Source organism: Pelagibacterium montanilacus, from assembly GCF_003992665.1.
GTDB classification, from domain to species: Bacteria; Pseudomonadota; Alphaproteobacteria; order Rhizobiales; family Devosiaceae; genus Pelagibacterium; species Pelagibacterium montanilacus.
The window spans coordinates 1-206,320 of the sequence record NZ_RZMX01000025.1; the positions used below are offsets into that span (position 1 = coordinate 1).

Here is a 206,320-nt window from a genome sequence, read left to right on the forward strand (position 1 = left end):
CTTGATGATGTGGACGCCCCCGGCCAGCGCAGTGCCGGTTAAGGTGCTGTGGAAGTGAAAGCAAGAGAAGGAGCGTTTACAATGAATATCAATACAATCGGACTGGATCTGGCCAAGAGCGTTTTCCAGGCACATGGCGTGGATGACACCGGGAAGACAGTGCTGGTGAAGAAGCTGCATCGCAAACAGATGCTGCCATTCTTTTCGAAACTGGCACCCTGCCTGATCGGGGTTGAAGCCTGCGCTACGGCGCATCACTGGGCGCGTACGCTGATCGCCATGGGCCATGACGTCAGGATCATGCCGCCGTCTTATGTAAAAGGATACGTCAAGCGCGGCAAAAGTGATGCGCTGGACGCAGAAGCGATCTGCGAAGCCGTGCAACGTCCCACGATGCGGTTCGTGCCCGTCAAGACGGTTGAGCAGCAGGGCATCCTGATGGCGCATCGGGCGCGATCTCTCCTGGTGCGCCAGCGCACCATGGCAGCGAATGCACTGCGCGCTCACCTGGCCGAATTCGGCTTCGTCGCAAATCCCGGCATCGCCAATCTGGCGAAGCTGGCCGATAGGGCCTTTGCTGATGAAGCCCTTCCTACTTACGCTCATCGAGCGCTTGAGATATTGATCCGACGGATCACCGAGTTAACCGAGGAGGTCGGCGAACTCGATCAGGAATTACGCATCTGGCATGCCGAGAACGAGGCCAGTCGAAGGCTCGCGGCTATCCCGGGTGTCGGGGTGATCACAGCGACAGCCATCGCGGCAACAGTGACAGACCCCGATCAGTTCCAATCAGGCAGGCAATTCGCCGCCTGGCTTGGGCTGACGCCGCAGCAGCAGTCGACCGGAGGCAAAACACGTCTCGGTGGTATATCCAAACAGGGCGACAGGTATTTGCGGCGCCTGCTCGTCGTTGGCGCAACGGCCGTCATGCGACACGCCAAGCGTAACCCGACGCCGATAACAGACTGGGTGAATGGGTTGCTGGAGAAGAAGCCGTTCCGGCTCGCCTCGGTCGCCCTCGCTAACAAGCTCGCCCGCATCGCCTGGGTAGTACTAACCCGCGGAGAGACATATAGACCCTATGGGCGGCCTGCCTGACCGCGCGCAGCCCGAACCAAATTGGCAATGGCAGTCGATGATGCGTAACGATCGAGCCAATGGAGAGGCAAACCCGTCTGATTCAATGCGCCACTCGTGCGCGCCAGCTTGATCAGGGACCTCACCGGCGGATTTCCATCAGGGCCAGCAGCGAATATCACGCCGCACAAACAGGCCGGACATATGAAAGCAACCGATCACCGCAACATGACAAAACCAGCTCTTGCCATAGGGGGCGTCCACATATGAATCAGATTTACTCCCTGAACGGAATCCAAAATCTGATTCAATCGCCAAATGACATGCTCTAGAGCATATCCCGTTCTGATTGAATCAGGACGGGATATGCTCGAAAGCTGTCGCGGTCCTGATCTCGATGCGGCATGACACCGCTTTTTCAGGTCACAAGCGGGACATGCAGGGCATCGAGCCTATCATCCCTGCCTAACCGGCCCTCAGCGGCGTCTCCCCCCGGCGCGTGCATTGCGCCAACTACCCGGCTTTTCCGCCCGGGTCTGACCAGACCGCCAGCACATTCCCGCCCGGCTCGCGGAAATGAAACCGCCGGCCGCCCGGAAAATCGAACTGCTCCTTGACGATCTCGCCTCCTGCTGCCCGCACCGCCGCTTCTGCCGCGTTCAGATCGGCGCTGTAGAGAATGACCAGGGGCGCAAACGCCGCGTCGGGCTCCACGGCCTCGATGCCGCCATCCAGCCCCGCGCCCTCGAGCCCGGCATAGCCCGGTCCATAATCGGCAAAGCCCCATCCGAACGCCTGGGCGAAAAACGCCCGCGACTTCGAGATATCGGTGCTCCCGAACTCGATGTAGTCGATCCGCGTCGCGTCCATGCTGCCCCCGCTATCTGTTCACTTTCTGTTCTATATTGCCGAGCTGCCGCCGTCAAGCCGTCACGTCTGGCATCCGGCGCCCCGAGCACCAGCCTGCGCAAGGCGCGAGCCCAGGCTCGTCGTTCCCGCAAAAAAGAGGGCCGGGGATCCCCGGCCCTCTTCGCGTGGTATTCGCTTGTCTGCCCCCGTCCCAGCGAACGAGGACAGGGTTACCCGAGGACCGCAATGACCGCTTCGCGGGTCTTGTCCACAATGATATCCGCTTCCTCGGACGTCAGGCACAGCGGCGGCGCAAAACCGAGAATGTCGCCCTGCGGCATGGCCCGTGCGATGACCCCGCGCTTGGCCAGTTCGGCAGAAATCCTGGGGCCAACCTTCTCTGAAGCGTCGAAGAACGCGAGGGCTTCCTTGTCCTTGGCGAACTCGACGGCACACAGCATGCCCTCGCCACGAACCTCGGCCACGTGGGCGTGCCCGGCCAGGGCATCGGACATGGCCGCGTTGAGATATGCACCGGTTTTGCCTGCGTTTTCCACCAGGCCCAACGTGTCGATCAGCTTAAGGTTGGCGACACCCGCGGCCGCGCCGATCGGATGGGCCGAGTAGGTCCAGCCATGGCCGATCGGGCCGTTCTCGTCAGTCCCTTTTTCAAACACGCTCCAGACCTTGTCCGAAATGATCGAGCCCGAGAGCGGCGCATAGGCCGAGGTCAGGCCCTTGGCGATGGTGATGATGTCCGGGGTGATCCCGTAATGGGTCGAACCGAACATGGTGCCAAGCCGTCCAAACCCGGTGACGACCTCGTCGGCCACCAGTAGGATGTCGTGCTTGGCCAAAATGGGCTGAATCGCTTCCCAATAGCCCTGCGGCGGCGGCACGATGCCGCCGGTCCCAAGGATCGGCTCGCCGATGAACGCGGCAATCGTATCAGCGCCTTCGCGCGCGATCAGCGCTTCGAGCTCGGCCACGCAATGGGCCACGAACTGGGCCTCGCTCATGTCGCGCCGCGGCCGGCGCAGATAATAGGGCGCTTCGGTGTGCAGCACCTGGGCGAGCGGCAGGTCGAACTTGTCGTGGAATCCCTTGAGCCCGGTCAGCGAGCCGGTCATCAAGCCCGACCCGTGATAGCCGCGCCAGCGCGAGATGATCTTCTTTTTCTGCGGCCGGCCCAGGATGTTGTTGTAGTACCAGATCAGCTTGATGTTGGTCTCGTTGGCGTCCGACCCCCCGAGGCCGAAATAGACCTTGCTCATGTTCCCGGGCGCGCGGTCGAGGATCATCTTGGCGAGCGTGATCGACACTTCGGTGCCATGCCCCACATAGGCGTGGTAGTAGGCCAGCTCGCGCGCCTGCTCGGCGATGGCATCGGCGATCTCGGTCCGCCCATAGCCGACATTGACGCAGTAGAGGCCGGCAAACCCGTCCAGCAGTTTGTTGCCATCCCGGTCCTCGATATAGACGCCCTTGCCGCCCGATACGATCCGGTTCGGGCTCTCCCCGCGCGCGTGCTGGGCGAGATGGGTCGAGGGATGGAAGAAATTCTCGCGGTCCCAGCGGTCGAGCTGATCGTTCGAAAGCATTGGTCTTGTCCTTGTCGTTACTTTTGTCTTTTCGAGCCTAGAGCCTTTGCTGGAAACGCTCTAGCGCCAGTCCCGGCACACATACTTGACTTCCGTAAAGGCCTCCATGCCCAGCCGCGCGCCCTCGCGGCCGATGCCCGATTGCTTGTAGCCGCCGAACGGGATCGGCGCACCGGTCACCTTGGTGCGGTTGACCGCGACCATGCCGAACTGCAAGGCGCGCGAAGCGCGATAGATGCGCCGGGGATTGTTGGTATGCAGGTAGGCCACCAGACCGTACTCGGTGTCATTGGCCCGGGCGATCACTTCCGCCTCGCTGTCGAACGGACAGATGGCCGCCACGGGCCCAAAGGTTTCCTCGTTCATGATCTTGGCGTCTGCCGCGACATCGGCGATGACGGTGGGCGAAAAGAACAGCGCGCCGGCCGCGTGGCCCTTGCCGCCCGCGAGAAGCCGCCCGCCCTTGGCCAGCGCGTCCTCCACGTGCTCGACCTGCTTGTCGAACGCCTTCTGGTTCATCATCGGTCCGATATCGGGGTCATCGAGCCCGGGTCCCACACTGAGCCGGTCGGCGGCGGCGGCGAACTTGTCGCAGAACCGCTCGTAAACGCCGCGCTCCACAAAGAACCGGTTGGCCCCGAGGCAATCCTGGCCGCTGGTCGCGAACTTGGCCTTGACCGCTTCGCTGACCGCCTGGTCGAGATCGGCATCGGCAAAGACGATGAACGGGGCATGCCCGCCCAGTTCCATGACCAGTCTTTTGACCGTGGTGGCCGACTGGCGGTAAAGCAGCCGTCCGATCTCGGTCGAGCCGGTGAACGAGACCACGCGCACCCGCGGGTCGGCCATCCAGGGCTCGACGATCGTCGGAGCGCTGCCCGTCACGACGTTGAATGCCCCGGCCGGCATGCCGGCGCGCCGGGCAAGAACCGCAAGCGCGGTCGCCGAGAACGGGGTTTCGGAGGAAGGATGGACCACGCAGGTGCACCCCGCCGCCAGAGCCGCCGCGGCCTTGCGGGTGATCATGGCCGAAGGGAAGTTCCACGGCGTGATCAGCGCGGCGACGCCAGCGGGCTCGCGCCAGATCTCGACCTCGGCATCGGGCAGGTGCGAGGTCACGGATTCGATATTGGGGCGCTTGGTTTCTTCGGCGTAAAATTCGACGAACGAGGCCGCGTAGTCGATCTCCCCCCGGGACTCCGAAATGGGCTTGCCCTGCTCCAGACTCATGATGATGGCCAGATCCTCACGCGCCTCGACCATCAGTTCGAACCAGCGGCGCAGGATCGCCGAGCGCTCCTGGGGCAGCAGTTCGGACCAGACGGCAAAGGCCCTCTGGGCGCTGTCGACCGCCGCGGCGGACTGGGCCGCATCGAACGCGGCGATCGAGCCGACCTGCCTGCCGGTCGCCGGATCGTGAACAGCGATGGGTTCGAGCGCCCCGGCCTCCGGCCGGTCCCCCACCATCGCAAATTCGCAGTAGAGTTCGGGATCCGACAGCAATGCGCCGATTCCCTGCTCTTTCAGCACGACAGATCTGTTCGCCATGATTGCGCTGGTCTCCCGCTCGCAGTGTGGTGATCTGTCATCACCATACCGATCCGCGGCCAGAGACGTTCGCCAAAGTAGTGGCACATAGGCGAGGCTTGTTCTGCCCGATCCCGGGGCGCGCGGAGGGATCGTCTATCCGCCGGCCCCGATAAGGGTCTCGATCGGGACGGGAGCATCCTTGATCGCGCCTGTAACCACGTAGGAATAGTAGCGCTTGACGCCCACCTGGGCGGCGAGCAGCCGGTCGATCAGATCCTGATAGGCTTCGAGGTCGCGGGTGACCACCTTGAGCATGTAGTCGATGCCGCCGCCCACCGCCCAGCACTCCACGATCTCCGCCATGTCCGCGACAGCGGCCTGGAACCGGGTGAAATCCTCGGTCTGGTGACTCTGGAGCTCGATCTGGACGAAAACGATGGTGACCGGGCCGAAGGCGCGCAGCGATACGCGCGCGCCATAGCTTTCGATAATTCCGGCATGCTCAAGGCGCTTGAGGCGCTCCCAGCAGGGCGTGGGGGTCAAATTCACCCGCTCCGCGAGGGTCGCCTTGGGAATGCGCCCTTCGCGCTGAAGGATGGACAGGATTTTTATATCCCGGTCATCGAGCTTGATTTGCCCCTGTCTTATGGCGCGCCTCCGGACCAGATCGCTCAAGATACTGGAGAATAAGTTCTTTACCGGCAGAATCCATAGCGCGTCCGGATGGAGTGCACAACAGCACATTCGCCCCGCACCCCTTTCCGGGGGCGGGAGCCCGGTCTGTCGGGTGCCGCTGGCCTGCCTACTTCACGACCATGCAGGTGGTCTTGGCCAGCCCGGTCACCTTGTGGGAGACCGAACCGAGGAAAAAGCCCCCGGCATCGCCACTGCCACGCGCGCCGAGGACGATCAGATCGCACCTGCGCTGCTCGGCGAATTCAACGATGGCGCGGGCCGGCTGCCCACGCTTTGCAAACGCCTCCACCGCCTTGGGCGCGCCGAGTTCGATCGCCTGCGCCTTGGCTGCGGCCGCCACCTCGCTTGCGAACGAGCGCAACGCGGCATCGGGCGCATCCGGTTCGCTCGAGCGGACCATCGAAATCGAGTGCTCGAGCAGGGAGTGGTGCTTGTAAACGCACAGCACCACGAGGTCCGCTTCATAACGGCGGGCGACGTCCACGGCCATCTCCAAGGCTTTGGTGGAATGCTCCGAGCCGTCCACTGCAACCAGGATCTTTTCAAACATTGCGTCGCTCCTACCGGAAGGCCAGGTCGCGCAGGAACAGCGCGATGGGAGGGAAGAAGATCAGCAGCAGGCTGACCCCCAGAAGGATCAGGATGAACGGTGGGGTTCCCCTGATGACGTCCATATACGGTCGCTTGAACACCGCGATGGCCGTGAAGATATCGCAACCGAACGGTGGCGTCGCCGAGCCGATCGCGACCTGCAGGGTGATGATGATGCCCACAAGCACCGGGTCGATCCCCAGTCCGGTCACGATGGGGGCAAAGATCGGCACGAGGATCAGGATCACCACGATCGGGTCAACGAACATGCAGCCCACGAAGAACGCGATGGCGATCGCGAACAGCACCGTCGTTTCACCGGCCTCCGCCAGCCCTATCGCTCCCAGGATCATCTGCGGGATCTGCTGGAAGGAGATGACCCATGAAAAGGCATTGCCCGCGGCCACGAGGATGAACACCACGGCCGTGATCATTCCGGTGGATTTCGCGATACCCCAGATGTCGCCCGGCTTGAGCGCGCGGAACACGATGAATTCAAGAACGATCGCATAGAGCACGCAGACCGAGGCCGCCTCGGTGGGGCTGAAAATCCCGCCATAGATACCGCCCACGATGATTGCGGGAAAGCCCAGCGGCCAGATGGCCTGGGTGATGGCCCGGCCACGCTCGCGCCATGAGGCCTTGGGCTCGGTCGGAATCTTGTTCTTGGTTGCGTAAATGACGCAATAGATCGAGAACAAGACAAGGATCAGCACGCCCGGCCCGACGCCGGCGATGAACAACTCGGAGATCGAGGTGCCCGAGATCACCCCGTAGATGATCATGGCGATCGAGGGCGGAATGAGCATCGCGATATCGGATGCGTTCACGATCAGGGCCAGCGAGAAGCTGTCCGAATAGCCCGCCTTGAGCATGCGCGGGCGCAAGGGGCTGCCGATCGCCACCACCGTGGCCTGGGTCGATCCCGAAACCGCGCCGAATAGCGTGCACCCCGTAGCGGTCGCGATGCCGAGGCCTCCGCGCAAATGGCCCACGAAGGCCATGACGAGGTCGATCAGCCGGTTGGCTGAATGCCCCTTGGTGATGATGTCGGCGGCCAGAATGAACATCGGCACGGCAACGAGCGCGGAGGGCCGGATCCCGCCCAGCATCTGCTGGATCATGATCTCGGGCCCCATGGGCATATAAATGAAGAACGCGATGAAGCATGCCGCCATGAGCGGGATCATCATGGGGAACCCCAGCAGCAGCAGGCCCACCATCGCAATGATCATCCAGGTTGCAAGTTCCTGAGCCAATTCGCCAAACTCCCCCGGGCGGTGCTAGAGCGCTTCCATCGGAACATACCCGGTTCGGAAGCGGGAAAAATCAAACACTTAGAGCCCCTGTCCCGATCCCGTCAGAACAGGAAACGCTCTAGATCGGCGTTTCCGTGTCCTCGTAGGAATCGATGACACTGGTCGAGAGATAGACGTCGGGCCGCGTGAGATTGGCGATCGCCGTCAGCACATACTGGATGCCCGTCACGACGAACCCGATCGGAACCCAGATGAGCGTGATGTAGACCGGGATGCGGGTCGCTGATGCGATCCGTCCGGTGTTGTAGACGCTCAGGACATAGATCACTGAATACCAGGCCAGAACGAACATCGCTGCTGCGGTGATCAGCGCGATGAAGATCATCAGAACCTTGCGGTGCTTGTCCGAAAGCATGTCGTAGAACGCCGACATTCGGATGTGCCGACCCTGTCGGGCGGCGTATCCGATACCGGCGAACGTGATGAGAATGATGAGAAACTGATTGATTTCCTCGGTGCCGGGGAACGACCGGCCAAGGGCGAAGCGGGCGACGATGTTGCTGATGGCGTTGGCCGCCATGGCAAGAACACCGGCGGAAAGCATGATCGATTCGAGCCAGGCAAGGCCACGGTCAAGGAACGCCAGGGGCTTGAGAACGCCGCCAAACTGGCTCGGTGGTGGCGCCAGGCCCGGATCCGGATTGGCCGGCTTGGGGGTAAGGCCCCCCGACCGATCATCTTGGCTCATCGACAGTCCTTTCGCACATCATCCATGCAGGAAAGAAGGGGCCCGGCAATGCCGGACCCCTGTAGTCTTGGTCGATTACTGCGCCACGGATTCGCGGGCGGACTCGATATCGGCTTCAAAGCCATCAAGGACATCCTGCCCGGAATCACCGGCCATTTCCAGGAACGTCTCGCGCACCTGCTGTGCGGCCTCGCGGAACGGCTCACGCTCCTCGTCGGTCAGGCGCGTAACGCCCATGTCCGGCTTGGCCTCCAGGATCATCTCGAGCGCTTCTTCGGTCAGACCCTGCTGGTATTCGATGATGTACTCATAGGCCTCTTCCGAAGCGGCGGCGACCAGTTCCTGATCTTCTTCCGACAGCCCGTCATAGAAAGCCTTGTTGGCCAGCACGGCGGTCGTGAAGTTGTTGTGGCCCGCAAAGGTGATGTGATCGGTCACCTCGTACATGTTCGTCGATTCAACGAAGAACATCGGGTTTTCCTGGCCCTGGATCATGTTGAGCTGCAGGGCACCGAACACCTCGCCCCAGGGGAGCGGCGTCGGGGTCGCACCGAACGCATTGTAGGTTTCCACCAGGATCGGCGAGGTCATGACCCGGAAGTTCACGCCATCGAGATCCTCAGGAGCGTTGACCGGCTCCTTGGTGGTCATCACCACTTCGCCTTCCGGATACATCGTGACCATCTCAAAGCCCTGATCGTTGTACCGTGCCGCGAGCGTCTCGTTGATCGTGGGCGAGGAACGGAAGAACTCGGCGAGCACTTCAGGATCCTCGGGCAGCACGTAAGGCAGGTTGAACACGTTCAGCTCAGGGATCAGCGCGCCGGTGAACCCGGGCGAAGCGGTCACGAACTCGATCGCGCCCATCTGGGCCAGCTCGGTCGTGTCGGCCGATTCCCCGAGGGTGCCGAACGGATAGATCGTTACGGTGTGGTCGGAATTGGCTTCCACGTAATCCTTGAACTGGGTCGCGAAAACGCCCTGCACTTCGTCGATGGCCTCTTCGAGCGCGTAGCGCCATTCGGCGGCACCAGCCGACGCGGCGGAAAATGCCAGAACCGAAGCACCGGTCACAAGACCCAGGGTGAGCTTGCGGGTGAACGTATTAGAATTGGTCGGCATGATTGCGTCCTTCCTTTTATCGTTTACAGTTCTCAGAGCCCAAACGTTCAGCCGCGATCAGTGATCTCGCAGCCGTTTTGTCCGAGTCTGTAGTGTTCTGCTTGCCCATCGAATGACGCGCACTCGACCGGGCAGCCGAAATACTGGCGGTAGGGTTGCGCGCCGCGCCGGTGAAGTCGAGGGACGATTTTTCTGTATATGCCGCCTCGCGCAGCAGAACGCACTGCCTGACCCCGCCCAACTTGGTGAGATCGACTGGGGACTTGATGTTCATAGTGAGCTTTGCGTAGCGGGTTCATGGGATGCCGGGCGGCCGCACGCTCAATATATCGAGGTGATGATGCAACAGGGCGTAGGGACACGGTCTGGACCCGGTGCGGTGCCGCTTTACGGGGCGATCCTGCTGGCGAGCGACATGACCACGGAGCGCGACATGCGCGCGCTGATGCCTGCCGCCCTTGGCTCGGTGACCACGCGCGTCCCGTTCTCCAACCCCACGACGCCCGAGAATCTCCGGGCTATCCTGCCTCACCTTTCAAAGGCCGCGGGCCTGCTCGTGCCCGGCACGGACCTGCCGGCGATCTATTTCTCGTGCACCTCGGCCACGGTGGTCCTGGGCTATGAGGTGGTGCGTGCTGCCATAGGCGAGCACAGACCCGGCGTCCCGGTCGTCACGCCGCTGGCCTGTGCGCTCGAGGCGTATGCCCTTCTGGGCGCCGACCGGATTGCCGTGATGTCCCCTTACGTGCCCGAGACCACCAGGGTCGTCGTCGATCATTTCGAGGCGAGCGGGCTCGAGGTCACCAATATGGTCTCGCTCGACATCCCCGACGACCGCGACATGGCCCGCATGGCCGACGACGATATCGTCGAAGCCTGCGCCAGAGCGGTCAACGACAGGGCCCAGGCGCTGTTTGTATCGTGCACCGCCCTGCCCGCCGCCCGGCTGGCCCCCAGGATCGAGGCACGCATCGGCCGCCCGGTCGTCACCTCCAACCTTGCCGGGCTCTGGAAAGTCCGGGCTCTGGCGGGCTGCGCGCCCTCCCCCGAACTTGGCACGCTGATGGGCCTGCCCCTCAATGCCAGGATCCCTGCGTGACCCACATCGATTTCACTGCCATTCTCGAGGCGCGCCGCGCCATCGCGCCCTATGTGCTGCGGACGCCCGCCTATCGGAGCGCGGCACTCTCGGAGGTCGCCGGCCATGACGTGATGCTCAAGGCCGAGCACCGCCAGACCACAGGGAGCTTCAAGCTGAGGGGCGCGACCAACGCCATTCTCTCGCTCGACCCCGACGCCCGCCAGCGCGGGGTCTGCGCCGCCTCCACGGGAAATCACGGCCGGGCCCTCGCCCATGCCGCGCGCATGACCGGCGCGAGGGCCGTTGTGTGCATGTCGCGCCTCGTGCCCCCCAACAAGGTCGAGGCGATCGAGGCGCTGGGGGCCGAGGCCCGTATCGTGGGAATGAGCCAGGACGATGCCCAGTGCGAGGTCGACGCGCTGTGCGCCGCCGAGGCCATGACCGACATCCCGCCCTTCGATCACGCCGCGATCATCGCCGGTCAGGGCACGCTTGGCATCGAGATCATGGAAGATCTGCCCCGTGCCGAAGCGGTCCTCGTGCCACTATCGGGGGGCGGGCTGATCGCCGGCATGGCGCGCGCGATCAAGACGCTGAACCCATCGACCCGGGTGATCGGCATCTCGATGGAACGCGGCGCGGCCATGGCGGCAGCGCTTTCCGCCGGCCGTCCGGTGGACGTCGAGGAGGTCGAAACCCTGGCAGATTCCCTTGGCGGCGGCATCGGGCTGTCCAACCGCCACACCTTCGCAATGGTCCGCGATCTGGTCGATGAGGTGGTGCTGCTCACCGAAGCCGAGATCGCCGCGGGCATCGCCCATGCCTACAGGGTCGAGCGCGAAATCCTCGAAGGCGCCGGCGCGGTGGGCATCGCCGCCCTGTTGTGCGGCAAGGTGCGCCCTCGCGGCCCCGTCGCACTTGTCCTGAGCGGAGGCAATATCGATATGGCCAGCCATCTCGACATTCTCACCGGCCGCCATCCCGCATGCCGTATGGAGCACGCCCATGGCTGACATTACCATCCTCGTTGAATCCCGGTTGCGCGACCTGGTCGCCCTCGACCCCGCTGCCGTAGCCTGCGTGCGCGATGCCTTTTTGGCGCTCGCCACCCGGCCCGTCGTCATGCCCCCCATCCTGCGGCTCGACATCGCCGAGGCCAATGGCGAGGTCGACGTCAAGACCGCCTATGTGCCGGGCATCGAGAGCTTTGCCATCAAGATCTCCCCGGGCTTTTTCGACAACCCCAAGCTTGGCCTGCCCTCGGTCAACGGGCTCATGTGCCTTTTGAGCGCCAGGACCGGCCTGCTCGAGGCGATGCTGCTCGACAATGGCTATCTCACGGACGTGCGCACTGCCGCCGCCGGCGCCGTCGCCGCCGACACGCTGGCGCGCTCCGATGCCCGCGTGGCCGCGATCCTGGGCGCCGGGGTTCAGGCCAGACTCCAGCTCAAGGCCCTGAAACTGGTGCGCGAGATTGAGGAAGTCCGCTTCTGGGCCCGCGACAGGGCAAAGGCCGAAGCCGCCGCTGCTTGGGCGCGCGAGGAACTCGGGCTTTTGGCAGGCGTCACCGAACATGGCCGGAGCGCCATTGACGGCGCCGATATCATCGTCAGCACCACCCCTGCCGACGAGCCGCTGGTCATGGGTGACTGGCTTTCCGCCGGCCAGCATCTCACGGCCATGGGCTCGGACGCCGAGCACAAGAACGAGATCGACCCCGCGCTCTTTGCGCGGGAAGGCCTCGTTTACGTCGCCGACCGGCTGAGCCAGACCCGCATCCTGGGGGAACTCCACCACGCCATTGCCGCGGGCGTTGTTCCGGCCGACGCCGATTTCGCCGAACTGGGCGCCGTCCTCGCCGGAAACCGTCCCGGGCGCACCACGCCCGACCAGATCACCTTTGCCGACCTCACGGGCACCGGTGTCCAGGATACAGCGATTGCCACCCTGGCCCGCGCACGAGCCCTGGGCGCAGGCGCCGGCACCATTATTTCCAGTTAAGGCCTTTTCCCCGGAGCGCATCGAGATGCCCAGCCTACGCCTGCCTTTCACCCTCTCGGAATATTACGGGCGCCTCGACGCCACGCGGCGCGCCATGCAGACCCATGGCATCGACATCCTGATCGTCACCAACCCGTCCAACATGCACTGGCTCACGGGCTATGACGGCTGGTCGTTCTATGTCCACCAGGCGGTGATCGTCTCGTTGACCGACGAGCCGCAATGGTGGGGCCGCCCCATGGACGCCGTCGGCGCGCAGATGACCACCTGGCTGGCCGACGATTCGATCCACTCCTATCCCGACGACTACGTGCAGAACCCCGAAAAGCACGCCTACCAGCACCTTTGCGCCATCCTCAGGGCCAAGGGCTGGGACCAGCGGCGCATCGGGGTGGAGATGGACAACTATTATTTCACCGCCGCGTGCCTCGAGACCCTGCGCGCCGAGATCCCCGGCGTCTCGGTCGCTGACGCCACCTCGATCGTCACATGGCAGCGCTCGGTCAAGTCCGAGGCCGAGATCGAGTACATGCGCCGGGCCGCCCGGATCATCGAAAAGACCCATGAGCGCATCCGCGAGATCACCGAGCCCGGCCTGCGCAAGAACGAGCTTGTCGCCGAGATCTTCGCCTCGCTCACCCGCGGTGCGGACGGCTATGGCGGGGATTATTCGGCCATCGTGCCCCTCACCCCCTCGGGCCGGGACGCCGCTGCCGCCCACCTCACCTGGGACGACCGTCCGCTCATCGCGGGGGAAGGCACGTTCTTTGAGATCGCGGGCTGCTACCGGCGCTATCACTGCCCGATCTCGCGCACCGTCTATCTGGGCACGCCGCCCGATGAAATGCTCCGCGCCCAGGAAGCCGTGCTCGAAGGGCTCGAGGCGGGACTGGCCACCGCGCGCCCGGGCAACACCTGCGGAGAGGTCGCCGAGGCCTTCTTTGCCGTGCTCAAGAAGCACGGGGTGGAAAAGTCCTCGCGGGCCGGCTACTCGGTCGGTCTGTCCTACCCGCCCGACTGGGGCGAGCACACCATGAGCATCCGCCCCGGCGACCGCTCGATCCTGACCGCGAACATGACCTTCCACTTCATGCCCGCCATCTGGACCCCCGAATGGGGCCTCGAGATCACCGAGACCTTCCGGATCACCGAGGACGGCGCGCCCGAATGCCTCGCCAACGTTCCCCGTGAACTCTGCGTCAAACCCTAGACCCCGGAGCCAAGCGACCATGGCCCATGCCCTGCTCGGCGACACGCTCGAGATCCTCGCCGATCTCATCGCCTTTCCCTCCGTCTCCCACGACAGCAATCTCGAGTTGATCGCCTATATCAACCAGCGGCTCGACCAGATCGGCACGCGGACCTACCTCACGCTCGATCCTTCGGGCACCAAGGCCAATCTGTTCGCAACGCTGGGGCCCGCGGATATGGATGGCGGAATCATTCTCTCGGGTCATACCGACGTGGTCCCGGTCGAGGGCCAGGAATGGACCTCGGACCCTTACGTGGCCACCATCCGCAACAAGCGCCTTTACGGCCGGGGCGCCTGCGACATGAAGGGGTTTCTCGCCTGCATGATGGCCTATGCCCCCCATTTCGCCGAAGCGGGGCTCACGCGCCCCCTGCACATGGCCTTCACCTATGACGAGGAGGTGGGCTGCCACGGGGCCAAGGTGATGCTGCGCGAACTGGAATCGGTGGGACGCAAGCCCGCCCTGTGCATCGTGGGCGAACCCTCGATGATGGACATCATCGACGGCCACAAGGGGTGCTGCGAGTATACCACCAGCTTCACCGGGCTCGAGGGCCACGGCTCGATGCCCGACAATGGGGTCAACGCCGTGGAATACGCGGCCCGCTTCATCGCAAAGCTCATGGAGCTGGCCGAAGAGCTCAAGGCCCGCTCCCCCACTTCCGGCCGGTTCGATCCCCCCTATTCCACCATCCAGGTCGGAAGAATCTCGGGCGGGATCGCGCGCAACATCATCGCTGGCGCGGCTTCCGTCGACTGGGAATTGCGCCCGGTCTCCAAGGAGGACTACGCCTTCGTGCACGCCCAGCTCGACGCCTTCGTCAACGAGCAGCTCCTGCCACCCATGCAGGCCATTCATCCCGAAGCCGGGATCGAGACCGAAACGGTGGGCGATGTCGGCGGGCTCGAGCCCGTGGAAGGATCCAAGGCGGTCGAACTGGTGCGCGCGCTCACGGGCAACACCGAGCCTACCCATTGCGTCTCGTTCAACACCGAGGCCGGGCTGTTCCAGGACAAGGGCATTGACACGGTCATTTGCGGACCCGGATCGATCGACCAGGCCCACAAGCCCGACGAGTTCATCGAACTCAGCCAGTTGAGCGCGTGCCTTGAAATGATCGGCAATCTCGAGCGCCATCTCAAATCCTGACGGAGCGCGGGAAAACTGTCGCCATAAGGCCCGCCGGGCCTTATGGAGTGCCCATGACACAAGCCGACAGTTTTGAAATTTTCCTCGTCTGCGCCCCCGGGCTCGAGCAGCCGCTGCGCGCCGAAGCGCTCGAGCTGGGCTTTGCCGGCGCACGCGCCATGCGCGGGGGCGTCGCCGTCTCGGGCGGCTGGACCAATGTGATGCGCGCCAATCTGCTTTCGCGCGGGGCGATCAGGATTCTGGCGCGCGTGGCCAGCTTCAGGGCGAGCCATCTCGCCCAGCTCGACAAGCGCGCCCGCACCGTGGCCTGGGACACGGTCCTGCGCCCGGACGTGCCCGTCTGGGTGGACGCGAGCTGCAAAGGCTCGCGCATCTACCACAGCGGCGCAGCCGCCGAGCGCGTGGCCACGGCGATCGCACAAACCCTCGGCGCCCCGATCTGCGAGGACGCGCCCATTCGTATCCTCGTCCGGATCGAGAACGACATCGTCACCCTGAGCGTGGACACCTCCGGCGAACCCCTGCACAAGCGCGGCCACAAGCAGGCGGTCAACCGCGCGCCCATGCGCGAGACCATCGCCGCCCTGCTGCTGCGCGCCTGCGCCTATCGGGGCACCGAACCCGTGCTCGACCCCATGTGCGGCTCGGGCACCTTCGTGATCGAGGCCGCCGAGATCGCCGCTGGCCTCGCCCCGGGCCGCTCGCGCGCCTTCGCCTTCGAGCACCTTGCCCCCTTCGATCGAGACCGCTGGGCCAGAATGAAGGGCTCGGGCAAGTCCTCCGAGCCGGCTTCCCTGTTTTACGGCGCGGACCGCGACCAGGGCGCCATCGCGATGAGCCAGGCCAATGCCGAACGCGCCGGCGTCGCGCAATGGGCCCGCTTCACACACGCCCCGATCTCAGCGCTTGAGCGACCCGAAGGTCCGCCGGGCCTCGTCATGGTCAATCCGCCCTATGGCGGGCGCGTGGGGGAGAAAAAGGCGCTCGGTCCGCTCTATGGCGCCCTGGGCGCAGTGCTGGCCGAACGGTTTGCCGGGTGGCGCGTAGCGCTTGTGACCAGCGAGCCAGACCTTGCCCGGGCCACGCGCCTGCCCTTCCTGGCCGCGGGCGAAACCATCGACAATGGCGGCACCCGCATCGGGCTCTATCGCACCGCCCCGCTGGCCTGAACAATGGGCCCGGACATGAAAAAGGCCCCGTCTCCGGGGCCTTTCCGTCTTGATGCATTCCGATCGCTTACTGCGCGGCGGCGTCGATCACCTCGCCCTCGAGAAGCGGCCTGATAACGAGCCCGTCCTCCCCGGCGTCCACTTCCACTGCCGAACCGTCGGTGATGGCGCCGGCCAGCATCTTTTCGGCCAACTCGTCCTGGACGGCCCGCTGGATGACACGCTTGAGCGGCCGGGCCCCGTAATGGGGGTCATAGCCCTGCCCGGCGAGCCAGTCGCGCGCCGCCTCGGTGACCGAGATCGTGATCTCGCGGGCATCGAGCAGCTTTTGCAGCCGGGTGAGCTGGATATCCACGATCGCCCCCATCTGGCTGCGCTCGAGCCGCGAGAACAGCAGGATCTCGTCCACGCGGTTGAGGAATTCGGGCTTGAACGCGGCCTTGACCACATCCATCACCTTGCCCTCGGCCAGTTGCACGGGGTCGCCATCGGCGAGCTCGATCAGGTATTGCGAGCCCAGATTCGAGGTCATGATCACCAGCGTATTGCGGAAATCGACCGTATGACCCTGGCCGTCGGTCAGCCGCCCGTCATCGAGCACCTGCAACAGGATGTTGAAGACGTCCGGATGGGCCTTTTCGATCTCATCGAACAGGATCACCTGATAGGGTCGACGCCGAACCGCCTCGGTCAGCACCCCGCCTTCGTCATAGCCCACATAGCCCGGAGGCGCGCCGATCAGGCGGGCGACCGCGTGCTTTTCCATGAACTCGGACATGTCGAGCCGGACCATCGCCGTCTCGTCGTCAAAGAGGAACTGGGCTAGCGCCTTGGTCAGCTCGGTCTTGCCCACGCCCGTGGGCCCAAGGAAGATGAACGAGCCAATGGGCCGGTTGGGATCCTGCAGGCCCGCCCGCGCGCGCCGCACGGCCCGCGAGACCGCCTCGACGGCCTGGGACTGGCCCACGACCCGCCGTCCCAGTTCCTGCTCCATGCGCAAGAGCTTGTCGCGCTCGCCCTCGAGCATCCTGTCGACGGGCACACCCGTCCAACGGGAAACCACCTGGGCGATATGGTCGGCGGTGACCACCTCCTCGACCATATCCGAGCCGGGCTTGGCTTCATGGGCCTCGGCAGCGTTCAGACGCCGCTCGAGATCGGGGATCACGCCATAGGCAAGCTCGCCAGCCCGCGCAAGATCGCCCTTGCGCTGGGCGAGCTCGAGTTCGGTGCGCGCCTGATCGAGCTCCTCCTTGAGCTTGGTGCCCCCGGCGAGCCGTTCCTTTTCGGCCAGCCAGCGCTGGGTCATGGCGTCGGACTCTTCCTCGAGCCCGGCAAGCTCGGCCTCGAGCCGGGCCAGACGGGATTTGGACGCGTCGTCGTCTTCCTTTTTCAGCGCCTCGCGCTCGATCTTGAGCTGGATGATGCGCCGGTCGAGCTCGTCGAGCGCCTCGGGCTTGGAGTCCACCGCCATACGCAGCCGCGCCGAGGCCTCATCCATCAGATCGATGGCCTTGTCGGGCAGGAACCGGTCGGTGATGTACCGGTTCGAGAGCGTCGCCGCGGAGACCAGCGCGGAATCGGAAATCCGCACCCCATGGTGAAGCTCGTATTTTTCCTTCAGACCGCGCAGAATCGAGATCGTATCCTCGACCGTGGGCTCGGAGACAAAGACCGGCTGGAACCGGCGGGCCAGGGCCGCATCCTTTTCCACGTGCTTTTTGTACTCGTCGAGCGTGGTGGCGCCCACGCAGTGCAGCTCACCGCGCGCCAGGGCGGGTTTGAGAAGGTTCGAGGCGTCCATCGCCCCGTCCGCCTTGCCCGCGCCCACCAGCGTATGCATTTCGTCGATAAACAGGATGATCTGCCCCTCGGCGGCCTGCACCTCCGAAAGCACGGACTTCAGCCGCTCCTCGAATTCGCCGCGATATTTGGCGCCGGCGATCAGCGCGCCCATGTCGAGCGCCAGCAGGGCCTTGCTCTTGAGGCTTTCGGGCACGTCGCCGTTCACGATCCGGAGCGACAGGCCCTCCGCGATCGCGGTCTTGCCCACGCCGGGCTCGCCGATCAGAACCGGATTGTTCTTGGTGCGCCGGGAGAGGACCTGGATGGTGCGCCGGATTTCCTCGTCCCGCCCGATCACAGGATCGAGCTTGCCCATGCGGGCTTCCTCGGTGAGGTCGCGGGCATATTTCTTGAGCGCGTCATAAGTGTTTTCGGCCGACGCGGAATCGGCGGTGCGGCCCTTGCGGATCGCATCGATGGCGCTGTTGAGCCCCGCCGGGGTCACCCCGGCGGCGGCCAGCACCTTGCCTGCATCTGTGGACTTTTCCACCGCCAGCGCCAGCAGCAGGCGCTCGACCGCAACGAAGCTGTCCCCGGCCTTTTTGGCCGCAGCCTCGGCGGTCTCGAACACCCGCGCCGCCTCGCGGGAAAGATAGACCTGGCCCGCATCGCCCGAAACCTTGGGCAGTTTTCCCAGCCCCTCCTCGACCCCGGCGCGGACCTGGGCGACATTGCCGCCGGCCCGTTCGATCAGCCCCGAGGCCATGCCCTCGGGGTCGTCGACCAGCACCTTGAGGATGTGCAGGGGCACAAATTGCTGGTGACCCTGCGAGAGGGCCATCTGCTGCGCACTCTGGATAAAACCGCGCGCGCGCTCGGTGAATTTCTCAACGTTCATCGCTTCAACTCTCCTGGATCTGGCACGTCGTTCCCCGCCTGGTGTCCAGCGCGTGGCCCAACGCCCGAAGCGTTGTCTCTATTATAGGGATCAGCCCGATCCTCGGCACTGATCGAGATCAAGAAGAGATATAGGCGCAGTTGAACGAAGAAAAAGACCGGAGCGGCTGACCGGTCGAGATTAAGCCGCCCGGGCTATCTGGCCAGCACTGCCCTGCAGGCCTGAACCGTGTCGATGAGGCCGGCAAACCCGGTCGTGGGAAAGCTGTTGGAGGTGCCTGCGACCTCGAAGGTGAAGGTACCGCCGGCCGCGAAGTCAAACAGCAGCGTATCGAGGTCCTGCTCCGAGAGCATCAGCCTCACCCCGTTCACCGCTGGGGCCGCACTGACATCCACGCGGAGCCCCGATACCCCCGACGGCAGGTTCAACACGGCATCGAGCATTCCCTCGAGATCGGCGAACCGATCATCGCCCACCGCAAGGAGCGAGAAGTCCTCTGCGATGGTGAAATTCATCATCGGACGCTGCTCGCCGAACCAGATCATGCAATAGGGGCTGCCATCGGCAAACTGCGAGGGCTCCCAATTCGCCTTCCATTCATCGGCCGAGGCCGGCGCGACAAAGCTCACAGCAGCAAATGCGAAGCCGCCCAGTATCAATCCTCTGTTCATCGCCGGAGGTCTCCTTTCAGCGTGGGCTCAAAGGCTAGGCTTCTGGTTCAAGGGCGCACACCCCCGGTTCCGGGGTGCGGGAAGGCGCGCATCATGGGCTAGAGCTCTGATTTTTCGCGTTTCCGAACCGGAAAAGTGTTTCCACTTTTTCTGGACACGCTCCAAGCGCGCGGCGGGAAACGAAAAAGGCCGGGCGCTGCCGCCCGGCCTTCTTTGATCGATCACTGGTTCTGCCAGCGCTATTCGGCCGCTTCGCGACCCGCCGTCAGGAAGGCCGGCAGCTCGGACGGACCGGCATCGGCCTCTGCGGTATCGTCGGCCTTGGGGCGCCGGGTCCGGCGAGCCCTTTTAGGCTTTTCCCCATCGGCGGCGCCTTCGGCGGCCGGCGCTGCGTCGGCAGCCGGCGTCTCGGCTTCGGTCGATTCGGCAGCCTCGCGGGTCTTGCGCGGCCTGCGTTGGCGCTGCACGCGACGGGGCTGCTCACCGCCATCCTCGTTCTCGCCATCATCGCTATTGGACTGGCCGCGTGCGGAGTCTCCCGCTTCGGACTTTTCGGACCGGTCGGACCGCTCGCCACGCTCTGTGTTCTGCGCGCGGGGATTGTCCTGACGGGACTGCTCCTGTTCCTGCTGCTGGTCTTCGTCATCGTCGTTCTGATCCTGCCGCTGGGGCAGCTGGGCCTGGGCCGAGAGGATGATGCGATTGTAATGTTCTGCGTGCTGGAGATAATTCTCTCCCATCACGTTATCGCCGGAAGCGGCTGCGTCGCGCGCAAGCTGGGTGTACTTCTCGGCGATGTGAGCAGCGTTGCCGCGAATCTTCACATCCGGACCGTTGCTCTCATAGTTGCGCGAAAGGGGATTACCGCCACCGCCGCGCCGACCGCTATTGTTGTTATTGTTGTTGTTCCGGCCGCGCGAGCGCTGCTTGTTGTTCTGCTGGTTTGGTCTCATCTGCTCACTTCAATACGTTACGTGAGATAGTGAAGGTCTCTCCGCCGACATCGGGCGGCTGGAAACGACACCTCCGTCACGATCCCAACCCGGATCGCGCTGCGCCGATCGCTCTCTCTGGTTTCACCAAAAAGGCCGCACTGGCACTCCGGTCCCTTGCTTGGCGGCAGGTCGTATCGAACCTGTTTCGCCGTGCGGCGCGTCCTTTGAAAAAAGTCCGCCAATGTTCGGGTGGGCTCCATCGCCGCCCATCTCGAGGGTGGCGTCAGCGAGGGCAACCTAACCGCTTCTGCCGTCCTTTCCAAGAAAAATCTTGAACGTGACGGCCCGGACGGCTCGCGCTGTCCCTTGCTCATGCCACACTAGCATGCACCACGCGCGCATGGCCCGCGAGATCGCGCCCGATCATTGCAGGCCCGAAGCCCGCCAGTTCGAACATCTGCTTGACCATATCGGGCTGATCATGGCCGATTTCAACGCCAAGCGCGCCGCCGGCCCGCAAATGGGCCGGTGCCTCGCCCAGGATGACCCGATAGGGAACCAGCCCCATCTCGCCCCCGTCGAGCGCGAGCCTGGGGTCGAAATCGCGCACGCCCGGATCGAGCGTCTCGATCACCTCGGGCGCGATATAGGGTGGGTTCGAAACGATGAGATCGAACCGCTCGTCCGGCGCCAGAGCGCCATACCATGCCCCTGCCCGCAGCTCGAACCGATCGGCCAACCCCAGCGCCCGGCCATTGGCCTCTGCCTGAGCAAGAGCGCCTTGTGCGATATCGGTGCCGACCGCGCGGGCCTCTGGCAGATTGGCCAGCAGCGCCAGCGCGATGCACCCGGTGCCCGTCCCGAGATCGAGAATGCGCGGCGCGGCCAGGCCCTTGAGCCGGGCAATGCCCCAGTCCACCAGCATCTCGGTTTCGGGGCGCGGAATCAGCGTGTCGGCGTTGAGCCCGAAGTCCAGCCCGTAAAATTCCTGCGCACCGCGGATGCGGGCCACCGGCTCACCGACAAGGCGGCGAGCGACAAGGGCTTCAAGTTCGGCGGCTTTACACCCAGGAAACGGAACAGTGTCCGAAGCGACAAGTCCGGTGGCATCGAGCGCGAGAACTTGACGCACCAGCAATTGTGCATCGAGCGCTGCCGTGAGATTGCCCGCGGCCATCAAATCGTCCCGCACAGTACGCCATACCCGCCCGATGCTCGGCACTCCAGAATGCATGGCTCGTCCTTTATTCGGCCCGGTTTGGAGCAAATGATGAAAGCGTCATTTCAATCGGCAGATCAAAACGACCCATGACCACACCGATGAGCGCACCATGGCAAGCCAACCGCTGGCGCCCTTTTGTCTGGACCGGACTTGTTGTTCTTCTCGCTGTACCGCTGATCGCCATGCAGTTTACCAGCGAGGTCGATTGGGACATTTTCGACTTCCTTTTCGCAGCCATTTTACTGGCAACGGTCGGGATCGCATTTGAATTTTCTGCACGGATGAAATCGGGCTTGCGGCCCAAACTTGCAGCCATGGCGCTGGTCATCGGCCTTGTCCTGATAATCTGGGCACACGCCGCCGTGGGGATCGTTTAGCCCCCTTGCTCCATTGCCAGAAGCTGGGCGGCCTGGTTCTCGGTGATCAGCGCCTCGATGATCTCGTCGAGCGCTTCGCCGGTGATGATCTGGGGCAGTTTGTAAAGCGTCAGATTGATCCGGTGATCGGTCACCCGCCCCTGGGGAAAATTATAGGTCCGGATACGTTCGGACCTGTCGCCAGACCCCACCTGGGTCTTGCGGCTTTCCGCTCGTTCGGAGGAGGCCCTGCTCTCCTGCTCGTCATAGAGCCGGGCCCGTAGCACCTTCATGGCATTGGCCCTGTTCTGGTGCTGGGATTTCTCCGCCGACGTCACGACGATGCCGCTGGGAATATGGGTGATGCGCACCGCCGAGTCGGTGGTGTTGACGTGCTGGCCGCCGGCCCCCGAGGCGCGCATGGTGTCGATGCGGATGTCCTCGGGCCGGATCTCGATGTCGATGTCCTCGACTTCGGGCAACACCGCCACCGTGGCCGCCGAGGTATGGATGCGGCCCGACCCTTCGGTCTCGGGCACACGCTGAACCCGGTGTACCCCCGATTCGTATTTGAGCCGCGCGAACACCCCGGTCCCCGCGATCTGGGCGATGATTTCCTTGTACCCGCCCGCGTCGCCCTCGGAGGTTTCCATCACGGTCACCTTCCAGCCCTGGGTTTCGGCAAACCGCTGGTACATGCGGAAGAGATCGCCCGCAAACAGCGCCGCCTCGTCCCCGCCGGTGCCGGCGCGCACCTCGAGAATGGCGTTCTTCTCGTCGGCGGCGTCCCTGGGCAGCAGCAGAACGCGAATCTCCTGGGTCAGCGCTTCGATCTGCTCCTTGAGCGCGCTCATTTCCGCATAAGCGAGCTCGGCCATCTCCCGGTCGCCCGCTTCGTAGAGCTCCTCTGCCCCGGCAAGGTCCGAAAGCGCGGTCTTGTAGACGCGAATCTTTTCGACCATGGGCGAGAGCTCGGCATACTCCTTGGACAGGCGCACATAGGCCTCGGGATCGGGGCCGGCCGACATGGCGTGCTCGATCGATTCGAACCGGCGTTCGAGGGCATCGAGCTTGTCATTGGGAAGTCCGGCCATCGCCTCACCCCTTTGTTGAACGCCAAAAAACTGGTTTGCTAAAAGGTCAGCCGCTGGGCCGCTGCAAGTTCGGTCAGCATGGCGCGCGCCTGCGTGCCGTCGCCCGGCCCTTCGAGATAGGCGTCCATCGCCTCGCGGATCGGCCCCAGATCGACGCCCAGGATCATTTCCTTGACCGGCCCGATCGAGGAGGCCCCCATCGAAAGCCGGGTCATGCCCACAGAGAGCAGCGCCAGGGCCTCGATCGGCCGGCCGGCCAGCTCCCCGCACATGGTCAATGGGCGCTGGTGCTCGCGAGCCGCGTCCACGATCGTCTTGAGCGCCCTGAGCCTGGGCCTTCCGATCGCGTCATAGGACCGCGATACCCGAGGGTTGGCCCGGTCGGCCGCCGTCAGGAACTGGATGAGGTCGTTGGACCCGATCGAGACGAAATCGGTCTCGGGCAGCAATGCGTCGAGCTCGAACAGCAGCGAGGGCACCTCGATCATCGCGCCGATCTCGAGGGTCTCGGGCACCGACGCCCCGAGCCGGACCAGGCGCTCGACCTCGCGCATGATGAAGCGCTTGACCTTCATGAACTCGACCGTCTCGGTGACCATGGGGACGAGCAGCTTGAGCGGCCGGCCCGCCGCCGCCTGGAGCAGTGCGCGCACCTGGGTGCGCAAAAGCCCGGGGCGATCGAGCGCAAGGCGCAGCGAGCGCCAGCCCATCGCCGGGTTTTCCTCGGCCATCGAGCGCATGTAGGGGATGACCTTGTCGCCCCCGATATCGAGCAGCCTGAAGACGATCGGCCTGCCGCCCGCCCGGCGCATGGCGTCCGAATACAGCTCGATCTGCTCGGTGATCCTGGGCATTTTCGAGGCGATCATGAACTGCAGCTCGGTGCGGAACAGTCCGAACCCGTCCGCTCCGGTTTCCTCGATGGCGTCCATGTCCGCCAGAAGGCCCGAATTGTGCAGAAGCGATATGCGCACCCCGTCGCGCGTGACCGGAACCTTGTCCTTGAGCGCCGCGTAATGGGCACGCCGCTTGGCCGAAAGCCGGACCTTGTCGATGTAGATCGCCTCGAGATCGGGCGAGGGGCGCACATGCACGGCCCCCGTGAACCCGTCCACGATGATCTCGTCCCCGTCCTCGCACACCGAAACGATGTTGTTGGTCTGGCCCACGGCCACCAGCCCCACCGAACGCGCGACGATCGCCACATGCGCGGTTGCCGCGCCGTCCTCGAGCACCACCGCGCGCAGGCGCGTGCGGTCGTATTCGAGCAGTTCGGCCGGCCCCATGTTGCGCGCGACCAGAATTGCGTTCTCCGGCATGTCCTTGCCATGTGCGCCCGCGCCGTTCCCGGTCAGGATTCGCAACAGCCTGTTGGCCAGATCGTCGAGATCGTGAAGCCTGTCGCGCAGATAGGGATCGGTCTGGCGCATCATGCGCGCGCGCGTGTCGTTCTGCACGCGCTCGACCGCCGCTTCGGCGGTAAGCCCGGAATCGATCGCTTCGCCCAGCCGCCGCGCCCAGCCCCTGTCATGGGCGAACATGCGGTAGCTCTCAAGGATGTCCCGGTGATCGGACGCGATCTGCATGTCGCCTGAATTGAGCATGTCGTCGATCGAGACCTGCATGGTGCGCAGGGCCGATTCAAGCCGGGCTTTTTCAGCGTCCGTATCGTCGGCAACAAAATTGGTCACCACCACGCGCGGATCGTGCAGCACCACCTTGCCCAGTGCGATGCCTTCAGAAAACGCCGCGCCCTCGAAGGTGCGCGGGCGGCGCAGGTCAATATCCGAGCCCGGCTTGATCAGGGCATCGAAATCGGAGGTCGAGATCATCTCGGCGAGAATGGTCGCCGTGGTCAGCAGCGCCTCGGTCTCGTCTTCCCCGTAGATCCGCTGCTCGGCGTTCTGGACGACGAGGACCCCGAGCGTATTGCCCGCCCTCAGGACCGGCACGCCCAGGAACGAGGAATAGGGATCTTCGCCCGTTTCCGGGCGGTATGCGAAGGCCGGGTGCGCGGGAGCGTTGGTGAGCCTGAGCGGTTCGGCCTCGGCCGCGATCAGGCCCACGAGGCCCTCGCCGAGCCTCAGGGTGGTGACGTGCACAGATTCGGGCTTGAGCCCGTGGGTTGCGAAAAGCTCGAGCGCGCTGTCGTCGCGCAGGACATAGAACGAGCACACGTCCGCGCGCATGTTCTCGGCGATCAGATCGACGATCTTGTCGAGCCGCTCCTGGCTGCCCAGGGGCTCGGCCATCGTCTCGCGCAACTGGCGCAAAAGAATGCGCGGTCCGCCAATTGCTGTCACCATTGCCGCCCGGCGGCTCTTTCGGCCGCCCCTCTTTGCAGGGTCGGGCTGGAGCTGCCGTCAGTCTCCAGCCTTGTCCAGACCGTAATAGGTATGGAGGGCCCGCACTGCAAGCTCCGCATATTCTTCCTCGATCAGCACGGAGGTCTTGATCTCGGACGTGGTGATGAGCTGGATGTTGATTCCCTTGTCCGCCAGCGCGCGGAACATGGACGAGGCAACGCCCGCATGGCTGCGCATGCCCACCCCGATCACCGAGATCTTGGCCCCGCCCTTGGACCCGCTGATCGACTCATAGGTCAGCCCGGGCGCGTTCCGGAGCACCGATATCGCCTTGTCGAATTCCCCGTCGGGGATCGTGAAGGTGATGTCGGTGCTCTTTCCGTCCTCGGAAATGTTCTGCACGATCATGTCCACCACGATATGGGCGTCGGCCAGCGGCCCGAAGACGGCGGCCGCGATTCCGGGCCTGTCCTCGACCTTTCTCAAGGTGATCTTGGCCTCCGCCTTGGCCAGGGTGACGCCCGATACGATCTGCTTTTCCATGATCTCGTCCTCATCGCACACAAGCGTGCCCGTCTGACCCCATTCCGATCCTTCAGCGTCGGGCGCCTCTGGATCATCAAAGCTCGAGCGCACCACCAGCCGCACCCCCTGGGCCATGGCCAGTTCGACCGATCGGGTCTGGAGCACCTTGGCCCCCAGCGATGCCATCTCGAGCATTTCCTCAAAGCTGATCCGCGAGAGCCGGCGCGCCTTGGGCGCAATACGCGGGTCGGTGGTGTAGACCCCGTCCACGTCGGTATAGATGTCGCACCGGTCGGCCTTGACCGCCGCGGCGACCGCCACCGCGCTCGTATCCGATCCTCCGCGCCCCAGCGTCGTGATCCGGCCCTTGCCCGATACGCCCTGGAACCCGGTGACGACCGGCACCCAGCCGCCGGTGAGCCGGCCATCGAGATTGTCGGGATCGACCCCGGTGATCCGGGCCGAGCCGTGGGTGTCGTCGGTGTGGATCGGCACCTGCCAGCCCGCATAGGACCGGGACTGGATACCCATATCCTGGAGCACGATCGACATCAGCCCGGCCGTGACCTGCTCGCCCGAGGCGACCACCGCGTCGTATTCGCGCGCGTCGTGCATGGATGCCGCGTCCCGGCACCAGCCCACGAGCTCATTGGTCTTGCCGGCCATGGCCGAGACCACGACGGCGACCTGGTTGCCCGCATCGACCTCGCGTTTGACATGGCGCGCCGCATGCCGGATGCGGTCGATACTGGCGACGGAGGTGCCGCCGAACTTCATAACGATGCGCGCCATAAACGCTTGTCCCCGACTGCCGGCGCGACAGCAACCCTGCCGCGAATTTCGCGCGTGTGAGTGCCATATTGCGCACCTTCTGGCAATAAGTCCTTGGTGACGCCCGCCCCGGGTGCGACGTCGCTACGCTTGACTTGCCCGCTCCGGGCGGCAACCTGACCGGAACGGTTTCCCTGCGCTTGAAAGGCGTTTTCATGTCCCGCTCAACGATCGACGCCGACGAGATCGGAAAATTCCAGAAGATGGCCGACCAGTGGTGGGACGAAACCGGCAAGTTCGCCCCGCTGCACAAGATCGGCCCTGTCCGGCTCGACTATATCCGCGAGCACGCACTGGCGCGGTTCGGACGCGACGGCTCGGCGATGCGCCCCTTCGAGGGCCTGCGCCTGCTCGACATCGGCTGCGGGGGCGGGCTGTTGTGCGAGCCCATGACACGGCTTGGGGCAGATGTGGTGGGCGCTGATGCAGGCGAGACCAACATCAAGGTGGCCGCGCTCCATGCCGAGCAGTCCGGGCTCGAGATCGACTACCGCACCACCACCGCCGAGGCGCTCGCCGGGGCGGGCGAGCGCTTTGACATCGTGCTCAACATGGAAGTGGTCGAGCACGTGGCCGACGTCTCGCTCTATATGGAAAGCTGCGCTTCCATGGTGCGCCCCGGCGGGCTGATGATCGTCTCGACGATCAACCGCACCGCCCGGGCCTGGGCCCTCGCCATCGTCGCCGCCGAGCGCGTGCTGCGCTGGCTCCCCAGGGGCACTCACCAGTACGAAAAGCTCGTCACCCCCGACGAGCTCAAGTGCGCAGCGGCGCGCAACGGGCTCGACGTGCTCGACATCTCGGGCATGAGCTTTAACCCGCTCACCAATCGCTGGAGCCGCACGCGCGACACCGGGGTCAACTACATGATGGCCATGCGCAAGCCGGCGGCTTGACGCGCTTTCAGTTGTGCTCGTCGGGCAGGCTCGGCAGTGGCACGAATTCGATCCCGTCCTCGAGCAGCGAAGCGACCTCGTCACGCGAGGCCTCGCCATAGATGCCGCGGGCCTCGGCCTCCTCGAAATGGATCCGGCGCGCCTCCTCGGCGAACCGGTCGCCCACATAATCGGCCTTGGATGTGACCGCCTCGCGCAGCTTGCGCAGCATCTCGATATGCCGCGCGCGGTCGGGATGGCCGGCGGAAAGCGAAACCGTCTCGTCCTTGCGCGCCACGGCGGGCGCCATCAGCGTTTTGTCCACCGCCCCCGATCCGCAGACCGGGCAGGTCAGGACGCCCTTGGCCTTCTGCTCGTCGAATGCCAGGGCGTTTCGGAACCAGGCATCGAAGCCATGGCCCTTCTCGCAGGCGAGTGCATAACTGATCACGCCGAAACTCTCCGATCCGGTGCCGCATCGAAAGGCTTGTGATCGACCTCGACCATGAAATCACGCCCATTGGCCAGCGCCGGCACCCGCTGGTGCGCCGAGGCCACCGCCCCCAGATCGATCTCGGCGCTCACAAGGCCCGGCGCGTCGCCATCGGCCCGCGCCACCACCTCGCCCCAGGGCGCCACGATCATCGAGCGGCCATAGGTCGACCGCCCGTTCTCATGGGTCCCGCCCTGTGCGGCGGCAATCACATAGCACCCGGTCTCGATCGCCCGGGCCCGCAACAGAACCTCCCAATGGGCCTCGCCCGTCGGGACCGTAAAGGCGGCAGGAACACTCAGCACCTGCGCGCCGGCCTGTGCAAGTGCCCGGTAGAGCGCGGCAAAGCGCAGATCATAGCAGATGGAAAATCCCAGCGCGAAACCGGGCGCCGTGGTCACGACCGCCGTCTCGCCACCGCGATAGGTGGCGCTTTCCCTGTAGGCGTTCTGCCCGGGAAGATCTGCATCGAACAGATGGATCTTGTCATAGCGGGCGGCGATCGCGCCATCGGGCGCAAAAAGCAGCGAGCGATTGGCAAACCGCCCGTCATCGAGGGCCACGGCCATCGACCCCACATGCAGCCATATCCCCGCCGCGCGCGCGATTTCGGCCAGCCGTGCACTGGCCGCGCCTCCCGCCTCGGGTTCGGCGCGCTCGACGAGCATCGCCCTGTTCTCGGCGAACACCACGCTCATCTCCGGGGTCAGCACATAGCCGGCCCCGTCCGCCGCCGCGCGGGAGACGAACCCCTCGAGCGCGTCGAGATTGGCCTCGGGATCGACGCCCGAACGCATCTGGACGATGGCTGCATGTCGGATATCGGTCATGTCAATTGGCCAGAAGAGCGTCCAGCTTGCCCTGGCGATCAAGGGCGGCGATATCGTCATAGCCGCCCAGATGCGTGTCCCCGACAAAGATCTGGGGCACGGTCCGCTGGCCGTTGGCGCGCTGGGTCATGGCCGCCCGCAGATCGGGATCGAGAACCACGATCTCCTCGAACGCCACGTTCTTGCCCCCAAGCAGCGCCTTGGCCGCGTGGCAATAGGGACAGGTTGGGGTGGTATAGATTTCGACCTTCTTCATTTCCCATTTTCCTCTTGCACCCGAAGGGCCGGCGCTTGGCGAACCGGGGCCTTCTATACTGTCATATCGTCGTCAAAGACAACGCGGGCGAAGCTGAGCACGTCCACCGCCTCGAATCCGGCGCGCTGCACGGCCTTGGCAACCGCGGCAACCGTCGCGCCGGTGGTGACCACGTCATCGATGATCACGATCCGGCGCCCACGATGGCGCTGGGCCCTTTCGGGCCGAACCGCGAATGCGCCCTGCACATTGGTTTGCCGCTGGCGGGCCGAGAGCCCGACCTGCCGGGCGGTGTTGCGCCGTCTCCAGACCAGATCGGTATCGAGCGCCACGTTTGCAAGCCCGGCGATCACATGGGCCAGCTCGCTCGACTGGTTGTAGCGGCGCAGGAACTGCCGCCCGCGATGGAGCGGCACCGGCACGAGAAGGGCATCGGGGCCGACCAGTTCATGGCCGGCGCCCGCCATCAGCCGCCCGCACAATCGCGCGATCTCGGGTCGGTCCGAATATTTCATGCGCGCCACGATCGCCCGAGCGATATCGTTATAGGCCACCGCGGCCCGCGCCCGGTCGAAGGGGGGCGGGTTGGCGATCGCCTGGGGAGAGGTCGCGCCCGCTCCCATGTCGGCGGCAAACGGCAGCCCCAGAATCGGGCAAAGCGGCGCGGTGATCGGCTCGAGCTGCCGCCAGCACTCCGGGCACAGGGCATCGGGGCCCCCGATAGCCTCCCCGCAGGCGGTGCATACCGGCGGAAACGCAAAGTCGAGCAGCGACCGCCCGAGCCGACCGACCAGCCCCGAGCCGGCTCCCCGTTCTTTGACAATGCCCCCTTCGATCTCCATAACCGCGATATTCGCACGAGCCCGCCAACCGCGCCAGCACGGCCTGCCCCATGCCTCCGATGCCAACAATATTTGATCGCGACCTCATTGCTGCCCGCTTGGCGCGGCGCCGGGGCGAGGACGATTTCATTACGCGCCTCGTGCTCGACGATCTCAACGAGCGGCTCGCCGCGGTGACCCGCCCCTTCGCGCACGCCCTGATCCTGGGCCCCGATCCTGGCCTGCTGCCGATTGAGGGGCGGTCCGCCGCCGGAGACTTCTCCTTTGTCCGCGCCTCGACGCTTCTCCAGGCTCCCGGGTGCCCGCGCGTCGATCCCGATCATCCCGTCCTTGAGGGGGACGATCACGATCTCATTGTCTCTGTGCTCGATCTGCAGGTGGTCAACGACGTGCCGGCCTTTCTGGCCGGACTGCGGCGCCATCTCGCTCCCGACGGGCTGCTGATCGCGGCCGCCATCGGCGGACGCTCGCTTACGGAAATGCGCGAAGCCTTTCTCGCCGCCGACACCGAAGTGACCGGCGGCGCGTCCCCCCGGGTCGCCCCCATGATCGATGTGCGTGATGCGGGCCGGCTGCTCCAGGGCGCCGGGCTCGCCCTTCCGGTGGCGGACCTTGAAACTCACACGGTGCGCTACAGCAGCCCGATGGCGCTCTTTACCGAGCTGCGCGCCCTTGGCGCCTCAAATCCGCTGATCGATCGGGCGCCGCGCCCCATGACGCGCACCCTGCTCCTGCGCGCGGCAGAGCTTTATGCCGAGCGCCATTCTGACCCCGACGGACGGGTCCGGGCGACCCTCGAAATCCTCTGGATGTCGGGCTGGGCGCCCCACGACAGCCAGCAGAAGCCGTTAAAACCCGGCTCCGCCCAGACCAGCCTGCGCGACGTCCTTGGCGACAAGGCCCGCAACAGCTAAAGCTTCCAAGGCAGCCGATGCGCCCACGGCAGCCGCTCAGAGCAGGTCGATCAGCGGGGCGATCAGCGGCTCGTCCGCAGCCGGCATGGGGTAGTCGCGCAGCGCGGTGGGCCGCACCCATTTGAGTGCTGTGTGCTCGGAGGGTCTGGGCGTCCCGCTCCACTTGCGGCACACATACAGCGGCATCAGAAGGTGGAAGTCGTCATAGTCATGGCTGGCAAAGCTCAGGGGCGCCAGACACGCCGCGGCGGTATCGATGCCCAATTCCTCGGAAAGCTCCCGGATCAGCGCCGCCTCGGGCGTCTCACCGGGCTCGACCTTTCCGCCGGGAAACTCCCAGAGCCCGGCCATGGCCTTGCCCAGGGGCCGCTGGGCGATCAGGACGCGCCGGTCGGCATCGACCAGCGCGCAGGCCACCACCAGAACCAGCTTTGCGCTCACGAGCGATAGCTGCCGTTGATGTCGATATAGCCATGGGTGAGGTCGCAGGTGTAGACCACCGCAGCGCCGTCCCCCAGCCCGATGTCCACAGCGATCTCGAGGTCCTGGCCCTTCATGTAGGCGCTGGTCGCCTCCTCGGAATAGTCGGCCACGCGCATGCCGGCGCGGGCAACCACGATGTCCCCGAAGGCGATCTCGAGCCGATCCCGGTCGGCCGGCTCGCCCGCCTTGCCCACTGCCATCACCACCCGGCCCCAATTGGCGTCTTCGCCCGCCACCGCGGTCTTGACCAGCGGGGAATCGGCAATGGCGCGCGCAATGCGCCCAGCGCTCGCCTCGGTGGACGCGCCGCGCACCCGCACGGTCACGAACTTGGTTGCCCCCTCCCCGTCGCGCACCACCTGCATGGCGAGATCGAACAGCACCGCCCCGAGCGCATCGCCGAGCGCCCTGCCGCGCGCATCGTCGGCCACGGTGATTTCGGCGATATCGGCCTTGCCCGTCGCGAAGGCCAGAAGCGTGTCGGACGTCGAGGTATCGCTGTCGACGGTGATCGCATTGAAGCTGGTCTGGTTGTGCCGGGCAACGAGCGTCTGGAGCGCATCCTGAGCCACCGGGGCGTCGGTGAAAACGAAGCTGAGCATGGTCGCCATGTCCGGCGCGATCATGCCCGATCCCTTGGCGATGCCCGAGATGGTCACCGGCACGCCGTCGATCTCCACCGTCCGGCTGGCCAGCTTGGGGAAGGTGTCGGTGGTCATGATCGCCTTGGCCGGCTCCATCCAGGGGCCGTCCTTGAGCCCACCGGCCATTTCCTCGAGAACCCCGTCGAACTTGCGCGCGTCCAGCGGCTCGCCGATCACCCCGGTCGAGGCCAGAAAGACCTCTCCGGGCGCACACCCCACCGCACGCGCCGCGATCTCGGCCGTCAGCGTTACCGCCTCCTGGCCGCGCGCGCCGGTAAAGGCATTGGCATTGCCCGAATTGACCACCAGCGCCCGAGCCGTGCCGCCTTTGAGCGCATCCCGGCACCAGTCCACCGCAGCCGAGGGGCAAAGCGAGCGCGTGAGCACCCCCGCCACTGTGGTGCCCGGGTCCAAGACGGCCAGCAGCACGTCGGTGCGGCCCTTGTACCTTATGCCCGCTTCCGCGGTCGCAAAGCGCACGCCGGCGACCGGCGGGGGCACGTCATAGGTGGATGGAGCGAGCGGGGAAACAGGAAGGGGCATGGCGCGCGACCTCTTGGGACGTCTGGATCGGGTGATGGCCGTCCATGTGCCTCAGGACCGGCCCGGCGCGCAAGGGCCCTATTTGCGGGGCGGCACGAGGAGCACCCGCCTGAAGCGGGCGAGGATGGTCGGGATCAGGAAATAGACCATGATCGAAACCATGAGCGGAGCGACGACCAGCGTGACCGCCCAGATCGGCCAGCCCTGAGTGAAGGGCAGAACCAGATAAAGCAGGACCGTGATCAGCGGATAGACCCCCAGCAGGGTAAGCGCGAACTGCCTGTGGCGCGAGATCACCATCGGCGGGGATTCGGAATGAGGCTGACCGGAACTATCCATGAAATGCGAACCGCGATGGCTGGAAACCAAACGGTCCGGGGCGCGATTGCCCCGAACCGGAAATCTTGAACGACGTCGCGCTGAGTGATCAGAGCCCGCCCTGCGCCTCGACTGCTGCGGCCAGTTCGGGATCGGAGATCTCGACATTGGCCTCTTCCTTGAGCGAGGAGACGATGGAATCGAAGTTCTCGTAGAGCACCTGCTGGGCGATCTGGGGCTGGAGCTGCTCGAGCGGGGGCGCGCTCGACACCCGGCGATCCTGCAGCTCGATGATGTGGAAGCCGAACTGGCTCTCGACGGGCTCCGACATCTGCCCGACCTCGAGCGCGAAGGCAGCCTGCTCGAACGGCTCGACCATCATACCAGTGCGGAACCAGCCCAGATCCCCGCCCTCGGCGGCGCTGCCGGTGTCGATGGAATACTCTGTGGCCGCCTCTTCGAAGGCCATCCCGCCTTCGAGCTCGGCGAGCACCTCCTGAGCCTCCTCGATGGTGGGCACGAGAATATGGCGTGCGCGCAGCTCGGGCTCGGGCTCGAACTCTGCGACCAGCTCCTCATAGGTCTCCTCGATGCGCTCGTCGGTCACCCCGGCTTCGATCACCTCCGAAAAGAAAGCGCGGCGCAGCGCCCGATCCTCGAGGTAGTCCAGCCGCCGTGCGAAGGTCTCGCTTTCGTCAAGCCCCTCGCCGCGTGCGGCATTGGCCATGACTTTCATGTCGATCAGCACGGTGAGAAGGAAGGCACGACGGTCGGCGGGCGGGACCTGCTGGAGGTCCTGGGCGAGGTCTTCGGCCGCATAAAGCAGGTCACCCTCGGTGATCTCCACACCACCGACGGTGGCCAGAATGGTGTCGGGCGAGCGGGTCTGTGCCGCTTCAGCCTCCTGGACCGCAGGAGCGGGTGCGGGCGTTTCGCCCTCCCCCTGCGCCATGGCCGGAGCGGCGAAAAGCGTGAGAGCGAAGGCAGCGGAGGCCATAAGGGCGTTTGGCCGCAGGCCGGTGCGCGGCGCAATTGAGATGGGCATGTGGGCTTTCTCCTTGGTGTGGTTCTGCCAAGCCCCCAATACTCGGCGCTAGGCCTCCTAACCGGGGTTTGGGGCCTTTTCGCGCTGGTTTCGCCCATTTTGCCGACGTTGACAACCCTTGTGAGCGCTCTTACATCTTCGTCGCGCTATCCCCGCGCCTTATTGGCCCGCGCCCCCCAAGAGCCTTATCGGGCCCGGGATCGCAGCCGCTCTGGGCGTGACCGGCAACAGGATCTAAGGATACAGTCCCCATGGCATTCGCTGCGCTAGCCCGAAAGATTTTCGGCTCGTCCAACGACAGGCGCGTGCGCCGCTACCAGCCCGATGTCGACGCCATAAACGCACTGGAAAGCGAGTTCGAAGCGCTTTCGGACGATCAGTTGCGCGAAAAGACGGTCGAATTCCGCAGCCAGCTCGCGGACGGCAAATCGCTCGCAAGCCTAATCGTACCGGCATTCGCCACGGTGCGCGAAGCGTCCAAGCGCGTCCTCGGGCTTCGCCATTTCGATGTGCAGCTGATCGGCGGCATGGTGCTCAACGAGCATTCGATCACCGAGATGCGGACCGGCGAGGGCAAAACCCTCGTGGCCACGCTCGCCGCCTATCTCAACGCGCTCGAGGCCAAGGGCGTCCACGTGGTCACGGTCAACGACTATTTGGCCCGCCGCGACGCCGATTGGATGGGTCAGATCTACCGCTTCCTCGGGCTCACGGTCGGCGTGATCGTCCCCGGGCTTTCGGACCCCGAACGCAAGGCAGCCTACGACGCCGACATCACCTACGGCACCAACAACGAGTTCGGCTTCGACTATCTGCGCGACAACATGAAGTACAGCCGCGCCCAGATGGTCCAGCGCGGACACAATTACGCGATCGTCGACGAGGTGGACTCGATCCTGATCGACGAGGCGCGCACCCCGCTCATCATCTCGGGCCCGTCCCAGGACCGGTCCGAACTCTACAAGCAGATCGACAAATACATCCCTCTGCTCGGGGAAGACGATTACAGCGTCGACGAGAAGCACCGCGCCGCCAGCCTTACCGACGAAGGCATCGAAAAGCTCGAGGAGATCCTCACCCGCGACGGGGTGATCAAGGAGGGCTCGCTCTACGACATCGACAACGTCTCGGTGGTCCACCACCTCAATTCGGCCCTGCGCGCCCACAAGATCTTCCGGCGCGACAAGGACTATATCGTGCGCAACGACGAAGTTGTGATCATCGACGAGTTCACCGGCCGCATGATGGCCGGGCGCCGGTTCTCCGAGGGACTTCATCAGGCGCTAGAGGCCAAGGAAAACGTCAAGATCCAGCCCGAGAACCAGACCCTCGCCTCGATCACCTTCCAGAACTATTTCCGGCTCTACAAGAAGCTCTCGGGCATGACCGGCACCGCCGACACCGAGGCGTCCGAATTTGCCGACATCTACAAGCTCGAAGTCGTCACCGTCCCCACCAACGTGCCCATCGCGCGCCTGGACGAGGACGACGCGATCTACCGGACCGTCGATGAAAAGTTCAACGCCATCACACAGGCGGTGATCGACTGCCGCGAGCGCCGCCAGCCGGTCCTCGTGGGCACCACCTCGATCGAGCGCTCCGAAGTGCTGGCCGAGCACCTGCGCAACAAGGGCGTCAAGGACGTCCAGATCCTCAACGCCCGCTATCACGAGCAGGAAGCCTACATCATTTCCCAGGCCGGTGTGCCGGGCGCGATCACCATCGCCACCAACATGGCCGGCCGAGGCACCGACATCCAGCTCGGCGGTAATCTCGACATGCGCATCGCCAACGAGACCGAAGAACTCGAAGGGGAAGCACGCGAGGCCCGCATCGCCCAGATCAAGGCCGAGGTCGAAGAGCGCCGCGCCGAAGCCAAGGCCGCCGGTGGGCTGATGGTCGTGGGCACCGAGCGCCACGAAAGCCGCCGCATCGACAACCAGTTGCGCGGTCGGTCCGGCCGCCAGGGCGACCCCGGGCGCTCCAAGTTCTTCGTCTCGCTTCAGGACGATCTGATGCGCCGGTTCTTCCCCGAGCGCATGGAAAAGATTCTGACATCGCTGGGACTCAAGGACGGCGAAGCGATTTCCGATGGGCTGGTCACCAAAGCCATCGAGCGCGCCCAGACCCGCGTCGAGGCGCACAATTTCGACATCCGCAAGAACATCCTCAAATACGACGACGTGATGAACGATCAGCGCAAGGTGATCTTCGAGCAGCGTCTCGAGCTGATGGATGACGACAACGTGTCCGACACCATCGCCGACATGCGCCACGACGTGGTGGATTCGGTGATCGCCAAATCGTGCCCGGACAAATCCTTCCCCGAACAGTGGAATGTCGAGCAGCTCACCGAAGCCTGCCGCACCTATCTGGGCATCACGCCCCCGATCGCCCAGTGGGTGGACGAGGAAGGCATGGACATCGAGGTTCTGCGCGAGCGGCTGGTCAATGCCGCCGACCAGTTCGCCGCTGCCAAGACAGCCCGGGTCGGCTCCGACACCATGCGCCAGATCGAGAAGTCGATCATCCTGCAGTCCATCGACGGGCTCTGGCGCGATCACCTCGTGACCCTCGACCATCTTTCCAAGGTCATCGCCTGGCGCGGCCTTGCCCAGCGCGATCCGCTCAACGAGTACAAGCAGGAAGCCTTCGAGCTGTTCTCCCAGCTCCTGACCAATCTGCGCGAGCTCGTCACCACCCAGATGAGCCATTTCGAGCTGCAGGTCCGCCAGCCTGAGCCCCAGGCTCCCGATCCCGCACAGCTGCGCGCCTCGCACGTCAATCCCCAGACCGGCGAGCAGGAAGTGGCCGGAGGCAGCCAGCCCCAGGGCTCGGCGGCCCCGCTCACCCAGGAGCAGCTTGCCACCACCCGCAGGAACGACCCCTGCCCCTGCGGTTCGGGCAAGAAGTTCAAGCACTGCCACGGCGCATACTGAGCCTGTTTGCCTGGTCGGCGCCCCTGGCGCCGAACATTTCGCTCGCGGGTGAGGGAACGCGTCGGACCATCTGCGCATTTGCGCACGATCGACCGGGTGCATGGGGGCACGATTGACCTACGAACAGATCATGCTCTTCGTGCTCCTCGGGCTCGTGCTCGTCGGCCTCTTGTGGGGCAAATGGCGCTATGACCTCGTGGCTTTCGCCGCCCTGATCGCCGGCGTCGTCCTCGGGGTCGTGCCCGCCGACACGGCCTTTTCCGGCTTCGGCAACGACGCCACGATCATCATCGCCCTCGTGCTTGTGGTCACCGCCGGGCTTTCGCGCTCGGGCGCGGTCGACCTGATCACCCGCTTTGCCGTTGATCGCGATCGGCCTTTGCCGCTCCACATTTCGGCCATGGGCGGCATCGGCGCCCTGTTTTCCGGGTTCATGAACAATGTGGCGGCGCTCGCCATCCTGATGCCCGTCGATATACAGGCCGCGCAGAAGGCCGGACGGTCACCGGCCGCATCGCTGATGCCTCTGGCCTACGCGACGATCCTGGGCGGCATGATCACGCTGATCGGCACTCCCCCCAACATCATCATCGCGGCCTATCGCGAACGGGCTCTGGGCGCGCCCTTCACCATGTTCGACTTCACCCCCGTGGGCCTGCTGTGCGCGCTGGCGGGCATCGCGTTCATCGGGCTCGTGGGCTGGCGGCTCATCCCCATGCGCGACAAGGGCAAGGGCATGGGCGCCGAGCTGCGCGCCTCGGCCAGCTACACCACCGAGCTCGTGGTCGGCGAGAATTCCAAGGCCCGCGGCCAGCGTCTGCGTGAACTCGATCCCACCGCGGAAGAACATGACTGCGCCATCGTGGGGCTGGTGCGGCGCAACAAGCGCCTGCCGGGGCGGGCCCGCTGGGAAAAGGTCCGCAAGAGCGACTTGCTGGTGGTCCAGGGCGGCACTGAATCGATCACCGCCTTTGCCGGGGCGCTGGGGCTCGATCTTCAGGGCAAGTCCGGCGAGAGCGTCGAGCTCTCGACCGAGCTCAAGATGGTCGAAGCCGTGGTGGCTGCCGATTCGCCCGTGGTGGGTCGCCGGGCCAACGACGTGCGCGTCATGCAGCGCAATGGCGTGGTCATGCTCGGGCTCTCCCGCCGCGGACGGGTCCTCACCGAACGCGTGCGCCGGATTGCGCTCGAAGTCGGCGACGTGATGCTCCTGCTGGGCCATCAGGATTCCATTGAGGACGTGATCGCGCGCATGGACTGCCTGCCCGTGGCCTCCTCGCCGGCCATCATCCAGCATCGCAAGGCCTGGGCCGCGATCGCCATGTTTGCCGCCGCTGTCGGCGTGGGCGCCTTCGGCCTCATCCCGCTCACCGTGGCCCTGGGCGCCGTCGCCATCTGTTACGTGGTCTTCGACATCCTGCCCATGCGCGAGATCTACACGTCGATCGAATGGCCGGTCGTGGTGCTGCTGGGCTCGCTGCTGCCCGTGGGACTGGCGCTCGAGACTTCGGGCGGCACCCAGGTGGTCGCCGAGGCCCTTGCCGCCGCCAGCCAGTCGCTGCCCGCCTGGGTGGCTCTGACCATCGTGCTGGTCTTTACCATGTTCCTTTCGGACGTGCTCAACAACGCCGCCACGGCAGTGATCCTGGCGCCCATTTCGGTCGGGCTCGCTCAGATCATCGGGGCCAACCCGGATGCATTCCTCATGGCCGTGGCCATCGGCGCGAGTTGCGCTTTCCTCACGCCCATCGGGCACAACAACAATGCTCTGATCATGGGCCCGGGCGGGTATCAATTCGGGGATTACTGGCGGATGGGACTACCGCTCGAGGCCATCATCGTGGCCGTGGCCGTCCCGGCCATCATGGTTTTCTGGCCGCTATAGCCTCGCCGATCCCCGCCTGCAGGCTCGCCTTGTCGTAAGGCTTGCCCACGCGCGGCGCATCGGCATGAATCACGGGGAAGTCCACGCCCTCTGTATAGCCTGAGGCAAAGACCAGAGGCACGCCCTTCTCCACGAGCACGTCCGCGATCGCAAAGCTTGTCTCCGAGCCCAGATTGACGTCGAGCACGGCAAAGCCGAAATCCCTGTGCGAAATGAGCTTGAGCGCCTGGTCCACGTTCGAGCACAGGCTCACTTCCCTGAACCCCATGTCCCCCAGAATCGCTTCGCAATCCATGGCGATGATGATGTTGTCCTCGACCAGCAGAACCGGCCCCTCGATCGCCTGGATCGACGCCCTGTCCGCGGTCGCGGCCCGGACGGCGCCCTTTTCCGAGCGCTCGGGCGCGTCGGCCACATGCTCGGGTGCGATCTCGAACTTGGCGGTCAGCCCTTCGAGCCGAAAATCCATATCCACACTTCCTCCCAAATCGTGGGTGACCGACCGTTCGATGACCAGTGTCCCAAAGCCCTGCCGATCGGGCGCCTTGACCGGGGGGCCGTCCCGCTCGACCCAGTCGATGCTCACGCCGCCATATTCGGTCAGCGCGATGGTGACCGTCACCCGGCCGCGCCTGTCGCACAACGCCCCGTATTTCGCGGAATTGGTCGTGAGCTCGTGCATGACCAGCGCAAGCGCCGAGAAGGCCTGCGGCTTGAGCCCTACATCGGGCCCCTTGACCGAAACCCGCCCGGCCTTGTCGGCCAGATAGGCGGCCGTTTCGTTGTCGATCAATTCGTGCAGCGATCCGGCCGACCATTGCTTTTGGGTGAGCTGGTCGTGAGCCCGGGCCAGGGCCTGCACGCGTTCATCGAGCGTCTGGACGAACTCTTCGGTCGTCCGGGCCGGATTGCGCACCTGCTTGATCAGGCCCCGGATCAGCCCCAGAATGTTGCGCACCCTGTGATTGAGTTCGGCGATCAACAGATCCTGGCGCTGCTGGGCGGCCTTGCGCTCGGTCTCGATCAAATCTGTGTGCTTGAGCACGACTTCCAGAAGCGTCACCCGCAGCGCGTCGGCAAGCCGGATCTGGCTGGCCTGCCAGGGTTCGCTCTGGCCCTTGACCTCGGTCTGCCAGGCTTCAAAGCTCTTGCGCGGCGTCAGCCGCTCGCCATTGGGCCCCAGTGAGACTGGCTTTTCAGGATTGCCCGCCCAATTGACTGTCCGCACCACTTCCTTGCGGAAGAACACGAGATAGTCTCGCGGCCGGCGTGATATGGGAATGGCCAGCAGCCCCGAGGCCAGCGGCGCGAACTCGGCTGCCGGCGGAAACACGCTCGAAAGGTTGTGGGTCGCATAGATCGAATTGGACGTGGTGCGATTGAGGAAATTGACCAGCGTATCGAACTGGGCGCGCGTGGGCGTGGACTGCCAGAGCTCGACTTCCCCGTCCACCACCATGCCGATGCCATTGCAGTCCACCAGCGCACACATCTCCTCAAACATCGCCGAAAGCTGGGAGACGGGGCCCTGATCGGGTTCCGGACCCACGCTGCGCAGCACCTTGTGGTGGAAGTCGTGAGCCCGCTGCTCGGCCTCGATCTCGGCGTCCCGGATGCGGGCGTCGAGCGCAAGCGAGAACATCTGGCCCACCAGCTCGGCGCCCGTGCGAACGGGAAAGGGCACCCGCCGCGCCGACATGTGATGGCAGGCCACCAGCCCCCAGAGCTGCCCGCGCACCACAATCGAGACCGACATGGAGGCGCCCACGCCCATGTTCTTGAGATACTCGATATGGATCGGGGAGACCGAACGCAGAACCGAGGTCGAAAGGTCGATCGGCATGCCGTCGGGACTGAATTCGGGGATGATGGGGATCGATTCCCCATGCACGTCGGCAATCACCCGTATCAGGTTGCGCTTGTAGAGTTCGCGGGCCTGCCGGGGGATGTCGGAAGCGGGATAGCGCAGGCCCAGAAAGGGCTCGAGATCGGCGCGCTTGGCCTCCGCGACAACCTCCCCGCCCTCGTCATGCATGAACTTGTAGACCATCACCCGGTCGAAACCGGTCAGCGCCTTGATGAGGCGGGCACCCGCCTGACAGACCTGATCGGTGGTCCGCGCGCCCTGCAGGCGGCTCACGATGCGGCGCACCATGGAATCATTGTTGCCCGCACCGGGCTGGGCCGGCTCGCATTCGATGACCACCAGCGAACCCGACACGTGCACCGCCACGTCGCAGAGGCGCCCGTCCTCGATCAGGCGCAGCCCGAAGGCGCGCTCCACATCGTCGGGGCCCACCAGATACTGGACGTGGTTGCGCACCGCGTGCACGAAGTCCGAATGTGCGCTGGCGCTCAGCGGCATGCCGATCATGTCCTCGGGCCGGACGCCGAACCACCCCTGGGCGTTCTCGGACACATACTGGACGATCCAGTCATGCGACACAGCAACCAGCACGCCGAAGGCCTGGATCTTGCCCAACCTGTGGATGGGTTCGCGGTCGCAATTGGTAAGATCGACTTTTGTGGGGACTGTGTGCTGGTTCATTATCCGACCGAAGCGAGAGCGGCGCGCGAGGGGAAGGGTGCCGACCCTGCAAAGAGTTTGAAGACCGCGTTGGCCGCGGCGATGGCTGCCGCCATCTCCGCGCCCGACAGGCGGGCCGCATCCAGTGCGGCGACGAAGCGCGGCCAGAGATTGGTGTATCGGCCGTGCGAAAGGAACGAGGATGCAGACTGCGAGAGCGTTTCGGGAACCGCGCGCGCCAGCATCTTGCCCCCGAGCCGTGACCCTTCGAGCACATAGGCTATGCCCCAAAGCGCACCGACATTGTGTTCGGGCGCATCCAGACCGCTGGCATTGGAAAGGGACGCGGCAAGGGCGGGCTGGGCAAGCTCGAGCTGGCAGAGATCGCTCGCGAGCGCGTCACGACGGCTGCGCTCGGACCAGTCGGTGAGCAGCATGCCCACGCCATTGCTTTCCAGATGGCGCTCAAGCGCAGGTACGAGACCTGCCTGCCAGAGCAGGAAGTCGCAATACCGCGATCGGCTGGACAGATCGATATCGAGTGCATCGAGTTGTCCATGCATGTGAGTGGTGGCGGCCCGAAGGGCCATTCTGTTGCTCATCGCGCCTTTATCTCGAGCGCCCCCACGCTGAACACTATGGGGATTCGGCCTCTAACGATAGGGCCTTACGCGATCGGCAACGCCCTCAACGGCACTTTGAACGCCTCGCCGCCTCCGATGTTCCCGCGCCGGATAGGCGGTATCGTGATTTTTGAGCAGGTGTGGGGTTTACGCACCGCCTTCGGGTGTGGCGGGTACAGACGCATCAGAGCCACCGAACGGAGAAAGCAGCCCGCCGAAAAATCCGCCCACCGCGCCGTTGATCGCTTCGCTGCGCTGGGCGAGTTCGGCTTCGGCCTGCGCCTTGCGCTCGGCCGCCGCCGCCTGGCGGGCCTTGCTGTCCGCCTCACGGTTGAGCGCAAGCCGGATCGCCTCGGCATCTTCGGCCTGCTTGCTCATGAACGCATTGACGATCCGCTGGTCGGCGACCACCGCAGGGCATTGTCCGCCCATCGAGGCCGCGGCGGACGCGGCGCTGGGCTCGCGGAACACGTACCGCCCCTCGCACACGTCCCAGGATGGGGGCCGGTTGGCGACCTCGAAAAAGTCGTAGCCCTCCTTGAGGTTCATCCAGAACTCCATATGCGGGCTGTCCTTGTGACGGGCGATATTGGCAGGCGTCATCCGGAAGGGAAAAATCTGGACCTCGAAGCTGCGCTGCCCGCCCGAGAAGGCCTCGCGGGCCAGGGCGTAGATTTCGGTGATCTGATCGTCTTCCATGGCATAGCAGCCCGCCGACGAGCACGCCCCGTGAACCATCAGATGGCTGCCGGTCCGCCCGTGGGCCCTGTCGAACTTGTTGGGAAACCCGAGGTTGAAGGCGAGATAGTAATTCGAGCGCGGGTTCATCAGGCCCGGGGTGATGGTGTAGAATCCTTCAGGCGCCTGCCGGTCGCCCTCGGCCACCTTGGGCCCCAATTCGCCTGACCAGGTGCAGATTTCATAGGTCGTAAAGAGCTCGTACCGCCCGCTCGACGCCTGTTTCCAGACCTCGAGGACATTCTCTTCCTTGAAGATGCGGACCATCATCGCCGATTGCGGCGAGGACCCCATCGCCGCCAGCTTGCCCTTGGCCTGGGCGCTCAGCGGCACGAGATGCCGTCCGTCCCCCTCGATCGGGGCACAGGCGCCAAGCACCACAATCATCATGAACGCCAGCAGCGTCGCACCAATTGCTCGGATCATCCACACAGGTCCGTCATTCCAGGAGTTGTCCCGGCCATGACTAGCACGGCATGGTTAAAGCTCCGGTAATACAAGGCTCATGGACGCGCAAAACCGGCGCGAATTGAACCAAATCCCGCTCACTTTCAGGTGAGGGCCGTTCCCATTGCAAGGAATTTCTCGCGCCGGTGCTCCCTGATTTCGAGCGGACCGCGCCCGTCGTCGAACTCCTCGAGGAATCGACCGATTTCCACGCGCGTCGCGGCCATCACCGTATCGGGATGCCGGTGCGCGCCGCCCACCGGTTCCTCGATGATCGTGTCGATGATCCCGAAATCCAGAAGGTCCTGCGCCGTGATCTTCATGTTGTTGGCCGCGTCCTGGGCCTTGCCTGCATCGCGCCAGAGGATCGAGGCTGCCCCTTCGGGCGAGATCACCGAGTAGACGGCGTGCTCGAGCATCACCACCTTGTTGGCCGTGGCGATCGCGATGGCCCCGCCAGAGCCACCCTCCCCGATCACGATCGCGATGTTTGGCACCCCGATCTCGAGGCATTTCTCGGTCGAGCGCGCGATGGCCTCGGCCTGGCCGCGCTCTTCGGCGCCGATCCCGGGATAGGCGCCCGCGGTATCCACGAACGAGACCACCGGCAGTCCGAACCGGTCCGCCATCTCCATCAGCCGTACGGCCTTGCGATAGCCCTCGGGTCGCGCCATGCCGAAATTGTGCTTGAGCCGGCTTTCGGTGTCGTTGCCCTTTTCCTGGCCCAGGATAGCGACCGGCCGGCCGTCAATGCGCCCGAAGCCGGCCTGGATGGCCGCATCGTCGGCATATTTCCGGTCCCCGGCCAGCGGCGTCCATTCGGTCACCAGCGCCCTCTGATAGTCCGAGAAATGGGGCCTGAGCGGATGGCGCGCCACCTGGGTCTTCTGCCAGGGGCTGAGCTTTTTGTAGACGTCGCGCAGCGCATCCTCGGCCCGCTGCTGCAGGCGCGTGACTTCCTCGCCGATCGAGACCGCATCGTCGGTCTGGGCGAGAGACTTGAGTTCCGCGATCTTGCCTTCGAGTTCGGCGACCGGCTTTTCGAAATCGAGATAGGACTGCATGGACTCCGCCCGGCTGGGAAAGATGCCTTCGATTAGCGTCCGGGGGCCGGCGGGCGCAAGCCCGGCCTCAAGGGCCTCCCGAAAGGTCGCGGGAAAGTGTCGATTAGGGGCCCTCTTGTCAAGAACCGCGGCCCGAGAGCGGGTGATGGGTTTCGAGCAGCTCCCGCAAATGCCGATCCAGCACATGGGTATAGATCTGGGTCGTGGCGATGTCGGAATGGCCCAGCAGCATCTGCACGACCCGCAAATCGGCGCCGTTCTGGAGCAGATGGCTGGCAAAGGCGTGCCGCAGGACGTGGGGAGAAACCCGCCCCGCCCCGATCCCTGCCCGCGCCGCCAGCCCCTTGAGATCGCGTGCGAACACCTGCCGGGCGATATGGCCCGAACGCCCCTGGGCGGGGAACATGTACCGCCCCTCGTCCTGGCGCGCCCGCCAGGCAACCAGCGCATCCCGGGCCCGATCGTTGAGCGGAACCACCCTCTCCTTGCCGCCCTTGCCCGCGACCGTGAGATAGCTCGCGTCGCGCATCAGCGCCGCCCGTTCGAGCGCCACGAGCTCGCTCACGCGCAATCCCGTGCCATAAAGCAACTCGAGCAGCACGTAGAGGCGCTCGGCCCTCAGCCGCGCCTCGGCATCGGCGCCTTCGTCCGCAGCTTCGGCTTCGGCACGCTCGAGCAGGGCCGACACATCCTCGATCGAAAGCACCTTGGGCAGCGCCCGGCGCGGCTTGGGGGCCGAAACGATACGGGTGGGATCATCCCCGCGCATCCCTTCGGCGAGCAGGAACCTGTGGAACTGGCGCACCGCGCTCAGCCTGCGCGCGCTCGAGGACGCGGCCAGCCCCTGGGCGTCGAGCCCGGCGATATAGTCGGCTACATCGTCCTTGGACGCCGAGCGCGCGGCCCGGCTCCGCGTGCCGAGAAACTCCAGGTAATCAAGCAGATCGCGCTCGTATGCCGCAATCGTATTGGCCGCCGCACCACGCTCGGCGCTCATCATCTCGAGAAACGCGTCCACGAGATGGCCGTCGGATCCGCTCATTGATTTTCGGAGGAAAAGATCTGCTGGGTCGGCACGCGTACCGTCACCTCGCGCTCGCGCGGCTCCACGAGCGCCGAGAGCGCGAACATGCCCGCGTACACGAGGCCGGCAAGGAAAGCGAGGGCGACGATGAGGCGAAAGAGCGTTGGCATGGGGCGACGGTCGATGGAAACAACGCCCGTTTGTCCCAGATTTGCCTCCTCCCCGCAAGCGTAAGCGCTCCCCCTGCCCCCAGCGCGCGCTTGACAAGACGTGGCGGCACGGGTTTGAACGGGCGGCCTGCTGCGCACGAGAGGGACATGGGACACAAAGCCGCCCGGACGGTCATCGAAAGCGAGATCGTGCGCCGACTGGAGGGCCGCCCCATCGTGCTGATCGGCATGATGGGCGCCGGCAAGACCACCGTCGGGCGCCGGCTGGCCAGCCGGCTCGGGCTCGATTTCGTCGATTCCGATGCCGAGATCGAATCCGCTGCGGCCATGACCATCCCCGAGATTTTCGCCGCCCATGGCGAGGAGGAGTTCCGCGCCGGGGAAGCCCGCGTCATCGCCCGGCTCCTGCGCGAGCATCAGGGCGTGATCGCCACGGGCGGCGGCGCTTTCATGAACCCCCAGACCCGCGAGCAGATCGCCGAACTGGGCGTCTCGGTCTGGATCAAGGCCGATTTCGAGCTGCTTTTTGCCCGGGTCTCCAAACGGCCCACCCGCCCGCTGCTGCGCACGCCCGACCCCCGCGGCACGCTCAAATCGCTGATCGATGCGCGCTATCCCACCTACGGGCTGGCCGACATCACCATCCTTTCACGCGACGTGCCCCACGACACCGTCGTCGCCGACCTCATCGCCGAACTCGCCGGCTTTCTCGATATCGAGCCCGACCATGACTGACAGCACCGCTGCCCGGATCGTTCCGGTCGAACTGGGCGATCGCCGCTACGAGATCGTGATCTCGCCCACCGCCATCGATGAGGCGGGAGACCGTCTCGCAAAGCTTGCCCCCGGCGCGCGCTTCGGCATCGTGACCGACGAAAACGTGGCCCGGACCCAGCTCCCGCGCCTCCAGCACGCCCTCACCCAGGCTGGCCTCGCCCACGAGACGATCGTTTTGCCCGCGGGAGAATCCACCAAGTCCTGGGCTCAGCTTCAGGCGGTGGTCGACGGGCTGATCGCGGCCCGGCTCGAGCGCCGGGACCTCGTCATCGCCCTTGGGGGCGGCGTTATCGGGGATCTTGCCGGGTTTGCCGCCGCCATCACGCGCCGGGGGATGGATTTCGTCCAGATCCCCACCTCCCTTCTCGCCCAGGTCGATTCCTCGGTCGGGGGCAAGACCGGCATCAATTCGGTCCACGGCAAGAATCTGGTAGGCGCCTTCCATCAGCCGCGCCTCGTCCTTGCCGATCTCGGGGCCCTCGATACCCTGCCCCAGCGCCAGTTCCGGTCCGGCTACGCGGAAGTGGCCAAATATGGCCTGATCGACGATGCCGGGTTCTTCTTCTGGCTCGAGGCCAACTGGCGCGATATCTTTGAGGGGGGTCCGGCGCGGGCCGACGCGATCGCGCGCGCGTGCGCGGCCAAGGCCCGTGTGGTCGCCGCCGACGAGACCGAGCAGGGCGCAAGGGCTCTGCTCAACCTGGGCCACACCTTCGGCCATGCCCTCGAAAAGGCCACCGGGTATTCCGATCGCCTGCTCCACGGCGAGGGCGTGGCGATCGGCATGGCGCTCGCCCACCGGTTTTCCGCCAGCCTCGGACTGTGCACCTCCCAGGACGCGGGCCGGGTCGAGGCGCATTTGAAAACCGTCGGGCTTCCCACTATACTCGCCGACATTCCCGGACAACTGCCTCCAACCGATGCCCTCATGGACATGATCGCGCAGGACAAGAAAGTCTCTCGCGGCGCGCTGACGTTCATTCTCACGCGCGGGATCGGACACTCATTTATTGCACGCGATGTCGACCCGGGCGCCGTCGCCAGTTTCCTTGAGGACCAACGCTAATGGACGCAGCCTTCTGGTTGTCTGTCGCCGCGATCGTCACCCTTCTTGGCGTGAGCTTCTTTTTTTCGGGCTCGGAAACGGCCCTGACCGCAGCTTCGCGGGCACGCATGCACCATCTCGCCAAGAGCGGGAACAAGCGCGCCGGGCTGGTGGAAAAGCTCACCATCGAGCGCGAGCGCCTCATCGGCGCAATCCTTTTGGGCAACAACGTCGTTAACATTCTCGCTTCGACCCTGGCCGCGTCCGTGCTGATCCAGATTTTCGGGGAAGCGGGCATCGTCTACGCCACCATCGCGATGACCGCGGCGGTCGTCGTGTTCTCGGAAGTTCTGCCCAAGACCCTTGCGCTCATGCGGCCCGACGCGTTCGCCATGGTGGTGGCGCCCGCCATCCGCATGATCGTCTTCCTGTTCGCGCCCATCACCGGCACCGTCCAGATGATCGTCAACACCATCCTTAAGGGCTTCGGGCTCGACGCCGACAAGGCCAGCGCAGTCTCGGGACACGAGGAGTTGCGCGGCACGGTGGATTTCCTCCACGCCGAGGGCGAGGTGTTCAAGCACGACCGCGACATGCTCGGCGGCATTCTCGACCTGCACGAGCTCGAGGTTTCCGACGTCATGGTGCATCGCACCCGCATGCTCGCGCTCGATGCGGACATGCCGACCGCCGATCTGGTGTCCGCCGTGCTCGAAAGCCCCTATACCCGCGTGCCGCTCTACCGCGAGCGCCAGGACAACATCGTGGGCATCGTCCACGCCAAGGACCTTCTGCGCGCACTGATGAAAGTGGGGGGCGACCCAGAAAAGGTCAACGTCACCAAGATCGCCTTCAAGCCCTGGTTCGTGCCCGACACCACCTCGGTCCAGGCCCAGCTCAACGCCTTTCTCAAGCGCAAGCTCCACTTCGCTCTGGTCGTGGATGAATATGGCGAGGTCCAGGGCCTGATCACGCTCGAGGACATCCTCGAGGAAATCGTGGGCGACATCGCCGACGAGCACGATACCGTCATGCAGGGGCTGACCAAGCAGGCCGACGGCTCCTACGTCATCGACGGCCAGCTCCCGATCCGCGACCTCAACCGCGCGCTGGACTGGAACCTGCCCGACGAGGAAGCCAACACCATCGCGGGCCTCGTGATCCAGGAAGCCAAGCTGATCCCCGAGCAGGGCGCCCAGTTCACCTTCCACAATCTGCGCTTCAAGGTGCTGCGCAAGACCCATAACCGGATCACCCAGCTCCGGGTCACCCCGCTGGGCCCCGACACCGTCAGCTCCTGACCACCTCGATCGCCAGCGCATGCACCCCGGCGCGGAACTGGGGTGCGAGCGCGGCGTTGATCGCGCGATGCTGGCCGACCCGGCTCAGGCCCTCGAGCCTGGGGCTCGAAATCCGGACGCGGAAATGGGTTTCGCCCCCTTCCCGCCATCCTTGGTGCCCACGGTGACGGTCGGATTCGTCGATGACCTCGAGCAGGTCGGGCACGAATTGGTCAGCCAGGGTCTGCTCGATGCTCTCGCGCACGCTCATGGTGTCAACAGTCCTTACTTGATGGGTGGGACAAATTTACCGGCACCGGGCCGGCGCAAAGCGTATATCATCGCGCGCTTGCCGCTGCACAAGGGCCCCATCATGTCGGCCCCACAGCACGGGAAGCAGGATCGAAGGAAACGGAGCCTTCAAAGACCGATTATGACAGCCAAATCCAAGTCCACCATCTTCGACTCCATTCGCATCCGGCCGCGCCGCGGCGCCGCGGCGCCCGAGGAACCTCAGCATCCGGTCTGCGATTGGGAAGGGTGCGAGAACCCGGCGCCACATCGCGCGCCCAAGGGCGCCAAGGCGAACGGGGAGTTTCACAATTTCTGCCTCGAGCACGTCCGGCACTACAACAAGGCCTACAATTATTTCTCGGGCATGAGCGATGACGACATCGCCTCGCACGCGGCCAGCGTCAACGCGCCCGGCGCGCGCGAGACCTGGGCGTTCGGGTCCAACCGCTTCGGCAAGTCCAATCCCGAGCCGCGCAAGTTCAAGACCCGCGACTACACCGCCAAGCGCGTCAACGATCCCAATAACCTGTTCGCACGGCTGGCCCGCAATCAGGCGCGGACCAGCGGAACGCCCCCCGAGGAGCGCGCGCTCACCATCCATCCCCAGGATCGCGCTGCGCTCGAAACCCTCGGGCTCGAAGGCCGCAGGACCCGCGAGGAGATCAAGTCCGCCTATAAGGCTCTCGTCAAACTCCACCATCCCGACGCCAATGGCGGCGACAAGGGGTCCGAGGACCGGCTGCGCCTGATCATTCTGGCCTACAATCACCTCAAGACCCGTGGCTTCGTCTAGGACCCCGCCATCTGCCTGCCCCTGCATGAATCCTGATGGATCGGTTCAAATCCTTTAAGGTCCAGACCCTAGGACTGGGGCAATTATGCTGCTATAGCTCGCCCGCATTTTTCTGCCGCCGCCAGACGCGCGTCTTCCGATGAGGCCTTTTCGATGACTGAATATTCCCATCTGCCGGACACCGACTACAAGGTCAGGGACCTGTTCGGCATCGACAGCGACATGGTGGTCAAGGGCTATGGGGCGACCGATCCTCACGTGCCCGAACTCGACCCCGACTATCTGTTCGACCGCAACACCACGCTCGCGATTCTCGCCGGCTTTGCCTTCAACCGCCGCGTGATGATCCAGGGCTATCACGGCACGGGCAAGTCGACCCATATCGAGCAGGTGGCAGCCCGGCTCAACTGGCCGCTGGTCCGCGTGAACCTTGACAGCCACGTCAGCCGTATCGATCTGGTGGGCAAGGACGCCATCGTTCTCAAGGACGGCAAGCAGGTCACCGAATTCCGCGACGGCATCCTGCCCTGGGCGGTCCAGAACAACGTGGCGCTGGTCTTTGACGAATACGACGCCGGCCGCCCCGACGTGATGTTTGTGATCCAGCGCGTGCTCGAAGTCGCCGGGCGCCTGACCCTTCTCGACCAGAACCGGGTCATCCGTCCCCACCCCGCCTTCCGCATGTTCGCAACGACCAACACCATCGGTCTGGGCGACACCTCCGGGCTTTATCACGGCACCCAGCAGATCAACCAGGGCCAGATGGACCGCTGGTCGATCGTGGCCACGCTCAACTACCTGCCCCACGAAAAGGAAGTCGGGATCGTGCTGGCCAAGGCCAAGTCCTACCAGAACCCCGAGGGCGAAAAGACCGTCTCCAACATGGTCCGCATCGCCGATCTCACCCGCCAGGCCTTCGTCAACGGGGAGCTCTCCACCGTGATGAGCCCGCGCGCGGTGATCACCTGGGCCGAGAACGCCGAGATCTTCGGTGATCTGGGTTTCGCCTTCCGGCTGACCTTCCTCAACAAGTGCGACGAACTCGAACGGGCCGTCGTGGCCGAGTTCTACCAGCGCGTCTTTGGAGAGGATTTGCCCGAATCCGCCGCCAACCTGGCGATTTCGGCATAAGGCAGCCGCATGGCCCAGCCTCCGCGCTCCAGACCCAACAAGCCCGATCCCACCGCCCCCTTCAGGGCGGCGATGGGAGCGGCCGTGCGCACCATCGCCGGGGCGCCCGAACTTGAGGTGGCCTTTTCCGCCGACCGCCCGATCCTGACCTCGGACAAGGCCCGGCTCGCCGCCTTGCCGCGCCTGCCCACCAGCCGCGACATCGCCATTGCCCGCGGCCAGGGCGATGCCATGGCCATGCGGCTCGCCAGCCACGACACCGCCACCCATCGCAAGCTCGCGCCCAAGGATGCCGACGCCCGCGCCGCATTCGACGCGCTCGAGCAGGCCCGCGTCGAAGCTTTGGGCTGCCGGCGCATGCCCGGCATGAGCGGCAACATCGCCCAGATGCTCGAGGATCGGTTGTTCCGCGCCAATTATGCCGATGTCGGCGATCTCAAGGACGCACCGCTGGCCGAGGCGCTGGGGCTTATGCTGCGCGAAAAGCTGGCGGGCATCCCCGTGCCGCCCTCGGGCCGGGCCATGGTCGATCTCTGGCGCGAGAAGGTCGAGAGCAGGGGAACCAGTTCGCTCGAGGCGATGGCCGAACTGCTCGAAGACCAGTCCGCCTTTGCCCAGGCCTCGCGCAGCTTCCTGCGTGAGCTCGAGCTGATCGCCGACGCCGATCTCGACGAGATCGAGCCCGACCAGGCCGATGGGGGTGAAAACGCCCAGAACAACCAGTCGGCAAACGGGGAAGAAGAGCAGGAGCAGGGCGAGAGCGACGGCGCGGAGATGGAAGGCGCCGACGAGGCCGCCGGCGAGCACGAGGAAGAAGGCGACCTCGAAGGCCAGGACGCCGACATGGCCGACACCGACGAGGACGCCACCGCCGAGGCCGGACAGGACGCTCCCGCGCCCCCGCCCGACGAAGGCGTGCCACACCGGCTCTCCAACCAGCCGACCTACCGGATTTTCACCGAGAAGTTCGACGAGATCGTCAGCGCCGCCGAGTTGTGCCCCACCGAGGAGCTCGATCAGCTCCGGGCCCTTCTCGACAAGCAGCTCGAGCATCTGGCTGGCGCGGTTGCGCGCCTTGCCAACAAGCTCCAGCGGCGCCTGATGGCCCAGCAGAACCGGGCCTGGGAGTTCGATCTCGAAGAGGGTCTGCTCGACACCGCCCGGCTGACCCGGGTTGTCACCGATCCGCTCCAGGCCCTCTCGTTCAAGGCCGAGCGCGACACCGAGTTCCGCGACACGGTCGTGACGCTGCTCATCGACAATTCCGGCTCCATGCGCGGACGCCCGATCACCATCGCCGCGATCTGCGGGGACATTCTCGCACGCACGCTCGAGCGCTGCGGGGTCAAGGTCGAGATCCTGGGCTTCACCACCCGCGCCTGGAAGGGCGGCAAGTCCCGTGAAGCCTGGCTCGATGCGGGCCGTCCGGCCAATCCGGGCCGGGTCAACGATGTCCGGCACATCATCTACAAGGGCGCCGACGAGCCCTGGCGGCACGCCAAGCGCAATCTCGGCCTGATGATGCGCGAGGGGCTCTTGAAGGAGAACATCGACGGCGAGGCCCTGCAATGGGCCCACAAGCGCCTGCTGGCGCGGCCCGAGAACCGCCAGATCCTGATGGTGATCTCGGACGGCGCGCCGGTCGATGATTCCACCCAGAGCGTCAATCCGGGCAATTATCTCGAAGCCCATCTGCGCCAGGTGATCGAGGAGATCGAGACCCGCTCGCCCGTCCAGCTCGTCGCCGTGGGCATCGGCCACGACGTCACCCGCTATTATCGCCGCGCGGTGACGATTCTCGATGCCGACGAACTCGCCGGGGCACTCACAGACAATCTCGCGGCCCTGTTCGACGAGGAAGCGCCCGGCATGGTCCGGCGATGGCGCTAGCGCCCCCGCTCGCAGGGTTGGGTTTCGCGCTGGGTCTGGGCCTTGTCCTTGCTGCGCCTGGGGTCGCTGGCGAACCGGTCACCATTGCGGCCGAGCCGGTCACGGCCTTCGGCGCCGCCGTGCCCGGAGACCCGGTTGATGGCGTCGTCTTTCGCGGCGGTGCGGTCCTCTCGTCCGACCACCCCGATTTCGGCGGCATTTCGGGCCTCTCCATGCTCGATGCCGCGCGCTTCGTGATGGTGACCGACCGCGGCTCGGTCATCACGGGCCGGCTCGCGCCGGGTGCGGAACCCGGTCTCATCGACACCCGGCTCGCCCCGCTCACCGCCACCACCGGCGACGCCATTCCCGGCCGGTTCAGCGCCGATGCCGAAGCGGTCGAGATCATCGTGCGCGAGGGGCTACCCTCGGCCATGCGCGTCGGCTTCGAATCCAACACTCGCGTTGCCGACTATGCGCTCGATGCGGAGGGCATCCCGACCGGCCCCGCCCAGCCCGTCGCGATCCCCGACTGGCTGCGCGCCCTGCGCACCAATGAATCGATCGAATCGCTGTGTATCGCCCCTCCGGCCTCCCCGATTGCCGGATCGACGCTGATCATCACCGAGAATCACGTTCGCACGGGCGACGCGATTGCCGCGACCCTTCTGGGGGTCGCCGATCGCGGCGATCTCGACCTCGAACGCTCCGGCCGCTTTCTGCCCACCGACTGCGCTTTCGCGCCCGATGGCGATCTCCTCGTGCTCGAGCGCACCTTCAGCCTTCTCGGCTTTGCCATGCAGGTCCGTCGGATCCCGGCCGATGCGGTTCGCGCCGGGGCCCGCATGGACGGAGAGATCATCCTTTCAGGCTCGGGCCGGGACGTGGACAACATGGAAGGCCTTGGCGTGCGAACCATGTCCGACGGAGAAGTCCGCATGCTGATCGTGTCCGACGACAATTTCCTTGCCTTCCAGCGCACGCTTTTGCTCGAATTTGCTCTGCCCGAGACCGGAGACCCTGCCCCATGACCACCGCGTTCAACATCGACCTTTTGCGCAATCTCTGCCTCACCCCGGGCGTGCCCGGCCGCGAGCATCGGGTTCGCAAGCTGATCGAGACCGAGATCTCCGGGCTGTTCGACGAGGTGCGCACCGATCCCATGGGGTCCCTGCTCGCCACCCGGCGCTCGCGCACGCGGTCCGAAAATCCGCTCAGGATCATGCTCTTGTGCCACATGGACGAGATCGGCTTTCTCGTGACCCATGTGAGTGAGAAGGGCTGGATCCACATCGATCCGGTCGGCGGGTTCGACGCGCGTACCCTCTTTGCCCGCCGCGTCAAGGTCTGCACCCGGGATGGCGATTATCCCGGCGTCATGAATGCCGGCGGCCGCCCCCTGCACATCTCCTCGCCCGACGAGCGCAAGAAGATTCCCGAGCCCAAGGATTTCTTCATCGATATCGGTCTGGGCGCGGAAACCCGCTCGCACGTTCAGGTCGGCGATTTCGTCGTCATGGACGAGCCGCTCGTGGAGATGGGCGACAAGATCGTCTCCAAGGCGCTCGACAACCGCATCGCCTGCTGGCTGGGCATCGAGGCCATCCGTGCGCTCGCGGAGGCCGATGTGCGCCATGACTGCGAGATCCACGTGGCCTTTACCGCCCAGGAGGAGGTCGGCCTGCGCGGCGCGCGCACCGCATCCTTTGCCATCTCACCCGATATCGGGCTGGGCATCGACACCACGCTGGCCTGCGATACCCCCGGCGTGCCAGAAAACGAAGCGGTCACCACCCAGGGCAAGGGCTTCGGACTACAGGTCAAGGACGGGTCCTTCATCGCCGATCTCGACCTGGTCGAGGAAATCGAGGCCCTCGCCGTGCGCGATAAGATCGCGTTCCAGCGCACCATCCTCGCCCGTGGCGGACAGGATGCCGCCGCCGCCCAGCAGGCCGCGGCAGGCGCGCGCGCCGTCGGCATCGTTGTGGGCACACGCTATATCCACACGGTCGCTGAAATGATCGACTGCAACGATCTGATCGCCGCGCGCGACATTCTCGTCGCCTACCTCTCGGGCCGATAGACCGTTTCCTTCGGAAACGCGCCGAACCAAAGACTTGGAGTGCGGACAAAAAGAAGGGCCGCCCGGGCGGGGAGCGGCCCTTCACGAAGCGGGCAGGCGGGTGCCCGGCTCCGTTGGGAGGGGAGGAAACGCGTCCCCAAGGATCATCTTACGCGCCTTGAGGTCATGCCGCGTCCCCCCGTTTCGGGGGCGGTGTCTGAAGAGCTGCAGTAGTTCCAGGGAAAGTGGAAACACGTTTCGGGTTCGGAGACGCGGCAACTCAAAGACTGGAGCTCCTGTTCTGATTCAATCAGAACAGGATATGGTCTAGCGGATCAGGCGCTCGCGATAGACCTCGCCCTCGAAATCGACGTCCAGCTTCACTTCCGCGCCCTCGGGGCTCATGGCGACCATTTCGATATGGCGCGGCTTGGTTTCCACCGCCTGCACCACATAGCCTACCGCCTCGACCCGGGCCCTTGCCGCGTCGACATCGACATTGGCCGGCGCAGGACGCCGCTCGCTCTCGACCGAGATAGAACCCGTCCGGGCGTCGGCGCCGATCTCGAACTCCACCTTGCGGCCGTTGGCATCATAGCCTTCGACCTCGTAGTGCCGGCCCTTGGTCTCGAACTCGATCAGGTCCACGATCCCACGCTCGGCCACCGCGCTGCGCAGAGCTTCGGGCAACAGATCGGCGAGGTTGTTGGTGTTGGCCCGGCGATCGTCATCCACGTCGATCTCGTAGATCGTCCCGTCCCGGCGCACATCGATGTCGACCTCACGGCCATCGGTATCGACGGCCTCGAACTCGAAATGCCCGTCATCGTCCTCATCGAGCCACACCCGGCTGAACAGGCCCGAATTCTCGAGCATGGCCTGCGCATCGGCCGCCGACATCGCGGCGGAAGCCGGCTGGGGCGCCTGTGCGGTCTCGGTGCGCGGGGCGGGGGCCGGGGCTGCTGCCGCCTGGGCCGGCGCGCTCAGGATCACCGTGCCGTCCGCCAGGGTGATCGAACGGGCAACAAAGCCATCGGGGGTATCGTCGCCGACCACGACCACCCGGTCGCCACCGCTCAGCTGCGCGTCATCGGAGAACGCGGCGGCAGGATCAACGAGCGTGCGCCCGCTGCCGTCCTCGAGGATAAAGCGCTGGCCGAAGACCTCCCCGACCTCTCCCTCGATCACGGTGCCCGAAAGCGAGCCGAGCGGGGTCTGGGCCAGCGCGTAGCCCGCCGGAACGATTGCGAGCGCTGCAAGGGCGAAAGCGTGTGTGGACCTGAGCATGGGTATCTCCATTTTTTCGTTGCTGCGACGGTGTCGCGTTGACGGCACGATCCCTAGCGCATCCGCCTTGAACCCACCCGAAACGAAACGGTTCAACTTCGGTTCAACCGCAATGTGGTACTCAGCACCATCATGAGACACCTCGCGTCCCTCCTTTTCGCCATGGCCCTTGCGTTCGTGCCCGTGCTGTCCGCATCGGGCCAGTCGGTCCTCGACATCACGCGCGCCATGGACGTGGTCACCGAGCGCTTTGCCGGCCGGATCGTCGCGGCCGAGTTGGCCGACGGGCGCCCCGAGGAAGGCGTACCCGTGGTGTTTGATTTCCGCCTCCTGACCGAGACGGGCGCGATTTTGCGCGTGCGCGTGGACCCGTTCGCCTCCATCATTGTGGACGTGGATGGGTACGGGCTGGTCGAGGCCCGCCGCACGGGCAGGGAATCGGACGCACAATGAGAATTCTGGTCGTCGAGGACGACAAGGCCATCAGGGCCACCCTTTGTACAGCCCTCGAGGAAGCCGGCTTTGCCGCCCTTGGGATCGCTGACGGCCAGGAAGCTGAATTTCTCGGCCAGACCGAGACCTTCGATGCCGTGGTGCTGGACCTGGGGCTTCCGGGCATGGACGGCATTTCCGTGCTCACCGCCTGGCGCCAGGCCGGCCGCACCATGCCGGTCCTCATCCTCACCGCCCGCGAGGAATGGAGCGAGAAGGTCCGGGGCTTCCGCGCCGGGGCCGACGACTACGTCACCAAGCCGTTCCGTCCCGAAGAGGTCGTGATTCGCATCCGCTCGCTGGTCCGCCGGGCCAATGGCCACGCCACCTCGATCATCACCTGCGGCCCGCTCGCGCTCGACACCCAGATGGGCGCGATTACCCGCGACGGCCTGCCCCTCAAGCTGACCGCCTTCGAGTTCCGCCTGCTCGCCTACATGATCCACCACCCCGAACGGGTGCTCACGCGCACCGAATTGAGCGAGCACCTTTACGCCGAGGACGGGGACCGGGACTACAATTCCATCGAGGTGGTCATCGGCCGGCTGCGCAGGAAAGCCGGCAGCGAACTCATCGAAACGGTCCGCGGGCAGGGCTACCGGCTTACGGCGGGCGCGTCCTCCTGATGCGGCTCTCCTCGCTCGGCCTGCGGCTGACCCTGCTCGCCATCGGCGGAACGCTCCTGGGCCTTGCCCTCATCGGCGCGGTGATCGCCCTGCTCTTGCGCGATTTCGTCATCGAGACCAACGAAGCCAATCTCGAGGCCACCCTCGTCGCGCTCATGGCCAATAGCGAATACGTCGCCGAAACCCAGCAGGTCCGCGTCAACGCCGCGGTCGCCGATTCACGCTTCGACCAGCCCTTCTCGGGCTGGTACTGGCAGCTCGCCGAGGCCGGCGAGCCGCTGATCCGCTCGGGCTCGCTCTGGCAGCAATCGATCACGATGGGCCCGGGCGAGCCCCTGGCCAGTGGCGTGGCGCGCAGTTTCGGGACCGGGCCCCAGGGCGAGCGTCTGCGCATCCTTTCGCGCACCTTCACCGGCCCGGGCTCCACCGTCCCGCTCACCGTCGCGGTCACCATGCCCGAGCGCGATATCGACGACCGGGTGCGCACCATCGTGCTCCCGCTCGCCGCGTCCATCGCACTTTTGGGGCTGGTGCTGGCCCTTGCAACGATCGTTCAGGTGCGCTTCGGGCTCGCCCCCCTGCGCCGGCTGAGCGCCAATCTGCGCGCCATCAAGACGGGCAAGACCACCCGATTGCCCGCCGAACCCATCGCCGAGATCGCCCCGGTGGTCGATGAAATGAACGCGCTTCTCGAAGCCAACCGCCAGACGATCGCCCGGGCGCGCACCCATGTCGGCAACCTCGCGCACGGGCTCAAGACACCGCTGACCACCCTTGCCGCCAAAAGCGCCGACCCCGCTCTGCCCCCAGAAACCCGCGAGACCTTCACCGCGCTCTCGGACCGCATGAACCGGCTGGTCAGCCACCATCTGCGCCGGGCCCGGTCCGCCGCGACCCTGGGGCTCGCGGGCGCGCGCACCTCGATCGGCCAAACCCTCGCCGATCTCGAACCCGTGCTCTCTGGGATCTATGCGGACAAGGGCATCACCCTCGAGATCAGCGCTCCGGCCGATCTCGATTTCGCCGGCGAGCGCGAGGATCTCGACGAACTGCTCGGCAATCTGCTCGACAATGCCTGCAAATGGGCGGACCAACGGGTCGTGGTCACCGTGGCCCCGGCTGGAGAAGGCCGGGTCGCCATCACGGTTGGAGACGATGGGCCCGGCATGAGCGAGGAGGAGGCGCAGACCGCGTCCCAATGGGGCAAGCGCTTCGACGAGGGCCGTCCCGGCGCGGGCCTGGGCCTGGCCATCGTCGCCGACCTCGCCGCGCTTTACGGAGGATCCCTGGACCTGATCGCCCACGGGCACCCGCCGCTCACTGGCGCCAGCGCCGTGCTCCAATTGCCCGCCCTGCCCTCCGGCCAGCCAGAGCGAACGAAACCCTCTGTCTCAGGCTGACGGCACTGCGCTGCGGTCGGGGATCACCGCGCGCAGAATCTTGTAGGGTGCCAGCAGCGCGAGGGCGACCAGAAGCTTGACGAGGAAATCGCCCAGCGCCAGCGACACCCACAGCGGCACGTCAGGCCCCACCGAGAGCAGCGGCACGGCAAAGCCGAGCGAGGAATCCTCATAGCCCAGCCCGGTGTCGAGAAAGGCAAAGGACGCCGCAAAGGCCAGCCCGAAGAACAACACCGTGTCGATCGCCGACCCCAGCGTCGAGGAGACGATCGGCGCCTTCCACCAGCGCGCGACGCGCAGCCGGTCAAAGATCGCGGTATCGAGGAGCTGGGCGAGAAGGAACGCGGCACCCGAGGCAATGGCGATGCGCGGGGAGGCGAGGACAATGCTCAGCGCCACGGCGATCGCGAACCCCACCAGCACCACCCTGCGGGCCGCGCGCGGCCCGAAATGGCGGTTGGTGAGGTCGTTGACGAGGAAGGCCAGCGGATAGGTAAACGCGCCCCAGGTCAGGATCTCGGCAAGATCGATACCCGCGAGACGGACCTGGAGGGGATACTGGACGAGGATATTGGAGACGGTGACGACCACCGCCATTGCCAGGACGGCAAGAGCGAACCGCGCAGTCATGATGCGCATTCCTTCCATGTTCCGAGGCGGCAAAGGACCGCTGGATTGATGTTAACGTGCGCGCTTCCGGCAAGGCGCCGGCGCTGCACAAACGCCCATTTTTATCGGATGGGACAAAACCGAACGCCGCGTCCGGTATGGCCGGGCGCGGCGTCAAGGTAATCGGGGAACCCTGGAGGCAGGGGTCAGGCTGCAGCCTGACCGGCCTGTGCCTTGCGGATTTCCTTCTTGATGCCGAGCGCCCGGGTCGAGAGCTCGTCGTCCTTGGCCTTCATCAGGAAGGCGTCAAGGCCGCCGCGGTGCTCGACCGTGCGCAGCGCCGAAGCCGAGATGCGCAGCTTGACCTGACGGTCGAGCACCTCGGAAATGAGCGTCACATCGCACAGATTGGGCAGAAAGCGGCGGCGGGTCCGGTTGAGCGCGTGGCTCACATTGTTGCCGGTCATAACGCCCTTGCCGGTGAGTTCACAGCGCCGTGCCATTGTCGTTGTCCTGTCAATCGACGACCGGGACCGGGGTAGACCCCAATCGACCAGTCCGGGTTCCAAAGGAAAAGTTCCGCGCTTAGATAGAGAAACCGGGCGCACCCGTCAAGCCGATAGCCTTGCTGTGAGACTCTGGACATGCGCAAATCCTGCGGGCACCCTCGATCTTGGCTGATTCGCGGCCGCAAAGGGCGCGAAAATCTGGTCCACCACCACCCCTGTTGAGTGAGTGTATTGCCCGTGCGCGTGTTCCGAACTGCCCTTGCCACCATGGTGCTGCTGGCCGGATCGGCCCTTGGCGGGGCCACGGCCCATGCCCAGGACCTGCGCCACGCATCTTACGTGGCCTCGATCGGCGGCATCAATGTCGCAAACGTCAATATAAGGCTCGCCATCGAGGGGGCGGGCTACCAGCTCGATCTTTCGGCCGACGTCGCCGGACTGGCCCAGATCGTTGCGCGCGGCTCGGGCGCGGTCAATTCGGGCGGACGCATCACCCAACGGGGCCTGGCTTCGGACCGCTTCTTTCTCGAAACGCGCAGTCAGGGCGAGCGCTTTGCCGTCGAGGCCAGCTATTCGGGCGGCAACACCACCAACTACGCGGTCACCCCGGGTCTCACCGAGGATGCGGGGCGCGTGCCCGTCACCGCCGCGCACCGGCGCGGGGTCAACGACCCGCTCGCCGCCTTCATCCTGCGCGGCTCGGCGCTCGACGGATCGCTGTGCGACCGGCAGATGAACATCTTCACCGGCATCGAGCGCTTCGACATCGACATGGCCTTCGCCGAAATGCAGCAGGCCACCTCGGCCCGCACCGGCTATCAGGGGCCCGTGGTCCTGTGCAACATGCGCTACCGCCCCGTCTCGGGCCATTTCACCCATTCCGAGATCACCCGGTACCTTGCCGAAAGCCAGAAAATGGCGATCTGGTATGCCCCCTTGGCGGGCACGGACTTTTTCATCCCCTATCGGGTCCTCATGGGCACCCGCTATGGCGACCTCTCGCTCGTCCTGACGTCTCTGGAGTGATCGCATCCGGGCGCCAGACGCCCGGTGATTTCCGATCGAACGATCCTGCCCTGCGCCCTGCCACACCCGTGACAGGGCCTTTTTCTGTGCAATCAATGGGTCCGCCACGGCATCGCCACGCCCGCTGTGCCCCGCTTCCCCGACCTCTGTGCCTGCACCCCGCCGCCCCTGCTCCCTCTGGAGGGCCGAAAGCCATGTGAGTGCCCCGGGCAGACAAAAGCGCGCGCAGGCCGGTCCCACCGGGTCCCCAGCCGCCGTCCCATTCCGGCACGGTCAAAAGCTTTTTCGTCAAAATGCGATTGCCCGGCGCCCGGAAACCGGGCCCAAAGGCGTTTACCCGACACACGCGCGTAAAAATATCGATTTAACATCTGCTTAGCTTCTGCGCCGAATCGAGCGCAGTTAACACAAATGCAACCAAGGTGAACACCTGCGGCCCGTTTTCGCCCCTCGAGGACGCCCTCGCTCGCCCGGGCGACCGCTCTTGTGGCAATGGCCTCGCGAGCCCTACCACATCATGGGGTGAACAAACCCGGATTTAAGGGGAAGTGCCGATTCGGACCGACTTTGTTCTCATTTGGTTCCGGAGCTTAACGCAGGGCGCAAAAACCTCCATTGCCTTTCCCGTTCTGATACACCACCTTGGGTCAAAGGCGGCCGCCCGGTCTCCGTTTTCCGTCCTCCGCCTCGACACGATATGAATCAGCCCTTTTCGCCATCTCAGTCGGTCAAGGCCGTGCTCGGCCCCACCAACACCGGCAAGACCCATTATGCGATCGAGCGGATGCTGGCCCACCGGACCGGCATGATCGGGCTGCCGCTGCGGCTTCTGGCCCGGGAGGTCTATGGGCGGGTCGTCGAACGCGTCGGCGCCGCCGCCGTGGCGCTGGTCACGGGCGAAGAGCGGATCGTGCCCGCCTCGGCCCGCTATTGGGTAGCGACGGTCGAAGCCATGCCCTCGGACCTCGAAACCGATTTCGTGGCCGTCGACGAGATCCAGACCGCCACCGGGTTCGAGCGCGGGCACGTCTTCACCGACCGGATCCTTCACAGGCGCGGGCGGTCCGAAACCCTTCTTCTGGGCGCCCAGACCATGGAACCGGTGATCCGCCGGCTCCTGCCCCACGCCGACATCCAGTTCCGCCCGCGCTTTTCCCATCTGGCCTATGCGGGATCGAAAAAGATCTCCCGCCAGCCCCGCCGCTCGGCCATCGTCGCCTTCTCGGCCACCGACGTCTATGCCATTGCCGAATTGCTGCGCCGGGAGCGCGGGGGCGCTGCGGTGGTGATGGGCGCGCTCTCCCCGCGCACCCGCAACGCCCAGGTGGACCTCTTCCAGAACGGGGACGTCGATTTCCTCGTGGCCACCGATGCCATAGGCATGGGGCTCAACCTCGACGTCAACCACGTGGCCTTCGCCGCGGACGCCAAATACGACGGGCATCAGTACCGCCCGCTGACCCCCGCCGAGATCGGCCAGATCGCCGGCCGGGCCGGCCGGCACATGCGGGACGGCACTTTCGGGGTCACCGGCGGGGTCGAGCCCTTCGACGAGGAGCTCGTCCAGCGCCTGGAAGGCCATGATTTCGAGCCGGTGCGCATGGTCCAGTGGCGCAATCCCCGTCTCGACTTTTCAACCCTTGAGCGTCTCCACGCCAGCCTCGAGGCCGTCCCCGACCACCCCAATCTCACCCGCGTGCCCGTGGCCACCGACCAGAAGGCGCTCGAATGGCTCATGCGGCGCGAGGCGGCCCATCTGGCGACCCGTCCCGAGCGGGTGGAACTGGCCTGGGAATGCTGCCAGATTCCCGATTACCGGGACATCTCCCCAGCCGCCCATGCCGAGATCATCTCGCGCATCTATTCCGATCTCGTGCTTTCGGGCCGGATCGACACCGATTGGATTGCCGAGCAGGTCAGGTTCTGCGACAATACCGCCGGGGACATAGACACCCTGTCAAACAGGATCCGCCAGATTCGGACCTGGACCTTCATTTCGAACCGCAAGAACTGGCTGGAAGACCCAAAGCACTGGCGCGAAACAACAAAGTCAATCGAGGACGCGCTCTCCGACGCCCTGCACCAAAGGCTGATCCAGCGCTTTGTCGACCGCAGGACAAGTGTGCTGATGCGTCACCTTAGAGACAAGCAGATGGTATCACCGCAAATCAACGAAAAAGGCGAGCTCACGATCGAGGGCCATGTAATCGGCACGATGGAGGGGTTCAGGTTCACTCTGGCGAGAGGCGAGGGCGAAACCGACTCAAAGAACCTGCGCTCGGCTGCGGCCTCTGCCGTCGCCCCGGAAATCGCCCGGCGCGCAGACCGCCTGGCGGGCGCGCCCAATGAGGAGTTCGTGCTCACCACCGACGGCGTCATCCGCTGGCGCGGTGAGGTGGTCGCCGAGCTGGCCGAGGGTCAGACCCTTCTGGCTCCCCGCATAATCATCCTCGCCGATGAAAGCCTTTCGGGCGCCGAGCTCGAGCGGGTCGAGGAGCGACTGTCGCTCTGGCTCCGCCACGCCATCAACACCCAGCTCGAGCAGATCGTCGCGCTGGCCGAGCCCGCCGAACTCGAGGGCACGGCCCGCGGCATCGCCTTCCGGCTCGCGGAAAACCTCGGCATCATCGCCCGCGCTGAGATCGCCGACGAGGTCAAGGGCCTCGACCAGGACGTGCGCGGCAAGATGCGCAAGATGGGCATCAAGTTCGGTGCCTACCACATCTATCTGCCCGCGACCCTCAAGCCCGCCCCGCGCGAGTTGGCCCTGATTCTCTGGGGGCTCAAGAATGGCGGCGTCCGCCAGCCGGGCGTCTCGGAATTGCCCCACGTCATCCTTTCGGGCCGCACCTCCTTCCCCATCGACCCCAATTTCGACCCCCGCGTCTATGAGATCGGCGGCTTTAAGGTGGCCGGCGGGCGGATCGTGCGCGTCGATATTCTCGAGCGGCTGGCCGATATCATCCGCCCGCTCATCGCCCATGACGCGGCGCGCCCGACCGAGACCCCGGCGCCCGAAGGCGCAGCCGAAGCCAACGGCTTCCGCGTCACCGTCGAGATGACCTCGCTTCTGGGCTGCGCGGGGGAGGATTTCGCCTCCGTGCTGACCTCGTTGGGCTATCGCATGCGCCGCACGCCACTGCCCCCCGAGGCTCCGGCAGAACAGGCTCCGGACGCGGCGACCGCCACCCCGGTCGAAAGCGCGCCAGAGATCACGGATCAGGCTGGCGAGCCGGCCGCTGCCGAGCCCGCCGAGCCTGAACCTGCTCCCGAGACCGCGTCCGAGACCCCGGCAGCAGACGCTCCGGCACCGGTGCAACCCACCGAGGCCCCGGCCGCATCCGCAGAGGCGTCCGCCGAACCGCGGTTCGACGAAGTCTGGTTCCCCGGCGGACGGCGGCCCGAGCGCAATCGCGGCCAGCGGCCCCAGCGAGACCACGACCAGAAGCGCGAGCGGCCCGAGCGTGCCCGCGGCAAGCCCAATCGATCGGGACAGCCGGGCGGCAAGCCCGACCGGCCCCAGCGCGACAAGGCCCAGCCGCACGCCGGGAACCGTGACAACAAGGGACGGGACAAGGGCCGCGACAAACCCTTCGACCCCGATTCGCCTTTCGCCGCGCTCGCCGCCCTCAAGGATCGCAAATAAGCGATTTGGACATGCAGGGCACCGAACCCCGCCAGCGACTTGACAAATGGCTCTGGTATGCGCGCGTGGCCAGATCACGCTCGCTGGCCCAGAAGCTGGTCGCGTCCGGGGCAGTGCGCGTCAACGGTCAGCGCTGCGTGGCGCCTGATCGCCGCATCGCTCCGGGAGACGGGCTCACCATCGCCATAGCCGGCAGGATCCGGGTCCTCAGGGTGCGCGATCCAGGGGCCCGGCGCGGCCCGGCCACCGAGGCGCGGCTGCTTTACGAAGACCTTTCGCCAGACCCCGCCCCGCCGCAATAGCGATCTCCGGGCGGGCGCTTTCTTGGGACGAACCGGTCTTGAAAGCCCCCTGAAAACCGTTTAGCAACCGGGTTCGCCTGTCTCCTTTCGGCGGCACGGCCCATCGCCTGCCCTCATCCGGGAACCAATCGCAATGACCTATGTCGTCACCGACAATTGCATCAAGTGCAAGTACACCGACTGCGTGGAAGTGTGTCCCGTGGACTGCTTTTACGAAGGCGAGAACATGCTGGTCATTCACCCCGACGAGTGCATCGACTGCGGCGTGTGCGAGCCCGAATGCCCCGCCGAAGCGATCAAGCCCGACACCGAGAGCGGTCTGGACAAATGGCTTGAGGTGAACACCAAATACGCCTCGGTCTGGCCCAACATCACCGAGAAGCGCGACGAACTGCCCGAAGCCAAGGAGTTCGACGGAGTGGACGGCAAGTTCGAGAAGTATTTCTCCGAAGCGCCCGGCGAGGGCGACTGACCGGCAAGACCCCGCTCCATGCGGGGTTCGGTCGCGCGCGCATGCCCGCACACCGCCGTTGATTCGCAGCTTTTGATTTTGTCATCTGATTGTGGTATTGTTTCCACAATCAGTCGCTCGCCTCTCAACCGGACCGTGCCCAGTTGGGCATTTTCTTTCGACAATCCCCGACTCGACGATTTCCCTGGCTGGAAAAAGCGGAACCGGCCTGGTGGCTTTGCGACTGGAACGACCGAGCTTCAAAGCGGTCGACAATAAAAATCGAGAGCGGCCCGACACACGGACACTTCGCTAACCGGTGTCGGCCGAGGCGTCAACAGGAGTAGCCAAATGGCAACCAAAAAGACCACGCAGCGCGCGGGGTTCAAGACCGGTGAGTATATCGTTTATCCGGCTCACGGCGTCGGCCTCATCCAGGCGATCGAAGAGCAGGAAGTCGCAGGACTTTCTCTTGAGCTTTTCGTGATCGGCTTCGAGCAGGACAAGCTCACGTTGCGTGTACCGGTGGCCAAGATCAAGTCGGTGGGCATGCGCAAGCTTGCCGAACCCGAACTCGTGACCAAATCCCTCGATTCGGTCGCTGGCCGCGCGCGCGTCAAGCGCACCATGTGGAGCCGCCGGGCTCAGGAATACGAAGCCAAGATAAATTCCGGTGACCTGATCGCGATCTCGGAAGTCGTTCGGGACCTTTATCGCTCCGACGAACAGCCCGAGCAGTCCTATTCCGAACGCCAGCTCTTCGAGCAGGCCATGGACCGGATGAGCCGCGAGGTTGCCGCCGTCAACAAGATCAGCCTGACCGAAGCGGTGAGCCTGATCACCAAGACGCTCTCCAAGAGCCCGCGCCGGGCCGCAAAGCCCGACGATTCCGAGGCCGAAAAGGCCGCTTGATCGGTCAAAGCGCTGGTCATCGATCAGAACCGGACGGCCCCGTGCCGTCCGGTTTTTTGTATCCGAAAACCTAGCAGTCCCTCACATCCGAGAGATCGGCAAGAGGGAGCGCCCAGGCACCCTATTCCACACGCACCACCTTGTAGGGCGCGCCCGTCTCGACCGGATCGCCCGGCAGCAGGTTGTTCATCACAAGAAACAGTTCGCGCCCGCGGCTGAGCTGGCCCATCCGCGCGGCGAGCGTATCGGCGTTGTCATTGCCTCCGGCCGTGACCAGCCGCAGCTTGACCGCGCGGAGATTGGCCAGATCGCTCTGGGACGTCCGCCGGAAGCTCGCCACGGTCTGCTCGGCGGCCGACCGGAAGCTTTCGGTGTCTTGGCGGCCCGCAAAGATGAAGCGGAAAACGGCCCCCTCGATGCGCGCCACGGTTATGTTGAAATGCCACTGCTCGGTCCGCGCCCGCGCCGATGCCGTCTCGATACCGTTGATCGAGCGGGTGGAGATGGTGTCGGTCAAAAGACCCGCGATCCAGCCCGACCCCAGATAGGACTGGAGCGTGGTCGAGGCGGGCACCGCCGCGCTGTCGAACCGCAGCGCCGCGCCGTCTCCTGCGACCGCGACGACAGCCTGATTGGAGATTTGCAGCTCGTAGGTCGAGGGCGCTGTGAAGGTCAGCCGGTTCTGGGGATCGATATAGCGTTGCCCCACGATCGTGCCCTGCCGGGCCGAATCGCCGAAATCGATGCCTTCGATGGCGCGCATGTAGCCGGCACGGTCGGTCGTGCCCGAGCCCGGAGCCCCGAACTCGCGCGCCCGCGTCACCGCCCGCTGGATGCGGTTGGGGGTCGAGGGGTGGCTCGAGAGGAAATCCTCCCCGCCCCCGCCGGCGAACTTGGCGAACCGGCCCATGGCGGTCAGGAACCGCGCCGCCGCATGGGGATCGTAGCCCGCACGCGCGGCGATCTTGATGCCCTCGTCGTCGGCCTCGAGCTCCTGGGCCTGGGAGAAGGCCGCAAGCGATTCGGCGGTGCGCTGTGCGGTCTGCTGGGGATCGATCACCCCGCCCAGAACCCCGGTGATAACGCGATCCACGATCTCGCTGGTGCGCACCCGGCTCGAGCGCGCCCGGGCATGGCGCAGGGTGACGTGGGCGATCTCGTGGGAGATCACCGCGGCAAGCTCGCTCATGTCGTTGGCCAGCGTCAGGATCCCGCGCGTGACGTAGATGAACCCGCCCGGCAGCGCGAAGGCGTTCACTTCCGAGGAATCGAGGATCGTGATCGTGAACTGGGTCGCGGGCTGACCCGCGGCGGCCAGAAGGTTCGAGACCATGCGCGCCAGCATCACCTCGGTCTGGCGGTACTCATAGACGCCGCCATAATTTGCGATGATGCGCGGATGTTCGCGCCGGCCGATCACCACATCGTCCGGATCGGTCCCGGCCGGCACAGCCGGTGCCTGCCCCGAGGTCCGGCGCGTCTCGATGTCGGACCCGCCCAGAAGCGTGGTGCAGCCCGCCAGCCCGGACGCCAGGACAAGCCCGCCGCCCGCTGCAAGAAACCGCCGACGTGTGAAAAGCGATTCGCTCATTGGCCACTCAGAATTTCGATCTGTTCGGGATGGGTAACGATCACGCGCGGTCCGTCAAGCTCTTCGATCCATCCGCGCACCCGGATCACGGCGCCATCGAGGGCCAGCGGGTCCAGTCCGGCTCCTGAAAACGCCTCCAGACCGTCCGATTCGATCACAACCGTGAAGTCCTCGCGCCAGCGCCGGCCGAAATTGAGATAGACCAGATCACGCACGCGCTCGGCATTGAGCACCCGGCCCTCGACGAGTTCATACCCGCCCCTGTGCTCGAGCAGCCCCAGCGGATCGGCTGCGTCGCGCACCGCGTAAAAGGAATCGCGCCACAGCCCGCGCCGGTCGGCCCGCGCCTCCCGCTCGGCGGCATAGAGCGCGTCGAGACAGTTTCTGTTGTCGGGGAAGGAATAGACCCGCGCCAGTCCCGCCCGCAGCACCTCGCCCTGCACCCATGCCGGCCCGTCGCCATCAACGCGCATCACATGGGCGAGCGCCCGCCCGTGCCGGTCCCGGCGTTCCCCGCCATAATGGAGTTCGACCTCGGCGCCTTCCACGAGATCGACCACCAGCGCCTTGGCCTCGTCGGCCAGCGGCCAGGCCTCGAAATCGGGCCGGCCCAGCGGCAGTTTGGGCGCCTGTATGCCCACCAGCCTTACGGTCAGCCCGCCCTCGAGCTCGATGGTGTCCCCATCGGTCACCGAGACCACGCGGGCGCGCTCCCCCGCTTCCAGCGCAGCGCACACCTGCGCCACGCTCGGGCTGGACCACAGTGTGGCAAGGCCGAGAACCGTCACGAGCAACCGTCTGAACAAGAATTGGCCTTTATGAAGCACCCATTTGAGCGAGATCGTCGGAAAGTGGCCCATGCGCGGGCCCGTATTCGGCTCAATCTGCACGCAATTGCGGCAAAAATCATCCTTTCGCGCATGCGCCCGCGCACAATCACGCCCGGTGTTGCCGTTCGGCCATCGCCCGGGCCCTCCACCCGCCCGGTGTTGACAGAACCGGCCGGGAGCGCTTTAACCTGATAATCATACTCATATTATAGTCAGGCCGCCCCATGCTCCCCTCACCGATCCGCGTTCTGCGCCCCCCTCTGCTGGCCGTTCTCGGTCTGGCTCTTGTCACGCCCGCCTTCAGCCAGGACGATGGAACGCTCAGCCTCCAGCTCAACGCGCTCGCGCAGGCCGAGGCCGGATGCCGGACCACCTTCGTGAGCACCAACGGTCTGGGCGAAGCGCTCGATGGCTTTGCCATCGAAATCGCACTCTTTGACACCGACGGGCTCGTCTCGGGCCTTTCCGCGCTCGATTTCGGGGCCATGAGCCCGGAGCGCACCCGCGTCGTCCAGTTCACCCTGCCCGATACCGACTGCACCGGGATCGGGCGCATCCTCATCAACGATGTCAGCGTCTGCTCGGGCCCTGCCGACCCCGGCGCCTGCCTTGCCGCCCTGGCTCCGGAAACCCGGACCGACAGCGCCTTCGGGCTTTAGGAGATCCCCATGGCCGACATGCTCATCTCCCGGATTTCCGGCCTCTTTGCCCTGGGCGGCCCGGTCGTCATTGTTCTCGTCGCACTCTCGGTGATCGCGCTGACCCTGGTGCTCGTCAAGCTCGCCCAGTTCATGGGCAGGCGGGTCGGGCGGCACGGCGCCGCCCGGCGGGCTCTGGCGCTCTGGCGCGAGGGCCGGACCCGAGAGGCCCTCGAGACGTGCGCGCGCCAGCCCACGCCGGCCACCAGAACGCTCATGGCCGGCATGGCCATGCACATGGACAGCCATGCCGATCCCGCACGCCTTGAAAGCGAGCTGGGCCGGGTGGCGGGCGAAGAGCTTCACGAACTCCAGAAAGGCTTCCGCGCGCTCGACGCCATCGCCCAGATCGCTCCGCTCCTGGGGCTCTTCGGGACCGTCCTCGGGATGATCGAGGCCTTCCGCGCCATGCAGGGCGCAGGCACCGCCGTCGACCCTTCCGTGCTCGCCGGCGGCATCTGGGTGGCGCTGATGACCACCGCCGTGGGCCTCGCGGTCGCCATGCCCGTCTCCATGCTGCTGGCCGCGCTCGAGACCCGCGTCGACAATGAGCGTGCCGCGATCGAATCGATCGCCACCCAATGGCTCAACGCGAGATCCGACCGCGAGCCGGACCGGCAACCCTCCCCGCGCACCCGCCACCCCGAGGCGCCCGCCCACGGTCCCGGACTCGTCCATGCGCATTGAGACCGCGCGCACCCGCAGGCGCCCCCTTGCCCTCACCTCGCTGATCGACGTCATCTTCCTGCTGCTGCTGTTCTTCATGCTCACCTCGACCTTTTCGCGTCACGCCGAAATCCCGCTCACGGGCGGTCGGGCCGGCACAAGCTCGGCAGGTGCCCCCGACATCCTGATCGTGCCGCAGGCCGATGGGCCCTGGCGGATCAACGGACAGACCCTGTCCCCAGCCGATATCGGCCCCGAGATCGCCCGGCTTTCCCGGGTCGGCGCCCGGAGCGCGCTCATCCTCATGCCCGAGGGCAGCGCCACCCAGGATCTGGTCGATGCGCTCGAAACCGTTCGCCGCGCGGCGCCCGTGCCGCTCTCGGTCGCCTATTGAGCGCCCCATGAAAATCGCCCGCCCCGCTCCCCGGCCCCAGCGCGAGAGCACCATTCCGCTGATCAATGTCGTGTTCCTGATGCTGATCTTCTTTCTGGTCGCCGGAACCCTTGCGCCGCCCACCGACCGGGATGTCACGCTCGCCGCGTCCAGAGACGCGGCCGGTGCGCGCCCGAGCGAAACCTTGATGATCGCCGCGGACGGGAGCCCGAGCTGGCGCGGCGCCCCGGTCGCCCTCGCGCCCTTCGCGGCAAGCTGGACCTCCCCGGACGGGGAACCGCTGCGCGTGGGCGCTGACAGAACGCTCCCCGCCCGCGCACTCATCGACGCGCTCGCCGCCCTGCGCGCCGCCGGGATCGAGGACATCGTTCTGGTCACCGAGCAGGCCGGGCCATGAGCGCCCGTCTCTGGGGCTGGGCGCTGGCCCTCCTGGTCTCGCTTTGCCTGCACGTCGCGCTCGCCGGTCTCGGCCTTGCCCCCGAACCTGAACCCCCCACGCGGATCGCGGGCGGGGAGGCCACCGACATCGTGGTGCTGGGCAATGCCTTTGAAACGACGTCCGCCATGGGTGGGCCCCAAGCCATCACGCCCGAAACCGCGCTCCCCGCCCCGCCATCCCCCCAACCGGCCCTCGACCAGCCCATCGAACCGACCGCGGCGATCGGGGCGCCGGCGGACGGCGAGGCTGTCGCGACACCCCGTCACCTCGTTTCACCCGCTGAGCCCGACACCGTGATTGTGGCGCTCGCGGACAGCGCCCGGCCTGCCCCCCGGGACCCTTCGCCGGCCGCGATTGCGCCCTCGGCCCCCGATCCTGCCGTGACGATGCCGGACCAAGCCGTCACACCGACGAACGCAGTGACCGCAACTCCGGCACCTGTCCTGGCCGCCGACCCCGCGCGGGCCCTTGAGTCCCCGACGCCCGAGACGCTCACGGCCGAACCCGAAATTGCCTATACGCCCCCCGCTCCCCGGCGCCCCGACAATCTTTCCCCCCCGCCCCAGCCGCAAGAACTTGCCCAGCCGACTCCGCGCCCCGCTCCCCGGACTGCGCCTCCCAGTCAAGCGGGCTCGGGCGGCAGCGGAACCGCGGACACCACGCGCGGGGCCCAGGCCGGAACCACCTCGGGGGCAGCGGCAAGCGCGGGCAACGCCCGATCGCGTGCGGCCGGTAACGCGGATGTGTCCAATTATCCCGGGCAGATCGTGGGCGCCCTGCGCCGGGCCCTGCGCTACCCTTCGGCAGCCCGCGGCGCGACCGGACAGGCCGTCGTCGCCTTCACCGTCGATGCCGGCGGGAGCCTTGCCGGCGCCGCGCTGGTGCGGTCCTCGGGAAATGGCGCGCTGGATTCCGCGGCTCTGGAAACCATCCGCCGCGCCGCGCCCTTCCCGCCCATTCCCCCGGCAGCCGGGCGATCCTCCTGGCAGTTCACTTTGCCCCTCGCCTTTTCGCGATAGGGCGCTTCAAGGAAACGTCGAAACACTTTCCCGGTTCGCGGACGCGACAAATCAAAGACCTCGAGCGCGTGTCCTGATTCCATCGGACGCGGATAGGCTCCAGCGAGAGGGCGGGACGCAGCGCATTACGGGATGGCGCCGCGCGTCCTTTCGCGCTAGGTGAATAAACGCATTCTTTACCGTGAATTTCTAACACTTCCGGGCGCTCCACCAAACGGATGAGAAATTGTTTCCGACAAATGCTCTCCATGCCGATTCCCTTCCCGCGCTCAGCGACGGCCTGAGCGCCCTCGAACTCTATGACGGGGCTGCCTCGATCGTGCCAATGGGCGCCTTTGAATGCGATCTCGCCAGTGAACGGCTGACCTGGACCAACGGCGTCTTTGAGATGTTCGGCCTGCCCGCAGAGCGGCCCGCCGAACGCCGTGCCACCGTCGAGATGTATTGCGAGCAATCGCGTGAGGTGCTCGAGCACAAGCGCTCCCGCGCCATCGAAACCGGCACCGGCTTTTCGCTCGATGCCAGAATCCATCGCCCCGACGGTCTCGAGCGCTGGATCCGCATCACCGCCGCGGTGCGCAAATCCCATGGCAGGGCCCGCACGCTCTATGGCATGAAGCAGGACATAACCGAGGACCGCGCGCGCTGGGAAAGCCTGCGTGCCCAGGCCGAGTGCGATCCGCTGACCGGCGTTGCCAACCGCGCCCGCTTCCAGCGCTTCCTTGAGGGCGAGGCCGGGGACGTCCTGCGCGAGGAGATCGGGGCGCTCGTCGTCTTTGATCTCGACAATTTCAAGCAGATCAATGACCGGTGGGGCCATGCGGCGGGCGACCGGTGCCTCGTGGCATTCGGCAGGCGCCTCCAGAAGGCCTTTCCCGCACCCTGCCTCGTTTCGCGCCTCGGCGGGGACGAATTCGCGGTCCTGCTGCCCCCGCTCCGCTCGCGCACGGCAACCGAACGCGCCCTGCGCGCGATGATCCCGGGCCTTCTCAACCCCGTTCCCTGGGACGGAGACATGGTGCCGCTCACCGCCTCGGTCGGGCTCGCCTTCGCCTCCCCTCTAGCAGGGCTATCGCCTGAACGGCTGTATGTTGCCGCCGACAGGGCGCTCTACGACGCCAAGAAGAACCCCGCGTCGGTTCTCGTCTGCATCTGACGGCGTCCGGCCCATGCCGGATTCTTGTCGGGCGCATGGCTGGAGTGACCGCCGCGCATCTGCCACAATAGCCCAAGGGCCGGTGCAGGGCCCTGGGGTATGGACCGTGATCGAAATTCCCTTTCCCATTGGGCGAACCCTTTCCCTGCTCCGCCATTATGTGTCGGCACGTCAGGCCGTTTGGGACCGTTTTGGTTTGTAACGATGGAGAACAAGATGCGTTTGTTTGGGATTGTATTGGGAAGCGTTGCTGCGCTTTGCGTTGGTGTCGGATCTGCGCAAGCGCAGGTCGTGGTCTCGTCCAAGATCGACACCGAGGGTGGCGTTCTGGGCAACATCATCAAGCAGGTGCTCGAGGGCGCCGACATTGCGGTTGAAGACCGGATCCAGCTCGGGGGCACGCCGATCGTGCGCGAGGCGATCACGGCGGGCGAGATCGACATCTATCCCGAGTATACCGGGAACGCGGCGTTCTTTTTCGAGCGGGCCGACGATCCGCTCTGGAACAACGCCCAGTCGGCCTATGAGGAGGCCAGGGCGCTCGATTACGAGGCCAACCAGATCGTCTGGCTCACCCCCTCGCCGGCCAACAACACCTGGGCCGTGGCGATCCGCCAGGACCTGGCCGAGGCCAACGGGCTCGAAACCTTCACCCAGTTCGGCGAATATGTCTCGGGCGGCGGTGAAGTGGTGCTGGCCGCATCGTCCGAGTTCGTGAACTCGCCCGCCGCCCTGCCCAAGTTCCAGGAGGTCTATGGCTTCACCCTTTCGCCCGACCAGCTGATCACGTTGTCGGGCGGGGATACCGCCGCCACCATCGCCGCGGCCGCCCAGGGCACCAATGGCGCCAATGCCGCGATGGTCTATGGCACCGATGGCGGGATCGCCCCGTCGGGTCTCGTGGTCCTCGAGGACGATCAGGGCGTACAGCCGGTTTACCAGCCCGCCCCGATCATCCGCGAAGAGGTTCTCGAAGAATATCCCCAGATCGAGGAGCTTCTGGCCCCGGTCTTTGAGGCCCTTACCCTCGAGACGCTCCAGGATCTCAACGGCCGCGTGCAGGTGGGCGGTGAAGCCGCATCCTCGGTTGCCACCGACTTCCTGACGGCGAACGGGTTCGCCGACTAAAGCGCTTCGAGGAAAAGTGGATAGACTTTTCCGGTTCACAAGCGCGACAAATCGAAGGCTTGGAGCTCCTGTCCTGATTCAGTCAGAACAGGATATGCCCGAGCACGGCTGGTCTCAGAGCCATCAGACTGGCAGGGGACGCGTGCCGCGCGCCCCTCGGGGCCCGCATCAGCGAGGGAAGGGGCAAGATGTCCACTGCCGATATCGCCGGAAAGGCCCGCGCCCCGTGGATGGCCTTGGACAAGCTTGGGGTGCTGATCGCACTCATCGCCGTGGCAGGCACGGTCCTGCCCTTTGCGGTTTTCCGGGCCAACCGCATCGTTCTGGGCGAAGGGCTGCAGATTCCCTTCGCTCTCGAAGCACTGCCCGCTTTGGTGCTGGGGGTGCTGATCGCTCTTGGGATAGCCATCGCGCTCATGGCGCTCTCCCCGCTGGTCAAGCTGGTGGGTGGCTTCGTGCTCCTCGGGGCGCTCATGATCCTGATCGGGCTGGCCGCGACGGGGCTGATCCCGCCTGGCGACAGCTTCGCCCGGGTCTCCCCGGGGGCAGGGTTCTGGGTTCTGGTCTTTGCCTTTGCCCTGATGGTCACCGATGCGCTGGCGCGCCTGCGCCTGGGCCCCTGGCAGCGGATCACCATCCTGGCGCTTGTGGGCGCCGCGCTTGGGAGTCTGCTCTGGGCCGGGACCTTCGATGATCTCTCCATTCTCAAGGAATACGCCAACCGGGCGCCCGCCTTCTGGGCCGAGGCGCGCACCCATCTGGTGCTGGCCTTCGGGTCGGTGGCCATCGCCATTGTGGCCGGGGTGCCGCTGGGCATCGTGCTCTACCGGATCCGGCCCCTGCGCGCGGCGGTGCTCAACGTGCTCAACATCGTCCAGACCATCCCCTCGATCGCGCTGTTCGGGCTCTTGATCGCGCCTCTGGCCTGGGTCGCCGCCAATGTGCCGGGCGCCTCGGCGATCGGGATCTCGGGGATCGGGCTCGCGCCGGCCATGGTGGCCCTGTTTGCCTATTCCCTGCTGCCCATCGTCTCCAACACCCTTGTGGGGCTGGTCAACGTGCCCGAGACGGCCAACGATGCCGCGCGCGGCATGGGGATGACCGACCGCCAGCGCCTGATGGGCGTGGAGTTGCCGCTGGCCTTCCCGGTGGTGTTGACCGGCATTCGCATCGTGCTGGTCCAGAACATCGGTCTGGCCACCATCGCCGCGCTGATCGGGGGCGGCGGCTTCGGGGTCTTCGTCTTCCAGGGCATCGGACAGACGGCCATGGACCTCGTTCTGCTGGGGGCGGTGCCCACCGTGGCGCTCGCCTTTGCCGCCGCGGTCGTTCTTGATGCCCTTGTCGAAATGGCCAGCACCAGGGAGCGTGCGCGATGATCGAGATTCAGGCATTGACCAAGGTCTACGGCCAGACGACGGTGGTCGATTCCATCTCGCTGACCATCGAGGCCGGAGACATCTGCGTGATCGTGGGCACGTCAGGCTCGGGCAAGACCACCCTGATGCGCATGATCAACCGGCTGGTCGAGCCCACTTCGGGCCGGGTGCTGATCGACGGTCAGGACACCCGCGAGGTGCCGCCCTATGAGCTGCGCCGCCGCATCGGCTATGCCATCCAGGGCCACGGGCTCTTCCCCCATCGCACCGTGAGCCAGAACATCGGCACCGTCCCCAGCCTTCTGGGCTGGGACAAGGCGCGCATCCGGGCGCGGGTCGACGAATTGCTCGATCTCTTCCAGCTCGATCCCGCCCAGTTCCGCGACCGCATGCCCAACGAGCTCTCGGGCGGCCAGCAGCAGCGGGTGGGGGTGGCACGGGCGCTGGCGGCCGAGCCCAATATCCTTTTGATGGACGAGCCCTTCGGGGCGCTCGATCCGGTGATCCGCGCCAAGGCCCAGGACGATCTGCTCGCCATCCAGCGCCGGTTCGACACCACCGTGGTGCTGGTCACCCATGACATGGAGGAAGCCATCCATCTGGGCACAAGGATTGCCGTGATGGACGAGGGCCGGCTGCTCCAATACGCAACCCCTGCCGAGATCATCGGCCATCCGGCCACCGACTTCGTCTCCGAGCTGCTCGGGGGCGACCGGCCCTTCCGGCTGCTCTCGCTCGAAACCGTGGCCTCGCTCCTCGAAGAGGGCGAGGCCACCGGAACGCCCATCCCGGCCGGGGCCAGCCTGCGCGAGGCCTATGCCGAATGCCTGTGGTCGGGCCGCGAGGCGCTGCCGGTCATCCAGGACGGCAGGCTGATCGGCCGGATCAGCCGGGCCCGGCTCGCCCGGAGCGCGGCGAGGCCGTCATGAGGGCAGGGCTGCTCATCCGGCTGGTCGTCTTCGCCCTTCTGGTGGCGTTCCTCGTCAACCCCGAGGCGTTCGCCTTCGTATTCGCGCCCCTGGCCAGCAATGGCCAGCCGGTGATCTACAATCAGGGCAGCCTGCTCGATCTCACCCTCAACCATCTGATGATCGTTCTGATCGCCACCACGCTGGCCACGCTGGTGGCCGTTGGACTGGCCATCCTGGTCACCCGACCCTTCGGGGCCGAGTTCCTGCCGCTCTCGCGCAGTCTTGCCAATGTGGGCCAGACCTTCCCGCCCGTAGCCGTCCTCGCCCTTGCCGTGCCCATGCTGGGCTTTGGCACCGCGCCCACGCTGGTCGCACTGTTCCTTTACGGGCTGCTGCCGATCTTTGAGAACACCCTCACGGGGCTGACCGGGCTCAGGGGCCCGGTCACCGAGGCGGCGCGCGGCATGGGCATGACCGGCCTCCAGCGGCTGACCCGGGTCGAATTGCCCCTCGCCCTGCCGGTCATTCTCGCCGGGGTGCGGCTCTCGACCGTCATCTCGCTGGCCACCGCCACCATCGGCTCGACCGTCGCCGCCCGAACCCTCGGGGAAGTGATCATCGCGGGCCTGCTTTCGGGCAACACCGCCTTCGTCCTTCAGGGCGGCCTTATCGTCGGTGTCCTCGCCGTCCTCATCTATGACGGCCTCTCGGCGATCGAACGCACTCTGTCGCGCCGGATCGGTCAGAGGGCGCGGGCCTGACCACGCGTTTTCAGGTTCCCATCAATGCCCGATTTTGCTATGCGCAGAACCAGTGGTCCCGTAGCTCAGCAGGATAGAGCACCAGATTCCTAATCTGGGGGTCGCGCGTTCGAATCGCGCCGGGATCACCACTTTGCGCCGTCGCGCCCTCCCCGCCCCATCTGCTGGTATCGCGCCGATTTGCTTGGCCAAACGCCCTGACCGGTGAGATAATCACCGCTACGGCGCGATCTTGCGCCGTGCTTTGTCAGGACAACCCCCATGGCCAAAGGTCAGATACGCGGAAACCGCGAAACCAAGAAACCCAAGCAGGAAAAGCCCAAGACCATCGCAGCAGCGCCTTCGCTCAAGGGCGCCGTCACGCTGGGCGAGCACAAGAAGCCCAAGAAATAGCTCGGCAGAGGTGGGCGCGGGCCGCGGCGTCCGCCCCACCCTTAGAGCGTTTCCAGAAAAAGTGGAAACACTTGTTCGGTTCGGAAACGCGACAAATCAAAGACTTAGAGCCAATGTCCTGATTCAGTCAGAACAGGATATGCTCTAGCCCGGGACCCGCCGGGGGCACCATTCGACCAGGGAGCCAGGACCATGAACGTCGCCAACCTTCAGCTCGAAGGGCTTTATCTCACCATTGCCGCGCTTAACGACACTCTCGTGGAGCGCGGGGTGATCAGCCGCACCGAGATCGATGCCGCCATGAAGAAGGCCGAGCGCGCCGCACTCGATGCACGGGCGGGCGATGATCTCTCCCCCGCCCAGCGCGATGCCATGGCCTTTCCCGCCCGGTTCCTGATCCTCGCCAACGCCGCCTCGGGCGAGGGGCGTTCATTCCAGGAGCTCGCCCGCCAGGTCGGGGAAACCAAGAACACCCGGTTCGACCCGAGCTGACCGCGCGCCGTTAAAAGTCATCCTTGGCCTTGCGCAGGGCGGCAAAGACCGTCTCGGGCGGACGCCCCGGCAGCCCCATTTTCTCGGCCAGCCCCTGATCGTCGGCCCTCAGGAACGGGTTGGCCGCGATTTCTTCGCCCAGCCGGCTGGGAATGGTGGGCTCGCCCTTCTCGCACAGCCGCGCGACCTCCTCGGCCCGGCGCACCAGCGCCGCGTTCTCCCCATCCACGCTGAGCGCAAATTTAGCGTTGGCTTGGGTGTATTCATGACCGCAATGGATCATCGTCTCCGGATCGAGCGCCCGCAGGCGTTTGAGCCCCTGCCACATGGGCCCCGGCGCGCCCTCGAACATCCGCCCGCACCCCAGCGAGAACAGCGCGTCGGCGCAAAACAGCGCCTTGAGCGCGGGCGCGTGGAACGACACATGCCCCAGCGTATGGCCCGGGGTGTCGATCACCTCGAAAACCATCTCCCCGATCGTGACGCTGTCGCCACCCGAAACCAGGGCGTCGAGGCCCTCGATCTTGTCTGCTTCGCCGCGTGGGCCGGTCACATGCGCCCCATATCTGGCCTTGAGCGGCGCGATGGCCTCGGTGTGGTCGTGGTGATGGTGGGTCACGAGAATATCGGTCAGCGTCCAGCCCCGCGCCTCGAGCACATCGACGATCGCCTCGGTCTCGGGCGCGTCGATCGAAACCGTGCGTCCGGTCGCCTCCTCATGGATCAGGTAGCCGTAATTGTCCGAACGTGCGGGAAAGACCACGATCTCGGCCATGATGCCTCCTTGTCAGTCTCGTTGGCGCGCTGCAGGCCTTCGGGGCCGCAACGGTTTGACCTCTGGGCCCGATACACGCACATAATGGCGGCCCAAGCAAAGGGATGCGTGATGACCCCCGACGTCGACGGCCTCTCGCGGTTCTACCGCACCCCGCTGGGCCGGCTTGCCCGCCGCCTGATTCGCGAACAGGTGTCCGCCTTGGCGGGCGACGTCACCGGACGGCGCATATTGGGGCTGGGCTACACCACCCCCTATCTGGGCGCAACGCTTGGAGGTGCCGAGCGGGTTCTGGTCTTCATGCCAGCCCGGCAGGGCGCGGCCCCCTGGCCGCCCGAGGCACCCAACCACACGGTTCTGTGCGATCCCCTTGAAATGCCGCTCACCGACGCGGCGGTCGATCTGGTGCTGATCGTCCACGGGCTCGAACACGTGGTCGATGCCGAAGAGCTGATGCGCGAGCTCTGGCGGGTCTGCGCGCCCGGCGCCGATCTCGTCATCGCGGTGCCGCGCCGGCGCGGGCTCTGGGCGGGCATGGACAACACCCCCTTCGGCCAGGGCCGCCCCTATTCGCGCAGCCAGCTCGAAAAGCTCCTGCGCGACCATTCCTTCACCCCCCGCGCCTGGCGCGAATGCCTTTACGTGCCGCCCTTCAACCGGGGCGCCATCGTGCGCTCGGCCCGGGTGTTCGAGCGCACCGGGCGGATGCTGGGCGCGACGTTCGCGGGGGTCATGTGCGTGCACGCGCGCAAGGAACAGGTGCCCGCGGTCACACGCCGCAAGCGCGCCAGCGCCAGCGCCCCCAGCACGGTCTTCGCCGGCCAGACCGCGCGCAGCCGGCCCTGACGCGACCGTTTTGCGCCCGATTGCCTTGGCGCACCGGTTTCACTATGGTCCGCCCGCATCCCGCCCTTATCCTGCGCTCTGGTTGACCGGCTGCCCATGTCCAAGCTGACTGAAACCTCCAAGCTGACTGACACCGCCCTGCCCCGCCCCGTGCCCCAGCCCGGCATTTTAGAGATTTCCGCCTATGTGCCCGGACGCTCGAGCACGGGCAATGCGCGCGCGCCGATCAAGCTCTCGGCCAATGAATCCCCGCTCGGTGCCAGCCCGCGCGCCATCGAAGCCTACCGCGCGGCCGCCGACCGGCTCGAGATCTATCCCGAAGGCTCCTCGCGGCTCCTGCGTGAGGCGCTCGGCGAGGTCAACGCCATCGATCCGGACCGGATCGTCGTGGGCGCGGGGTCCGACGAGGTGCTGCACCTGCTTGCCCAGGCCTACGTGGGGGTGGGCGACGAGGTGGTCATCTCGCGCTACGGGTTCATGGTCTATCCCATCGTCACCCGCGCGGCAGGCGGCGTGCCCGTCTTTGCCGAGGAAAACGACTACCACGCCGATGTCGATGCCATCCTCGCCTCTGTGACCGACAAGACCCGGCTGGTTTACCTCGCCAACCCCAACAACCCCACCGGCACCTGCCTGCCGGCCTCCGAACTCGACCGGCTCCATGCGGGCCTGCCCGCCAACGTCATCCTCGCGATCGATTCGGCCTATGCCGAATACGTCACCGACCCAGATTACGGGGTGGGCATCTCGCTCGTCGAGCGCGCCGAAAACGTCGTGATGGTCCGCACCTTCTCGAAAATGGGCCTCGCCGCCGTTCGCGTGGGCTGGCTCTATGGCCCTGCCGCCATCATCGATGTGCTCAACCGCATCCGGGGGCCCTTCAACGTCACGATGCCCGGCCAGCTTGCCGCCGCCGCCGCGGCCCGTGACCTCGCCTTTATCGCGCGGCTCAAGGCCCACAACGCCCAGTGGCGCGACTGGCTGACCGCTGAGCTCTCGTCCAACCGCCTGCGCGTCCTGCCCAGCCAGGGCAATTTCGTCCTCGTCCTGTTCCCCGACACCCCCGGCAAGACCGCTGCCGATGCCAATGCGGCGCTGCTCGAAGAGGGCCTCGTGGTCCGCGAGATGGGGGGCTATGGCATCCCAGAGGGCCTGCGCATTTCCATCGGAAGCGAATCCGCCATGCGGGCGGTCGCTGCCTGTCTCAAGGACTTCATGGACCAATGATGTTCGACAAGATCGCACTGATCGGGATCGGGCTGATCGGCTCGTCCATCTCCCACGCCGTCCGGCGCAAGGGGCTCGCGCGCGAGATCGCCATTTCCACCCGCCGCGCCGACACGCTCGAGGAAGCCCGCGCCCTGGGGCTGGGCACCCAGTACACGCTGGACGCCGCCGAAGCCGTCAAAGGCGCAGATCTCGTGGTCCTGGCCGCGCCCGTGGGCGCCTATGAGGCCATCGCGCGCACCATCGCCCCCCATCTGGCTCCCGGCACCATCGTCACCGATGTGGGCTCGGTCAAACGCCACGTTCTGTCCGCCGTCGGCCCGCACCTGCCCGAGGGCGTCCATTTCGTGCCCGGCCATCCCATGGCGGGCACCGAGCATTCGGGGCCCGGAGCCGGCTTTGCCTCGCTCTTTGCCAATCGCTGGACGATCCTCACCCCCGAGCCGGGCACCGACCCCAAGGCCATCGAGACGACCGCCGCCTTCTGGCGCGCGCTGGGGGCCGATGTCGAGCTGATGGACGCCGACCACCACGATCTGGTCGTCGCCATCACCAGCCACGTGCCGCACCTGATCGCCTACAATATCGTGGGCACCGCCGACGACCTTGAAACGGTCACCAAGTCAGAAGTCATCAAGTTCTCGGCCGGAGGCTTCCGGGACTTCACCCGCATCGCCGCGTCCGATCCCGTCATGTGGCGCGACGTGTTCCTGACCAACCGCGAGGCGGTGCTCGAAATGCTTGGCCGGTTCCTCGAAGATCTCAGCACGCTCCAGCGCGCCGTCAGGGTCGGGGATGGCGAAGCGCTCGAGACGCTCTTTACCCGCACCCGCGCCATCCGCCGCTCGATCATCGACGCTGGCCAGGAAACCGACGCGCCCGATTTCGGCCGCGCCCATGAGGACGACGGCACGTCCCGGTAGCGCTTATCCCGAAAAAAGAACCAGCCGCCCGGCTCAAAAGACCGGCGGCACCGTCGCCATCGGCAGCAGGCCGATAAAGATCTGCCCGCCCCGGGCGCTGAGCGTCTGACTGTAGACGCCCTCGTCGTCGGGCCGGCCCAGCAGCATCGCGGCCATCGGGTCGTCCGAGAAATCGCCGAATCGCTCCACCACGCCCTGGGACTGCACCTCGGCGCTGCCCATCAACAGGCCGTTATCATCGAGGGCCATCTCCCCGCTGGCCGAGAGCGACAGCCCCTCGGCCACAGCGTCGAGAGCCCGGACCGTCAGCACCCCGCCATTGGCCTGCCAGAGTGCCGCCATACGCGGATCGCCCCAGAGCGCCATTTCGGGCACCGCGGTCAACTGACCGTCGAGCGTTGCTTGCCCGTTCGCGATCTGCAGCCCGCCCATCCCGGCGCCCTCGAGCCGGACGAAGAGATCGAGCACCGAGCCCGCAGCCTCGCCCTCTCCGCCCTCGACAAGATGGATTTCCGCGCCCTCTACCGCGCCCAGCACCGTGTCCCCGAACAGGAGGTCCGACCACACCAGCTCCTCGCCCACCACCGAAAAGCGCTCGATCGTGCTGCCCGAGAGCCGCAGGCTGGCGCGCAGGCTCTCCCAGTCGAGCTGCTGGCGCGAACCGGTAAAGGCATCGGAAATCTCGGCCGGTCCCTCGGCGAAAAGCTGCATATGGGTGGGCCGATAGATAAGCGCGGTGCCATAGATCGAGTTGACGGCCAGCGTTATGTCGCCCGAGGTTATCCGCGCGCCCTCGCACCGGGGCGCGAACTGGAACGGGAACCCCCGCACCGCGCGCGTCTCGCATTCGAGACGAGGCGCCATGACCCCGTCATTGCTCTCAAGCGCCGCGAGCTCGGTGTCGATCTGGCTGGCCACGAACAGCCACACGCCGGCCCACAGGGCGCAGACGGCAAGCACGATGATGATGACAATGACAAAACGCTTCATGGCAGCCTTCTTACCGGTTCGCCTCCTGGCCGTCACCGGACTTTTTTGCCCGCGCCAGCCCACCGCATGGCGCCCCGGCGCTGCTCAGCTTTTCTCGAGAGGGACCGGCGGCAGGCCGATCCCGTTGCGCAACCACGCGCAACGCGCCGGGACGAGGGCCGGCAGCGATCGTCCACCGGCCCGCTTGTGCCTTTCATGGCCCCATGGCAAGAAGACGGCATGGCCAATGACAACGACCAGCCCCTGTCCTGGGTGTTCGGCTATGGATCACTGATCTGGCGGCCGGGCTTCCCTTTTGTTCGCGCCGAGCGCGCCCTCATGCGCGGCGTGCACCGGCGCCTGTGCATCTTCTCGCACCGGCACAGAGGCACACCCGAGCAGCCCGGCCTCGTCTTCGGGCTTGAACGGGGCGGATCGTGCATCGGCATGGCCTTTGAGGTCGCCCCCGAGCGGTGGATCGAGGTGCGCGACTATCTGCGCGAGCGCGAGCAGGTGACCGGCGTCTATCGCGAAACCCGCCGCCCGGTGAAGCTGGCCAGCGGTGAGATCGTCCCGGCCCTCACCTTCGTCACCGATCCCGGCCACATCCAGTACGCAGGCCGACTGGCCATCGACGACCAGTTCGCCCTGGTCAGGCGCGCCAGCGGCGCGTCAGGGCCCAACGCCGATTATGTGGTCAACACCGCCAGCCACCTCGAACAACTCGGCATTCCCGACGGCCGCCTCGACGCCCTGAGCGCCCGGCTGCGCAGCGCAGCCACCGATGAGATGCACGAAGCGGGCAAACCGCAATCCGGACCGGCCGGTGCGCGATAGAGCGGTTCCAGGAGAGTGGAAACTCTTTTCCAGATCGGAAACCCGGCGAGCCAAAGACCGGGAGTTCCCGGTCCGATTTACTCGGAACCGGACAAGGTTCAGAGCACGCTCGAGCGCCACCCTGGAGAGGGAGGCACCGGTCTCCCTCCATTCTCCCATAGCCAGACCGCGATACCGCTCCCCCTCCCGCACCAATGGTCGAAAGAGGCAGCCGCCTGCCTTGAGAGCACGCGCCGGCACCGTAAGTGGCATTTTACAGCGGCCATCGGGGCACCGCCCGGACCACCGTCCGATTCTTCGGAAGGACGGGCACTGCCCACCCTCCGGTTCTCGGGTTAGCCGCGTGCGCCGGCACTGCCCCTCGAATGCGACACGGCGCGCTGACCTTCATTGATCAGTCAGGCAGGGCCGGGCATTCATTCAGGCAGCGCTGCGCACCAAAGGGCAGCGCACCCCCTCAAGATCCCAGACCAGCGTCATGCGTGAGAGGTCGTCGCCCGGATCGGGCAGGCAATACATGGCCATGCCTTCGGCCAGCGCGCGGCGGAATCGCTCCCGGCTCGCCTGATCGGCGATCAGGTCCTCGGCCGTGCCGGCCCAGCCGACCGCATCACCGGCCAAGACGTAAAACCATCCCTCCATCAGGGTCGCGCCGGTCGCATCGACCCGCTCGAGGCCATAGCGTTGGCCCGAGCGTCCGAACCAGACGGTCGTCCCCGAGCCTCTCCCGGCTCCCTGGGCAATGCTTCGTGTCATGGCTACCCCTCGCTGCCCCCGGACGCGAACATCGCGCCAACAAGAACAAAATTAGAACAAACACCCGCAGATGTCAATTGCGCTCCATGCGCTCCACCCCGCATGATCCGGATTGAGCCCACATATTGTGTCTAATTTTCGGCAGAATACAATCTCTGGATTCAAGACATCGCGATCAGGATGCTTGGCCCATCCGCGCCTCGAGCTCGGCGATCCGCGCCCTCAGCCTTGGGGAGATGGGCCGGGCGAGCCCCGCCTGCACGTCCTCAAGGATCATGCGGTCAGTCTCGCCCTCAATGGCCGCGATCAGCCGCTCCTCGAATTCGGCGGGCGCGAGCCCGGGCGCGATCGGCGGCAGAAATCTGGCCCGTGCCTTGCCTGGCCACAGCACGGGGCTGTTGCGCCCCCAGTAGAGCCCTGAGGTCAGCGCCACGGGCACCACCGGAACCCCCAGCGCGACGTACATGCGTATGATGCCCGAGCGGTAGGCCGGCGCCTCGAGCGGCGCCCGGCGCGTGCCCTCGGGGTAGATGATCACTTCGCAGCCCCGGTCCACCGCCTCCTGGGCGCTGGCCAGCATCAGCGGCACCGCGTCCCGCCCGCGCTTGCGATCGACCGGCACCGCATTCATCCATGCGGCGGCCCAGCCGAAAAAGGGAATCGCGAGCAGTTCCTTCTTGGCGATGAAGGCCGGCTGGCCCATGTGGGGCAGGATGGCGAAGATATCCCAGTCGGACTGGTGTTTGGCCGCCACGATATAGGCGCCCTCCGGCAGGTTTGTCATGCCGGTCACCTCGCTGCGGATACCCACCAGCCAGCGCAGCAGGAAAAGGGTCGCGACCGACCAGTAGCGCACGATCGCCCATCCGGATTTGCGCCGGGTCGGCATCAGCTTGGCCATGGTGCCGACGAGCAGCGCCAGAAAGAAAGTATGGACGAAGAACGCGAGGTAAAAGAGCGTGGAGCGAACAGCCTGAACGATCATTTGCCCGTATCCTTGCTGCGCCCGGGAATCACGAAATCTGGGAGAGGAACCGTCGCACGGTCAACCGCGAGGTGATCGCCGTCAGCCCAGCGATCACCAGCACCACGCCGGCAAGCCCCAGAATGCCGCTCAGCCCCAGCGAGAACTGCCCGAAAAGAATCCCGATCTGCTGACCCGATTCGTCGGGAACCACCGTGCTCATGGCGGCGCTCACCATGGTGAAGAACAGGATCGCCGCGACCCCGCCGAACACCCCGCCCCGCAGTCCGATCAAAAGGAACCGCCCCTGAAACTCGCCGGCGATGAACCGGTTCGAGGCCCCGATGAAATGCAGCACGTCCACGATGTCGCGGTTGGTGGACATGGTCCCCCGCGTGGCAAAGACGATGGCCAGCGCCGTCGCCACGAGGATCAGGCCCAGCACCAGGATGCCCGAGACGACCACAGTGCCGGCCATGGTGTTGAGCTGCACCCGCCAGGCCGCATGGGTCTCGATCGTGGTGCCCGGAATGGTCGCGAGGTCACGCTCGAGCCGGCCGATATCGAACCCGTTGGGGTCCGAAAGCCGCACGATCACCAGCCGGGGGATCGAGAGGTCGGTAAGATCGAGCCCCGCGCCCAGCCATGGCTCGAGCAGCGCCTCGCTGTCTTCCACGCTGAGCACTTCGGTGCCCGCAACTCCGGGGATCGCCTCGGCCAGCGAGACCGCGAGGCGCAGATTGCTGTCCATCACCTCCCCGTCGATGGGCCGGAGCTGCACGGTGATCTCCCGGCCCACATCGGCCGACCAGGCCAGCGCCGAGTTCTGCACCAGCAGCACGCCCCCGAAGGTGACGCACGAAAGGAAGGTCATGATGCCGATCAGCAGCATCAGGGTACGCCCGGCCACCGATTGCGCCGGCACGATGGCGTTGGGCCGCGGCCAGCCCAGCTTGCGGCCCTCAGTCATGAAAGCTCAGCTCCCCGTCTTCGAGAAGCATGCGCGGATAGGAGAATTTCTCCAGAAGGTTCAGCTCGTGGGTGGCGAGAATGATGGTCGTCCCCATGCGGTTGAGCTCCTCGAAGAGATGCAGCAGCCGCTCGGACAGTTCTGGGTCCACATTGCCCGTGGGCTCGTCAGCCAGCAGGATATCGGGCTTGGCGATCACCGCGCGCGCAATGGCCGCGCGCTGCTTTTCCCCGCCCGAAAGCACCGCCGGATGGGCATCCATCCGGTCGCCCAGCCCCACCCAGTCGAGCAATTCCTCGACATTGGCGCGATAGCTCGCCTCGGCCTGGCCGCGCACCCGCAGGGGCAGGCCCACATTCTCGAACGTGGTCAGATGATCGAGCAGCCGGAATTCCTGGAACACGATCCCGATATGCCGGCGCATCTGCAACAGCCGGTCGCGGTCGAGCGTGGTCACGTCCTCGCCGAACAGGGACACCGACCCGCGCGTGGGCTTGAGCGAAAGCAGCAAAAGCCTGAGCAGCGATGTCTTGCCCGACCCGGAGGGGCCCGTCAGGAAGTGGAACGAACCGGGAGAAATCCTGAACGTCAGATCCTTGAGAATTTCCGGACCGTGCCCATAGCGCAGCCCGACGTTTTCGAACGCGATCAAACCCACCGCTCCGCGAATCAATAAGTGCCCGATACTAGCGAAATGCCAGCCTTTGACCATCGCAGTGGCCGCAATAGGGCACCGTTTCAAGAGTTTTAACCTCACCCCGCTTAATCTTGGGGACCCAGAGCGTTTCCGAAAAAACCGGAAGCCCTGTTCTGGCTCGGACGCGCGACACATCAGGAACCCTGGGCCCAGACCGTGATCATCACCTGCCCAAATTGCCGCACACGATACCGCGTGGCCGCCGAAGCCATCGGCGCGGCTGGGCGTCAGGTCCAGTGCGCCACCTGCGCCAGCGCCTGGATGGCGACCCCGAGCTTTCCCGCGGGCAAGGCCCCCCTCGCCGATCCCGAGCCCGACGCCGACGAAATCGCCCATATCAACGACGACGACACCCTGTTTGACGCCGCCGACGAGGAGCTGCTCGACGACGCGTTCGTGCGCGCCGATCCCGGCACCGCCCCGCGCCAGCGGCCAAGGCGACGCGCCGGGGACAAGCCCAAACAGCCCGCCCGCCAGCCCGCTCCCGACCCGGGCGCCGAGGCCCTGGCGCGCCGCAAGCTCGACATCGCCCGCAAACTGCCTCTGGCACGCATCAGGCGCGCCGGACGGGTGGTTCTGGCGGTGTGCGTCCTCGCCTTTGTCGCCATCGCACTCCTCATGCGCACCGACATCGTCCGGGCCGTCCCCGAGCTCGATTCGGTCTACAGGCTTGTCGGACTTGGAACAAATGTCGTTGGTTTGGATTTTACAGAGATTGAAACCCTGAGGACCACGCGTGACGGCAATGCGGTTCTTGTCGTCACCGCCCGGATCGGGAATGTCACTCCGGCGATCGCACAGGTGCCGCCGGTTCTGGTTTCCCTCCTGGGAGAGGACGGCGCGATGATCTACGAGTGGAGCGTCAATCCCGCCGAGCGCAGCATATTGCCCGGAGACGTCATCGCCATCGATACCCAGCTCACCAATCCGCCTCAGGGCGTCGAAAGGGTCCGGCTGCGGTTTCTGGAATCGGGCAGGGAAAATCGGTGAACGAGCGGGCAAATCTGCGCGCCGTTAACTTTTGCGCAGCCCTCGCTGCGCCACAACAGGGGCGGGCAACCCTTGCGACCGGCGGGCCGATGGCCGGGTCTCAGGCACCCCACGGGGACAGATTGATGAAGGGAACAGGCGGGTATGGCGCGCATTCTGGTAGCTGAAGACGACGACAACGTTCGCGCTTTCGTCGTGCGTGCGCTCGAGATGTCCGGCCACGAGGTGACCCCGGCCGAAGATGGCGGGCTGGCCGCCGAAATCCTCGCCGAGCGCCAGGGCGCCTTCGATCTTCTGGTGTCCGACATCAAGATGCCGGTCATGGACGGCATCAGCCTCGCTCTGACCGCGGGCGCCGACTATCCGGACATCACCATCGTGCTGATGACCGGGTTTGCCGACCAGCGCGAGCGCGCTCACGGGCTCGACGCCCTGATCTACGACGTGCTCAACAAGCCCTTCTCGCTGGCCCAGCTCATCGGCAAGGTCGATGATGCGCTTTCGGGGCGGCCCGCCGAGATCATCCCGCTCGCCCGCTCCGCGCTCTGAGCACGATCAAAGCCAGTCCGGTACGCTGTCCCGGCCGATGAGCGCTTCGAGCGTCTCACGTGGCCGGATCACGTGATGGCGGTCGCCCTCCACCAGCACTTCGGCCACCAGCGGTCGGGTGTTGTAGGTCCCGCTCATCACCGCGCCATAGGCCCCCGCCGTCATCACCGCGAGCAGATCGCCCTCGCCAAGCGCGGGCAGGTCCCGGTCGAGCCCGAGATAATCCCCGGTCTCGCACACCGGTCCCACCACATCGGCCCGGAACGTGCGGTCCGCGTCTTGGGGCACGCGCACGGGGACGATATCGTGATGGGCCTCATAGAGCGTGGGTCGAATCAGATCGTTCATCCCCGCGTCCACGATGACGAAATTCTTCTTCTCGCCGGGTTTGATGTATTCCACCCTGGTGACCAGCACCCCGGCATTGCCCGCGATCAGCCGCCCCGGTTCGATGATCAGCCGGCACCCCAGATCGCGCACCCGGTTGGTGACGATCTCGGCGTAAGCGAGCGGATCGGGCGGGGCCGGCGCGTCCTGGCGATAGGGAATGCCCAGCCCGCCGCCCACATCCACGTGCTCGATCGTGTGGCCCGCGGCGCGCAGCCGTCCCACCAGCTCGGCCAGCAGCGCGAACGCGTTGTCGAAGGGCTCGAGATCGGTGATCTGGGAGCCGATATGCATGTCGACGCCCACCGCCCGCACATGGGCGAGGTCTGCGATCCGGGCATAGACCGCCTCGGCGCGCTCATAGGCGATGCCGAACTTGTTTTCCGACTTGCCCGTCGAAATCTTGGCGTGGGTCCGCGCGTCCACATCGGGGTTGATGCGCACCGAAACGGGCGCGGCCACGCCCATCCGCCCCGCCACCGCCGCGATGCGCTCGAGCTCGGGCTCCGATTCCACGTTGAAGCACAAGATGCCCGCCTCGAGCCCGCGCACGATCTCCGCTTCGCTCTTGGCGACCCCTGAAAAGATGATCTTCTCAGCCGCGATGCCGGCCCTGAGCGCCCGCTCGAGTTCCCCCAGCGAGACCACGTCCGCCCCCGCGCCCTCGGCGGCGGCGATCGTGAGCATCGCCTGGTTGGAATTGGCCTTCATGGCGTAGGCGACCAGGGTGTCGAACCCGGCAAACGCCTCGGTCATCACCCGGATATGGCGCCGGAACGTGGCTGCCGAATAGCAGTAGAACGGCGTGCCCACCGCATCGGCGATCGCCGCAAGGCTGACGTTCTCGGCGTGCATCACCCCGCCGCGATATTCGAAATGATGGACCACCGGTCAGGCTCCCAGCCGCTCGCGCCAGGCCGACACCTGGGCCAGCACGTTGGCCGGCGACGTGCCCCCGAAACTGGTGCGCGACTTGACCGAATTGTCCACGCCCAGCACCTTGAACACCTGGCTCGTGATCCGCTCGTCGATCGCCTTGAAATCCTCAATGGTCAGCCCTTCGAGCCCGCAGCCCTTGGCCTCGGCGGCCGAAACCGCGCGCCCGGTGATGTGGTGGGCCTCCCGGAACGGCACGTTGGCGGCCCGCACCAGCCAGTCGGCCAGATCGGTCGCGGTCGAGAACCCCGCCCCCGCCGCCGCCGCCATCTTCTCGCGGTTGACCACGAGGTCCCCCACCATCCCGGTCATGGCCGCAAGGCAGAGCGAGAAGGTGTCGAGCGCATCGAACGCGACTTCCTTGTCTTCCTGCATGTCCTTGGAATAGGCGAGCGGCAGGCCCTTCATCACCATCAAAAGGGAGGTGAACGCCCCGAAGATCCGGCCGATCTTGGCCCGGATCAGCTCGGCGGCATCGGGGTTGCGCTTTTGCGGCATGATCGAGGACCCTGTCGAGAACTTGTCCGAGAGCGCCACGAACCCGAACTGGGCCGAGGACCAGATCACCAGCTCCTCGGAAAAGCGCGACAGGTGCATCGCCGAAATCGAGGCCGCCGAGAGCACTTCGAGCACGAAATCGCGGTCCGAGACCGCATCGAGCGAATTGGCCGTCGGCCCGTCGAACCCCAGCGCCCTGGCCGTCATCTCGCGGTCGATGGGAAAGGACGTTCCCGCCAGCGCGGCGGATCCAAGGGGGCTGAGATTGAGGCGCCGGCGCGCATCGAGCAGCCGCCCCTTGTCGCGCTCAAGCATTTCCACATAGGCCAGCATGTGGTGCCCGAAGGTCACCGGCTGGGCGCTCTGGAGATGGGTAAACCCGGGCATCACCGTGCCCGCCTCGTCCCCGGCGCGCGCGACCAGAACCTTCTGGAGCGTCTCGATCTGGCCCGCGAGCGTATCGACGCAATCGCGCACATAAAGCCTGAAATCGGTCGCAACCTGATCGTTGCGCGAGCGCGCGGTGTGCAGCCGTCCCGCCGCGTCCCCGATCATCTCGCGCAACCGGCTCTCGACATTCATGTGAATGTCCTCGAGCTCTCGCGAAAAGGTGAACTCGCCGCGATCGATTTCCCCGCGCACCGCCTCTAGACCGGCGATGATCGCGTCCTTATCGTCGCGCGTCAGAATGCCGACTTCCCCAAGCATGGTCGCATGGGCTATCGAGCCGGCGATGTCGTGGGCATGGAGCCGCTTGTCGAAATCGATGGAGGCGTTGATCTCTTCCATGATGGCGTCGGGACCGGACCCGAACCGTCCTCCCCACATGCGATTGCTCATCGGCGCCCCAGAAACTCTAAGTTGAACAGAAGTTGGCGAAATGACAGGACGAACCGAACCCAGGCGCATATCGCTGTTCGTGACTGCAGGGGTGTCCGTCGCGGCGCTAGGTATAGCGGCCGCCCTCTGGCTTAGCAATGCCGGCACCGGGCTCGCCCAGAGCTGCGAAATCCGCGAGGACGTGGCCCAGACCATGGACGCTTCGGCCCAGGGCGAACTTGCCGCGCTCCTCGCCTCGATCAATGGCCGGGGATATGCCGACCTCGCCTTTATCGACAGCGAGGGCAATCCCCTGACCCTCGCCGATTTCTCGGGCAAGAAGCTGCTGGTCAATTTCTGGGCCACCTGGTGCGCCCCCTGCCGGGAGGAAATGCCCGATCTTGACGCGCTGCAGGCCCGCTATGGCAGCGAGGACTTCGAGGTGGTGGCGATCAGCCTGGACATGGGCAGCGACGGCCCGGTGGCTGCCGACCAGTTCCTCGAGGAGATCGGCGCGGACAATCTCGCGCTTTACGCCGACCCCTCCTACAAGGTCTTCGAGCGCCTGCGCAACGAGGCGGTGACCCTCGGGCTCCCCGCCACGGTGCTGCTCGACGAGGAGGCCTGCGAGGTTGCGGTCCTCCAGGGCCCCGCTCATTGGGACAGCGCCGATGGCGACCGGGTGATCGAAACGCTGCTCTCGCTGTAAGGACACGGCGCGCAAGAGGCCCTTTGCGCGCCAGAGGCAAGGTTGTGCTGGCCCCGGGGCGCCCAAGCTGGTAGGAGTGCGCTTTCCCTCATGGAAACCCGGATACGGTTCTCCACGAGGCTACCGCGACATTTCAAAGACCTGAAGCCCCCCTTTTCCGAAGCAGTCGGACAAGGACATGGCCCAGGCGGCTCTCCGCAAAGATCGATGCCATGACCCAGTCTCAAGAAACGCCGCTGGCCCCGCTGCCCGCGTCCATTCCCTCTGCCCTTGCCGCCGCGCTCGACGCGCAGGGCTATCACGCGCTGACCCCGGTCCAGCTCGCCATGCTCGAGCCCGGCCAGGAAGCCTCGGACCTTCTGGTCTCGGCCCAGACCGGCTCGGGCAAGACGGTGGCCTTCGGGCTGGCGGTTGCCCCCACGCTTCTTGAAGGCAATGACCGGTTCATGCCGGCCAGCACCCCTCTGGGGCTGGTAATCGCGCCCACCCGCGAACTGGCCATGCAGGTGCGGCGCGAGCTCGACTGGCTCTATGCGCGCACCGGAATTTCCACCACCACCTGCGTGGGCGGCATGGACATGCGCACCGAGCGCCGGGCCCTCGAGCGCGGCGCCCATCTGGTGGTCGGCACGCCCGGGCGCCTGCGCGACCACATCATGCGCGGCGGGCTCGATCTCTCGGCCCTGCGCGCCGTGGTGCTCGACGAGGCCGACGAAATGCTCGATCTGGGCTTTCGCGAGGATCTCGAGTTCATCTTGTCCTCAGCTCCCGAGGAGCGCCGCACCCTTCTGTTCTCGGCCACGGTGCCCCGCGCCATCGCCGAGCTGGCCCGCACCTATCAGCGCGACGCGGTCCGGGTGAGCGCCGGCGCCGGCAGCCAGCAGCACACCGATATCGAATACCAGCTCATGGTCGTGCGCCGCGACGAGCGCGAACACGCCATCATCAACACCCTGCTCGCCTCCGATTCGACCGGCGCGCTGGTCTTTTGCCACACCCGCGAGGCCGTCCGTCACCTCGCCGCCCGGCTCGCCAATCGCGGCTTTGCCGCCGTGGCGCTGTCGGGGGAAATGGCCCAGTCCGAGCGCACCAGCGCCCTCCAGGCCATGCGCGATGGCCGCGCCCGGGTATGCGTGGCCACCGACGTCGCCGCCCGCGGCATCGACCTGCCCAATCTCGACCTCGTCATCCACGCCGACGTGCCGTCCAACCCAGCGACCCTCCTGCACCGCTCGGGCCGCACCGGGCGCGCCGGCCGCAAGGGCATCTGCGTTCTGATCGTGCCCGAGCATCGCCGCCGGGCCGCAGACCGCGTGCTCGACATGGCCGGACTCGACGCCGGCGTGCGCACCGCCCCCACCATCGGGGAGATCGAGGCGCGCTATCGCGACCAAATCCTTGAGGATGCGCGCGCCACCCCCGAACCCGAGGCCGAGGAAGCCGCGTTCGTCACCCGGCTGGTCGAGGAACTCTCCCCCCGCCAGCTCGCCGCCGCGCTCCTTGCCAATCAATGGGCCGCGCGCCCCACCCCCGAAGAGGTTTCCCCGGTCGAGCTCTCCGCCGATCGCGGGCCAAGGCGCCGCGACCGCGACGCCCCGCGCGAAGGCGGCAAGCCCGAACGCATGAGCGGCGGGGTCTGGTTCTCGCTCTCGCTGGGCCGCAAGCAGCGCGCCGACCCCAAATGGCTCCTGCCCATGATCTGCAAGGCCGGCGGCGTCAAAAAGCCCGATGTGGGCTCGATCCGCATCGAGGACAGCGAAACCCTGTTCGAGATTTCGCCCGAGCGGGCCGGCGCCTTTGCCGAGCAGGTCAAGGACGGTCGTACGCTGGAAAAAGGCATCCGCATCACCCCGGCCAGCGCGCCGGGCGGCGGCCGGAGCGGCAAGCCGCGCCCCAATTTTTCAGCCGACGGCCCCCGCCCCTACAAGGGCAAGCCGCGCAAGTCCGGCCCGGATGGCGACGCCCGTCCCGGAATGTTCGAGGGCAAGCCCGGGCCCCGCAAGCCCAAGAACGCCAAACCCGGCGCAAAGTCCGGCCCAAGCCGCACCAAGCCCGGCAAGAAAGACCGCTACTGAGCGAAAGACACCGCGGCCGGGATCCGCTCCCGGCCTGCTATTGCAGCGTTTCCAGGACAAGTGGAAACACTTTTCCGGTTCGGAAACGCGACAAATCAAAGACTTAGAGCTCCTGTTCTGATTCAATCAGAACAGGATATGCTCTAGGAACGCGGGCGCTTCGTCTTGGAAAGATTGAGCGCCACCGCCTCGGCGAAAAGCGCCTTGAAGGCCTCGGCGTCGACCGTCTCGCCCTCGGCGATATCGATGGCGCGCCGCATGTTGCCCTCGAGGCTGGCGTTGAACAGCCCTTCGGGGTCAGGCACCGAGGCGCCCTTGGCGAAGGTCAGCTTGACGTGGGCCTTGTAGACTTCCCCGGTGCACACGATCCCGCCCCGCGACCAGACGGGCACCCCGCGCCACTTGACCTCCTCGATCACCTCGGGCTCGGCTTCGTGGATCAGCGCCCGCATGCGGGCGAGCGTCTTGCCCCGCCAGTCCCCGAGCGCGGAGATCTTGGCGTCGATCCGCTCGGACGCGGGCGTTTCCTCCTCGCCGCTCACCGCTCAGGCGCTCTTGTCGAGCACCAGCCCCATGCCCTGGGGCGCGGGTGGCTTGGCTGCCTCGACCGCCTGGGTCAGCATGTCGATCATGGCCATGTCCATCTCATGGGCCTTCTTGGTCATCAGGATTTGCGCCGTGTTCTGTGTCTGGGCCTGTTTCATCGCCACCGCGACACCCGCCAGCTCGCTCATCGCCTGTTTCCTTGCCGGTCCGATTGGTCCCCCCAGTCTAGGGGTCTATGGTCAACAAAAGGTTGAGCGCAAGGACCCCCGCTATTTGCGCCAGAGCGGGATGCCCCGGCGCCGCATCAGCACCACGAGCACCACGCCGGCGGCAAAGCCCCCGATGTGGGCCCACCAGGCCACGCCCGCATCGGGATCGACCAGCAGCGAAAAGAACTGCATGCCGATCCACAGCCCCAGCACCGTCCAGGCCGGCAGCGTGATGGGCAGGGGAATGACGATGCGCACCAGAACGAAGATCCGCACATTGGGATAGAGCATCATATAGGCGCCGATAACGCCCGCTACCGCGCCCGAGGCCCCGATCAGCGGCCCGTAGCTCCCGAGGTTGAACCCCATATGGGCCAGCGCCGCCGCCGCCCCGGCAAGCAGGTAGAAGGCGAGGTAGCGCACATGGCCCAGCGCATCCTCGATATTGTCGCCCAAAACCCAGAGAAACAGCATGTTGGTGGCAAGGTGCATGAAATCGGCATGCAGGAAGATGTAGGTAAACAGCGTCAGCTGGTCGGGCAGCCAGGGCGCCGGTCCCTCGACCACCCCGGTCACCACCGCCGGGATCATGCCGTATTCGATATGGGCCTGGTCGAGCGCCATCTGCCCGCCCGCGACCTGCACGAGGAACACCAGCACCGTGACCGCGATCAGCGCGTAGTTGACGACGGGAAACTCGATATGGGCGATCTTGTTGGAATCGTATAGCGGCAGAAACATCGCGCGAGCGCTCCCCGGAGTGTGCCTCGCCCAAAGCTATACACCACCTCCGCGCCCGGGGAACCGCCCAAAAAGGGTGAGCGCCCCGAGTCTTGCCCGCGCCGGTCAGGCCGCGGCCATGGCCCGCCCGCGCCCCTCGGCCTTGGCGCGATAGAGTGCGTCGTCGGCAGCCTTGAGCATCGCGTCGGCGCTCGCATACTGGCCCGCACTGAGCGTGGCGTTTCCGATGCTCACGGTCACCGCACCGGCAGGACTGCCGCTATGGGGAACGGCCAGCCCTTCCACGGCGCTGAGGATTCGCGAGGCAACCGCCGCCACCCCTGCCGTGTCGGTGCGCGGCAGGATCACCGCGAACTCTTCCCCGCCAAAGCGTGCCGCCATGTCGGGCCCGCGCTGGGAGCCCTTGCGCACGCAATCGGCGACCTGGCGCAGACAGGCATCCCCCGCCGGATGGCCATAGGTGTCGTTATAGGCCTTGAAGTGATCGATATCGGTGACGATCAGGCTGATGTCGTGGCCGTTCAGCCGGGCCTGCAGGAACTCGTTCTCCCAGGCGTGGTCGAAATCGCGCCGGTTGTGCAGCCCGGTCAGGGCATCGGTGGTCGCCAGCACGCGGAATTGCTCGGCCACATCGGCCAGCTTGGCCTCGGCCTGCTTGAGCGCGGTCACGTCCGAGACGATCACCACCGACCCGCCGGTCTCGAGCCGCCGGGACTTGATGTGCAGCCAGCGCCCGTCGGCGAGCGAAACCTGCTCTTCGCCCCCCTCGCTTGTGCGCGTCAGGACCCATTGCTTCCATTGCTCGGGATCTCGATCCCCGATGTTTTGCTCGCCTGTGGCAAGGACCGCATCGAGGATGTCGGCCAGCAGCGCGCCGGGTTGGCGTACGTCCCCCGTGCGGGGAAAAAGCGCCTGGTAATTGGCGTTGCTGAACAGCAGCCGGTTGTCCCCGTCGAACCGCGCCAGGCCATCGGACATGCCCGAAAACAGGGTGTCGAGTTCGCTCTGCTTTTCCCGCAATTGCCGCTCGAGGGTCACCCGCTCGGTGAGGTCTTTGGTCACCCCCACCAGCCCGGCCACGGTCCCGTCCTCGTTCAGGATCGGGGTCTTGGTAGTCAGGAACGTCCGGATCCCGCCCTTGCCGGTGGGCAGCGTCTCTTCCTTGTCCACCATGGCAACGCCCGAGGCCAGCAGGGCCTGCTCCTCGTCATAGAGCGTCCGGGCGCGCTCAACCGGAGAAAAGTCGAAATCGGTCTTGCCGAAGATCGCCTTGAGCTGGCCCATATCGAGCGACGCCAGCACGCCCTTGTTGGCAATCACCAGCCTGCTGTGCCGGTCCTTGACGTAGAAATAGTCCGGGGCCTGGGCGATCGAGGCCCGGAGCATATGGATCAGCCAGCCCCGGCGCCGGCTCATCTCGATCCCGATCGCCGAGAGAACCGAAGCCAGCAGATTGAACCCCATCATAGGGAACACGGCGTCAAAGAACGCGCGCTCGCGCAACGGCGCGGGCAAGAAATAGAGCGTGATCAGCGGCGATACAGCCTGAAGCAGGCAAAACACGATAGTGGCCTGTGTCCAGGCGCCGAACTCCCGGCGCATCCAGTAAGCGAGCCATCCCGCGGCCACCCCGAAGGCGATCGTCGCAAAGCCTGCATAAAGACCCGCGCCGCCCAGCGAAAAGCGGTACGCCGCCGCGATCAGCCCGGCGATCACGCCCGCCAGTGGGTCGGCAAAAAAACCCGCCAGCCCCACCAGAACGCTTCTCAGGTCGAAAAAGAAGCCGGACTGGAACGGCACGGCCATGATCATCGTGGCGATCGCCGCCGCGCCCATATAAAGGCCCGCGCCCGCCATCCTGACGCGCCGCGGCCAGCTTCGGACCCATTCCTGGGACAGCGCCCAGATCGCGACGAACAGCGCAACCACGGCGAAGCTCGCAAACAGTTCCTTGATCATGCCGCGCCCTGCCTCGATGGAGGGCCAGCATCGGCAACCCATGTTAAGGTCGGGTTATCGCGGGCCGGGGGATTTGGCCAAGTTATTAACGCGCGCCTAAAACGCACCCCACTTCCCTGCCGCCGCAGAGCATGGCGCGCGCAACAAAACAGGGACTTGGAGCTCCTGTTCTGACTCAATCAGAACAGGATATGCTCTTAGCCCTTCTTCTCGTTGCCAGTATTGCGCCCCGGCTCCCAGAGCACGTCGGCCTTGCCCGCGCCGTTGGCCAGGCGGGCCAGGACGAACAAGAGGTCCGAGAGCCGGTTGAGATAGCGCAACGCCGCCGGATTGACGTCCGGCTCGACCCGGGCGAGGCCAACCGTATCGCGTTCTGCACGGCGCGCGATCGTGCGGGCCATGTGCAGATGCGCGGAAAGCGCCGAGCCCCCGGGAAGGATGAAGGACGTGAGGGGCGCCAGGGTCTCGTTGTTCTGGTCGATCTGGGCTTCGAGCCAGTCCACCTGCGCCGCGCTGATTCGCAGCGCCGGATAGCTGCGATCCGCATCCGACCCCGGGGTGGCGAGATCGGCGCCCAGGTCGAACAGATCGTTCTGGATCCGCGCGAGTGTCGAATCGAGCCGCGCCATGTTCCGGGTTTCGAGCCGGGCCAGGCCCAGAACGGCGTTGGTTTCGTCCACCGCCCCGAAGGCGGAAATCCGCGCATCGTCCTTGGGCCGGCGCGGCCCGTCCACGAGCCCGGTGGTGCCGTCGTCCCCGGTACGGGTGTAGATCTTGTTGAGCTTGACCATGTCCCCCGCCTACCGGTCCGGGCCGAAAAAGTAGAGCGCGGCCATAAGCAGGGCCACCGCCACCGCCTGCATGGCGACGCGCGCCCGCATCAGCTTCTGGCTGGTGTTGCCCGAGCCGCCCTTGAACATGTTGTAAAGCCCCATCCCGAGGATGATCGCGACCGCCGCGACGGCGATGACGATGGCGAGATTGACGAGGAATTCCATTCTTGTGGTCCCTGGGTTCTGGAGCGCCTGTGTCGGAGCGCGATATGTCAAAGCCTTGGCACTTTTGCCCCTTATACGCTTCAGTGGGCCGGTTGGGCCACACCCGTGCGCGGGCGGGACCGAGTGTCGCGGCGACCGCTTGCCCCAGCCCGGGCGGCCGTGCTCCGGACAAATGGAAAAGCTTTCCCCCGGTTCCCGGTCAGATTCCCAGATGCGCCCGCAGATCGGCCGCGCTCCAGCCGGCCGCGCGCAGATCGGCAAGGCTTTGCGAGCCCCGGGACTTGGCGAGCTTGGCCTGTTCCGCGTCGCGCACCAGAGCGTGGTGGCAATAGAGCGGGGCGGCCAGCCCCAGAAGCGCCTGCAGCAGCACATGGATATCGGTCGCCGCGTGCAGATCCATGCCCCGTGTGACATGGGTTATCCCCTGATGGGCGTCGTCGAGCACCACAGAGAGATGATAGCTCGTGGGCGTATCCTTGCGCACCACGATCACGTCGCCCCAGCGGCCCGGATCGGCAGCCCGGCGCTTCACCGCGTCCCTGGGTGTCGGCATGGTCTCGGCGATCTCGAGCGCCCCGGCCCGCCTGATCGCTTCTCTCATGTCGAGCCGCAGCGCATGGGGCGCGCCCGCCGCGATCCGCGCGGCGCGCTCTGGTGCCCCGATGGCCCTGCACCCCCCGTGATAGAGCGGCGCGCCGTCGGGATCGGTCTCCCCCGTGCCCGCCGCGCGAATCTCGGCCCGCGTGCAAAAGCACGGATAGACCAGCCCCGCATCCACAAGCCGTTTCGCGCCCGCCCGGTAGAAATCGAAATGGTCCGACTGCCGCCGCACCGGCGCCGGCCAGTCGAGCCCCAGCCAGGCCAGGTCCTCGAGAATCGCCTCCACGAACACCTCACGGCTGCGCGCGGTGTCGATATCCTCGATCCGCACCAGCATCTTGCCCCCCAACGCCCGGGCCCAATGGTCGGTAAACAGCGCCGAATAGGCATGGCCCGCGTGCAGAAGCCCGTTCGGGCTTGGCGCGAAGCGGAAAATCGGTTGTGATGGAGACATGGCCCTTCCACCCGATGCGTCGCACCCCCCTATCACGGCCCGCGCCGCCCATCCAGCACGGCTCGATACCTCCGAGGCGCTTGCCGCCCATCTCGAAGGGCTCGGCACCCGCGACCCCCGGCTCGCGGCGGCCATCGCCCGGGCCGGCGAGGTCAGTCTGCGCACCTCGCCGGGCGGATTTACCGGCATGGCGCGGGTCATCTGCGGGCAGCAACTCTCGGTGGCCTCGGCCCGCGCCATCTGGGGCCGGCTCGAGGCGATGGGCGCGACCACCGCGCCTGCCTATCTTGCGCTCGAGGAGACCGATCTGCGCGGCGCCGGGCTTTCGGCCGGCAAGCACCGCACCCTCACCGGACTTGCCCGGGCGATAGAGGCCGGCGCGATCGATTTCGATCTCGTCGACACCATGGAGCCCGACGCCGCCATCGAAACGCTCACCGCGCTCAAGGGCATCGGCCCCTGGACCGCCGAGATCTATCTCCTGTTCTGCGCGGGCCATCCCGACATCTTTCCGGCGGGCGACCTCGCGCTCCAGAAGGCCGTCGCCCACGCCCTGGACCTGCCTGGTCGACCCGCGTCCGCCGAGCTGATCGCGCTGGCCCGCGACTGGTCTCCCCATCGCGGCGCGGCGGCCCTCATGTTCTGGCGCTATTTTTCCGCCATGAAGAATTCCGATGCCTGGGACGCGCTCTGAGCCCCGATCAAGGACCCCATCATGACCACCACCACGCCCCCCAAGCTCTCCGGCCCCATGCTGCCGCCCGTTTCGGGCAACGCCCGCCAGCTCGTCGTCCTGCTGCACGGCTATGGCTCGGACGGGCGCGACCTGATCGCGCTCGGCCAGTTCTGGCGCGACAGCTTCCCCGATGCGCTGTTCGTCGCCCCCAACGCCCATGAGGGGTGCCCGGGCAATCCTTTCGGCTATCAATGGTTCGCGCTCGATCCCGATCGCGACATCTCCCGCCTCGTGGGCTCGCAATCGGCCCGGCCGGTCATTTTGGACTTTCTCGAAGATCTCTGGGCCCAGACCGGGCTCGGCCCGGCTGAGACGGTGCTGGTGGGCTTCTCGCAGGGCGCCATGATGGCCCTCGACACCGGCCTGCGGCTCAAGGATCCGCTCAAGGCCATCATCGCCTTTTCCGGGATGGTGATCGAACCCGAGGCGCTCAAGGGCGAGATCGCCTCGCGCCCCCCGGTGCTGCTCGTGCACGGGGACGCTGACGAGGTGGTCCCGGTTTCGGGCAGCCTCAAGGCCGAACCCTTCCTCACCGAACTTGGGCTCGACGTGCAGCTCCACATCTCCCCGGGCGCGGGCCACACCATCCCCACCGACGGGCTCGAGGCGGCGACCGCTTTTCTCGCCGAGCGCATCAACGGATAGTTTATTGATAAGCTTCTTCACAGCCCTGTCATATCGGGCATAGAATATGGCCATGGAATCGTTCCGGGCCCCACCGGACGGCGGCCAGATAAGGCCACCGCTCGCTTGGGTCCGGAGAAACGGCTGAGGCCCCCTTTTCCGAGGGGTTCGGAGACGGACAGGGCCCAGCCTCCATGGACCGGAGGGTTGAGTGACCGTTCACGTGTCACCGCAGGCCTGCCCAGCACTTGTCCTGAACGCCGATTACCGGCCGCTCAGCTACTATCCCTTGTCCCTTTGGAACTGGCAGGACGCGGTCAAGGCGGTGTGTCTGGAGCGCGTGCACATCGTCTCGGAATACGAAAAGGTCGTGCGAAGTCCCACCTTCGAGATGCGCCTGCCCAGCGTCATCTCGCTCAAGGACTACGTGCAGCCCGCCAAATATCCCGCCTTCACACGCTTCAACGTCTTCCTCCGCGACCGTTTCCAGTGCCAGTATTGCGGGTCGCGTCACGATCTGACGTTCGACCACGTCCTGCCCCGCTCGCTGGGCGGCCGCACCACCTGGGACAACATCGTCGCCGCCTGTTCGCCCTGCAATCTGCGCAAGGCCAACCGCACGTCCCGCGAGATCGGCATGTATCCCATGCAGAGGCCCTTCCAGCCCACCGTGCACGAATTGCACAACAATGGCCGGGCCTTCCCGCCCAACTATCTCCATGAAAGCTGGCTCGATTTCCTCTACTGGGACATCGAACTCGAGCCGTAGAGCGTTTCCAGGAAAAGACTGAACGCCCGGACGCGTCGGGAATGAATGCGCGCGAGAGGCTCAGCGCCCGCGCCGCACCTGTCCGATTATCGACCGCACCAGCAGGATGACGATGATCGCGGAAATGATGGCGTTGAACCCGGCCAGCGAAATCCCCAAGAGCTCGAACTGCACCGCGTCGCAGGGCACGATCCTGACCCCGCTGAGATCGCCCAGCATGTCCAGACTCACCGCATCGTCGCCCACGCCCGAGCAGCTCGCGGGCCCCTCGAAGATGTCCCACTCCACGCCCGTGTGGTAGATCCCCATCCAGGTGCCCCACACAAACAGCGCCGCCACCGCACCCGAAAGCCCGACGCGCACAGTCTGGCCAAGCCGGTTCCAGCCCAGGATCACGACGGCCAGCATCGGCAGCCCGATATAGTACGGCCAGCGCTGCTCGAGGCAGAGCGGGCAAGGGTAGAGCCCGCCGATATGCTCGAAGGCCAGCGCCCCGAGGATGGCAAACAGGCCCGCCATGAAAGCCGCGTTCACAAGGTTGCGGTTGGGACCAGTGGTGCTGGGCATGTGGCGGACCATCGGTGCGGACCTTATCTGATGTAGCGTATGGCGACGAACCCGCCGATGAGCAGGACCGTAAAGAGCGCGGTCATCAATCCCAGACGCTTTTCGATGAACACCCGGATCGGCTCGCCGTAAAGGTATAGCAGGCCCGCCACGATGAAAAAGCGCGCTCCCCGGGAAATGATCGACCCGATGATGAAGACGGGCAGGAACATGCCCGCCACGCCCGACGCGATGGTGAAAACCTTGTAGGGCACGGGCGTGAACCCGGCCACGAAGACGATCAGGAGCCCGTATTCGTCGAACCAGACCTGAAGCTGATCGAAAGCATCGCCGTAATGGTAGAATTCCAGGATCGGCCGGGCCAGCGGCTCGAACAGCGCGGCCCCGATCAGATAGCCAAAGAGCCCGCCCAGCACCGAGGCGATGGTGCAGATCAGCGCATTGACCCAGGCCGAACGGCGATCGGCGACCACCATGGGGATCAGCATCACGTCTGGAGGAATGGGAAAGAACGAGCTTTCCGCAAAGCTCACCCCGGCCAGCCCCCAGCGGGCGTGCCGGCCGCGCGCAATGTTCATCGCCCAGTCGTACAGTCTGCGCAGCATATCCGGACCCGTCCGCTTTTTACGTTCGTTATCTTCTCAGCCAGCCTGGCGCATGGGGGCCACGCAACGGTATGGACGCACCGGTCCCGGCGCCGGCCACAAGGCTCGCACGCGAACACTGGCACGAGAAGGGTTGAGAAAACGTGGTGCCCTCCGCCGGAATCGAACCGGCACTCCCTAGGGAAACGGATTTTGAGTCCGTCGCGTCTACCAGTTCCGCCAGGAGGGCACGTCTGTGCTCCATAGCGTGAGGCGCGTGCTCAAGGCAAGCCGTATGTGCGCCCCCGTTCGATCGGCCCGGCGCGCCGTCCACGCACCGGCGCTCCCCGACATTGTTCCGCCACACTGGGCCTGCTAAGAGACGACCTGCCCTGCTGGATGGCCCTTTATGGGATTGCTCATGGAGACGACACGGTGCCGACCCTAAGCCGCGTGCTCGCCGCACTGATTCTCGCGCTGTCCAGCGTGTTCGCCGCAATTGCCCCCGCTCAGGCCCTGCCCCAGCTTCTGGTGGACATGAGCACCGGCGAAGTGCTCCACGAGAATGAAGCGGGCGTGCCCTGGCATCCGGCCTCGCTCACCAAGCTCATGACCGCGCTTCTGGCCTTCGAAGCCATAGAGACCGGCCAGGCCTCGCTCTCGACCCCGGTCATTACCACGGCCAATGCGCTGGCCGCCCCGCCCTCCAAGATGGGCTTCCCGCTCGACACCGCCATCACCCTCGAGGATGCGCTCTACCTGCTCATCATCAAGTCGGCCAACGACATCGCCGTGGCCATCGCCGAGACCATCGGGGGGTCCGAAGCGGTTTTCGTGCAGATGATGAACGCCCGGGCCGGGCATCTGGGCATGACCGGCACCAATTTCGTCAATCCCCACGGGCTGCACGACCCCGCCCAGGTCACCACCGCGCGCGACATCGCCGTCCTCGCCCTCGTCATCCGCTCGCGCTTTCCCCAGTACGACGCCATGTTCTCAACACGGACCGTGGTCCATGGCCAGTCGCGCTCGCACACCAACAATGAATTGCTCACCGCCTTTTCGGGCACCGACGGCATGAAGACCGGCTATGTCTGCGCGTCCGGGCTCAACATCGTGGCCACCGCCCACCGCAACGGGCGCCGCCTGCTCGCGGTCACCTTCGGCGGCAGCTCCTCGCGCGAGCGCGGAGAAATGACCGCACAGATGCTGTTTTCCGGTTTTGCCGGCGGCTATCGCGGCACAGGGCGCTCGATCACCCAGGTCGCCAACCGCACCGATCTCGCGCCCGTCAACATGCGCCCCAATGTCTGCGGCGCCGGGGCGGCCAGCTATACCGAGGCCCGCAAGGCCGAATTCCCCCTCGGGCTCGACGGGCAGCTGAGCTATCTGATCGACGACATCGAGCGGCCCGTGCACACCATGTCCATCATGGGCCGCCTGCGCGACGTGCCGCTCCCCCGCCCCCGGCCTGCCGACGCATCGACCATCGCCTCCCGGTTCGCCATGCCCGAGCCCGGGCCGGCGGGCGACAGCGGCCCATCCGAATTCGCCCCCTCCGGCGGCGAGCCCTTCATCCCCCTGCCCCGCCCGCGGCCGGCACTCTGATCAGACGTGCCGGCTCTGACCGGCCCGAGGGCCCCGCTCAGCCACGCCTGGGCCCGGCAATGATCGCAAACCGCAGCACGCCGTCCGCTTCGTCCAGCGAACACGCATGGCCCGCCTTCTGGCAGAACGCGGCCACGTCGATCCGCGCCAGCGGGTCGGTGGCCAGCACCATGAACCGCTCCCCGGGCGCGGCCAGCGACAGGCGCTTTTCGGCCTTGAGCACCGGCATGGGGCATTTGAGCCCCCGGGCATCGATCACCACGGCATTCTCTGCGGCATTTTCTGAGGACAAGGCGCGCTCCGGGCGGCAGCATCGGCCGCGCTGGGGATGAACATCGGGTTGGCGCCCCCATCGGGAGGAGCGCGGAGCTGGAAAGCCTTTGTTTAGCTCTGCCGGTTTACCTTCGCAATGACCAAGGCTGCGGACAGGACGGGGTGCCGGCGGCCGGGAGATCGCGCGGACATGACTTCGCCAGGGCCAGCCGGCCAGGACGCGCCGGCCATCGATGACCGCACCCGGCATATCACCGATATCCGGGGCCGATACTTTCTGGCCAAATGGCGCGGAGAGAGCCCGACCGTTTCCAGTTTCACCTGCCGCATAAGGCGCATCTCCCCGCTCACCATGTCGCTCTCGGCCCCCGTGGGCGGAACGGTAGGGGACGTGGTCATCACCCATTTCGACGAGCTGGGCGTGATCACCGGCACCATCGCGCGCAATCTCGGCTTCGGCTTCGTTGTGGCAATCCAGGCGCTGCATGCCGAGCGCACCCGGCTCGCCGCGCGGGTCACCTGGCTCGAGAAGCGCCGCAATTTCCAGGTTCCCGAGCGCCGACGCCATCCGCGGGTCATCCCGCGCAATCCCGAATCCACCATCATCCTTGCCGATGGCAGCCGCATGCGCTGCACGGTGATCGACATGTCCGCATCAGGCGTCGCCGTCGCCGCCGACATCCTGCCCGCCATGGGCACCCCGCTCGCCGTGGGAAGCGCCGTGGGCCGGGTGGTGCGCCATCTCGACCCGGGCTTTGCCATCGCCTTTATCACGCCCCTCGGGCGCGGCGATCTCGAGCGCCGCCTTATCCGGCCGGCGCCCGAGCAGGTCTATCTCTGAACCTTTGAGGCTAGAGCGTTTCCAGGACAAGTGGAAACACTTTTCCGGTTCGGAAACGCGACAAATCAAAGACTTAGAGCTCCTGTTCTGATTCAATCAGAACAGGAGCTCTATGCGCCGCTTACGGGGCCATCAGCAGCACCCAATGGGTGCCATAGGAGGAATTGGGCGCATAGACCACGGCCAGCCCGGCCTTGCTCGCGCCCGACGTGGCCAGCGCATCGGCATCGGTGCGATTGTTGCGCCAGCCCGAGAAGGTCTCGGCGAAATTCTCGTATCCCGCGCTCAACTGCATCACACTGGCGCCCGAAGGCCGGGAGGGCGCAGTACCCGTGGCCGCATATTGCGCCGCCACCGCCTGGGCCTGCGCATTAAGCGTGGTATCGGCGGAAAGTGCCGACACCCCGCGCACGGACCGGTACTGGTTGATCAGCCCGAGCGCCGCACCCCTGTCCATCTGCGCGCCCTCGCTGGAGATCGGCGTGACGAGGCCAGGGGCCAGCCCGCCCGACGGAGCGGCAGCAGGCCCGAGGCACCCGGCCAGAACGGCAACGAGGCCGAGCGCTGCGATCGTCAGGCCGGCACGTGCGCCGCGCGCGGAAATATTGGCAAGTCCAAGGGTCATCGGAATCCGTCCGGTTGTGGGTGAGGTCAGGCAGGTGGTCCCCGCCTACCACCGCATTTTCACCAAAATGGGGCGTATTCCTTACCTGTCGGGAAACCCATTCGGGATCGTGATCGCCGGCCATGCAACCGGTGCGCGGGGGAAAACCTTAACAAATCGTTGCGAACTGGCATGGCGCTTGCGACGTTTGGTCGAGAAGGCTGGAAAACGCGTCCCATAACGGGACGCCGGCCCATAAAGGGACATCGAGAGGCGAGATGGACGACCCCGAGAGCAGAAAGCGTTTCGTTTCTGCACACCGCCTGCCCGTGGCGGTCGGGGCCCTGCGCGTGCGTGCTCCCGGCCAGCCCGCCGGGTCGGCCTTCGTCGCCCAGGTGCTCGCCACCCGCGCCCCCCAGCCCGAAGCCGCCGATGCCCGCACCCGGGCCGCCACCGGCGCCTATAGGCTGACCGACCGGCTCGACGTCAAGCGCATGCCCATGGGCTACCGCAAGACCATGGACGCCTGATCCGGGAAACCAAGCAATGGAGCGCCCGAAGGCGCCCCTATTCCAGCCCGCCGAACTGCACGTCCCGCGCCGCCGCCCGGATCGAGACGGTGAACCCCGCAATCACGTCGATCAGCGCCATCATCATCAGGATGAAGAACACCGAGGTCGCCGCGAACGGCACCACGAGGAACTCCACCAGGCACACCACGAACACCAGCGTGGAGAGCATGTGATCGACCACCGAGGCATTGCCGAACCGGGTGGACTTCAGGATTTCGCCAAACAACAGCAGCAGCGAGACCGCAAGGAAGAGATCGCCCGCGCCCACGCTCCAGACCCCGCCCGAGACCATGGTGATCGAGAACATCGGCGCCGCCCAGTCCGCCGCCGATCCATAGCCGAAAAGCGCCATCGCGTTATAGGCGACCAGCGGGATGGCCAGAAGCGGCGGGATGAGGAGCGGTGAGGGCCGGGGGGCAGGGGGGCGCATGACGACATTCCTGGCAAGAGGGCGACGAGTGGGACGACAGTGCCCCAATCCCCGCCCCTTATCCAGAGCCTCGTGCCCTTGGGCGCCCGATTAATTGGCGCGCGGGCCCACCATGTCCTCGGGCCGCACCTCGGCGTCGAATTCCTCGCCGGTCAGAAGCCCCAGATTGATCGCCTCTTCGCGCAGGGTCGTGCCGTTCTTGTGGGCGGTCTTGGCGATCTTGGCCGCGTTGTCGTACCCGATCCTGCGGTTGAGGGCGGTCACCAGCATCAGCGAATTGTTCAGATGCTCGTTGATCTTCTTGCGATCGGGCTCGATGCCCACCGCGCAATTGTCGTTGAACGATTTGGCGGCGTCCGCCAGAAGCCGCACCGACTGGATGAAATTGTAGGCGATGACGGGCTTGTAGACATTGAGCTCGAAATTGCCCTGGCTGGCGGCGAACCCGATGGTGGCGTCATTGCCCATCACCTGTGCGGCCACCATGGTCATGGCCTCGGACTGGGTCGGGTTGACCTTGCCCGGCATGATCGAGGAACCCGGCTCGTTCTCGGGAATGGTGATTTCCCCCAGCCCCGACCGGGGGCCCGAAGCCAGCCAGCGCACGTCGTTGGCGATCTTCATGAGCGCGGCGGCGAGCTGCTTGAGCGCGCCCGATGCCCCCACGAACGCGTCGTGCCCGGCGAGCACCGCGAACTTGTTGGGCGCGGTGACGAACGCATGGCCCGACAGCGCCGCGATCTCCTCGGCCACCAGGCGCGCATAATCGGGATGGGTGTTGAGCCCGGTGCCCACCGCCGTGCCGCCCAGCGCCAGCTCGCGCAGTTGGGGGAGCGTGGCGCGGATCGCATCGAGGGCCCGGTCGATCTGGGCCACCCAGCCCGAGATTTCCTGTCCCAGCGTCAGAGGCGTGGCGTCCTGGAGGTGGGTGCGCCCGATCTTGACCACGTCCATGAAGGCTGCGGACTTGGCGTCCAGCGTATCGCGCAGCACCTTGACCTTGGGCAGGAGCGCGTCCTCGATCACGGTCACCGCGGCGATGTGCATGGCGGTGGGATAGGTGTCGTTGGACGACTGGCTCATGTTGACGTGGTCATTGGGATGGACCGGCTTTTTCGTGCCCATCTGTCCGCCGGCCATCTCGATGGCGCGGTTGGAGATCACCTCGTTGACGTTCATATTGGACTGGGTACCCGACCCGGTCTGCCAGACCACCAGCGGGAAATGATCGTCGAGCGTGCCGCCGATCACCTCGTCGGCCGCCGCAACGATCAGCGCGCAGGTCTCGGCGTCCATCAGCCCCAGGCTCTTGTTGGTGAGCGCGGCGGCCTTTTTCAAAATGCCGAAGGCGTGGACGATCTCAAGCGGCATCTTCTCGCCACCGATATCGAAATTCTGGAGCGAGCGCGCGGTCTGTGCGCCGTAATATCTGTCCGAAGGCACCGCGATCGGGCCCATGGAATCGGTTTCGGTGCGCGTGCTCATCAGATGTCCTCCGGGGATCATGAAAAAGGCCAGTCCCTGATCTCAAGGACTGGCCGTAATCGTGCAGGCTCTGTGCCGTCAATGCCGCTTTGGTCTATGCCCGTCAGGCACTCGAGCGTTTCCGGCAACAGCAGGAGCACTTTCCCGCTTCGGAATCGCGACCAGTCAGCGGCCCGCGGCTCAGTTGCCCTTGGGCTCGAGGATCTGCCGGCCGCGATACATGCCGGACTTCAGATCGACGTGGTGCGGACGGCGCAGCTCGCCGCTGTCCTTGTCTTCCACGTAAGCCGAATTCTTGAGCGCGTCAGCCGAACGGCGGAACCCGCGCTTCATCGGCGTCGTCTTTCTCTTGGGGACTGCCATTTTCCTGCTCCAGGTCTGGGCTGCTGGGGTTCGGGCGACAATTGGATAGGCCGCGCCGGGGACGCCAAGCATACTTCTCGTGTCTCGGATCGTGGCGCTCTATAAAGGATCGTGGCGGGTTTGGCTAGAGCGCCAGACGCAAAATCCCGCCTTTGGCCGCCGCGCCCCTTACAATTGCGGTTCGCCGGAAAAAACGCATTCCGCATTGGCGGAAAATCGCCGCGCCCGCGTCTCGACGATCCCCGCCACGCGGCGCATGCCCGCGCTCGGAGCCGCAGGGTTGCGCAGGTGCGGATTGGGCAGGCTGACCGTGAGCAGCGTCGCCCGCTCCCAGGTAAAGCTCTCCGCGCCCGTCCCGAAGGCCCGCTGAGCGCCCGCCTCCACCCCGAACGTGCCCCCGGGCCCCCATTCGGCGATGTTGAGATAGATCTCGAGGATGCGCCGCTTGGGCAGCACCAGGTCGATATAGACCGCCAGCGGCACCTCGAGCGCCTTGCGCACCACCGAGCGGGAATTGACCAGGAAAAGATTGCGCGCCACCTGCATGGTAATGGTGGACGCCCCCCGCGCCTCCTCGCCTGCGCGCCAGTTCTGAAATTCGATGTGCAGCGCTGCCCAGTCCACCCCGTCATGGCGGCAGAACTGCCCGTCTTCCGAGAGCACCACGGCGGTCTTGAGCCGGTCCGAGATCGTGTCGATATCCCGCCACTCCCGCGCGACCGGCTGGAGAGTGAGGTATCGGGCGATCATCAGGGTCGAGACCGGCGGCACCAGTCCATAGACCGGCACGAGCACCAGCGGCAGGGCGATCACGATTGCGCACAGTGCAAGGACGACGCGCGCCATCCCCCACACCAGGCCCCGCCTTTTGTTCCGTCCAGCCAAGAAGGGACTTCCTGTTTCTCGCGCGCCCCACGCGTGGCGCTTGTAGAACGAGTGCGAACCCATTAGCAAATCCGGCCATGACTGGACCAGACATGACCGCACCGGACCTCACCGACGCCATCGCACGCTGCGCTGCCCGCACCGAGCGCTTTCTCGCCGCCCGCCTCGAGCGGTCGGCGATCCCTTCGAGGCTGCGCGCGGCGATGGTCCATGGCGCCTTGGGCGGGGGCAAGCGATTACGGCCCTTCCTCGTGCAGTCCTCCGCCGCGCTTTTCGGCGTGGAGGCTGAACACGCCCTTGCGGCCGGCGCCGCGCTCGAAATGGTCCATTGCTACTCACTGGTCCATGACGATCTCCCCGACATGGACAACGACACCCTGCGCCGCGGCAAGCCCACGGTCTGGGTCCAGTTCGATCCGGCCACCGCGATTCTCGCAGGAGACGGGCTGCTGACCGAAGCCTTCGCGCTTCTGGCCGACCCCCTCGTCCACCCCGACCCGGCGGTGCGCGCCGAATTGATCGCGGCCCTCGCGCTCGGCTCCGGCCCCCAGGGCATGGTGGGCGGCCAGATGGAGGATATCGAAGGGGAAACCACCGCGCTTGACCAGGACGCCATCTTTGCGATGCAGGCCAAAAAGACCGGCGCGCTGATTCGCACCGGGGTCGAGATGGGCGCCATCCTGGGTCGGGCGGACCCCGAAATCCGGTCCGGGCTGATCCGCTATGGCGCGGCAGCCGGCCTCGCCTTCCAGATCGCCGACGACATTCTCGACGTCACCGCCACCTCGGACGCGCTCGGCAAGACCGCCGGCAAGGACCTCGCCCAGAACAAATCCACCATCGTCGCCCTCCGCGGCGTCGACGCCGCGCGCGACATCCTCGACCGCGCGGTCGCCGATGGCATCGACGCTCTCAGGGATTTCGGGCCCCAGGCAGCCCCCCTGCACGCCCTGATCCGGTTCTTCGCCAGCCGGCAAAGCTGAGCGCTCGTCAGCCGGCCTTTACCCGCGCGGCCCCCGAGCCGAAGCGCTTTTCGATATAGTCGGCCACCATGACCTTGAACTGGTCGGCAACGTCCGCCCCCCGGAGCGTTGCGACCTTCTGGCCGTCGACGAACACCGGAGCCGAGGGCGTCTCCCCGGTCCCGGGCAGCGAGATGCCGATATCGGCGTGCTTTGATTCCCCCGGCCCGTTCACGATGCAGCCCATCACCGCAACGCTCATGGCCTCGACCCCGGGATATTTCTCGCGCCATTCGGGCATAGAGGACGACAGGTGGTCCTGGATGTCCTTGGCCAGCGTCTGGAAGGTCGTCGAGGTCGTCCGCCCGCAGCCCGGGCACGCGGCCACCACCGGCACGAACTGGCGGAATCCCATGGTCTGGAGGAGCTCCTGGGCCACTTTGACCTCGAGCGTCCGGTCCCCGCCGGGCTCGGGCGTCAGCGAAATCCGGATCGTGTCCCCGATCCCCTCCTGGAGCAGGATCCCCATCGCCGCCGAGGAGGCAACGATGCCCTTGGACCCCATCCCCGCCTCGGTGAGCCCCAGATGCAGCGCATAATCGCACCGGGCCGCCAGATCCTTGTAGACCGCGATGAGCTGCTGGACGTCCGACACCTTGGTCGAAAGGATGATCTTCTCGCGCCCCATGCCCAGCGCCTCGGCCCGCTCGGCCGAATAGAGCGCGGACCGGATGATCGCCTCGCGCTGGACATGCGCGGCGCTCCAGGGCTCGGGCCGGGCGGCGTTCTCGTCCATGAGCGCGGTCAGAAGCTCCTGGTCGAGCGACCCCCAGTTGACCCCGATCCGCACCGGCTTGTCGTGCCGGTTGGCGATCTCGATCATCTGGGAGAACTGGGTGTCCCGCTTGTCCTTGAACCCCACATTGCCCGGATTGATCCGGTACTTGGCCAACGCCTCGGCGCAGGCGGGATGATCGGCCAGAAGCTTGTGGCCGATATAGTGGAAATCGCCCACCAGCGGCACATCGAAGCCCAGCACCATCAGCCGGTCCCGGATATGGGGCACCGCGGCGGCGGCCTCGTCCCGGTCCACCGTGATCCGCACGATTTCCGAGCCTGCGCGCGCCAGCGCCGCCACCTGCCGGACCGTGGCGTCGATATCGGCGGTGTCGGTGTTGGTCATGGACTGGACCACCACCGGTCCCGCGCCGCCCACCAGCACGCCGCCCACATCTACGCCCACCGATTTCCTGCGCTTGAGAGGACCTGTCATTCGCCTTCATCCTTGGGGCGTTTCCGGGAAAAGCGGAGACATCTTTCCGTCCGGAAACACGACACATCACCAACTCGGGCTCCGGTTCTGATTCCGACGAGAACCGGATATGCCCAAGGGCATCGCTTGTGCGCCACACATAGGCGCTGGCCGCCATCGAGGCAATACGAGCCATCGGGTGGCACGGCTTCGTGACACCCACTTGAAACCCGCGCAGGCCTCCCCACTTATCTTGTCATGATCAGACAGCTCTCTTCCATGCTCCTCCCCCGGTTCCTGCGTTTTCGCAGGCATGTCGTGCTGCTGGCGAAAGCCTTCATGGCGCGCGAGACCCCCACGCATCTGAAGGTCGCGACCCTGTTCGCGGTCCTCTATCTCATCAGCCCCGTCGATCTCATCCCCGATGTGATCCCGTTCGCCGGCTGGCTCGATGATCTGGTGATCGTGCCGCTCATCATGAGCCTGATCGTGGCCCGGCTCCCGCAGGCCCAGCCCGTTCCGGTCCGGACCGACCGGCCGGTGATCGATGGATCGGCGCGCCACCGCCATTAACGCGGCCCGGGAACCAAAGGCCCGCGATTCGAATTGTCTGGGTGCCATTGGGGCCGAGATGAGGGAATTTGCATTATGGGTCTTTCAACAATAATCCTGATCATTCTGATCCTGCTTCTGGTCGGCGCGCTGCCGACGTGGGGCTATTCGCGAAGCTGGGGGTACGGACCCACCGGCATCCTGGGTGTCATCCTGATCGTCATCCTGATCCTGATGCTCATGGGCCAGATATAGGCCCAGCGTCTGTCGGCATGCCTTGACAGGGATAGATCACACGCCAGGACGCAAAAAGGCCCGCCACGCAGCACGCGTGACGGGCCCTTTTTTTTATCTTTACTCCCGGCCGGTCGGCTCAGAGCGCCTGCGCGAACGACCCGGTGGCGCGATCGGCCGCATCCGCCTCGTTGCGCATCGCGATATCGGCGATCGATTCCATCAGCGCGCTGGCCGGTACGGGCTTTGAGAAATAATAGCCCTGGAACAGAGAGCAGCCCCGGGAGGTGAGGAAATCGACCTCCTCGCGCCGCTCGGTGCCTTCGGCCAGGATTTTGAGCCCCAGACCCTTGGACAGCGCGATCACCGCCTCGCAGATCGCCTGGGAATCGGTGTCGGTGTCCACATGGGTCACGAATTCCCGGTCGATCTTGAGCTTGTCGAAAGGCAGCTTGCGCAGATAGCTCATTGAAGCGTATCCGGTGCCGAAATCGTCGATCGCCACGCTGATGCCCATGTCCTTGAGCCGGGAGAAGGTGCGGCGCGTATAGTCCGCATCGGCCATCGCGGCGGTTTCGGTCAACTCGATCTCGATCAGCCCCGGCTCGATCCGCGCCGCATCCATCGCTTCGCGCACGATTGTCTCGATGCGGGGGTCGAGGAACTGGCTGGCCGAGAGATTGACCGCGATCCTGAGCGGATCATTGCCCTCGTCCTTCCAGCGCCCCACCTGTCCACAGGCTTCGCGCAGGACCCAAAGCCCGATCTCGTCGATCAGCCCGGTGCGCTCGGCGATGGGGATGAACTTGGCGGGCGGGATCATGCCCATCTCGGGATGGGTCCAGCGCAGCAGCGCTTCGGCCCCTGTCACCTTGCCCCGGCCCAGATCGACCACCGGCTGGTAGTGCAGCGAGAACTGGTTGCCCACGAGCGCGGAGCGCAACTCCTGCTCGAGCACATAGCGTTCGCGCATACGCTCCCGGGACTGGGCGGTAAAGATGCTGACCCCGTTCACCGCGCTGGTGTCGACCGCCGCGGCAATGGCCCGGTCGACCAGCACCTCGGCCCGCTCGGCATCCTCTGTCGAGGTCGCGATCCCGACGCTGAAGGTCGGCGCGGATTCGAACGCCCCGTCCACCACGCGCGCGCCCAGCCCGCTCAGGACCGTCTTTGCCAGATGCGAGACACCGGCGGCGTCGGGATCGGAGAGGACCATGGCAAGGCTCTGGTCGTCGATGCGCCCGATCGGGGCGCCGGCCGGCGCCAGTCCCCCGAGCCGGGAAGCCAGGACCCGCATGACGAGATCGGCCCGCCCCTGATCAAAGCTCGCCGTGATCCGCTCGAGCATCGCCAGCCGGAAGACCACGAGCGAGACCGGCTCGCCCCGGGCCATCCGCGCGTCGATTTCGGTGGCGAGACTCGCGCGATTGGCCAGGCCGGTCACCTTGTCGAGGGTTTCGAGTTCGACCAGCGTGGTCTCGAGCCGGGTGAGCGTTTCGGCCGCATCGGCCATCAGCGTGCCCGCCTCGTCGGTGAATCCGCGCGGCAGATCGAGGATCTGGCGGCTGGTGCTGTAGGTGCGCAGCGCTTTGGAGGTGATGAGCACCGGCTGGAGCAGCGCGTTGAGGATGAACAGCGTCACCCCGGTCCCCGCCAGCGTCGCGACAAGCGCGACGAGCAGCGTCCCCCAGATCAGCGCCGGATCGGCGGTGAGGTTGAACACCGACCAGGCGATGATGCCCAGAAGAGGAATATGGGTTCCAAGGAACGCCATGATCATGATCTTGGCGCGATAGTTCAGCTTCCCGAACCGCGCGACCGCTGTGTAGATGGACAGGGAATTCACGAAAGCTGTCTCCCGATTATCGTTCGCTCCAATGTGAACGGGGAGATGCTTTCTAAGTATGAATACCGATAAGCAGGCCCCGTGGGGCCTGCAATTAACCTCAATGATAAGTTAAGCGATCAGCCGATCCTGACCAGCAGATCCTTGGCGTCGATCTGGTCGCCCGGCTTGACCAGCACTTCGGCGATCTCCCCGTCCGCTTCCGCGTGCAGCGCGGTCTCCATCTTCATCGCCTCGATGGTCAAAAGCACGTCCCCGGCCGAAACGCTCTGGCCGGCCGAAACGGTGACCGAGGAGACGACGCCCGGCATGGGCGCGCCCACCTGCTTGGGGTCGCCCGAGACGGCCTTGGGACGGGCCACCACGTCGCCGGCCTTGAGCCGGTCGGGCACCACAACCGCCCGGGGCTGGCCGTTGAGCTCGAAAAACACCCGCACCATGCCCTTTTCATTGGTCTCGGACCGCCCCAGAAGCTGGACGACCAGCGTCTTGCCCTTCTCGAGCTCGACCAGCGCTTCTTCGCTCGCGTCGAGCCCGTAAAAATAGACCGGGGTCGGCAGCACTTCGGTGGGCCCGTAGAGCGCCTGGGCCTTCATGAACTCGACGAAGACCTTCGGATACATGAGATAGGACGCCAGCCGATAGTCGTCGACTTCGGCCTCCACCGCCTCTTCGGCCGCCTTGCGCTCGGCATCGAGATCGGCCGGAGCCAGCCCCTTGCCCGGACGTTCCGAGAGCGGCGTGCGCCCCTTGAGCACCTTTTTCTGCAGCGCCTCGGGAAAGCCCCCCGGGGGCTGGCCCAGATCGCCGGCAAAGAACCCGATCACCGAATCGGGAAACGAGACGTCCTTGTCGGGATTCTCGACGTCCGCGCGGGTGAGCCCGGACGAGACCATGGCCAGCGCCATGTCGCCCACCACCTTGGACGAGGGGGTTACCTTCACGATGTCCCCGAACATCTGGTTGACGTCCGCATAGGTCTGGGCGACTTCGTGCCAGCGCCGCTCGAGCCCCATCGAGCGCGCCTGCTCCTTGAGATTGGTGAACTGCCCGCCGGGCATCTCGTGCAGATAGACTTCCGAAGCCCCGCCCTTGAGGTCGGATTCGAACGCCCGGTACTGCGTCCTGACCGCTTCCCAGTAAAACGAGATCTCGCGGATCACCTTGGGATCGAGCCCGCTGTCGCGCTCGGTGCCCGCAAGCGCGGCCACCAGCGAACCCAGCGTCGGCTGGCTGGTCGTGCCCGAGAACGAATCCATGGCCGCATCGACCGCATCGACGCCCGCATCGCAGGCCGCCAGCACCGTTGCCGCCGCCGCGCCCGAGGTATCGTGGGTATGGAAGTGGATCGGCAGGCCGACTTCCTCCTTGAGCGCCTTGAACAGCGCCCGGGCCGCGGCGGGCTTCATCAGCCCCGCCATGTCCTTGACGCCCAGCACATGGGCGCCTGCCGCCTCGAGCTCCTTGGCCAGCCCCACATAATATTTGAGGTCGTACTTGGCCCTGTCCGGATCGAGCATGTCCCCGGTGTAGCAGACCGTGCCCTCGCAGACCTTGCCCGCTCCATTCACCGCGTCCATGGCCACCCGCATGTTCTCCACCCAATTGAGGCAGTCGAACACCCGGAAGATATCCACCCCGCCCTGGGCGGCCTTCTCGACGAAATAGGCGACCACATTGTCCGGGTAGTTGGTGTAGCCCACCCCGTTGGCGCCGCGCAGCAGCATCTGGGTGAGGATGTTGGGCGCCTCCTCGCGCACCTTCCACAGCCGCTCCCAGGGATCCTCGTTCAAAAACCGCATCGAGACGTCAAAGGTCGCCCCGCCCCAGCATTCGAGCGAAAAGAGCTCGGGCAGCCCGCGCGAATAGGCCTTGGCGATCCCCGCGATGTCATGGGTGCGCATCCGGGTCGCCAGAAGGCTCTGGTGCCCGTCGCGCATGGTGGTGTCGGTAAAGAGCACCCGGCTCTGGCCCTTCATCCAATCGGCCAGCCCCTTGGGTCCATCCCGCTCGAGAACCTGCCGGCTGCCCTCGACCACCGGAAGCGGCGGATAATCGGGCACCACGGGCGATGCTGCCCCCTCGGGCGGGCGCGGACGGTCGCGCACTTCCGGATGCCCGTTCACCGTCACGTCCGCGATATAGGTCAGAAGCTTGGTCGCCCGGTCCTGCCGCTTGGGCATGTCGAAAAGCTCGGGCGTCGTGTCGATGAACCGGGTGGTGTAGGAATTGTCCCGGAACGAGGGGTGGGAGATGATGTTCTCGAGGAAGGCCAGATTGGTCGAAACCCCGCGGATGCGGAACTCGCGCAGCGCACGGTCCATGCGCGCGATCGCCTCCTGGGGCGTTGGCGCCCAGCAGGTCACTTTTTCCAGCAGCGGATCGTAGTAGCGGGTGATCACCGCGCCCGAATAGGCGGTGCCCCCATCGAGCCGGACCCCGAACCCCGTCGCCCCGCGATAGGCGGTGATCCGGCCGTAATCGGGGATGAAATTCTCTTCGGGATCCTCGGTCGTCACCCGGCACTGGAGCGCATGACCATGCAGGACGATGTCCTTTTGCGCAGGAATCCCCGATTCGGGCGTCCCGATCACCGCCCCGTCCATCACCCGGATCTGGGCCTTGACGATGTCGATGCCCGTCACCTCCTCGGTGACCGTGTGCTCGACCTGGATGCGCGGATTGACCTCGATGAAGTAAAAGGCGTCGGTGTCCGCGTCCATCAGGAACTCGACGGTGCCCGCGCAGCGGTAACTGGCTTCATTGCCCAGCTTGAGCGCCGCATCTGTCAGCGCCTTGCGCACTTCCTCGCCCAGATAGGGAGCGGGCGCCCGCTCGACCACCTTCTGGTTGCGGCGCTGGACCGAACAGTCGCGCTCGAACAGATGCACGAGATTGCCATGGTCGTCGCCCAGAAGCTGGACTTCCACGTGCCGCGCCTTTTCCACCAGCTTTTCGAGATACATCTCGTCCTTGCCGAACGCGGCCTTGGCCTCGCGCTTGCCTTCCGAGACCTCCGAGCGGAGCTGCTTGGGATCGGTGATCCGGCGCATGCCGCGCCCGCCCCCGCCCCAGCTCGCCTTGAGCATCAGCGGATAGCCGATCTCCTCGGCCATCTTCTCGACCTGGTCGAGATCGTCGGGCAGGGGCTCGGTGGCAGGAACCACCGGCACCCCGGCGGCGATCGCCATGTTGCGCGCGGCGACCTTGTTGCCCAGATCGCGCATGGTCTGCGCCCTGGGCCCGATAAAGACGATCCCCGCCGCCTCGCAGGCATCGGCAAATTCCGGGCTCTCGGACAAGAGCCCATAGCCCGGATGGATGGCATCGGCCCCCGAAAGGCGCGCCACGCGGATATATTCCTCGATCTGCAGATACGCCTCGACCGGCCCCAGCCCCTTGCCGATCAGATAGGCCTCGTCCGCCTTGAACCGGTGCAGCGCGAGCTTGTCTTCCTCGGCATAGACGGCGACGGTCTTGAGCCCCAGCTCGTTTGCGGCGCGAAACACGCGGATCGCGATTTCCGAGCGGTTGGCAACGAGGATTTTCTTGATCGTCATGGACCCATCCATCGGTTGGGAGCCGGGGCGCCGAGGCTGGCGGCCTGCCGGCCGGAATCTATGGGAAATCTATGCGCGCCCGGCGACCCCGCCGGGGCAGCGTGCCGTACCGCGGACGTCAGTCCACGGGCGTGTCGAGATGGGCCGAGAGATGGCCCATGTCATAGCCGGCCCGCGCGGCGGCCGAAATGATGGTGTCCGCATCGTCCCGGCCCGCCCGGCTCAGCGCCCAGAGCGTGGTCGAACGGGTGCCCGAGCGGCAAAAGCACAGCACCTTGCCCTCATGGGCGTCGAGCGCCTCCCGGGTCGCGGCGATCATCTCCGGGCTCACCCCTTCGCGTCCCATGGGAATTTCGTAGTACGCCAGCCCCGCTTCGCGCGCCGCCGCCGCGATCTCGGCGCCCGCCGGCTGGTCGGGGGCCTCCCCCTCGGGGCGGTTGTTGACGATGGCGACGAATCCCTCGGCCTTGAGCGCCGCCACGTCCGCGGGGTGGATCTGCCCGGCCACGCTCACATGCGGGTTGATCGTCTTGGTCTCCACCATCGTCTGGTCTCCGGTCGGTTTGACGTTGCGTTGCCCGACTTATACGCGGGGGCCGCGAGCTTGCGCAACTCGCCTTGGCGCATCGGCGGCTTGCGTCCCTATTGCGCCGCGAGCCCGATCCAGTCCCGCCACAGCGTCTCGCGCGTGGCGATGAACCGGGCCGCGGTCTCCCGGGCCGAGGCCTCGTTTTCCACCTGCCAGGCCAGAAGCGCGTTCATCTCGGCAAGCGGCATCTGCGCCCGCGAGAGATATCCCGCGACTTCGGGCGCCTCGGCGAACACCCATTGGGGCGCGGCCACGAACACATCGTCCTTGGCAAAGGCCGAGGGGCCGAACGCCACGCAATCGGCGATGGCGATGCACTGGGCCGCCGCCCCGTCGAACGCGCCCATGTCCAGCGGCACGAGGCCCAGCCGGTCGATCAGCGCGTTGGGCTGCCAGTAATAGGTGACGAAAGGCTCGCGCCGCGACACCGCGTCGGAGATCATCCGGTCGAGCGCAAACCGGTCCTCGGGCACCATCACCTCGAAGCGCTCGGCCAGCCCGTACGCTTCGAGCATCCCCCTGTTGATCACCGAACAGGCCCAGTCCGCCGGGCACGAAATAAAGAAGGGCCGTCCAGACGCCTCCCCCTCCACCGCTTCGGCCTCAGTCTCAGTCTCGCCGCCCTCGGGCGCGCCCTCGGCCTCCTCGACCGGGACGAGCCCGGGCATCGCGCTCCGGGCCAGCGCCCCGGGGTCGGCGGCCAGCGCTGCGACCGAAACCAGCTCGGGCACGTCGGCGCTCACATAATCGGGCACGAACCAGGCTTCGAGCGCACCCTCCCCGAACGCGTCCCCGGCCGCCCGCACCGCTTCGGCACGGATCGCCCCGTTCCAGATTTCCGCGATCCGCGACGCCCAGATCTCGGGCACAAGCGCCGGTTGGCCGGTAGTTGTGATCGACGAGAGCGCGGCAGACGGCTCTCCCTGCACCACGCTCACCGTGCACCCGAAGGCGTCGGTCAGAATCTGGGCGTGGATTTCCGCAAGGATTGCCGCGGACGGCCAGGCCATCGACGCGATCGAAAAATCGTCCCGCCCGCAGGGGCTCTCGACCACCGGACCTATGTCGAGCCCGCCGGGCTCGAGGATCTGCACCTGGGCGAATGCCGCACCGGGCGCACCAAACCCGCCCGCCACAAGCAGGAGAAGGGAACCGATCAGAGCTCGTGGGGCGCGGGGCGATGTCATCGCCAGCAAATTGACAAAACCGCCCGGGTTAAGCAACTGGCGAAACGCAACAAATCCTTCACCCGAAAACGGATGACTCCCGTTTTGAAAATGTGCCATGTTGCGCCTTGGTGAAGTCCAGCGAGTGGGCTTCGTTCCGATGGAGGGGCCGGGCCCAAGACCGCATGCATGCGGCGCAGTCCTCCCACCCATCCCCGAACACTGAGGGAAATCATGCATCATATGAATAAAGTTCTGTCCCTGGCCGTTGCCGCGAGCGCTCTGGGCGCCGCCGCACCCGCAGTCGCACAGGAAGTCAAGCTCGGCCTGCTCATGGACCTGACCGGGGCGATCGAAAGCCTTGCTCCGGCGATCCTTGACGGCGCCGAGCTTGCCATCACCCACGTCAACGATCAGGGCGGCATCCTCGACGGCCAGACCCTCGCCGGCGTTGTCGCCGATTCCGGTTGCGATGCGACCATGGGCGGCTCGGCTGCCGACCGTCTGGTCAACACCGAGAACGTCACCGCCATCGTCGGCGGGCTTTGCACCCCGGCCACCGTGGGTGGCGCCAACACCGCGGCGATCGCCGGCAACACCGTGATGGTCTCGCCAGCGACCAGCGCGCCGTCGGTATCCGAGCTCGACGACAACGATCTCGTCTTCCGCACCACCCCGTCCGACGCCTTCCAGGGCGCCCAGCTGGCCAGCCTGCTGCTCTCCAAGGGCATCGAGGAACTGGCCATCACCTATGTCAACAACGACTATGGTTCGGGCTTTGCCAACACCCTGGCCGCCGAGTTCGAGGCCGGTGGCGGCATCGTGGCGGCCAATCTCGCCCATGAGGATGGCCGGTCCGATTACCGCGCCGAGCTTGGCTCGCTCGCCTCGTCGGGCGCCCAGACCCTCGCCATCCTCGGCTACGCCAACGGCTCGGGCCAGACCATCCTGCGTCAGGCCATCGAGGCAGGCAACTTCACCGATTTCGTGGGCGGCGACGGCATGGTCGGATCGGACCTGTTTACCGGTATCGACGCCTCCATGGTCGAGGGCATGATCGCGACCCGCGCCGGCGCCTTTGACGGCGATTCGGCCGATGTCTTCATGAGCCTTGCCGAGGAAGCCGGCATCGACGGTGCATCGGTGTACGCCCCCCAGGCCTATGACGCGGCGTTCCTTCTGGCGCTCGCCATCGAAAAGAACGGCTCGGCCGATCGCGAGGGCGTCTCCGCGGCCCTGCGTGAAGTGGCCTCCGCTCCGGGCGAAACCATCATGCCCGGCGAGTGGGAAAAGGCCGTCGAGCTCATCGCGGCAGGCGAAGACATCAACTATGTCGGCGCTGGCGGCGAACTGGACTTCGATGACAATGGCGACGTTGACGGCGTCATCGTCGAGATGACCGTCGAGAGCGGCGAGTTCGTCGAAGTCGGCGTCATCGAATAAGGACGACTACGCGCCGGAGCCAGCCGCTCCGGCGCAAGTCCTTGCCCAACGGAAAAGGCCCGGGAGCGATCCCGGGCCTTTTCCGTTGTCTGCACTGGTCGGATGTTCAGAACCCCACCCAGGCGGGGCCCGACACGGTCAGCCGCTCCGCCGGGCTCTGCCCGCCGCGTTACTGGTCGCGGCGGATGAACTCGGGCAGCAGGCCCCGGGGCGCATAGCGCAGCGCCAGGGTGATGATCAGGCCCAGAACGAACACCCGCATCTGCACCGAGCGCGCATTGATGTCGGGGATCGCGTGCCAGCCCATCGAGACCGACCAGTTGCTCACGGTGGCAAACAGTGCCTGGGCCAGCGGCTCGGACAACAGCCACACCATGTAGATGAACAGCCCACCGAACAGCGCGCCGAAATTGTTGCCTGCACCGCCCACGATCAGCATCACCCACACGATGAAGGTATGGTTGATCGGCTGGTAGCTCGAAGGATCGTAGATCGAGCCGAACGAGACCAGGATCGCCCCGCCGATGCCCATGAGCACCGAACCGAAGACGAAAATCTCGAGCTGGCGCGCCTTGACGTCCTTGCCCATCGAGCCCGCCGCGATGTGATTGTCGCGGATCGCACGCATCATGCGGCCCCAGGGGCTCAGATACGCCCGGTGGATCAAAAACAGCGCCACGATCACGAGCGCCACCACCAGCGCCAGATACCCCGCGCGCGCATAAATGAAGCTGTCGGAAGTGGTTGCGCCCCAGAGCTGCCAAGCCTGGGGGGTGGGCACCGGCCAGGGAATGGGCGAAACCGTCAGCGTGCCGCGGGTCAGCCATTCGGTGTTGCGGATGGTGGCACGGACGATCTCGGCGATCCCGATCGTGGCGATGGCGAGATAGTCGGTGCGCAGCCCCAGCGAGATCTTGCCCACAAAGAACGCGATGAACGCCGCCAGCGCCCCGCCCAGCGCCCAGCCCAGGATCACCGGCAGGCCCAGCCCGCCGACCCAGCCGGCTTCCGACAGGATATAGGAGGCGGCCGGATCCATCTGGCTGCGGAAGATGATGTAGGCAACGAACCAGGCGAGCACGATCCCCGCGGCGCGCAGCTTGCCGGTGACCCCGACCCTGTGCGCCTTGTGCGCGAGCACGATCAGTACCGCCCCGATGGCGGCGGCAATAAGCGTCTGGCCCAGCATGATCGGCCCGTCCGAGATCCAGAAGGCCTCGTTTATCGGATAGGACATGAAGGTGACGGCGAACCCGCCCACCATGAGCATGCCCAGAACGCCGAAATTGAACAGCCCGCCAAAGCCCCACTGGATGTTGAGGCCCATCGCGATCAGCGCGAAGGCGAAGGCCTCGACCAACAGCCGCAGGGTGAAGGGCAGCCCCATCAGAACGCCCACCCCCACGATCAGGGCGAACAGCGCTCCGAACAGAACGACATAGCGCAGGGTCATGAGGATGCCCCCTTGAAGATGCCGGTCGGGCGCACGAGCAGCACGACCACGAGGATAACGAAGGCCACGGTGAGCTTGTATTCGGACTGCACCAGCGCAAGATTGGCCGGGATCTCGAACCAGTCGGGGAAACTGTCACGGAACGGGCGCAGCAGCACCGCCCAGTTGAACACCGCCAGCGTTTCGGCAAAGCCCAGGAGGAACCCGCCCGCGATCGCGCCGTAGGACTGGCCCAGCCCCCCGACGATCGCCGCCGCAAAGATCGGCAGCACGATGTTGAAAGCCAGCGCGGGCTGCAGCGAGACGTCGAGCGCCAGCATGGTGCCCGCAAGGCAGGCCAGCGAGCCCGCGATGATCCAGGTCACCCGGATGACCAGCGCAGTATTGATGCCTGAAACCTTCGCCAGATCGGCATTGTCGGCCATCGCCCGCATCGCCTTGCCCAGCCGCGAGCGGGTGAGGAAGAAATGCAGCGCAAAGACCGCGATCGCGGTGACGATCACCAGCAGCAATTGCGGCTCGGTGAACGAGATCGGCCGGGTCACCCCTTCGAAGGGCAGCTCGATCCGGATCAGCCCCTTGGGCTCGGTCTCGAAAAACGAGCGCGTCTGCACCCCGCCAAACAGGCGTACGAGCCCCTGGATCATCATCGTGACACCGATCGAGGCGATCAGCAGCGTCACCGGACGCGCCCCGCGCGCCCTGAGCGGCGCATAGAACCCCTTGTCGATCCCCAGCGCGATCAGCGTGGCGATCACCATCGCGAAGGGCAGCACCACAAAGCCGGTGGGCAGGGGCAGGGTCAGCCCCAGTCCCGCCACGAGGCTGGCCAGCACGAAGGCGATATAGGCGCCCATCGTCATCATGTCGCCATGGGCGAAATGGGCGAACCGCAGGATGCCGAAGATCAGCGTCACGCCCACCGCGCCCAGCGCGTAGACCGAGCCCAGCGAGATGCCGTTGACCACGACCTGATTGAAAAAGAAGATGAAATCGTTCATCGGCGCGATCAGCCCCCAAGAAAGCTCTTTGCGACGTCGGGGTCGTCGAGAAGCTCCTGCCCCGTGCCGGTGAATCTGTTCTGCCCGCTCGCGAGCACGAAGCCCTTGGTCGCAAAGGCCAGGGCCTGGCGGGCGTTCTGTTCGACCATGAGGATGCCCACCCCGGTCTTGTTGATCCGCGCCACCTGCTCGAATATCTCCATCATGTAGCGCGGGGAAAGCCCTGCGGAGGGCTCGTCGAGCATCAGGAGCGATGGCTTGCTCATCAGCGCCCGGCCCATGGCCACCATCTGGCGCTGGCCGCCCGAAAGCTCGCCCGCCTTCTGGCGCCGCTTGGCGGCAAGATCGGGGAACATCCCGTAGACCTCATCGAGCGTGCCGGTGATGTCGTCGGAGCGGGTGAACCCGCCCATCTCGAGATTTTCGTGCACGGTCATCGAGGTGAAGACGTTGTGCTCCTGGGGCACGAAGCTCAGCCCCATGGGCACCAGCCGGTCCGCCTCGGCATTGGTGATGTCCCGGCCCCGGAAGGTGACGTGCCCCTCCTGGACTTTCAGGAGCCCGAAGATCGCCTTGAGCGTCGTGGACTTGCCGGCCCCGTTCGGCCCCACGATCACCCCGATATCGCTGGCTTCGATGGCGATGTTGACCCCCTTGAGGATCGGCGCGCCGCCATAGCCGGCGGTCACGTCGCGCAGCTCCACAAGGCTCATGGGGTCACCTCCACCGCCGCGCCGAAATAGGCCTCGACGATCTCGGGATTGTTGCGCAGCTCTTCCATGCGGCCCTTGGCGATCACCTCGCCCTGGGCCATCACGATCACCGGGTCGCACAGCCGGGCGATCAGGTCCATGTCGTGCTCGATGACAAAGAAGGTGTAGCCCAATTCGGTGTTCATCCGCTCGATATTGCCCGCCAGATCGTTGAGAAGCGTGCGGTTGACGCCCGCGGCCACCTCGTCGAGCAGCACCGCCTTGGCATCCACCATCATGGTGCGCCCCAGCTCGAGGAGCTTTTTCTGCCCGCCCGAGAGATTGCCCGCCAGCTCGTTCTTGACGTGGCCGAGCTTGAGGAAGTCGATCACGTCGAGCGCTTTCTGGCGCACCTCGGCTTCGCGCGCCGCCACCACGCCGGGCTTGAACCAGATCTGGGCGAGACTTTCGCCCGGCTGGTCGGGCGGGACCATCATCAGGTTCTCGAGCGCGGTCATGTTGGAAAATTCGTGCGCGATCTGGAAGGTGCGCAAAAGGCCGCGGCCGAACAATTGGTGCGGCTTGAGCCCGGTGATATCCTGCCCGTCGAAGACGATCGTGCCCTCGCTGGGCGGGAAATTGCCCGCAACCATGTTGAAAAGCGTGGACTTGCCGGCCCCGTTCGGACCGATCAGCCCCGTGATCGAACCGCGCGCGACTTCCAGCGAGCAGTTCGATACCGCCGACAGCCCGCCGAAACGTTTTGAAACGTTGCGGACTTCGATAACCGCGTCGAAAGACACCGTTCCCCAAACCCCTTGGTCAGATAATGCCGTGTGGGCGCCCATGCCCAATTTTGCGGCATCTGTTCACATGCGCCGCGCATGGTCAACAATTTGTGCGCTCAAAGCGCCGCGAGAACCGCTTCGGCCGTGGCCTTGTTGCACGCCAGCGGAATGTCATAGAGCGTGGCCAGACGCACCAGCGCCTTGATGTCCACATCATGGGGCATGGCCGACATCGGGTCGATCAGAAAGATCAGTGCGTCCAGTTGCCCCTCGCAGATCATCGAGCCCAGCTGCGCGTCCCCGCCCAGCGGCCCGCTCTTGAGGCAGGTGATCTCGAGCCCCGTACCCTGGGCGACCCGCGCGCCGGTCGTCCCGGTCCCCACCAGCGCGAACGCAGCCAGCCGGTCCCTGTGCGCCGTCGCGAACGCAACCATGGCGTCCTTCATGTCGTCATGGGCGACCAGCCCGATCCGCTTCATTTTTGGCGCCCTCCCGTTCGGCGTCGTTCCCTCAGGAGAGCGCGCCGATCACCGCCTCGATGCGCCGCCGCATGGTGCCCGCGTCGAACGGCTTGATGATGTAATTGTTGACCCCGCACTCGATGGCTTCCTTGACCTGTTCCTTGTCGGACCGGCCGGTCGCCATGATGAAGGGGGTGTCCTTGGTGCGCGGATGCCTGCGCACGACCTTGAGGAGGGTCAGCCCGTCCACATCGTCCATGTTCCAGTCCGATATGATCAGGTCCACACTGGTTTTTTCGAGCTTGGTGAGCGCGTCGCGCCCGGACTTGGCCTCGATGATGTCCTTGAACCCGAGCTGGCCCAGAATGTACTTGCAGATTCCCCGCATGGACTGCTGGTCATCCACGATCATGACGCTGACGGCGCTGGCCTTGGGCATGGGCACTCCCCAACAGAAAGACCCCGCCACACCGGGCGGGAAAGCCCTCAAAGACTATCGGGCAAGCGTTACCAATCCATCAACCCTCGCCCCTGCGGGCGCCCTGACCGGCCGCCATGCGCGCGGCCTGGCGGTCTCCGTGACCGCCCGCCTCCCGCCTGCCCAGGAGCCCGGAAATCAGCAGCCCGGCGATCTCCTCGATCGGGGCTTCGATCGCCACCGCACCGATTTCCGCCGCCGCCCGGGGCATGCCGTAGATCAGCGCCGACCCTTGGGCCTGGCCCACTGTATAGGCCCCCGCCGCGCGCATGCGCCCCAGCCCCTCGGCCCCGTCCCGGCCCATGCCCGTCAGGATCGCGCCCGCCGCCAGTGCTCCCACGACCTCTGCCACCGAGGCAAAGAGGATATCGACGCTCGGCCGGTGACCAGAGCGCAGCTCGCCCCCCGCCACCCGGCATTTGAGCGCGCCCGAGCTGCGCTCGACCAGAAGATGCCGGTCGCCCGGCGCCACATAGGCATGGCCCGGCAAAAGCGCCATGCGATCCTCCGCCTCGTGGACCGTCAGCTCCACCAGCTCGTCGAGCCGCGCGGCGAACCGGGTCGTGAACCCTGCCGGCATGTGCTGGGCGATCACCACCGGCGGGCTGTCGGCGGGCAGGCCCTCGAGCACCCGCCGGATGGCATCGACGCCCCCCGTCGAGGCCCCGAGCGCAATCAGCGTCCCCGGCGGGCACGGTGCCTTGAGGTTCAGGGGCGCGCGGGGCTGGGCCCGTGTGCGGGCGAGGGCGCGGCTGGAAACATCGGTGCGCGCGCCATCCCTGATTTTCTGGCGCAGGGTCTGGCCCATCGCCTCCCGGTCCCCGGGGCCCGCGCCCGCCGGCTTGGCGATGAAATCGACCGCTCCGAGCTCGAGCGCCACCATGGTTTCCCGCGCGCTGCGCGTGGTCAGCGAGGAGACCATCACCACCGGCATGGGCCGCAGCCGCATGATCTTTTCGAGAAACTCGAGCCCGTTCATGTTGGGCATTTCGATGTCGAGGGTCACGACGTCCGGATCGTGCGCCTTGATGGTTTCGCGCGCTTCGAGCGGATCGCGCGCCACGCCCACCACCGCGATATCCCCGTCCTCTTCGATCAGCGTGGTGAGCACCCGCCGCATCAGCGCCGAATCGTCGACCACGACCACCTTGATCATGCCGCGCTCCGCGCGCCCGCGTGCCCGTTGCGCTGATAGGTCGTCTTGCCCACCAGCCTGAACGCGCGCGCCACCCCATGGAGCGTCTCGGAGTGCCCGATATAAAGATGCCCGTCATCGGTCAGCTTTGCGCCCATGCGCGCAAAGAGCCCGGTCTGGGTGGACTTGTCGAAATAGATCGCCACGTTCCGGCAAAAGATCGCGTCGAACGGCCCGGCGAACGGCCAGGGCTCCATCAGGTTGAGCTGCCGGAACACCACGATCTCCCGTGCCGCGGGGGGGATCGCGATCGTCCCGTCGCCCCGGGCGTCAAACAGCGCCCGGCGCGCGGGCGAAAGCCCGTCGAGCTCGCTCTCGGGATAGATCCCGCGCCCGGCCTTCTCCAGCACGTCGGTGTCCACGTCCGTGGCCAGTATCCTGAAATCCCAGTCGGCCAGCGAAGGCACCCCATCGAGAAGGCTCAGCGCGATCGTATAGGGCTCCTGCCCGGTCGAGCAGCCCGCCGACCAGATGCGCAGGAGCGGACGCCCGCCCCTGCCGCGCCGCGCGGGGCGCGCCGCCAGGGCCTTCACCGTCGCCACCAGATGGTCGAAGTGATGATCCTCCCGGAAGAAACGGGTGAGATTGGTGGTGAGCGCATTGACGAAGATTTGGGCCTCCCCGGCCCCGCCCGGCCCGTCGAGATAATCGAGATAGGCCGCGAACCCGGACAGCCCCAGCCGCCGGATCCGGCCCGAGAGCCGGGAGATGACCAGCGTGCGCTTGGCGTCCGAGAGCGATATCCCCGCTGCCGCGCGCAGCCGCGCGCGCACCCGGGCAAAGTCCGCATCGCTCAGCGCCATCTCGCCCGTCTTCATCGTGTCCCTCTCGTCCCCATGGTCCCCGTCCCATGCCCGTCATCCGCCCGCACGCGCCCCGCCTCGGCTATTTCCCGATGCGCCAGCCTGTCGCTGGCATCGGCCCGCAACCGCCGCACGAAGACCCGCCCGCTCGCCGGATGATAGAGAATGCGCCGGGCCACAGCCCCGCCCAGATCCTCGCCCGCGATGGCGAACCCCTCGCGGAAAAGGAACTGCCGGGCACAGGCGATGTTCTGGGCCCCGATATCGGCCAGCGCCTCGTGGACGCTGCCCCCGCCGAAGAGCTTGATCTCGAGCGCCGCGCGCCGCCCCGTCCCCTGCGCGAGGACCATGGCAATAAGCTCGGCCATGGCCACGTCCCCATAGCGCGCCGAAGCGGGCCCATCGGCGCGCATCCGGCCCGGTCCGGCCAGAAGAAAATGGTTCACGCCCCCCACCCGTGCGTCCACGTCCCGCACGCAGGCGGCAACGCACGAGCCCAGGACCGTGGAATAGGTCAGCTCGGGATCGGCAGTGACGAGGCACTCGCCCTGGACGACCTGCCGGACCGTGCCCGACGCCAGGTCGATGGGCGGTGCGGCCACCGTCCCGCGCAAGGTTCGTTGGTGATCGGGCTTGCCACGCAAGGCAGACGCTCTCCCCGGCCATCCGGCCTCGTGCGGGGCCGCAGCGCCCGGCCCCAGCGGGCCGGCATCAGGGCCGGACCATAGCGCGCCAAACCTTATCGGTTCGCTAACCGGCCCGGACGGGGGCGTGCGGGCTTGACCGCGGGAGCCCGGTGTGGTGCTGACGGGCGCACGCATCCTGATCCGGGCTCCATGATGGCCAATCTCCTGATCCCCGCTGGCGCCCTGGATATCCCCGCGCCCTTGCCCGCCCGCATCCCGCGGGCCCCGCGCCGGCCCCGGCCCGAGAGCTTCATGGCCGCCTTCGAGGACCGCATCCTCGTCTATGACTGCTTCCGGAACGCCGATGGCGACGGGGTGGTGATGGTCTGCCCCCCGCCCCTCAATCTCGGGCCGATGTTTGCCCGGGCCCGGTTCGCGGCCGGCGGACGGCGACTTTGGGCCCACACGGTCACCGGCCCCTCGGTCACCCTCGTCACCCTGCCGCGTGTGCCCTCCTCGGCCAGCTCCATCGCCATGACTCTTGGCGGGATGTCCCTTGAAATCCCGATCGCCGAGAACCATTCCGCAGCGCTCGAGGACAGGCGTGTGCTCTTTACCATGAACAAGGACAACGACCCGGACTGGATCGCCGACTGGGCGGCCTTCCACCAGCACCATCACGGGGCCGACGCGGTGATCGTCATCGACAACGGCTCGACCCGCTACCCCGCCGCGCGCGTGCTCGAGCGGCTCGAGGCGGTTCCCGGCTTTGCCCACCGCATCGTTCTGGACTGGCCCTACCGCTACGGCGCCCACGATCCGGCGGTGACCCTGCGCCCGTACTGGTCCCATTTCGTCCAGAACGCGGCCATGAGCGTGGTGCTGCGCCGCTTTGCCGCCCGCGCCAGGGGCCTGCTCAATCTCGATATCGACGAACTCGCCGCCCGCCCCGCCGACGGCACCACCATTTTCGAGACCTGCGAGACCAGCCACGCCGGTCTGGTCGTGATGCGCGGGGTCTGGATCGAGCCCGAAGGCGCGTCCGATACCCCCCGCCACGCCGATTTCACCCGCCGGGCCGCCGATCCGCGCGCCGCGCGCTGCGCCCAGCGCAAATGGGTGCTCGACCCGCGCCGCGACTGGGTGCGCAACCGGCGCGTTTTGCCCCATGTCCACTGGATCGAGAACCGCCCGCCCCGGTCCAAGACCATGCGCGAGGACCTGTTCTACTGGCACTTCAAGGGCATCAACACCCGCTGGAAGGACGACCGCGCCACATCGGCAGGCATTCCCACCCGGCCCGACGCGGCCCTTCTCTCCCTGTACCGTTCGATCGGCTGGATCCCATGACCCCACCCTCGAGACCCCGCGTCGCGCACGCCACGGGCCTTGCCATCTTTGCCATGGCGCTCCCGCTGGCCCCCCTTTTCGGGTTTCTCGCCAACTATCTCATCTTGCTGCTTGCCCTTCTGGCGATGGGCTTTGTCGACTGGAAGGCGCTCTGGCCGGACCGGGCGGCGCGCACGCTCACACTCGGGTTCGGGGCGGTCTTTGGACTTCTGGCGGTCGCCCGCGTCGGAGCGGCGGCCAGTCCCTCCGATATCGGCGGCATCGTCAATTTCCTGCCCTTCATCCTCCTCGCCCCGCTTTTGCTCACCCTTTCGCGCCTCGCGGGGGAGGAGGGCGCCCGGACCCTGGGGCTCGCCGCGCTCGCCGGCACGGCGCTGGCGGCCTCAATCGCGCTGGTCGACGGGCTGGTGCTGGGGGCCGAGCGGGCGGGCTATCTGGTCTCGGACCCCATTCGCCTCTCCCACACCGCGGTGCTGTTCGCCGGGATCGCCGTGGTCTCCTACCCCCACCAGCGCGGATCCTGGCGCTGGCTGGTCTTTGCCGGGATCGGCCTTGCCGCGCTCACCGCGACCCTCGCGGGCGCACGCACCGCCATTGTTGCGCTCATCGCGCTGACGATCATCGCCGGCGCGCTCGTCGTGCCCCGGCGGCGGCTCGGGATCGCCCTGCTCGCGCTGATCGGGGCCGGTGCGGCACTGACGCTTGTCGCGATCCTTGTCGATGCCGAACGGATCGAACAGCTCCCGCGCCTCCTCGCTGCCATCCTCTCGGGCGAGGCCATCGGCGACGAGAGTGTGCGGATCCGGCTCGCGCTCTACCGCGCCGCCCTCGCGATCATTCCCGAGGCCCCGCTCTTTGGCCACGGGCGGGCGGTGATGGATGCCGCGCTCGCCCATTACACTGAGGATCTGGAGATCTTCCACTCCCTCACCCATCTGCACAACGATGCCCTGCAGCTCTCCGCCAGTGCTGGGATCCTGGGCGCACTGGCCTATATCGTTGCCCTCGCCACTCCGATCGCGGCGGTGCTGGCCAGCGGCAAAGACCCGCAAAAAGGCTTCCGCCTCCGCTTCGCCCTCGTGCTGGTCGCCGGCTATGGGATCATGGGCCTGCCCGATACCATGATCGCGTTCGAATTGCACATGACCCTCTACGTGGCCCTCAGCGCCATCCTCGTCGCCGTCCCCCGCCCGGCCAGAACCCCGGAAAACGCGCGGGGGCACTAGAGCGTTTCCAAGAAAAGTGGAAACACTTTTCCGGTTCGGAAACGCGACAAATCAAAGACTTAGAGCTCCTGTTCTGATTCAATCAGAACAGGCTATGCTCTAGGCGGCCGCCGAAGCGGTCGATGTCACCGCCTCGAGGTCGATCAGCCCCACCATGCGGTCGTTGTGGGTGACGATGCCGCAGAGCAGTTCGGTGTCGGTGCTGTTGCCTTCGGGTACGGCATGGACGGCGCTGCGCGGCACGGTCACGATATCGCTCACCGCATCGACCAGCAGCCCCACCCATTTGCTCCCCACGCTGAGCACGACCACCACATGGGTGCGCGTGGGCTCGGTCCTGCCGTCCCCGAACCGGGCCCGCAGATCGAAGATCGGCACGATGGTGCCGCGCAGATTGATCACCCCTCGCACATACTCGCGCGTATTGGGCAGAGGCGTCGCCCCGTTCCAGGCGCGGATTTCGCGCACCGTGGTGATCTCGACCCCATAGGTCTGCTCGTCCACCGAGAACGCGATCAGCTGCAGCGCGTCCTGTGGGGCGATGGCCGTTTCCTCGGCCCCGTCCTCGCGAAAGTCCAGCACGTCCATATCGATTGCTCCTTGTGCGCTCAGGCGGCACTTCTGCGCGGGCCATTGGGCCGCAGCCCGTCCACGTCGAGAATCAGCGCCACATTGCCGTCGCCAAGGATCGTGCCCCCGGCGATCGCCTCCACATGCTCGAAATTCTCCTCGAGCGACTTGATGACCACCTGCTGCTGGCCGATCACCTCGTCGACCACCAGCGCCAGCCGTGTCTCGCCCTCCGCTTCGCACAGAACCACGAACCGCCCCGGCCCCTTCTGGGCCCCCGCGAGCCCGAACCGGGCCGAAAGATCGACCACCGGCACATAATCGCCCCGCAGCCGCAGGATCCGCTCGCCCGAGGGCAGCGTCGAGAACTCCGCCCGCCCGGTCTCGAGTGTCTCGATGATCGAGGACAGCGCGATCACATAGGGGTGCCCGGCCACGCTCACCACCATCACGTCGAGCACCGCCAGGGTCAGCGGCAGGCGCAGGGTCATGCGCGTGCCCCTGCCCGCCAGCGAGCGCACCTGCACCGAGCCGCCGATCCTGCGGATGTTGGAGAGCACTACGTCCATGCCAACCCCGCGCCCTGAAATGTCGGAAACCGCCTCGGCGGTCGAGAACCCCGGGGCAAAGATCAGATTGTCGATCTGCTCGTCGGTGGGGGTATGGTCGGGCGCCACGACCCCGCGCTCGCGCGCCAGCGCCAGCACCCGGCCCCGGTCGATCCCGCGTCCGTCGTCCTCGACCACGACCAGGATCGTGCTGCCCGATTGTTGCGCCGAAAGCCTGATCGTGCCGGTCTCGGGCTTGCCCGCGGCGATGCGCTCGGCGGGCGTCTCGATGCCGTGGTCGGCCGAATTGCGCACCATATGGGTCAGGGGATCGGACAATTGCTCGATCACCGTCTTGTCGATCTCGGTGCCCTCGCCCTCCATGTCCAGCCGCAGCGATTTTCCGGTCTTGGTCGCAAGCTCGCGCACCAGCCGGGGCATGCGCTGGAACACCGATTTGACCGGCTGGGCCCTTATCGCCATCACCGCGTCCTGGAGCCCGCGCGTGGTCTGGGCGAGCACTTCGAGCCCGCGCACCAGTTCGGGATACCGGTCCCTGATGGTGTCGTCGACCTGCTGGGCCAGCATCGACTGGGTGATCACGAGCTCGCCCACCATGTTGACCACGCGGTCGACCTTTTCGAGCTCCACCCGGATCGTCTGCAGCCCCCCGCGCGCCGGCGCGCCCGCGGACGGGCCGGCCTCGCTCCCGGCCACCGCCGGACCGGGCAGGACCACGGCTTGGGACGGGGCCTCTGGCGCGGGCTCTGGCGCCATATCGGCGGCCTCGGGCCCGGCAGGCGGGGAAGGCGCGAGCCCGGCTTCGGCCATCAGCGCGGCGAAATCGGGAAACGCGTCCTCTGGGCCATCCTCGGACCACGCCGGATCGATCGCGTCAAAGACCGGGACGATCTCGAGATCGCAGGCATCCTCGACGAACGAGAACACCTCCTCGATCTCGGCCCGGCCCGCCTTCGTCTCGCTCAGCGTCATCGACCAGCGGCAATAAGAGGCCTCGGGGTCGAACGCTTCGAGCCCGGGCAAATCCGTCGTATCGGCGCTGACCGTCAGCCGCCCCAGCCCGCCCAGCGCCCGGATCAGCACCAGCGGGTCGCTGCCCGTGGCCAGCAGCCGGGCATGGGGCACGAACCGGATCGACCATCCGCTCGGCGCTTCGGGCGCGGGCTCCGGCGCGGCGTGCCGGGCCCCGATATCCACCGCCACGGGGGTGAAATCGATGTCGAAATCCTCGAGCCCGCCCTCGTCGTCCGCGCCCGGCGAGCCCGCCGCCATCGACAGCGCTTCGAACGCGGCGCGCTCGGCCTCCCCGAACCCCTCGGGCAGATCGGTCCCCTCGCGGGCCGCCATAACGAGGTCCGCGACGATATCGGTGGCCCTCAGGCACAGCGCCACCACCTCCGGGCCGGGCGCGACCTCGCCCTGGCGTACATGGTCGAGCAGCGTCTCGAAACTGTGGGTGAAGGTCACCAGCGCATCGAACCCGAAGGCCCCCGCCCCGCCCTTGATCGAATGGACCGCGCGGAACACCCCGTTGAGCGCATCGGCCTGGTCGTCGCCCTCGGCGATCCCCGAAAGCAGGGTTTCGAGCTCCTGCAGCAGCTCGCTGCATTCCTCGAAATAAACGGTCCTGAAGATGTCGATATCGCTCATTGGCCTGGAGCGTTTCCTGCATGGGATGGGATCATCGGCGCGAACTGGTCCGCCAGCCCCAGCGTTTCGATCGCCTCCTCGAGCGCCGGGCTCGGATCGGCCATCACGAGCGGCCGGTCCATGGCCCGCGCGCTCACCGCCGCGCTCAAAAGCACCATCAGCCCGCTGGTCGAAACCCGCTCGGTGCCCGACGCGTCGAGCCGAACGGGGCCTCTCGCCAGCGCCTCGGCCAGCGCAGCGCGCAAGGCCCCGACGTCCCCTCCATCAAGGGTCCGGGCAAGCGCTATGGTGTGCTGATCCGTCCCGTCCATTGCCGACACTGCCCTGCCCTTCAGCTCCGGACAGTGTCAGCAAGCGTTTAAGAATCCGTAATCGCCCGGCTTCGCGGCCCCCCGCAGAGCGCGGCGATGGCCGGGATATCCACGCCCTCCATGCTTGCCGGGGTCCATCTGGGCGCCTTGTCCTTGTCCACCAGCAGCGCCCGCACCCCTTCGGCGAAATCGGGCCGCAGCGCCATGTGCCGGGCGAGCGCGAGATCGGTTTCGAGCACCGCATCCACGTCGCGCTGGCGCCGGGCCAGAAGGTGGCTTGCATGGATCACCTCGAGCGAATAGGGGCACAGCCCCTTGAGCTTTTCGGCCATCGCCGCAGCGCCCGGATCGCCCTCGTCGGCCAGCTCCTCGAGCCGGGCGATCACATCGGCCGCCGAGGGCTCGGCGAACGCGGCGCTCAGCGAATCGGCAAGCGCACAGAGCGTGGCGGTGCCCGGTTCGATCGAGCGGGCCTGGATGATCGCGGCGATCGCGGTATCGGGTTCCCCCGCCTGGGCCGCGTCGATCAGCCGGGCGCGCATGTCCTCGAACCCGTCCTCACTGACCGCCGCGTCGGTCAGCCCCAGCGCGATGGCGTCCCCGACATCCACCGACATTCCGCTCAATGCGAAGGCCAGCGCCCGCTCGCGCGTGGTCTGGGCGAGAATGGCGTTGACCCCCACGTCACAAAAGAACCCGATCAGCGCCTCGGGCATGGCAAACCGGCTCGACGCGGTCGCCACCCGGAACCGGGCGTGGCTCGAAATGCCGATCCCCCCGCCCATCACGATGCCCCGCTGGAGCGCGATCACCGGCTTGGCGTAGCGCGCGATGGTCGCGTTCATCGTGTATTCGGCGGCAAAGAACGCCATCGCCTCCTCTGTGCGGCCCTCGAGCACCAGCGCCCGCACGGCGCGCACGTCCCCGCCCGCGCACAGCCCGCGCTCCCCATGGCCCTCGATCAGCACCGCCTTGATCGCGGGATCGTCGGTCCACTGGCCGAGCGCCGCGTTGACCGCATCGATCATGGCCTTGTCGAGCGCGTTGATCGCCTCGGGCCGGTCCAGCCCGATGATCCCCGTCGCCCCGCGCGTTGAAATCCTTACCCCGCCCATTGTCTCTCCGTTTTGGGATTTCTCCCTGATGATGTGCCTGCCATTGTGCCCCCGCCCTGCCCCGATTTGAACCCCGCATCCGGGGTTTCCCAACACCGGAAAAAGGCGCTACTAGAACGTGTCCGGAACCAGCGGACCCGCCTTTCCGGTTCGGAAACGCGACAAATCAAAGACTTGGACCCGCCCGGCGAAGGTGATTTCCCCCGGCCGGATGGAACGCACGGCATGGGCCCGGGGTTGCCCCGAACCTGCCACAAGACAAGAGCGGACGGAGACCTCCCTTTTCATGACCCTCATCCACAAGACCGGACTTGCGCGGGCCCTGGCCGAGCGCGCGCGGACCCTCGGGCCCGTGCGCCTCGGGATCATCGGAGCGGGGGAAATGGGGACCGATCTTGTAACCCAGGTGATGCTCATGGAGGGCATCGAGATCGCGGTGATCGCCACCCGCCGCCCCGCCACCGCGCTCGCGGCGGTCGATATCGCCTATGGCCCGGGCTCGGGGATGGGCCGGGAGGTCCAGACCGCCGCCCAGGTGAGCGCCGCGGTCCGCGCGGGCCAGATCGCCATCACCTCGGACACCACATTGATGGCCACCGCCGATGAGGTCGACGTGGTCATCGACGCCACCGGCAAGCCCGGCGTGGGCGCCGATGTCGATCTGCTCGCCATGGAGCATGGCAAGCACCTGGTGATGATGAATGTCGAGGCCGACGTGACCATCGGACCCTATCTCAAGAGCCAGGCCGACAGGCTCGGGGTCGTCTATTCGCTGGGCGCGGGCGACGAGCCCTCCTCGTGCATGGAGCTGATCGAATTCGTCTCCACCCTCGGGCTCGAGGTGGTCTCGGCGGGCAAGGGCAAGAACAACCCGCTCAACCGCGACGCGGTCCCCGACGATTATCGCGAGGAAGCGCTGCGCCGGAACATGAACCCGCGCATGCTGGTCGAGTTCGTGGACGGCTCGAAAACCATGGTCGAGATGGCCGCCATCGCCAACGCCACCGGGCTCGTGCCCGACGTGCCGGGCATGCACGGGCCCAGCGCGGATCGCGATTCCCTCGCCAGGGTCCTGATCCCCAAGGCGGACGGGGGCGTCCTCAACCGCTCTGGCGTCGTCGATTACACCATAGGCAAGGGCGTGGCGCCCGGGGTGTTCGTCGTGGCCAGGGCCACCCATCCGCGCATCGTCGAGCGCATGGACGATCTCCACATCGGGGTCGGCCCCTATTACGGGTTTTTCCGCCCCTATCACCTCACCAGCCTCGAAGTGCCTCTGACCGCGGCCCGCATCATGCTCTCGGGCCGGCCCGACATGGTGCCCCTGCCCACGCCCGTGGCCGAAGTCTGCGCGCTTGCCAAGCGCGACCTTGCGCCGGGCGAAACCCTCGATGCCATCGGAGAGACCTGCTACCGCTCCCATACCATGACCGTGGGTGACGCAAGAGCGGCACGCGGCATTCCCGTGGGGCTTCTCGAAGGCGGCAAGGTCACCGCACCCATCGCCAAGGGCCAGTTGCTCACCCAGGCCAACGCGACCCCCGACACCACGACCAAGCTCTATGCTTTGCGCAAGAAGCAGGACGAGATGGGGATATAGAGCGTTTCGCAACCGGAACGGTGTCTTAAACTTTTCCTGGAAACGCGCTATCGCTCCAGCGCCTCGCGCGGCGCCAGCGTGTCGGAGGCGTCAAAGATCGCCGCCGCATCGCCGTCTTCGGCGCCCAGCATGCCCGCCACCCGCTCGAGCGCGGCGATCAGCATGAGCTGTTCCCAATCCTCGAGCGCCCGGAAGGCCTCGTGAAAGCGCGCATGCACCCCATCGGGGGAAATCGCCAGCACGTCGCGCCCCGCATCGGTGAGCGAGAGCCAGACCTGACGCCGGTCCGATTCCCCCTTGCGCCGCACCACCATGCCCTGACGCTCGAGCTTGTGGATGAGCGCGGTCGCCGTCGCCTGGGTGATCCCCATGCGCGCCGCGATGTGGCCGGCCGTCTGCTCGTTCCCGTCCTCGAGCAGCTGCATGAACACAAGCTGGGACGGCGTCAGGCCCGTCTCGCGCATCAGCGCCTTGGAGTTGAGTTCGGTGCGGCGCAGGATCTTGCGCATCGAGGAGAGGGCAGTCTTGGTGCGGTCTTCCAACGGTTTTAGTCCTCGGCGTGGCAGGGGCTGCAGCGTTTCAAGGACGAGTGGATGCACCCTTCCCGCTCACGAACGCGACAAACACAGACTTAAGGTTCATGGCCTTACAACGCCAGAACGAGATATCTTGAACTTATCCTGTGTCGTCCGCCAACCCAAGAGGCAACAGCCGCCGGGGGCCCGCCGGCCCTAAATCCTTTCAAGATCAGAAGCAATTCGACCCAGACCGGCCGGATCACCGACATGTTTTCGCCACAAAAAATAAATCTGGCGCGCGGAACCGCCTGTTTTCGCGGAACAAACTCCGGACACGGGCGTTCGGCCCTTCGTAGCTCGGTTGACATTTAGTTCGTATAAGCTAAGTTTCGTCCCGAAGCATTCTGGAGGTAAGCCATGCCACTGACCGCAGTGACAAGTACCCGCACCGATAACGCCAAGGCCAAGATCACCATCCGCGCGCCCCGTCGCGACGATGGCGCACGGGTCTGGCAGCTCATTCAGGACACTACGAGCCTGGACGACAATTCCATGTACTGCAATCTGCTGCAGTGCAGCCATTTCGCATCCACCTGCGCGATCGCCGAGATCGACGGGGAGGTCGTGGGCTGGCTTTCGGGCTATATCCCGCCCGAAACCCCCGACACCTTCTTTGTCTGGCAGGTGTGCGTGGCCGAGGCCGCCCGCGGCCGCGGGCTCGCCAAGCGGCTGATCTCCGCCGTTCTGGCCCGCTCGGTCTGTGCCGAGGTGACGCGCGTTCAGTCCACGATCACCAAGGACAACAAGCCGTCCTGGGCGCTATTCGGCTCGATCGCCGAGACGCTGGAAGCGGAACTGGCGCGCAAGCCGCATTTCGTGCGCGAAGAGCACTTTGCCGGCCAGCACGACACCGAGTTCCTCGTGACCATCGGCCCGTTCGAGCGTGAGGCGCTGCCGGTCCGCACCGCAGCGTAAAGCATGCGCGTGTCGCGAGCGCGACCAGACAAAAGCCGGAGAAAATCTGCGTCCCGGAGCGTGTCCAGGAAAAGTGGAAACACTTTCCGGTTCGGAAACGCGACCATTCAAAGCTTGGAGCTCCTGTTCTGATGCAATCATAACAGGACATGCTCTGGCCAGTTGCGGATTCTCTCTGGTTGGGCCGCGCGGAACCCGCGCCCTCCCCGAACCATTCCCAGCACGGAATTACCGTCCCGAAAAGGAGACGATGCACAATGACGACCGATATTAACGACCATACCACTTTCGAGCGTGTGGAAAGCCAGGTGCGCTCCTATTCGCGCTCTTTCCCCACCACCTTCGACAAGGCCCGCGGCGCGACCATCTATGGGCGCGACGGGCGCGAGTACACCGACTTTCTGGCCGGGTGCTCCTCGCTCAACTACGGGCACAACGACCCCGACATGCAGGCGGCGCTGGTCGAGTACATCACCAGCGACGGCATCACCCACGGGCTCGACATGTATACCGATGCCAAGGAGCAGTTCCTGGCCGCCTATGAGGACATCATCCTCAAGCCGCGCGGCATGGACTACAAGCTCATGTTCACTGGCCCCACCGGCGCCAACGCCGTCGAGGCTGCGCTCAAGCTGGCCCGCAAGGTGACCGGCCGGACCAATGTGATCGCGTTCACCAACGGCTTTCACGGCATGACGTTGGGCGCTCTGGCGGCCACGGGCAATGCCGGCAAGCGCGAGGGGGGCGGCATGCCGCTCAACGGCGTGCACCGCGCACCCTTCGAGGGCTATCACGGTCCCGATATCGACACGGCGGACCTGCTCGCCCAGATGCTCGATGATCCCTCGGGTGGCATCGATGCCCCCGCCGCGATCCTCGTCGAGCCCGTGCAGGGCGAAGGCGGTCTGAACGCCGCTTCGAAAGAATGGCTGCAAAAGATCGAAAAGATCGCGAAAAAGCACGGCGCCTTCTTCATTCTCGACGACATCCAGGCCGGGTGCGGGCGCACGGGCACCTTCTTCTCGTTCGAGGAGTACGGGCTCGACCCCGACATCATCACCCAGGCCAAGTCGCTTTCGGGCATGGGGCTGCCGTTTGCTTTGACGCTCATCAAGCCCGAGCACGACGTCTGGAAGCCGGCCGAGCACAACGGGACGTTCCGTGGCAACAACCACGCCTTCGTGACCGCGAGGGTGGCGCTCGAGAAGTTCTGGCGCACCGACGAGTTCGCAAAATCGGTCACAGAGAAGGGCGACCATCTCGAACAGCGCCTTTCGGCGATTGCCTCGCGCTATTCCATGACCCTGCGTGGGCGCGGCATGATGCGCGGCATCAACACCGGGGACGGCGAGATCGCCGGCGCGGTCTGCGCGACATGTTTCGAGAACGGGCTCATCATCGAGACCTCCGGCGGCCAGGACGAGGTCGTCAAGGTTCTCTGCCCCCTGACCATCGGGATGGGCCAGTTCGACAAGGGCCTCGACATCATCGCGGACGCATTTGAAGCGGTCATGGCCAAACACGCGCCGCGCGTCGCCGCTGAATAAGCGCGACGCGGCGGCCGAGCCGACCGGACCCACAAGAAAAAAGGAAGAACGACATGATCGTCAGAGATCTCGAGGACGCACGGACCGGCGAACGGCTGGTCACCTCCAATGGCTGGGACTCCACCCGCCTGCTGCTGGCCGGTGATGGGATGGGCTTTTCCTTCCACATCACCCGCATCTTTGCGGGCACCAGCCACGAGTTCCACTACAAGCATCACTTCGAGAGCGTCTATTGCGTCTCCGGTGACGGCGAGATCGAGGATCTTGAGACCGGCGAGGTCCACCAGATTCGCCCGGGCGTGATGTACGCCCTCGACAAGCACGACCGGCACCGTCTCACCGCCCGCGAGGAAATGGTGATGGCGTGCTGCTTCAATCCCCCGGTGACGGGCACCGAGGTGCACCGTGAAGACGGGTCCTACGCTCCGGCAGAGGAGTTGGCCACGACCGCCTGACCACCGGGCAACGATCAGGGGACGATCAACCACCGCGAACAAAAGAGAAGGGAATTGTTTATGACACTCTCTGCAGTTCACACCCGATCGGACGACTATCCGACCCGAGGCACCGAGGAATCCTGGCTCGAGCGCACCGACCCGGTGTTCTGGGGCAAGTGGAGCCCAGCCGCTCCCCTGACCCGGGCCCAGACCGAAAGCTTCGAGGAAAACGGATTCCTCGTTCTCAAGGATCTGTTCTCGACCGCCGAGATCGAGCGCCTCAAGGCCGAATCGGCCCATCTGCGCTCGGGCGATGCGGGCCTGAAATCGGAAAACGTGGTCACAGAACCCAATTCCGATGCCGTGCGCACAATCTTCCGGCTCGAGGACGAAAGCGCTGTCTTCTCGCGCCTGTCCCGGGACGAGCGCGTGGCCGGCAAGGTCCGTTTCCTGCTCGATGACCAGCTCTATCTCCATCAGAGCAGGCTCAACTACAAGCCCGGCTTCACCGGCAAGGAGTTCTACTGGCATTCGGACTTCGAGACCTGGCACGCCGAGGATGGCATGCCCCGGATGCGCGCGATTTCAGCCTCGATCCTTCTGACCGACAACGACGCGCTCAACGGCCCCTTGATGCTGATGCCCGGCTCGCACCGCCATTTCGTGTCCTGTGCCGGACAAACGCCCGAAGACAACCACAAATCCTCGCTCAAAAAGCAGGAAGTGGGCGTTCCCAGCCCCGACGCGCTGACGGCGATGGCCGAGAAATTCGGCATCGACTACGCCTCGGGCAAGGCGGGTACGGTGATCCTTTTCGAGAGCAACACCTTGCACGGCTCGAACGGCAACATCACCCCGTTCCCGCGCTCGAACGCGTTCTTTGTCTATAACGCCTGGTCCAACCGGGTGGAGGAACCCTTCGCGGCATCGCGCCCGCGCCCGGACTTCCTTGCCAACCGCGATCCGGAGAACCCGATCGCGATCGAGAGCGGCGAAATCGGGTAGCCCCGGCACGCCGCCGTAAAGTTTGACATATCGCATGACGCCGCTCCGCGTAGGGAAACCCCCGCGCGGCCGGCAGGAGGCAGAAGTGACCGACACAAAAGTGACCGAGACGACCGGGCATACAGTCGAGAAGATCGGCGGCACATCCATGTCGCGCAGCCATGAGCTGCTCGACACCATCCTGATCGGCGCGCGCAAGCCCGACGAGCTTTACGGCCGCGTTTTCGTGGTCTCCGCCTATGGCGGGATGACCGATGCGCTGCTCGAGCACAAGAAATCGGGCGAGCCCGGCGTCTATGGCCTCTTTTCCAGCGCCGAGAGCGGCTGGAGCTGGGGCGACGCCCTGACCGGCGTCGCCCGCAAGATGATGGACAAGAACGCCGAGATCTTCCCCGATTCCACCACCCGGGAGATGGCCAACCATTTCATCACCGATCGGGTCGAGGGCGTGCGCTCGTGCCTGATCGATCTCCAGCGCCTGTGCTCGTTCGGGCACTTCCAGCTCGAGGCGCACCTTCTGACCGTGCGTGAGATGCTGTCCTCGCTCGGGGAAGCCCAGTCGGCCTACAACACCGTGCTGCTGCTCAAGCAGAACGGCGTCAACGCCCGGTTCGTCGACCTCACCGGCTGGCGCCAGGACGGAGAGCTGCCGCTCGACACCCATATCGAGCGCGCCTTCGATGGCGTCGACCTCACCCATGAGCTCGCCATCGTCACCGGCTATGCCCAGTGTTCCGAGCAGCTCATGAAGACCTATGACCGGGGCTATTCGGAAGTGACCCTCTCGCGCGTCGCGGTGGTGACCGGCGCCTCCGAAGCGATCATCCACAAGGAATTCCACCTCTCTTCGGCCGACCCCAACGTGGTGGGCCAGGACAAGGTGCGCGTGATCGGCGAGACCAATTACGACGTGGCCGACCAGCTCTCGAACATGGGCATGGAAGCGATCCACCCGCGCGCCGCCAAATCGCTGCGCCAGGCCGGCATCCCGCTTCGGGTCAAGAACGCCTTCGAGCCCGATCATCCCGGCACCGTCATCCGGTCCGACCTCGAGGCCCGCACCCCGGGCGCCGAGATCGTGACCGGCCTCAAGGACGTCTTTGCCCTCGAATTCTACGACCAGGACATGGTCGGGGTTAAGGGCTACGACTCCAAGATTCTCGACGCGCTGACCCGCCACAAGGTCTGGATCATTTCCAAGACCTCGAACGCCAACACCATCACCCATTTCCTCAAGGGCTCGATGAAGGCGATCAAGCGGGTCGAGGCCGATCTGGCCGAAGCCTTCCCCACCGCCTCGATCGCGCTGCGCCGCGTGGCGATGGTCTCGGCGATCGGTCGCGATCTGCGCGGGGCATCGACGCTGGCCCGGGCCATCGGCATTCTCGCCGAAAAGGGCATCGAGCCGCTCGGGATCACCGACATGATCCGCAAGGTCGACCTGCAGGTCATCGTCGACGAAGACGACTTCGACGCCGCTATCAAGGCGTTGCATGGCGCCCTCATCGAGGACGCCCAAACACAGGACACGCCCGCTGGGCTTACCGCGGCGGCCTGAAAACAATAACTTCAGATGCTTCACCACCTTGCGCCGGGGCCCTTGGGCTTCCGGCGCTTTTTTTGTCTTTTCTTGCTCAGGCCAGCGCCGTCTCCAGCGCGATCCCGATCATGTCCGAGAGCGAGGATTGCCGCGCATCCGCGTCGATCTCATCGCCCGTGACGAGACAATCGCTCATGGTGCACACCGCCAGCGCCTCCACCCCGAACCGGGCCGCCAGCGTATAGAGCGTCGCCGCCTCCATCTCGACCCCAAGCACTCCGTGGGCGATCAGCCTGTCATAGGCCGCCAGCGCATCGGGGTGGTAAAAGACGTCCGAGGACACCAGCCCGCCCACATGGGCGACAACGCCCTTCGCCTTGGCCGCTTCGGCGGCCGCGCGCAACAGCCCGAAATCGGCCGCCGGGGCGAACCCATAGGCCCCGAACCCGTCTTTCACGATCGTGGAATCGGTCGAAGCCGCGATCCCCAGGATCACCTCGCGCACCTTCACCTTCGCGTTCAGTCCTCCGCAGGTGCCCACCCGGATCAGGCGCCTCGCCCCATAGGTCGTGATCAGCTCGTGCACATAGATCGCCGTCGAGGGCTGGCCCATGCCCGTGGCCTGCACCGAAACCGGGGTACCCTTGTAGGTGCCGGTGTATCCCAGGCAATTGCGCACCGAATTGACCAGCCGGGCATCGTCCAGAAACGTCTCGGCGATCCACTTGGCCCGGAGCGGGTCTCCGGGCAGGAGTACCGCCGGGGCATAGTCTCCGGGCTTGGCATTGTTGTGAGGGGTCATCGTCTGGTCCTTGCATGCGCTTGGGGTCTGGCCCCCCAAGACTAAAGCGATTGCCCTCCCTCGGGCAATCGGGACGGCGCGGGGGTTTCACCCCCCTTGTGCTTGGCAATGGCCCGCGATTGCAGTATTGAGCGGTCGACAAGATCGTACCGACGGGTACAGTTGGGCGGCCTCTGGGCCGCAGAACCGGGGAGAGAAGGCGAAAAGCATGGACAAGTTCACCACCCTCACGGGCGTCGCCGCGCCGCTGCCGATCATCAATATCGACACCGACATGATCATCCCCAAGCAGTACCTCAAGACGATCAAGCGCACCGGGCTGGGCACCGCGCTGTTCTCGGAAATGCGCTACAACGAGGACGGCAGCGAAAAGCCCGATTTCATCCTCAACAAGCCCGCTTATCGCGGCGCAAAGATCGTGATCGCCGGCGACAATTTCGGCTGCGGCTCGTCGCGCGAGCACGCGCCCTGGGCCCTGCTCGACTACGGCATCAAATGCGTCATCTCCACGAGCTTTGCCGACATTTTCTACAACAACTGCTTCAAGAACGGCATCCTGCCCATCGTGGTCACGCCCGAGCAGCTCGAACTGCTCCTCGACGACGCCGAGCGCGGCTCCAACGCCACCCTCACGGTCGATCTCGAGAACCAGACCATTTCGGGCCCCGATGGCGGCTCCATCCATTTCGACATCGATCCCTCGCGCAAGCACGTGCTGCTCGAAGGGCTCGACGACATCGCCATGACGCTCAAGAGCGACGAGACCATCGCCGGCTATGAGACCAAAATGGCCGAGAACCGCCCCTGGGTGTAGCAAGGGCCTGATGGCGATGGCGCTCACCCGTCCCCAGATCGGCTTTGTAGCGGCGGGGACCGCGCTGACACTGGTGCTGGCCGTTCTGGTCCCCGCGCTCACCCCGCTGGTCCCGCCCTTTGTCGGGTATGCCGGCACCATGCTCCTTTATTGGATCGGGTTCTGTGTGCCGGTCTTTCTCGTGCTTGTGCCCCCCGGCCGGCGCCGGGCCCTTTTCAGCCTGAGCCTTGACGCCAGGAACCGCTGGGTTCCCCTCGCCATCGGCGTGCAGGTGCTGGCGGTGGCGATCGGCGCCTTCGTGCCGGTCCTCGGCGCGCTCACGGCGCTGTCGCTGGCGCTGGCCGGCGCGATGGCCCTGATCAACGGCGTGCTCGAAGAGGCAGCCTGGCGCGGCACAGTGATCGAGGCGTTCGCCAACCGGCCCATCGCCGGATTTGCCCTCGGCTGGGCGCTGTTCACGCTCTGGCACGTGCCCCTGGCGATGGCCGCCGGCACTGTCTATCCCGGGGGCCCGGCCGCGCTCGTCGGAGGCGCGGCGGGGCTGGGGCTGTTCTGGAGCCTCATTGCCTGGCGCACGCGCACGATCGGCTGGATCGCGCTTGCCCATATCGGCACCAATTTCTTTGCATTTTCCGCCCTCAACGTGGAGAACGGCTGGGTCTGACACCCGCGCCCCTCCCGAACCCCTCAATCCGAAAGGTATCAATCAGTCCCATGACCAACACCCTTTTCCTGCTCCCCGGCGACGGCATCGGCACCGAGATCATGGCCGAGGTCGAAAAGCTCATCACCCATCTCAACGCCAGCGGGGCGACCGATTTCGCCACCCAGAGCGGGCTGGTGGGTGGCGCCGCCTATGACGCGCACGGGGCGGCGATCTCGGAAGCGGACATGGAAAAGGCGCTGGCCGCCGACGCTGTGATCTTTGGCGCGGTGGGCGGCCCCAAATGGGACGACGTGCCCTATGACGCGCGCCCCGAGGCGGGCCTTCTGCGTCTGCGCAAGGATCTGGGCCTGTTTGCCAATCTGCGCCCCGCCATCTGCTACTCCGCGCTCGCGGCGGCGTCCTCGCTCAAGCCCGAGCTGGTCGAAGGGCTCGATATCCTGATCGTGCGCGAATTGACCGGCGGGGTCTATTTCGGCGAGCCCAAGGAAATCACCGAGCTGGGCAATGGCGCCAAGCGCGCCGTCGACACCCAGGTCTACGAGACCTACGAGATCGACCGCATCGCGCGCGTCGCCTTCGACCTCGCCATGACCCGGGGCAAAAAGGTTCATTCCGCCGACAAGAAGAACGTCATGAAGTCCGGCGTCCTCTGGGACGAGGTCGTGCGCACCGCCGCAAAGGACTATCCGGAAATCGACTTCCACCACATCCTCGCGGACAACGCGGCCATGCAGCTCGTGCGCACGCCCAAGCAGTTCGACGTCATGGTCACCGACAATCTGTTTGGCGACATCCTTTCGGACGTGGCCGCCATGCTCACCGGCTCGCTGGGCATGCTGCCCTCCGCCTCTCTGGGCGCCCCCGATGCCCAGACCGGCAAGCGCAAGGCCATGTACGAGCCCGTGCACGGCTCGGCGCCCGATATCGCGGGCAAGGGGATCGCCAATCCCATCGCCATGATCGCGAGCTTTGCCATGGCCCTGCGCTATTCCTTCGGGATGGTGGAGTTGGCCGACCGGGTGGAAAAGGCGATCTCGGACGTGCTCGATGACGGCCTGCGCTGCGCCGACATCATGCAGACCGGATGCCGCCAGGTCACCACCTCGGAAATGGGCGACGCGATCATCGCCAGGCTCGGCTGAGGACGGGTCGGACCAATGGAACACCGCGCGACTATCCCGATGCTCCGCAGCTTCGACGAGGACAAGGCGCGCGGTTTCTATTGCGGGTTTCTCGGGTTCTCGGTCGATTTCGAGCACCGCTTCGCTCCCGGCATGCCGCTCTTCATGTCGGTCAGCCGGGGCACCATCACCTTCTGGATCACCGAGCACCATGGCGATGCCACCCCCGGCGCCCATGTGGCGGTCAAGGTGACCGGGCTGGCGGCCTTCCACCGCGCACTCTCGGCCTCGGACTACCCCAACATGCGGCCGGGGCTCGATGACCATATCGGGGGCGGCAAGGTCGTCGCAGTCACCGATCCCTTCGGCAATCGCATCGATTTCATCGAGGATTGACCCGGACCGGGAACGTCCGGGGCGCGAGGGGCTTAACCATCGGGGGCGAAACAAGAGCGCGCCGGCCGGTTGAACCGGGCTGCGATTGGTTAACGATTGTGGACGGGGCCGGCGTAGCGGTCTATAAGCAGCCGCTGCCCATGGCCCTCCCGGAGGCTTCCCCTTGCGGGACCTGTCTCCGGACGCGCCCGGACAAGAAACTGCTTGGAGTTGGCCGCTATGGTGAGAGTGAAAACGACGACGTCCATCGGGAGCCTGTGCGCTGCCCTGTTTCTGGCTGGCTGCGCGAGCACGACCACCCCGCCCGCCACCGGTCTGCCCCAGCCCGCACCGATCACCCCGATCACCACGGGCACCGTCGAAAGTTCCGACCTGCCCCCCATCGGCGGCGGGACCGGAGATCAGGGCGCCGGATCGACCTTCCGGTCCTCGTCCGCCCTGCCAGCCGATACGCGAGTGTCGAACGCTTCGAGTGTCTACGACCCCTCCGGCAGCAGCGACGCGGCGTCCACGACCACCTCGGGCGGCTTTGTTTCTCTAGACGACATTTCCCCGGTGGGAACCTCTTCAGGCGGGCGGAATCTTTCGGGCGACCTGACCATGGAAGGGCTGCTGGGCGGCTGGACCCTCCGCGCCGGCACCACCGAATGCCGGCTCAACCTCACCTATACCGCCAAGGGCGCCACGGGCCATTACCGCGCTTCGACCCCGGGCTGCACCCAGGAGACACTGGCCGGCGTTGCCGCCTGGCAGCTCCTCGGAAGCCAGATCCAGCTCTATGACGATGCCGACCAGCTCATCGGCACCCTGCTGCGCTCGGGCGACCGGTTCGTGGGAACCCTTGCGGGCGGCCAGTCCGTCACCCTGACCGGCTGAGCGCCCTTGGCGTCCGACCAACCCGAAGGCGGCGTTCTCGACCGCTATGCAGAGATGGTCGTCTCCGGCCATTTGAGGGCCGACCCCGCCCAGAAGGCCGCCGCCGCCAAGCTCGACGCCTTGGCGCGCCGTCTCTCGGATCTGGAATCGGGATCGGGCTCCATCCTCGCCTCGCTCTTTCGCCGCAAGCGTTCTGCTCCGCGCGGGCTCTACATCTGGGGCGATGTGGGCCGGGGCAAGACCATGCTCATGGACCTTTTTTACGACTCCGTGCCCGTCGAGGCGCGCCGCAGGGTCCATTTCCACGAATTCATGAACGAGGTGCACGAGGCGATCGCCGCCTTCCGCGCCGAGGACCGCAAGACCGAGGGCGCGCGCGATCCCATTCCCTCGGTGGCCCGCACCGTCTCGCGCGCCGTGCGGCTGTTGTGCTTTGACGAATTCGTGGTCTCCGACATCACCGACGCCATGATCCTCAAACGCCTGTTCGAGGTGCTGTTCAAGGACGGGGTCGTGGTCGTCGCCACCTCCAACATCCCCCCCGACCGGCTCTACTGGAACGGGCTCAACCGCCAGCTTTTCACCCCCTTCATCGCGCTGCTGGAAAGCCAGTGCGAGGTCTACAATCTCGACGCCGAGACCGACTACCGCCGCGACAAGCTCTCGGGACGGGAAGTCTATCGTTTCGGCACCGGCGATGACGTGCGCCGGCAGATGGATACGCTCTTTGACGAGCTGACCGGCGGGGTCCCGCCCCGCCCCGCCAGCGTCGAGAGCCTCGGGCGCACCATTGCCGTCCCCGCCCAGGCCATGGGCGTGGCCCGCTTTGCCTTCTCCGATCTGTGCGAAAAGCCCCTGGGCGCGCGCGATTACCTGCGGATCGCCAAGGCCTACCACACCCTCGTGCTCGACGGCGTGCCGGTGTTCTCGCGCCTGCGCACCGACGCCTCCAAGCGCTTCATCCTGCTCGTCGACACGCTTTACGACCGCGGGGTCAAGCTCGCGGCGAGTTTCGAAGCCCCGCTCGATCAATTGGCCCGCGACAAGGACACCGCGTTCGAGTTCGCCCGGTGCCTGTCGCGTCTCGAGGAGATGCGCTCGACCGACTACATCGCCCAGCCGCTGCGCCAGGACAGGCTGCCCGAAGCGTCCTGAGCGCGACGAACACGCGCTTTCCCCGGCAGGGAAAGTGTCAGGATTGCAGACCTATTCTGGAGACCCCGACGACCGAAATCTGCCGGAATCGGCAGCGTTAGACGAAGGGTTCACTTGCGTCCGATGGTCACACGGTCTAAGGATGCCCCAGAGGAGAGCCAACTTTACCTATAGGGAAATTAGCTGATGGCACGCAAGAAAATCGCCCTGATCGGTGCCGGTCAGATCGGAGGAACCCTGGCCCATCTGGTCGCGCTCAAGGAATTGGGCGACGTGGTGCTGTTCGACATCGTCGACGGCGTGCCCCAGGGCAAGGCACTCGACCTCGCCCAGTCCGGGCCCGTCGAGGGCTACAATGCTAGGCTCAAGGGCACGTCAGAATACAAGGACATCGACGGCGCCGATGTCGTGATCGTCACCGCCGGCGTGCCGCGCAAGCCGGGCATGAGCCGCGACGATCTTCTCGAAATCAACCTCAAGGTGATGGAGCAGGTTGGCGCGGGCATTTCGAAATATGCCCCCGACGCCTTCGTGATCTGCATCACCAACCCGCTCGACGCCATGGTCTGGGCGCTCCAGAAGTTCTCCAGCCTTCCCGCCGAAAAGGTCGTCGGCATGGCCGGCGTGCTCGATTCGGCGCGGTTCCGCCACTTCATCGCCGACGAGCTCGACGTCTCGGTCCAGGACGTGACCGCGTTCGTCATGGGCGGACATGGCGACACCATGGTCCCGCTCACCCGCTATTCCACCGTCGGCGGCATTCCCCTGCCCGATCTGGTCAAGATGGGCTGGCTCGCCAAGGACCGGCTCGACGAGATCGTCCAGCGCACCCGTGACGGCGGCGCCGAGATCGTCGGGCTGCTGAAAACCGGTTCGGCCTTCTATGCCCCGGCCGCATCGGCCATCGAGATGGCCGAAAGCTACCTCAAGGACAAAAAGCGCGTCCTGCCCGCCGCCGCCTATCTCACCGGCGAGTTCGGGGTGGATTCCATGTATGTGGGCGTGCCCGTCGTCATCGGCGCGCGCGGCGTGGAAAAGATTGTCGAGATCGACCTCAACGGGTCCGAAAAGAAGGCGTTCGAGAAGTCCGTGGCTTCGGTCGAGGGACTGGTGGACGCCTGCAAGAAGATCGCCCCCAAGCTGGCCTGACCGGCATAACAAGGAAGTGCGAGAGCAATGAACATTCACGAATACCAGGCCAAGCAGCTCCTCAAGGGCTATGGCGCTCCGGTTGCCCAGGGCGTCGCGATCCAGTCGGCCGACGAGGCCGAAGCCGCCGCCAGATCGCTGCCCGGCCCGCTCTATGTGGTCAAGTCCCAGATCCATGCGGGCGGCCGGGGCAAGGGCAAGTTCAAGGAACTGGGCCCCGATGCCAAGGGCGGAGTGCGCCTGGCCAAATCCGTGGACGAGGCGGTCGCCCACGCCCGCGAGATGCTCGGCAACACGCTGGTGACCGCCCAGACCGGCGACGCCGGCAAGCAGGTCAACCGCCTCTATATCGAGGACGGCGCCGACATCGATCGTGAACTCTATCTCTCGCTTCTGGTCGATCGCACCACGGGCCGGGTGGCCTTCGTCGCCTCCACCGAGGGCGGCATGGACATCGAGGCCGTGGCCGAGCACACGCCCGAAAAGATCTTCACCCTGCCCATCGATCCCGACACCGGGGTCACCGACGCCGATGCCGACAAGCTCGCCCGGAGTCTGGTGCTCGAGGGCAAGGCCGCCGATCAGGCCAAGGGCGTCTTCAAGCTGCTCTACACCGCCTTTGTCGAAAAGGACATGAGCCTTCTCGAGATCAACCCCTTCATCGTCATGGAGAACGGCGACGTTCGCGTGCTCGATGCCAAGGTGAGCTTCGACGGCAACGCGCTGTTCCGCCACGAGGACGTGGTCGCCCTGCGCGATCTGTCCGAAGAGGACGCAAAGGAAATCGAGGCCTCCAAATGGGACCTCGCCTATGTGGCGCTCGACGGCAACATCGGCTGCATGGTCAACGGCGCGGGCCTGGCCATGGCAACCATGGACATCATCAAGCTCTATGGCGCCGAGCCGGCCAACTTCCTTGACGTGGGGGGCGGCGCCTCCAAGGAGAAGGTCACCGCCGCCTTCAAGATCATCACCGCGGACCCGGCCGTCAAAGGCATCCTGGTCAACATCTTCGGCGGCATCATGCGCTGCGATGTGATCGCCGAGGGCGTGATCGCCGCGGTCAAGGACGTGGGGCTCAACGTCCCGCTCGTCGTCCGTCTCGAGGGCACGCGCGTGGCCGAGGGCAAGAAGATCATCGACGAGAGCGGGCTCAACGTCATCTCCGCCGACGATCTGGACGACGCCGCCCAGAAGATCGTGGCCGCCGTCAACTCCAAATAGGGCTTGAACGAGTCGTACCGAAAAGGGAGGGCCCCCGAGAACGGGGCCGATACCAAAGCAGTGAAGCTGGCCGCGCTCCAAACCAATTTCTGTCTGGCGTCCGCGCTTGTTGGCCTTTTGGCCACGGGCGCGGCGCTGGCCGAGGACGGGCCCGAACCCTCGGTGCCCGATGGGCCGCGGTTTGTCGCGCTTTATGCCGAGGCGTGCTTTCCCGAGCGGTTCAGTTTCGATGCCACGCTGGCCCACGCCCAGTCCATCGGCTGGACCGATCGCGATCTGGTGCTCTTTGATCCCTACACCCGGCTCATGGAAGCCTCCCGGCAGGGCTACGAGGCCGAGATCGCCGACGGCTTTGAGGCCGAGATGCGCATTGCAGGCCTCTGGCGGAAGGACGAGGGCAGGACCTATGTCTTCGTCGTCACCGAAGTGCTCAGCGAACATATCGATCTCGTGGGCTGCTATGTCTACGATTTCGACGCCACCGCGCCGATCGACCCCGCTTTCGTCACCGACCTGCTGGGCCAGCCGATCGCCTACCGCACCGATGGGGATGACCCGCTTTTCGCCCAGCCCGAATCCGAAATCGTGAGCGTGGTCTGGGGGCCTCCCCCCGATTATCCGCGCATGCTCGACACCTATCTCACCTTCCTTCCCGAAGGTTCGCCCCATGAGGCCGTCACAGGCTTTTCCGGCCTCATGATCAAATCCGAAACGTCGCTGCCTTAAGGGTCAGGTCCGACTGCATTGGCCCCAAAGGGGCAAAACGGAGCAAAAGACAAGACAATGTCCATTCTCGTCGACCGCAACACCAAGGTCCTGGTTCAGGGCCTCACCGGCAAGACCGGAACCTTCCACACCGAGCAGGCCCTGGCCTATTTCGGCACCCAGATGGTAGGCGGCATCCACCCCAAGAAGGGCGGGGAAACCTGGTCTTCGGGCGTGGACGGCACCGAGCTGCCGGTCTTTGCCTCGGTCGCCGAGGGGCGCGAGCGCACCGGCGCCAACGCCTCGGTCATCTATGTGCCCCCCGCGGGCGCGGCCGCCGCGATCATCGAGGCGATCGATGCGGGCATCGAGCTGATCGTCGCGATCACCGAGGGCGTGCCGGTCATGGACATGATCAAGGTCAAGGCCCGGCTCGAGAAATCCAGTTCCCGCCTGATCGGCCCCAACTGCCCGGGCGTGCTCACGCCCGAGCAGTGCAAGATCGGCATCATGCCGGGCAACATCTTTTCCAAGGGTTCGGTGGGCATCGTCTCGCGTTCGGGCACGCTCACCTACGAGGCCGTGTTCCAGACCACCAACGAAAAGCTCGGCCAGACCACCGCGGTCGGCATCGGCGGCGATCCGGTCAAGGGCACCGAGTTCATCGACATGCTCGAGATGTTTCTGGCCGACGAGGAAACCAAGTCGATCATCATGATCGGCGAGATCGGCGGCTCGGCCGAGGAAGAAGCCGCCCAGTTCCTGATCGACGAGGCCAGGAAGGGCCGGAAAAAGCCCATGGCGGGCTTCATTGCCGGTCTCACTGCGCCTGCTGGCCGCACCATGGGTCACGCCGGGGCGGTGATCTCGGGCGGCAAGGGCGGCGCCGAGGACAAGATCGCGGCCATGGAAGCGGCCGGCATCAAGGTCTCGAAATCCCCCGCACGGATCGGGGCGACCCTTGTCGAGGTCTTGAAGGGCTGAATTTTTCCGGTTTTGCTTTGCGTGGCGCCGTCAAGGTGCCACCATTGCACCTGAAGTGTGGGGCGACCGTGCGCAGCGGCCGGCCCGGACCGCAAGCAGAAGCGACCCCGCCGGCGCCTGGCGTGCCGGCACCGTAAAGACCAGAACCAGCGGACCGCACCGGGCGGGCGGGCCGCGCAGACAGGATCGGGCGGATACCCGATCGGGACCCAGATGGCACGAGCAGACCAGAACGAAGCCTTTTTGCTGACCTCATTCCTCTATGGCGGCAATGCCGGCTATGTCGAGGACCTCTACGCACGCTTCAAGTCCGACCCCTCCAGTGTCGACCGCAGTTGGGCGGAGTTCTTCTCCCAATTGCCCGACGGCACCGATGATGCGCGCCGCAACGCCGAAGGGCCGAGCTGGCAGCGACGGGACTGGCCGCGTCCGGCCAATGGCGATCTGGTCGCCGCCTTTGACGGGAACTGGGGCGATATCGCCCTCAAGACCCACAAGGCCGTGGCTGCCAAGGCGCAAAAGGACGGCGACGCGGTCAGCGCCGAGGCCGTCATGCAGGCCACCCGCGATTCCATCCACGCCATCATGATGATCCGCGCCTATCGCATGCGCGGGCACCTGCATGCCAATCTCGATCCCCTGGGACTCGAGGTCCGCGAGGAAGCCCCCGAGCTCGATCCGGCCACCTACGGGTTCACCGAGGCCGATTACGGCCGCGAGATCTTCATCGACTATTATCTGGGGCTCGAATTCGCCACCGTCCCCCAGATGCTCGACGTGCTCCGCCGCACCTATTGCGGCACGCTGGGCATCGAGTTCATGCACATCTCCGATCCCGAATCAAAGGCCTGGATCCAGGAGCGCATCGAGGGTCCGGACAAGGAAATCACCTTCACCCCGCGCGGCAAGAAGGCGATTCTCGCCAAGCTGGCCGAGGCCGAGGGGTTCGAGAAATTCCTCGACGTCAAATACACCGGCACCAAGCGCTTCGGGCTCGACGGCGCCGAAAGCCTCATCCCCGCCCTTGAGCAGATCATCAAGCGCGGCGGCGCGCTGGGGGTCAAGGACATCGTCCTGGGCATGGCCCACCGCGGCCGGCTCAACGTCCTCACCCAGGTGATGGCCAAGCCCCACCGCGCGCTCTTTCACGAATTCAAGGGCGGCGCCTTCTACCCCGACGACGTCGAGGGCTCGGGCGACGTCAAATACCATCTGGGCGCCTCCTCGGACCGCGAGTTCGACGGCAATTCGGTTCACCTGTCGCTGACCGCCAATCCCAGCCACCTCGAGATCGTCGATCCGGTGGTCCTGGGCAAGTCGCGCGCCAAGCAGGACCAGATCGCGGCCCGCGACGGCCGGTTCGTCGAACCCCGCCAGGTCGACCGCAGCACCGTTCTGCCCCTGTTGTTGCACGGGGACGCGGCCTTTGCCGGCCAGGGCGTGGTCGCCGAGTGTTTCGGGCTTTCGGGCCTCAAGGGGCACCGGACGGGCGGCTCGATCCATTTCGTGATCAACAACCAGATCGGGTTCACCACCTCCCCGCACTTCTCGCGGTCCTCGCCCTATCCCACCGATGTCGCCAAGATGATCGAGGCCCCGGTGTTCCACGTGAACGGGGACGATCCCGAAGCGGTGGTCTTTGCCGCAAAGATCGCCACCGAATACCGCCAGAAGTTCGGGCGGCCGGTCGTGATCGACATGTTCTGCTACCGCCGGTTCGGCCACAATGAAGGCGACGAGCCGAGCTTTACCCAGCCGCTGATGTACAAGGCGATCCGCAATCACCGGACAACCTTCGATCTTTATGCCGAAAAGCTGGTCAACGAGGGCGTCGCGACCTCCGAGGAGATCGACACCATCAAGGGTGACTGGCGCGCCTTTCTCGAAAAGGAATTCGAGGCCGGTCAGGACTACCGCCCCAACAAGGCCGACTGGCTCGACGGCGCCTGGAAGAACATCAAGCTCGCCGAGGTCGACGGCCCGCGCCGCGGCAACACCGGGGTGGAGCTCGACCAGTTGCGCGCGCTGGGCGAAAAGCTGTGCACCGTGCCCGAGGGCTTCAACGTCCACCGCACGGTCCAGCGCTTCCTCGACAACCGCAAGAAGATCATCACCGCCGGCCAGGGCATCGACTGGGCGACCGCCGAGGCGCTGAGCTTTGCCGCCCTGATCGAGGAGGGCCATCCGGTCCGTCTCTCGGGCCAGGACGTGGAGCGGGGCACCTTCTCCCAGCGCCACACCGTGCTCTACGATCAGGAGAACGAGACCACCTTCACCCCGCTCAACAATCTCGCCGAGAACCAGGGCCGCTACGAGGTCATCAACTCGATGCTCTCGGAAGAAGCCGTGCTCGGGTTCGAATACGGCTATTCGCTGTCCGAGCCCAACGCTCTCACCGTCTGGGAAGCCCAGTTCGGCGATTTCGTGAACGGCGCGCAGGTGATCATCGACCAGTTCATCGCCGCGGGCGAACGCAAATGGCTGCGCATGAGCGGGCTGGTGATGCTTCTGCCCCACGGCTATGAAGGCCAGGGCCCCGAGCATTCCTCGGCCCGCCCCGAGCGCTTCCTGCAGCTGTGCGCCGAGGACAACATGCAGGTCCTCAACTGCACCACGCCGGCCAATTATTTTCACGCCCTGCGCCGGCAACTGAAGCGCGATTTCCGCAAGCCGCTGATCATCATGACCCCGAAATCGCTCCTGCGTCACAAGCGGGCGGTGTCCGGGCTCAACGAATTCGGCCCCGAGAGCTTCTTTCACCGCCTGCTCTGGGACGATGCCGAGGCCCCCGGCGCCCCCAAGACCGAGATCCGTCTGGTCCCCGACGACAAGATCCGCCGCGTCGTGATCTGCACCGGCAAGGTCTATTACGACCTGCTCGAGGACCGCGAGAAGCGCGGGCTCGACGACGTCTATCTCATGCGTCTCGAGCAGCTCTACCCCTTCCCGGCCAAGGCGCTGATCGACGAATTGTCGCGCTTTGCCAATGCCGAGGTGGTCTGGTGCCAGGAAGAGCCCAAGAACATGGGCGCGTGGTCCTTCGTCCAGCCCTATGTGGAATGGGTGCTCGAGCAGATGGGCCGTCCGGGCGACCGGCCGCGCTATGTGGGCCGTCCGGCCTCCGCGTCGACGGCCACGGGCCTGATGCGCACCCATCTTGCCCAGCTTCAGGCCTTCCTCGACGAAGCGTTCGAATAGATCAGAGCCATTGAAAGGGGCCGGGCATCTGATGCCCGGCACCCATGAGGATCAAAAGGATACCCCACTATGTCCACAGAAGTTCGCGTCCCGACCCTTGGGGAAAGCGTTACCGAGGCCACCATCGGGCAATGGTTCAAGAAGGTCGGTGACGCGGTCGCCGCCGACGAGCCGCTCGTCGAGCTCGAGACCGACAAGGTCACCATCGAGGTGCCCGCCCCCGCCGCCGGCACGCTCGAGGCCATCGCTGTCAACGAGGGCGACACCGTCGAGGTCGGCGCCCTGATCGGCGCCATCGCCGAAGGCGCCGCTGGTGCAAAGCCGGCCGAAGACAAGGCCGCTGACGACAAGAAGGCCGAGCCCGCCGCCGCCCCCAAGGGCGAGGAAAAGACCCAAGCCAAAGCGGACGACAAGGGCGGCGACATGCCCCCCGCCCCCGCCGCCCGCAAGATGGCCGAGGAAAAGGGCGTCGACACCGCCGGCATCGAAGGCTCGGGCAAGCGCGGCCAGGTGCTCAAGGAAGACGTCGCCAGAACCGACAATGCCCCCGACACCGCCCCCGCTGCCGCGAAATCGGAAGCCAAGGCCCCGGCCCGCGCGCCGTCCTCCGAGGGTGATGGCGCACGCGAGGAGCGGGTCAAGATGACCCGCCTGCGCCAGACCATCGCGCGGCGCCTCAAGGACGCCCAGAACACCGCGGCCATGCTCACCACCTTCAACGAGGTGGACATGAAGCCGGTGATGGACCTGCGCAATTCCTACAAGGAGCTCTTTGAGAAAAAGCACGGCGTCAAGCTCGGCTTCATGGGCTTTTTCGCCCGCGCGGTCTGCCACGCCCTCAAAGAGATCCCCGCGGTGAACGCCGAGATCGACGGCACCGACCTCATCTACAAGAACTTCGCCCATATCGGGGTGGCCGTGGGCACCGACAAGGGCCTCGTCGTCCCGGTGGTGCGCGACGCCGACCAGATGTCGATCGCCGAGATCGAAAAGGAAATCGGCCGGCTCGGCCGCGCCGCGCGCGACGGCCAGCTCTCGATGGCCGACATGCAGGGCGGCACCTTCACCATCTCCAATGGCGGTGTATACGGCTCGCTGATGAGCACCCCGATCCTCAATGCCCCCCAGTCGGGCATTCTGGGCATGCACAAGATCCAGGAGCGCCCCGTGGTCGTCGACGGGCAGATCACCATCCGCCCGATGATGTATCTGGCCCTCTCCTATGATCACCGCATCGTGGACGGCAAGGAAGCGGTCACCTTCCTCGTCCGGGTCAAGGAAAGCCTCGAGGATCCCCAGCGCCTCGTCCTCGATCTCTAGCGCACACGGCGCGCGCCGGACCCTTTGGCTCCGGCGCCGCTTTTCCTGCAGTCAAACCGGGTTGGGATGATCTCATGAGCCTCGAAGTCACGTTGCTGGTCTGGTCGGTGCTCGTGCTGTTCGCCCATATCGGGATCCAGTCCGGTCTCCTGACCCGCGATCTGGGGTCCGACTACAATGCCGGCCCGCGCGACGAGAGCCGCACGCTCAGCCCCGTTGCCGGGCGCGCCGAACGGGCCCTGCGCAATTTCCTCGAGACCTGGCCGGCCTTTATCGCCCTGGCGCTCGTGGTCCAGCTCACCGACGCCTCGAGCTGGGTCACCCAATTGGGTGCCATCCTCTATCTGGTCGGCCGCATCGTCTATATTCCCCTGTATCTCGCAGCCATCAAATATGTCCGCTCGCTCGCCTTTGCCGTGAGCAGCGCGGGGCTTTTGATGATGTTTGTCGGGGTTCTGTCCTGATCGCTGCCCCTTGAGGGGCGCCACCGCCACCGATTTGCTCAAAGACCTGCCAAGGAATTTCATCATGGCCGACACCTTCGATCTTACCGTCATCGGAACGGGCCCGGGGGGCTATGTGTGCGCCATCCGCGCCGCCCAGCTCGGCATGAAGGTCGCCGTGGTCGAGAAATGGCCCAGCTTCGGGGGCACCTGCCTCAACATCGGCTGCATTCCGTCCAAGGCGCTCCTTCACGCCTCGGAAATGTTCGAGGAAGCCGGCCACACCTTCCCCCAGCTCGGCATCGAAGTGGGGGCGCCCAAGCTCAATCTCGACGCCATGATGGCCCACAAGGACGATACCGTCGCCTCCAACACCGGCGGCATCGAATACCTTTTCAAGAAGAACAAGATCACCACCTTCAAGGGCACCGGCACCATCGCGGGCACCGGCAAGGTCACCGTCACGGGCGATGATGGCGAGACCACCATCGAGACGAAAAACATCGTGATCGCCTCGGGCTCGGTCCCGGCCAACCTGCCGGGTATCGAGCTCGACGAGGAACGGGTCGTCACCTCCACCGGCGCGCTCAAGCTCGGCAAGGTCCCCGAAAACCTTCTGGTCATCGGCGCCGGCGTCATCGGGCTCGAGCTCGGCTCGGTCTGGGCGCGTCTGGGCGCCAGGGTCACCGTCGTGGAATATCTCGACCGTATTCTTCCCGGCATGGATGGTGACGTCGCCAAGCAGTTCCAGCGCATCCTTGCCAAACAGGGCCTCGAGTTCAAGCTGGCCACCAAGGTGACCGGCATCGAAAAGACCGATGCCGGCCTCTCGGTCACCATCGAGCCCGCCAAGGGCGGCGAAGCCCAAACCCTTGCCACCGACATCGCACTGGTCGCCATCGGCCGTCTGCCCTTCACCGACGGGCTGGGTCTCGATGAAGCAGGGATCGAGCGCGACGAGCGCGGCCGGGTCAAGACCGACGGTCACTACAAGACCTCGCTCGAGGGCGTTTACGCCATCGGCGACGTCATCGCCGGCCCCATGCTCGCCCACAAGGCCGAGGACGAGGGCATCGCGGTCGCCGAAATCCTCGCCGGTCAGGCCGGACACGTCAATTACCGTGTCATCCCCTCGGTGGTCTACACCAACCCCGAGGTCGCCTCGGTGGGCAGGACCGAGGAAGAGCTCAAGGCCGACGGGATCGAGTTCAAAGCCTCCAAATTCCCCTTCACCGCCAATGGCCGCGCCAAGGCCATGCTGGCCAGCCAGGGCTTCGTCAAGATCCTCGCGGACGCGGAAACCGACCGGGTTCTGGGCTGCCACATCGTGGGCAAGGGCGCCGGCGAGATGATCCACGAGGCCGCGGTGCTGATGGAATTTTCCGGCTCGGCCGAAGACCTCGCCCGCACCTGCCACGCCCACCCCACCATGAGCGAAGCCGTCCGCGAGGCGGCCCTCGGCCTGGGCGACGGCCCCATCCACATCTGACCCCGGCGGGCCCGCCGGGGACCGCGAAACGATCCGATCAGGTCCATGCGCGCATGGCCAGCCTGCCTCGGTCGTCAGCGCCTGCCCCAAGAGCCCCCTCTCCCCTTGAGGGAGAGGGGCCGGGGGTGAGGGGTCCTTCAGCGCTCCAGCCGATACGTCGCCCTGTGAAGCGATCAGAGCCGCAGAAGGCCATGAGCGCTATGCGCGAATGGCAAGACGGGGGCGAGGGAGCAAGGGCGCTGCCGCCCCCCATCCTCACCGCCCAACCCGCCTCCCCATCAAGAGCCACCGACCCCAAGCATAGACCCCTCCCCCGCCCCGCAATGATTCCCTCGGGCCATCACTTGCTCTAGCCTGAGCCGGGCATTGATTCGCCCGATGGGAACCGGTCTGCTGATGACGGCAAGAACGCAATGAGCGACGATCTCGATTCCCCGCTCGGCCGCAGGCGCCGCCGGGCCGCGCCCGGACGCGGGCCCAGGAGCTGGCCGTGGTTGCGCATGGGCCTCGCGCTTTCGCTGGTCATTGGCGTGGGCATCGCCGCGTGGGTCGCACTCGTGGACGATCCCGATGGCGGGCGCCCGGTGGCCGAGGTTGCCGTGAGCACCGGAGCCGCGCCCAACCCGCTGGCCCAGGACGTTGCGTCCGATCCCGACCTCTCTGAGGCCGAGCCCATCGATCTGCCCCCGCCCACCGGTCCGGGCGGCCCCTCGATCATTACCCTGGGGGACACCCCGCCCGCAGCCTCTGGCGCCGATGACGCCCCCGGCGCGATGGCGGACCTTGTCGAGATGACCGCCGAGGGCCCGCTGCCCCGCCGCTCGGCCAGCGGGCTCACCCCGTTCGAAGCCTATGCCCGACCCTCCATCGGCCCGGACTCGGCGGCAGGGCGCGGACTGGTCGCCGTGGTGGTGACCGGGCTCGGGATCAATCCCGAGCGCACGGGCGAGGCCATCGATACCCTCCCCGGCGCGATCACCCTGTCCTTTGCGCCCTATGGCTCGGCGCTGCAATCTCTTGCGGCCCGGGCGCGCGCCGCTGGCCACGAAATCATGCTCGAAGTGCCGCTGGAGCCTTTCGACTACCCCCAGAACGATCCGGGACCCCATACGCTCCTGGCCGATCAGCCCCCGCGCGAAAACCTCGATCGGCTGCACTGGCTGATGGGGCGCTTCGAGGGCTATACCGGGCTCATCAACCACATGGGCGCCCGCTTTACCGCCGCGGCCGCCGATTTCGGCCCGGTGATGGAAGAGCTGGGGTTGCGCGGGCTCTCCTGGCTCGATGACGGCACCTCCAACCGCTCGGTGGCCCGCCAGCTCGCCGGCCAGAACGAGGTGCCCTTCGCCCGGGTCGATCTTGTGCTCGACGCTAACCCCTCGCGCGATGCGATCCTCGCCGCTTTGCGCGATCTGGAAACCCGGGCACGCGCCCAGGGCCAGGCCATCGGCTCGGTCTCGGCGCTGCCGGTCTCGATCCAGACCATCGCCCAATGGGCAGCGGCCATCGACGACACCGATGTGGTTCTGGTACCGGTAAGCGCGCTATCTGGAACGTCCCGGGAGACCAGCATGAACCCAGCCCTGAGCCCGGAAATGGAAGCCCAGCCATGACAACCACCACCGGCACGAGCGTCACCGAAAGCGAAAAGCGCGCCAGCCTGCCCTATCGCGACTGCGTGGGCATTGCGCTCTTTAGCCGCGCCGGCGATGTGTTCGTCGCCCGCCGGATCACCGATGGGGGGCCCGACACCTCCGAGGTCGCCTCCCCCTGGCAGATGCCTCAGGGCGGCATCGACCCCGGCGAGGATCCCCTTGTCGCCGCCCGGCGCGAGCTGCTCGAGGAAACCTCGGTGCGCCAGGTTCGCCTGCTCGCCGCCGCGCCCGAGCCCATCTTCTACGATCTGCCCGATCTCGTCCTGGGGGTGGCGCTGGGCGGGCGTTATCGCGGCCAGCGCCAGCTCTGGTATGCGCTCCTCCACGAGGGTCCGGAGAGCGAGATCGACCTTGCCGTGCCGTCCCTGCCCGATTGCCGGCCCGAATTTGACGCCTGGCGCTGGGAGCGGCTCGAGGCCCTGCCCGATCTGGTCGTGAGCTTCAAGCGCGACGCCTATCGCAAGGTGGTCGAGGCTTTCCACGATCTGCCCGCGCGCATCCGGGAGGCCGAGGGCACATGAAGACGATCGGGCTGATCGGGGGCATGAGCTGGGAGTCGACCGCCCATTATTATGCCCGCATCAACCGCGAGACCGCACGGCATCTCGGGGGCCTGCATTCCGCGCCGCTTCTGGTCTCATCGCTCGATTTCGCCCCCATCGCCGCGTTGCAGACCGCCGGCGACTGGGACGAGGCCGGCACGCGCCTGGCTTGTGAGGCCAAAAGGCTCGAGGCCGCAGGCGCCGAGGTGATCGGGCTGGCCACCAACACCATGCACATCGTCGCCCCCGCCATCGAGGCGGCGCTCGGGACCGCACGCTTCGTCCACATCGCCGATCCGACCGCCACGGCGCTGGCCGAGGATGGCGCGCGGACCGTTGGGCTTTTGGGCACGCGCTTCACCATGGAAATGGACTTCTATCGCAAGCGGCTTGAGGACGCGGGTTTTGCGGTTCTGGTGCCCGGCGTCGGACACACCGAGCTCAACGCCATCATCTTCGAGGAGCTGTGCCGCGGCATCGTCACCGACCGCTCCCGCGCCCGCTATGTAGAGGCCATCGAAGGGCTCGCGGCGCGGGGGGCCGAGGCGGTGATCCTGGGCTGCACCGAGATCGCCATGCTCGTCACCGACGATGACAGCCCCCTGCCGCTCTACGACACAACCGAGCTGCACGCCGACGCCCTTGTCGCCGCCGCGCTCCCGGGGTCATAGCGCGTCGAGCACCACGCTGGCGCATATAACGCCCTCGGGCCGGTCGGTGACCGGATCGGAGACCGTCATGGCCACCTGCTGCTGCCAGGCGCCCAGGGCGTCGTTGAATTCGGGCGGACCGAAATGGATCGCACCGCGCCCCTCGGGCAGCGTTTCGAGCCACCGCGGCCGGTCCGCATGCCAGTAGATCCCGAGCGGACGTGAGGCGGCGACCGCGATCCCGATCCGGTCGAGCACGAAGATCTCGCTGAAAAGCCCGCCCGAGCGCGCTTCTGCCACCCGCAGATAATGGGAGGCCGGCCGGTCGAGAACCTTGTCCACCAGCTCCCAGCGGTCCCGCCGATAGAGTTCACGCCGCCAGGTCCCGGCCATGCGCCGGAGTTCGAGAACGTCCCGGCCGGTCATGGAAATGTTGTGCTCGGCGATCGCCGCCAGCACGATCGGCTCGCGCGCCATGGCCTTGAGCGGACGCCCCGCGACCGCCATCAAGCGCTTCCTGCCCGGCTCCGGGCTGTCGGGCCGCGCCGCAAGGGCAGGTCCGCTCGCAAGGGACGCTGTCAGCATCGCCAGAAGGGCGCGTCTGGTGGGCATGGATCGGGAACTCGGATGGATCGTCTCTGGCGGTGGGCCGGGCGAAAGACGGGTCCGCGCCGGTCCTCCATCCTGCCCGTCCCCCGGTTAAGCGCCCCGCTCGACCGTCGCCCCCATTTGCATCAAATGCGATCCGATCGCCCCACCCGCCCAGCAAAAAGGCGCCCCCAAAGGGAGCGCCTTTACGCATCTGCCCGGCCGGCCGGTGCGCTAATGGGCGACGCCGGTGCTGGTGGCTTCGAGCAGCAGGTTCTTCCACTGGTCGAGCTCGGCCTGCGCGGCCATCTTTTCGTCCACGCCCTCGGCCTTGTTGAGCGCTTCCTGCGCCGCGGTGATCCGGGCCTCGATCTCGGTGCGCCCGAATTCCGATGCGGGCCGGGCCTGCTCGGCAAGGATCGTCAGCCCGCCATTGTTCACGTCCGCGAACCCGCCGAGCACGAAGTACCGCGTCTCGGCGCCCGCGGGGTCGACCACGGTCACAAAGCCCGGACGCAGCGTGCTCATCAGCGGGGCGTGGGGCCCCATGACGGTGAAATACCCTTCGGCACCCGGCACGGTCACCGATTTCGCCTCGGCGCTGAGCACGAGGTATTCGGGCGAAACGATCTCGATTTTGACGCCGTCGGCCATGGTCTTCGTCCGTTTGTCTTGTGTGCGGGGCGCGCGGGACCGGTTCGCTCCCGCGCGCGTCGTTTATATCGGCTGGCGCCTTGCCTTATGCGGCTTCGGCGGCCAGCTTCTGGGCCTTCTTGACCGCATCGTCGATGGTGCCGACCATGTAGAACGCCTGCTCTGGCAGGTGATCGTATTCGCCGGCGACCAGCCCCTTGAACGCCTTGATGGTGTCCTCGAGCTCGACATAGATGCCGGGCGAGCCGGTGAACTGCTCGGCCACGTGGAAGGGCTGGCTCATGAAGCGCTCGATCTTGCGGGCGCGGGCCACGGTCAGCTTGTCTTCTTCCGAGAGCTCGTCCATGCCCAGGATCGCGATGATGTCCTGGAGCGACTTGTAGCGCTGGAGCACTTCCTGCACGTCGCGGGCGGTGCGGTAATGCTCCTCGCCCACGATGTTGGGGTCGAGCATACGCGAGTTGGAGTCGAGCGGATCGACGGCCGGGTAGATGCCCTTCTCGGAAATCGCGCGGTTGAGCGAGGTCGTCGCGTCAAGGTGCGCGAAGGTCGAGGCCGGCGCCGGGTCGGTGAAGTCGTCGGCCGGCACGTAGACGGCCTGCACCGAGGTGATCGACCCCTTGTTGGTGGTGGTGATGCGCTCCTGGAGCGCGCCCATGTCCGTGCCCAGCGTCGGCTGATAGCCCACGGCCGAGGGAATGCGGCCCAGGAGCGCCGACACTTCCGAACCGGCCTGGGTGAACCGGAAGATGTTGTCCACAAAGAACAAGACGTCCTGGCCCTTGTCGCGGAAATCTTCCGCGATCGACAACCCGGTCAGCGCCACGCGGGCACGGGCTCCCGGAGGCTCGTTCATCTGGCCAAAGACCAGCGCGCATTTGGACCCGGCGGTCGAGCCGTTGTTCTCGCGCGGATCCTTGTTCACGCCCGATTCGATCATCTCGTAGTAAAGGTCGTTGCCCTCACGCGTGCGCTCGCCGACCCCGGCGAACACCGAGTAACCACCGTGCGCCTTGGCGACGTTGTTGATCAGCTCCTGGATCAGAACCGTCTTGCCCACGCCCGCGCCACCGAAAAGGCCGATCTTGCCGCCACGCGCATAGGGGGCCAAGAGGTCGATCACCTTGATGCCGGTGACGAGAATTTCCGCCTGGGTCGCCTGGTCGACGAACTCGGGAGCCGGCTGGTGGATCACGCGGCGGCCCGGGGTGTTGACCGGTCCGGCCTCATCGATCGGCTCGCCGATCACGTTCATGATGCGCCCAAGGGTCTCTTCACCGACCGGCACCGAGATCGATTCGCCGGTGTCGCGCACCGCCACGCCGCGGGCCAGGCCCTCGGTGGTGTCCATCGCAATGGTGCGAACCGCGTTCTCGCCCAGGTGCTGGGCGACCTCGAGCACGAGGCGGCTGCCATTGTTGTCAGTTTCAAGCGCGTTCAGGATCGCAGGCAAGTCCCCGTCGAAGGTCACGTCCACAACCGCGCCCATGACCTGGGAGATGCGGCCGGTTTTGCTGTCTGCCATTGGTCTTTCGTCCTTACGTCTAGAGCGCTTCGGCGCCCGAAATGATTTCGATCAGTTCCTTGGTGATCTGGGCCTGGCGCTGGCGGTTGTAGCTCAGCTGAAGCTTGGTGATCATCTCGCCGGCATTGCGGGTGGCATTGTCCATGGCCGTCATCTGCGCGCCAAAGAACGAGGCGTTGTTCTCCAAAAGCGCGCGGAAGATCTGCACGGACACGCTGCGCGGCAGCAGGTCCTCGAGGATGGCCTCCTCGTCGGGCTCATATTCGTAGATCGCCGACCCCGATCTGGCGTCCGCGTCGCCTTCCGCTGCATCGAACTTGGCCGGAATGATCTGCTGGGCGGTTGGCACCTGGGAGATCACCGAGCTGAACCTGGCGTAGTAGAGCGTGGCGACGTCGAATTCGCCGGCCTCGTACATCGCCAGCACCTTTTCCCCGATCTCCTGGGCGGTGCCATAGCCGAGCGTTTTGACCTCGCGCAGCGAGATCTGCTCGATGATGTGCTTGGAAAGGCCGCGTTTCAGGATATCGGCGCCCTTCTTGCCCACGGTCAGGATCTTGACCGTCTTGCCCTCGGCCAGAAGCCGGGTGGCGTGCTCCCGGGCGAGGCGGGCGATCGAGGAGTTGAACCCGCCCGCAAGGCCGCGCTCGCCGGTGGCCACGACCAGCAGATGGGTCTGGTCCTGTCCGGTCCCCGCAAGCAGGCGCGGCGCATCGGGCCGCCCCTCATAGGCCTGGGACAGCCCGCCGAGCACCTGCCCCATGCGCTCGGCATAGGGGCGGGCGGCCACGGCGGCCTCCTGGGCCCGCCGCAGCTTTGCGGCGGCGACCATCTGCATGGCCTTGGTGATCTTCTGGGTCGATTTGACCGAGGAGATCCGGTTCTTGAGGTCTTTCAAAGAGGGCATAGGGCCTCAGCTCTTCTTCTGACGTGGGTGCACCTGGCGAAAAGTCCCGCGCCGCCGATCAGGCGGCGTAGGTCTTCTTGAACCCGTCAAGGGCAGCCTTGAGCTTCTCGCGGATCGAATCGGACAGCGCCTTTTCGGTCGCGATCGCGGTGAGCAGGTCCTGGTGCTTGGAGCGCAGCGTGCTCAGGAGCGCCTTCTCGAACGGGCCCACCTGGCGAACCGGCAGATCGTCGAGATAGCCGTTCACGCCGGCAAAGATCACCGCCACCTGCTCTTCGGTCTTGAGCGGGGAGAACTGGGGCTGCTTCAAGAGCTCGGTCAGGCGTGCGCCGCGATTGAGCAGACGCTGGGTCGCCGCATCGAGGTCCGAGCCGAACTGGGCGAAGGCCGCCATTTCGCGATACTGGCTGAGCTCGCCCTTGATCGGGCCTGCTACCTGCTTCATCGCCTTGATCTGGGCCGAACCACCCACGCGCGACACCGACAGACCCACGTTCACCGCAGGACGGATGCCCTGGAAGAACAGATTGGTCTCAAGGAAGATCTGGCCGTCGGTGATCGAGATCACGTTGGTCGGGATATAGGCCGACACGTCGTTGGCCTGGGTCTCGATGACGGGCAGCGCGGTGAGCGAACCCAGACCGTGCTCCTCGTTGAGCTTTGCGGCACGCTCGAGCAGGCGCGAATGGAGGTAAAAGACGTCGCCGGGATAGGCTTCACGTCCGGGAGGACGGCGCAGCAGAAGGCTCATCTGGCGATAGGCGACGGCCTGCTTGGACAGATCGTCATAGGCGATCACGGCGTGCATGCCGTTGTCGCGGAAATATTCGCCGATCGCGCACCCGGTGAAGGGCGCAAGGAACTGCATGGGCGCAGGGTCCGAAGCGGTCGCGGCGACCACGATCGAATATTCGAGCGCGCCATTGTCCTCGAGCATCTTGACGAACTGGGCCACCGTGGAGCGCTTCTGGCCGATGGCCACATAAACGCAGTAGAGCTTCTCACTCTCGGCGGCGCCGGCGTCGTGCGCGGGCTTCTGGTTGAGGAAGGTGTCGAGAATGACGGCGGTCTTGCCGGTCTGGCGGTCACCGATCACCAGCTCGCGCTGGCCGCGCCCGATGGGGATCATCGCGTCGATGGCCTTGATGCCGGTCGACATCGGCTCGTGAACCGATTTGCGCGGCAGGATGCCCGGCGCCTTGACGTCCACGCGGCGGCGCTCGGCGGCCTCGATCGGACCCTTGCCGTCGATCGGGTTGCCCAGCGCGTCGACCACGCGGCCGAGCAGACCCTTGCCCACGGGGGTGTCCACGATCGCGCCCGTGCGCTTGACCGTGTCGCCTTCCTTGATGTCGCGGTCGGACCCGAAAATCACGATACCGACATTGTCGGCCTCGAGGTTCAGCGCCATGCCCTTGATGCCGCCGGGAAATTCGACGAGCTCGCCGGCCTGCACGTTGTCCAGCCCGTAAACGCGCGCAATGCCGTCACCGACGCTCAGCACCTGTCCGACTTCGGAAACCTGGGCTTCCTTGCCGAAATCCCGAATCTGGTCCTTGAGGATCGCGGAGATTTCCGCAGCTTTGATGTCCATTAGCTGACCCCTTTCATGGCGATCTTCATGGCCGAGAGTTTTGTCTTGAGAGACGTGTCGATCATTTTCGAGCCGACCTGGACCACGAGGCCCCCGATCAGGCTTTCATCGACACGCGTATTGAGAGAAACGGTCTTGCCCACCTTCTCGCGCAGGACAGCGACGAGGTCGTCGCGCTGGGCATCGGTGAGCGGGGAAGCGGAAACCACCTGTGCGGTGATCTCGTTGCGGGCCACGGCAGCCAGTTCCTTGAACCGGGTGATGATGGCCGAAAGCGCGAACAAACGACCGTTCTTGGCCACGATCCGCAACGTGTTGGCCACCAGCTCGGTGGGCTGGGCCTTCTCGAGCACGGCGCCGAGCGCCTGGCGGCGGGCGTCGTTGGAGATGGCGGGGCTGCCCAGGAACCGGGCGAAATCCTCGGACGAGGAAATCAGCTCGGCGATGGAATCGAGGTCCTTTTCGGTCGCTTCGACCGCGTCGGCTTCGCTTGCCAGGTCAAACAGCGCCGAAGCGTAAGGGCGTGCGATCTGGGTCAAGAGTGAATGTGTTGCGCTCAAGCCGTTTCAACCCCGTGTTTTTCGCTGTAATCCGTGCACCCGACGGTGGGGCACACCCAAGGCATTGCGATCGCATCAAGGATGGCAGCTCCCATGCCCCTGGGAAATTGTGCGCTGGCCTTACCATGACCCACCGGACCGCGCAAGCATATGGGGGCCAAATTGGGGCGGCGGAAATGTCGCATGAATTGCCCGCTCGACGGCTCCCGCTCAGTAAAAGCTGATCGGGTCGATATCGACCTGGACCCTCAGGCTGCCCCGGGGCGGCGGCGCGGTCTCGAGCCAGAACCGGACATAGCCGGAAAGATCGAATCCCCTGGCGCTCTGGGCGAGGATCCGGATCCGGTGCCGGCCGCGCACCATGGCCACCGGCGCGTCCGCCGGCCCGAAGCGCTTGACCCCCTCGGCCATGGGCGCCGCGGCCATCAGCGCCCGGGCATAGCCAAGCGTTTCGGGGTGCTCGGCGCCCGAGACCACCAGCGCGGCAAGCCGCCCGAAAGGGGGCAGCATGCCCTGCGCACGCACCTTGAGCTCATGGGCATAAAACCCCTCCCGATCGCCGGCCACCATCGCGGTCATCACCGGATGGCCGGGATGATAGGTCTGGAGAAACGCCTTGCCCGTGCGGCTGGTCCGGCCCGCCCGCCCCGTCACCTGGGTGAGGATCTGGAAGGTCTTTTCCGCGGCGCGCGGGTCCCCGTGCGCCAGCCCCAGATCGGCGTCGATCACCCCCACGAGAGAGAGCTTTTCGAAGTGATGGCCCTTGGCCACGAGCTGGGTGCCGATCACGATGTCATACTCGCCCCGCGCGATCTCGGCCAGCCGATCCCGGATCTGGCTCATCGATCCCATGTCCGAGGAGAGCACCACGGGTCGGGCGCCGGGGAACCGGGTCGCCACCTCCTCGGCCACGCGCTCGATCCCCGGGCCCACCGCCACCAGCGCGTCGGTCGCCCCGCAGGAGCCGCAGACCTCCGGGGTGCGCTCGGTGTGCCCGCAATGATGGCACATCAGGACGCCCCGGAACCGGTGCTCGACCAGCCATGTCGAGCAGTCCGGGCACTGGTACTGGTGCCCGCAGCTCCGGCACAGCGTCATGGGCGCATAGCCCCGGCGGTTGAGAAACAGCAGCGCCTGTTCGCCCCGGTCGAGCGCATCGAACACCGCCCGCGCCAGCCTTGGGGCGATCCATTCCCCCTTTTCGGGCCCCTCGGCCCGCATGTCGAGCGCGGTGATGTCGGGCAGCGCGGCGTCCGCGAACCGGCTTTCGAGCCGCACATGGGCGTAGCGCCCGGTATCGGCATTGTTGCGCGTCTCCACCGAAGGCGTCGCCGAGGACAGGATCACCCGCGCGCCCGCCATCGAGGCCCGCACCACCGCCATGTCGCGGCCATGATAGTTCACCCTGTCGGACTGCTTGAACGCCCCGTCATGCTCCTCGTCGAGCACAAGGAGCCCCAGCTCGCGGAACGGCAGGAACAGCGCCGAGCGCGCCCCGATCACCGCCCGCACCTCCCCGGTCAGCACCCCGCGCCAGACCTTGGCGCGCTGGACCGGGGTCATCTCCGAATGCCATTCGGCGGCCCGCTGGCCGAAGCGCTTCTCGAACCGGTCGAGAAAGGTGTGGGTGAGCGCGATCTCGGGCAGGATCACCGCCACCTGCCGGCCCGCCCGCAACGCGTCCGCCACGCTCTCGAAGAACACCTCGGTCTTGCCCGACCCGGTGATCCCGTCCAGCAGCGCCACCGAGAACCCGCCTTTCGCCTCCCGGTCCCGCGCCCGGATCGCCTCGAGCGCCAGGGCCTGGTCGCCCGAGAGCGTCGCGGGCGCGAAATCGGGCTCGGGCGGCAAAACGGGCGGGGGCGCGGGCAATTCCACCCGCTCGAGCGCCCCGGATCTGACCAGCCCCTCGACCACCGCCGGGGACACCCCCGAGGCGCCCACCAGCGCGGTTTTGGCCCAGGGATAGCCGTCCTCCATCACATCGAGCACCCGCCGTCGCGCATCGGTCATCCGCTCGGGCGCAGCGCCCGCACGCCTGTAGGCCACGATCGGACGCGGCGGATCGAGCGCCTCCCGGCTGCGCAGCGCGCCGCGCAACACCATGCCCGGCTGGGCGAGCGTATAGCGCGCCACCCAGTCGATGGTCGCGCGCAATTCCTCCGAGAGCGGGGGCAGGTCGAACGCCTGGGCGATGTCCTTGAGCCGGTTGTGGGCGAAACTGTCCCTGGGCGCGCCCCACACCACCCCGAGCGTGGGCCGCGGCCCCAGCGGCACCACCACGATCGAGCCGGCGGTGACCTCCATGCCCTCGGGCACGCGATAGGAATAGGGCCCGTCCACCGCCACGGCCACCATCACCGAGACCACCGGACCTAAAGGGTCAGCCACCATCACTCCTTGATCGCTCCGCTTTTCCTGCGCCACCATAGGCGAGAAATCCGATTCGGCCAGCGCCGCCTTAGGGCCGTGCTAACCGGTCGGCCCCATGATGGCCCCATGACCGACACCGCCTTTGCCATCGACGCCCCGCTTGCCGGCCACATCGCGGACTGGCACCGCGAGCTTGCGGCCATCCGGCGGCTTTCGCCGAAAACCTGCGAGGCCTATGGCCGCGACCTCGACCAGTTCCTCGCCTTTCTCGCCGGGCATCTGGGCGGGACGGTGACCCTGCCGGCCCTCGCCGATCTGCGCGCCGCCGATATCCGCGCGTTCCTTGCGGCCCGGCGCCGCGCCTCGGCGGGCTCGCGCACGCTCGCCCGCACGCTGTCGGGGCTCAAATCCTTCTTTTCCTATCTCGAGCGCAACGGCATCCTTTCGCTGGAAGCCCTGTCGATCATCCGCACCCCCAAGATCGGGCAATCCCTGCCCAAGGCCCTCACCGCCACCGAGGCGAGCGCCACCCTCACCGCCAGCGCCGATCTCGAGGACCGCCCCTGGGTCGCGGCCCGCGACAGCGCGGTGATCGCCCTGTGCTACGGGGCCGGCCTGCGCATCGCCGAAGCGCTCGCGCTCACAGCCCGGGACCTCGACGCGACCAGCCTTCGGGTCACTGGCAAGGGCGGCAAGGTCCGGCTCGTGCCGCTCATCGCCCCGGTCCGCGACGCGATCGAAACCTATCTCAAGCTCTCGCCCTTTTCCCCCGGCCCCACCGAGCCGATCTTTCGCGGCGTGCGCGGCGGCGTTCTCAGCCCGCGGCTCATCCAGTACCGGCTCGAGGCGGTGCGCGGCGCGCTCGGCCTGCCGCCCTCGGCGACCCCCCACGCCCTGCGCCATTCCTTTGCCACCCATATCCTCGGACGCGGCGGCGATCTGCGCGCCATCCAGGAGCTTTTGGGCCACGCCTCGCTCTCGACCACCCAGATCTACACCCATGTGGACACCGACCGCCTGCTCGAAAGCTACCGCAAGGCCCATCCGCGGGGGTAACCGGAGCGTTCCCAGACAAAGCTGGATAGCTTTTTCGGTTCGGGAACGTGACCAACCAGAAACCCGGCGTTCCCAGAAAAAGCTGGATAGCTTTTTCGGTTCGGGAACGCGACCAACCAGAAGCCCGGCGTTCCCGGAAAACGCCGGGCAGCGTCTTCACTTCGGTGGCACGGCCCCGCCCCTTGCCTCCCATCATTCCCCCGGCGCCCCCGCCCATGACCGATTTGCCCGTGACGCGGCAGGATCGGAGGCGTAAAGCAACCGGACCATGTCCAGCCCCGAACTCCCCCCCGCCCCGCCTCTAGCCCCGGACCGCGATCAGATCGTGGGGCTCGCGCTCGCCGCGCTCGGGGCCGCGCTCTTTGCCACCAAGGGCATTTTCGTCAAGCTCGCGCTCGAGCAGGGCCCCGACCCGGTGACCATCCTCACCTGGCGCATGATCGTCTCGGTGCCCATCTTCGTTCTCGTGGGGCTCTGGACCGTGCGGCGCAACCGCACCCGGAGCCGCAACGGCACCGCCCGGGCGCGCGAGATTTCGGCGCGCGGTGTGCTCACCGCCGGGCTCATCGGCATCCTGGCCTATTACGTCGCCTCCTATCTCGATTTCGCCGCGCTCGCCCACATCACCGCCCAGCTCAACCGGCTGATCCTTTTGACCTACCCCTTCTTCGTGCTGGCGCTCGCGGCGATCTTTTTCGGCCGCCGGGTCTCGCGCACCGCGCTTCTGGCCGCGCTCGGCTCCTATCTCGGCATCGCGCTGATCTTCGCCCACGATCTGGCCATCGGCGGCGAGGACGTGGTGGTGGGCGCGCTGCTCGTTCTGGGCGCGGGGCTCGCCTATGCGGTCTTCCAGCTCGTCTCCAAGCGCTGGATCGACATCATGGGCGCGGCGATCTTCACCTCCATCGCCATGACGGCGGCGGGGATGGCGGTGCTCGTCCATTTCCTCGCCACCCACCCGCTCGACGCCCTCATCGTGCCCTTGCCCACTCTCGCCCTTTTTCTGGCTCTGGGCTTTTTCTCCACCGTGCTGCCCGCCTATGCGATCTCGGCGGCCATCGGGCGGATCGGCCCCGAACGCACCGCGGTCTTTGGCAACCTCTCCCCGCTGGTCACCACCGTTCTGGCCATCGTCGTGCTGGGAGAAGCCTTCACCCTCTGGCACGCGGCGGGCACCGCGCTGGTCATCGCCGGCATCGTGGTCTTCACCCGCCAGACCCGCACCGGCAAAGCGCCGAAATAGAACGAGGGGGCAGCGCCCGGACGCTGCCCCCTGTTTTCAGTCCGGCAATCGAGAGCCCGAAGGCGCCTGCTTATTCCGCCGCGTCGGCGATCACCTCGCCGGTCCCCGGCGGGAAGGCGGGATCGGTTTCCTCGCCCAGGATCAGATCGATCGCGAACTGGAGCTGGTTGTCGTCCTCGCGGTCGGCCGGCACATAGACCGAGGACCCGACCGGTTCGGCCTCCTCGTTCTCGCCCAGGATATGGCCCTCGAGCCCGGCTTCCCCGATGATCTCGTCGAACCCCTGGAATTCTTCAGGAACGTCCTGGAAGATCTCGATGTCGGGGCGAATGCCCGCGGCCTGGATCGAACGATTGTTGGGCGTATAGTAGCGCGCCGTGGTCAGGCGCATGGCTTCATTGGGGCTCAGCGGGATGATCGACTGCACCGAACCCTTGCCGAACGAGCGCGTGCCCACCAGCGTGGCGCGCGCGTGGTCCTGAAGCGCACCCGCCACGATCTCGGCCGCCGAGGCCGACCCGCCATTGATCAGGACGATGATCGGAACGTCCCCGATCAGCGCGTCCAGATCGTCGGCGCTGGCATCATAGCGCGAGGACTGGTTGGCCAGCCGGCCGCGGGTCAGAACGATGCTGCCCTGGGAGAGGAAGGCGTCGGCGACGAACTCGGCCTGATTGACCAGTCCGCCCGGATTGTTCCGCAGGTCGAGAATGATGCCGTCCGGCGCCCCCTCGCTTTCCTCCATGATCTCGCGGATCGCGAGGTCGAGCCCGGTATAGGCCTGTTCCGAGAACCGCGAGAGCCGGATCACGGGCACGTCGCGCTCATTGTTCCAGCGCACCGCAGCCACTTCGATGATGTCGCGGGTCAGGGTCATGGGAATGGGCTCGGCCACGCCCTCGCGGGCGATGACGAGGTCCACATCCGTGCCGCGCTCGCCGCGCATCAGGGTCACCGCCTCGTCGAGCGTCAGGCCCTGCACCTGCTGTCCGTCGATCTCGACAACGAGGTCGTTGGCGAGAATGCCGGCCGCCTGGGCGGGGCTTTCGTCATAGGGTGTGACGACCTTGACCAGCCCGTCTTCCATGGTCACCTCGATGCCCAGCCCGCCGAAGGTGCCCGAAGTATCCTCGCGCACGTCCGAGAAGCTCTCGGCATCAAGGAAGGTCGAATGCGGATCGAGCGAGGTCAGCATGCCCTGGATCGCCGCCCGGATCAGTTCGGCCTCGTCGGGCGCCTCGATATATTCCGCGCGGATCCGGTCGAACACCAGCCCGAACAATTCGAGCTCGCGGTAGATCTCCGCGTCCCCGCTTTCGCCCTCGCTCTCGCTCTGGGCAAGGAGCGCGCCGGGCGCGAACGCCATCATCAGTGCCACCGCGGTGGCGGCGACCCGCCGTTTCAGTCGTGCCATCAGCTCGCTCCACTTTCCTGCGCTACGGTCAGTGCGGTCCACCACCCTTGGGGGTCGATGGGAATGCCGCCTTCCCTGAGTTCAACATACAAGGCCGGGCCAGAGGCCTCGGACCGGGCTGCGATGCGGGCATCGGGCTGGCTGCCCATGGTCCCGACCGGCTCGCCCATTCTGACAAATGCGCCCCGCTCCACATCTGTACGCGCCAGACCTGCGAGAACGATCATATAGTCCTGGCCGGCATTGAGGATGGCGATTTCGCCATAATTGAGGAAGGGTCCGGTATAGACCACCCATCCATCCGCCGGCGCGACGACCTGCGCCCCCGCCTCGGTCTCGATCGAAAGCCCCTTGGAGGTGCCCCCGAACCCGTCGGCGGCGCCAAAGCTGATCAAGAGGTCCCCGGTCACCGGCGAGGTGAGGTAACCCCTTGCGGATTCGAGAGGAACTGCCGGTTCGGTGCGCGTGTCGTCGGCAAAAGCCACTGCGATCACCTCCGGGTCCAGCGCGGGTACGTCCTCGCCCGCGCTCGCGGCCCGGTTGGCGTCCCGGGCCGTGGTCACCGCCGCAATCCGGCGCTCGAGCCCCTCGATCAACTGTTCGAGAGACCGCGCCCGATCGGCCAGCGCCTGGGCCTCCGCCTCCTCGCGGATCAGATCCTCACTCAACCATTCGAGCCCCTGGGTGCGCGCCTCGATCACCGTGGCGATGCGCAGCCGCTCCTCGTTGAGCGTCAAGAGATTGGCGTTGAGGCGGTCCGCTTCGGCCAGAACTTCGCTTTTGAGGCCCCCGAGCCGTTCGAGGTCCGCGGTGACGTCCGCGGCCCGTTCCTGGAGCTGGGGCAGCACCGCGCCCAAAAGCAGCGCGGCGCGCGCCGAGCCCAGCGCGTCGCTGGGATCCACGATCAGCGCCGGTGGCGGGCTCACGGTGATGCGCTGGAGCGAGGCGAGAAGGTTGGAAATAGAGCGGTCGTGACCATCGAGCCTGAGCCGCACGCTCTCTTCGCTGGCCAGCAATTCCTCGATCCGGTCCTCGATCAGCCTGATGTCGCCATCGGCCATGTCCACCCGCTCGTCCGCTGCCCGCAATTGCAGGCCGAGCTCGGTGGCGTCGCCATCGAGCGCCAGGATTTCGGCACGGATATTGGCGATGCGGTCCTCGGTAAGCCGCATCTGGCGGGTCACATCATCGAGATCCAGGCTCGCTCCGGCATTGGCATCCTCGAACTCGGACGGGGCCAGCGCATCGAGCGCCGTCTCGGTCCCGCCTCCATCGACCGGTTCGACCGTTTCGGTCTGGGCCTGCCCGTCCTCGACCTGCCCGTCCTGGGCCGGCAGCGTCACGGACCATGCCGCCAGAAGGCAGGCAAGCCCGGCAATCGGCAACAGGCGGGGCATCAAAAGTTTGATGGGCAACAATTCCTCCGGCGAATCAACGCGCGACAGGGCGCAATCCTAACAGAGCCGGCCCGCTCAATCGCCCCGGTGATAGGGATGGCCCGATAAAATTGTCGTGGCGCGGTAAAGCTGCTCGGCGACCATGATCCGCACCATCTGGTGCGGCCAGGTCATGGGCGAAAACGACAGGACGAGATCTGCCCTCTCGCGCACCGTCTCATCGAGCCCGTCCGCACCTCCGATGATCACCACCAGATCGGACCGGCCCATGTCGCGCCATTGCCCGATCCGCTCGGCGAAATCCTCGCTGGCAAGAGACCTGCCGCGCTCGTCGAGCGCGATCACCACTGCCTTTTCTGGGAGCGCGGCGAGCAGGGCCCTGGCTTCCTCCCCCTTGCGGGCACCTGCCGAGGACGCGCGCGACTCGGCCATCTCGGTCACCGCGAATCCGGTCAGCCCGATGCCCCGCCCCTGGGCGACCGCCCGGTCGAGATACCGCGCCGCAAGGGTACGCTCGGGCCCATCCTTCATGCGCCCGACGGCACTCACTGCGATGCGCATCGCCCGATCGTCTCGATCAGTGCGCGTCGCTGCCGAAATCGGCCGCCCACATCTTCTCGATGTTGTAGAACGAACGGACTTCGGGCCTGAAGATGTGCACGATCACGTCTCCGGCGTCGACGAGCACCCAGTCGGCGGTCGGCAGACCCTCGATCCGCGGCTTGGGATGCCCGCCCTCGCGCAGCGCCTTGACCAGCTGGTCCGCGATCGCGGACACGTGCCGGTTCGAGCGCCCGGAGGTCACGACCATGTGGTCCGAGAGCGAGGATTTGCCGGTGATGTCGATCGAGAGGGTGTCTTCGGCCTTGGCGTCGTCGAGGCAGGCCGTGACGATGTCGAGCACGGGAGCAGGCTGGGCCTGCGTGCTGTCGGCGCCGCCTTGCGGGACCGACGAATTGGGCGTTGGGGCCATCAGCTGTCGGCCTCCGCCCGCGCCATCGCAATATGGGTCATCAAATCGGGCTATTGTCCTTTTCGGTTCGCGGTCGTCTTGTTGCCGGCCACTTGCCGGATCGCGTCTTGCGAACGGGCCGACCGCCGGGCCCGTTCCATGGTCTCAATATGCGTGCGCCGCGCCCGTTTGCCAAGCACCGGCGCCAGCCAATCGATCATGAGCCCGTGTCGGGAACATGACCGCCCTGTCTGCCCGGGAGAAAACGGTCAGCCCTGCCGTGCCGCTCCTACCTGCCCCTGCCGGATCGCGGTGGACGAAAGCGAGCTCATCATCCCGTGCACCAGCACCCAGGCCGGAGCCGGTGATGTGGGCAGCAGCCGTGCATCGGCCTCGGCGAGCCGGCTGTCGGCAAACCGGAGCGCCGCGCGCGCGAACGTCGCCCGGCGCGTCGATCCGGGCCGCACATAGACCGCGATCGGCATCAGGGTGAAGATGTCCTCCCAGCGCTCCCAGCGGTGGAAATTGGCGAGGCTGTCGGCCCCCATCATCCACACCAGCCGCCGCCCGGGCAAAACCGTGCGCAGATGGGCGAGCGTATCATAGGTGTAGGCGAACCCCCGCCCCGCCTCATAGCCGGTGACGTGCACCCTCGGATGGGCGACCAGCGCCCGCGCCGCCCCGACCCGCTCGGCGAGCGGGGCCAGCTCGGAATGGTCCTTGAGCGGATTGCCCGGGGTGACCAGCCACCACACCGCGTCGAGCCCCAGCCGCTTGAGGCTCTCGCGGCTGACGAGCGCATGCCCCTCATGGGGCGGATTGAAACTGCCCCCGAAGAGCCCGATCCGCATGCCGGGCGCCGAGGGCGGCAGCGCGAAGATATCGCGCTCCGGGCCGAACGATGCGCTCAAGGCCGGGTCTGCCCGGACCCACGCACCAGATATTTGAAGCTGGTGAGCTGCTCGACCCCCACGGGCCCGCGCGCATGCATCTTGCCCGTGGCGATCCCGATCTCCCCGCCGAACCCGAACTCCCCGCCATCGGCGAACTGGGTCGAGGCGTTGTGCATCAATATCGCGGAATCGATCTGGGAAAAGAACGCGGCGACGACCTCGGCATCCTCGGCGATCACCGCTTCGGTGTGGTGCGAGGAATACCGCCCGATATGGGCGATCGCCTCCTCGGCCCCCGAGACCACCCGCACCGCGATCACCGCGTCGAGATATTCGGTCTCCCAGTCCGCCTCCGTCGCCGGCTCGGCGCCGGGCCATGCCGCCTGAACCGCCGCGTCCCCGCGGATCGCGCAGCCCTTGGCCGCCAGCGCATCGAGGATCGGCCCCAGATGGGTGCCGACCGCCGCGGCGTCGACCAGCAGCGTTTCGGCCGCCCCGCAGATCCCGGTGCGCCGCATCTTGGCGTTGGCCACCAGCTCCACCGCCATCTCCAGATCGGCGCTTTTGTCGATATAGATGTGGACCAGCCCCTCGAGATGGGCAAAGACCGGCACCCGCGCCTCCTCCTGGACCCGGCCCACCAGCCCCTTGCCCCCGCGCGGCACGATGACGTCGATCGCCCCGCCCAGGCCCTTGAGCATTTCGCCCACCGCCGCCCGGTCGGTCGTGGGCACGATTCCGATCGCCGCTTCGGGCAACCCCGCTGCCCTCAATCCCTCGACCAGACACCCATGGATCGCCCGCGCCGAATGGTACGAATCCGAACCGCCCCGCAGGATCACCGCATTGCCCGCCATAAGGCACAGCGCGCCCGCATCGGCGGTCACATTGGGCCGGGATTCGAAAATCACCCCGATCACCCCCAAGGGCGTGCGCACCCGCGAGATCGAAAGCCCGTTGGGCCGGCTCCATTCGGCCATCACCGTGCCCACCGGATCGGGCAGGCCCGCCACCTCGCGCAGCGCGCCCGCGACCGAAGCCAGCCGCCCTTCGTCCAGCGTCAGCCGGTCGAGGAACGCCCCGGTCATGCCGGCCTCCTTGGCCGCCGCGACGTCCTTGCGATTGGCATCGAGGATTTCGCCCGTCCGCGCCACGATCGCATCGGCCGCCGCCAGCAGCGCCTTGGTTTTCTCCGCCGTCGTTGCCGTCGCCAGCCGATGGGAGGCGGCCCGCGCCGCCCTGCCCATCTCGGCCATCACCGCGACGACATCGGTCCCCGCCTCGCTCTTTATTGCACTCATCACCCGGGTCTCCCATTGCCCGCCTCTCTGTTTGGAGGCGCGCCATCAACTCAACGCTCTAGACCAGCACCAGATTGTCCCGGTGCACCATTTCGGTGCGCGTGTCCGCGCCCAGAAGCGCCCGCACCGCATCGCTTTTCTTGCCTTTGACCAGATCGGCCGCCGCCCGGTCGAGCCCGGCCAGCCCGCGCGCGATCTCGCGCCCGTCCGGCCCGAGGATCGCCACCGGATCGCCCCGCTCGAAACGCCCGGAGACCTCGGTCACCCCGATGGGCAGCAGCGAGCGGCCCTCCAGAAGCGCCCTGGCGGCCCCCGCATCGATCACCATGCGCCCCTCGATCTCGAGCGTGCCCAGGATCCAGCGCTTGCGCGCCGCCGTCGTCCCCTGCGCCGGGGCGAACAGCGTATGGCGCGCGCCCGTCTCCAGCGCTGCGATCGGATGCGCGCCCGTGCCCTTGGCGATCAGCATCGCGGTGCCCGCCTTGGTGGCGATCTTGCCCGCCTCGATCTTGGTGGTCATGCCCCCGCGTGAAAGATGGCTGGCCGCCCCGCCCGCCATCGCCTCGATCGCCGGGGTGATCTCCTCGACCAGCCCCACATGGCGCGCGTCCGGGTCCCGGGCCGGGGGCGCGGTATAGAGCCCGTCGATATCCGAGAGCAGGATCAGGGCATCGGCTTCGATCATCGTGGCCACCCGCGCGGAGAGCCGGTCATTGTCCCCATAGCGGATTTCGCTGGTGGCCACCGAATCGTTCTCGTTGATGATCGGGATCGCCCCCAGCCCCAGTAGCGTCGCGATCGTCGTGCGCGCATTGAGGAAATAGCGCCGCTCTTCGGTGATGTTGGGGGTCAGAAGGATCTGCCCGGTCACCAGCCCGTGGGCGCCCAGATGGCTGGCCCAGGCCTGGCTGAGCGCGATCTGGCCCGCACTCGCCGCCGCCTGGCTCTTTTCCAGCGGCAGCGACACGCCCTTGAGCCCGAGGAGCCGCCGCCCGAGCGCGATGGCGCCCGAGGAGACGATCACCACATCGACCCCGCGCGCCTTGAGCGCCGCGATGTCCTTGGCCAGCGCAGCCAGCCACTCATCGCGCAGCGTGCCGCTCTCCTGGTCGACCAGGAGGGCCGATCCGATCTTGACCGTCAGCCGGCGATAGCCGGCCAGCGCGTTGGTGCTCACGGGTTGCGCCAGCATCAGGGGGTCCAGCCCTCGGATTTGCCGGGCGCATCGGGCGTGGTTGCGGGGCGCTCGGCGCCCGAGGACCGTGCCTGGTTTTCCCGGTCATGGTCGAGCGCGGCGATGATGCCATAGAGCACCGTGTCCACATTCTCCCCGCTGGCGCCCGAAATGGTCAGCACCTCGCCGCCCGAAGCCGCCGCCAGCGCGGCAACCCGCTCGGCCCGCGTGTCCTCATCGAGCGCGTCGGCCTTGTTGAGCGCCACGATCTCTTCCTTGCCCGCGAGCCCGCCGCCATAGGCGTCCAGCTCCCCGCGCACCGTGCGATAGGCGCCCGCGACATCCTCCTGGGTGCCATCGACCAGATGGACCAGCACCGCGCAGCGCTCCACATGTCCTAAGAACCGGTCGCCCAGCCCCGCGCCCTCGGATGCGCCCTCGATCAGCCCGGGAATGTCGGCCAGAACGAAGTCGCGCCCCGACACCTTGACCACGCCCAGCCCGGGGTGGAGCGTGGTGAAGGGATAATCGGCGATCTTGGGCCGCGCGGCGGAAACCGCCGAAAGAAAGGTCGATTTGCCGGCATTGGGCAGGCCCACGAGCCCCGCATCGGCGATCAGTTTCAGCCGCAGCCAGAGCCATTTCTCCTCGCCCTCGAGCCCGGGATTGGCCCGGCGCGGCGCCTGGTTGGTCGAGGATTTGAAATGGGCGTTGCCGAACCCGCCATTGCCCCCGCGCAACAGCACGTGGCGTTGGCCCACTTGCGTGAAATCGGCAATCAGGGTCTCGTTGTCGTCCTCGAACACCTGGGTGCCCACCGGCACCTTGAGCACCGCGTCGTCCCCATCCGCACCGGTGCGGTTGGACCCCATGCCGTGCTGGCCGGTGCCGGCCTTGAAATGCTGCTGGTAGCGATAGTCGATCAGGGTGTTGAGCCCGTCCACGCACTCGATCACCACGTCCCCGCCCCGGCCGCCATTGCCGCCATTGGGGCCGCCGAACTCCACGAACTTCTCGCGCCGGAACGCGATGGCGCCCGCTCCGCCATTGCCGGCACGGACATAGACCTTGGCCTGGTCGAGAAATTTCATAACCCTGTCCGCCTCTTGGAGCGCTTCGAGGAAAAGTGGAAACACTTTTCCGGTTCGCAAGCGCGAAAAATCAAAAACTTGGAGTTCCTGTTCTGATTCAATCGCAACAGGATATGCTCTCAGCGTCTTGCCCCGGGGCCGGGCCGATCCGGCACGGCCCGGGGTTGGATAAAAACTCGTTTCGCTCTCCCTGTCGCGGGGAAGCGTCTTGTTATGGCGCCGGTGTCTGGCCGTCCTGCGCCGCGATGGCTGCAAAAAACGCCCCGCGCGTCACTTCGGTCTCGATATGCTCGATCTCGGCGTGCTGGGCAAGGCAGATGCGGGTGCCGATCCCCGTCGTCACGAACCCGAGCTTGTTCTGGATGGCGAGCGAGGCGCCATTGAAATGAAACACCCCCGAGATCAGCCGGTTGGACCCCGAACTGGCGAAATACCAGGCGATCGTCGCCCGCACCGCCTCGCTCATATAGCCCTGCCCCCAATAGGGCTGGCCCAGCCAGTACCCGATCTCGGCGAACTGGCCTTCCCTGTGGGTGCCGCAGAACCCGATCAGCCCCGCCCGCTTTTCGCAGATCGCAAAGGTCACCGCCTCCGGGCTCCATTCCCGCTTCTGGCGCAACAGCCAGTCGAGCGCCATGTTCATGGTGTAGGGATAGGGCACCCGCGCCAGATTCTTGGTCACCTCGTAATTGTTCAAAAGCGAGGCGATCCGCGGCGCATCGCGCAGTCGCGGGCGCCGCAGCACCAGCCGCTGGGTGCGGATTTCCGGCTGGCCCACCATCAGCCCCGCCTCTCGCCTTCGCGCCGGGCGCCGGTCCCACAACCGATAGCTATCGGCGCGCGCAGCACCGGCCGGTCGGGTTCGATCCGGTCGGGCAGCGCGGTGCTGGTCGTGCTGAACATCATCGATGACATCGCTCAATGCAAAAAGGGGAGCCGGTCCGGGCTCCCCTTTGAGACTATCGGTTAGAACCGCCGGGGAAAAGTCCGCCGGCAGATCTCGGGCCGGCCTATTCGGCAGCCTCGAGTGGTGCGACCGAGACGAAGCTCTTGCCGCCCGACTTGGTCTGGAACGTCACCTTGCCATCCACGAGCGCGAAGATGGTGTGGTCCTTGCCCAGGCCCACATTGGAGCCGGGATACCACTTGGTGCCGCGCTGACGCACGATGATGTTTCCGGCCACGACGGCTTCGCCGCCGAACTTCTTGACGCCGAGGCGCCGACCGGCTGTATCGCGACCGTTGCGGGACGAGCCGCCTGCTTTTTTATGTGCCATGGTTCTTCGATCCTCTCACAAATCCTGGGGCGAAGCCCGAATTACTGGTCTGCCTTGGCGCGCGGGGGCTTGCCGGCGATCAGATCCTTGGCCTGACCGATCCAGTCGTCGCGCTCGATCCGGCCCTTGAAGCTTAGCTCCTCGTCGATGCGCGCGATGTCCTCTGCGGTCCACTCGGCGATCTGGGTCAGGCTGGTGACCCCGAGACCCGCAAGCTTCTTTTCCAGCGCCGGTCCGACGCCGCCGATCAGCTTGACGTCGTCCTTGAAGTCGGCGGCAGGGGCTGCATCGGCGGCCTTGTCGGCCTTGGGAGCGGCATCAGCCTTGTCGGCCTTGGGGGCCTCGGTCTTTGCAGCTTCCGTCTTGGCAGCCTTTTTGGGCGCAGCCTTCTTGCCCGAGGGCTTGGCGCCGTCGGTCAGGATTTCGGTGATGCGCACCAGCGTCAGTTCCTGACGGTGGCCGTTCTTGCGGCGATAGCCCTGGCGACGCTTCTTTTTGAAGACGATCACCTTTTTGTCGCGGAACTGCTCGACGACTTCGCCGGCAACGCTCGCGCCCGCAACGAGCGGCGCGCCGAGCGAGAAATCGCCCTCATTGCCGACCATCAGCACGTTCTCGAAGGTGATCGCATCACCGGCATCGCCGGCGATCTTTTCGATCCTGACCAGATCGTTGGCAGCAACCTTGTACTGCTTGCCACCGGTCTTGATGACTGCAAACATATCCATTCGCCGGGGTTTTGGCCCGGTTCCCTGTTCTTCGCGCACCCTCGGCGCCGCGGCATGGCCCAGTTCTTGACCCGCGGACTTTTCTGGTGTGCCGTCGTCTTTCCGGGTAACCGGGGCGACGCGGCGGGCAGCCTGTGGCAGCGCATTTTACAAATGCTCAAATGCGCACAGGCAGGGCCCATGCGCAACTCGGAGGCGCTTATCGGGTCAAATGGCCCAAGAGTCAAGGGTTGCGTCAAGGGTCCGGTCAAAAGCCCCGGGCCCTCCCGCCCGTCTCACCCGGGTCTTTTCCGGGTCTGGGGGCGGCCCACCATCGCCCCGCCTCTCCCTCGCTGCCCCGGGCCTGACCCGGGGCCAGCAGCCTCTCTGTCCCCACCATCGCCAGCAGCCGGGCCTTCTCTCTCCACCCCGCCCGCACACGCGCTATACTTGGACACTCCACCGGCCGTCGCGCGCCCGCACGAGACCGACGTGCCCCTTACGCCGCGTCACTTATCCCCGCGAACCGCAGCCCATCCCCGGATTTCCGCCACTTTTGCCCGCTTTTACCCGCCCGCCCGGGCCCGATCACCACGCCGATCAACGCCATATCGCCGCGCGCAAGCCCGATCAGACGCCTCTTGGCTGCAGATCACGGCGTGATCTGGCCCTGCCAGCGCGCCCGCGCCGTCTCGCGCGCCCACCGCGCTTCGGCCCTGAATTTTTCGCTCCTGTGGTGCGCCGACCAGTGCGCGAACGTCCAGTCCGCAGCCTCGGGCCCGATCGGCGGCGTCGGCATATAGACCTGCGCCGAGCCCCCGTATTCTGGCTCCAACCCTATGATTTCACGGCGATATCCCGGGCCTTCATAAAGATCGAGCACCACGAGATCGAAGGCGTCGAGCCCCATCACCAACAGCCCCTCGGCCACCGCCCCCGGCGCCACCACCAGCCCCGGATAGGTCGCCCCCGGATAATAGACGACACGAAAACCCGTGAAAACACAGGGGTTTACCCCCACATCCCGCCCGATCACCGCCCCGCGCACCCCATCTTCGCGCAGCGTGCCATAGACCAGAAGAGGCAGGGGTTCAGCAGGGCTCATAAACCCCATCCTAACAGTATGATCCCGAGCCCTCAAACAGGTGTTGCGAGAGCCCATCCCCCTGTGCCATAAGGCGCCCACCTCAAGACCACCTACTGCGATACGGAGAGGTGCCGGAGTGGTCGAACGGGGCGGTCTCGAAAACCGTTGAGCGCGCAAGCGTTCCGAGGGTTCGAATCCCTCCCTCTCCGCCACTTGCCCGTGCATCGCGTTGATTTTGTTGAATTTTATCGACCGACGCGCAGCAAGTCCCACACTTTACCCCACATAACGAGTCGGCTGTATCGAGCTCGTGCTGTTCCCCATTGGCCGGCTGCTGTGCTCCCATCCCTGCAAGAGGACCGGGATGGAGCCGCTTGCGGACCGACCGGCTTTGGCGAGGTTAGCGGAAAGCGGACATTCCGTAATCGCCGCCGTTGCTGTCATTGACCAACTTTCAGTAGCGTCCTAGAAGCCGACAACAGCAGAAGAAGATTTATGCGCAGAGGCTTGCAATCCTGACCATACATGGCGGTTTCACCCGGCACCATGGCATGGTCGCCGGACCTCTTTGCATATTTATTCTTCGGAGTTCTCATGAAGAACCATGACGTTGTAGTCCGGTCCTATGCGCCGGAAACAGATCTGAAAAAGCTGTCGCGCATCTGGCTCGATGCCTCGCTACTGGCCCACCATTTTATCGGGGAAAATCGCTTGCATGAGCAGCGAACGCTCATTGAAGATCAATATCTGCCTAACGCCGAGACGTGGGTGGCATGCCTGGGCGAACAACCCTCGGGGTTCATCAGCCTGCTCGACACTTTCATCGGGGGAATTTTTGTTTCTCCAGATCGGCAAGGGCTTGGCATCGGACGTCTGCTTATCTCTCACGCTCTTCTCTTAACCGCAAAGGGGAGCCGGAGCTTGAGGTCTACACCGAAAACCGGCAGGCAGTGGCTTTCTACATTGGGCTCGGATTCCAAGAGCTGTCACGCCGTCCGAACGATGATGATGGCAACGCTTTCGAAAATGCGCGCCTGCGCCTGATCGGCTAGAAGTTTGTCGAGCGGCTTTCTCACCGCCCGACCGACTTTGGTCCTTTGCCAAGCCGCAAGCTAAGCCTCTGCTTACGACCCCTTTGCGGCTCTTCGGTATACCGGCGTTGTCGCCCGAAACTTGTCGTTCGTTCGATTCCTATAATGGGCTGGGTAGAGCCGCTTCTAGGCCACTCGACTTGGATCTGCCAATGAGAGGTAGACCGTTTCGGAGCGTGTTCTTATCAAGCGCCTATCTATCCTCAAGAGTGCTGCGCCTCTGGATCTGATACTGCTTGATCCGAGACGTCACTGTCCGGTGCAGAACGATCTTGGCCTTGCCAAACGTGCGGTGGCACAGGCATGCGATAGTGGCGGCAGGCCGTGAGGAGGATTGGGGTCAGCCGAAGTCGAACAGCGCTTACTCGCTCATGCAGAGGATGCTCGCTCATTACGCGATTAAGGAGATCAAAGACGGCTTCGAGCGACTCATTAAGTGGCAGACCAGGTACCGATAACCCGTGATCTCGATCGCCATCCCAGAAAACTTCATCCGTTCGATCGTCCGGAATCCAAATTTGGTGGGTCATGTGCGGAGCGTGATTCAGCAACGCGCTTCGCAAACGCTCTGCGCGTTCCTGGTCTCCGATCATCGCAAGCCAAGCGAGAACAAAGGTGTAAAGAATTCCCGCGCGCGTATGCTCTTCGAAGTATGCGTCGCTGCGGTCTCGGGGATGGGCGAGAACGTCTCGATAGTCTGTCGCCGGCGTCGGATAGTGCTGCCGCATCCTCAGTCCGTTGCACAGGTGATCGGACATGGCACGGATGTAGTCGGCGACGTTCGAAAGACGTCCGCGCACATCTGCGAGACGCATGAACAGAGCCAGTTCGATCGCAAAGTCATCACGAACAGGGACGGCAAGCGCCGGGTTAGCGTTCAGCATCCCGATCGCTATGTTGAGTACCTTATCTGCGCCTTCACCCATCGCCTGCGCGAATGCCTCGTCGTGCCCGTCACTGATGGCGTCCAACCATAGTCCGTGGAGAGACAGCCTGCCCAGCGTTTCGAACAACGCAATGTTGATATCGACTGCATTCCGTGAATTTACGGCCATTGAAAGCGCGTAGCGCTGGTCGGCGAACGGCCCAATCTTCTCGACGAGAAGCAGGCGAGCGATAATGAAGTGAAGATTCAAGACCTGGTTGAGATGAGCCAGCCTCTCCTGTTGCGTCGGACCCTTGCGCAGACGGCCACTATCGCAGTGCTGCCAGCTGCGTAGCAGCACTAGCTCAGATGCTTGATACGCTGCCTCAAGGTTATCGGCGTCGCGAGCCCATACAAAGAGTATCCAAAGGCACAGATAGGCCTTGCGCAACTGGCGTGTGCGCTCCGTCTGGTTCTTGGGCTCAGTGAAGATGGCATTGAGCAAAAGTCCGAAATGCCGATAAGCTACGTCGGGTTGGTCAAGCATCGCTAGCGCCTTCTGAAACACCCCCCGGTTCTCGCTCTCAACCAACTCTGCACGTAGCATGCCGCTGAGTATCTGGTCCGCGAGGCGATTGCCGTTCCACTCGGCGAAGTGAACGTTGGCTTTTTCGTTCGACCGGCAGAAGCCGCTCCACTGGGCGCGAATGTCCTCGCGCATCTCGCCGCCCATGCAGACACAAATGACGACGGGCAGATCCATCAGGTGGGGTGGGATGCGGTTCGGGATATAATCATCAAGAACCTCGTTAAGCGACGGCCGCACAGCCTGCTGACCAGTATCCCAATGCTCTCGCGTCAAATCACCCGATTTTATCGTGAACAGGAAAAGGCTTCGAGCGCCATCCCGATCAGGATCGGGGCCGATTGCAGCGACGTCGACACCGGCTTGCCGGGTGCCGCGCCGCGGACGGGTTAGAACTTCGAACCCACTTTCAGCCAGAAGATCGGGCAAAATAGCGTCAAGTTCGTCGCGTTCGCGCAGCGAGCGCAAATAGTGCGTAACAACAAGTTTCATCGCTGTCCTCGCTGCTCTAGTTTGAGGCGTAAGAGCATATGGTCAAGGCCGACCGGGTCCACGATGTTGAGGAGGGGTATTTCCGATGAGATCGAGAACGATTTCATCTTTGTCTCGGTCAGGTGGGTGGTGCCCTCACCGGTAGTGATCGGCGTCAGTGATGAGCGACCGTACAGGATGTACTGTTTTGTGACGAGATCGTCCAAGACGGATTTCCGTCGCCCCTGCTCCAAACCTCGTTCCATCTCCTCGTTCCACCTCACACGCTCCGCCTCGCGATGACTTTCGCTGGGCCGCAGTTCGACCAAGCGTTCAATGCCCTCCATCGCATCCTGAAGTGCGGTCTTGCGTGCGAGAAGTTCAGAAATGCCCGAGCCGATCGCTTCGCCTTCTGCGAAGTAGCGCTCAAGGTACTTCTTCAGCTTACCGCCATAGCTCAGAAGGAGGGGATCGTAGATCAGATCGAGGACGTCATTCGCGATTTCCGGAGATCCACCGCGGAGTACCGCTAGCGGTATGGCAACCGCGGTCAGCGGATCGATGAAGAACCATCCGACTGCCTTGCGGCAGAGGAAAAGTTGGTCCGAGGGGGCCGGCGGAAGAGACGCCGTAGGGATCGAGAATGGAGGATCATCGATCCCAATGCCGCAGATTTGGCTAGCCACGCAACTACGAGTGTGCGTACCCCCGTTGAGCAGCCAGTACACAACCGCTTTACCCAGCCCGTCAGCGTCTGCTAGCTTCAGCGCATGGTAAGTGCTCTGGAACGCGTCGAACGTAATCCGGCCCTTTGAACGATCGAACATCTCACCAAGTAGGCGCACTACATCCTCAGCGCGCCCGGCGGCTACGAGCTGGTATGTAGCATGGTCAATGTGCGAGATCGTGCCAGTGTTATCTGGGTCAACGTCGGCAAGGGCATCGAGGCACAGGTCTATGGCGTCCTCTGTGAGGCCCTCTTGGTGAAGCCACAGAAGGTTCGCTGCCATGTGAATCGCGAAAGGACGCCGCGTCTGAAGGGCCCGTTCGAGTTCTTCGTCGAAACCGGCTGGGGCGGATGCTTTTCGCTGTGCAGCAGCGCGGTAGCCAGATTCGAGAGACCGGAGCGCGGTGTCTTCATCTTCGCTGGCCGCTCCTTGGAGCAGCGTGTCGAGGACCTCACTGTAGCGTTCACCCAACTCTATGGCACCCAAAGCCGAGATGGCTGCAAGCTTCGGCTCCCGTTCGTCAGCTCGCGCGAACATGAGGGCTTGCTCAGCATCAGCGTTCATTCGAAGAACGGTGAACAGTTGACGCAGAGCGAGTTTTTCGCCTGTACGTGCAGCTTCGTAGACCTTCGAAGGCCTTGTTGGATCCTTCTTCGTCCATTCCCCAAAAGCTTCACTAGGGGCACCGGCAGCCAGATCGCTGCCGCCTTTATCGACCAAGCGCAAGACGAACGCGAGCAGGACGCCCTGATCTACGTTTAGAAGGGGTATGAGATCGCACAGAACGTGCTGGACGAGAAAGAAGTGTGGCCCCTCCAGCTCCGCCAGCGCTTCTTTGATATGGAGGTCAATCGATGGCGCGTCAGTGGCGTTCATTATGGTCGCCAACGCCTCGACCAGCGCAGAATGGTTATCATTCAGACGCCGATACCCCCGATCTGCAACGGTACGAACCAAGCCGCGCGTCCGAAGCTGCGTAGCCAATTCCATCTCGTCTATCGGTGTCCCTTCGGTCGCCATCGATCTACCCATTGAATCCATTGTTCCCGAAAGAGTTTACAAGATTCGCAGAGTCGATGAAGTTGGTGCGCGCGCCTGAAGTCTATTTCGCCGCCTCAGTCAGCGAGGCTGTTGGACATATCCGCTTCCGGATGACGACATGGAAGGACCGCGATGAAAACTAAAATCGCGACGTTCTGCAGTCTCGCTGACGATGGCCGTGTGGCGGAAATAGGAGTTCATTGTTGTCGAGGTGCTGCGGGCACCTGAATGGCCGATTTCCTTATGCCGCCGCCCAAAAGCAGTCAGGCAGGAAACCACCCCCATGTCGGACATCCGGGATTTCGTCACCGCAGCAACGGCGCAATCGGGGCCGTCTGTGGTCTGACGGTTCAGGATGTAATCGGCGATGGCCGCCATTTCTGATACGTTAACCCGCTTTGACCCCTTGCCCCATAACTCAGATCCTGAGATGCATTTGCCGAAGCGCTTCTGCAGGAGGAGCAGGTTTTGGAAGTTCCCGGCATGCCAACACCAAAATGAGCCAAGCGGACGACCTCTTTCGCGATCGGGTCAGGGAGCGCGATCTCGACAACTTTCTGGTTGAGGAGCTCTCCGCGTCCCCGGCCTTTCTTACATGGATGGTGTCGAAGGTTGGGAACTCCTTCTCAGCGCCGATGAACCAGAATGTGCTGCTGCAGAAATCGCCGCCACGCGAGAAGGATCGTCGCCAGACCGACGTGCGGATCGGCTGGTTTGACGATGATCAGAAGCTCATTGCCTGCGTCCTGATCGAAAGCAAGGTCACGGCCAATTTCCAGGCCGGGCAAGCGCAGGCCTATGCTGCGGAACTGGCGGCTTTGCGCGAGCGCCTCGGGAGAAAAGCGGCCAGTGCGCTCCTCGTCGCGCCGGTCGCCAGGCTGGCAACCCTCACACACGATGGTTCTTTCGACGGCGAGGTGGCGATCGAGCACATCATTGACTTCCTCGATGAGCGCGTCGGCAGGTCTGAAAACGCAGAGATTTCGCTCCGCCTGAAAGCACGGATCCAGCTCCTCGAAGCGCTGTGCGGGAAACGTGCGTCGACGGCGTGGATCGGAACCACGATCCCTGAGAAGCGGGATTTTGCCGAAGCCTACGCTGCGCTCGCGTCCGAGATATTGCCGGAGCTAACTGTTCGGCCCTCATCCGACGGCCCCAAGGCAATCACCCGTATTTTTGAGGGGCTCGTGATTGACGGGCTGCCGTCGCCGACCTTGCGACACGAGTTCGGCGCCGGAACCGGCTGGAAGTACGCGAACGTCTTGTTCCGCGGAATCGAAGACCGTCTGCCAAGGTTGCGATCGAGTGGTCTGTTCGAGGGCACTCCTTATTTGGTAGAGGAGGCCGGGAAGTCGGTCGCTATAAGGGTCCGGACCCCTGCCATTGATCCGATGCGGCCGTTCCTTGATGAGCGTGAGGCGGTCGAGCGGGGTTTGCTGGTCATACGCGACCTCATCGAGTGGCTCCGCTCGAAATCAACGGAGCTTGCTGACCTATTGGAAATCGAGACGACCACGATCACCCCCGCGCCAAGTCTCCCCAGCGAAACGGCATTCGCCGCGGAGTTGATGGACACATACCGGCAATGTGAGCGCCTGGGATACAAGCCGACCGGCATGCTGCAGATGATGCAAGAGCACGGCGCCATTAACACAGCCCGTCGGCTGCTCGTCTCTCCGCCCTCCGATGGCTTCAACCGGCTCGCGCTTATGGGAAGGCTTGATCTCGCCATCGAGTCGATAGTGCAGCGGGATCCATGGAGGCAATTGTTCACCAAGGAAGAACTGCGTCGCGCCAAAAATCGGCTGAAGTGAGAATACGCCCCCGACAACATCTAAGTTATAGCATTCAATCGAGTTCTTGTTGAGCTTGCTCCAGCGCATATGGGGCCGATTCCGAAATTACCGCTTCTGGCTAGATGGCGAACCAGGTTGACATCGCCAGTTAAAAGATAACGGTTTCGACCCGTGACCAGACTGCTAGTTGCGCGACGGTCGGGGTCCTCGATAGATCGAACGAGCCCTTAGAGCGATTTTCCGCCCCTCGGGCGAGATCGCGAACTCCGCAAGGACATTCCCGGCTGAGTAGAAGCCAATTGTCTACTTCGACATGTCAGGGGTGGTTCAAACCAAGATTGTTGTGAATATTCGACAAAAGTTCGACATCGTTTCTGTTCAGCCCTTTCTCCTTCGTCCCCTCATGCGCCCAATTATTCCGTAACGTACTGAAGAGCGAGATCCATTTTAACTTGTCCGTCTTGCTGTTGAATCCATGCCCCACATCCATCGAGAAGTGCTGTTCAAACGATTCCGCATTGGGGTTGTTGTCTGGCTTTCTCGTCCAGTACTTCTCGATAATTGTCTTGTAGTCTTTGATGAAAAACTGATCCGTCCAAGGGATCTCCTGACGTCCCAGTCCCTCCTTGTAGTTCTTCTCCATCTGCTCTTTAGCGCGCGTATCGCATTCACGCTGGATCGCGCCAATCTCGATATCCCAGTTCTCACCGAACAGCGCCTTCAATTGGTCAATGATGAAACGCTTCATGTGTCGTTCGATCTGAGTGCCAAGTTCTCTTCCCTCATTCTGGAGAGCCTTGTCCTGCCGCTCCTTCCAGTCCTGGAGCTCAGGCGGATTGTAATCAGCAAACTCACCATGGATGTATCCCTGGAAGAACCTCAGCCATGTGGTTTCCGCGCCACTGCCCAATTTCCCCGTCAGAATCTCCGCGTCTTCCGGCGTCATCGATTTCAACGTCTTGAAAAGTACAAGGAGGTACTTTTCAATGGCTTGCATCCGCTGATCGGTGTTCGACTTTATTGAAAACGAGCCTTGAGAGGCTTCGAACGCGTGGAGATCGCCAATAAGAGATATGAACGCAAAGCTACCCCTGTTCGAAAGAACATAGGTATTTAGCACCTCCTGATCCTTCCCAAAGGACTCTTCCGCGAGTTCGTAGCAGGCGTTGATGAAGCTGACAGCGCGGTCGCGCGCTTTCTTCATCTCGTCCCCATGCTCTACATTTTTGGTATCATACAATGATGAAGCGGTGGTTCCTTCCACGAACTTGTTGCCCCTAGCTTCCGGCAGCAACTTACACTTGAGCAAGGCGTCCGCGAACGGCTTTGCCTGGAGCGCAGCCCGGTCTTCACCGAGAGAAATCTTGTTGTAAAGCGGACCTGACGGATCGCCGCCCAATGCGCGGATCACAGAAGAGCGAAGCGCCTTAAGCCGGGAATCCAGACGACTGGCATTCCAGTACAGATCTTCCTCCAAGGTGATCCTAAGGGTAGGGCTTACCGCCTTCTGATTTTCGTTGATCTGCATGAAGAGTTCGAGCTGATCGCCTGGATCGAGGTTCTTGAAGGCCACGACCGGGATCGTGTTGCTTGCCTTGAATTTTGAGTTTGCGTACCCATAGACGCGGTGCTGGCCGTCGATGATATAGGCGATCGCGAACGCGTTCGGAATCTTAAGCACGCCTGTCCGGGACGCTGAATGCTTCGATCGCGACTGACCTTGGAATTCGAGCTTCGCGTCGCGCTCGTTGAAGTTCAGAATGGCCGAATTGGGAAAGTACCCTCCGCCGTCTATGAACTTGGTGATCCCCTTGAGCCGCGACGGCATAAGGAGACGTTGATAGGTTGGCATCTCCGCTTCATTCGCCCGGGTGCGGTGGAGGACGAACCCGATCTTCAACAGCGTTTGTGGCTCCAGCGAGAACATGTAATATGTCTTGTTACCCATCGTGCCTTCGATAGCTGGGACTTCGATCTTCTCCTTGTTGATGGCTTGACCCTTCATTATCAGTCCCAGGAACTGATAATGAGCGGCATCCCGATAAGTTTTAAGGAGACTTTCGAGGTATTCGAACGTGTTGTCGTTGTAATAAAATCCACCAGATTCAACGAGCCTCTGTATATCGGCAGAATCCCGGCTTAGCCGAATATTTCTCGTCGCGAATATGTATTTTATCCTGCGGCCCGGGCCGAATGTCTGATCAACTGCCTTTCGATATCCATCGAGACGTAATCGAAGTGCCTCAAATTCGGTCTTATATGAAGGCGCTCTCGCCGACACTTCGCTGGATTTACATTCGACGAGCAACACGGTGTCGTTGTCGATCGCGACAATGTCGATCTGCTTCTTGTCCGACGACTCCTGACCGAAGGGCAGGCAGAAATTCTCGTCGATATTAAGCGTACGATAACCAAGACGATAAAGCTGGCACCAAACATCATCCTCGAACTGAACATGGTGGCTCTTCGGTTTGCGGAGCCGCGTCTTGGTCTTGAGAGGCGCGCCATATTCTTCCCAGCCCTCCTCGAGCAAACCTTCGACCAGGTTGTGTTCGACATTGCGAGAATGGAACTTGGAAGATTTGGCAACATAGATCTTGCCGAGCTGCGACTTATCACTACTGATTTTGTTACGAAGCGCGACCGCCTCGGCAGGATCGATAAATGACACGACACGCCCCCCAAAAAAAATCCACCCAGACCTTGAGAAGTCAGAAAACGAACAACGCTTCGGTAGTTGCGCGCCTCGAATTCACTGAACCCGATATGACCGACGGACGAGAAACTACTGTAGGCGCACCAAGTTTACCGTAAAGCTCGTGAATGCTCTCATGGTCTGCGTTTGTCAGGACGACCTGAGCACCCCGCTGTTTTGCGCTACAAACGGCTTCCATCAGTCTTTTCTGATCATCCCAGGTGAAGATCTTCTGATTATACTTGACGAAGCCATTACAGTTATGAGCTGTCGTATAGGGAGGGTCCAAGAATACCAGATCGCCCTCCATCGCCTCGGCAACTGCAGGTTCAAAGTCGCCGGCCCGCAGATCGGCGCGAGACAGCATCTCGCTGGCCTTCTCGAAATCATCGTCGAGAAGCGTAACCTGAGTCTTTGTTCCCAAGGGAACGTTGAACTGCCCCTTGAGATTCTCGCGGTAGAGGCCATTGAAGCAGGTTCGGTTCAGATAAAGAAATTGCGCTGCGCGGAGATGCGGGCTCGAATGCTGCCGACCTCTCTCCTCATAATAGAACTCTTTCGAGTGCCTCTCTTGAAATTCGGCAAGGGTCGATTGCACCAAGCGCCATTCGTCGCGAATGGATCGGTAGGTAGCGATCAACCGTTCATTGACGTCGGACAAAATCGCGTCTGGTGGTGCTAGATGAAAGAATATCGCGCCACCGCCCAAGAACGGTTCAATATATCGTCCGGAGAATTTGGGAAGGCCGAAACTCGGATCGTTCAGAAGCCATCGCTTGCCGCCGGCCCACTTGATGAATGGCTTCAAACCAATGTTCTCCCGTCTCTGATCCAAGCGCCTTTTAATGTCTTAGCTGGCAGGCTCTGCATGTGGCAACCGGTGGAATAGACAATATGATCCTTTTAACAAATACTGCCTCACACAGTCAGAAGGGCCTCTTTGAAGCCGCCCCAGCAATTGGCTGAATCTGATTGCAGTTTTCATTTGCGGTTCGCCTGACGGCAACAATGGGCGCGCATAGCTGACACAATGGCAGGCCCAAAGGTTGAGCAGAGCGTCACGAACTCGAGGGCCCGACTATCCGATATATCTGCATGCGCGAGCATCCTACTTCCTGGGCGATGGCGGTGGGCGTGAGGCCTTGGTCCCGGAGAGCGAGAACGCGGTCTCGGTCAATGCGGCGCTTGCCGCCCTTGTACCTGCCGCTCCGCTTCGCGCGCTCAATTCCTTCGCGCTGACGCTCCTTGATGAACCGGCGCTCCATCTGCGCAACCATCCCCAACACGGTGATGACCACGTGACCCATCTCTCCACGTGTTGAGATGTGCGGATCGAGGATGGTGACGAATGCACCCTTCTGCTCGACGTCGTATATGAGATTGAGGACATCACGCGTATCGCGGCCCAACCGATCCAGCCTGGTCACCATCAGCTCGTCGTCAGGGCGCAGGAACTCGATGATGGTCGCCAGTTCAGCTCGGCCGGTTCTTGAAGCGCCGGACACCTTCTCCGACCGGACGATGTCGCAGCCTTCGGCCTTGAGCCGTGTGGTTTGGACTTCGAGATCCTGATCAATCGTGCTGACGCGGGCGTAACCGATACGGGCCATGTGTAACCTCAGGGTTTAGGCCCAAGGCTAGCCTGTCACAAATAGTCGCCGTCAACCCAGATGTTACGCCCTGCGCCTGGGCGGAGTTACGTCACCCGAGGGTATACCCCAATGTGACTGCTATTGCTCGGCGACGCTTAGGGCGTCCGCTATGCGCCCTCAAAATACCATTGCGGCAGCGTTTTCGGTTTCCCGTTAACTGCCATTCCAGTAGCGGTCGATCTCTGTCGTTTTTGGGTGGTTTTCTGGCCGGGACGTTGACGACATCCTTATCAGCGAAGGGCTTGCTCGATCTTGGCCCAACGGCGACAAGTTCTGGTGCTGAGCCTCTTTCATTGTCGGGTCACTGGCTCTTTCTTTTCAAGAACAGGTCGTTGAACACCCGGTCGGCACCCCACGCTTGAGCTGACGTAAAAGCTAGCTGGCGCAGCTCATCGCTTTCGAGGGGCTGCTGGCCTGGCTTGTATCCCAGATCGTGGTTGGCCTCTGACCAGGCGTGCTGAAACAGCGTTTTGATCTGAAGCTCGAAACAGAACGGGACGAGCTTCAGATCAAAGGCGGGATCGATGAGATCCTGCTGAAGCATCAAGACATGATGATTGCCGAAATAGCCAAACTCCCACTCGTTTTCTGGAAGCATGTCCTTAGATTCGATGGCGTGGAAATAACGCTGCACTTCGTCCGAAATCCGGTGGACGTCGTCCTTGTAGAACGTGATGATCCGCGCTCCGATCTGATCCTGAATCTGGTGCAGCGGGTCGTCGTATTTCTGCTTGCCTTCGTTCGTGAGTGCACTGGCTTTGCCAACAAACCGATCAACAGACTTGGGCCTTGTCGAGATGCGATCGATCCTGGGCTGACCCCAAAAAAGATCTTGAAGAAGTGCCTCAAGTTTTTCGGCGATCGGGAACAGCGTGGTGTCGTATCGAGCGCGATAGTCGGCTTCGACAGTCATCTACCCTTCTCCAGCTTCTCGCTCACCACGGCGCCAACGGTGCTGAACTCCGTCTTCTCGCCGCCGTTTACAGGCTTGTGCTCAAACACCTTGTCGAAAGAAGCTGCGTCAGCGGTGAGCATAGCGCCGTTATCGAGCTCAACGGTTCGGTAGGGCAGCTGCTTGGTGAATTCCTCGGTATCGAACTGAAAGTTGTCGTTCGCGAGATCGGCGCGATCGAGCTGCTTGACGACTGCAGCCTTGGCATCCTCGGCAAAGCCGAAGCGATTGCAGAATTCCTCAACGCTCATCGTCTCTTTACCAAGACCGCTCGCCAGAGTGGCGGCAGCGGTGATTTGGCGTTTGGTTTCCAAATCGTCGGTTGCCTTGATTGCCTTTTTAAGCGCTATCGCGAGGCGCCGAGTGCCAAAGGCTGGGCTGGTCATGAAGTCGGACAGCAGGAAGTCCTTCACCCAGTAATCTGATGATTCCAAGTCTTGGCTGTTGATCTGCTTATCGACAGCCATTCCGCTCCAAAAGCCGCCTTGGAAAGACTGGTGCTTGTAGACGACTGCCTTATACGAGTTAGCGTTCTTCATGAAGACGCGGTCAATGAACTCGACCGTCAGCATATCGGCGCCCTCGTTCACTACCACGCCATTGTTGGCGCGAAAACGAGAGAGAACCACCTTGTGGTCGTTACCTTCCTTGCCCTTGATCAGGAAGAGCAGGCCCAAGCCGGAGCGCCTAGTTGTGACCAAGCCTAGCTGCTCTGCAAGCGAGCGCCCAAGGTCCACGCCTGGCGAGGCGGCATAGGCGGTCAGCATGTCACGCCGCGCATTGGCTTGCGCGCCGTCATTCCCCTTATTGAAAGCAATACCGATGTTGCACTCCGTGTCGGCCTTTTCATAGACGCTCTTCATAAGTGCGAACATGTCGCCTTCGTGAGGCACCAAACTACCGACGACGGCTGCCGGCTCAGCGACCCCTTTGTTCGGGTAGATCAAATACGTGTGAATGCTTTCGATCGGCACATCGCCCTCCCAGCTGGTCAACAGAGATCTGTTTAGCAGAGTCACGAAATTTGCGAAGTCCGAGCGAAATACAGGCCAGGCACCGGTACAAAAGAGCACGACCCTGATCGTCCTAGCGGCGTTCGAGAGAGGCGAGGACGGCGAGCTGAGGCCCGCCTGCGAAACTCAGCAGATGCTAAGCGAGCACAGCGCGATTCAGGGGGCCAAGCTGATGTCGAAGGGGTACGCCGGCGTCATCGCATGGAAGAGGCCAGCACGACCGGACGAGGGGGAATTCGGAGAACCGGAAGTACCCTGGCAGTTAGGGGATGTGCCAGATCTCGAATAGATCGATGGAGCGTCATCCTATGGACGTGCTAATGCCCAGCCAAAGGAGTACCCATGAGCAAGCAAGTTAATAAGCTGGTCGAAGTTTTAGCCAAGGCCGAGTATGCGGTAGGGATGACCAATCAGGCCAAGGACTCCGTTCATCACCCCGGAGGTCTTTGGTACCACGCGATCGGCATGTTCAATGCCTTCTACTCGATCAATGAAGAGATCAAGATCCGTCTGAAAAATGGCGGTGATCTTGAGCTGAAGGGAGCGGTCGAAGACTGGTGGAAAGCCAACGAAGCGACGGTCAAAGGTTTCTTCGGTAGCGCTCGCAATGTGGCCACCCATCAGGGCGCTATTCAGTGCGAGTACTTCACCTGGTGGGAAATTGATCATTGGAACGACACCGAGCACCCGTTCCGTAGTGCCAAGGTCACAGTCGATAACTCAAGCATCCAAGAGATGCCCGCGGTCGATTTTCTGGCGCTGTGCAGTAAAGCGCTGACGTTCATGCGGGACGGCATCATCTCGATCAATGCCGACTACAAGGCTAGAGGCGGGACAAAACACGCCTTGCCAGAACCGGAGGACATCAACGCGATGTTCAAGGGCTTCGAGCTCTAACCAAGCAAAAGGGGCTGCCGAAGCGACCCCTAATTCTCCCACTGCCGGTGCGCCGATACCCCGGATTCGACGAGGGCCTGCCGGTGTGTTGGCCAGTATGGATTCAGTGGATCATGCCGACAGCAAAAGGCGATCTCGCGGGCAGTGCCCGTGAAAAATATTGCCAGGTCGCTGACACAGATCAACATTCAATTTGTCCACAGGCGGTTGCGGCATGCGATCATTGATTCTCTGCCTGTCGCCCCAGTGCGCTGTCGCCCTGGTGCAGGCCGATATGGAAATCCCACAATGGAAGACAAACCATAGCTTGCAAGGCAGTCGATGGTGCCGGCAGCAGGGGTTGAACCCGCGACCACTGATTGCAAAGAACAGGCGCTTCAGACCAGGAACGAATGCTCGCCCATAAGGTACAGGGGAAAAATCTAAGTCCCTAACGCCGAAGGTGGTTAGACCGACACCGACGGCGTTTCGTTCCGAGCCGCCAGTCCCCTTCCGGCCCAGATGAGCCACTGGCGGATCTCTCCACGCAATGAATGCATTTCCATAATGCGTTTGCCAATAGCTGCCTGACCGCTACCGGCCCTAATTCAGCCGTCCGGCATGCGCGAGCGGCGGGAGCTGCCCAACTTCTCTGAAGGCCTAGTTCTTCTTGACCAGCCCGCGCTCCCACATCTCGGCTTCAACCAACGGGAGCCAGAGCGTGTCGATGAGGTCGGGGTGGTTGAGGGTGTTGAAATTGTCCAGCAACTGCTCATCGGTCATCAGCTTGACGCGGGTGACGCGATCTTCCTGAGACATGCCTTCAAGAGGTGCATCGCCGATGTGGCCGATGCCCTCCCGCCGATTGCCGTCTTTTGCCATCTGCCCTAGCTTTCCTCCTAGCACCCCGCCATCAGGCCTATGCCGCTCTCCCCGCCAGGATACGCAATAGGCACGATGTGCTAGTTACATATTCCGCCCGCCTTTTCATCCCCTCCAAATGTATACAAAGGACCGCAACACGCCCCGTCAGGCGTGCGCGTGACTGGCCGCTTCGATGACGTCGAGGATCATGCTCGCGTCGACCGGCTTACGCAGAACGCGCAGATTTCTGACCGTCGAATGGATCCCGTCAAAGGTGGTTCGATCGTCTGCATCCAGCAGGCCAATCGTCAGCGTCTCGGGGAACTGCATTGAGATGCGGAACGCCAGCGCACGAACGGTCTCTTCGTGGGAAAGGTTGATGATCACCACGTCGGCCGGTTGCTCGGCGAACTCGTACCAGAAGCGCCTAGGCCGGAAGCACTGGCGCGTGGAGTAGCCTTCGAGCACCAACAGCCTGGCCAGCGCGTTGCAGAAACAGAAGTCGTACTCGAGAAATTGAGCAGACCGTTGTTCAGCCTGTCCCCGCCCGGAACTTTCGGTCGATAAATTATGGATGGCTGCAGAGGTTGAACCCGTCTTTGGCATGCTTTCCCCCAATCGCGAATCTGCCCCCATAGCACTACTCGCGTTGTCACAAAGCCTAGAATGTTAGGGAAATGCCGTAAAGGTTGACCACAAGGTCAAATCGGGAAAATGCCTGCAATTGAAAGCATTCAATCACGAATAAGTGAATTCCACGATGAGAAAAGTTCTCGCCCGAGGCCCGACTTTCTCGAATGAAGCCACCACTTCACGTTTGAGCTAAGTAGTCTTGCGTATGGGGCGCGTCTATTTCTCATGATAAATCGAGGGCCGAACGAAAGGCTCTGGCCTCATGGCTGCAATCTCACTCACCATCGAAGCGGCGGACCCCGCGTCCGGCCTGGTTACGCTTGGCGACGGGAGCTTCCGCGCCATCACCGCGCTTTACGATGCGTCGGGACGCGCAACCCTGGACTCTGAAGATGCCGTTGCCTGCTCGGTCGAACTGGACGACGGCGCGTATGGGCTCCTGCTCCTCGAGGACTACAGGCCAAAGTGCTTGAATTGACGCTGCTGCGCAGTGCCGGGCACAGGAGGTGCGCAGCGCGTCCTGGCCGAGGTCTGGCCCCTACCCCACATCCTGGATGAACGTCAGAACGTCCCTCTCGAAGCTACGCAGCACGGCATAGGGGATCGAGATCCGAAACTCGCCGGCCGACTCATCAAAGATCGAGAAGCGAAAGCCCAGGGCCAGCATGGCGCGCGCCTCCTCGGCCGTCAGCTCCGGCCATACATCGTCGCGGCCAGCAAGCTCGATCGTGAAGCGCACCTCGGTCGGTTCCGGTCTCGTCTGGCCCATCTTGCCCTCCGCGTTGCCCTCGTTCTATGTTGAGAACAAATGCGGAACAAGTGGGGTCGCAACATGCCCAAGCCCATTGTGATGATGGTGTTCGATTATGCCGAGGAGGATGGCGAGCTGCGCCCGGCGCGCGAGCCCCAGGAGTTCCAGAGCGAAGAGACGGCAATCCACAAGGCGAGGCTCGCTGCGCCCCATCATGCCGGGGTGATCGCCTGGGCGCGTGAGGCAGAGCCCAATACGGGCGACTATGGGGAGCCCATCGAGCTCTTCCGCCACGGGGCCGTCCCCGATCTGGAGTGATGTCCAGGCGCAAGGGTGAGCTCTCCGGCGCCCAGATCGACCAGGACTATCCTCACCAGGTCGCGCTCCTGGCCGAGCAGCACAACTGGGCGGCCCGGACGATCGGCGTCTTTTGCCGGCTGCACGGGCTCGAGGTGGCGCCCAGGGGCCATTCGGTCGCGATCGATGACGTCTGGCATGTCGTCACCTGCTTTGCCCGGGAGGCCGATGCGGATCGATTCCGTGAAGCCTTTGACGGCTACCGCTTCGATCCGGCCGATCGCGCGCGCGGCAACAATTGGATGCGCTGGACACCCAAGGCCCCACCCCTCACATTCATGCAAGAGGCCCTGATCGAGGACGCTGCCATGTGCAATCTCTACAGCCACACATCCGCCCGGCAGGCGATCATCGATCTGGCGCGGGTCTGGTCGGTGGCCGAAGCCGTGGGTAACCTCGCTCCGCAGCCCGGCATCTTCCCAGACCATGCCGCGCCGATTGTGCGCAACACCGAGGGCGGACGGGAGCTGGCCCTGGCCCGCTGGGGCATGCCCTCCCCGGCCTTTGCGCTCGAGGGCAAGAAGGCCGATCGCGGCATCACCAATATCCGGAACACCAAGAGCCCCCACTGGCGCCGCTGGCTCGGCGTCGCCCATCGCTGCGTGGTGCCCTTCACATCTTTTTCCGAGTTCAACCGCGACGCCGGCGGCGACATCTGGTTCGCGCTCGACGAGACCCGCCCCCTCGCCTTTTTCGCTGGCGTGCACGTGCCGGGCTGGACGAGCGCGCGCAAGGTCTCGACCGGCGAGGAGACGATCGACCTTTATGGGTTCCTGACTACCGAGCCCAATGCCGAGGTCGGCGCCATCCACCCCAAGGCCATGCCGGTGATCCTGACCCGGCCCGAGGAGATCGAACTTTGGCTCACCGCGCCCTGGGCCGAGGCGAGCGCCCTCCAGCGGCCGCTGCCCGACGGTGCGCTCCAGATCGTCGCGCGGGGAGCCAAGTCGGATGGACCCGCCGATGGCGTGATCTAGCAGCGGGCTTGTGCCGCAGGCCGCAACGCGCTTTCATGGCCCCAGGGAGACAATGGGGGGATGAGATCATGCAGGGTTTGACGGTCCGGTCCGTGGCCATGATGCAGGCCGTGCTTCTGGTCATAACCTCATGGCTGGTCGGAACGCTGGTCGGGCTCACCGTGGGCGCCCTATGGGGTATCATCGCAGCGTTCGGGGTGACCCAGGTCGGGGCGCTGGGCATCCTCTGGCAGATGGGCAGGTTCAGGTCCGCGACCTCCAAACGCCCGGACGCACCCATGGCACCGCCTATGCCTGGAGCCGGCCCGCAAGATTTGAAGCTCTTGTGCGAGGATATTCTCAAGGGCGAAGTCCTCAACATGGTGGACCGCGCCGTTGCAGCCGGATGGCCCCGTCAAACGGTGCTGGTCGCGCTCAGCTCTGTGGCTGACGATGCTGCACTGGCGAGTAGGTCCGAACCGGCAACCGAAGCCACCATCCACGAGATATTGGCACGTGGACAGCGCCCCGGGCGCCAGACCTGATGCCAGTTCTTTGACACGGCGCGACCGGCCTGCCATCTGGCCTTGAGGCGATCGCACTGGAACCCAAGGAGACACGACATGCGTCAAATGCTGCTCACAGCACTCTTCGCGCTGGCAGCCAGCTCACTGCCGGCCCAAACCCAGCCGCATCTTGAGCTCTGCGCACCTGGCCAACCCAACACGGCGAATAAGACCTGCATCGTTGATGGCGACACGCTCTGGCTATCCGGAGAGAACATCCGGCTTGAAGGCTTTGATACCCCAGAGCCGCAATCTCAAATTTGTGGCGGAGAACGTGAGGTCGAACTCGCCGGCCAGGCCAGTGCACGCCTCATGGAGTTGATGAACGCGAACGCCTGGACGATCGAACGCAGCGGAACCGACCAATATGGCCGGACGCTTGCCACGATCGCGATCGACGGGCGCGAAGTCGGTGAATGGCTGGTCGAGGAGCGGTTGGCCCGCTGGTGGCCGGACGGCGACGAGTGGTGGTGCGGCTGAGGATCTAGACCAGCGATCAATAGCGTTCTAGCGCATCACATGCGCGGTCACCCGGCAGATACCTCTTGCGGTCTCACCGCATTCCATTTTGAATGCGCTTAAGATTGCAGGGGGTTCCAATGAAGAACGTGTTTAAGGTCAGCGCGGCCGTTCTGATGCTGGTGGCGATTCAGGCTTGCTCCACAACATACGGCGATATGGGAGCGATGGGCGGGGTTGCTGCTGTCCCGATCACATCAGATACCTATCGCATTTCGGCGAGAGGCAACGGGTTCACGGATCCAACTACCATCCAGGACTATTCGCTTCTCAAAGCGGCTGAAACGACGTTGCAGAACGGGCATACTCACTTTGGTGTCGTCTCGAGCGCAGACGCATCGCGCACGTCGTTGGGGCAGACTCCCGGAACGATGCAAACCAATATCTACGGCAATACGGCCTACTCCACATTCACGCCCGGGACGACCTACACCATCAACCAGCCGGGCGAGGACTTGCTGGTCCGCATCTTCACGCCCGGACCGGGCCAAAGCGCGTCCGGTGCATTCAAGGCGCAGGAGGTGTTCGACAGCATAAATCCCCGTGTCGAACGGTCTGGCTCATAGCGGATTTCCGTCGCTTATCGATAGGTGGTTCCGGTGAAGCTGCGCGTGCTTGGCATTCTATCGCTTCTACTGCTGCTCGCGCCGACCGTGGCTCAGGCAATAGAAACCTATGGCTCGTTCGCTGTATCCAGCGAAGCGCCTACATTGGCCCTGTTTTCAGGGGACATAACGCCAAAGACGCCTTTGGACTTTAGACGCCTGATCAGCGCTCATCCGGACGTAGAGGTGGTTGCGCTGTGGAGCAAGGGAGGCGAAGTGCATCCGGCCTTGCTGCTCGCTGATGACATGCACCAGAGGCAAATGAGCACCATTATCCCTAAGGGGGCGGAGTGCTACTCAGCCTGTGCGTTCCTATTTTTGTCGGGGCACAATCGCCGCGCGGAAGGCGAGCTTGGTGTGCACCAGTTCTACGGTGGCGAAGATACTGCCTCGTCGGCTCAGAACGCGGTGTCGGACATAGTGGAGATCCTGGGGAAGTTTGACGTTCCGCCAGCCATGCTCGCGCAAATGCTGCGCACGCCTCCCGAAGAGATGCATGTATTCTCGGATGAACAAATTGTTGAGTTCGGCATCAACCGGGGACCAGAGCTTTTGGATTCCGCCTTGCACGAATGGGGCGAGGCTGCGCCTACATTCGAGTCGATTATCGCCGCGCACGAGGCGAGCGACGCCAGCAGTAGCACTGATGCCATGAGCGGCCCTTCAGTATCCTTCGCTCTTTATAGGGGCGTGGATTTTTACGGCTCTGACGTGGCTCAGTTTCGGGCTGCGGACATTGCGCAGTGCTACATCGCCTGCCTTGAGCACGACCAATGCATGGCAATGACAATGAACATCGATCCGCGCGTCGCCAGCGGGCCAAACTGCTTTCTCAAGAGCGATACGGGCGATACCGAGTTCTACGACATGGCGATATCGGGCCGGTTCCAGTTGAGCGATGAACCGACCCACCTTTGGATTCGGGGAAGAATGGTGCCCGCCGATGACGTGATGGTACTGGACTAATGCCATCCGCATTTAGGCAGCTTTCCAGAGCGTATGGCCATCGATTCGGTGCCTCAGATATGATCCCGGCCGATCCATTGTCACATGCTCGGCCGGGAGATGCTTTGCAGGTGGTCAGCTATCGCCGACCGTGACCCTGACGCAGATGTGGTCATAGTCGAAGGTATTGGCGCTGGAGATCACGTTGGACGTGATGGTCTCGCTCGCCCCTGAACTCACCATTCCAAATGAGGCGGAGGCCGAGAGGGCAAATGCGATCGCCTCAGGGGCCTCAATCTCGCCGACGATCCCCACGGCCTCGACCGCAACGGCTCTGTTGGTGGCGCTGAAATTGGTTGCCGATGCCGAGAGCCGAATGTGCTGGAGAGCGGGCATGAATGGCTCGTAGGGGACGATGGCGATGTTGTTGACCGTCAATCCACCAAAGCCGAGCGAGACCTGAAAGATGTCCTCGGCCCGATCTGCACAATACCAATCGCCCGCAATAGGGGTGACGGGGCTGTCCTCGTCGGTATCCTGAGCGAAAAGCGGCGTCGAGAGAGAGGCAAGCACCAACGCCAGAGCTGCACGGGCCATGCCTTTGCGTTCTGACGGACGGCTCCAGCGGTGTGATGGTGTGGTCGGATTGGTCATGTTGTAGTTCCTCCTTGGGCTGAGATGTATCGGTCGATGAGGGGGCCCTTGAGCCGGGTGAACTCGGACTCGCTCAACAGGCCTTCGGTGCGGAGCTGCTTGAGCCGGGCGATCTGGGCCAGGGGATCGGGCTCTGACGGGCGTTCGGGGGACGGCGCGGGACCATCCCCGGCCAAGGGCGCAGCAGCCGCCGGATTGACGCCATTGATGCCCTCTATGCGCAGGCGCTTGACGTCATTGGCAAAGATATTGAGCCCGCTCTCCCCGCCATTGGTGCCGTCCGGGTCCCTGGTTCTGTGCACCGCGCCCATCGCCCAGACCATCGCGATCAGCCACCCCAGGACGGTGGCCCCGAACGCGAAGTTGATGATCAGGATGATCCAGCGGTTGGGATGGCCCCGGTAAAAGGCCACGACGGTCGGAATGACGTAGATGATGAACAGGGCGCCGTAGAGCAGGCCGAAAATGAGCAGAAGGTCATTGGTCGACTGCGCCATTGCCGGAGCGACCGGCAACAGCACAAATGCAAGCGCGAGCGGGAGGGTATGAGCGCTGAGGGGGCGCATAATCGTCTCCCCTTTATCAGCGGGTCTTGGCCAGAAGATCGGCCTTCATGGAGGCGTATTCGCTCTCCTCGATCGCTCCGGTGCGCCGCAGCTCTGCAAGCCGCTCGAGCCTTGCAATGGTCTCGTCGGAGATCGGGCTGGAGGATTGCGGCTCTGGTGCTGTTGGAGATTGAGGGTTGGTCGGAGCTTGCGGTGCCTTGGCTGCATCCGCGGCATTCATTGGAGCCGTGCCAGTGCCGGCCAGTTCATCAGCCCCTGCCCCCTCGGTTTGCCCGGCGATAGGCTGTTGGGTGGTCACAGGGCCGGACTGAGCCGCAGAAGCCCCTTGGGGCGCATGATTGGCTGCCGGTCGCATGGTCTGGCCTGGGTCTGCGCCCCCGAGCGGATGGGGCCCGAACCGGTTCGCCCCGGAGGTCGAAGGGGTAACGGCAAAGACCAGCAGCACGATCAATCCGACCAGCGGTACGAGCATGATCAGAGCCCACCAACCCGTACGATCGATATCGTGCAGCCGGCGCACCAACACCGAAAGTGACGGGATCAAGTGGGCGAGCACAACAACGCCCCCGATTACCCCATTGCCCTCCGCATCCAAGGTGCCGATCATCGCGTCAAGAAGCAGCCCTGCGCAGAGCAGCAATAAATAAAACAGGGTGAACAGCCAGAACTGGCTCCGGGTCGACCTGCCGCGGAAGTCGACATAGCGGCGCATGCCATCGAGATAGGCGTTCATTGGGCAACACCCCCGACCGGCGCCGCAGCGGCGTTCTTCTTCTTGGCCAGCTCGCGATAGCCCAACCAGCTCATCACCGAGAGCACCAGGGCGATACCGCCCCATATCCACATGTCCGAGAACACCGTGGTCGCGGCCGTCAGGAGCCCGATCAAAGCCGCGAGCCCGAACATGACCATCGCGACGCGGGGCAATCCCATGGCGAACGCCGCGCCCAGGACGAACAGGAAGGCCAGGATGATCCCCGCCGCTCCTCCTGCAGCGGTATCGGTATCGGACGTGATGTTGCCGCCGACCATAACGGCGCATGACTGGAGCCCGACGATCATGGTCAGGCATAGCGAAATGACGAG

The 206,320-nt window shown here is 65.2% G+C and carries 207 protein-coding genes and 3 tRNA genes; 97 read left to right on the forward strand and 113 right to left on the reverse strand.

Going from position 1 to position 206,320, the window contains the following annotated elements:
* Positions 1–81 precede the first annotated feature (81 nt).
* The gene (locus tag EO136_RS08920; protein ID WP_127143153.1) at positions 82–1,101 is read left to right on the forward strand and encodes an IS110 family RNA-guided transposase; all 1,020 of its coding nucleotides are present in this window, start codon (positions 82–84) and stop codon (positions 1,099–1,101) included.
* 492 nt (positions 1,102–1,593) lie between these two features.
* Here the strand turns inward: EO136_RS08920 and EO136_RS08925 are convergent, their stop codons facing one another.
* The 8 genes from EO136_RS08925 to EO136_RS08960 form a co-directional block, all read right to left on the reverse strand.
* Positions 1,594–1,950 carry a VOC family protein gene (locus EO136_RS08925; protein WP_127144094.1) on the reverse strand — a complete coding sequence of 119 codons (357 nt, stop codon included), beginning with the start codon at positions 1,948–1,950 and terminating at the stop codon, positions 1,594–1,596.
* A gap of 209 nt (positions 1,951–2,159) precedes the next feature.
* Positions 2,160–3,530 carry an aspartate aminotransferase family protein gene (locus EO136_RS08930; RefSeq protein ID WP_127144095.1) on the reverse strand — a complete coding sequence of 457 codons (1,371 nt, stop codon included), beginning with the start codon at positions 3,528–3,530 and terminating at the stop codon, positions 2,160–2,162.
* A 60-nt stretch (positions 3,531–3,590) separates the two neighbouring features.
* Positions 3,591–5,078: an NAD-dependent succinate-semialdehyde dehydrogenase gene (locus EO136_RS08935; RefSeq protein WP_206513300.1), complete on the reverse strand. Its 1,488-nt coding sequence runs from the start codon at positions 5,076–5,078 to the stop codon at positions 3,591–3,593.
* Between the two features lie 135 nt (positions 5,079–5,213).
* Positions 5,214–5,735, reverse strand: a complete 522-nt coding sequence (locus tag EO136_RS08940; protein ID WP_342773406.1) for an Lrp/AsnC family transcriptional regulator — start codon at positions 5,733–5,735, stop codon at positions 5,214–5,216.
* Positions 5,736–5,862: 127 nt separating this feature from the next.
* Positions 5,863–6,306 (reverse strand): universal stress protein, encoded by a 444-nt coding sequence (locus EO136_RS08945; protein ID WP_127144097.1) that lies wholly within the window; start codon positions 6,304–6,306, stop codon positions 5,863–5,865.
* Between the two features lie 10 nt (positions 6,307–6,316).
* Positions 6,317–7,582: a TRAP transporter large permease gene (locus EO136_RS08950; protein WP_127144098.1), complete on the reverse strand. Its 1,266-nt coding sequence runs from the start codon at positions 7,580–7,582 to the stop codon at positions 6,317–6,319.
* 142 nt (positions 7,583–7,724) lie between these two features.
* A complete protein-coding gene (locus tag EO136_RS08955; RefSeq protein WP_127144099.1) occupies positions 7,725–8,354 on the reverse strand; it encodes a TRAP transporter small permease in 630 nt (209 codons plus the stop codon).
* Between the two features lie 75 nt (positions 8,355–8,429).
* The gene (locus tag EO136_RS08960; protein ID WP_127144100.1) at positions 8,430–9,476 is read right to left on the reverse strand and encodes a TRAP transporter substrate-binding protein; all 1,047 of its coding nucleotides are present in this window, start codon (positions 9,474–9,476) and stop codon (positions 8,430–8,432) included.
* 340 nt (positions 9,477–9,816) lie between these two features.
* Between EO136_RS08960 and EO136_RS08965 the strand changes: the two genes are divergently transcribed.
* From EO136_RS08965 to EO136_RS08990, 6 genes are read left to right on the forward strand one after another with little or no spacing between them, the layout of a single operon-like run.
* On the forward strand, positions 9,817–10,575 hold the full coding sequence (locus EO136_RS08965; RefSeq protein WP_164730510.1) for an aspartate racemase/maleate isomerase family protein: 759 nt from the start codon (positions 9,817–9,819) through the stop codon (positions 10,573–10,575).
* On the forward strand, positions 10,572–11,570 hold the full coding sequence (gene eutB, locus EO136_RS08970; RefSeq protein WP_127144102.1) for a hydroxyectoine utilization dehydratase EutB: 999 nt from the start codon (positions 10,572–10,574) through the stop codon (positions 11,568–11,570). The genes EO136_RS08965 and eutB overlap by 4 nt, the downstream gene beginning before the upstream one ends.
* Positions 11,563–12,558 (forward strand): ectoine utilization protein EutC, encoded by a 996-nt coding sequence (gene eutC / locus EO136_RS08975; RefSeq protein ID WP_127144103.1) that lies wholly within the window; start codon positions 11,563–11,565, stop codon positions 12,556–12,558. The genes eutB and eutC overlap by 8 nt, the downstream gene beginning before the upstream one ends.
* A 25-nt stretch (positions 12,559–12,583) precedes the next feature.
* Positions 12,584–13,768 carry a M24 family metallopeptidase gene (locus EO136_RS08980; protein ID WP_127144104.1) on the forward strand — a complete coding sequence of 395 codons (1,185 nt, stop codon included), beginning with the start codon at positions 12,584–12,586 and terminating at the stop codon, positions 13,766–13,768.
* 19 nt (positions 13,769–13,787) lie between these two features.
* Positions 13,788–14,960 carry an acetylornithine deacetylase gene (gene argE, locus EO136_RS08985; protein ID WP_127144105.1) on the forward strand — a complete coding sequence of 391 codons (1,173 nt, stop codon included), beginning with the start codon at positions 13,788–13,790 and terminating at the stop codon, positions 14,958–14,960.
* 53 nt (positions 14,961–15,013) lie between these two features.
* Positions 15,014–16,129 carry a THUMP domain-containing class I SAM-dependent RNA methyltransferase gene (locus EO136_RS08990; RefSeq protein ID WP_127144106.1) on the forward strand — a complete coding sequence of 372 codons (1,116 nt, stop codon included), beginning with the start codon at positions 15,014–15,016 and terminating at the stop codon, positions 16,127–16,129.
* Between the two features lie 67 nt (positions 16,130–16,196).
* Here the strand turns inward: EO136_RS08990 and clpB are convergent, their stop codons facing one another.
* The 4 genes from clpB to prmC all read right to left on the reverse strand — a co-directional run bounded on the left by clpB (position 16,197) and on the right by prmC (position 21,652).
* A complete protein-coding gene (gene clpB, locus EO136_RS08995; protein ID WP_127144107.1) occupies positions 16,197–18,812 on the reverse strand; it encodes an ATP-dependent chaperone ClpB in 2,616 nt (871 codons plus the stop codon).
* 194 nt (positions 18,813–19,006) lie between these two features.
* Positions 19,007–19,483, reverse strand: a complete 477-nt coding sequence (locus EO136_RS09000; RefSeq protein ID WP_127144108.1) for a hypothetical protein — start codon at positions 19,481–19,483, stop codon at positions 19,007–19,009.
* A gap of 239 nt (positions 19,484–19,722) precedes the next feature.
* Positions 19,723–20,436, reverse strand: coding sequence for a DUF4167 domain-containing protein (locus EO136_RS09005; protein WP_127144109.1), 714 nt, complete (start codon positions 20,434–20,436; stop codon positions 19,723–19,725).
* 352 nt (positions 20,437–20,788) lie between these two features.
* The gene (gene prmC / locus EO136_RS09010) at positions 20,789–21,652 is read right to left on the reverse strand and encodes a peptide chain release factor N(5)-glutamine methyltransferase (protein WP_127144110.1); all 864 of its coding nucleotides are present in this window, start codon (positions 21,650–21,652) and stop codon (positions 20,789–20,791) included.
* Between the two features lie 74 nt (positions 21,653–21,726).
* Between prmC and EO136_RS09015 the strand changes: the two genes are divergently transcribed.
* The gene (locus EO136_RS09015) at positions 21,727–22,017 is read left to right on the forward strand and encodes a hypothetical protein (RefSeq protein WP_127144111.1); all 291 of its coding nucleotides are present in this window, start codon (positions 21,727–21,729) and stop codon (positions 22,015–22,017) included.
* On the opposite strand, the gene prfA is transcribed toward EO136_RS09015, so the two are convergent.
* Genes prfA through EO136_RS09030 form a run of 3 tightly spaced genes read right to left on the reverse strand, consistent with a single transcriptional unit; the run spans position 22,014 to position 26,713 of the window.
* Positions 22,014–23,090, reverse strand: a complete 1,077-nt coding sequence (gene prfA / locus EO136_RS09020) for a peptide chain release factor 1 (protein WP_127144112.1) — start codon at positions 23,088–23,090, stop codon at positions 22,014–22,016. The genes EO136_RS09015 and prfA overlap by 4 nt on opposite strands.
* Positions 23,091–23,128: 38 nt before the next feature.
* On the reverse strand, positions 23,129–25,396 hold the full coding sequence (ptsP, locus tag EO136_RS09025; RefSeq protein WP_127144113.1) for a phosphoenolpyruvate--protein phosphotransferase: 2,268 nt from the start codon (positions 25,394–25,396) through the stop codon (positions 23,129–23,131).
* 57 nt (positions 25,397–25,453) lie between these two features.
* A complete protein-coding gene (locus EO136_RS09030) occupies positions 25,454–26,713 on the reverse strand; it encodes an aspartate kinase (RefSeq protein WP_127144114.1) in 1,260 nt (419 codons plus the stop codon).
* A 194-nt stretch (positions 26,714–26,907) separates the two neighbouring features.
* Between EO136_RS09030 and ubiG the strand changes: the two genes are divergently transcribed.
* On the forward strand, positions 26,908–27,648 hold the full coding sequence (gene ubiG / locus EO136_RS09035; RefSeq protein WP_127144115.1) for a bifunctional 2-polyprenyl-6-hydroxyphenol methylase/3-demethylubiquinol 3-O-methyltransferase UbiG: 741 nt from the start codon (positions 26,908–26,910) through the stop codon (positions 27,646–27,648).
* A gap of 7 nt (positions 27,649–27,655) precedes the next feature.
* Here the strand turns inward: ubiG and EO136_RS09040 are convergent, their stop codons facing one another.
* The 4 genes from EO136_RS09040 to EO136_RS09055 are packed head-to-tail and all read right to left on the reverse strand — an operon-like array spanning position 27,656 to position 30,048.
* Entirely contained in the window at positions 27,656–28,078 is a 423-nt protein-coding gene (locus tag EO136_RS09040) for a DUF1178 family protein (RefSeq protein ID WP_127144116.1), read from the reverse strand.
* Positions 28,075–28,950, reverse strand: coding sequence for a carbon-nitrogen hydrolase family protein (locus EO136_RS09045; RefSeq protein WP_127144117.1), 876 nt, complete (start codon positions 28,948–28,950; stop codon positions 28,075–28,077). The genes EO136_RS09040 and EO136_RS09045 overlap by 4 nt, the downstream gene beginning before the upstream one ends.
* Position 28,951: 1 nt before the next feature.
* Positions 28,952–29,206: a glutaredoxin 3 gene (gene grxC, locus EO136_RS09050; protein WP_127144118.1), complete on the reverse strand. Its 255-nt coding sequence runs from the start codon at positions 29,204–29,206 to the stop codon at positions 28,952–28,954.
* A gap of 53 nt (positions 29,207–29,259) precedes the next feature.
* Complete coding sequence (locus EO136_RS09055) at positions 29,260–30,048, reverse strand: ComF family protein (RefSeq protein ID WP_127144119.1); 789 nt, start codon at positions 30,046–30,048, stop codon at positions 29,260–29,262.
* A gap of 50 nt (positions 30,049–30,098) precedes the next feature.
* Between EO136_RS09055 and EO136_RS09060 the strand changes: the two genes are divergently transcribed.
* The gene (locus EO136_RS09060; protein ID WP_127144120.1) at positions 30,099–30,962 is read left to right on the forward strand and encodes a malonyl-ACP O-methyltransferase BioC; all 864 of its coding nucleotides are present in this window, start codon (positions 30,099–30,101) and stop codon (positions 30,960–30,962) included.
* Between the two features lie 36 nt (positions 30,963–30,998).
* On the opposite strand, the gene EO136_RS09065 is transcribed toward EO136_RS09060, so the two are convergent.
* From EO136_RS09065 to EO136_RS09080, 4 genes are all read right to left on the reverse strand, one after another.
* Positions 30,999–31,403 (reverse strand): (deoxy)nucleoside triphosphate pyrophosphohydrolase, encoded by a 405-nt coding sequence (locus EO136_RS09065; RefSeq protein WP_127144121.1) that lies wholly within the window; start codon positions 31,401–31,403, stop codon positions 30,999–31,001.
* On the reverse strand, positions 31,400–32,632 hold the full coding sequence (gene argJ, locus EO136_RS09070) for a bifunctional glutamate N-acetyltransferase/amino-acid acetyltransferase ArgJ (protein ID WP_127144122.1): 1,233 nt from the start codon (positions 32,630–32,632) through the stop codon (positions 31,400–31,402). Before argJ ends, EO136_RS09065 begins: the two co-directional genes overlap by 4 nt.
* 78 nt (positions 32,633–32,710) lie before the next feature.
* A complete protein-coding gene (locus EO136_RS09075; RefSeq protein WP_246018308.1) occupies positions 32,711–32,971 on the reverse strand; it encodes a putative antibiotic biosynthesis monooxygenase in 261 nt (86 codons plus the stop codon).
* 88 nt (positions 32,972–33,059) lie between these two features.
* A complete protein-coding gene (locus tag EO136_RS09080) occupies positions 33,060–33,995 on the reverse strand; it encodes a peptidylprolyl isomerase (RefSeq protein ID WP_127144123.1) in 936 nt (311 codons plus the stop codon).
* Between the two features lie 251 nt (positions 33,996–34,246).
* On the opposite strand from EO136_RS09080, the gene secA reads away from it, so the two are divergent.
* Both secA and EO136_RS09090 read left to right on the forward strand, forming a co-directional pair.
* Positions 34,247–36,934: a preprotein translocase subunit SecA gene (secA, locus tag EO136_RS09085; protein ID WP_127144124.1), complete on the forward strand. Its 2,688-nt coding sequence runs from the start codon at positions 34,247–34,249 to the stop codon at positions 36,932–36,934.
* 112 nt (positions 36,935–37,046) lie between these two features.
* Positions 37,047–38,819: an SLC13 family permease gene (locus EO136_RS09090; protein ID WP_127144125.1), complete on the forward strand. Its 1,773-nt coding sequence runs from the start codon at positions 37,047–37,049 to the stop codon at positions 38,817–38,819.
* Here the strand turns inward: EO136_RS09090 and EO136_RS09095 are convergent.
* From EO136_RS09095 to EO136_RS09120, 6 genes are all read right to left on the reverse strand, one after another.
* Positions 38,797–41,367: an HWE histidine kinase domain-containing protein gene (locus EO136_RS09095; protein ID WP_127144126.1), complete on the reverse strand. Its 2,571-nt coding sequence runs from the start codon at positions 41,365–41,367 to the stop codon at positions 38,797–38,799. The two genes, EO136_RS09090 and EO136_RS09095, sit on opposite strands and share 23 nt — an antisense overlap.
* Positions 41,367–41,936 (reverse strand): biliverdin-producing heme oxygenase, encoded by a 570-nt coding sequence (locus tag EO136_RS09100; RefSeq protein WP_246018309.1) that lies wholly within the window; start codon positions 41,934–41,936, stop codon positions 41,367–41,369. Before EO136_RS09100 ends, EO136_RS09095 begins: the two co-directional genes overlap by 1 nt.
* Before the next feature lie 180 nt (positions 41,937–42,116).
* Positions 42,117–43,133 carry a L,D-transpeptidase family protein gene (locus tag EO136_RS09105; protein WP_127144128.1) on the reverse strand — a complete coding sequence of 339 codons (1,017 nt, stop codon included), beginning with the start codon at positions 43,131–43,133 and terminating at the stop codon, positions 42,117–42,119.
* 125 nt (positions 43,134–43,258) lie between these two features.
* Complete coding sequence (locus EO136_RS09110) at positions 43,259–44,218, reverse strand: acetyl-CoA carboxylase carboxyltransferase subunit alpha (protein ID WP_127144129.1); 960 nt, start codon at positions 44,216–44,218, stop codon at positions 43,259–43,261.
* A 118-nt stretch (positions 44,219–44,336) separates the two neighbouring features.
* Positions 44,337–45,260 carry a site-specific tyrosine recombinase XerD gene (locus EO136_RS09115; RefSeq protein WP_127144130.1) on the reverse strand — a complete coding sequence of 308 codons (924 nt, stop codon included), beginning with the start codon at positions 45,258–45,260 and terminating at the stop codon, positions 44,337–44,339.
* Positions 45,257–45,412 (reverse strand): histidine kinase, encoded by a 156-nt coding sequence (locus EO136_RS09120; protein WP_127144131.1) that lies wholly within the window; start codon positions 45,410–45,412, stop codon positions 45,257–45,259. Before EO136_RS09120 ends, EO136_RS09115 begins: the two co-directional genes overlap by 4 nt.
* Before the next feature lie 147 nt (positions 45,413–45,559).
* Here EO136_RS09120 and EO136_RS09125 point away from each other — a divergent pair, with 147 nt between their 5' ends.
* Genes EO136_RS09125 through EO136_RS09135 form a run of 3 tightly spaced genes read left to right on the forward strand, consistent with a single transcriptional unit; the run spans position 45,560 to position 48,535 of the window.
* Positions 45,560–46,147 (forward strand): shikimate kinase, encoded by a 588-nt coding sequence (locus EO136_RS09125; protein ID WP_127144132.1) that lies wholly within the window; start codon positions 45,560–45,562, stop codon positions 46,145–46,147.
* Positions 46,140–47,255 (forward strand): 3-dehydroquinate synthase, encoded by a 1,116-nt coding sequence (gene aroB / locus EO136_RS09130; protein ID WP_127144133.1) that lies wholly within the window; start codon positions 46,140–46,142, stop codon positions 47,253–47,255. The genes EO136_RS09125 and aroB overlap by 8 nt, the downstream gene beginning before the upstream one ends.
* Positions 47,255–48,535 carry an HlyC/CorC family transporter gene (locus EO136_RS09135; RefSeq protein WP_127144134.1) on the forward strand — a complete coding sequence of 427 codons (1,281 nt, stop codon included), beginning with the start codon at positions 47,255–47,257 and terminating at the stop codon, positions 48,533–48,535. The genes aroB and EO136_RS09135 overlap by 1 nt, the downstream gene beginning before the upstream one ends.
* Here the strand turns inward: EO136_RS09135 and EO136_RS09140 are convergent.
* Positions 48,525–48,785, reverse strand: coding sequence for a BolA family protein (locus EO136_RS09140; protein ID WP_127144135.1), 261 nt, complete (start codon positions 48,783–48,785; stop codon positions 48,525–48,527). The genes EO136_RS09135 and EO136_RS09140 overlap by 11 nt on opposite strands.
* A gap of 162 nt (positions 48,786–48,947) precedes the next feature.
* On the opposite strand from EO136_RS09140, the gene EO136_RS09145 reads away from it, so the two are divergent.
* The 5 genes from EO136_RS09145 (at position 48,948) to EO136_RS09165 (ending at position 54,684) form a co-directional block, all read left to right on the forward strand.
* Positions 48,948–49,601, forward strand: coding sequence for a J domain-containing protein (locus EO136_RS09145; RefSeq protein WP_164730511.1), 654 nt, complete (start codon positions 48,948–48,950; stop codon positions 49,599–49,601).
* Between the two features lie 153 nt (positions 49,602–49,754).
* Positions 49,755–50,732 (forward strand): cobaltochelatase subunit CobS, encoded by a 978-nt coding sequence (gene cobS, locus EO136_RS09150; protein WP_127144137.1) that lies wholly within the window; start codon positions 49,755–49,757, stop codon positions 50,730–50,732.
* Between the two features lie 9 nt (positions 50,733–50,741).
* Positions 50,742–52,622, forward strand: a complete 1,881-nt coding sequence (cobT, locus tag EO136_RS09155; RefSeq protein ID WP_127144138.1) for a cobaltochelatase subunit CobT — start codon at positions 50,742–50,744, stop codon at positions 52,620–52,622.
* Complete coding sequence (locus tag EO136_RS09160) at positions 52,613–53,632, forward strand: esterase-like activity of phytase family protein (protein ID WP_127144139.1); 1,020 nt, start codon at positions 52,613–52,615, stop codon at positions 53,630–53,632. Before cobT ends, EO136_RS09160 begins: the two co-directional genes overlap by 10 nt.
* Positions 53,629–54,684: a M42 family metallopeptidase gene (locus tag EO136_RS09165; protein ID WP_127144140.1), complete on the forward strand. Its 1,056-nt coding sequence runs from the start codon at positions 53,629–53,631 to the stop codon at positions 54,682–54,684. Before EO136_RS09160 ends, EO136_RS09165 begins: the two co-directional genes overlap by 4 nt.
* A gap of 306 nt (positions 54,685–54,990) precedes the next feature.
* On the opposite strand, the gene EO136_RS09170 is transcribed toward EO136_RS09165, so the two are convergent.
* Positions 54,991–55,950: a PepSY domain-containing protein gene (locus tag EO136_RS09170; protein WP_164730512.1), complete on the reverse strand. Its 960-nt coding sequence runs from the start codon at positions 55,948–55,950 to the stop codon at positions 54,991–54,993.
* Between the two features lie 132 nt (positions 55,951–56,082).
* Here EO136_RS09170 and EO136_RS09175 point away from each other — a divergent pair, with 132 nt between their 5' ends.
* The 3 genes from EO136_RS09175 to EO136_RS09185 are packed head-to-tail and all read left to right on the forward strand — an operon-like array spanning position 56,083 to position 58,468.
* Positions 56,083–56,403, forward strand: coding sequence for a hypothetical protein (locus tag EO136_RS09175; RefSeq protein ID WP_127144142.1), 321 nt, complete (start codon positions 56,083–56,085; stop codon positions 56,401–56,403).
* Positions 56,400–57,068, forward strand: a complete 669-nt coding sequence (locus tag EO136_RS09180; protein WP_127144143.1) for a response regulator transcription factor — start codon at positions 56,400–56,402, stop codon at positions 57,066–57,068. The genes EO136_RS09175 and EO136_RS09180 overlap by 4 nt, the downstream gene beginning before the upstream one ends.
* Positions 57,068–58,468: a sensor histidine kinase gene (locus EO136_RS09185; RefSeq protein WP_127144144.1), complete on the forward strand. Its 1,401-nt coding sequence runs from the start codon at positions 57,068–57,070 to the stop codon at positions 58,466–58,468. Before EO136_RS09180 ends, EO136_RS09185 begins: the two co-directional genes overlap by 1 nt.
* Here the strand turns inward: EO136_RS09185 and EO136_RS09190 are convergent.
* On the reverse strand, positions 58,460–59,098 hold the full coding sequence (locus EO136_RS09190) for a VUT family protein (RefSeq protein WP_127144145.1): 639 nt from the start codon (positions 59,096–59,098) through the stop codon (positions 58,460–58,462). The genes EO136_RS09185 and EO136_RS09190 overlap by 9 nt on opposite strands.
* Positions 59,099–59,283: 185 nt before the next feature.
* Positions 59,284–59,580 carry a 50S ribosomal protein L28 gene (rpmB, locus tag EO136_RS09195; protein WP_127144146.1) on the reverse strand — a complete coding sequence of 99 codons (297 nt, stop codon included), beginning with the start codon at positions 59,578–59,580 and terminating at the stop codon, positions 59,284–59,286.
* A 243-nt stretch (positions 59,581–59,823) separates the two neighbouring features.
* On the opposite strand from rpmB, the gene EO136_RS09200 reads away from it, so the two are divergent.
* From EO136_RS09200 to EO136_RS09220, 5 genes are all read left to right on the forward strand, one after another.
* Positions 59,824–60,612, forward strand: a complete 789-nt coding sequence (locus EO136_RS09200; protein WP_127144147.1) for a DUF3108 domain-containing protein — start codon at positions 59,824–59,826, stop codon at positions 60,610–60,612.
* Positions 60,613–61,309: 697 nt separating this feature from the next.
* Positions 61,310–64,258: a helicase-related protein gene (locus EO136_RS09205; protein WP_127144148.1), complete on the forward strand. Its 2,949-nt coding sequence runs from the start codon at positions 61,310–61,312 to the stop codon at positions 64,256–64,258.
* 11 nt (positions 64,259–64,269) lie between these two features.
* Positions 64,270–64,560: an RNA-binding S4 domain-containing protein gene (locus tag EO136_RS09210; protein WP_127144149.1), complete on the forward strand. Its 291-nt coding sequence runs from the start codon at positions 64,270–64,272 to the stop codon at positions 64,558–64,560.
* 133 nt (positions 64,561–64,693) lie between these two features.
* Positions 64,694–65,032 (forward strand): ferredoxin FdxA, encoded by a 339-nt coding sequence (gene fdxA, locus EO136_RS09215; protein ID WP_127144150.1) that lies wholly within the window; start codon positions 64,694–64,696, stop codon positions 65,030–65,032.
* A 330-nt stretch (positions 65,033–65,362) separates the two neighbouring features.
* Complete coding sequence (locus tag EO136_RS09220) at positions 65,363–65,923, forward strand: CarD family transcriptional regulator (RefSeq protein ID WP_127144151.1); 561 nt, start codon at positions 65,363–65,365, stop codon at positions 65,921–65,923.
* A gap of 121 nt (positions 65,924–66,044) precedes the next feature.
* Here EO136_RS09220 and EO136_RS09225 read toward each other — a convergent pair whose 3' ends face one another.
* Together EO136_RS09225 and EO136_RS09230 are read right to left on the reverse strand one after the other, a co-directional pair.
* A complete protein-coding gene (locus tag EO136_RS09225) occupies positions 66,045–67,514 on the reverse strand; it encodes a M48 family metalloprotease (RefSeq protein WP_127144152.1) in 1,470 nt (489 codons plus the stop codon).
* Positions 67,511–68,320, reverse strand: a complete 810-nt coding sequence (locus EO136_RS09230) for a thermonuclease family protein (RefSeq protein WP_246018310.1) — start codon at positions 68,318–68,320, stop codon at positions 67,511–67,513. The genes EO136_RS09225 and EO136_RS09230 overlap by 4 nt, the downstream gene beginning before the upstream one ends.
* A 248-nt stretch (positions 68,321–68,568) precedes the next feature.
* Here EO136_RS09230 and EO136_RS09235 point away from each other — a divergent pair, with 248 nt between their 5' ends.
* From EO136_RS09235 to EO136_RS09290, 13 genes are all read left to right on the forward strand, one after another.
* Entirely contained in the window at positions 68,569–69,003 is a 435-nt protein-coding gene (locus tag EO136_RS09235) for a hypothetical protein (protein ID WP_127144154.1), read from the forward strand.
* Positions 69,004–69,012: 9 nt separating this feature from the next.
* Positions 69,013–69,729 (forward strand): MotA/TolQ/ExbB proton channel family protein, encoded by a 717-nt coding sequence (locus EO136_RS09240; RefSeq protein ID WP_127144155.1) that lies wholly within the window; start codon positions 69,013–69,015, stop codon positions 69,727–69,729.
* Complete coding sequence (locus EO136_RS09245; RefSeq protein ID WP_127144156.1) at positions 69,719–70,102, forward strand: ExbD/TolR family protein; 384 nt, start codon at positions 69,719–69,721, stop codon at positions 70,100–70,102. Before EO136_RS09240 ends, EO136_RS09245 begins: the two co-directional genes overlap by 11 nt.
* Positions 70,103–70,109: 7 nt before the next feature.
* Positions 70,110–70,499, forward strand: coding sequence for an ExbD/TolR family protein (locus EO136_RS09250; protein ID WP_127144157.1), 390 nt, complete (start codon positions 70,110–70,112; stop codon positions 70,497–70,499).
* Positions 70,496–71,560, forward strand: coding sequence for a TonB family protein (locus tag EO136_RS09255; protein WP_127144158.1), 1,065 nt, complete (start codon positions 70,496–70,498; stop codon positions 71,558–71,560). Before EO136_RS09250 ends, EO136_RS09255 begins: the two co-directional genes overlap by 4 nt.
* Positions 71,561–71,786: 226 nt before the next feature.
* On the forward strand, positions 71,787–72,716 hold the full coding sequence (locus tag EO136_RS09260) for a sensor domain-containing diguanylate cyclase (protein ID WP_246018311.1): 930 nt from the start codon (positions 71,787–71,789) through the stop codon (positions 72,714–72,716).
* A 216-nt stretch (positions 72,717–72,932) separates the two neighbouring features.
* On the forward strand, positions 72,933–73,844 hold the full coding sequence (gene osmF, locus EO136_RS09265; RefSeq protein ID WP_127144159.1) for a glycine betaine ABC transporter substrate-binding protein OsmF: 912 nt from the start codon (positions 72,933–72,935) through the stop codon (positions 73,842–73,844).
* 188 nt (positions 73,845–74,032) lie between these two features.
* On the forward strand, positions 74,033–75,223 hold the full coding sequence (locus tag EO136_RS09270) for an ABC transporter permease (RefSeq protein WP_246018312.1): 1,191 nt from the start codon (positions 74,033–74,035) through the stop codon (positions 75,221–75,223).
* Positions 75,220–76,152 (forward strand): ABC transporter ATP-binding protein, encoded by a 933-nt coding sequence (locus EO136_RS09275; protein WP_127144160.1) that lies wholly within the window; start codon positions 75,220–75,222, stop codon positions 76,150–76,152. The genes EO136_RS09270 and EO136_RS09275 overlap by 4 nt, the downstream gene beginning before the upstream one ends.
* A complete protein-coding gene (locus EO136_RS09280; protein ID WP_127144161.1) occupies positions 76,149–76,895 on the forward strand; it encodes an ABC transporter permease in 747 nt (248 codons plus the stop codon). The genes EO136_RS09275 and EO136_RS09280 overlap by 4 nt, the downstream gene beginning before the upstream one ends.
* A 54-nt stretch (positions 76,896–76,949) precedes the next feature.
* Positions 76,950–77,026 (forward strand) — tRNA-Arg (locus EO136_RS09285).
* 130 nt (positions 77,027–77,156) lie between these two features.
* Positions 77,157–77,288 (forward strand): hypothetical protein, encoded by a 132-nt coding sequence (locus EO136_RS18965; protein ID WP_281280375.1) that lies wholly within the window; start codon positions 77,157–77,159, stop codon positions 77,286–77,288.
* Between the two features lie 192 nt (positions 77,289–77,480).
* Positions 77,481–77,780 (forward strand): hypothetical protein, encoded by a 300-nt coding sequence (locus EO136_RS09290; protein ID WP_127144162.1) that lies wholly within the window; start codon positions 77,481–77,483, stop codon positions 77,778–77,780.
* A 10-nt stretch (positions 77,781–77,790) separates the two neighbouring features.
* Here EO136_RS09290 and gloB read toward each other — a convergent pair whose 3' ends face one another.
* Positions 77,791–78,558 (reverse strand): hydroxyacylglutathione hydrolase, encoded by a 768-nt coding sequence (gene gloB / locus EO136_RS09295; protein WP_127144163.1) that lies wholly within the window; start codon positions 78,556–78,558, stop codon positions 77,791–77,793.
* Positions 78,559–78,666: 108 nt separating this feature from the next.
* Between gloB and EO136_RS09300 the strand changes: the two genes are divergently transcribed.
* The 3 genes from EO136_RS09300 to EO136_RS09310 all read left to right on the forward strand — a co-directional run bounded on the left by EO136_RS09300 (position 78,667) and on the right by EO136_RS09310 (position 81,551).
* Positions 78,667–79,401 (forward strand): methyltransferase domain-containing protein, encoded by a 735-nt coding sequence (locus tag EO136_RS09300; protein WP_127144164.1) that lies wholly within the window; start codon positions 78,667–78,669, stop codon positions 79,399–79,401.
* A gap of 96 nt (positions 79,402–79,497) precedes the next feature.
* Positions 79,498–80,628, forward strand: a complete 1,131-nt coding sequence (locus tag EO136_RS09305; RefSeq protein ID WP_127144165.1) for a pyridoxal phosphate-dependent aminotransferase — start codon at positions 79,498–79,500, stop codon at positions 80,626–80,628.
* Positions 80,628–81,551, forward strand: coding sequence for a prephenate/arogenate dehydrogenase family protein (locus EO136_RS09310; protein WP_127144288.1), 924 nt, complete (start codon positions 80,628–80,630; stop codon positions 81,549–81,551). The genes EO136_RS09305 and EO136_RS09310 overlap by 1 nt, the downstream gene beginning before the upstream one ends.
* A gap of 33 nt (positions 81,552–81,584) precedes the next feature.
* On the opposite strand, the gene EO136_RS09315 is transcribed toward EO136_RS09310, so the two are convergent.
* Entirely contained in the window at positions 81,585–82,541 is a 957-nt protein-coding gene (locus EO136_RS09315) for a DUF2125 domain-containing protein (RefSeq protein ID WP_127144166.1), read from the reverse strand.
* A 219-nt stretch (positions 82,542–82,760) separates the two neighbouring features.
* Here EO136_RS09315 and EO136_RS09320 point away from each other — a divergent pair, with 219 nt between their 5' ends.
* Entirely contained in the window at positions 82,761–83,357 is a 597-nt protein-coding gene (locus EO136_RS09320; RefSeq protein WP_127144167.1) for a gamma-glutamylcyclotransferase, read from the forward strand.
* 420 nt (positions 83,358–83,777) lie between these two features.
* Here EO136_RS09320 and EO136_RS09325 read toward each other — a convergent pair whose 3' ends face one another.
* The 4 genes from EO136_RS09325 to ftsE all read right to left on the reverse strand — a co-directional run bounded on the left by EO136_RS09325 (position 83,778) and on the right by ftsE (position 86,699).
* Positions 83,778–84,113, reverse strand: coding sequence for a hypothetical protein (locus EO136_RS09325; protein ID WP_127144168.1), 336 nt, complete (start codon positions 84,111–84,113; stop codon positions 83,778–83,780).
* 175 nt (positions 84,114–84,288) lie between these two features.
* A complete protein-coding gene (locus EO136_RS09330; protein ID WP_127144169.1) occupies positions 84,289–85,098 on the reverse strand; it encodes a lysophospholipid acyltransferase family protein in 810 nt (269 codons plus the stop codon).
* Between the two features lie 28 nt (positions 85,099–85,126).
* Complete coding sequence (locus tag EO136_RS09335; RefSeq protein ID WP_127144170.1) at positions 85,127–86,047, reverse strand: cell division protein FtsX; 921 nt, start codon at positions 86,045–86,047, stop codon at positions 85,127–85,129.
* On the reverse strand, positions 86,040–86,699 hold the full coding sequence (gene ftsE, locus EO136_RS09340; protein WP_127144171.1) for a cell division ATP-binding protein FtsE: 660 nt from the start codon (positions 86,697–86,699) through the stop codon (positions 86,040–86,042). The genes EO136_RS09335 and ftsE overlap by 8 nt, the downstream gene beginning before the upstream one ends.
* A gap of 201 nt (positions 86,700–86,900) precedes the next feature.
* Between ftsE and EO136_RS09345 the strand changes: the two genes are divergently transcribed.
* Positions 86,901–87,734, forward strand: a complete 834-nt coding sequence (locus tag EO136_RS09345; protein ID WP_281280376.1) for an MJ0042-type zinc finger domain-containing protein — start codon at positions 86,901–86,903, stop codon at positions 87,732–87,734.
* A 144-nt stretch (positions 87,735–87,878) separates the two neighbouring features.
* A complete protein-coding gene (locus tag EO136_RS09350; protein WP_127144173.1) occupies positions 87,879–88,283 on the forward strand; it encodes a response regulator in 405 nt (134 codons plus the stop codon).
* A gap of 6 nt (positions 88,284–88,289) precedes the next feature.
* Here EO136_RS09350 and lysA read toward each other — a convergent pair whose 3' ends face one another.
* Both lysA and argH read right to left on the reverse strand, forming a co-directional pair.
* Positions 88,290–89,525: a diaminopimelate decarboxylase gene (gene lysA, locus EO136_RS09355; RefSeq protein ID WP_127144289.1), complete on the reverse strand. Its 1,236-nt coding sequence runs from the start codon at positions 89,523–89,525 to the stop codon at positions 88,290–88,292.
* Positions 89,526–89,561: 36 nt separating this feature from the next.
* Positions 89,562–90,944 carry an argininosuccinate lyase gene (argH, locus tag EO136_RS09360; RefSeq protein ID WP_127144174.1) on the reverse strand — a complete coding sequence of 461 codons (1,383 nt, stop codon included), beginning with the start codon at positions 90,942–90,944 and terminating at the stop codon, positions 89,562–89,564.
* Positions 90,945–90,984: 40 nt separating this feature from the next.
* Here argH and EO136_RS09365 point away from each other — a divergent pair, with 40 nt between their 5' ends.
* Positions 90,985–91,632: a TlpA disulfide reductase family protein gene (locus tag EO136_RS09365; RefSeq protein ID WP_127144175.1), complete on the forward strand. Its 648-nt coding sequence runs from the start codon at positions 90,985–90,987 to the stop codon at positions 91,630–91,632.
* 212 nt (positions 91,633–91,844) lie between these two features.
* Positions 91,845–93,707 (forward strand): DEAD/DEAH box helicase, encoded by a 1,863-nt coding sequence (locus EO136_RS09370; RefSeq protein WP_127144176.1) that lies wholly within the window; start codon positions 91,845–91,847, stop codon positions 93,705–93,707.
* Positions 93,708–93,850: 143 nt separating this feature from the next.
* Here EO136_RS09370 and EO136_RS09375 read toward each other — a convergent pair whose 3' ends face one another.
* The 7 genes from EO136_RS09375 to gluQRS form a co-directional block, all read right to left on the reverse strand.
* Positions 93,851–94,249 carry a DUF1801 domain-containing protein gene (locus EO136_RS09375; RefSeq protein ID WP_246018313.1) on the reverse strand — a complete coding sequence of 133 codons (399 nt, stop codon included), beginning with the start codon at positions 94,247–94,249 and terminating at the stop codon, positions 93,851–93,853.
* Between the two features lie 3 nt (positions 94,250–94,252).
* Positions 94,253–94,441, reverse strand: a complete 189-nt coding sequence (locus tag EO136_RS09380; protein ID WP_127144177.1) for a YjfB family protein — start codon at positions 94,439–94,441, stop codon at positions 94,253–94,255.
* 81 nt (positions 94,442–94,522) lie between these two features.
* The gene (locus EO136_RS09385) at positions 94,523–95,203 is read right to left on the reverse strand and encodes a rhomboid family intramembrane serine protease (protein WP_127144178.1); all 681 of its coding nucleotides are present in this window, start codon (positions 95,201–95,203) and stop codon (positions 94,523–94,525) included.
* 105 nt (positions 95,204–95,308) lie between these two features.
* On the reverse strand, positions 95,309–97,162 hold the full coding sequence (locus tag EO136_RS09390; RefSeq protein WP_164730514.1) for a diguanylate cyclase: 1,854 nt from the start codon (positions 97,160–97,162) through the stop codon (positions 95,309–95,311).
* Between the two features lie 197 nt (positions 97,163–97,359).
* Entirely contained in the window at positions 97,360–97,953 is a 594-nt protein-coding gene (locus tag EO136_RS09395; RefSeq protein WP_127144180.1) for a cob(I)yrinic acid a,c-diamide adenosyltransferase, read from the reverse strand.
* 9 nt (positions 97,954–97,962) lie between these two features.
* Positions 97,963–98,160, reverse strand: a complete 198-nt coding sequence (locus tag EO136_RS09400; protein ID WP_127144181.1) for a twin transmembrane helix small protein — start codon at positions 98,158–98,160, stop codon at positions 97,963–97,965.
* A gap of 199 nt (positions 98,161–98,359) precedes the next feature.
* Positions 98,360–99,214 (reverse strand): tRNA glutamyl-Q(34) synthetase GluQRS, encoded by an 855-nt coding sequence (gene gluQRS / locus EO136_RS09405; protein WP_127144182.1) that lies wholly within the window; start codon positions 99,212–99,214, stop codon positions 98,360–98,362.
* Here gluQRS and EO136_RS09410 point away from each other — a divergent pair.
* From EO136_RS09410 to EO136_RS09420, 3 genes are all read left to right on the forward strand, one after another.
* Entirely contained in the window at positions 99,213–99,908 is a 696-nt protein-coding gene (locus EO136_RS09410; protein WP_127144183.1) for a DNA-3-methyladenine glycosylase family protein, read from the forward strand. The two genes, gluQRS and EO136_RS09410, sit on opposite strands and share 2 nt — an antisense overlap.
* 21 nt (positions 99,909–99,929) lie before the next feature.
* The gene (locus tag EO136_RS09415; protein ID WP_127144184.1) at positions 99,930–100,595 is read left to right on the forward strand and encodes an alpha/beta hydrolase; all 666 of its coding nucleotides are present in this window, start codon (positions 99,930–99,932) and stop codon (positions 100,593–100,595) included.
* Positions 100,596–100,785: 190 nt separating this feature from the next.
* Positions 100,786–101,343: an HNH endonuclease gene (locus EO136_RS09420; protein ID WP_127144185.1), complete on the forward strand. Its 558-nt coding sequence runs from the start codon at positions 100,786–100,788 to the stop codon at positions 101,341–101,343.
* 60 nt (positions 101,344–101,403) lie between these two features.
* Here EO136_RS09420 and EO136_RS09425 read toward each other — a convergent pair whose 3' ends face one another.
* From EO136_RS09425 to EO136_RS09435, 3 genes are all read right to left on the reverse strand, one after another.
* Positions 101,404–101,910, reverse strand: a complete 507-nt coding sequence (locus EO136_RS09425; protein WP_127144186.1) for a disulfide bond formation protein B — start codon at positions 101,908–101,910, stop codon at positions 101,404–101,406.
* A 23-nt stretch (positions 101,911–101,933) separates the two neighbouring features.
* A complete protein-coding gene (locus EO136_RS09430; protein ID WP_127144187.1) occupies positions 101,934–102,515 on the reverse strand; it encodes a YqaA family protein in 582 nt (193 codons plus the stop codon).
* A gap of 144 nt (positions 102,516–102,659) precedes the next feature.
* Positions 102,660–102,744: transfer RNA gene (locus tag EO136_RS09435), tRNA-Leu, on the reverse strand.
* 185 nt (positions 102,745–102,929) lie between these two features.
* On the opposite strand from EO136_RS09435, the gene EO136_RS09440 reads away from it, so the two are divergent.
* Positions 102,930–104,102, forward strand: coding sequence for a D-alanyl-D-alanine carboxypeptidase family protein (locus EO136_RS09440; RefSeq protein WP_164730515.1), 1,173 nt, complete (start codon positions 102,930–102,932; stop codon positions 104,100–104,102).
* A 37-nt stretch (positions 104,103–104,139) separates the two neighbouring features.
* Here EO136_RS09440 and EO136_RS18830 read toward each other — a convergent pair whose 3' ends face one another.
* Positions 104,140–104,394 (reverse strand): sulfurtransferase TusA family protein, encoded by a 255-nt coding sequence (locus EO136_RS18830; protein ID WP_246018314.1) that lies wholly within the window; start codon positions 104,392–104,394, stop codon positions 104,140–104,142.
* A 171-nt stretch (positions 104,395–104,565) separates the two neighbouring features.
* Between EO136_RS18830 and EO136_RS09450 the strand changes: the two genes are divergently transcribed.
* On the forward strand, positions 104,566–105,216 hold the full coding sequence (locus tag EO136_RS09450; protein ID WP_164730516.1) for a PilZ domain-containing protein: 651 nt from the start codon (positions 104,566–104,568) through the stop codon (positions 105,214–105,216).
* Between the two features lie 121 nt (positions 105,217–105,337).
* Here EO136_RS09450 and EO136_RS09455 read toward each other — a convergent pair whose 3' ends face one another.
* Positions 105,338–105,841 carry a CAP domain-containing protein gene (locus EO136_RS09455; RefSeq protein WP_127144191.1) on the reverse strand — a complete coding sequence of 168 codons (504 nt, stop codon included), beginning with the start codon at positions 105,839–105,841 and terminating at the stop codon, positions 105,338–105,340.
* 257 nt (positions 105,842–106,098) lie between these two features.
* Here EO136_RS09455 and EO136_RS09460 point away from each other — a divergent pair, with 257 nt between their 5' ends.
* Complete coding sequence (locus tag EO136_RS09460; protein WP_127144192.1) at positions 106,099–106,350, forward strand: hypothetical protein; 252 nt, start codon at positions 106,099–106,101, stop codon at positions 106,348–106,350.
* A gap of 37 nt (positions 106,351–106,387) precedes the next feature.
* On the opposite strand, the gene EO136_RS09465 is transcribed toward EO136_RS09460, so the two are convergent.
* The 4 genes from EO136_RS09465 to EO136_RS09480 form a co-directional block, all read right to left on the reverse strand.
* Positions 106,388–106,822: a hypothetical protein gene (locus EO136_RS09465; protein ID WP_127144193.1), complete on the reverse strand. Its 435-nt coding sequence runs from the start codon at positions 106,820–106,822 to the stop codon at positions 106,388–106,390.
* 90 nt (positions 106,823–106,912) lie between these two features.
* Positions 106,913–108,307, reverse strand: a complete 1,395-nt coding sequence (gene fumC, locus EO136_RS09470) for a class II fumarate hydratase (RefSeq protein ID WP_127144194.1) — start codon at positions 108,305–108,307, stop codon at positions 106,913–106,915.
* 180 nt (positions 108,308–108,487) lie between these two features.
* Positions 108,488–108,670: a 50S ribosomal protein L32 gene (rpmF, locus tag EO136_RS09475; protein ID WP_127144195.1), complete on the reverse strand. Its 183-nt coding sequence runs from the start codon at positions 108,668–108,670 to the stop codon at positions 108,488–108,490.
* A 168-nt stretch (positions 108,671–108,838) separates the two neighbouring features.
* Entirely contained in the window at positions 108,839–109,516 is a 678-nt protein-coding gene (locus EO136_RS09480; RefSeq protein ID WP_127144196.1) for a transglycosylase domain-containing protein, read from the reverse strand.
* Between the two features lie 131 nt (positions 109,517–109,647).
* On the opposite strand from EO136_RS09480, the gene EO136_RS09485 reads away from it, so the two are divergent.
* Positions 109,648–110,538 carry a polyprenyl synthetase family protein gene (locus tag EO136_RS09485; protein WP_246018315.1) on the forward strand — a complete coding sequence of 297 codons (891 nt, stop codon included), beginning with the start codon at positions 109,648–109,650 and terminating at the stop codon, positions 110,536–110,538.
* A 7-nt stretch (positions 110,539–110,545) separates the two neighbouring features.
* Here EO136_RS09485 and ispG read toward each other — a convergent pair whose 3' ends face one another.
* Complete coding sequence (gene ispG / locus EO136_RS09490; protein WP_127144198.1) at positions 110,546–111,790, reverse strand: flavodoxin-dependent (E)-4-hydroxy-3-methylbut-2-enyl-diphosphate synthase; 1,245 nt, start codon at positions 111,788–111,790, stop codon at positions 110,546–110,548.
* A 258-nt stretch (positions 111,791–112,048) separates the two neighbouring features.
* On the opposite strand from ispG, the gene EO136_RS09495 reads away from it, so the two are divergent.
* Both EO136_RS09495 and EO136_RS09500 read left to right on the forward strand, forming a co-directional pair.
* Positions 112,049–112,342, forward strand: a complete 294-nt coding sequence (locus EO136_RS09495; protein ID WP_164730517.1) for a YkvA family protein — start codon at positions 112,049–112,051, stop codon at positions 112,340–112,342.
* Positions 112,343–112,417: 75 nt separating this feature from the next.
* Positions 112,418–112,576 (forward strand): DUF3309 family protein, encoded by a 159-nt coding sequence (locus EO136_RS09500; RefSeq protein ID WP_127144200.1) that lies wholly within the window; start codon positions 112,418–112,420, stop codon positions 112,574–112,576.
* 118 nt (positions 112,577–112,694) lie between these two features.
* Here the strand turns inward: EO136_RS09500 and EO136_RS09505 are convergent, their stop codons facing one another.
* The 4 genes from EO136_RS09505 to EO136_RS09520 all read right to left on the reverse strand — a co-directional run bounded on the left by EO136_RS09505 (position 112,695) and on the right by EO136_RS09520 (position 119,737).
* Entirely contained in the window at positions 112,695–114,401 is a 1,707-nt protein-coding gene (locus EO136_RS09505; RefSeq protein WP_127144201.1) for a putative bifunctional diguanylate cyclase/phosphodiesterase, read from the reverse strand.
* Positions 114,402–114,520: 119 nt separating this feature from the next.
* A complete protein-coding gene (gene pyc, locus EO136_RS09510; protein WP_127144202.1) occupies positions 114,521–117,961 on the reverse strand; it encodes a pyruvate carboxylase in 3,441 nt (1,146 codons plus the stop codon).
* A gap of 118 nt (positions 117,962–118,079) precedes the next feature.
* On the reverse strand, positions 118,080–118,505 hold the full coding sequence (locus EO136_RS09515; protein WP_127144203.1) for a protein tyrosine phosphatase family protein: 426 nt from the start codon (positions 118,503–118,505) through the stop codon (positions 118,080–118,082).
* A gap of 98 nt (positions 118,506–118,603) precedes the next feature.
* Entirely contained in the window at positions 118,604–119,737 is a 1,134-nt protein-coding gene (locus EO136_RS09520) for a glycine betaine ABC transporter substrate-binding protein (protein ID WP_164730518.1), read from the reverse strand.
* A gap of 222 nt (positions 119,738–119,959) precedes the next feature.
* Between EO136_RS09520 and EO136_RS09525 the strand changes: the two genes are divergently transcribed.
* Positions 119,960–121,159 carry an ABC transporter substrate-binding protein gene (locus EO136_RS09525; RefSeq protein WP_246018316.1) on the forward strand — a complete coding sequence of 400 codons (1,200 nt, stop codon included), beginning with the start codon at positions 119,960–119,962 and terminating at the stop codon, positions 121,157–121,159.
* Between the two features lie 169 nt (positions 121,160–121,328).
* Here EO136_RS09525 and EO136_RS09530 read toward each other — a convergent pair whose 3' ends face one another.
* The 9 genes from EO136_RS09530 to EO136_RS09570 form a co-directional block, all read right to left on the reverse strand.
* The gene (locus tag EO136_RS09530) at positions 121,329–122,612 is read right to left on the reverse strand and encodes a branched-chain amino acid ABC transporter permease (protein WP_127144206.1); all 1,284 of its coding nucleotides are present in this window, start codon (positions 122,610–122,612) and stop codon (positions 121,329–121,331) included.
* Positions 122,609–123,613 (reverse strand): branched-chain amino acid ABC transporter permease, encoded by a 1,005-nt coding sequence (locus EO136_RS09535; protein WP_127144207.1) that lies wholly within the window; start codon positions 123,611–123,613, stop codon positions 122,609–122,611. The genes EO136_RS09530 and EO136_RS09535 overlap by 4 nt, the downstream gene beginning before the upstream one ends.
* Before the next feature lie 8 nt (positions 123,614–123,621).
* Entirely contained in the window at positions 123,622–124,326 is a 705-nt protein-coding gene (locus EO136_RS09540) for an ABC transporter ATP-binding protein (RefSeq protein ID WP_127144208.1), read from the reverse strand.
* Entirely contained in the window at positions 124,323–125,108 is a 786-nt protein-coding gene (locus tag EO136_RS09545; RefSeq protein ID WP_246018317.1) for an ABC transporter ATP-binding protein, read from the reverse strand. The genes EO136_RS09540 and EO136_RS09545 overlap by 4 nt, the downstream gene beginning before the upstream one ends.
* 101 nt (positions 125,109–125,209) lie before the next feature.
* On the reverse strand, positions 125,210–125,572 hold the full coding sequence (locus EO136_RS09550) for a methylglyoxal synthase (RefSeq protein ID WP_127144210.1): 363 nt from the start codon (positions 125,570–125,572) through the stop codon (positions 125,210–125,212).
* Positions 125,573–125,603: 31 nt separating this feature from the next.
* Entirely contained in the window at positions 125,604–125,993 is a 390-nt protein-coding gene (locus EO136_RS09555; RefSeq protein WP_127144211.1) for a response regulator, read from the reverse strand.
* 79 nt (positions 125,994–126,072) lie between these two features.
* The gene (locus EO136_RS09560; protein WP_127144212.1) at positions 126,073–127,188 is read right to left on the reverse strand and encodes a protein-glutamate methylesterase/protein-glutamine glutaminase; all 1,116 of its coding nucleotides are present in this window, start codon (positions 127,186–127,188) and stop codon (positions 126,073–126,075) included.
* The gene (locus EO136_RS09565) at positions 127,185–128,045 is read right to left on the reverse strand and encodes a CheR family methyltransferase (protein ID WP_127144213.1); all 861 of its coding nucleotides are present in this window, start codon (positions 128,043–128,045) and stop codon (positions 127,185–127,187) included. Before EO136_RS09565 ends, EO136_RS09560 begins: the two co-directional genes overlap by 4 nt.
* Positions 128,042–128,674 carry a chemotaxis protein CheD gene (locus EO136_RS09570; RefSeq protein WP_206513301.1) on the reverse strand — a complete coding sequence of 211 codons (633 nt, stop codon included), beginning with the start codon at positions 128,672–128,674 and terminating at the stop codon, positions 128,042–128,044. Before EO136_RS09570 ends, EO136_RS09565 begins: the two co-directional genes overlap by 4 nt.
* Positions 128,675–128,866: 192 nt before the next feature.
* Here EO136_RS09570 and EO136_RS09575 point away from each other — a divergent pair, with 192 nt between their 5' ends.
* Complete coding sequence (locus tag EO136_RS09575; protein WP_127144215.1) at positions 128,867–130,006, forward strand: hypothetical protein; 1,140 nt, start codon at positions 128,867–128,869, stop codon at positions 130,004–130,006.
* Complete coding sequence (locus tag EO136_RS09580) at positions 130,003–131,232, forward strand: O-antigen ligase family protein (RefSeq protein WP_127144216.1); 1,230 nt, start codon at positions 130,003–130,005, stop codon at positions 131,230–131,232. Before EO136_RS09575 ends, EO136_RS09580 begins: the two co-directional genes overlap by 4 nt.
* Positions 131,233–131,331: 99 nt before the next feature.
* Here the strand turns inward: EO136_RS09580 and EO136_RS09585 are convergent, their stop codons facing one another.
* Genes EO136_RS09585 through EO136_RS09600 form a run of 4 tightly spaced genes read right to left on the reverse strand, consistent with a single transcriptional unit; the run spans position 131,332 to position 135,447 of the window.
* Positions 131,332–131,820, reverse strand: coding sequence for a chemotaxis protein CheW (locus EO136_RS09585; RefSeq protein ID WP_127144217.1), 489 nt, complete (start codon positions 131,818–131,820; stop codon positions 131,332–131,334).
* 20 nt (positions 131,821–131,840) lie between these two features.
* Positions 131,841–134,021 carry a chemotaxis protein CheA gene (locus EO136_RS09590; RefSeq protein WP_127144218.1) on the reverse strand — a complete coding sequence of 727 codons (2,181 nt, stop codon included), beginning with the start codon at positions 134,019–134,021 and terminating at the stop codon, positions 131,841–131,843.
* The gene (locus tag EO136_RS09595) at positions 134,018–134,332 is read right to left on the reverse strand and encodes an STAS domain-containing protein (protein WP_127144219.1); all 315 of its coding nucleotides are present in this window, start codon (positions 134,330–134,332) and stop codon (positions 134,018–134,020) included. Before EO136_RS09595 ends, EO136_RS09590 begins: the two co-directional genes overlap by 4 nt.
* A gap of 47 nt (positions 134,333–134,379) precedes the next feature.
* Positions 134,380–135,447 (reverse strand): enoyl-CoA hydratase/isomerase family protein, encoded by a 1,068-nt coding sequence (locus EO136_RS09600; RefSeq protein ID WP_127144220.1) that lies wholly within the window; start codon positions 135,445–135,447, stop codon positions 134,380–134,382.
* A 286-nt stretch (positions 135,448–135,733) separates the two neighbouring features.
* On the opposite strand from EO136_RS09600, the gene EO136_RS09605 reads away from it, so the two are divergent.
* Positions 135,734–137,047, forward strand: a complete 1,314-nt coding sequence (locus EO136_RS09605) for an NAD(P)H-dependent oxidoreductase (protein WP_127144221.1) — start codon at positions 135,734–135,736, stop codon at positions 137,045–137,047.
* A gap of 47 nt (positions 137,048–137,094) precedes the next feature.
* On the opposite strand, the gene EO136_RS09610 is transcribed toward EO136_RS09605, so the two are convergent.
* Positions 137,095–137,589 (reverse strand): MarR family winged helix-turn-helix transcriptional regulator, encoded by a 495-nt coding sequence (locus tag EO136_RS09610; protein ID WP_127144222.1) that lies wholly within the window; start codon positions 137,587–137,589, stop codon positions 137,095–137,097.
* A 393-nt stretch (positions 137,590–137,982) separates the two neighbouring features.
* On the opposite strand from EO136_RS09610, the gene ectA reads away from it, so the two are divergent.
* From ectA to EO136_RS09635, 5 genes are all read left to right on the forward strand, one after another.
* Positions 137,983–138,540, forward strand: a complete 558-nt coding sequence (gene ectA / locus EO136_RS09615; RefSeq protein ID WP_127144223.1) for a diaminobutyrate acetyltransferase — start codon at positions 137,983–137,985, stop codon at positions 138,538–138,540.
* A 257-nt stretch (positions 138,541–138,797) separates the two neighbouring features.
* A complete protein-coding gene (gene ectB / locus EO136_RS09620) occupies positions 138,798–140,087 on the forward strand; it encodes a diaminobutyrate--2-oxoglutarate transaminase (protein WP_127144224.1) in 1,290 nt (429 codons plus the stop codon).
* 53 nt (positions 140,088–140,140) lie between these two features.
* Positions 140,141–140,542: an ectoine synthase gene (locus EO136_RS09625; protein ID WP_127144225.1), complete on the forward strand. Its 402-nt coding sequence runs from the start codon at positions 140,141–140,143 to the stop codon at positions 140,540–140,542.
* 60 nt (positions 140,543–140,602) lie between these two features.
* Positions 140,603–141,529 (forward strand): ectoine hydroxylase, encoded by a 927-nt coding sequence (thpD, locus tag EO136_RS09630; RefSeq protein WP_127144226.1) that lies wholly within the window; start codon positions 140,603–140,605, stop codon positions 141,527–141,529.
* An 85-nt stretch (positions 141,530–141,614) separates the two neighbouring features.
* Complete coding sequence (locus tag EO136_RS09635; RefSeq protein ID WP_246018318.1) at positions 141,615–143,087, forward strand: aspartate kinase; 1,473 nt, start codon at positions 141,615–141,617, stop codon at positions 143,085–143,087.
* Positions 143,088–143,163: 76 nt separating this feature from the next.
* Here EO136_RS09635 and deoD read toward each other — a convergent pair whose 3' ends face one another.
* The gene (gene deoD / locus EO136_RS09640; RefSeq protein WP_127144228.1) at positions 143,164–143,871 is read right to left on the reverse strand and encodes a purine-nucleoside phosphorylase; all 708 of its coding nucleotides are present in this window, start codon (positions 143,869–143,871) and stop codon (positions 143,164–143,166) included.
* A gap of 208 nt (positions 143,872–144,079) precedes the next feature.
* Here deoD and leuD point away from each other — a divergent pair, with 208 nt between their 5' ends.
* From leuD to EO136_RS09725, 17 genes are all read left to right on the forward strand, one after another.
* A complete protein-coding gene (gene leuD, locus EO136_RS09645) occupies positions 144,080–144,685 on the forward strand; it encodes a 3-isopropylmalate dehydratase small subunit (protein WP_127144229.1) in 606 nt (201 codons plus the stop codon).
* A 16-nt stretch (positions 144,686–144,701) separates the two neighbouring features.
* Entirely contained in the window at positions 144,702–145,349 is a 648-nt protein-coding gene (locus EO136_RS09650) for a CPBP family glutamic-type intramembrane protease (protein ID WP_164730519.1), read from the forward strand.
* A 50-nt stretch (positions 145,350–145,399) separates the two neighbouring features.
* Positions 145,400–146,494 (forward strand): 3-isopropylmalate dehydrogenase, encoded by a 1,095-nt coding sequence (gene leuB / locus EO136_RS09655; RefSeq protein ID WP_127144231.1) that lies wholly within the window; start codon positions 145,400–145,402, stop codon positions 146,492–146,494.
* Between the two features lie 15 nt (positions 146,495–146,509).
* Positions 146,510–146,869, forward strand: coding sequence for a glyoxalase superfamily protein (locus tag EO136_RS09660; RefSeq protein ID WP_127144232.1), 360 nt, complete (start codon positions 146,510–146,512; stop codon positions 146,867–146,869).
* Positions 146,870–147,088: 219 nt separating this feature from the next.
* Positions 147,089–147,745, forward strand: a complete 657-nt coding sequence (locus EO136_RS09665) for an AprI/Inh family metalloprotease inhibitor (protein WP_127144233.1) — start codon at positions 147,089–147,091, stop codon at positions 147,743–147,745.
* Positions 147,746–147,751: 6 nt separating this feature from the next.
* Positions 147,752–148,900, forward strand: coding sequence for a cell division protein ZapE (zapE, locus tag EO136_RS09670; protein ID WP_246018319.1), 1,149 nt, complete (start codon positions 147,752–147,754; stop codon positions 148,898–148,900).
* 186 nt (positions 148,901–149,086) lie between these two features.
* Complete coding sequence (gene mdh, locus EO136_RS09675; protein ID WP_127144234.1) at positions 149,087–150,049, forward strand: malate dehydrogenase; 963 nt, start codon at positions 149,087–149,089, stop codon at positions 150,047–150,049.
* A 27-nt stretch (positions 150,050–150,076) separates the two neighbouring features.
* Entirely contained in the window at positions 150,077–151,273 is a 1,197-nt protein-coding gene (sucC, locus tag EO136_RS09680; protein WP_127144235.1) for an ADP-forming succinate--CoA ligase subunit beta, read from the forward strand.
* Positions 151,274–151,333: 60 nt separating this feature from the next.
* The gene (locus tag EO136_RS09685) at positions 151,334–151,999 is read left to right on the forward strand and encodes a hypothetical protein (protein WP_127144236.1); all 666 of its coding nucleotides are present in this window, start codon (positions 151,334–151,336) and stop codon (positions 151,997–151,999) included.
* A 57-nt stretch (positions 152,000–152,056) separates the two neighbouring features.
* On the forward strand, positions 152,057–152,962 hold the full coding sequence (sucD, locus tag EO136_RS09690) for a succinate--CoA ligase subunit alpha (RefSeq protein ID WP_127144237.1): 906 nt from the start codon (positions 152,057–152,059) through the stop codon (positions 152,960–152,962).
* A gap of 213 nt (positions 152,963–153,175) precedes the next feature.
* The gene (locus tag EO136_RS09695) at positions 153,176–156,160 is read left to right on the forward strand and encodes a 2-oxoglutarate dehydrogenase E1 component (RefSeq protein ID WP_127144238.1); all 2,985 of its coding nucleotides are present in this window, start codon (positions 153,176–153,178) and stop codon (positions 156,158–156,160) included.
* Between the two features lie 69 nt (positions 156,161–156,229).
* The gene (odhB, locus tag EO136_RS09700) at positions 156,230–157,480 is read left to right on the forward strand and encodes a 2-oxoglutarate dehydrogenase complex dihydrolipoyllysine-residue succinyltransferase (protein WP_127144239.1); all 1,251 of its coding nucleotides are present in this window, start codon (positions 156,230–156,232) and stop codon (positions 157,478–157,480) included.
* A gap of 74 nt (positions 157,481–157,554) precedes the next feature.
* Complete coding sequence (locus EO136_RS09705) at positions 157,555–157,944, forward strand: MAPEG family protein (protein WP_127144240.1); 390 nt, start codon at positions 157,555–157,557, stop codon at positions 157,942–157,944.
* Positions 157,945–158,008: 64 nt separating this feature from the next.
* Positions 158,009–159,412: a dihydrolipoyl dehydrogenase gene (gene lpdA, locus EO136_RS09710; protein WP_127144241.1), complete on the forward strand. Its 1,404-nt coding sequence runs from the start codon at positions 158,009–158,011 to the stop codon at positions 159,410–159,412.
* A gap of 413 nt (positions 159,413–159,825) precedes the next feature.
* The gene (locus tag EO136_RS09715) at positions 159,826–161,025 is read left to right on the forward strand and encodes a divergent polysaccharide deacetylase family protein (protein ID WP_127144242.1); all 1,200 of its coding nucleotides are present in this window, start codon (positions 159,826–159,828) and stop codon (positions 161,023–161,025) included.
* Entirely contained in the window at positions 161,022–161,588 is a 567-nt protein-coding gene (locus tag EO136_RS09720; RefSeq protein ID WP_127144243.1) for an RNA pyrophosphohydrolase, read from the forward strand. The genes EO136_RS09715 and EO136_RS09720 overlap by 4 nt, the downstream gene beginning before the upstream one ends.
* Positions 161,585–162,280, forward strand: a complete 696-nt coding sequence (locus EO136_RS09725) for an aspartate/glutamate racemase family protein (protein WP_127144244.1) — start codon at positions 161,585–161,587, stop codon at positions 162,278–162,280. The genes EO136_RS09720 and EO136_RS09725 overlap by 4 nt, the downstream gene beginning before the upstream one ends.
* On the opposite strand, the gene EO136_RS09730 is transcribed toward EO136_RS09725, so the two are convergent.
* The 7 genes from EO136_RS09730 to EO136_RS09760 all read right to left on the reverse strand — a co-directional run bounded on the left by EO136_RS09730 (position 162,275) and on the right by EO136_RS09760 (position 170,481).
* Positions 162,275–162,871, reverse strand: a complete 597-nt coding sequence (locus EO136_RS09730; protein ID WP_127144245.1) for a hypothetical protein — start codon at positions 162,869–162,871, stop codon at positions 162,275–162,277. The genes EO136_RS09725 and EO136_RS09730 overlap by 6 nt on opposite strands.
* A gap of 210 nt (positions 162,872–163,081) precedes the next feature.
* The gene (locus EO136_RS09735) at positions 163,082–163,501 is read right to left on the reverse strand and encodes a F0F1 ATP synthase subunit epsilon (protein ID WP_127144246.1); all 420 of its coding nucleotides are present in this window, start codon (positions 163,499–163,501) and stop codon (positions 163,082–163,084) included.
* An 85-nt stretch (positions 163,502–163,586) separates the two neighbouring features.
* Complete coding sequence (gene atpD, locus EO136_RS09740; protein ID WP_127144247.1) at positions 163,587–165,026, reverse strand: F0F1 ATP synthase subunit beta; 1,440 nt, start codon at positions 165,024–165,026, stop codon at positions 163,587–163,589.
* 19 nt (positions 165,027–165,045) lie between these two features.
* Positions 165,046–165,933, reverse strand: a complete 888-nt coding sequence (locus tag EO136_RS09745) for a F0F1 ATP synthase subunit gamma (RefSeq protein WP_127144248.1) — start codon at positions 165,931–165,933, stop codon at positions 165,046–165,048.
* A 58-nt stretch (positions 165,934–165,991) separates the two neighbouring features.
* Entirely contained in the window at positions 165,992–167,527 is a 1,536-nt protein-coding gene (atpA, locus tag EO136_RS09750; protein ID WP_127144249.1) for a F0F1 ATP synthase subunit alpha, read from the reverse strand.
* The gene (locus EO136_RS09755; RefSeq protein WP_127144250.1) at positions 167,527–168,087 is read right to left on the reverse strand and encodes a F0F1 ATP synthase subunit delta; all 561 of its coding nucleotides are present in this window, start codon (positions 168,085–168,087) and stop codon (positions 167,527–167,529) included. Before EO136_RS09755 ends, atpA begins: the two co-directional genes overlap by 1 nt.
* Positions 168,088–168,297: 210 nt before the next feature.
* Entirely contained in the window at positions 168,298–170,481 is a 2,184-nt protein-coding gene (locus tag EO136_RS09760) for a primosomal protein N' (protein WP_127144292.1), read from the reverse strand.
* 105 nt (positions 170,482–170,586) lie between these two features.
* Here EO136_RS09760 and EO136_RS09765 point away from each other — a divergent pair, with 105 nt between their 5' ends.
* Positions 170,587–171,516 (forward strand): tyrosine recombinase XerC, encoded by a 930-nt coding sequence (locus tag EO136_RS09765; RefSeq protein WP_127144251.1) that lies wholly within the window; start codon positions 170,587–170,589, stop codon positions 171,514–171,516.
* Positions 171,517–171,784: 268 nt separating this feature from the next.
* On the forward strand, positions 171,785–172,759 hold the full coding sequence (locus EO136_RS09770) for a DMT family transporter (RefSeq protein WP_127144252.1): 975 nt from the start codon (positions 171,785–171,787) through the stop codon (positions 172,757–172,759).
* 70 nt (positions 172,760–172,829) lie between these two features.
* On the opposite strand, the gene EO136_RS09775 is transcribed toward EO136_RS09770, so the two are convergent.
* From EO136_RS09775 to EO136_RS09830, 12 genes are all read right to left on the reverse strand, one after another.
* Entirely contained in the window at positions 172,830–174,173 is a 1,344-nt protein-coding gene (locus tag EO136_RS09775) for a S41 family peptidase (protein ID WP_246018320.1), read from the reverse strand.
* Positions 174,173–175,588, reverse strand: coding sequence for a murein hydrolase activator EnvC family protein (locus EO136_RS09780; RefSeq protein WP_127144253.1), 1,416 nt, complete (start codon positions 175,586–175,588; stop codon positions 174,173–174,175). Before EO136_RS09780 ends, EO136_RS09775 begins: the two co-directional genes overlap by 1 nt.
* Positions 175,589–175,645: 57 nt before the next feature.
* Positions 175,646–176,131, reverse strand: coding sequence for a 23S rRNA (pseudouridine(1915)-N(3))-methyltransferase RlmH (gene rlmH / locus EO136_RS09785; RefSeq protein WP_127144254.1), 486 nt, complete (start codon positions 176,129–176,131; stop codon positions 175,646–175,648).
* A 16-nt stretch (positions 176,132–176,147) separates the two neighbouring features.
* Positions 176,148–176,543: a ribosome silencing factor gene (rsfS, locus tag EO136_RS09790; RefSeq protein WP_127144255.1), complete on the reverse strand. Its 396-nt coding sequence runs from the start codon at positions 176,541–176,543 to the stop codon at positions 176,148–176,150.
* A gap of 248 nt (positions 176,544–176,791) precedes the next feature.
* Entirely contained in the window at positions 176,792–177,433 is a 642-nt protein-coding gene (locus tag EO136_RS18835; RefSeq protein ID WP_281280377.1) for a nicotinate-nucleotide adenylyltransferase, read from the reverse strand.
* A complete protein-coding gene (locus tag EO136_RS18840) occupies positions 177,430–178,716 on the reverse strand; it encodes a glutamate-5-semialdehyde dehydrogenase (RefSeq protein ID WP_127144257.1) in 1,287 nt (428 codons plus the stop codon). Before EO136_RS18840 ends, EO136_RS18835 begins: the two co-directional genes overlap by 4 nt.
* 58 nt (positions 178,717–178,774) lie before the next feature.
* Entirely contained in the window at positions 178,775–179,908 is a 1,134-nt protein-coding gene (gene proB / locus EO136_RS09805; protein WP_127144258.1) for a glutamate 5-kinase, read from the reverse strand.
* Positions 179,908–180,981, reverse strand: a complete 1,074-nt coding sequence (gene obgE / locus EO136_RS09810; protein ID WP_127144259.1) for a GTPase ObgE — start codon at positions 180,979–180,981, stop codon at positions 179,908–179,910. The genes proB and obgE overlap by 1 nt, the downstream gene beginning before the upstream one ends.
* A gap of 211 nt (positions 180,982–181,192) precedes the next feature.
* Entirely contained in the window at positions 181,193–181,762 is a 570-nt protein-coding gene (locus tag EO136_RS09815; protein WP_127144260.1) for a GNAT family N-acetyltransferase, read from the reverse strand.
* 229 nt (positions 181,763–181,991) lie between these two features.
* On the reverse strand, positions 181,992–182,258 hold the full coding sequence (gene rpmA, locus EO136_RS09820) for a 50S ribosomal protein L27 (RefSeq protein WP_127144261.1): 267 nt from the start codon (positions 182,256–182,258) through the stop codon (positions 181,992–181,994).
* A gap of 41 nt (positions 182,259–182,299) precedes the next feature.
* On the reverse strand, positions 182,300–182,980 hold the full coding sequence (locus EO136_RS09825; RefSeq protein ID WP_127144294.1) for a 50S ribosomal protein L21: 681 nt from the start codon (positions 182,978–182,980) through the stop codon (positions 182,300–182,302).
* 637 nt (positions 182,981–183,617) lie between these two features.
* Complete coding sequence (locus EO136_RS09830; RefSeq protein WP_164730520.1) at positions 183,618–184,070, reverse strand: gamma-glutamylcyclotransferase family protein; 453 nt, start codon at positions 184,068–184,070, stop codon at positions 183,618–183,620.
* Between the two features lie 104 nt (positions 184,071–184,174).
* Between EO136_RS09830 and EO136_RS09835 the strand changes: the two genes are divergently transcribed.
* Positions 184,175–184,264, forward strand: a tRNA-Ser gene (locus tag EO136_RS09835).
* Between the two features lie 382 nt (positions 184,265–184,646).
* Positions 184,647–185,096: a GNAT family N-acetyltransferase gene (locus EO136_RS09840; RefSeq protein WP_342773410.1), complete on the forward strand. Its 450-nt coding sequence runs from the start codon at positions 184,647–184,649 to the stop codon at positions 185,094–185,096.
* A 250-nt stretch (positions 185,097–185,346) separates the two neighbouring features.
* Here the strand turns inward: EO136_RS09840 and EO136_RS09845 are convergent, their stop codons facing one another.
* From EO136_RS09845 to EO136_RS09855, 3 genes are all read right to left on the reverse strand, one after another.
* On the reverse strand, positions 185,347–187,086 hold the full coding sequence (locus EO136_RS09845) for a hypothetical protein (protein WP_127144263.1): 1,740 nt from the start codon (positions 187,084–187,086) through the stop codon (positions 185,347–185,349).
* The gene (locus EO136_RS09850) at positions 187,083–188,813 is read right to left on the reverse strand and encodes a hypothetical protein (RefSeq protein WP_127144264.1); all 1,731 of its coding nucleotides are present in this window, start codon (positions 188,811–188,813) and stop codon (positions 187,083–187,085) included. The genes EO136_RS09845 and EO136_RS09850 overlap by 4 nt, the downstream gene beginning before the upstream one ends.
* Positions 188,814–188,912: 99 nt before the next feature.
* A complete protein-coding gene (locus tag EO136_RS09855) occupies positions 188,913–189,212 on the reverse strand; it encodes a hypothetical protein (protein WP_127144265.1) in 300 nt (99 codons plus the stop codon).
* 119 nt (positions 189,213–189,331) lie between these two features.
* Between EO136_RS09855 and EO136_RS09860 the strand changes: the two genes are divergently transcribed.
* Positions 189,332–190,648 (forward strand): hypothetical protein, encoded by a 1,317-nt coding sequence (locus EO136_RS09860; RefSeq protein ID WP_127144266.1) that lies wholly within the window; start codon positions 189,332–189,334, stop codon positions 190,646–190,648.
* Positions 190,649–190,946: 298 nt separating this feature from the next.
* On the opposite strand, the gene EO136_RS09865 is transcribed toward EO136_RS09860, so the two are convergent.
* From EO136_RS09865 to EO136_RS09885, 5 genes are all read right to left on the reverse strand, one after another.
* The gene (locus EO136_RS09865; RefSeq protein ID WP_127144267.1) at positions 190,947–193,301 is read right to left on the reverse strand and encodes a DGQHR domain-containing protein; all 2,355 of its coding nucleotides are present in this window, start codon (positions 193,299–193,301) and stop codon (positions 190,947–190,949) included.
* A 40-nt stretch (positions 193,302–193,341) separates the two neighbouring features.
* Positions 193,342–194,133 carry a DNA adenine methylase gene (locus EO136_RS09870; RefSeq protein WP_127144268.1) on the reverse strand — a complete coding sequence of 264 codons (792 nt, stop codon included), beginning with the start codon at positions 194,131–194,133 and terminating at the stop codon, positions 193,342–193,344.
* Between the two features lie 250 nt (positions 194,134–194,383).
* Entirely contained in the window at positions 194,384–194,935 is a 552-nt protein-coding gene (locus EO136_RS09875; protein ID WP_127144269.1) for a recombinase family protein, read from the reverse strand.
* A gap of 343 nt (positions 194,936–195,278) precedes the next feature.
* Positions 195,279–195,890, reverse strand: coding sequence for a GTP pyrophosphokinase (locus EO136_RS09880; protein WP_127144270.1), 612 nt, complete (start codon positions 195,888–195,890; stop codon positions 195,279–195,281).
* Positions 195,887–196,924 (reverse strand): hypothetical protein, encoded by a 1,038-nt coding sequence (locus EO136_RS09885; protein ID WP_164730521.1) that lies wholly within the window; start codon positions 196,922–196,924, stop codon positions 195,887–195,889. Before EO136_RS09885 ends, EO136_RS09880 begins: the two co-directional genes overlap by 4 nt.
* Positions 196,925–197,284: 360 nt before the next feature.
* Between EO136_RS09885 and EO136_RS09895 the strand changes: the two genes are divergently transcribed.
* Entirely contained in the window at positions 197,285–197,839 is a 555-nt protein-coding gene (locus tag EO136_RS09895) for a hypothetical protein (protein WP_127144272.1), read from the forward strand.
* 639 nt (positions 197,840–198,478) lie between these two features.
* Here EO136_RS09895 and EO136_RS09900 read toward each other — a convergent pair.
* The gene (locus tag EO136_RS09900; RefSeq protein ID WP_127144273.1) at positions 198,479–198,700 is read right to left on the reverse strand and encodes a hypothetical protein; all 222 of its coding nucleotides are present in this window, start codon (positions 198,698–198,700) and stop codon (positions 198,479–198,481) included.
* Positions 198,701–198,847: 147 nt separating this feature from the next.
* Positions 198,848–199,288: a hypothetical protein gene (locus tag EO136_RS09905; RefSeq protein ID WP_127144274.1), complete on the reverse strand. Its 441-nt coding sequence runs from the start codon at positions 199,286–199,288 to the stop codon at positions 198,848–198,850.
* A gap of 289 nt (positions 199,289–199,577) precedes the next feature.
* Between EO136_RS09905 and EO136_RS09910 the strand changes: the two genes are divergently transcribed.
* The gene (locus EO136_RS09910; RefSeq protein ID WP_127144275.1) at positions 199,578–199,793 is read left to right on the forward strand and encodes a hypothetical protein; all 216 of its coding nucleotides are present in this window, start codon (positions 199,578–199,580) and stop codon (positions 199,791–199,793) included.
* 60 nt (positions 199,794–199,853) lie between these two features.
* Here the strand turns inward: EO136_RS09910 and EO136_RS09915 are convergent, their stop codons facing one another.
* A complete protein-coding gene (locus EO136_RS09915; protein WP_127144276.1) occupies positions 199,854–200,084 on the reverse strand; it encodes a hypothetical protein in 231 nt (76 codons plus the stop codon).
* A gap of 63 nt (positions 200,085–200,147) precedes the next feature.
* Here EO136_RS09915 and EO136_RS09920 point away from each other — a divergent pair, with 63 nt between their 5' ends.
* The 6 genes from EO136_RS09920 to EO136_RS09945 all read left to right on the forward strand — a co-directional run bounded on the left by EO136_RS09920 (position 200,148) and on the right by EO136_RS09945 (position 204,035).
* Positions 200,148–200,384 (forward strand): hypothetical protein, encoded by a 237-nt coding sequence (locus tag EO136_RS09920; protein ID WP_246018321.1) that lies wholly within the window; start codon positions 200,148–200,150, stop codon positions 200,382–200,384.
* 347 nt (positions 200,385–200,731) lie between these two features.
* Positions 200,732–201,400: an SOS response-associated peptidase gene (locus EO136_RS09925; protein WP_127144296.1), complete on the forward strand. Its 669-nt coding sequence runs from the start codon at positions 200,732–200,734 to the stop codon at positions 201,398–201,400.
* Between the two features lie 68 nt (positions 201,401–201,468).
* Complete coding sequence (locus tag EO136_RS09930) at positions 201,469–201,924, forward strand: hypothetical protein (RefSeq protein ID WP_127144278.1); 456 nt, start codon at positions 201,469–201,471, stop codon at positions 201,922–201,924.
* A gap of 78 nt (positions 201,925–202,002) precedes the next feature.
* Positions 202,003–202,425 carry a thermonuclease family protein gene (locus tag EO136_RS09935; RefSeq protein ID WP_246018322.1) on the forward strand — a complete coding sequence of 141 codons (423 nt, stop codon included), beginning with the start codon at positions 202,003–202,005 and terminating at the stop codon, positions 202,423–202,425.
* A 119-nt stretch (positions 202,426–202,544) separates the two neighbouring features.
* On the forward strand, positions 202,545–203,030 hold the full coding sequence (locus EO136_RS09940; RefSeq protein ID WP_127144279.1) for a CC0125/CC1285 family lipoprotein: 486 nt from the start codon (positions 202,545–202,547) through the stop codon (positions 203,028–203,030).
* 33 nt (positions 203,031–203,063) lie between these two features.
* Positions 203,064–204,035 carry a PAN domain-containing protein gene (locus tag EO136_RS09945; RefSeq protein WP_127144280.1) on the forward strand — a complete coding sequence of 324 codons (972 nt, stop codon included), beginning with the start codon at positions 203,064–203,066 and terminating at the stop codon, positions 204,033–204,035.
* A gap of 114 nt (positions 204,036–204,149) precedes the next feature.
* Here the strand turns inward: EO136_RS09945 and EO136_RS09950 are convergent, their stop codons facing one another.
* From EO136_RS09950 to EO136_RS18575, 4 genes are all read right to left on the reverse strand, one after another.
* A complete protein-coding gene (locus EO136_RS09950; protein ID WP_127144281.1) occupies positions 204,150–204,668 on the reverse strand; it encodes a hypothetical protein in 519 nt (172 codons plus the stop codon).
* Positions 204,665–205,234 carry a superinfection immunity protein gene (locus tag EO136_RS09955; protein WP_127144282.1) on the reverse strand — a complete coding sequence of 190 codons (570 nt, stop codon included), beginning with the start codon at positions 205,232–205,234 and terminating at the stop codon, positions 204,665–204,667. The genes EO136_RS09950 and EO136_RS09955 overlap by 4 nt, the downstream gene beginning before the upstream one ends.
* Positions 205,235–205,250: 16 nt before the next feature.
* Positions 205,251–205,967, reverse strand: coding sequence for a DUF805 domain-containing protein (locus EO136_RS09960; protein WP_127144283.1), 717 nt, complete (start codon positions 205,965–205,967; stop codon positions 205,251–205,253).
* Positions 205,964–206,320, reverse strand: a 357-nt coding sequence (locus tag EO136_RS18575; RefSeq protein WP_164730522.1) for a hypothetical protein, incomplete at its 5' end; no start/stop codon positions are given. The genes EO136_RS18575 and EO136_RS09960, both read right to left, overlap by 4 nt.

What these genes read in the sequence shown, in the direction of transcription:
- EO136_RS08920 (WP_127143153.1), top strand. Translation starts at nt 82, where the DNA reads ATGAATATCAATACAATCGGACTGGATCTGGCCAAGAGCGTTTTCCAG.
- EO136_RS08925 (WP_127144094.1), bottom strand. Translation starts at nt 1,950, where the DNA reads ATGGACGCGACGCGGATCGACTACATCGAGTTCGGGAGCACCGATATC.
- EO136_RS08930 (WP_127144095.1), bottom strand. Translation starts at nt 3,530, where the DNA reads ATGCTTTCGAACGATCAGCTCGACCGCTGGGACCGCGAGAATTTCTTC.
- EO136_RS08935 (WP_206513300.1), bottom strand. Translation starts at nt 5,078, where the DNA reads ATGGCGAACAGATCTGTCGTGCTGAAAGAGCAGGGAATCGGCGCATTG.
- EO136_RS08945 (WP_127144097.1), bottom strand. Translation starts at nt 6,306, where the DNA reads ATGTTTGAAAAGATCCTGGTTGCAGTGGACGGCTCGGAGCATTCCACC.
- EO136_RS08950 (WP_127144098.1), bottom strand. Translation starts at nt 7,582, where the DNA reads ATGATCATTGCGATGGTGGGCCTGCTGCTGCTGGGGTTCCCCATGATG.
- EO136_RS08955 (WP_127144099.1), bottom strand. Translation starts at nt 8,354, where the DNA reads ATGAGCCAAGATGATCGGTCGGGGGGCCTTACCCCCAAGCCGGCCAAT.
- EO136_RS08960 (WP_127144100.1), bottom strand. Translation starts at nt 9,476, where the DNA reads ATGCCGACCAATTCTAATACGTTCACCCGCAAGCTCACCCTGGGTCTT.
- EO136_RS08965 (WP_164730510.1), top strand. Translation starts at nt 9,817, where the DNA reads ATGCAACAGGGCGTAGGGACACGGTCTGGACCCGGTGCGGTGCCGCTT.
- eutC (WP_127144103.1), top strand. Translation starts at nt 11,563, where the DNA reads ATGGCTGACATTACCATCCTCGTTGAATCCCGGTTGCGCGACCTGGTC.
- EO136_RS08980 (WP_127144104.1), top strand. Translation starts at nt 12,584, where the DNA reads ATGCCCAGCCTACGCCTGCCTTTCACCCTCTCGGAATATTACGGGCGC.
- argE (WP_127144105.1), top strand. Translation starts at nt 13,788, where the DNA reads ATGGCCCATGCCCTGCTCGGCGACACGCTCGAGATCCTCGCCGATCTC.
- EO136_RS08990 (WP_127144106.1), top strand. Translation starts at nt 15,014, where the DNA reads ATGACACAAGCCGACAGTTTTGAAATTTTCCTCGTCTGCGCCCCCGGG.
- clpB (WP_127144107.1), bottom strand. Translation starts at nt 18,812, where the DNA reads ATGAACGTTGAGAAATTCACCGAGCGCGCGCGCGGTTTTATCCAGAGT.
- EO136_RS09000 (WP_127144108.1), bottom strand. Translation starts at nt 19,483, where the DNA reads ATGAACAGAGGATTGATACTGGGCGGCTTCGCATTTGCTGCTGTGAGC.
- EO136_RS09005 (WP_127144109.1), bottom strand. Translation starts at nt 20,436, where the DNA reads ATGAGACCAAACCAGCAGAACAACAAGCAGCGCTCGCGCGGCCGGAAC.
- prmC (WP_127144110.1), bottom strand. Translation starts at nt 21,652, where the DNA reads ATGCATTCTGGAGTGCCGAGCATCGGGCGGGTATGGCGTACTGTGCGG.
- EO136_RS09015 (WP_127144111.1), top strand. Translation starts at nt 21,727, where the DNA reads ATGACCACACCGATGAGCGCACCATGGCAAGCCAACCGCTGGCGCCCT.
- prfA (WP_127144112.1), bottom strand. Translation starts at nt 23,090, where the DNA reads ATGGCCGGACTTCCCAATGACAAGCTCGATGCCCTCGAACGCCGGTTC.
- ptsP (WP_127144113.1), bottom strand. Translation starts at nt 25,396, where the DNA reads ATGGTGACAGCAATTGGCGGACCGCGCATTCTTTTGCGCCAGTTGCGC.
- EO136_RS09030 (WP_127144114.1), bottom strand. Translation starts at nt 26,713, where the DNA reads ATGGCGCGCATCGTTATGAAGTTCGGCGGCACCTCCGTCGCCAGTATC.
- ubiG (WP_127144115.1), top strand. Translation starts at nt 26,908, where the DNA reads ATGTCCCGCTCAACGATCGACGCCGACGAGATCGGAAAATTCCAGAAG.
- EO136_RS09045 (WP_127144117.1), bottom strand. Translation starts at nt 28,950, where the DNA reads ATGACCGATATCCGACATGCAGCCATCGTCCAGATGCGTTCGGGCGTC.
- grxC (WP_127144118.1), bottom strand. Translation starts at nt 29,206, where the DNA reads ATGAAGAAGGTCGAAATCTATACCACCCCAACCTGTCCCTATTGCCAC.
- EO136_RS09055 (WP_127144119.1), bottom strand. Translation starts at nt 30,048, where the DNA reads ATGGAGATCGAAGGGGGCATTGTCAAAGAACGGGGAGCCGGCTCGGGG.
- EO136_RS09060 (WP_127144120.1), top strand. Translation starts at nt 30,099, where the DNA reads ATGCCTCCGATGCCAACAATATTTGATCGCGACCTCATTGCTGCCCGC.
- argJ (WP_127144122.1), bottom strand. Translation starts at nt 32,632, where the DNA reads ATGCCCCTTCCTGTTTCCCCGCTCGCTCCATCCACCTATGACGTGCCC.
- EO136_RS09075 (WP_246018308.1), bottom strand. Translation starts at nt 32,971, where the DNA reads ATGGATAGTTCCGGTCAGCCTCATTCCGAATCCCCGCCGATGGTGATC.
- EO136_RS09080 (WP_127144123.1), bottom strand. Translation starts at nt 33,995, where the DNA reads ATGCCCATCTCAATTGCGCCGCGCACCGGCCTGCGGCCAAACGCCCTT.
- secA (WP_127144124.1), top strand. Translation starts at nt 34,247, where the DNA reads ATGGCATTCGCTGCGCTAGCCCGAAAGATTTTCGGCTCGTCCAACGAC.
- EO136_RS09095 (WP_127144126.1), bottom strand. Translation starts at nt 41,367, where the DNA reads ATGAACCAGCACACAGTCCCCACAAAAGTCGATCTTACCAATTGCGAC.
- EO136_RS09100 (WP_246018309.1), bottom strand. Translation starts at nt 41,936, where the DNA reads ATGGCCCTTCGGGCCGCCACCACTCACATGCATGGACAACTCGATGCA.
- EO136_RS09105 (WP_127144128.1), bottom strand. Translation starts at nt 43,133, where the DNA reads ATGATCCGAGCAATTGGTGCGACGCTGCTGGCGTTCATGATGATTGTG.
- EO136_RS09110 (WP_127144129.1), bottom strand. Translation starts at nt 44,218, where the DNA reads ATGCAGTCCTATCTCGATTTCGAAAAGCCGGTCGCCGAACTCGAAGGC.
- EO136_RS09115 (WP_127144130.1), bottom strand. Translation starts at nt 45,260, where the DNA reads ATGAGCGGATCCGACGGCCATCTCGTGGACGCGTTTCTCGAGATGATG.
- EO136_RS09120 (WP_127144131.1), bottom strand. Translation starts at nt 45,412, where the DNA reads ATGCCAACGCTCTTTCGCCTCATCGTCGCCCTCGCTTTCCTTGCCGGC.
- EO136_RS09125 (WP_127144132.1), top strand. Translation starts at nt 45,560, where the DNA reads ATGGGACACAAAGCCGCCCGGACGGTCATCGAAAGCGAGATCGTGCGC.
- aroB (WP_127144133.1), top strand. Translation starts at nt 46,140, where the DNA reads ATGACTGACAGCACCGCTGCCCGGATCGTTCCGGTCGAACTGGGCGAT.
- EO136_RS09135 (WP_127144134.1), top strand. Translation starts at nt 47,255, where the DNA reads ATGGACGCAGCCTTCTGGTTGTCTGTCGCCGCGATCGTCACCCTTCTT.
- EO136_RS09140 (WP_127144135.1), bottom strand. Translation starts at nt 48,785, where the DNA reads ATGAGCGTGCGCGAGAGCATCGAGCAGACCCTGGCTGACCAATTCGTG.
- EO136_RS09145 (WP_164730511.1), top strand. Translation starts at nt 48,948, where the DNA reads ATGACAGCCAAATCCAAGTCCACCATCTTCGACTCCATTCGCATCCGG.
- cobS (WP_127144137.1), top strand. Translation starts at nt 49,755, where the DNA reads ATGACTGAATATTCCCATCTGCCGGACACCGACTACAAGGTCAGGGAC.
- cobT (WP_127144138.1), top strand. Translation starts at nt 50,742, where the DNA reads ATGGCCCAGCCTCCGCGCTCCAGACCCAACAAGCCCGATCCCACCGCC.
- EO136_RS09160 (WP_127144139.1), top strand. Translation starts at nt 52,613, where the DNA reads ATGGCGCTAGCGCCCCCGCTCGCAGGGTTGGGTTTCGCGCTGGGTCTG.
- EO136_RS09165 (WP_127144140.1), top strand. Translation starts at nt 53,629, where the DNA reads ATGACCACCGCGTTCAACATCGACCTTTTGCGCAATCTCTGCCTCACC.
- EO136_RS09170 (WP_164730512.1), bottom strand. Translation starts at nt 55,950, where the DNA reads ATGCTCAGGTCCACACACGCTTTCGCCCTTGCAGCGCTCGCAATCGTT.
- EO136_RS09175 (WP_127144142.1), top strand. Translation starts at nt 56,083, where the DNA reads ATGAGACACCTCGCGTCCCTCCTTTTCGCCATGGCCCTTGCGTTCGTG.
- EO136_RS09180 (WP_127144143.1), top strand. Translation starts at nt 56,400, where the DNA reads ATGAGAATTCTGGTCGTCGAGGACGACAAGGCCATCAGGGCCACCCTT.
- EO136_RS09185 (WP_127144144.1), top strand. Translation starts at nt 57,068, where the DNA reads ATGCGGCTCTCCTCGCTCGGCCTGCGGCTGACCCTGCTCGCCATCGGC.
- EO136_RS09190 (WP_127144145.1), bottom strand. Translation starts at nt 59,098, where the DNA reads ATGACTGCGCGGTTCGCTCTTGCCGTCCTGGCAATGGCGGTGGTCGTC.
- rpmB (WP_127144146.1), bottom strand. Translation starts at nt 59,580, where the DNA reads ATGGCACGGCGCTGTGAACTCACCGGCAAGGGCGTTATGACCGGCAAC.
- EO136_RS09205 (WP_127144148.1), top strand. Translation starts at nt 61,310, where the DNA reads ATGAATCAGCCCTTTTCGCCATCTCAGTCGGTCAAGGCCGTGCTCGGC.
- EO136_RS09210 (WP_127144149.1), top strand. Translation starts at nt 64,270, where the DNA reads ATGCAGGGCACCGAACCCCGCCAGCGACTTGACAAATGGCTCTGGTAT.
- fdxA (WP_127144150.1), top strand. Translation starts at nt 64,694, where the DNA reads ATGACCTATGTCGTCACCGACAATTGCATCAAGTGCAAGTACACCGAC.
- EO136_RS09220 (WP_127144151.1), top strand. Translation starts at nt 65,363, where the DNA reads ATGGCAACCAAAAAGACCACGCAGCGCGCGGGGTTCAAGACCGGTGAG.
- EO136_RS09225 (WP_127144152.1), bottom strand. Translation starts at nt 67,514, where the DNA reads ATGAGCGAATCGCTTTTCACACGTCGGCGGTTTCTTGCAGCGGGCGGC.
- EO136_RS09235 (WP_127144154.1), top strand. Translation starts at nt 68,569, where the DNA reads ATGCTCCCCTCACCGATCCGCGTTCTGCGCCCCCCTCTGCTGGCCGTT.
- EO136_RS09240 (WP_127144155.1), top strand. Translation starts at nt 69,013, where the DNA reads ATGGCCGACATGCTCATCTCCCGGATTTCCGGCCTCTTTGCCCTGGGC.
- EO136_RS09245 (WP_127144156.1), top strand. Translation starts at nt 69,719, where the DNA reads ATGCGCATTGAGACCGCGCGCACCCGCAGGCGCCCCCTTGCCCTCACC.
- EO136_RS09250 (WP_127144157.1), top strand. Translation starts at nt 70,110, where the DNA reads ATGAAAATCGCCCGCCCCGCTCCCCGGCCCCAGCGCGAGAGCACCATT.
- EO136_RS09255 (WP_127144158.1), top strand. Translation starts at nt 70,496, where the DNA reads ATGAGCGCCCGTCTCTGGGGCTGGGCGCTGGCCCTCCTGGTCTCGCTT.
- osmF (WP_127144159.1), top strand. Translation starts at nt 72,933, where the DNA reads ATGCGTTTGTTTGGGATTGTATTGGGAAGCGTTGCTGCGCTTTGCGTT.
- EO136_RS09270 (WP_246018312.1), top strand. Translation starts at nt 74,033, where the DNA reads ATGTCCACTGCCGATATCGCCGGAAAGGCCCGCGCCCCGTGGATGGCC.
- EO136_RS09275 (WP_127144160.1), top strand. Translation starts at nt 75,220, where the DNA reads ATGATCGAGATTCAGGCATTGACCAAGGTCTACGGCCAGACGACGGTG.
- EO136_RS09280 (WP_127144161.1), top strand. Translation starts at nt 76,149, where the DNA reads ATGAGGGCAGGGCTGCTCATCCGGCTGGTCGTCTTCGCCCTTCTGGTG.
- EO136_RS18965 (WP_281280375.1), top strand. Translation starts at nt 77,157, where the DNA reads ATGGCCAAAGGTCAGATACGCGGAAACCGCGAAACCAAGAAACCCAAG.
- EO136_RS09290 (WP_127144162.1), top strand. Translation starts at nt 77,481, where the DNA reads ATGAACGTCGCCAACCTTCAGCTCGAAGGGCTTTATCTCACCATTGCC.
- EO136_RS09300 (WP_127144164.1), top strand. Translation starts at nt 78,667, where the DNA reads ATGACCCCCGACGTCGACGGCCTCTCGCGGTTCTACCGCACCCCGCTG.
- EO136_RS09305 (WP_127144165.1), top strand. Translation starts at nt 79,498, where the DNA reads ATGTCCAAGCTGACTGAAACCTCCAAGCTGACTGACACCGCCCTGCCC.
- EO136_RS09310 (WP_127144288.1), top strand. Translation starts at nt 80,628, where the DNA reads ATGTTCGACAAGATCGCACTGATCGGGATCGGGCTGATCGGCTCGTCC.
- EO136_RS09315 (WP_127144166.1), bottom strand. Translation starts at nt 82,541, where the DNA reads ATGAAGCGTTTTGTCATTGTCATCATCATCGTGCTTGCCGTCTGCGCC.
- EO136_RS09320 (WP_127144167.1), top strand. Translation starts at nt 82,761, where the DNA reads ATGGCCAATGACAACGACCAGCCCCTGTCCTGGGTGTTCGGCTATGGA.
- EO136_RS09325 (WP_127144168.1), bottom strand. Translation starts at nt 84,113, where the DNA reads ATGACACGAAGCATTGCCCAGGGAGCCGGGAGAGGCTCGGGGACGACC.
- EO136_RS09330 (WP_127144169.1), bottom strand. Translation starts at nt 85,098, where the DNA reads ATGATCGTTCAGGCTGTTCGCTCCACGCTCTTTTACCTCGCGTTCTTC.
- EO136_RS09335 (WP_127144170.1), bottom strand. Translation starts at nt 86,047, where the DNA reads ATGACTGAGGGCCGCAAGCTGGGCTGGCCGCGGCCCAACGCCATCGTG.
- EO136_RS09350 (WP_127144173.1), top strand. Translation starts at nt 87,879, where the DNA reads ATGGCGCGCATTCTGGTAGCTGAAGACGACGACAACGTTCGCGCTTTC.
- lysA (WP_127144289.1), bottom strand. Translation starts at nt 89,525, where the DNA reads ATGCACGCCGAGAACGTCAGCCTTGCGGCGATCGCCGATGCGGTGGGC.
- argH (WP_127144174.1), bottom strand. Translation starts at nt 90,944, where the DNA reads ATGAGCAATCGCATGTGGGGAGGACGGTTCGGGTCCGGTCCCGACGCC.
- EO136_RS09365 (WP_127144175.1), top strand. Translation starts at nt 90,985, where the DNA reads ATGACAGGACGAACCGAACCCAGGCGCATATCGCTGTTCGTGACTGCA.
- EO136_RS09370 (WP_127144176.1), top strand. Translation starts at nt 91,845, where the DNA reads ATGACCCAGTCTCAAGAAACGCCGCTGGCCCCGCTGCCCGCGTCCATT.
- EO136_RS09380 (WP_127144177.1), bottom strand. Translation starts at nt 94,441, where the DNA reads ATGAGCGAGCTGGCGGGTGTCGCGGTGGCGATGAAACAGGCCCAGACA.
- EO136_RS09385 (WP_127144178.1), bottom strand. Translation starts at nt 95,203, where the DNA reads ATGTTTCTGCCGCTATACGATTCCAACAAGATCGCCCATATCGAGTTT.
- EO136_RS09390 (WP_164730514.1), bottom strand. Translation starts at nt 97,162, where the DNA reads ATGATCAAGGAACTGTTTGCGAGCTTCGCCGTGGTTGCGCTGTTCGTC.
- EO136_RS09395 (WP_127144180.1), bottom strand. Translation starts at nt 97,953, where the DNA reads ATGGTCAAGCTCAACAAGATCTACACCCGTACCGGGGACGACGGCACC.
- EO136_RS09400 (WP_127144181.1), bottom strand. Translation starts at nt 98,160, where the DNA reads ATGGAATTCCTCGTCAATCTCGCCATCGTCATCGCCGTCGCGGCGGTC.
- EO136_RS09410 (WP_127144183.1), top strand. Translation starts at nt 99,213, where the DNA reads ATGGCCCTTCCACCCGATGCGTCGCACCCCCCTATCACGGCCCGCGCC.
- gluQRS (WP_127144182.1), bottom strand. Translation starts at nt 99,214, where the DNA reads ATGTCTCCATCACAACCGATTTTCCGCTTCGCGCCAAGCCCGAACGGG.
- EO136_RS09415 (WP_127144184.1), top strand. Translation starts at nt 99,930, where the DNA reads ATGACCACCACCACGCCCCCCAAGCTCTCCGGCCCCATGCTGCCGCCC.
- EO136_RS09425 (WP_127144186.1), bottom strand. Translation starts at nt 101,910, where the DNA reads ATGCCCAGCACCACTGGTCCCAACCGCAACCTTGTGAACGCGGCTTTC.
- EO136_RS09430 (WP_127144187.1), bottom strand. Translation starts at nt 102,515, where the DNA reads ATGCTGCGCAGACTGTACGACTGGGCGATGAACATTGCGCGCGGCCGG.
- EO136_RS09450 (WP_164730516.1), top strand. Translation starts at nt 104,566, where the DNA reads ATGACTTCGCCAGGGCCAGCCGGCCAGGACGCGCCGGCCATCGATGAC.
- EO136_RS09455 (WP_127144191.1), bottom strand. Translation starts at nt 105,841, where the DNA reads ATGACCCTTGGACTTGCCAATATTTCCGCGCGCGGCGCACGTGCCGGC.
- EO136_RS09460 (WP_127144192.1), top strand. Translation starts at nt 106,099, where the DNA reads ATGGACGACCCCGAGAGCAGAAAGCGTTTCGTTTCTGCACACCGCCTG.
- EO136_RS09465 (WP_127144193.1), bottom strand. Translation starts at nt 106,822, where the DNA reads ATGCGCCCCCCTGCCCCCCGGCCCTCACCGCTCCTCATCCCGCCGCTT.
- fumC (WP_127144194.1), bottom strand. Translation starts at nt 108,307, where the DNA reads ATGAGCACGCGCACCGAAACCGATTCCATGGGCCCGATCGCGGTGCCT.
- rpmF (WP_127144195.1), bottom strand. Translation starts at nt 108,670, where the DNA reads ATGGCAGTCCCCAAGAGAAAGACGACGCCGATGAAGCGCGGGTTCCGC.
- EO136_RS09480 (WP_127144196.1), bottom strand. Translation starts at nt 109,516, where the DNA reads ATGGCGCGCGTCGTCCTTGCACTGTGCGCAATCGTGATCGCCCTGCCG.
- EO136_RS09485 (WP_246018315.1), top strand. Translation starts at nt 109,648, where the DNA reads ATGACCGCACCGGACCTCACCGACGCCATCGCACGCTGCGCTGCCCGC.
- ispG (WP_127144198.1), bottom strand. Translation starts at nt 111,790, where the DNA reads ATGACAGGTCCTCTCAAGCGCAGGAAATCGGTGGGCGTAGATGTGGGC.
- EO136_RS09495 (WP_164730517.1), top strand. Translation starts at nt 112,049, where the DNA reads ATGCTCCTCCCCCGGTTCCTGCGTTTTCGCAGGCATGTCGTGCTGCTG.
- EO136_RS09500 (WP_127144200.1), top strand. Translation starts at nt 112,418, where the DNA reads ATGGGTCTTTCAACAATAATCCTGATCATTCTGATCCTGCTTCTGGTC.
- pyc (WP_127144202.1), bottom strand. Translation starts at nt 117,961, where the DNA reads ATGACGATCAAGAAAATCCTCGTTGCCAACCGCTCGGAAATCGCGATC.
- EO136_RS09515 (WP_127144203.1), bottom strand. Translation starts at nt 118,505, where the DNA reads ATGGTGGAGACCAAGACGATCAACCCGCATGTGAGCGTGGCCGGGCAG.
- EO136_RS09520 (WP_164730518.1), bottom strand. Translation starts at nt 119,737, where the DNA reads ATGACATCGCCCCGCGCCCCACGAGCTCTGATCGGTTCCCTTCTCCTG.
- EO136_RS09525 (WP_246018316.1), top strand. Translation starts at nt 119,960, where the DNA reads ATGAATAAAGTTCTGTCCCTGGCCGTTGCCGCGAGCGCTCTGGGCGCC.
- EO136_RS09530 (WP_127144206.1), bottom strand. Translation starts at nt 122,612, where the DNA reads ATGACCCTGCGCTATGTCGTTCTGTTCGGAGCGCTGTTCGCCCTGATC.
- EO136_RS09535 (WP_127144207.1), bottom strand. Translation starts at nt 123,613, where the DNA reads ATGAACGATTTCATCTTCTTTTTCAATCAGGTCGTGGTCAACGGCATC.
- EO136_RS09540 (WP_127144208.1), bottom strand. Translation starts at nt 124,326, where the DNA reads ATGAGCCTTGTGGAGCTGCGCGACGTGACCGCCGGCTATGGCGGCGCG.
- EO136_RS09550 (WP_127144210.1), bottom strand. Translation starts at nt 125,572, where the DNA reads ATGAAGCGGATCGGGCTGGTCGCCCATGACGACATGAAGGACGCCATG.
- EO136_RS09555 (WP_127144211.1), bottom strand. Translation starts at nt 125,993, where the DNA reads ATGCCCAAGGCCAGCGCCGTCAGCGTCATGATCGTGGATGACCAGCAG.
- EO136_RS09560 (WP_127144212.1), bottom strand. Translation starts at nt 127,188, where the DNA reads ATGATCAAGGTGGTCGTGGTCGACGATTCGGCGCTGATGCGGCGGGTG.
- EO136_RS09565 (WP_127144213.1), bottom strand. Translation starts at nt 128,045, where the DNA reads ATGAAGACGGGCGAGATGGCGCTGAGCGATGCGGACTTTGCCCGGGTG.
- EO136_RS09575 (WP_127144215.1), top strand. Translation starts at nt 128,867, where the DNA reads ATGATGGCCAATCTCCTGATCCCCGCTGGCGCCCTGGATATCCCCGCG.
- EO136_RS09580 (WP_127144216.1), top strand. Translation starts at nt 130,003, where the DNA reads ATGACCCCACCCTCGAGACCCCGCGTCGCGCACGCCACGGGCCTTGCC.
- EO136_RS09585 (WP_127144217.1), bottom strand. Translation starts at nt 131,820, where the DNA reads ATGGACGTGCTGGACTTTCGCGAGGACGGGGCCGAGGAAACGGCCATC.
- EO136_RS09590 (WP_127144218.1), bottom strand. Translation starts at nt 134,021, where the DNA reads ATGAGCGATATCGACATCTTCAGGACCGTTTATTTCGAGGAATGCAGC.
- EO136_RS09595 (WP_127144219.1), bottom strand. Translation starts at nt 134,332, where the DNA reads ATGGACGGGACGGATCAGCACACCATAGCGCTTGCCCGGACCCTTGAT.
- EO136_RS09600 (WP_127144220.1), bottom strand. Translation starts at nt 135,447, where the DNA reads ATGGGCGGGGTAAGGATTTCAACGCGCGGGGCGACGGGGATCATCGGG.
- EO136_RS09605 (WP_127144221.1), top strand. Translation starts at nt 135,734, where the DNA reads ATGACCCTCATCCACAAGACCGGACTTGCGCGGGCCCTGGCCGAGCGC.
- ectA (WP_127144223.1), top strand. Translation starts at nt 137,983, where the DNA reads ATGCCACTGACCGCAGTGACAAGTACCCGCACCGATAACGCCAAGGCC.
- ectB (WP_127144224.1), top strand. Translation starts at nt 138,798, where the DNA reads ATGACGACCGATATTAACGACCATACCACTTTCGAGCGTGTGGAAAGC.
- EO136_RS09625 (WP_127144225.1), top strand. Translation starts at nt 140,141, where the DNA reads ATGATCGTCAGAGATCTCGAGGACGCACGGACCGGCGAACGGCTGGTC.
- thpD (WP_127144226.1), top strand. Translation starts at nt 140,603, where the DNA reads ATGACACTCTCTGCAGTTCACACCCGATCGGACGACTATCCGACCCGA.
- deoD (WP_127144228.1), bottom strand. Translation starts at nt 143,871, where the DNA reads ATGACCCCTCACAACAATGCCAAGCCCGGAGACTATGCCCCGGCGGTA.
- leuD (WP_127144229.1), top strand. Translation starts at nt 144,080, where the DNA reads ATGGACAAGTTCACCACCCTCACGGGCGTCGCCGCGCCGCTGCCGATC.
- EO136_RS09650 (WP_164730519.1), top strand. Translation starts at nt 144,702, where the DNA reads ATGGCGCTCACCCGTCCCCAGATCGGCTTTGTAGCGGCGGGGACCGCG.
- leuB (WP_127144231.1), top strand. Translation starts at nt 145,400, where the DNA reads ATGACCAACACCCTTTTCCTGCTCCCCGGCGACGGCATCGGCACCGAG.
- EO136_RS09660 (WP_127144232.1), top strand. Translation starts at nt 146,510, where the DNA reads ATGGAACACCGCGCGACTATCCCGATGCTCCGCAGCTTCGACGAGGAC.
- EO136_RS09665 (WP_127144233.1), top strand. Translation starts at nt 147,089, where the DNA reads ATGGTGAGAGTGAAAACGACGACGTCCATCGGGAGCCTGTGCGCTGCC.
- mdh (WP_127144234.1), top strand. Translation starts at nt 149,087, where the DNA reads ATGGCACGCAAGAAAATCGCCCTGATCGGTGCCGGTCAGATCGGAGGA.
- sucC (WP_127144235.1), top strand. Translation starts at nt 150,077, where the DNA reads ATGAACATTCACGAATACCAGGCCAAGCAGCTCCTCAAGGGCTATGGC.
- sucD (WP_127144237.1), top strand. Translation starts at nt 152,057, where the DNA reads ATGTCCATTCTCGTCGACCGCAACACCAAGGTCCTGGTTCAGGGCCTC.
- EO136_RS09695 (WP_127144238.1), top strand. Translation starts at nt 153,176, where the DNA reads ATGGCACGAGCAGACCAGAACGAAGCCTTTTTGCTGACCTCATTCCTC.
- odhB (WP_127144239.1), top strand. Translation starts at nt 156,230, where the DNA reads ATGTCCACAGAAGTTCGCGTCCCGACCCTTGGGGAAAGCGTTACCGAG.
- EO136_RS09705 (WP_127144240.1), top strand. Translation starts at nt 157,555, where the DNA reads ATGAGCCTCGAAGTCACGTTGCTGGTCTGGTCGGTGCTCGTGCTGTTC.
- lpdA (WP_127144241.1), top strand. Translation starts at nt 158,009, where the DNA reads ATGGCCGACACCTTCGATCTTACCGTCATCGGAACGGGCCCGGGGGGC.
- EO136_RS09715 (WP_127144242.1), top strand. Translation starts at nt 159,826, where the DNA reads ATGAGCGACGATCTCGATTCCCCGCTCGGCCGCAGGCGCCGCCGGGCC.
- EO136_RS09720 (WP_127144243.1), top strand. Translation starts at nt 161,022, where the DNA reads ATGACAACCACCACCGGCACGAGCGTCACCGAAAGCGAAAAGCGCGCC.
- EO136_RS09725 (WP_127144244.1), top strand. Translation starts at nt 161,585, where the DNA reads ATGAAGACGATCGGGCTGATCGGGGGCATGAGCTGGGAGTCGACCGCC.
- EO136_RS09730 (WP_127144245.1), bottom strand. Translation starts at nt 162,871, where the DNA reads ATGCCCACCAGACGCGCCCTTCTGGCGATGCTGACAGCGTCCCTTGCG.
- EO136_RS09735 (WP_127144246.1), bottom strand. Translation starts at nt 163,501, where the DNA reads ATGGCCGACGGCGTCAAAATCGAGATCGTTTCGCCCGAATACCTCGTG.
- atpD (WP_127144247.1), bottom strand. Translation starts at nt 165,026, where the DNA reads ATGGCAGACAGCAAAACCGGCCGCATCTCCCAGGTCATGGGCGCGGTT.
- EO136_RS09745 (WP_127144248.1), bottom strand. Translation starts at nt 165,933, where the DNA reads ATGCCCTCTTTGAAAGACCTCAAGAACCGGATCTCCTCGGTCAAATCG.
- atpA (WP_127144249.1), bottom strand. Translation starts at nt 167,527, where the DNA reads ATGGACATCAAAGCTGCGGAAATCTCCGCGATCCTCAAGGACCAGATT.
- EO136_RS09760 (WP_127144292.1), bottom strand. Translation starts at nt 170,481, where the DNA reads ATGGTGGCTGACCCTTTAGGTCCGGTGGTCTCGGTGATGGTGGCCGTG.
- EO136_RS09765 (WP_127144251.1), top strand. Translation starts at nt 170,587, where the DNA reads ATGACCGACACCGCCTTTGCCATCGACGCCCCGCTTGCCGGCCACATC.
- EO136_RS09770 (WP_127144252.1), top strand. Translation starts at nt 171,785, where the DNA reads ATGTCCAGCCCCGAACTCCCCCCCGCCCCGCCTCTAGCCCCGGACCGC.
- EO136_RS09775 (WP_246018320.1), bottom strand. Translation starts at nt 174,173, where the DNA reads ATGGCACGACTGAAACGGCGGGTCGCCGCCACCGCGGTGGCACTGATG.
- rlmH (WP_127144254.1), bottom strand. Translation starts at nt 176,131, where the DNA reads ATGCGCATCGCAGTGAGTGCCGTCGGGCGCATGAAGGATGGGCCCGAG.
- rsfS (WP_127144255.1), bottom strand. Translation starts at nt 176,543, where the DNA reads ATGGCCCCAACGCCCAATTCGTCGGTCCCGCAAGGCGGCGCCGACAGC.
- EO136_RS18840 (WP_127144257.1), bottom strand. Translation starts at nt 178,716, where the DNA reads ATGAGTGCAATAAAGAGCGAGGCGGGGACCGATGTCGTCGCGGTGATG.
- proB (WP_127144258.1), bottom strand. Translation starts at nt 179,908, where the DNA reads ATGCTGGCGCAACCCGTGAGCACCAACGCGCTGGCCGGCTATCGCCGG.
- obgE (WP_127144259.1), bottom strand. Translation starts at nt 180,981, where the DNA reads ATGAAATTTCTCGACCAGGCCAAGGTCTATGTCCGTGCCGGCAATGGC.
- EO136_RS09815 (WP_127144260.1), bottom strand. Translation starts at nt 181,762, where the DNA reads ATGGTGGGCCAGCCGGAAATCCGCACCCAGCGGCTGGTGCTGCGGCGC.
- rpmA (WP_127144261.1), bottom strand. Translation starts at nt 182,258, where the DNA reads ATGGCACATAAAAAAGCAGGCGGCTCGTCCCGCAACGGTCGCGATACA.
- EO136_RS09825 (WP_127144294.1), bottom strand. Translation starts at nt 182,980, where the DNA reads ATGTTTGCAGTCATCAAGACCGGTGGCAAGCAGTACAAGGTTGCTGCC.
- EO136_RS09830 (WP_164730520.1), bottom strand. Translation starts at nt 184,070, where the DNA reads ATGAGCCCTGCTGAACCCCTGCCTCTTCTGGTCTATGGCACGCTGCGC.
- EO136_RS09840 (WP_342773410.1), top strand. Translation starts at nt 184,647, where the DNA reads ATGAAGAACCATGACGTTGTAGTCCGGTCCTATGCGCCGGAAACAGAT.
- EO136_RS09845 (WP_127144263.1), bottom strand. Translation starts at nt 187,086, where the DNA reads ATGAAACTTGTTGTTACGCACTATTTGCGCTCGCTGCGCGAACGCGAC.
- EO136_RS09850 (WP_127144264.1), bottom strand. Translation starts at nt 188,813, where the DNA reads ATGGCGACCGAAGGGACACCGATAGACGAGATGGAATTGGCTACGCAG.
- EO136_RS09855 (WP_127144265.1), bottom strand. Translation starts at nt 189,212, where the DNA reads ATGGCGGCCATCGCCGATTACATCCTGAACCGTCAGACCACAGACGGC.
- EO136_RS09860 (WP_127144266.1), top strand. Translation starts at nt 189,332, where the DNA reads ATGAGCCAAGCGGACGACCTCTTTCGCGATCGGGTCAGGGAGCGCGAT.
- EO136_RS09875 (WP_127144269.1), bottom strand. Translation starts at nt 194,935, where the DNA reads ATGGCCCGTATCGGTTACGCCCGCGTCAGCACGATTGATCAGGATCTC.
- EO136_RS09880 (WP_127144270.1), bottom strand. Translation starts at nt 195,890, where the DNA reads ATGACTGTCGAAGCCGACTATCGCGCTCGATACGACACCACGCTGTTC.
- EO136_RS09895 (WP_127144272.1), top strand. Translation starts at nt 197,285, where the DNA reads ATGAGCAAGCAAGTTAATAAGCTGGTCGAAGTTTTAGCCAAGGCCGAG.
- EO136_RS09900 (WP_127144273.1), bottom strand. Translation starts at nt 198,700, where the DNA reads ATGGCAAAAGACGGCAATCGGCGGGAGGGCATCGGCCACATCGGCGAT.
- EO136_RS09905 (WP_127144274.1), bottom strand. Translation starts at nt 199,288, where the DNA reads ATGCCAAAGACGGGTTCAACCTCTGCAGCCATCCATAATTTATCGACC.
- EO136_RS09910 (WP_127144275.1), top strand. Translation starts at nt 199,578, where the DNA reads ATGGCTGCAATCTCACTCACCATCGAAGCGGCGGACCCCGCGTCCGGC.
- EO136_RS09915 (WP_127144276.1), bottom strand. Translation starts at nt 200,084, where the DNA reads ATGGGCCAGACGAGACCGGAACCGACCGAGGTGCGCTTCACGATCGAG.
- EO136_RS09920 (WP_246018321.1), top strand. Translation starts at nt 200,148, where the DNA reads ATGCCCAAGCCCATTGTGATGATGGTGTTCGATTATGCCGAGGAGGAT.
- EO136_RS09925 (WP_127144296.1), top strand. Translation starts at nt 200,732, where the DNA reads ATGTGCAATCTCTACAGCCACACATCCGCCCGGCAGGCGATCATCGAT.
- EO136_RS09930 (WP_127144278.1), top strand. Translation starts at nt 201,469, where the DNA reads ATGCAGGGTTTGACGGTCCGGTCCGTGGCCATGATGCAGGCCGTGCTT.
- EO136_RS09935 (WP_246018322.1), top strand. Translation starts at nt 202,003, where the DNA reads ATGCGTCAAATGCTGCTCACAGCACTCTTCGCGCTGGCAGCCAGCTCA.
- EO136_RS09940 (WP_127144279.1), top strand. Translation starts at nt 202,545, where the DNA reads ATGAAGAACGTGTTTAAGGTCAGCGCGGCCGTTCTGATGCTGGTGGCG.
- EO136_RS09950 (WP_127144281.1), bottom strand. Translation starts at nt 204,668, where the DNA reads ATGACCAATCCGACCACACCATCACACCGCTGGAGCCGTCCGTCAGAA.
- EO136_RS09955 (WP_127144282.1), bottom strand. Translation starts at nt 205,234, where the DNA reads ATGCGCCCCCTCAGCGCTCATACCCTCCCGCTCGCGCTTGCATTTGTG.
- EO136_RS09960 (WP_127144283.1), bottom strand. Translation starts at nt 205,967, where the DNA reads ATGAACGCCTATCTCGATGGCATGCGCCGCTATGTCGACTTCCGCGGC.